209 protein-coding genes, 3 tRNA genes, 1 pseudogene and 2 riboswitches (1 of these 215 running past the window's edge) are annotated in these 230686 nt (G+C 33.1%); of the genes and pseudogenes, 164 read left to right on the top strand and 49 right to left on the bottom strand.

The features are described from left to right. Nucleotides 1-204 precede the first annotated feature (204 nt). From ACY191_RS11180 to ACY191_RS11170, 3 genes are all read left to right on the top strand, one after another. Nucleotides 205-2133 (top strand): S1C family serine protease, encoded by a 1929-nt coding sequence (locus tag ACY191_RS11180; RefSeq protein WP_229367099.1) that lies wholly within the window; start codon nucleotides 205-207, stop codon nucleotides 2131-2133. 18 nt (nucleotides 2134-2151) lie between these two features. Continuing rightward, entirely contained in the window at nucleotides 2152-3510 is a 1359-nt protein-coding gene (locus ACY191_RS11175) for a TrkH family potassium uptake protein (RefSeq protein ID WP_107591465.1), read from the top strand. A 196-nt stretch (nucleotides 3511-3706) separates the two neighbouring features. Continuing rightward, a complete protein-coding gene (locus ACY191_RS11170) occupies nucleotides 3707-5215 on the top strand; it encodes a bifunctional metallophosphatase/5'-nucleotidase (protein ID WP_042739838.1) in 1509 nt (502 codons plus the stop codon). 102 nt (nucleotides 5216-5317) lie between these two features. Here ACY191_RS11170 and ACY191_RS11165 read toward each other — a convergent pair whose 3' ends face one another. Both ACY191_RS11165 and ACY191_RS11160 read right to left on the bottom strand, forming a co-directional pair. Further along, entirely contained in the window at nucleotides 5318-5920 is a 603-nt protein-coding gene (locus tag ACY191_RS11165; protein WP_042739839.1) for a CPBP family glutamic-type intramembrane protease, read from the bottom strand. A 5-nt stretch (nucleotides 5921-5925) separates the two neighbouring features. Continuing rightward, nucleotides 5926-6111, bottom strand: a complete 186-nt coding sequence (locus tag ACY191_RS11160; RefSeq protein ID WP_042739840.1) for a YkvS family protein — start codon at nucleotides 6109-6111, stop codon at nucleotides 5926-5928. A 199-nt stretch (nucleotides 6112-6310) separates the two neighbouring features. On the opposite strand from ACY191_RS11160, the gene ACY191_RS11155 reads away from it, so the two are divergent. Further along, nucleotides 6311-7300: a lipoate--protein ligase gene (locus ACY191_RS11155; protein WP_229367100.1), complete on the top strand. Its 990-nt coding sequence runs from the start codon at nucleotides 6311-6313 to the stop codon at nucleotides 7298-7300. A 114-nt stretch (nucleotides 7301-7414) separates the two neighbouring features. On the opposite strand, the gene ACY191_RS11150 is transcribed toward ACY191_RS11155, so the two are convergent. Next, complete coding sequence (locus ACY191_RS11150) at nucleotides 7415-7633, bottom strand: IDEAL domain-containing protein (protein ID WP_042739842.1); 219 nt, start codon at nucleotides 7631-7633, stop codon at nucleotides 7415-7417. 248 nt (nucleotides 7634-7881) lie between these two features. On the opposite strand from ACY191_RS11150, the gene ACY191_RS11145 reads away from it, so the two are divergent. From ACY191_RS11145 to ACY191_RS11135, 3 genes are all read left to right on the top strand, one after another. Continuing rightward, nucleotides 7882-8445 carry a competence protein ComK gene (locus ACY191_RS11145; RefSeq protein WP_042739843.1) on the top strand — a complete coding sequence of 188 codons (564 nt, stop codon included), beginning with the start codon at nucleotides 7882-7884 and terminating at the stop codon, nucleotides 8443-8445. 154 nt (nucleotides 8446-8599) lie between these two features. Then, a tRNA-Asn gene (locus ACY191_RS11140) sits at nucleotides 8600-8674 on the top strand. Nucleotide 8675: 1 nt separating this feature from the next. After that, a tRNA-Ser gene (locus tag ACY191_RS11135) sits at nucleotides 8676-8764 on the top strand. 123 nt (nucleotides 8765-8887) lie between these two features. Here ACY191_RS11135 and ACY191_RS11130 read toward each other — a convergent pair. Next, entirely contained in the window at nucleotides 8888-10024 is a 1137-nt protein-coding gene (locus tag ACY191_RS11130; RefSeq protein ID WP_229367101.1) for a CapA family protein, read from the bottom strand. Between the two features lie 282 nt (nucleotides 10025-10306). On the opposite strand from ACY191_RS11130, the gene ACY191_RS11125 reads away from it, so the two are divergent. The 3 genes and pseudogenes from ACY191_RS11125 to arsC all read left to right on the top strand — a co-directional run bounded on the left by ACY191_RS11125 (nucleotide 10307) and on the right by arsC (nucleotide 12326). Beyond that, nucleotides 10307-10627: an ArsR/SmtB family transcription factor gene (locus ACY191_RS11125; protein WP_042739844.1), complete on the top strand. Its 321-nt coding sequence runs from the start codon at nucleotides 10307-10309 to the stop codon at nucleotides 10625-10627. After that, nucleotides 10624-11912 (top strand): annotated as a pseudogene (gene arsB, locus ACY191_RS11120) (arsenite efflux transporter membrane subunit ArsB). Before ACY191_RS11125 ends, arsB begins: the two are co-directional and overlap by 4 nt. 12 nt (nucleotides 11913-11924) lie before the next feature. Continuing rightward, nucleotides 11925-12326 carry an arsenate reductase (thioredoxin) gene (arsC, locus tag ACY191_RS11115; protein ID WP_107527811.1) on the top strand — a complete coding sequence of 134 codons (402 nt, stop codon included), beginning with the start codon at nucleotides 11925-11927 and terminating at the stop codon, nucleotides 12324-12326. Between the two features lie 347 nt (nucleotides 12327-12673). On the opposite strand, the gene ACY191_RS11110 is transcribed toward arsC, so the two are convergent. Further along, entirely contained in the window at nucleotides 12674-12886 is a 213-nt protein-coding gene (locus ACY191_RS11110) for a TM2 domain-containing protein (RefSeq protein WP_042739847.1), read from the bottom strand. Between the two features lie 175 nt (nucleotides 12887-13061). Between ACY191_RS11110 and ACY191_RS11105 the strand changes: the two genes are divergently transcribed. Continuing rightward, nucleotides 13062-13616, top strand: coding sequence for a GNAT family N-acetyltransferase (locus ACY191_RS11105; RefSeq protein WP_042739848.1), 555 nt, complete (start codon nucleotides 13062-13064; stop codon nucleotides 13614-13616). 105 nt (nucleotides 13617-13721) lie between these two features. Here ACY191_RS11105 and ACY191_RS11100 read toward each other — a convergent pair whose 3' ends face one another. Beyond that, nucleotides 13722-14660, bottom strand: coding sequence for a 1,4-dihydroxy-2-naphthoate polyprenyltransferase (locus tag ACY191_RS11100; protein WP_042739849.1), 939 nt, complete (start codon nucleotides 14658-14660; stop codon nucleotides 13722-13724). 186 nt (nucleotides 14661-14846) lie between these two features. Between ACY191_RS11100 and ACY191_RS11095 the strand changes: the two genes are divergently transcribed. The 5 genes from ACY191_RS11095 (at nucleotide 14847) to ACY191_RS11075 (ending at nucleotide 20133) form a co-directional block, all read left to right on the top strand. Continuing rightward, nucleotides 14847-16199: an isochorismate synthase gene (locus ACY191_RS11095; protein ID WP_042739850.1), complete on the top strand. Its 1353-nt coding sequence runs from the start codon at nucleotides 14847-14849 to the stop codon at nucleotides 16197-16199. Further along, nucleotides 16192-17874, top strand: a complete 1683-nt coding sequence (menD, locus tag ACY191_RS11090; RefSeq protein WP_229367103.1) for a 2-succinyl-5-enolpyruvyl-6-hydroxy-3-cyclohexene-1-carboxylic-acid synthase — start codon at nucleotides 16192-16194, stop codon at nucleotides 17872-17874. Before ACY191_RS11095 ends, menD begins: the two co-directional genes overlap by 8 nt. Beyond that, entirely contained in the window at nucleotides 17861-18667 is an 807-nt protein-coding gene (menH, locus tag ACY191_RS11085) for a 2-succinyl-6-hydroxy-2,4-cyclohexadiene-1-carboxylate synthase (protein WP_042739852.1), read from the top strand. Before menD ends, menH begins: the two co-directional genes overlap by 14 nt. Further along, entirely contained in the window at nucleotides 18660-19478 is an 819-nt protein-coding gene (gene menB, locus ACY191_RS11080) for a 1,4-dihydroxy-2-naphthoyl-CoA synthase (protein ID WP_042739853.1), read from the top strand. Before menH ends, menB begins: the two co-directional genes overlap by 8 nt. A 205-nt stretch (nucleotides 19479-19683) precedes the next feature. Then, nucleotides 19684-20133 carry a MarR family winged helix-turn-helix transcriptional regulator gene (locus ACY191_RS11075; protein ID WP_042739854.1) on the top strand — a complete coding sequence of 150 codons (450 nt, stop codon included), beginning with the start codon at nucleotides 19684-19686 and terminating at the stop codon, nucleotides 20131-20133. 112 nt (nucleotides 20134-20245) lie between these two features. On the opposite strand, the gene ACY191_RS11070 is transcribed toward ACY191_RS11075, so the two are convergent. Both ACY191_RS11070 and ACY191_RS11065 read right to left on the bottom strand, forming a co-directional pair. After that, nucleotides 20246-21406, bottom strand: a complete 1161-nt coding sequence (locus ACY191_RS11070) for an aminotransferase class I/II-fold pyridoxal phosphate-dependent enzyme (RefSeq protein ID WP_229367104.1) — start codon at nucleotides 21404-21406, stop codon at nucleotides 20246-20248. A gap of 116 nt (nucleotides 21407-21522) precedes the next feature. Further along, nucleotides 21523-22527 carry an acyltransferase family protein gene (locus ACY191_RS11065; protein ID WP_042739856.1) on the bottom strand — a complete coding sequence of 335 codons (1005 nt, stop codon included), beginning with the start codon at nucleotides 22525-22527 and terminating at the stop codon, nucleotides 21523-21525. A gap of 198 nt (nucleotides 22528-22725) precedes the next feature. Between ACY191_RS11065 and ACY191_RS11060 the strand changes: the two genes are divergently transcribed. Further along, nucleotides 22726-23145, top strand: a complete 420-nt coding sequence (locus ACY191_RS11060; RefSeq protein ID WP_042739857.1) for a MarR family transcriptional regulator — start codon at nucleotides 22726-22728, stop codon at nucleotides 23143-23145. Between the two features lie 112 nt (nucleotides 23146-23257). Here ACY191_RS11060 and ACY191_RS11055 read toward each other — a convergent pair whose 3' ends face one another. From ACY191_RS11055 to ACY191_RS11040, 4 genes are all read right to left on the bottom strand, one after another. Then, nucleotides 23258-27325, bottom strand: a complete 4068-nt coding sequence (locus ACY191_RS11055) for a GW dipeptide domain-containing protein (protein WP_229367105.1) — start codon at nucleotides 27323-27325, stop codon at nucleotides 23258-23260. 228 nt (nucleotides 27326-27553) lie between these two features. Continuing rightward, nucleotides 27554-27979 carry a GNAT family N-acetyltransferase gene (locus ACY191_RS11050; protein ID WP_042739858.1) on the bottom strand — a complete coding sequence of 142 codons (426 nt, stop codon included), beginning with the start codon at nucleotides 27977-27979 and terminating at the stop codon, nucleotides 27554-27556. 63 nt (nucleotides 27980-28042) lie between these two features. Beyond that, on the bottom strand, nucleotides 28043-28513 hold the full coding sequence (locus tag ACY191_RS11045) for a DUF2538 family protein (protein WP_042739859.1): 471 nt from the start codon (nucleotides 28511-28513) through the stop codon (nucleotides 28043-28045). Between the two features lie 22 nt (nucleotides 28514-28535). Further along, nucleotides 28536-29849 carry an LCP family protein gene (locus ACY191_RS11040; protein WP_042739860.1) on the bottom strand — a complete coding sequence of 438 codons (1314 nt, stop codon included), beginning with the start codon at nucleotides 29847-29849 and terminating at the stop codon, nucleotides 28536-28538. Between the two features lie 359 nt (nucleotides 29850-30208). On the opposite strand from ACY191_RS11040, the gene ACY191_RS11035 reads away from it, so the two are divergent. Both ACY191_RS11035 and ACY191_RS11030 read left to right on the top strand, forming a co-directional pair. Then, complete coding sequence (locus tag ACY191_RS11035) at nucleotides 30209-31867, top strand: phospho-sugar mutase (RefSeq protein WP_042739861.1); 1659 nt, start codon at nucleotides 30209-30211, stop codon at nucleotides 31865-31867. Between the two features lie 20 nt (nucleotides 31868-31887). Continuing rightward, on the top strand, nucleotides 31888-33090 hold the full coding sequence (locus tag ACY191_RS11030) for a serine hydrolase domain-containing protein (RefSeq protein ID WP_042739862.1): 1203 nt from the start codon (nucleotides 31888-31890) through the stop codon (nucleotides 33088-33090). 88 nt (nucleotides 33091-33178) lie between these two features. Here the strand turns inward: ACY191_RS11030 and rihC are convergent, their stop codons facing one another. From rihC to ACY191_RS11000, 6 genes are all read right to left on the bottom strand, one after another. Next, nucleotides 33179-34093, bottom strand: coding sequence for a ribonucleoside hydrolase RihC (gene rihC / locus ACY191_RS11025; protein WP_229367106.1), 915 nt, complete (start codon nucleotides 34091-34093; stop codon nucleotides 33179-33181). A 142-nt stretch (nucleotides 34094-34235) separates the two neighbouring features. Beyond that, on the bottom strand, nucleotides 34236-34526 hold the full coding sequence (qoxD, locus tag ACY191_RS11020; protein ID WP_042739864.1) for a cytochrome aa3 quinol oxidase subunit IV: 291 nt from the start codon (nucleotides 34524-34526) through the stop codon (nucleotides 34236-34238). Further along, nucleotides 34523-35128, bottom strand: a complete 606-nt coding sequence (qoxC, locus tag ACY191_RS11015; RefSeq protein WP_042739865.1) for a cytochrome aa3 quinol oxidase subunit III — start codon at nucleotides 35126-35128, stop codon at nucleotides 34523-34525. The genes qoxD and qoxC overlap by 4 nt, the downstream gene beginning before the upstream one ends. After that, the gene (gene qoxB, locus ACY191_RS11010) at nucleotides 35118-37106 is read right to left on the bottom strand and encodes a cytochrome aa3 quinol oxidase subunit I (protein WP_107512261.1); all 1989 of its coding nucleotides are present in this window, start codon (nucleotides 37104-37106) and stop codon (nucleotides 35118-35120) included. The genes qoxC and qoxB overlap by 11 nt, the downstream gene beginning before the upstream one ends. Further along, a complete protein-coding gene (gene qoxA, locus ACY191_RS11005; RefSeq protein ID WP_042739867.1) occupies nucleotides 37106-38227 on the bottom strand; it encodes a cytochrome aa3 quinol oxidase subunit II in 1122 nt (373 codons plus the stop codon). Before qoxA ends, qoxB begins: the two co-directional genes overlap by 1 nt. 254 nt (nucleotides 38228-38481) lie before the next feature. Next, nucleotides 38482-38799, bottom strand: coding sequence for a DUF5011 domain-containing protein (locus ACY191_RS11000; RefSeq protein ID WP_042739868.1), 318 nt, complete (start codon nucleotides 38797-38799; stop codon nucleotides 38482-38484). A gap of 242 nt (nucleotides 38800-39041) precedes the next feature. Here ACY191_RS11000 and ACY191_RS10995 point away from each other — a divergent pair, with 242 nt between their 5' ends. Beyond that, entirely contained in the window at nucleotides 39042-40187 is a 1146-nt protein-coding gene (locus ACY191_RS10995; protein ID WP_042739869.1) for a globin domain-containing protein, read from the top strand. A 279-nt stretch (nucleotides 40188-40466) separates the two neighbouring features. On the opposite strand, the gene folD is transcribed toward ACY191_RS10995, so the two are convergent. Next, nucleotides 40467-41324 (bottom strand): bifunctional methylenetetrahydrofolate dehydrogenase/methenyltetrahydrofolate cyclohydrolase FolD, encoded by an 858-nt coding sequence (gene folD, locus ACY191_RS10990; RefSeq protein WP_107527377.1) that lies wholly within the window; start codon nucleotides 41322-41324, stop codon nucleotides 40467-40469. Between the two features lie 220 nt (nucleotides 41325-41544). Here folD and purE point away from each other — a divergent pair, with 220 nt between their 5' ends. Genes purE through purD form a run of 11 tightly spaced genes read left to right on the top strand, consistent with a single transcriptional unit; the run spans nucleotide 41545 to nucleotide 52766 of the window. Then, nucleotides 41545-42027 carry a 5-(carboxyamino)imidazole ribonucleotide mutase gene (gene purE, locus ACY191_RS10985; protein WP_107512257.1) on the top strand — a complete coding sequence of 161 codons (483 nt, stop codon included), beginning with the start codon at nucleotides 41545-41547 and terminating at the stop codon, nucleotides 42025-42027. Next, on the top strand, nucleotides 42014-43141 hold the full coding sequence (gene purK, locus ACY191_RS10980; protein WP_042739872.1) for a 5-(carboxyamino)imidazole ribonucleotide synthase: 1128 nt from the start codon (nucleotides 42014-42016) through the stop codon (nucleotides 43139-43141). Before purE ends, purK begins: the two co-directional genes overlap by 14 nt. Next, a complete protein-coding gene (purC, locus tag ACY191_RS10975) occupies nucleotides 43141-43842 on the top strand; it encodes a phosphoribosylaminoimidazolesuccinocarboxamide synthase (protein WP_229367107.1) in 702 nt (233 codons plus the stop codon). The genes purK and purC overlap by 1 nt, the downstream gene beginning before the upstream one ends. 2 nt (nucleotides 43843-43844) lie before the next feature. After that, on the top strand, nucleotides 43845-44105 hold the full coding sequence (purS, locus tag ACY191_RS10970; protein WP_042739874.1) for a phosphoribosylformylglycinamidine synthase subunit PurS: 261 nt from the start codon (nucleotides 43845-43847) through the stop codon (nucleotides 44103-44105). Further along, the gene (gene purQ, locus ACY191_RS10965; RefSeq protein ID WP_042739875.1) at nucleotides 44105-44776 is read left to right on the top strand and encodes a phosphoribosylformylglycinamidine synthase subunit PurQ; all 672 of its coding nucleotides are present in this window, start codon (nucleotides 44105-44107) and stop codon (nucleotides 44774-44776) included. The genes purS and purQ overlap by 1 nt, the downstream gene beginning before the upstream one ends. Continuing rightward, complete coding sequence (gene purL / locus ACY191_RS10960) at nucleotides 44769-46958, top strand: phosphoribosylformylglycinamidine synthase subunit PurL (RefSeq protein WP_229367108.1); 2190 nt, start codon at nucleotides 44769-44771, stop codon at nucleotides 46956-46958. The genes purQ and purL overlap by 8 nt, the downstream gene beginning before the upstream one ends. Continuing rightward, on the top strand, nucleotides 46937-48424 hold the full coding sequence (gene purF, locus ACY191_RS10955) for an amidophosphoribosyltransferase (RefSeq protein WP_229367109.1): 1488 nt from the start codon (nucleotides 46937-46939) through the stop codon (nucleotides 48422-48424). The genes purL and purF overlap by 22 nt, the downstream gene beginning before the upstream one ends. Further along, entirely contained in the window at nucleotides 48417-49445 is a 1029-nt protein-coding gene (gene purM, locus ACY191_RS10950) for a phosphoribosylformylglycinamidine cyclo-ligase (RefSeq protein ID WP_042739878.1), read from the top strand. The genes purF and purM overlap by 8 nt, the downstream gene beginning before the upstream one ends. A gap of 1 nt (nucleotide 49446) precedes the next feature. Further along, complete coding sequence (purN, locus tag ACY191_RS10945; RefSeq protein ID WP_107512253.1) at nucleotides 49447-50013, top strand: phosphoribosylglycinamide formyltransferase; 567 nt, start codon at nucleotides 49447-49449, stop codon at nucleotides 50011-50013. A 15-nt stretch (nucleotides 50014-50028) separates the two neighbouring features. Then, the gene (gene purH, locus ACY191_RS10940; RefSeq protein WP_229367110.1) at nucleotides 50029-51507 is read left to right on the top strand and encodes a bifunctional phosphoribosylaminoimidazolecarboxamide formyltransferase/IMP cyclohydrolase; all 1479 of its coding nucleotides are present in this window, start codon (nucleotides 50029-50031) and stop codon (nucleotides 51505-51507) included. A 20-nt stretch (nucleotides 51508-51527) separates the two neighbouring features. Continuing rightward, on the top strand, nucleotides 51528-52766 hold the full coding sequence (gene purD, locus ACY191_RS10935; RefSeq protein WP_229367111.1) for a phosphoribosylamine--glycine ligase: 1239 nt from the start codon (nucleotides 51528-51530) through the stop codon (nucleotides 52764-52766). 697 nt (nucleotides 52767-53463) lie between these two features. On the opposite strand, the gene ACY191_RS10930 is transcribed toward purD, so the two are convergent. The 4 genes from ACY191_RS10930 to graF all read right to left on the bottom strand — a co-directional run bounded on the left by ACY191_RS10930 (nucleotide 53464) and on the right by graF (nucleotide 56812). Beyond that, nucleotides 53464-54270: an energy-coupling factor transporter transmembrane component T family protein gene (locus ACY191_RS10930; RefSeq protein ID WP_042739882.1), complete on the bottom strand. Its 807-nt coding sequence runs from the start codon at nucleotides 54268-54270 to the stop codon at nucleotides 53464-53466. Beyond that, nucleotides 54263-55678, bottom strand: a complete 1416-nt coding sequence (locus tag ACY191_RS10925) for an ABC transporter ATP-binding protein (RefSeq protein WP_229367112.1) — start codon at nucleotides 55676-55678, stop codon at nucleotides 54263-54265. The genes ACY191_RS10930 and ACY191_RS10925 overlap by 8 nt, the downstream gene beginning before the upstream one ends. A 12-nt stretch (nucleotides 55679-55690) precedes the next feature. After that, complete coding sequence (locus tag ACY191_RS10920) at nucleotides 55691-56266, bottom strand: ECF transporter S component (protein ID WP_042739884.1); 576 nt, start codon at nucleotides 56264-56266, stop codon at nucleotides 55691-55693. Nucleotides 56267-56355: 89 nt separating this feature from the next. Further along, a riboswitch (TPP riboswitch) is annotated at nucleotides 56356-56457 on the bottom strand. Nucleotides 56458-56677: 220 nt separating this feature from the next. Continuing rightward, nucleotides 56678-56812, bottom strand: a complete 135-nt coding sequence (gene graF, locus ACY191_RS10915) for a glycopeptide resistance-associated protein GraF (RefSeq protein WP_198643875.1) — start codon at nucleotides 56810-56812, stop codon at nucleotides 56678-56680. A gap of 263 nt (nucleotides 56813-57075) precedes the next feature. Here graF and auxA point away from each other — a divergent pair, with 263 nt between their 5' ends. The 5 genes from auxA (at nucleotide 57076) to ptsP (ending at nucleotide 62504) form a co-directional block, all read left to right on the top strand. Then, entirely contained in the window at nucleotides 57076-58377 is a 1302-nt protein-coding gene (auxA, locus tag ACY191_RS10910) for a lipoteichoic acid stability factor AuxA (RefSeq protein WP_042739885.1), read from the top strand. A 209-nt stretch (nucleotides 58378-58586) separates the two neighbouring features. After that, nucleotides 58587-59756: a class I SAM-dependent rRNA methyltransferase gene (locus ACY191_RS10905; RefSeq protein ID WP_042739886.1), complete on the top strand. Its 1170-nt coding sequence runs from the start codon at nucleotides 58587-58589 to the stop codon at nucleotides 59754-59756. 57 nt (nucleotides 59757-59813) lie between these two features. After that, nucleotides 59814-60356, top strand: a complete 543-nt coding sequence (locus ACY191_RS10900) for a hypothetical protein (protein ID WP_042739887.1) — start codon at nucleotides 59814-59816, stop codon at nucleotides 60354-60356. 164 nt (nucleotides 60357-60520) lie between these two features. Next, a complete protein-coding gene (locus ACY191_RS10895; protein WP_042739888.1) occupies nucleotides 60521-60787 on the top strand; it encodes a phosphocarrier protein HPr in 267 nt (88 codons plus the stop codon). Between the two features lies 1 nt (nucleotide 60788). Further along, the gene (gene ptsP, locus ACY191_RS10890; RefSeq protein WP_042739889.1) at nucleotides 60789-62504 is read left to right on the top strand and encodes a phosphoenolpyruvate--protein phosphotransferase; all 1716 of its coding nucleotides are present in this window, start codon (nucleotides 60789-60791) and stop codon (nucleotides 62502-62504) included. Between the two features lie 264 nt (nucleotides 62505-62768). Here ptsP and ACY191_RS10885 read toward each other — a convergent pair whose 3' ends face one another. After that, nucleotides 62769-63002 (bottom strand): glutaredoxin family protein, encoded by a 234-nt coding sequence (locus ACY191_RS10885; protein ID WP_042739890.1) that lies wholly within the window; start codon nucleotides 63000-63002, stop codon nucleotides 62769-62771. A gap of 197 nt (nucleotides 63003-63199) precedes the next feature. On the opposite strand from ACY191_RS10885, the gene ACY191_RS10880 reads away from it, so the two are divergent. The 3 genes from ACY191_RS10880 (at nucleotide 63200) to ACY191_RS10870 (ending at nucleotide 66323) form a co-directional block, all read left to right on the top strand. After that, the gene (locus ACY191_RS10880) at nucleotides 63200-64555 is read left to right on the top strand and encodes a cytochrome ubiquinol oxidase subunit I (RefSeq protein ID WP_042739904.1); all 1356 of its coding nucleotides are present in this window, start codon (nucleotides 63200-63202) and stop codon (nucleotides 64553-64555) included. After that, nucleotides 64552-65568, top strand: a complete 1017-nt coding sequence (locus tag ACY191_RS10875; RefSeq protein WP_107527967.1) for a cytochrome d ubiquinol oxidase subunit II — start codon at nucleotides 64552-64554, stop codon at nucleotides 65566-65568. Before ACY191_RS10880 ends, ACY191_RS10875 begins: the two co-directional genes overlap by 4 nt. 95 nt (nucleotides 65569-65663) lie before the next feature. Further along, nucleotides 65664-66323 (top strand): potassium channel family protein, encoded by a 660-nt coding sequence (locus tag ACY191_RS10870; protein WP_042739002.1) that lies wholly within the window; start codon nucleotides 65664-65666, stop codon nucleotides 66321-66323. 333 nt (nucleotides 66324-66656) lie between these two features. On the opposite strand, the gene rnjA is transcribed toward ACY191_RS10870, so the two are convergent. Together rnjA and ACY191_RS10860 are read right to left on the bottom strand one after the other, a co-directional pair. Then, nucleotides 66657-68531, bottom strand: a complete 1875-nt coding sequence (rnjA, locus tag ACY191_RS10865) for a ribonuclease J1 (RefSeq protein ID WP_042739001.1) — start codon at nucleotides 68529-68531, stop codon at nucleotides 66657-66659. Then, complete coding sequence (locus tag ACY191_RS10860; protein ID WP_042739000.1) at nucleotides 68531-68746, bottom strand: DNA-dependent RNA polymerase subunit epsilon; 216 nt, start codon at nucleotides 68744-68746, stop codon at nucleotides 68531-68533. Before ACY191_RS10860 ends, rnjA begins: the two co-directional genes overlap by 1 nt. 499 nt (nucleotides 68747-69245) lie before the next feature. Between ACY191_RS10860 and ACY191_RS10855 the strand changes: the two genes are divergently transcribed. Continuing rightward, nucleotides 69246-69518 (top strand): hypothetical protein, encoded by a 273-nt coding sequence (locus ACY191_RS10855; protein WP_042738999.1) that lies wholly within the window; start codon nucleotides 69246-69248, stop codon nucleotides 69516-69518. Nucleotides 69519-70291: 773 nt separating this feature from the next. On the opposite strand, the gene def is transcribed toward ACY191_RS10855, so the two are convergent. Further along, entirely contained in the window at nucleotides 70292-70843 is a 552-nt protein-coding gene (gene def / locus ACY191_RS10850) for a peptide deformylase (RefSeq protein ID WP_229367113.1), read from the bottom strand. A gap of 123 nt (nucleotides 70844-70966) precedes the next feature. On the opposite strand from def, the gene ACY191_RS10845 reads away from it, so the two are divergent. From ACY191_RS10845 to auxB, 12 genes are all read left to right on the top strand, one after another. Further along, complete coding sequence (locus ACY191_RS10845) at nucleotides 70967-71593, top strand: YkyA family protein (RefSeq protein ID WP_042738997.1); 627 nt, start codon at nucleotides 70967-70969, stop codon at nucleotides 71591-71593. A gap of 266 nt (nucleotides 71594-71859) precedes the next feature. After that, nucleotides 71860-72972, top strand: a complete 1113-nt coding sequence (gene pdhA, locus ACY191_RS10840; RefSeq protein ID WP_042738996.1) for a pyruvate dehydrogenase (acetyl-transferring) E1 component subunit alpha — start codon at nucleotides 71860-71862, stop codon at nucleotides 72970-72972. Between the two features lie 3 nt (nucleotides 72973-72975). Then, a complete protein-coding gene (locus tag ACY191_RS10835; protein WP_042738995.1) occupies nucleotides 72976-73953 on the top strand; it encodes an alpha-ketoacid dehydrogenase subunit beta in 978 nt (325 codons plus the stop codon). A gap of 147 nt (nucleotides 73954-74100) precedes the next feature. After that, entirely contained in the window at nucleotides 74101-75393 is a 1293-nt protein-coding gene (locus ACY191_RS10830; protein WP_042738994.1) for a dihydrolipoamide acetyltransferase family protein, read from the top strand. Between the two features lie 3 nt (nucleotides 75394-75396). Then, a complete protein-coding gene (lpdA, locus tag ACY191_RS10825; protein WP_042738993.1) occupies nucleotides 75397-76803 on the top strand; it encodes a dihydrolipoyl dehydrogenase in 1407 nt (468 codons plus the stop codon). Between the two features lie 130 nt (nucleotides 76804-76933). Further along, on the top strand, nucleotides 76934-77212 hold the full coding sequence (locus ACY191_RS10820) for a UPF0223 family protein (protein ID WP_042738992.1): 279 nt from the start codon (nucleotides 76934-76936) through the stop codon (nucleotides 77210-77212). 151 nt (nucleotides 77213-77363) lie between these two features. Continuing rightward, complete coding sequence (locus tag ACY191_RS10815; RefSeq protein ID WP_042738991.1) at nucleotides 77364-77903, top strand: helix-turn-helix domain-containing protein; 540 nt, start codon at nucleotides 77364-77366, stop codon at nucleotides 77901-77903. Nucleotides 77904-77916: 13 nt separating this feature from the next. Continuing rightward, nucleotides 77917-79017 (top strand): ABC transporter ATP-binding protein, encoded by a 1101-nt coding sequence (locus ACY191_RS10810; RefSeq protein WP_042738990.1) that lies wholly within the window; start codon nucleotides 77917-77919, stop codon nucleotides 79015-79017. Next, nucleotides 79004-79807: an ABC transporter permease gene (locus tag ACY191_RS10805; protein WP_107513109.1), complete on the top strand. Its 804-nt coding sequence runs from the start codon at nucleotides 79004-79006 to the stop codon at nucleotides 79805-79807. The genes ACY191_RS10810 and ACY191_RS10805 overlap by 14 nt, the downstream gene beginning before the upstream one ends. Nucleotides 79808-79812: 5 nt before the next feature. Then, nucleotides 79813-80625, top strand: a complete 813-nt coding sequence (locus tag ACY191_RS10800; protein ID WP_042738988.1) for an ABC transporter permease — start codon at nucleotides 79813-79815, stop codon at nucleotides 80623-80625. Further along, a complete protein-coding gene (locus tag ACY191_RS10795; protein ID WP_042738987.1) occupies nucleotides 80622-81695 on the top strand; it encodes an ABC transporter substrate-binding protein in 1074 nt (357 codons plus the stop codon). Before ACY191_RS10800 ends, ACY191_RS10795 begins: the two co-directional genes overlap by 4 nt. A 73-nt stretch (nucleotides 81696-81768) precedes the next feature. After that, nucleotides 81769-82962 (top strand): lipoteichoic acid stability factor AuxB, encoded by a 1194-nt coding sequence (auxB, locus tag ACY191_RS10790; RefSeq protein WP_107527504.1) that lies wholly within the window; start codon nucleotides 81769-81771, stop codon nucleotides 82960-82962. A 260-nt stretch (nucleotides 82963-83222) separates the two neighbouring features. Here auxB and ACY191_RS10785 read toward each other — a convergent pair whose 3' ends face one another. Continuing rightward, the gene (locus ACY191_RS10785; RefSeq protein WP_463270026.1) at nucleotides 83223-84563 is read right to left on the bottom strand and encodes an Nramp family divalent metal transporter; all 1341 of its coding nucleotides are present in this window, start codon (nucleotides 84561-84563) and stop codon (nucleotides 83223-83225) included. A gap of 190 nt (nucleotides 84564-84753) precedes the next feature. Between ACY191_RS10785 and ACY191_RS10780 the strand changes: the two genes are divergently transcribed. Further along, complete coding sequence (locus ACY191_RS10780) at nucleotides 84754-85266, top strand: DUF4064 domain-containing protein (protein WP_229367114.1); 513 nt, start codon at nucleotides 84754-84756, stop codon at nucleotides 85264-85266. Nucleotides 85267-85358: 92 nt separating this feature from the next. Here the strand turns inward: ACY191_RS10780 and ACY191_RS10775 are convergent, their stop codons facing one another. Then, on the bottom strand, nucleotides 85359-85970 hold the full coding sequence (locus ACY191_RS10775) for a YktB family protein (RefSeq protein ID WP_229367115.1): 612 nt from the start codon (nucleotides 85968-85970) through the stop codon (nucleotides 85359-85361). A 260-nt stretch (nucleotides 85971-86230) separates the two neighbouring features. Here ACY191_RS10775 and ACY191_RS10770 point away from each other — a divergent pair, with 260 nt between their 5' ends. Continuing rightward, nucleotides 86231-87052 (top strand): inositol monophosphatase family protein, encoded by an 822-nt coding sequence (locus ACY191_RS10770; RefSeq protein WP_042738982.1) that lies wholly within the window; start codon nucleotides 86231-86233, stop codon nucleotides 87050-87052. Between the two features lie 140 nt (nucleotides 87053-87192). Here the strand turns inward: ACY191_RS10770 and ACY191_RS10765 are convergent, their stop codons facing one another. Continuing rightward, the gene (locus ACY191_RS10765; RefSeq protein WP_042738981.1) at nucleotides 87193-87384 is read right to left on the bottom strand and encodes a DUF5325 family protein; all 192 of its coding nucleotides are present in this window, start codon (nucleotides 87382-87384) and stop codon (nucleotides 87193-87195) included. A 98-nt stretch (nucleotides 87385-87482) separates the two neighbouring features. On the opposite strand from ACY191_RS10765, the gene typA reads away from it, so the two are divergent. Next, a complete protein-coding gene (typA, locus tag ACY191_RS10760; RefSeq protein WP_042738980.1) occupies nucleotides 87483-89330 on the top strand; it encodes a translational GTPase TypA in 1848 nt (615 codons plus the stop codon). Nucleotides 89331-89824: 494 nt separating this feature from the next. On the opposite strand, the gene ACY191_RS10755 is transcribed toward typA, so the two are convergent. Continuing rightward, nucleotides 89825-90007: a YlaI family protein gene (locus ACY191_RS10755; RefSeq protein WP_042738979.1), complete on the bottom strand. Its 183-nt coding sequence runs from the start codon at nucleotides 90005-90007 to the stop codon at nucleotides 89825-89827. Nucleotides 90008-90009: 2 nt separating this feature from the next. Beyond that, nucleotides 90010-90492 (bottom strand): hypothetical protein, encoded by a 483-nt coding sequence (locus ACY191_RS10750; protein ID WP_042738978.1) that lies wholly within the window; start codon nucleotides 90490-90492, stop codon nucleotides 90010-90012. A gap of 387 nt (nucleotides 90493-90879) precedes the next feature. Here ACY191_RS10750 and ACY191_RS10745 point away from each other — a divergent pair, with 387 nt between their 5' ends. From ACY191_RS10745 to ACY191_RS10735, 3 genes are all read left to right on the top strand, one after another. After that, nucleotides 90880-91155, top strand: a complete 276-nt coding sequence (locus ACY191_RS10745; protein WP_042738977.1) for an Fpa/YlaN family protein — start codon at nucleotides 90880-90882, stop codon at nucleotides 91153-91155. Nucleotides 91156-91525: 370 nt separating this feature from the next. Continuing rightward, nucleotides 91526-92776, top strand: coding sequence for a cell division peptidoglycan polymerase FtsW (gene ftsW, locus ACY191_RS10740; protein WP_042738976.1), 1251 nt, complete (start codon nucleotides 91526-91528; stop codon nucleotides 92774-92776). 374 nt (nucleotides 92777-93150) lie between these two features. Next, a complete protein-coding gene (locus ACY191_RS10735) occupies nucleotides 93151-96606 on the top strand; it encodes a pyruvate carboxylase (protein WP_463270025.1) in 3456 nt (1151 codons plus the stop codon). A gap of 313 nt (nucleotides 96607-96919) precedes the next feature. Here the strand turns inward: ACY191_RS10735 and ACY191_RS10730 are convergent, their stop codons facing one another. Beyond that, complete coding sequence (locus tag ACY191_RS10730) at nucleotides 96920-97828, bottom strand: COX15/CtaA family protein (protein WP_042738974.1); 909 nt, start codon at nucleotides 97826-97828, stop codon at nucleotides 96920-96922. A 288-nt stretch (nucleotides 97829-98116) separates the two neighbouring features. Here ACY191_RS10730 and cyoE point away from each other — a divergent pair, with 288 nt between their 5' ends. Next, nucleotides 98117-99028: a heme o synthase gene (gene cyoE / locus ACY191_RS10725; protein WP_107513445.1), complete on the top strand. Its 912-nt coding sequence runs from the start codon at nucleotides 98117-98119 to the stop codon at nucleotides 99026-99028. A 24-nt stretch (nucleotides 99029-99052) separates the two neighbouring features. Further along, on the top strand, nucleotides 99053-99514 hold the full coding sequence (locus ACY191_RS10720; protein ID WP_042738972.1) for a DUF420 domain-containing protein: 462 nt from the start codon (nucleotides 99053-99055) through the stop codon (nucleotides 99512-99514). An 82-nt stretch (nucleotides 99515-99596) separates the two neighbouring features. On the opposite strand, the gene ACY191_RS10715 is transcribed toward ACY191_RS10720, so the two are convergent. Beyond that, nucleotides 99597-101852: an ATP-binding cassette domain-containing protein gene (locus ACY191_RS10715; RefSeq protein WP_229367117.1), complete on the bottom strand. Its 2256-nt coding sequence runs from the start codon at nucleotides 101850-101852 to the stop codon at nucleotides 99597-99599. Nucleotides 101853-101999: 147 nt separating this feature from the next. On the opposite strand from ACY191_RS10715, the gene ACY191_RS10710 reads away from it, so the two are divergent. Both ACY191_RS10710 and ACY191_RS10705 read left to right on the top strand, forming a co-directional pair. Continuing rightward, on the top strand, nucleotides 102000-103082 hold the full coding sequence (locus tag ACY191_RS10710; RefSeq protein WP_042738970.1) for a CAP domain-containing protein: 1083 nt from the start codon (nucleotides 102000-102002) through the stop codon (nucleotides 103080-103082). Continuing rightward, the gene (locus ACY191_RS10705) at nucleotides 103079-103513 is read left to right on the top strand and encodes a YlbF/YmcA family competence regulator (RefSeq protein ID WP_042738969.1); all 435 of its coding nucleotides are present in this window, start codon (nucleotides 103079-103081) and stop codon (nucleotides 103511-103513) included. The genes ACY191_RS10710 and ACY191_RS10705 overlap by 4 nt, the downstream gene beginning before the upstream one ends. A gap of 782 nt (nucleotides 103514-104295) precedes the next feature. Here ACY191_RS10705 and ACY191_RS10700 read toward each other — a convergent pair. Further along, the gene (locus ACY191_RS10700) at nucleotides 104296-105213 is read right to left on the bottom strand and encodes a glycerophosphodiester phosphodiesterase family protein (RefSeq protein ID WP_042738968.1); all 918 of its coding nucleotides are present in this window, start codon (nucleotides 105211-105213) and stop codon (nucleotides 104296-104298) included. 133 nt (nucleotides 105214-105346) lie between these two features. Between ACY191_RS10700 and ACY191_RS10695 the strand changes: the two genes are divergently transcribed. Continuing rightward, nucleotides 105347-105598, top strand: a complete 252-nt coding sequence (locus ACY191_RS10695) for a YlbG family protein (RefSeq protein ID WP_042738967.1) — start codon at nucleotides 105347-105349, stop codon at nucleotides 105596-105598. A gap of 56 nt (nucleotides 105599-105654) precedes the next feature. Here the strand turns inward: ACY191_RS10695 and ACY191_RS10690 are convergent, their stop codons facing one another. Further along, a complete protein-coding gene (locus ACY191_RS10690) occupies nucleotides 105655-106044 on the bottom strand; it encodes a DUF7147 family protein (protein WP_229367118.1) in 390 nt (129 codons plus the stop codon). A 62-nt stretch (nucleotides 106045-106106) separates the two neighbouring features. Between ACY191_RS10690 and rsmD the strand changes: the two genes are divergently transcribed. Further along, a complete protein-coding gene (rsmD, locus tag ACY191_RS10685) occupies nucleotides 106107-106649 on the top strand; it encodes a 16S rRNA (guanine(966)-N(2))-methyltransferase RsmD (protein WP_229367119.1) in 543 nt (180 codons plus the stop codon). A 1-nt stretch (nucleotide 106650) separates the two neighbouring features. Next, complete coding sequence (gene coaD, locus ACY191_RS10680; RefSeq protein ID WP_042738964.1) at nucleotides 106651-107136, top strand: pantetheine-phosphate adenylyltransferase; 486 nt, start codon at nucleotides 106651-106653, stop codon at nucleotides 107134-107136. A gap of 597 nt (nucleotides 107137-107733) precedes the next feature. On the opposite strand, the gene ACY191_RS10675 is transcribed toward coaD, so the two are convergent. Continuing rightward, nucleotides 107734-108864 (bottom strand): nucleotidyltransferase, encoded by a 1131-nt coding sequence (locus tag ACY191_RS10675; protein WP_229367120.1) that lies wholly within the window; start codon nucleotides 108862-108864, stop codon nucleotides 107734-107736. Between the two features lie 126 nt (nucleotides 108865-108990). Here ACY191_RS10675 and ACY191_RS10670 point away from each other — a divergent pair, with 126 nt between their 5' ends. From ACY191_RS10670 to pheT, 6 genes are all read left to right on the top strand, one after another. Further along, nucleotides 108991-109536 carry a YceD family protein gene (locus ACY191_RS10670; RefSeq protein WP_042738962.1) on the top strand — a complete coding sequence of 182 codons (546 nt, stop codon included), beginning with the start codon at nucleotides 108991-108993 and terminating at the stop codon, nucleotides 109534-109536. An 82-nt stretch (nucleotides 109537-109618) separates the two neighbouring features. Beyond that, nucleotides 109619-109792 (top strand): 50S ribosomal protein L32, encoded by a 174-nt coding sequence (gene rpmF / locus ACY191_RS10665; protein WP_001830121.1) that lies wholly within the window; start codon nucleotides 109619-109621, stop codon nucleotides 109790-109792. A gap of 130 nt (nucleotides 109793-109922) precedes the next feature. After that, nucleotides 109923-110864, top strand: coding sequence for a M23 family metallopeptidase (locus ACY191_RS10660; protein ID WP_229367121.1), 942 nt, complete (start codon nucleotides 109923-109925; stop codon nucleotides 110862-110864). A gap of 25 nt (nucleotides 110865-110889) precedes the next feature. Beyond that, nucleotides 110890-111630: a TrmH family RNA methyltransferase gene (locus tag ACY191_RS10655; RefSeq protein WP_107512169.1), complete on the top strand. Its 741-nt coding sequence runs from the start codon at nucleotides 110890-110892 to the stop codon at nucleotides 111628-111630. Between the two features lie 334 nt (nucleotides 111631-111964). Then, on the top strand, nucleotides 111965-113023 hold the full coding sequence (pheS, locus tag ACY191_RS10650) for a phenylalanine--tRNA ligase subunit alpha (protein WP_042738959.1): 1059 nt from the start codon (nucleotides 111965-111967) through the stop codon (nucleotides 113021-113023). After that, complete coding sequence (pheT, locus tag ACY191_RS10645; protein WP_042738958.1) at nucleotides 113023-115425, top strand: phenylalanine--tRNA ligase subunit beta; 2403 nt, start codon at nucleotides 113023-113025, stop codon at nucleotides 115423-115425. The genes pheS and pheT overlap by 1 nt, the downstream gene beginning before the upstream one ends. A 299-nt stretch (nucleotides 115426-115724) precedes the next feature. Here the strand turns inward: pheT and rnhC are convergent, their stop codons facing one another. Continuing rightward, on the bottom strand, nucleotides 115725-116654 hold the full coding sequence (gene rnhC, locus ACY191_RS10640; protein ID WP_229367122.1) for a ribonuclease HIII: 930 nt from the start codon (nucleotides 116652-116654) through the stop codon (nucleotides 115725-115727). Nucleotides 116655-116968: 314 nt separating this feature from the next. Between rnhC and zapA the strand changes: the two genes are divergently transcribed. From zapA to ACY191_RS10580, 12 genes are all read left to right on the top strand, one after another. Further along, on the top strand, nucleotides 116969-117235 hold the full coding sequence (gene zapA / locus ACY191_RS10635; RefSeq protein ID WP_042738956.1) for a cell division protein ZapA: 267 nt from the start codon (nucleotides 116969-116971) through the stop codon (nucleotides 117233-117235). Further along, nucleotides 117235-117756: a CvpA family protein gene (locus ACY191_RS10630; RefSeq protein ID WP_042738955.1), complete on the top strand. Its 522-nt coding sequence runs from the start codon at nucleotides 117235-117237 to the stop codon at nucleotides 117754-117756. Before zapA ends, ACY191_RS10630 begins: the two co-directional genes overlap by 1 nt. 119 nt (nucleotides 117757-117875) lie before the next feature. Beyond that, on the top strand, nucleotides 117876-119588 hold the full coding sequence (gene polX, locus ACY191_RS10625) for a DNA polymerase/3'-5' exonuclease PolX (protein ID WP_229367123.1): 1713 nt from the start codon (nucleotides 117876-117878) through the stop codon (nucleotides 119586-119588). 9 nt (nucleotides 119589-119597) lie between these two features. Continuing rightward, complete coding sequence (locus ACY191_RS10620; RefSeq protein WP_042738953.1) at nucleotides 119598-121946, top strand: endonuclease MutS2; 2349 nt, start codon at nucleotides 119598-119600, stop codon at nucleotides 121944-121946. 81 nt (nucleotides 121947-122027) lie between these two features. Continuing rightward, the gene (gene trxA, locus ACY191_RS10615) at nucleotides 122028-122342 is read left to right on the top strand and encodes a thioredoxin (RefSeq protein WP_042738952.1); all 315 of its coding nucleotides are present in this window, start codon (nucleotides 122028-122030) and stop codon (nucleotides 122340-122342) included. Nucleotides 122343-122497: 155 nt separating this feature from the next. After that, nucleotides 122498-124285: an excinuclease ABC subunit UvrC gene (uvrC, locus tag ACY191_RS10610; protein ID WP_229367124.1), complete on the top strand. Its 1788-nt coding sequence runs from the start codon at nucleotides 122498-122500 to the stop codon at nucleotides 124283-124285. A 338-nt stretch (nucleotides 124286-124623) separates the two neighbouring features. Next, entirely contained in the window at nucleotides 124624-125235 is a 612-nt protein-coding gene (locus ACY191_RS10605) for a succinate dehydrogenase cytochrome b558 subunit (protein WP_042738950.1), read from the top strand. Between the two features lie 40 nt (nucleotides 125236-125275). Continuing rightward, a complete protein-coding gene (gene sdhA, locus ACY191_RS10600; RefSeq protein WP_042738949.1) occupies nucleotides 125276-127039 on the top strand; it encodes a succinate dehydrogenase flavoprotein subunit in 1764 nt (587 codons plus the stop codon). A 2-nt stretch (nucleotides 127040-127041) separates the two neighbouring features. After that, the gene (gene sdhB / locus ACY191_RS10595) at nucleotides 127042-127854 is read left to right on the top strand and encodes a succinate dehydrogenase iron-sulfur subunit (RefSeq protein WP_042738948.1); all 813 of its coding nucleotides are present in this window, start codon (nucleotides 127042-127044) and stop codon (nucleotides 127852-127854) included. Nucleotides 127855-128077: 223 nt separating this feature from the next. Next, complete coding sequence (racE, locus tag ACY191_RS10590; protein ID WP_042738947.1) at nucleotides 128078-128890, top strand: glutamate racemase; 813 nt, start codon at nucleotides 128078-128080, stop codon at nucleotides 128888-128890. Continuing rightward, complete coding sequence (locus ACY191_RS10585) at nucleotides 128890-129468, top strand: XTP/dITP diphosphatase (RefSeq protein WP_107512160.1); 579 nt, start codon at nucleotides 128890-128892, stop codon at nucleotides 129466-129468. Before racE ends, ACY191_RS10585 begins: the two co-directional genes overlap by 1 nt. Before the next feature lie 2 nt (nucleotides 129469-129470). After that, a complete protein-coding gene (locus ACY191_RS10580) occupies nucleotides 129471-129980 on the top strand; it encodes a YfcE family phosphodiesterase (protein ID WP_229367125.1) in 510 nt (169 codons plus the stop codon). Nucleotides 129981-130734: 754 nt separating this feature from the next. Here ACY191_RS10580 and ACY191_RS10575 read toward each other — a convergent pair. Further along, nucleotides 130735-130808: transfer RNA gene (locus ACY191_RS10575), tRNA-Arg, on the bottom strand. Between the two features lie 303 nt (nucleotides 130809-131111). Further along, complete coding sequence (locus tag ACY191_RS10570; protein ID WP_325960897.1) at nucleotides 131112-131423, bottom strand: P-loop nucleotide/nucleoside kinase family protein; 312 nt, start codon at nucleotides 131421-131423, stop codon at nucleotides 131112-131114. A 316-nt stretch (nucleotides 131424-131739) separates the two neighbouring features. On the opposite strand from ACY191_RS10570, the gene ACY191_RS10565 reads away from it, so the two are divergent. Beyond that, nucleotides 131740-131922 carry an AAA family ATPase gene (locus ACY191_RS10565; RefSeq protein ID WP_229367126.1) on the top strand — a complete coding sequence of 61 codons (183 nt, stop codon included), beginning with the start codon at nucleotides 131740-131742 and terminating at the stop codon, nucleotides 131920-131922. After that, on the top strand, nucleotides 131916-132236 hold the full coding sequence (locus tag ACY191_RS10560; protein ID WP_229367127.1) for a P-loop NTPase family protein: 321 nt from the start codon (nucleotides 131916-131918) through the stop codon (nucleotides 132234-132236). The genes ACY191_RS10565 and ACY191_RS10560 overlap by 7 nt, the downstream gene beginning before the upstream one ends. Before the next feature lie 435 nt (nucleotides 132237-132671). Here ACY191_RS10560 and ACY191_RS10555 read toward each other — a convergent pair whose 3' ends face one another. Continuing rightward, a complete protein-coding gene (locus ACY191_RS10555) occupies nucleotides 132672-133151 on the bottom strand; it encodes a hypothetical protein (RefSeq protein WP_229367128.1) in 480 nt (159 codons plus the stop codon). Nucleotides 133152-133340: 189 nt separating this feature from the next. On the opposite strand from ACY191_RS10555, the gene ACY191_RS10550 reads away from it, so the two are divergent. From ACY191_RS10550 to ACY191_RS10520, 7 genes are all read left to right on the top strand, one after another. Further along, on the top strand, nucleotides 133341-133514 hold the full coding sequence (locus ACY191_RS10550) for a hypothetical protein (RefSeq protein ID WP_232161714.1): 174 nt from the start codon (nucleotides 133341-133343) through the stop codon (nucleotides 133512-133514). A gap of 245 nt (nucleotides 133515-133759) precedes the next feature. Then, entirely contained in the window at nucleotides 133760-135643 is a 1884-nt protein-coding gene (locus ACY191_RS10545) for a glycosyltransferase family 2 protein (RefSeq protein WP_229367129.1), read from the top strand. Nucleotides 135644-136905: 1262 nt separating this feature from the next. Beyond that, a complete protein-coding gene (locus tag ACY191_RS10540) occupies nucleotides 136906-137040 on the top strand; it encodes a beta-class phenol-soluble modulin (protein ID WP_042738941.1) in 135 nt (44 codons plus the stop codon). Between the two features lie 42 nt (nucleotides 137041-137082). After that, the gene (locus tag ACY191_RS10535) at nucleotides 137083-137217 is read left to right on the top strand and encodes a beta-class phenol-soluble modulin (RefSeq protein ID WP_042738940.1); all 135 of its coding nucleotides are present in this window, start codon (nucleotides 137083-137085) and stop codon (nucleotides 137215-137217) included. Between the two features lie 45 nt (nucleotides 137218-137262). Then, nucleotides 137263-137397: a beta-class phenol-soluble modulin gene (locus tag ACY191_RS10530; protein ID WP_042738940.1), complete on the top strand. Its 135-nt coding sequence runs from the start codon at nucleotides 137263-137265 to the stop codon at nucleotides 137395-137397. Nucleotides 137398-137437: 40 nt separating this feature from the next. Next, entirely contained in the window at nucleotides 137438-137572 is a 135-nt protein-coding gene (locus ACY191_RS10525) for a beta-class phenol-soluble modulin (RefSeq protein ID WP_042738939.1), read from the top strand. Between the two features lie 137 nt (nucleotides 137573-137709). Continuing rightward, nucleotides 137710-138393, top strand: coding sequence for a YjjG family noncanonical pyrimidine nucleotidase (locus ACY191_RS10520; RefSeq protein ID WP_042738938.1), 684 nt, complete (start codon nucleotides 137710-137712; stop codon nucleotides 138391-138393). Between the two features lie 510 nt (nucleotides 138394-138903). Here ACY191_RS10520 and ACY191_RS10515 read toward each other — a convergent pair. Continuing rightward, entirely contained in the window at nucleotides 138904-139344 is a 441-nt protein-coding gene (locus tag ACY191_RS10515) for an N-acetyltransferase (protein WP_042738937.1), read from the bottom strand. Between the two features lie 274 nt (nucleotides 139345-139618). Between ACY191_RS10515 and bshC the strand changes: the two genes are divergently transcribed. The 31 genes from bshC (at nucleotide 139619) to ACY191_RS10360 (ending at nucleotide 174521) form a co-directional block, all read left to right on the top strand. Continuing rightward, nucleotides 139619-141232 carry a bacillithiol biosynthesis cysteine-adding enzyme BshC gene (bshC, locus tag ACY191_RS10510; RefSeq protein ID WP_107593203.1) on the top strand — a complete coding sequence of 538 codons (1614 nt, stop codon included), beginning with the start codon at nucleotides 139619-139621 and terminating at the stop codon, nucleotides 141230-141232. A gap of 149 nt (nucleotides 141233-141381) precedes the next feature. Next, a complete protein-coding gene (gene mraZ, locus ACY191_RS10505; RefSeq protein ID WP_042738935.1) occupies nucleotides 141382-141813 on the top strand; it encodes a division/cell wall cluster transcriptional repressor MraZ in 432 nt (143 codons plus the stop codon). Between the two features lie 14 nt (nucleotides 141814-141827). Then, the gene (gene rsmH, locus ACY191_RS10500; RefSeq protein WP_042738934.1) at nucleotides 141828-142763 is read left to right on the top strand and encodes a 16S rRNA (cytosine(1402)-N(4))-methyltransferase RsmH; all 936 of its coding nucleotides are present in this window, start codon (nucleotides 141828-141830) and stop codon (nucleotides 142761-142763) included. A 14-nt stretch (nucleotides 142764-142777) separates the two neighbouring features. Next, on the top strand, nucleotides 142778-143170 hold the full coding sequence (gene ftsL / locus ACY191_RS10495) for a cell division protein FtsL (protein WP_042738933.1): 393 nt from the start codon (nucleotides 142778-142780) through the stop codon (nucleotides 143168-143170). Beyond that, nucleotides 143151-145469, top strand: a complete 2319-nt coding sequence (locus tag ACY191_RS10490; RefSeq protein ID WP_229367130.1) for a penicillin-binding protein — start codon at nucleotides 143151-143153, stop codon at nucleotides 145467-145469. The genes ftsL and ACY191_RS10490 overlap by 20 nt, the downstream gene beginning before the upstream one ends. 196 nt (nucleotides 145470-145665) lie before the next feature. Then, entirely contained in the window at nucleotides 145666-146631 is a 966-nt protein-coding gene (gene mraY, locus ACY191_RS10485; RefSeq protein WP_042738931.1) for a phospho-N-acetylmuramoyl-pentapeptide-transferase, read from the top strand. 1 nt (nucleotide 146632) lies between these two features. Beyond that, on the top strand, nucleotides 146633-147982 hold the full coding sequence (gene murD, locus ACY191_RS10480) for a UDP-N-acetylmuramoyl-L-alanine--D-glutamate ligase (RefSeq protein ID WP_229367131.1): 1350 nt from the start codon (nucleotides 146633-146635) through the stop codon (nucleotides 147980-147982). A gap of 15 nt (nucleotides 147983-147997) precedes the next feature. Beyond that, complete coding sequence (locus ACY191_RS10475) at nucleotides 147998-148885, top strand: cell division protein FtsQ/DivIB (protein ID WP_232138707.1); 888 nt, start codon at nucleotides 147998-148000, stop codon at nucleotides 148883-148885. Between the two features lie 105 nt (nucleotides 148886-148990). Next, the gene (ftsA, locus tag ACY191_RS10470; RefSeq protein ID WP_229367133.1) at nucleotides 148991-150406 is read left to right on the top strand and encodes a cell division protein FtsA; all 1416 of its coding nucleotides are present in this window, start codon (nucleotides 148991-148993) and stop codon (nucleotides 150404-150406) included. Between the two features lie 29 nt (nucleotides 150407-150435). Beyond that, a complete protein-coding gene (gene ftsZ / locus ACY191_RS10465; protein WP_229367134.1) occupies nucleotides 150436-151611 on the top strand; it encodes a cell division protein FtsZ in 1176 nt (391 codons plus the stop codon). Nucleotides 151612-151838: 227 nt separating this feature from the next. Next, entirely contained in the window at nucleotides 151839-152630 is a 792-nt protein-coding gene (gene pgeF, locus ACY191_RS10460; RefSeq protein ID WP_229367135.1) for a peptidoglycan editing factor PgeF, read from the top strand. A 13-nt stretch (nucleotides 152631-152643) separates the two neighbouring features. Next, nucleotides 152644-153318, top strand: a complete 675-nt coding sequence (locus tag ACY191_RS10455; RefSeq protein ID WP_042738926.1) for a YggS family pyridoxal phosphate-dependent enzyme — start codon at nucleotides 152644-152646, stop codon at nucleotides 153316-153318. A gap of 5 nt (nucleotides 153319-153323) precedes the next feature. After that, on the top strand, nucleotides 153324-153920 hold the full coding sequence (locus tag ACY191_RS10450) for a cell division protein SepF (protein ID WP_042738925.1): 597 nt from the start codon (nucleotides 153324-153326) through the stop codon (nucleotides 153918-153920). 12 nt (nucleotides 153921-153932) lie between these two features. Continuing rightward, nucleotides 153933-154223 (top strand): YggT family protein, encoded by a 291-nt coding sequence (locus tag ACY191_RS10445; RefSeq protein WP_042738924.1) that lies wholly within the window; start codon nucleotides 153933-153935, stop codon nucleotides 154221-154223. A 113-nt stretch (nucleotides 154224-154336) separates the two neighbouring features. Then, the gene (locus ACY191_RS10440; protein WP_042738923.1) at nucleotides 154337-155107 is read left to right on the top strand and encodes a YlmH family RNA-binding protein; all 771 of its coding nucleotides are present in this window, start codon (nucleotides 154337-154339) and stop codon (nucleotides 155105-155107) included. A 158-nt stretch (nucleotides 155108-155265) separates the two neighbouring features. Next, nucleotides 155266-155874, top strand: coding sequence for a DivIVA domain-containing protein (locus ACY191_RS10435; protein ID WP_042738922.1), 609 nt, complete (start codon nucleotides 155266-155268; stop codon nucleotides 155872-155874). Between the two features lie 242 nt (nucleotides 155875-156116). Next, entirely contained in the window at nucleotides 156117-158867 is a 2751-nt protein-coding gene (gene ileS / locus ACY191_RS10430) for an isoleucine--tRNA ligase (RefSeq protein ID WP_229367136.1), read from the top strand. Nucleotides 158868-159428: 561 nt separating this feature from the next. After that, a complete protein-coding gene (locus ACY191_RS10425; RefSeq protein WP_042738920.1) occupies nucleotides 159429-159902 on the top strand; it encodes a CHAP domain-containing protein in 474 nt (157 codons plus the stop codon). 223 nt (nucleotides 159903-160125) lie between these two features. Next, the gene (gene lspA, locus ACY191_RS10420) at nucleotides 160126-160602 is read left to right on the top strand and encodes a signal peptidase II (RefSeq protein WP_042738919.1); all 477 of its coding nucleotides are present in this window, start codon (nucleotides 160126-160128) and stop codon (nucleotides 160600-160602) included. A gap of 12 nt (nucleotides 160603-160614) precedes the next feature. Beyond that, nucleotides 160615-161532 (top strand): RluA family pseudouridine synthase, encoded by a 918-nt coding sequence (locus tag ACY191_RS10415; protein ID WP_463270024.1) that lies wholly within the window; start codon nucleotides 160615-160617, stop codon nucleotides 161530-161532. A 540-nt stretch (nucleotides 161533-162072) separates the two neighbouring features. Then, nucleotides 162073-162600, top strand: a complete 528-nt coding sequence (gene pyrR / locus ACY191_RS10410) for a bifunctional pyr operon transcriptional regulator/uracil phosphoribosyltransferase PyrR (protein WP_042738917.1) — start codon at nucleotides 162073-162075, stop codon at nucleotides 162598-162600. A gap of 249 nt (nucleotides 162601-162849) precedes the next feature. Continuing rightward, a complete protein-coding gene (locus tag ACY191_RS10405) occupies nucleotides 162850-164157 on the top strand; it encodes a uracil-xanthine permease family protein (protein ID WP_042738916.1) in 1308 nt (435 codons plus the stop codon). A 27-nt stretch (nucleotides 164158-164184) separates the two neighbouring features. Beyond that, complete coding sequence (locus ACY191_RS10400) at nucleotides 164185-165099, top strand: aspartate carbamoyltransferase catalytic subunit (protein WP_042738915.1); 915 nt, start codon at nucleotides 164185-164187, stop codon at nucleotides 165097-165099. Next, nucleotides 165083-166357 carry a dihydroorotase gene (locus ACY191_RS10395; protein ID WP_107527129.1) on the top strand — a complete coding sequence of 425 codons (1275 nt, stop codon included), beginning with the start codon at nucleotides 165083-165085 and terminating at the stop codon, nucleotides 166355-166357. Before ACY191_RS10400 ends, ACY191_RS10395 begins: the two co-directional genes overlap by 17 nt. Next, nucleotides 166357-167457: a carbamoyl phosphate synthase small subunit gene (locus ACY191_RS10390; RefSeq protein ID WP_229367137.1), complete on the top strand. Its 1101-nt coding sequence runs from the start codon at nucleotides 166357-166359 to the stop codon at nucleotides 167455-167457. The genes ACY191_RS10395 and ACY191_RS10390 overlap by 1 nt, the downstream gene beginning before the upstream one ends. Next, nucleotides 167450-170623 carry a carbamoyl-phosphate synthase large subunit gene (carB, locus tag ACY191_RS10385; protein WP_042738912.1) on the top strand — a complete coding sequence of 1058 codons (3174 nt, stop codon included), beginning with the start codon at nucleotides 167450-167452 and terminating at the stop codon, nucleotides 170621-170623. Before ACY191_RS10390 ends, carB begins: the two co-directional genes overlap by 8 nt. Before the next feature lie 97 nt (nucleotides 170624-170720). Then, complete coding sequence (pyrF, locus tag ACY191_RS10380) at nucleotides 170721-171413, top strand: orotidine-5'-phosphate decarboxylase (protein WP_107512248.1); 693 nt, start codon at nucleotides 170721-170723, stop codon at nucleotides 171411-171413. A 2-nt stretch (nucleotides 171414-171415) separates the two neighbouring features. Continuing rightward, the gene (gene pyrE / locus ACY191_RS10375) at nucleotides 171416-172027 is read left to right on the top strand and encodes an orotate phosphoribosyltransferase (RefSeq protein WP_042738911.1); all 612 of its coding nucleotides are present in this window, start codon (nucleotides 171416-171418) and stop codon (nucleotides 172025-172027) included. A 21-nt stretch (nucleotides 172028-172048) separates the two neighbouring features. After that, nucleotides 172049-172231, top strand: coding sequence for a hypothetical protein (locus ACY191_RS10370; RefSeq protein ID WP_042738910.1), 183 nt, complete (start codon nucleotides 172049-172051; stop codon nucleotides 172229-172231). 939 nt (nucleotides 172232-173170) lie between these two features. Further along, nucleotides 173171-174025 carry a YitT family protein gene (locus ACY191_RS10365; protein ID WP_463270023.1) on the top strand — a complete coding sequence of 285 codons (855 nt, stop codon included), beginning with the start codon at nucleotides 173171-173173 and terminating at the stop codon, nucleotides 174023-174025. 94 nt (nucleotides 174026-174119) lie between these two features. Then, a complete protein-coding gene (locus ACY191_RS10360; protein WP_042738908.1) occupies nucleotides 174120-174521 on the top strand; it encodes a VOC family protein in 402 nt (133 codons plus the stop codon). A 391-nt stretch (nucleotides 174522-174912) separates the two neighbouring features. On the opposite strand, the gene ACY191_RS10355 is transcribed toward ACY191_RS10360, so the two are convergent. Continuing rightward, the gene (locus ACY191_RS10355) at nucleotides 174913-176610 is read right to left on the bottom strand and encodes an Rqc2 family fibronectin-binding protein (RefSeq protein ID WP_042738907.1); all 1698 of its coding nucleotides are present in this window, start codon (nucleotides 176608-176610) and stop codon (nucleotides 174913-174915) included. Nucleotides 176611-176769: 159 nt separating this feature from the next. Here ACY191_RS10355 and gmk point away from each other — a divergent pair, with 159 nt between their 5' ends. The 16 genes from gmk to ACY191_RS10275 all read left to right on the top strand — a co-directional run bounded on the left by gmk (nucleotide 176770) and on the right by ACY191_RS10275 (nucleotide 193517). After that, entirely contained in the window at nucleotides 176770-177393 is a 624-nt protein-coding gene (gene gmk, locus ACY191_RS10350; protein ID WP_042738906.1) for a guanylate kinase, read from the top strand. Further along, the gene (gene rpoZ / locus ACY191_RS10345; protein WP_042738905.1) at nucleotides 177393-177596 is read left to right on the top strand and encodes a DNA-directed RNA polymerase subunit omega; all 204 of its coding nucleotides are present in this window, start codon (nucleotides 177393-177395) and stop codon (nucleotides 177594-177596) included. The genes gmk and rpoZ overlap by 1 nt, the downstream gene beginning before the upstream one ends. Nucleotides 177597-177835: 239 nt before the next feature. Next, nucleotides 177836-179044, top strand: a complete 1209-nt coding sequence (gene coaBC / locus ACY191_RS10340; protein ID WP_229367138.1) for a bifunctional phosphopantothenoylcysteine decarboxylase/phosphopantothenate--cysteine ligase CoaBC — start codon at nucleotides 177836-177838, stop codon at nucleotides 179042-179044. 1 nt (nucleotide 179045) lies between these two features. Further along, nucleotides 179046-181460, top strand: coding sequence for a primosomal protein N' (gene priA / locus ACY191_RS10335; RefSeq protein ID WP_463270022.1), 2415 nt, complete (start codon nucleotides 179046-179048; stop codon nucleotides 181458-181460). A 299-nt stretch (nucleotides 181461-181759) separates the two neighbouring features. Beyond that, nucleotides 181760-182557, top strand: a complete 798-nt coding sequence (locus ACY191_RS10330) for a Cof-type HAD-IIB family hydrolase (protein WP_229367139.1) — start codon at nucleotides 181760-181762, stop codon at nucleotides 182555-182557. A 424-nt stretch (nucleotides 182558-182981) separates the two neighbouring features. Next, nucleotides 182982-183176: a helix-turn-helix domain-containing protein gene (locus ACY191_RS10325; RefSeq protein WP_042738901.1), complete on the top strand. Its 195-nt coding sequence runs from the start codon at nucleotides 182982-182984 to the stop codon at nucleotides 183174-183176. 194 nt (nucleotides 183177-183370) lie between these two features. Beyond that, nucleotides 183371-184060, top strand: a complete 690-nt coding sequence (locus ACY191_RS10320) for a GNAT family N-acetyltransferase (protein WP_229367140.1) — start codon at nucleotides 183371-183373, stop codon at nucleotides 184058-184060. Between the two features lie 278 nt (nucleotides 184061-184338). After that, complete coding sequence (locus ACY191_RS10315; RefSeq protein WP_042738899.1) at nucleotides 184339-184827, top strand: peptide deformylase; 489 nt, start codon at nucleotides 184339-184341, stop codon at nucleotides 184825-184827. After that, a complete protein-coding gene (gene fmt / locus ACY191_RS10310) occupies nucleotides 184820-185752 on the top strand; it encodes a methionyl-tRNA formyltransferase (protein ID WP_463270021.1) in 933 nt (310 codons plus the stop codon). The genes ACY191_RS10315 and fmt overlap by 8 nt, the downstream gene beginning before the upstream one ends. Continuing rightward, nucleotides 185749-187062: a 16S rRNA (cytosine(967)-C(5))-methyltransferase RsmB gene (gene rsmB, locus ACY191_RS10305; protein ID WP_229367141.1), complete on the top strand. Its 1314-nt coding sequence runs from the start codon at nucleotides 185749-185751 to the stop codon at nucleotides 187060-187062. Before fmt ends, rsmB begins: the two co-directional genes overlap by 4 nt. A 3-nt stretch (nucleotides 187063-187065) precedes the next feature. After that, nucleotides 187066-188160 carry a dual-specificity RNA methyltransferase RlmN gene (rlmN, locus tag ACY191_RS10300; RefSeq protein WP_042738897.1) on the top strand — a complete coding sequence of 365 codons (1095 nt, stop codon included), beginning with the start codon at nucleotides 187066-187068 and terminating at the stop codon, nucleotides 188158-188160. 4 nt (nucleotides 188161-188164) lie between these two features. Then, on the top strand, nucleotides 188165-188908 hold the full coding sequence (locus ACY191_RS10295) for a Stp1/IreP family PP2C-type Ser/Thr phosphatase (protein WP_229367142.1): 744 nt from the start codon (nucleotides 188165-188167) through the stop codon (nucleotides 188906-188908). Beyond that, nucleotides 188905-190944 carry a Stk1 family PASTA domain-containing Ser/Thr kinase gene (gene pknB, locus ACY191_RS10290; RefSeq protein ID WP_463270020.1) on the top strand — a complete coding sequence of 680 codons (2040 nt, stop codon included), beginning with the start codon at nucleotides 188905-188907 and terminating at the stop codon, nucleotides 190942-190944. Before ACY191_RS10295 ends, pknB begins: the two co-directional genes overlap by 4 nt. Nucleotides 190945-191350: 406 nt before the next feature. After that, the gene (rsgA, locus tag ACY191_RS10285; RefSeq protein ID WP_042738894.1) at nucleotides 191351-192226 is read left to right on the top strand and encodes a ribosome small subunit-dependent GTPase A; all 876 of its coding nucleotides are present in this window, start codon (nucleotides 191351-191353) and stop codon (nucleotides 192224-192226) included. Then, a complete protein-coding gene (rpe, locus tag ACY191_RS10280) occupies nucleotides 192226-192870 on the top strand; it encodes a ribulose-phosphate 3-epimerase (RefSeq protein WP_042738893.1) in 645 nt (214 codons plus the stop codon). The genes rsgA and rpe overlap by 1 nt, the downstream gene beginning before the upstream one ends. A gap of 5 nt (nucleotides 192871-192875) precedes the next feature. Continuing rightward, nucleotides 192876-193517 (top strand): thiamine diphosphokinase, encoded by a 642-nt coding sequence (locus ACY191_RS10275; protein ID WP_042738892.1) that lies wholly within the window; start codon nucleotides 192876-192878, stop codon nucleotides 193515-193517. Nucleotides 193518-193589: 72 nt separating this feature from the next. Here the strand turns inward: ACY191_RS10275 and rpmB are convergent, their stop codons facing one another. Next, nucleotides 193590-193778 (bottom strand): 50S ribosomal protein L28, encoded by a 189-nt coding sequence (gene rpmB, locus ACY191_RS10270; protein ID WP_002483503.1) that lies wholly within the window; start codon nucleotides 193776-193778, stop codon nucleotides 193590-193592. Nucleotides 193779-194013: 235 nt separating this feature from the next. Here rpmB and ACY191_RS10265 point away from each other — a divergent pair, with 235 nt between their 5' ends. The 5 genes from ACY191_RS10265 to recG all read left to right on the top strand — a co-directional run bounded on the left by ACY191_RS10265 (nucleotide 194014) and on the right by recG (nucleotide 199948). Further along, nucleotides 194014-194385, top strand: a complete 372-nt coding sequence (locus ACY191_RS10265) for an Asp23/Gls24 family envelope stress response protein (RefSeq protein ID WP_042738891.1) — start codon at nucleotides 194014-194016, stop codon at nucleotides 194383-194385. 14 nt (nucleotides 194386-194399) lie between these two features. Further along, entirely contained in the window at nucleotides 194400-196052 is a 1653-nt protein-coding gene (gene fakA, locus ACY191_RS10260) for a fatty acid kinase catalytic subunit FakA (protein ID WP_042738890.1), read from the top strand. 300 nt (nucleotides 196053-196352) lie between these two features. Further along, nucleotides 196353-197018 carry an L-serine ammonia-lyase, iron-sulfur-dependent subunit beta gene (gene sdaAB, locus ACY191_RS10255; protein ID WP_042738889.1) on the top strand — a complete coding sequence of 222 codons (666 nt, stop codon included), beginning with the start codon at nucleotides 196353-196355 and terminating at the stop codon, nucleotides 197016-197018. 13 nt (nucleotides 197019-197031) lie between these two features. Then, nucleotides 197032-197901 carry an L-serine ammonia-lyase, iron-sulfur-dependent, subunit alpha gene (gene sdaAA, locus ACY191_RS10250; protein WP_042738888.1) on the top strand — a complete coding sequence of 290 codons (870 nt, stop codon included), beginning with the start codon at nucleotides 197032-197034 and terminating at the stop codon, nucleotides 197899-197901. 1 nt (nucleotide 197902) lies between these two features. After that, entirely contained in the window at nucleotides 197903-199948 is a 2046-nt protein-coding gene (recG, locus tag ACY191_RS10245) for an ATP-dependent DNA helicase RecG (RefSeq protein WP_229367144.1), read from the top strand. A 166-nt stretch (nucleotides 199949-200114) separates the two neighbouring features. On the opposite strand, the gene ACY191_RS10240 is transcribed toward recG, so the two are convergent. Next, nucleotides 200115-201686, bottom strand: a complete 1572-nt coding sequence (locus ACY191_RS10240; protein WP_042738886.1) for a M4 family metallopeptidase — start codon at nucleotides 201684-201686, stop codon at nucleotides 200115-200117. 329 nt (nucleotides 201687-202015) lie between these two features. On the opposite strand from ACY191_RS10240, the gene fapR reads away from it, so the two are divergent. The 10 genes from fapR (at nucleotide 202016) to ffh (ending at nucleotide 213246) form a co-directional block, all read left to right on the top strand. Further along, entirely contained in the window at nucleotides 202016-202585 is a 570-nt protein-coding gene (gene fapR, locus ACY191_RS10235; protein ID WP_042738885.1) for a transcription factor FapR, read from the top strand. Continuing rightward, complete coding sequence (gene plsX, locus ACY191_RS10230; RefSeq protein WP_042738884.1) at nucleotides 202578-203564, top strand: phosphate acyltransferase PlsX; 987 nt, start codon at nucleotides 202578-202580, stop codon at nucleotides 203562-203564. The genes fapR and plsX overlap by 8 nt, the downstream gene beginning before the upstream one ends. Next, nucleotides 203557-204483: an ACP S-malonyltransferase gene (gene fabD, locus ACY191_RS10225; RefSeq protein ID WP_042738883.1), complete on the top strand. Its 927-nt coding sequence runs from the start codon at nucleotides 203557-203559 to the stop codon at nucleotides 204481-204483. The genes plsX and fabD overlap by 8 nt, the downstream gene beginning before the upstream one ends. After that, entirely contained in the window at nucleotides 204476-205213 is a 738-nt protein-coding gene (gene fabG, locus ACY191_RS10220) for a 3-oxoacyl-[acyl-carrier-protein] reductase (RefSeq protein WP_042738882.1), read from the top strand. The genes fabD and fabG overlap by 8 nt, the downstream gene beginning before the upstream one ends. Before the next feature lie 217 nt (nucleotides 205214-205430). Beyond that, nucleotides 205431-205664: an acyl carrier protein gene (locus ACY191_RS10215; protein WP_042738881.1), complete on the top strand. Its 234-nt coding sequence runs from the start codon at nucleotides 205431-205433 to the stop codon at nucleotides 205662-205664. 247 nt (nucleotides 205665-205911) lie between these two features. Further along, the gene (gene rnc, locus ACY191_RS10210) at nucleotides 205912-206622 is read left to right on the top strand and encodes a ribonuclease III (RefSeq protein ID WP_119627757.1); all 711 of its coding nucleotides are present in this window, start codon (nucleotides 205912-205914) and stop codon (nucleotides 206620-206622) included. Nucleotides 206623-206701: 79 nt separating this feature from the next. After that, on the top strand, nucleotides 206702-210271 hold the full coding sequence (gene smc, locus ACY191_RS10205) for a chromosome segregation protein SMC (protein ID WP_229367145.1): 3570 nt from the start codon (nucleotides 206702-206704) through the stop codon (nucleotides 210269-210271). After that, the gene (gene ftsY, locus ACY191_RS10200) at nucleotides 210268-211518 is read left to right on the top strand and encodes a signal recognition particle-docking protein FtsY (RefSeq protein WP_042738878.1); all 1251 of its coding nucleotides are present in this window, start codon (nucleotides 210268-210270) and stop codon (nucleotides 211516-211518) included. The genes smc and ftsY overlap by 4 nt, the downstream gene beginning before the upstream one ends. Continuing rightward, nucleotides 211505-211840 (top strand): putative DNA-binding protein, encoded by a 336-nt coding sequence (locus ACY191_RS10195; RefSeq protein ID WP_042738877.1) that lies wholly within the window; start codon nucleotides 211505-211507, stop codon nucleotides 211838-211840. Before ftsY ends, ACY191_RS10195 begins: the two co-directional genes overlap by 14 nt. A gap of 38 nt (nucleotides 211841-211878) precedes the next feature. Beyond that, nucleotides 211879-213246, top strand: coding sequence for a signal recognition particle protein (gene ffh / locus ACY191_RS10190; protein ID WP_042738876.1), 1368 nt, complete (start codon nucleotides 211879-211881; stop codon nucleotides 213244-213246). 373 nt (nucleotides 213247-213619) lie between these two features. Here ffh and ACY191_RS10185 read toward each other — a convergent pair whose 3' ends face one another. Then, on the bottom strand, nucleotides 213620-214921 hold the full coding sequence (locus ACY191_RS10185) for an LLM class flavin-dependent oxidoreductase (protein ID WP_229367146.1): 1302 nt from the start codon (nucleotides 214919-214921) through the stop codon (nucleotides 213620-213622). A gap of 22 nt (nucleotides 214922-214943) precedes the next feature. Then, nucleotides 214944-215696, bottom strand: coding sequence for a 3-oxoacyl-ACP reductase (locus tag ACY191_RS10180; RefSeq protein ID WP_229367147.1), 753 nt, complete (start codon nucleotides 215694-215696; stop codon nucleotides 214944-214946). A gap of 109 nt (nucleotides 215697-215805) precedes the next feature. Further along, a riboswitch (TPP riboswitch) is annotated at nucleotides 215806-215907 on the bottom strand. Between the two features lie 219 nt (nucleotides 215908-216126). Between ACY191_RS10180 and rpsP the strand changes: the two genes are divergently transcribed. The 4 genes from rpsP (at nucleotide 216127) to rplS (ending at nucleotide 218483) form a co-directional block, all read left to right on the top strand. After that, nucleotides 216127-216393 (top strand): 30S ribosomal protein S16, encoded by a 267-nt coding sequence (gene rpsP, locus ACY191_RS10175; protein WP_042738873.1) that lies wholly within the window; start codon nucleotides 216127-216129, stop codon nucleotides 216391-216393. 392 nt (nucleotides 216394-216785) lie between these two features. Next, nucleotides 216786-217292, top strand: a complete 507-nt coding sequence (gene rimM, locus ACY191_RS10170) for a ribosome maturation factor RimM (protein WP_042738872.1) — start codon at nucleotides 216786-216788, stop codon at nucleotides 217290-217292. Then, complete coding sequence (gene trmD, locus ACY191_RS10165) at nucleotides 217292-218029, top strand: tRNA (guanosine(37)-N1)-methyltransferase TrmD (protein WP_107513158.1); 738 nt, start codon at nucleotides 217292-217294, stop codon at nucleotides 218027-218029. The genes rimM and trmD overlap by 1 nt, the downstream gene beginning before the upstream one ends. Before the next feature lie 103 nt (nucleotides 218030-218132). Then, nucleotides 218133-218483 carry a 50S ribosomal protein L19 gene (gene rplS / locus ACY191_RS10160; RefSeq protein ID WP_042738870.1) on the top strand — a complete coding sequence of 117 codons (351 nt, stop codon included), beginning with the start codon at nucleotides 218133-218135 and terminating at the stop codon, nucleotides 218481-218483. A gap of 317 nt (nucleotides 218484-218800) precedes the next feature. Here rplS and ACY191_RS10155 read toward each other — a convergent pair whose 3' ends face one another. Beyond that, complete coding sequence (locus ACY191_RS10155) at nucleotides 218801-221416, bottom strand: YfhO family protein (RefSeq protein WP_229367148.1); 2616 nt, start codon at nucleotides 221414-221416, stop codon at nucleotides 218801-218803. A 44-nt stretch (nucleotides 221417-221460) separates the two neighbouring features. Further along, nucleotides 221461-224031, bottom strand: a complete 2571-nt coding sequence (locus tag ACY191_RS10150) for a YfhO family protein (RefSeq protein ID WP_463270019.1) — start codon at nucleotides 224029-224031, stop codon at nucleotides 221461-221463. Between the two features lie 369 nt (nucleotides 224032-224400). On the opposite strand from ACY191_RS10150, the gene ylqF reads away from it, so the two are divergent. From ylqF to topA, 6 genes are all read left to right on the top strand, one after another. Then, on the top strand, nucleotides 224401-225261 hold the full coding sequence (gene ylqF / locus ACY191_RS10145; RefSeq protein WP_229367150.1) for a ribosome biogenesis GTPase YlqF: 861 nt from the start codon (nucleotides 224401-224403) through the stop codon (nucleotides 225259-225261). 6 nt (nucleotides 225262-225267) lie between these two features. Continuing rightward, nucleotides 225268-226041, top strand: coding sequence for a ribonuclease HII (locus ACY191_RS10140; RefSeq protein ID WP_042738866.1), 774 nt, complete (start codon nucleotides 225268-225270; stop codon nucleotides 226039-226041). Nucleotides 226042-226148: 107 nt separating this feature from the next. Next, nucleotides 226149-227315 (top strand): ADP-forming succinate--CoA ligase subunit beta, encoded by a 1167-nt coding sequence (gene sucC / locus ACY191_RS10135; RefSeq protein ID WP_042738865.1) that lies wholly within the window; start codon nucleotides 226149-226151, stop codon nucleotides 227313-227315. Nucleotides 227316-227336: 21 nt separating this feature from the next. Next, on the top strand, nucleotides 227337-228242 hold the full coding sequence (gene sucD / locus ACY191_RS10130) for a succinate--CoA ligase subunit alpha (protein ID WP_042738864.1): 906 nt from the start codon (nucleotides 227337-227339) through the stop codon (nucleotides 228240-228242). Nucleotides 228243-228519: 277 nt separating this feature from the next. Then, nucleotides 228520-229392 carry a DNA-processing protein DprA gene (gene dprA, locus ACY191_RS10125; RefSeq protein ID WP_463270018.1) on the top strand — a complete coding sequence of 291 codons (873 nt, stop codon included), beginning with the start codon at nucleotides 228520-228522 and terminating at the stop codon, nucleotides 229390-229392. Between the two features lie 196 nt (nucleotides 229393-229588). Continuing rightward, on the top strand, nucleotides 229589-230686 hold the 5' portion of the coding sequence (gene topA, locus ACY191_RS10120; protein ID WP_042738862.1) for a type I DNA topoisomerase. It continues 969 nt past the right edge of the window; the window shows 1098 of its 2067 coding nt (coding positions 1-1098); it begins with the start codon at nucleotides 229589-229591; its stop codon lies beyond the right edge, outside the window.

Raw genomic sequence — 230686 nt, 5'->3', positions numbered from 1 at the left:
TAATTAGATGAACAAAGTGGTAAGCATGTAGGGTATAGAAATTAACGTTATTTTTAAAATTATGTTCACTTAGTTAGAAAATTATGCCGAAAGTGATTATAATCAAATTAAATCTACTTTTATAAAACAAAATAAAGAAGAAATATTAATTTTAATATGGCATAATAGAAAGATAAGGTATATGTAGTTTTAGGGGGAATTATGATGGCGAACAATAAAAAACATGTCATCCCAAAAGCCAAATATGGTCGGAAAAGAAGGGAATACTTTCACAATGAAGAGCGGGAACAACGTCTTCAACAAGAACGGCAAGAGCAAAAGGAACAGGCAGCGAAGGAACAAAAGCTTGCCAAAAATAATGAAGAGCGCGTGAAAGATAATTTAAGGAAAGCAAGAATTGAGAAGTTAACTCAAGAAGAAATTCAGCAACAACAAGCAATAGCAGCTGCTAAGCAGAATGAAACTCAAGCTGACGCAAAGGATATAGATATGCCTTCAAAGCAGGAAGAAGATGCAAAAAATAAATCTTCTGAGCAACTAGCATCAGAGTCTAAAGCGCAGTCTTCAAATGAGAAACAGCAGAAATTAAGAACTGATAAAAATATTCATGACGGAAAGACGAATAAAAATCCTAAAGAAGAACATTTAATGTCAAATGGAAATCAACAACCACATCATTCTAAAGCTCAATATAATGATGCAGAGCGTGATGGTAAAGAAAAGGATCAACCAGAGACAACTGCACATGATAAAACAACACATGATAAAACAACAACTAATAAAGCAAAAACTGATTATACAACAACAGATAATAAAAAAGAAAGTGCAGCTATTGCTACAGATAAACAGCAAGATTATTTCTATTCGGAAGAAGCACAAAAACATCGCGTGAATAAATATGTTGATGATGAGAAAGACTATCGTTACAATTCAGCTCAAAATACATCACAAAGAGATGAAGGCAAACAACATCAGAATGCGTCAACAAAGATTAAACATTTCTTTAAAACATATTGGGCTCAAATATTAATTGTAGTTGCAGTTATACTTGTACTTACATTAATAAATGCAATATTCTATAATGTTGATCAAAGTGGTAAGACGAAAGATAGTATATTCCAAAGTAATAAAGATGATAATAAAACTTATACAGCAACAATGAAAAATGCCAATAATGCAATTCATTCGGTAGTAACAGTAGATAACGATACATCAAGTGGAGACTCATCTGCAGATAAGGAAACACAGGAAGCGGATAAACAAAATGAACTTGGTTCAGGTGTCGTCTACAAAAAAGTGGACGACTCTATTTATGTTTTAACCAATGCGCATGTTGTTGGAAATAAAAAAGAGCAAAAAATTACATATGGTAATGATAAGATTACAATTGGTAAAGTAATCGGTTCTGATAAATTTTCAGATATTGCAGTAATCAAAGCAAAAGTGAAGGGTAATCAAGATGTAAAACCGATGAAATTGGGTGATTCAAGTACACTTGTACTAGGTGAACCTATTATTGTTGTCGGCAATCCACTAGGAAATGACTTTAAAGGTAGTGTATCTGATGGTATTATATCCGGGTTAAATAGACATGTTCCGGTAGATATTGATAAAGACAATCAATATGACGTGCTGATGAATGCATTTCAAATGGACGCTCCGGTTAACCCTGGTAATTCAGGTGGGGCTGTTATTGATAGAAATGGGAAACTTGTTGGTATTGCATCGTTAAAAATAGATATGGATAATGTGGAAGGTATGGCCTTTGCAATTCCAATTAATGATGCACAATCTATCGCAAAGCAATTGGAAACTAAAGGTAAGGTGAACTATCCAAATACGGGTGTTAAAATTGTAAATGTTGCAGATCTTGATGATGCTGCTCGTTCTACAATAAACTTGCCAAATGATGTAAATAAGGGTATAGTCGTAGCCGATATTAAAAAAGATTCTCTTGGTGATAAATCTGGCTTGCAAAAAAATGATGTCATAGTAGAATTAGATGGTAAAGATGTTGAAGATAATCTAAGATATAGACAGATCATTTTTGCGCATAAAGATGATTTAAAGACATTGCCAGCAAAAATATATAGAGATGGTAAGGTTAAAGATATCAACATTAAATTGAAATAACGTTGGGGTGAATATAGATTGTCCATTTTCAATCAATTATTAAAGAAATCTAGCCCACAACAAGGGATTGTATTATATTATCTTGTTGCGATTATCGTAGCGTTCTTATTGCTTAATTTGCCATTTGTTCATAAACCGGGCGTACATGTCGACCCGGTTGATTCTTTATTTGTGGCCGTATCGGGCGTTAGTGTTACAGGGCTTACACCAATCAATATTGCTGATACATATAGTACATTTGGACAAATCATCATTATGATTATATTAAATATTGGTGGTATTGGTGTCATGGCAATTGGTACAATGCTATGGGTTGTGTTGGGCAAACATATTGGTATGCGCGAGCGTAGATTAATCATGTTAGATAATAATAAAGATACAATGAGTGGTACAGTTAAGCTGATTTTAGAAATTGTGAAAACAATCTTAATGATTGAGCTTATTGGTGCAGCATTGTTAACTTTTTATTTTTATCGAGATACACCTGATTTACAATATGCCATCATGCAAGGTGTGTTTGTTGCTGTTTCAGCAACTACTAATGGCGGATTAGATATTACGGGTCAATCTTTGATTCCTTATGCTAGTGATTACTTTGTGCAAACTATAGTGATGTTTTTAATTGTATTGGGTTCTATAGGTTTTCCTGTGTTATTAGAAGTTAAAGCATATATAAAAAACAGAATTCCAAACTTTAGATTTTCACTTTTTGCAAAGATAACAACAGTTACTTATTTGGCATTATTTGTCTTTGGAACGATTATTATCTTGTTATTAGAACATAATCATTCATTTAACCATATGTCATGGCATAAGTCATTATTCTACGCACTGTTTCAATCTGCATCCACAAGAAGTGCAGGTTTGCAAACTATAGATGTCAGTCAATTTGGTGAAGGTACGAACGTAATTATGAGTATTCTGATGTTTATTGGTTCTTCTCCAAGTTCAGTAGGTGGGGGAATAAGAACCACAACATTTGCGATATTGATACTATTTTTACTTAACTTTAGTAATACTGCGGAACGTACATCAATAAAGGCATTTAATAGAGAGATTCATGCTACAGATGTTCAACGATCATTTGCAGTTTTTACAATGGCTTCAATATTAACCTTTACGAGCATGATTGTTATACTAGTAGTGGAAAATGGAAAACTAAGTTTTTTACAAGCATTCTTTGAGGTCATGTCAGCCTTTGGTACTTGTGGTTTATCATTAGGAATAACTGGTGATGTGAGTAGTACGACGAAGCTGATATTAATGTTATTGATGTTTATCGGTCGTGTCGGTTTGATAAGCTTCATCATTATGATTGGTGGCCGAAGAGAACCCGATAAATTCCATTATCCAAAGGAACGCGTTCAAATCGGATAGATACGTTAATTTATATTCAGTTTAAATATTGATAGGATAGGCATAACGGTATTAGAATTATTTCTAATGAAAACGTTGTGTCTATCTTTTTTATTGCTTAAAATAATAAGCATATTAGAAAATTTTTATTAGTGTTGTAATTAGTGTCAACAAAAAATATATCATGTTAAACTGTTGTTAATGAGGAGAGAGGCTTATGAAACAAAGTGAAAAAATAGCGATTGATGTTATCACAACTTCAGATATGCACAGTCATTTCCTTAATGGCGATAATGGCTCGAATATCTATCGAGCAGGCACATATGTAAATAAAGTAAGAAATGAAAACAAGCATGTTATTTTATTAGATAGTGGCGGCAGTTTGGCAGGATCATTAGGTGCATTTTATTATGCTTTGGTAGCTCCTTATAAAAGGCATCCAATGATTAAATTGATGAATGCAATGCAATATGATGCGAGTGGAATTAGTCCCAATGAATTCAAATTTGGACTGTCCTTTTTCTCGAGATCTATTGCGTTGTCTAGATTTCCATGGTTATCAGCAAATATCGAATACCAACAAACACGCGAGCCATATTTTTCAACCCCTTATACAATTAAACAAATAGAAGGGGTTAAGATAGCCATAGTCGGTTTAACTTCAGACGGATTGATGGAACGCGAGCATTTTGAAATGGAAGAAGACGTTCAGATAGAGAAAACATTACTTTCTTCTAAACGCTGGATTCGTTATATTCATGAGACGGAAATGCCAGACTTTCTTATTGTTATTTATCATGGTGGCTTGAATCAATTGAATAAGTCCGGTAAAGAACGCGAAGAAAAGGTAAATGAAGCGGAAAAAATCATGCAAACGCTTGGTGTTATTGATTTACTTATTACAGGGCACCAACATCAAACCTTTATAGGTAGAGATGATCAAACACTTTATGTACAAGCAGGACAAAATGCAGAGCAATTAATTCATGTGAATATTAATTTTAAAAAACGCACAAGTTCGTATGAATTGGAAAATGTTGACTCACATATTGTCGATTTAAATGAGTACGAAGAAGATGAACATTTATTGCATTTAACACATTATGACCGTAAAGCTGTTGAATATTGGTCAACAGAGACGCTAACCAATCAAGGGGTAAATGTCACTGTTGATGGTTTGGCCGATGTTATATGTAAACCACACAAATTTACGCAACTACTACATGATAGTATTAGATTGAAATATAATTATGATATTTCCTGTGTTCATTTACCTACAAATGGAGAAAGTGGCTTAACAGAAAGTGTGACAAATGGCTCCTTGTATTATGCATATCCTCACCCAGATGTACCAGTAGATTTAACATTAAAAGGTCAGCATATTAAAGATATACTTGAATATGGATATTCACATATTGAATTTAGCGATGGAAAATTGAGCCTGACTATTATTGATGAAACGCTTTGTACATTTTGGCAAGGCGTAGATTATACTATAGATATGAACGCAAAACCTTTTGATAGGGTTACGTTAAATAATATTAAATTGGATCATGTCTATAGAGTAAGTATGACAGACTATTGTTATAGAAATTACCGACAATATTTAGAAAATGCCGTTATACATGATACAGGTGATGTTACTATGTTTGAGTTAATATCAAAAAATTTAAAAGATGAAACATATACCATTAAACAACAGCAAACATTTAATGTCCTCACATAACGAAAGCAGCTAGGCATTGGGTAACATAAAATGTTTGAGAATACAAAAAAGCAGGTTACTATGCATTAGAGCGGTAACCTGCTTTTTATCTTAATTATTAAACTATGCGTGGAATAATAGAAGAATTACAACAGCAACAATTTGAGCTACTACAGACGTTGCAATTCTTCGTGTATAAAGATAACTTATTGAAAGAACGATTTGAACTAAGAATACGAAAAATACAATCCACATCTTATCTAGATAGAAAAATAATGAAGCCGAACATAATGCCGAAATAATTACACCTATCCAGCCTGGGATATTTAATTTAAGTAATTCCTTTTGCAAAACCGTTCTCATATAAAGTTCATGACACGGTATAACAAAAACTAATGTTACTAACATTTGCCATTTAAAATATACACCAGTTCTTGTCAATTCTTTAATTAATTCTGAGTACTTCAAATCAGCAACCATTGCCGATGTAATAAGCTGTATGAGAATGAGTACCACACCAACTAATATCCCTATACCTAGTGATGTAAGGAGGCGCTTGGATTCAATATCTCTTTGGTAAAAAACATAACTTATGCCTGCAATTAACATAATGCCTGTGTACAGATACCAATATACTTGCTTTTCACCCCACATAACATACAAGATGACGTGAAAGATAATAAAGCTTATTACAAACCATATTAAAGCTTTTGACATTTTATTCATTGAGCTTAACCTTCTTGTTCAACGATTTTGTATCGTTTATGATTAATGACAGTCTTCTCTGGCAAGTCTAGATCATTGAAGTTCTCCATAATTGTTAGATCAACAATTACTGAATTATCATTAATTTTTTCTACGCGGCCTTTTAATCCGTCATAAAATTCTACTATATTTCCAACTTCTGCAACAGTCATCTTTAATCCTCCCTAGAAATGCTAACTAGATAGTATTATACAAAAAAATCATCTACAAATAAACAAAAAACCATTAAATTGCATGTTCATAAAGTGATTTTAAATTTATTTGAAATTTTGGAGTGAATGATTGGCATTTTAAGTGAAAATGTAGCATAAATATTATAAGGGCGTATTTATGGGAAAAGGAGTGGAACAAATGAAATTTATTAGCAACAATGACATCACAGATCCAACACTTAATTTAGCAATGGAAGAGTATGTTTTGAAACAAATGCCCAATGATGATAGCTATTTTTTATTTTATGTAAATAGACCATCTATTATAATTGGTAAAAATCAAAATACAATCGAAGAGGTCAATCAACCATACATTGATGAACATGGTATAGATGTGGTGCGACGAATTTCTGGTGGGGGCGCTGTATATCATGATACGGGCAATTTAAACTTTAGTTTTATCACAGATGATGATGGCAATAGTTTCCATAATTTTAAAAAGTTCACAGAACCAATTGTTGAAGCCTTAAAAAGTTTAGGCGTTGAGGCTGAACTTAGTGGAAGAAATGATATACAAGTAGGGAATGCAAAAATTTCGGGAAATGCAATGGTCAAGGTGAAAGAACGTATGTTTAGCCATGGTACACTTATTTTAAATAGTGAACTGGATGAAGTACAAAATGCCTTAAGAGTAAATCCAGCAAAAATCAAATCTAAAGGAATTAAATCTGTCCGCAGTAGAGTAGCTAATATTGTTGAATTTTTAGATGAACCTATTGATATTGATACCTTCAAAGAAATTATTTTAAAAACAATTTTCGGTGAAACAAATCAAGTTGAAGAATATAAACTAACTGATGAAGATTGGGCGAATATTGAACAATTAAGCAATGAAAAATATCGCACTTGGGATTGGAATTATGGCAAGAATCCAAAATATAACTTTGAGCGTGAGGAAAAATTTGAAAAAGGTTTTGTTCAAATTAAGCTAGATGTTAAAAAAGGTAGAATTGAACATGCGAGAATATTCGGTGATTTCTTTGGTGAAGGTGATATAACAGAATTAGAAGCAGCTCTAGAAGGCACTTTACATGATTTTAATAGTATAGAAGAAGCGTTAGCTGATTACGATATACACCATTACTTTGGTGCAATTGATAGAAACGAATTAATTAGATTAATGTCTTAATAATTGAACAAATAATTCATACAAATGAATATTTAAAATACGAAAAGGTCTATCCACCGACAATATCAACTGATAAGTAGGGATAGACCTTATTTTAAATGGCAATCGATTAAATTATCCAACGAGAAATTCCTCCAAGTTTTTGTATTCATCTGTATAGCGTTTGAAATCATTCTCGTTTTTATTTTTTAGAGCATCGTCTATTAAATGTTCTAACTCATGCTTACGAACGTTACGTAGTGATTCATCAATTATTAGTTCGATACCCAAATCATTGATAGTAGATACAAAGGACTCTAATGTATTATATTTAACATGTGTGTTATGTTTCATTTTAACCACTGCCTTTCTATATATTTACATGTAGTATACAGTTTTTTTATATTGAAATCAACAAATATTCTGACTATTCCGAAAAAATAAGTGTAAAATGCAACTTTCAAAAAATAAAAAATGGCAAAAACTTTTTTACGAAATTTAAGTTGATGGTAATTAAGAAGGAATTTTATATTATTTTATTGATTTTAAATTCTTAATGTTATATTATTTGCTTATCACCAAAGCGTAAGGAGGCATCAATTATGAATTTGCATTATGTAATTAAAAAAGGTGATATGGCATTGCAACCTTGTAATGTGTCATTTGGTTTGTTAGAAGGTACCCGGGTGTTTAAATATAAGGATGAATGTACAGTAATCAAAGATCGAACACCTAAAATTATTGATCGGTCATGTAGGTTTTACGGTAGTAGTTATAATTTTAAAAAAGAGGATACAATGCGAATTACAGGCATTAGTAGTAAACCGCCACTTCTATTTACTCCATTATTTCCCACTTATTTTTTCCCAACTCACTCTGATAGAAAAGACGAAAACACATGGATTAACATTCACTATGTTGAACAAATAAAGCCACTAAAGGATAAAAAATGTAAAGTTATCTTTGTAGATGATCAAACGATAACAGTTAATATCTCTGCTCACAGTATGCATCATCAATACTTGAATGGTATATATTATTACTACATGATGGATAGAGCAGCTAGAGTAGCTACATTTGATCCTGATTCCCCAATTGATTATACAAAACCACAATTAAATATTTATGAAGCATTAGCCAAATACTCTTTATTCGAGCACAAATAGCTAACGAAAATGAATTTTAAATGTAAAAGATAAAGTATGTGGAATATTATATTAAATTAGTGTAAATATTCCGCATATTTTTTTAACATTTATACTTGAAAAATCTGCTGTTATTGATATAATTATATTTGTGCTTGATAAGAGAATACATTAATCCACAGTAGCTCAGTGGTAGAGCTATCGGCTGTTAACCGATCGGTCGTAGGTTCGAGTCCTACCTGTGGAGCCATGGAAACGTACTCAAGTTGGCTGAAGAGGCGCCCCTGCTAAGGGTGTAGGTCGCGAGAGCGGCGCGAGGGTTCGAATCCCTCCGTTTCCGTACATAGAGAATTCCCGTTAAGTTAACGTAATTAAACGTTGATTTAACGGGTTTTTTGTTGTGTTTGGATAAATATCGTTAATAGAGATAATTAACTTTCACGCTAACAATACGTTCATAATGCTAATAGCTGTTATTGTCTAAAAAACGTTTATCAATAACATTTGTCGTAATTTGTTGTAATTGTGATTTAGAGATATTAGCATTTCTTTGATATTGCAAACCATGTTGATTAGCTAATTTATTAGGATAATCATTTAACATATAAACTTTGAAGTGATGCCTACTGTCATCATTATATGGAGCAGTCATTTCATAATGATTAACGATTGAGCGCCATTTTACGTCGGAGATTTTGGTGTCGTTATGATTATTTGCAATTTTAAATTGAATACTGCCTCCTAAATGATTACTTTCAGTCCCTGTTTCTTGGCCATTTAAGAAGTTGCCAAGAGAATAAGCGACTAATGTCTTATGGTTTTGGGTACCTTTAACCCATTCAACAGGTTGTATTACATGTGGATGCATACCTATAACGACGTCGACATTTTGTTTGGCTAAAAATTTAGCATATTCCTTTTGTTTTTTACTTGGCTTGTGGCTGCCTTCCTTACCCCAATGCATAGAAATGACAATAAAATCACTATGTTGTTTTGCTTTTTTTATATCTCTTTTGATTTGTTTCTTGTTAATATATTTTATTTGATAGGGCAATTTGGGTGTTAAATTATTTGTGCCAAATGTATAACTTAACATGGATACTTTAGTATTTTTGATGTTTATGGTAGGTGTTTTATTATAATCGTCCTTACTTTTAAACATACCAGTGAATAGTGCTTTATCTTGGTATTTATGCCATGTTGATAAACTGTTATTGATACCACTAGTGCCTTGATCTAAGGAATGGTTGTTTGAACCATTAATGAGATTAAATCCAGTATCAATTACAGCTTTTGCGACTACAGAAGGGGTATTAAATCTTTTAAAACCTGAAAATGGGCGATCATCTCCACCTAGAGGTGATTCTTGATTAATATATGCAAGGTCTTTGTCTTGTATGTAAGGAGCAATAGGTCGGTACATTTTTTGGAAATTATATGAATCTTTTCCGTTATTAGCATCTTGATAGACAACTGGATGTATTAAATTATCACCTACAGCTATAAAATCAATTTGTTGTCGTTGATGATTGATTAACAAGCTGATAAACATCCAACAAGTTATTACGAATATCAGAATGTATGTAAATATTCCTTTCATCGTGTCACTCCTATAATTGTGAATAATAGCTATTTGCATTGATACCATAATCTATCTGTTAATTAATAAAATTACTTATATAAATCAAGCAGTTATTGAATTTGAATCACAATTTAATGTTGTTAAAATACATTACCCTTTAAATTAAGAAATATAATAATTAGGTGACTTTTTTATTAAAAATAATTTTAATATCAGTTCTAGTGATCTATTAATTTAAAAAGTATATAGACAGATATCTATATAGATGATAATCTATATAGAAGTATGGAGGTGCTATGATTGGCATATCAAAAAATTGCAAGGCTGTTAAAGGTATTAGCAGATCCAAATAGACTCGAGATATTAGATTTATTATCATGTGATGAGCTTTGTGCACATGATTTATTAGGGCATTTTCAATTTTCTCAACCTACATTGAGTCATCATATGAAGGCGTTATTAGATTCTGAACTAATAACAATGCGTAAACTAGGCAATAAACGGATGTATCAATTAAATCATAAATTGATGACTGAAGTGACTGAGCATTTGGATAATATAAACACGAATCATGTACGTTGTATTTGTAATGATATCGATAAAGGTGAGTGTAGTTCATGACTGTGTTTGCAATTGTCTTGTTTTTAGTGACTTTATTTTTTGTAATTTGGCAACCTAAAGGTTTAGATATTGGTATTACGGCAATGGTCGGCGCAATAATTGCCATTATAACAGGTGTAGTGAGTTTCTCAGATGTATTTGAGGTGACTGGAATTGTTTGGAATGCGACGTTAACTTTTGTCGCAGTAATATTAATTTCTCTAATACTTGATGAAATAGGTTTCTTTGAATGGGCAGCGTTACATATGGTCCGGGCATCGAATGGTAATGGTCTAAAGATGTTTATTTATATAATGGTATTAGGGGCGGTCGTCGCAGCATTTTTCGCTAATGATGGGGCAGCGTTGATATTAACACCGATTGTGTTAGCAATGGTTCGGACACTAGGTTTTAATAAAAAAGTTATATTCCCATTTATTATCGCTAGTGGTTTCATCGCAGATACTACATCGTTACCACTGATAGTAAGTAATTTAGTGAATATAGTATCGGCGGATTATTTTGATATTGGTTTTGTGGAATACATGGCACGAATGATAATCCCAAATTGCTTTGCATTGATAGCAAGTATCATCGTTCTGTGGTTATATTTTAACAAATCAATTCCAAATTCATTTGAAACGAAACATATTGCAGAACCTGTAACGGTAATAAAAGATATGAAATTATTTAAATTTTCATGGGTTGTCTGATTATATTATTGATTGGTTATTTAATAAGTGAATTTATTCAAATACCAGTTTCAATTATAGCTGGTGTGTGTGCTTTATTATTTATATTATTAGCCAGACGTTCAGCTGCAGTGAATACTGCGACGGTAATTAAGGGAGCACCTTGGAATATCGTTGTTTTTTCAGTAGGAATGTATTTAGTAGTATATGGTTTGAAAAATGTTGGCATAACAACGTTATTAAGTAGTTTGTTAAATGATATTGCTCATTATGGCTTATTTGGTAGTGTAATGGGAATGGGCTTTATTTCTGCAATACTTTCATCTGTTATGAATAATTTGCCAACGGTACTGATTGATGCTATTGCGATAGGGCAATCAAATGTAACAGGAGTGTTAAAGGATGGCATGATATATGCAAATGTCATTGGTTCTGACTTAGGTCCAAAGATTACGCCTATTGGTTCTTTGGCTACATTGCTTTGGTTACATGTATTATCACAAAAAGGTGTCAAAATATCTTGGGGAACATATTTTAAAACAGGTATTGTAATAACAATCCCAGTATTGTTTTTTACGTTATTAGGATTATATTTAACACTTATTATATTTTAAAGGAGAAATAAAATGAATAAGAAAACGATCTATTTTATATGTACAGGTAATGCTTGTAGAAGTCAAATGGCAGAAGGATGGGCACATAAAATTTTAGGTGATAATTGGAATGTTTATTCTGCAGGAATTGAGACACATGGTGTTAATCCGAAAGCAGTAGAAGCTATGTTAGAGGTAGGTATCGATATTTCAAATCATACCTCGGATTTAATTGATAGTGAAATATTGAACCAGGCTGATTTAGTTGTTACGTTATGCAGTGATGCTGATAACAATTGTCCTGTATTACCTAAGCATGTGACTAAGCAGCATTGGGGATTTGATGATCCAGCTGGACAGGATTGGACAAAATTTCAAAGCGTACGTGATGAAATAGGAGATAGAATTCAACAATTCAAATTAGAAAATAGTTAGTATAGTGTTCAAATTGCATTTTAAATTAAAATTAGCTATCTTTTTAACTTAAATGTGTGTTTACTTATTAATTAGTTAGTTGCATATATAAATACAAAACACCGGATGAGACATTTATAGTGCCTCACTCGGTGTTTTTATGATTTATAATATATAATGGTTGGTTTATTTTTTACTTATTAAATTCTTTATCGCCTTTACTATATAACTTACAGCAATAGCTCTAAATACACGTTTGATAATATTTCCCATAGGTAGTACCCCCTTAACAATTATGCAATTTATTCAAAATGTTATATATAAAAGTACATACCCGTTTTTTGTTATTTTAACTAGTATATTATGATTTATTTTTCAAATGAAATTAAGCCATTATCATCAGCTTTTTTGAAAAATATAGTAATAATCCCACTTATAATTGCGATAATATATGGAATCCCTGTCCAAAAGAACACTAAATGGAGCATACCTTGTAACAATTGATTGGAATAAAATTTGTGAACGCCTATCCAGCCAAGAAAGAAGCATAATACAACATATATCACTTTGTTAACTTTCACGATCTCTTACCTCTCTTTGAATAATAATAAATAAATTATCTTATAAATTAGTATAAACAACAATTAAAAACTATTAAGTGTGAAAATTAGTGACATTGTAAGTAAGAACTTCGAATTTTAAAATAATTTCAGATATAATAATAGGTGATTAAATGTGTAAATGAGGAGAGCAATTATGATTAGAAAGGCACAACCTAAAGATAGACAACAGTTAGCGCAATTATGTTATATCATATGGGAAGAACTAGAAATTCCGTTGGTACGTCATGTGCAAAAGGAGCGTTTGTTGCAAATTATAGAGCGCAGTATGATTGAGGTACCTTATAGGGGACATATAGACAATATTTGGGTTTATGAAATAGATGGAGCAGTTGCAGGATGTTTAATTGCTTATCCAGGTGATAAGGAATTAGCATATGAAAATGCTTGGCTCGAGCTAGAATTGGATGAAGATGTCTCACGTTTGGGGACGCCAATGCCAACTAAAGAAGCAAGCGATGATGAGTGGTACATTGAAACAGTGGCAACATTTGCAGAATACAGAGGTCAAGGAGTTGCTACACAATTGATTAAACATGTAATCAATACAGCACCTGACCAAAAATGGAGTTTAAATTGTGATTTAAATAATTCTATTGCTTTGAGTGTATATAGTAAGTTGGGTTTTGCAAGTGAGCGTCAAATAGACTTGTATGGTCATATGCATCACCATATGATTTATACGCAATAATATAAAAGCAGCCGGCCTATTGACTAAAGGTACCGACTGCTAAATAACTCGTATTAAGTTGTTGTATCGCTTGTATTATGAGTTAAGTGAGATGGAACTCTAAAATTAAATACCACCCAGTAATGCGCTGATATAAATACCTAGTGCATATAAAACACCGAAAAATGTGTTGGTTTTACCTGTTGCTGCCATTGCAGGCATCATTGATTCTGGCGTGTCATATTTTTTGAAACGTCGAACAGCCTTTATTGGTAAAGGGAATGAAAGCAACGCTAATAAGAAGAAAATAGAGCCACCAGGTTTGAAAAATGTTATATAGATTACTAGAACATATGCGACGATATACATAAATGCTAAGAAATAAATCGAGAAGCGTTTGCCTAAAAGAATAGGTAACGTTTTACGACCGCTTTCTTTGTCTTTAACACGATCTCGGATATTATTGGCCATATTAATTAAACCAATCGTTATAACAATTGGAATACTGATCCAAATCGCTAAACTCTGAATATTTTCTGTTTGAATAAAGAATGAAATTAAAATAATAAACATACCCATAAACACACCAGAAAATAGTTCGCCGAATGGAGTCCATGAAATAGGGAATGGTCCACCCGTATATAAATAACCAACGGCCATACAAACGAGGCCAATAGGTAATAACCAGAATGAACTATTCATTGCAATGAATATACCTAGTAATGCGGCAATGATATAAAATGCAATAGCTAAATTCATTACACGCTTTGGCGTCATTCCGTTACGTACAATCGCACCACCGATTCCCACGGAAGTATGATCGTCTAGCCCTTTTTTGAAATCATAGTATTCATTAAACATATTAGTTGCCGCTTGAATTAATAAACAAGCAAGTAACATCGCTAAGAATAGACTAAGGCTGAGATGGTCCTCGCTGCCTAATAAGAAAATCTTTGCAGTAGCAGTACCTACGAGCACTGGAACGACAGCTGCTGTTAATGTATGTGGTCTCATCAAGTGCCAATATTTTTTGACAGTTGAATATTGTTGATATTGAGATGCCATAGTGTAAATACCTCTTATCCTTTAAATTAATAATATTTTATCAAATCAATTTTAATAGAAGATGTTATTTAGGTCAAATAACGTAAAATTAGTACAAACGAATTAAGCTCATATCCGTACACACATTGTGAAAAGTGGTACAATATTATAATGAGTGAAAACTGATAAATGAAAGAAGTGAAATAGATGACATTGGACGTCAAGGAAAGTGAAATTGTCGAAGCGGTATATGAGAGTAAGCATACTTGGGTTTCAGTTGAAGCAACATTGGACTATGAATTAGACCCGACTGAATTATTTCATATAACAGAAGATAGTGCAGGTGACCGTTTTTATTTTAGAAAAAATGACAACGAAACTTCATTCTTTGGCTATCATGCTATTAAGAGGTTTAAAAATGACTTTGAAAATAAACAGTCTATTTTCAGAGAATGGGAAAAATATAAAAATGACATTGCTTTAATACATCCGAGTTCTACAAAGCATCATCTTAAGATATGTGGAGGATTTCAATTTTCTTCTCATAAATCGGGAGATGAATGGCGTGAATTTGGTATCAATCACTTTATTTTACCTGAAGTGTTGGTAACAATGGAACACGGGAAATCATATATCACTTATACTGTTGAGACAGATAAATTTGAAATTGAAACATTTTTAGCAATTATTGAGAAATTAACTCAACCGAATATTTCACCAGATTTTGAACGTGGAGAGATTAAACGCATCGAAGATATATATAAAGATGAGTGGCGTGATTTAGTTAAAGATACAATCGATATTTTAGACGAAAATAAAAAAATTGTACTTGCGCGTAAGCGAATGATTCAATTTGATAAAGATATAAACATCCCCTATATATTAAAACAAGCAATACAAGGTGAACGAAATAGCTATTTATTTGTTCTGGAATCACAAGGAAGTGTATTTTTCTCACAAACTCCAGAACAATTAATGGAAGTGAATGACGATGTATTATCAACTAAAGCTGTTGCAGGGACGATTAAGCGCACGCATGAAGATGCAATCGATAAAGCAAATATTGATGCATTCTTAAATGATGAAAAGAACTTAAATGAACATCGTTTTGTTGTTGAAAGTATATTGCATGATATTAAACCATATGTTGAACATATTGAATTTAATAAAGAACCACAAATTTTAACTAATGATCATTTGTATCATTTATATACAAAAATCAAGGGACAATTAATTGATGAGTCGTATATTGGTTTGTTGGATAGTTTGCATCCAACCCCTGCGTTAGGTGGCTTTCCAAAGAAAGAAGCCATTGAGTATATTGAACAAAATGAATTCGGTACACGAGGTTTGTATGGCGCACCAGCTGGTTATATTGATATGTATGATAACTGTGAATTTATTGTCGCGATTCGTTCGATGCTTATTAAAAAGAACCAAGCTACATTATATGCTGGTTGCGGTATTGTATTTGATTCGGATGCCGATAGTGAAGTTGAAGAAACAGCGGTCAAATTTAATCCTATGATGAAGGCTTTAGGAGTCGATGATTATGAGTAAGCATATTGCAGCTTTAACCGATCAAGTATTTACTTTTGTTTCAGAATTATATGCATATGGTGTGCGAGAAGTAGTAATTAGTCCTGGATCACGCTCGACACCGCTAGCAATAGCAATTGAGGCGCATCCGTTAATGAAGTCTTGGGTTCATCCAGATGAACGTAGTGCGGCATTTTTTGCGCTTGGATTGATAAAGGGTAGTGAGAAACCTGTTGCGATTTTATGCACTTCTGGGAGTGCTGCTGCTAACTATACTGCAGCTGTCTCAGAGAGCCAATTAAGCCATTTGCCACTAATTGTATTAACGAGCGATCGTCCTCATGAGTTGAGAGGCATTGGGGCACCTCAAGCTATTAATCAAACGAATATGTTTGAGAACTTTGTTAACTATCAATTTGATTTACCAATAGCGGATTCAGGTGATACTGCTAATCATATGATTCAAACGATACAATTTCAAATGCAGAAGGCAAGTCAATATTTATTTGGACCACATCGAGGGCCAATTCATTTTAACTTACCATTTAGAGAGCCATTAACACCTGATTTAGACAAAGATTATTTATTAACAACTGAAACGAAACAATTACCGCATTATCAAAAAACGACTAGTTTAGATAACATTTTAAATATTGTACAAAAACGTAAAGGCTTGATTATTGTCGGTGATACACAACATCAAGATGTTACACAAGTCCTAACATATTCGACTATTCATGATGTGCCCATATTGGCTGATCCATTAAGTCAACTTAGAAAGGAACATCATCCGAATGTAGTTACAACGTATGACTTGTTGTATAGATCAGGTTTAGATGTTGATCCGGATTTCATTATTCGTGTTGGCAAGCCTGTGATTTCTAAAAAGTTAAATCAATGGTTGAAACAAACGGATGCATTTCAAATATTGGTACAAAATAATGATGTTCCAGATGCTTTTCCTATTCCACCTAGCATATCATTTGAAATGTCAGCCAATGACTTTTTTAGACAATTGTCTGAAACAGCGACAGTCGAACGTAAGCGTTGGTTAGAAAAATGGCAAACCCTTGAAAAGCAAGCTCAAGTTGAGGTTAAGGATTACATTAAATCTGCAACAGATGAGGCTGCCTTTGTAGGAAATGTATTAGATAAATTGACTAACGAAGACGCTTTATTTGTGAGTAATAGTATGCCTATTAGAGATATAGATAATTTATTTATGACTTGTGAAGCAAATATCTATGCTAATAGAGGAGCAAACGGTATAGATGGTGTGATATCAACGGCTTTAGGTATGGCAGTCCATAAAAAGACGACACTCTTAATAGGTGATTTGGCATTTTATCATGACATGAATGGCTTATTAATGTCTAAGTTAAATGATATAAGTCTAAATATTATTTTATTAAATAATGACGGTGGTGGCATCTTCTCTTATTTACCTCAGAAGGATGCAGCTGATCAGTATTTCGAACGTCTATTTGGAACGCCAACTGGTCTAAACTTTGAACATACGGCATTACTTTATGACTTTACATTTGAAAGGTTTGAAAGTATAGAGTCATTTAAATATGCTGCTCTCTCAAATTTTGGCGCACATATTTATGAAATTATAACGGATAGACAGGATAATTTAGAACAACATCAAAAATTATATAAAAAGTTGAGTGATATTATCAATGTTACATTATAAATTTCATCAATCACAACAAGATTCGAAAAAGCTATTAATTATGTTACATGGCTTCATAAGTGATCAGAGTACGTTTGATGAGCATTTAGAGACCATGTCAGAAGCTGTTAATATCTTGACCGTTGATTTACCAGGACATGGTCAAGATGCATCTGATAAAGATAAAGTGTGGGATTTTGACTTTATTTGTAATGAATTAAATGATACATTGGCAAATTTTACAGATTATCAAATATATTTGCACGGTTACTCAATGGGAGGCAGAATTGCACTGTATTATGCTTTAAATGGTGTAGTTAAGCTTCAAGGATTACTGTTGGAAAGTACTTCACCAGGATTACAAGAAGATGCAGCAAGAACAGAACGTCAGCAAGTTGATTTTGCTAGAGCCAAGGTACTGGATATTGCCGGATTAGAAATATTTGTAAATGATTGGGAAAAGTTACCATTATTTTATACACAATATGATTTAGATAAGGAACTAAAAAAACGTATTAGAAAGATGCGTTTAAGCCAAGACCCAAATCGTTTAGCCAAAGCATTGCGAGATTATGGCACAGGAGTAATGCCAAATTTATGGCCAATGATTTCACAAATTACAACACCTACTTGTATAATAGTTGGTGAATTAGATAAAAAGTTTTGTAAGATAGCTGAGTCTATGAAACAATTGATTCCACAGAGTGATATCTATGATATTTCTAAGAGTGGTCATACAGTTCATGTGGAACAACAGCAAGAATTTGATAAAATAGTATTAGGTTTTATTCATAAGGAGGAGCAAAATGACTAGACAGTGGGAAACATTAAAAGAATATAAAGAGATTAAATATGAATTTTTTGAAGGTATTGCAAAGGTTACGATTAATCGTCCTGAAAGAAGAAATGCCTTCACACCAAATACTGTACAAGAAATGATGGATGCATTTTCTAGAGCTAGAGATGATCAACGTATTTCAGTGATTATTTTAACTGGTGAAGGTGACAAAGCATTTTGTTCAGGTGGAGACCAAAAAGTGCGCGGCCATGGTGGCTATGTTGGTGACGACCAAATTCCTCGTTTAAACGTATTAGATTTACAAAGATTAATACGTGTTATACCAAAACCAGTCATTGCAATGGTAAGAGGTTACGCAATTGGTGGCGGTAACGTATTAAATGTTGTTTGTGATTTAACGATTGCTGCAGACAATGCAATCTTTGGTCAAACTGGACCAAAAGTGGGGTCATTTGATGCTGGGTATGGTTCTGGGTACTTAGCTCGAATCGTTGGCCATAAAAAAGCGCGTGAAATTTGGTATTTATGTCGCCAATATAATGCACAAGAAGCCTTAGATATGGGTCTTGTAAATACTGTTGTACCTTTAGCAGATGTTGAAGATGAAACAGTAAAATGGTGTCAAGATATCATGAAACATTCTCCAACTGCATTAAGATTCCTTAAAGCAGCAATGAATGCTGATACAGATGGATTAGCAGGTTTACAACAAATGGCTGGAGATGCAACATTACTATACTACACAACTGATGAAGCTAAAGAAGGTAGAGATGCCTTTAAAGAAAAACGCGATCCAGATTTCGATCAATTCCCTAAATTTCCATAATATTGAAAAAGATTAATCCATAACTGGATTAATCTTTTTTTATGATATATCAAAAATATATTAATTAATTTCTTAAATTAGACTTTGTAGGATTGAATTGCTTGTGTAAATTGAGTTTTATAAACTTCTTTTCCTATTTATTATTATATTTGACTAAATTTAAACTATATATTAATATTATAATAAAAGGATTGAGGAGAGAACAATGACATCAACTGTAGATAATAAAATGCGAAAAGAAATGTGTTATCTGTTTTATATAACTAGTAAAGAAGTTGTTAATCGTTTTAATAGATATTTAAAGCAGTATGATATTAGCTTTCCAAATTACATTGTATTACTATATATTGAAAATGATAAACCAATATATATTAAAACATTATGTGATGAATTATATCTAGACTCAGGTACAATTAGTCCTATAATTAAAAGACTAGAGAAGAAATCATTGATCAAACGTATGAGAAATGAAGATGATGAACGTAGAGTAAAGGTACAATTAACTGATAAAGGTATAGAATTAAAGGAACATTTTAACCAAATTAGTGAAGATGTAATTAGTCAGTTTAATATGAATGATGATGAGTCTTTTGCGTATCATGACATGTTAAGAAACTTTGCAGAGCGTAATATTTATAATATAGAAAAGAGATAAACAGATCGTGCATTTATTAAAAAGCATATACATATTAAAGACACCACATTTACGAATAATGTAAACATGGTGTCTTTTTGATTTATTGAAATGTTGTGCTGTTTAAAAATAATTACTTGTAATATTGATTAATATAACTTTCTAATCTACGCATACCTTCTTTTAACGCATCTAATTCATATGCATATGAGATACGAACATAGCCTTGTCCAATATCAGTAAACGAAGATCCAGGAACCATGGCAACATGTGCCTTTTCCAAGACATCTACACAAAAATCAAAGTCATTGTCAGTGAATTGCTTGATGCTAGGGAATATATAGAATGCGCCTTCAGGTTTTGCGTCTAATTCAAAGCCTAATGCTTCAAGACGTTCGATTAAATAGTCACGACGTTCAATATATGCTTCATTCATATATTGTGGCGCTTCTAGTCCTTCGTTTAAAGCAGCAATGCATGCTATTTGAGCAGGCACATTTGCACAAATACAATTATATGCGTGCATAAATGTTAGCTTTTCAATTAAATATTCTGGGCCAATTAAAAAGCCTATACGAATACCTGTTGCTGAGTGTGACTTACTCAGGCCACCAATTAATAATAATTGGTCGCGTAATTGGGTGAATTGAGCAAATGATGTATGTTCTCCAGAAAATGTATTTTCAGCATAAATTTCATCACTAATTATAAATATTTCCTTGTCTTGTAAGGACTGAGCTAAAGCTTCCACTTCATTATAACTTAATGTGACACCAGTTGGATTGGTTGGATAATTTAGCAAAATGGCTTTTGTATTTTGGGTTATATGTGATTCTATTAATTCTGGAGTTAATTTGAAGCTACTTTCCGTAGTATCAATAAAGACCGGAATACCGCCTAAAGTTTGAATTAATGGTATGTAACCAGCATATACAGGACCAGGAATTAAAATTTCATCCCCTTGATTTATAATGCTTCTTAATGCCGTATCTAAAGCTTCACTAGCACCATTTGTAATAATTATTTCCTCTGAATCATATGTAAAATGATAACGTTGTTCGAAATATTTACTAACACTCGTTCGAGTTTCTAGTAATCCTTTATTGTGCGAATAAGTCGTCTTATTCTCTTTAATTGCATTAATATAGGCATCCTTAACTACTTTTGGCATTGGAAAGTCAGGTTGGCCAATGGTTAAGTTAATACAATCATCGATATGTTTCATGCGATTTGAGAATTGACGTATACTTGGTGCCTTTAAAAATTTTGAGTTTTCATTTAAAGATAATTTCATTTATATTCCACCTCAAGAAAAAATACCGAATTGTAATCATATGTATGATTGTCGATACATTGTAAAGTATATCTATCATAACATATTTGAAATAATTACAATTCAGTATTTTAAAATTAACCCTTAAAGTTAGAAGGGGATTGTAAATTGATTATTGGGTTCGTCCATTTTGTTACAAACCGCGTAGATAATATAAAAACTATAAGTGTTGTAACTAAGACTAAATATACATAAGTAAGTGTTGAAATATCATCTTTAAATGGATATATTTTGTATCCACGTAGAACGCCTATAACTAAACCATGTAGTAAGTAAATATACATGGTTCTTTTACCTATGTATGTAAAGAATCTTTTTGTTTTAGGTACTAATATTAAAAATGAAAACATTGTAATTAATATTACAAAGTATAAAAGCAATCTTTTAACTGGACTATATAAATCTTGCTTACCTTCCAAAGAGATATATGGTGAATCTCCGAGTAACCAATCAGAATTGATAGGGTGAAGGTAATAAATTGTAAAGAACCCAGCCAATACAAGTAACGCTATTGGTATGAATTTTTTATTTCTAAATAGTTTAGTATGTTCAAATTTAAATAAGTAGCCCAAATAGAAAATTGGGAAGAACATAATTGTTCTTGAAAAACTCAAATACGTATCAATATCGTCTGAGTATCCGGCAAATAGAGATACAATAATTGCTATCGGTAAAACAATGTATGATTTATATTCCTTTACTATTACTAAAATAACATGGAAGAAAAATAGTGTGAGCAAGAACCATAATGCAAATACTGGATCAAATGGATCCATACTAACACTGTCTTCTTTGCCAGTTAAAAAGTAATATATCGAAAAGAATGCAAAGAATATAAAGTATGGAATTAATAGTTTTTTTGATACTTTTTCAATATATCTACCTTCACCAGCTTTTTTGGCAAAGTATCCTGATATAAATAAAAAACCAGGCATATGGAAGCTATATATTGTCAGATATAAAGATGATAAAAAACGACTTTCACCAGAATATGGTTGTAATAAATGACCGAATACGACGAGGAAAATCAATAACGCTCTTGCATTGTCAAAGAAGTAATCCCTGTTTTTTAATTGATTCATCATGATTCTCCTTTTGTTTACTCTGTAGAAATTAAATACTACTGTTACTAATTTATTATAAAATGAATGGGTTATGCAACGAAATAGGTCACATTGTAGATTTTTATTGTATATATACCCGAATAACATTATAATATTATAGAATAAAATAATTAAATATATAGATAGATAACAACTAAATAGTGGAGATGAAACAACATGTATAAACAGCTAGAACAATTAATCACATTAACAAGCAATGATTTAAACTTGGTAAGTAGACGCTTTGGTCAGCGTACAGATTTAACATCAGAGCAATTAGAAATGTTAAGAATCTTATATAGTTATGATGTATTATCGCAATATGATCTTACGATGAAAATTAACAAAGAACAATCCATTGTATCGAGATGGATAAAGAAGTTATGTAATATGGGTTATATTACTAGTAAACAATCAAGTCGTGATTTAAGATGTAAAGATTTAACGTTAACGGATGAAGCTAAAGCATTAGTACGACAAATCAATGAAGTACGCGTTGCTTTAATAGAAGCACGTTGTCAAAACTTAACAGCAGTGGATATAGAAAATTTAAATGCATTACTCAATAAGTTAAATGTCCATCATGCTCATATTTAGTTGATCTATTTGTAATAAGTCTTAAATTAAAAATTAAAGAGAACATGTATCCTACTACAAGGATACATGTTCTCTTTATTTAGTTTGTCATAAATTTTATGAAATTGAAGCTTTATTTATAAGTGTTTACATCAAAGTATTTACCTACTTTGTCCATTGAATCATAGAATGATTTAATTCTTGTAGCATTATGTTTGGCCCAAGCAACGTCTGTTGCATATTGGTGTACACCAGGATTATCAGGGTTCCAACGCATTTTATATAATGTGTTTTGTCCTTGATTGATATAAGAGCTTGCGATAAATTGTGCACCACCGACAATCGCTTTCTTAACTGAGTCCCAACCGTTATTTTTAGCAGTAATAAAGCCTTGCTTAACAGCATCGTGATCAACAGCGCCAATACCAAACATATTATAATATTTAGTAGGTTGGTTTGTAACTACTTTATTATTCACGACGTTGCCACCATTAGCTAGGGTAGATGTGCCGTTACCAGTTTCTAATAAGGCATGTGAAATTAAATACACTTCATTGATATTATTTTCTTTAGCAGCTTGACTAAATGCAGCACCTTGACCTTCTAAGATACCTTTACCAACTAATAGTTTATTTAAATCTGTTGCATTAATATTTTGAGCTTTATCTAAACGTAAGAATTGGTATTTTTGAGTTGCATCTTTAACTAATTTGTTTGAATCCATCGCTGATTTGATTTCAGCAGAAGTTGCATCTTCCCATTTACCTGGTATGCGTTGGATTTGTGGTTTTGTATTTAGACCTTTTTGTAGCGCAACAGCTTGATCTAAAGTCATTCCAGTTGCATAGTATTTTACAAGTTCTTTGCGTAAATCAGCTGCTTTAATCCATACCGTTTTACCATTCGATAACTTACCATGATACCAAGTAATACCATTAATTGTTTGTTGTTCAAATACATCAAAGATACCTTCATAGAAGTCTCTTAATGAACCAGCACCTTTAGTAGCAGTAGGGTCTAAGTAATATTGGCCATTTTCATTATAGATAATGTAGTCATATTTGAGTGGTGTAGGGTTGCTTTGAGTTGTTGCTTGGTTTAAATCTTTAGCAGCAATCCAGCCTGTCTTGTTGTTTACATTTCCATAAATATATTCATCTTTATCAACAAATAATGATTTCGATGCATTAAATTTATTGTTACCAACTTTGTTTAAAGTATCAATTTGTTGTGCCTTTGTACCCCAAGGAATCGCATATAGACCATTGTTTGTAGGTTTAATTGTATATTGACCTTTTTTAGCTTCTGCCTTAGTTAAATTACGCGTATTAATATCTTTAGTGTTAACCCAACCGATAGGTGTTTTTTGGTTTGTATTCTGAATTAATACATACGTATTATCGCCTTGAGTACGTTGCTTTGAAATCGTGTATGTCTTACCTGAGAATTTAGAAGCATCTTTACCTTGCTCATCAAATACTGTTGTCTTGATTCCAGAATTTTGCGTATTTAATTGACCAATTTTGCTTACATTTGTTGTTTTATTTACAGTGTTGTTTGCTTTTGTAGCTTCTTTAACTTGGATATCTTTAGTAAGCATCCAACCCATATTTGTATTCGTCTTATTATCTGTAATTAAGTAAAATTGTTTACTACCTAGTGCAGCTTTTTTACTTAGTTTAAATGTTTTACCATTAACGTATGATTTTTGTACACCTTGCTTATCATAAACAGATGTATAAACACCGCTATTTGTTTTATTAACTGTACCTTGTTGGTTTGTTAGGTTAGTTACAACTAATTTATTTGTATCAGTAGAAGGGGTTGTAGTACTGTTTGATGTTAATTTACTTAAACTTACCCATCCAGATACTTTATTAACTGTGCCATAAAGGTAGTTTGTTTTGCCAATTTGTTGTTGTTTCGTTGCTTTAAATGTTTGTGCAGATTTACCAGATACTGTGCCTACCTTTTGTGAACTTGTTCCCCAAGGTACGCTGTAAAGAACTTCGCCTGGTTTTATCTTGTAGCTCTTATTAATTTTAGCAACTGATTTTGCAGTGTTATAATTCACATCATTTTGTTTAACCCAACCAATTAAATTACCTTTATTATAATCTGATACTAAATAGTATTTTTCTTGGCCTAGAGTAGCTGTTTTTGTAACTTTTAAGGTTTGGTTTGTACGGTTTGTTGCTTTACCATTTTTGTCATATACAGTTGTGTAGACGCCATTGTTTTTACTATTGATACGTCCTACACCGCTATTTGTCTTAACGGATAATTGTCCTGTTTTAGGTGTGTCATCTGTGTTCGTACTACCACTATTATTTGATGATGTAGTACCCCAATCCGCAGCTTGACCAGTTTGGATTAAATACTTTTCATATATTAAATCATATAATTCATCATAACTGTAATTGTGCGCTGCTAAATAACCATGAGGGTCACTGTGATCCGTGCCACCTAAATAAGTACTTACAGCTTTGTGTGTCCACACTGTTCCAGCACCATCATATTCAGCGCTATCAGGTTTCAAACCATAGTAACGTAAATTAGTTGCGGCATAATCAGCATAGTTATTGATAGAGCGTGCAAATGAATCATAATCATGTGTGTGTACTAATTCAACATGAATGAAACGTTCGTTAGCAGGAGCACCTGCACCCCAAGCTAAATAATCTGTATTCGCAGTTTCAATAATTCTATTACCGTCAACATACGCATGAACGAAAGCACTATTGTAATTATTCTTCATATAGTTAACTTCGCCAGTAATTGTTGAATTATCATTTGCTGTATCATGCATAACGATTCCTTCAGGTTTACCATAGCGATAGTTATATTGTGGTAAATAACTAGCAATATCTTGTTCATAATTTGGTGCCGTAAAGTTATTTTTACGGATATAATTATTGATTGATGAATTGACTTGTGGTGTATATCTTTGCAATGTTGACTTAGTAGTTGCTTCTTTTTTAACTGCAGCACGTGTAGTTGTAGCTTGTGAAGTATTCGCAGTGTAATTAGCAGTTCTTAACATAGGTGTTACATCAGATGTAGTGTCTTCATCTGTGTCGTTGTTTGATGCTACTGCTACCTTTCTTGCAACTGGTTCAGTAGTTGTAGTTTGCTCATTTGACTCTAAAGCATTGTCTGTTGAATCTGATTTAGTAGCTACTGCAACAGCGCCATCTTCATGATTAGTTTCTAATGCACTGTTGTTATCATTAGTGTCTTGAGTTGAAGCTGTTGAATCAGCACTATCTTTAACTTGATTCGCGTTTACTGTTGAATCACTAGAAATTTGCTCATCAGTAGTATTATCATCTTGTTTCTTTGCTGATGTATCCTCTTCATTATCATCTGATTTCACTTCATTTGTTGAAGTAGAAGCTTGATCAGAATTAGCATCACTCTCTTGTGTTGCAACATTACTGTTTGATGTAGTTGGAGCTTCGTCTTGTTGTGTTGCTTCAACATTAGTGTTATTTGTATCAAGTTGTGCTGACTGTTCAGTTGTATCTTCAGTACTTTGTTGTTCATTAACTGAGCTTTCTGAAGTATTGCTGTTAGTTGTCGCATCTTCAGTTGCATTTGAGTCTTGAGACTTCATATCTTGAGATTCAGCAGATGAAGTCTCTTGAGTGGTTGTATGATCAGCTGTTGTTTCATCTTTAGAAGACATATCTTCTTGAGTTGAGCTTTCATCGTTAACTTTAGAATTTTGTTGATCAGTTGTTGTTTCATCTTTAGAAGACATATCTTCTTGAGTTGAGCTCTCGTCGTTAGCTTCAGAATTTTGTTGATCAGCTGTCGCATCTGATTGTTGAGTTGTAACAGCATCAGTTTCTGAATTTGAAGCTGTTTCATTTGTGTATGTATTTGCTTCTTCTGTTGAGTCGCTGTTTAAATCATCTAGAAGTGCATCATAATTAGATACTTGATCAGCATCTTGTGACTTAACTTGCGTAGGGTCTTGGTAGGCCTGTGTTCCAGAAATATTAGTTGTTGGTTTACTAATTTCTGCTTGAATTTGCTTACCTTGTTGTTGAGTTTGCTCATCGTTTAACACATTTTTATTTTTTGTTTGATCTTGTGTATTTTCTGCTGCATGAGCATGATGAGTTGTCAAAGCAGTACCTGCAAACGTAAGTGCTACAATTGATGGTACTTTATAAGTAAACTTTTTATTAATCATTAAACTGCCCCTTTAACAAAATTATTTAGTGTCATTATAATACGTCTAAAGTATGAGTTGTTTAATTTCATCATTTTGTAATATAAAATTAATCTTATTCAATGTCGGATAATTAAGAAAATATTAATTAAAGCGTTATAACGCTTTAATAATATATTGTTATAAAATTACACTATATTAAATATTACAAATGATAAATGAAGTTTAAATGTAATTCTTAGATTAAGTTTATTTTATAGATTTTTTCATGGCGATATGTTCAATACCTTCTTCCAAAAATACTGAACCATATGAAAGATAACCTATTGATTCATAAAATGCTTGAGCGTGACATTGTGCATTAAGTTTAACTGTATCGTAACCTTCATCAACAGTGGCATGTTCTATGGCTTGCATGAGTTGTTTGCCATACCCGTGTTTACGGTACTGCTTTAGAATAGCTACACGTTCTATCTTCGCCACATTATCTACATTTCTAAAGCGAGCTGTCGCAAAAGGGGTTCCGTGTTGGTCGTATCCAATAATATGTGTGGCGATGGTTTCAAATTCATCTATTTCATTATCAATAGGTACGCCTTGTTCTTCTACAAAAACCTCTTTTCTAATGTCTAACGCATCATTCATCATTTTCTCGTTTCTTACAATTTCAAACATATTTTTATCTCCTGACTTGTGATTATTAAAAAAACCCTACCGTTTATACGATAGGGTAGTAGCTTACTGTGCATTTTTTCTAACGATTGCAGTATATTGCCAAAAAATACGCATTTGTGCAATATTCCAATTATTCATTCCCATTGTATAACCTGATGGTTTGAAAAGATGGACATCTGTTACTTCTAAAGCAGCTGCAATTAAATATTGGATAGGTATACTGATTTGTTTCATTGTTTCTGTAATACCGTTTTGATCATAAACCCATGTAAATGGCAATTCAGATTCAAACACATCTACTTTATCAAATATTTCTGGAAGGGCAACAATATAACATGCACCGTCAACAACTGGATTTTCATCACTATCTTTATAGTAAATACGCAATGCTTCATAATTTTCACGATGTTCATGGTTTACATAGAAAAATTCATTTCTAAATAATGCCATATCTTTACTGTGAATCAATTGTTGTTCTAAAACATTGAACATCCCATTAACGTGTGCAAGTTTTTCATATGTTTTTCGCGACATCATTTGAGCTCCTTTCTACAGATTAATATTGGTTAGTAGGCACGTCTCCGGTAGGCGCTTGTTGTGAAGGTTCTGCGGATGGTGCCTGTTGTTGATTTACATCATTTTGCTGTTGTTGGTTAGCGTCTTGTTGTTGGTCAACGTCACTTTGTTGAGAATTTGATTGATCTTGACTTGAGTCATATTGTTGGCTGGTATTGTCTTGTGTTGAATCAGGCGACTCAGTAGAATTATTTTGTTCGGTAGATGTTGAATCTTGTTGATTGTCACTATCATCTGAGCTATCGTTTTGATTTTTACGCAATAAGCTCTTATCAATTTCTGTCTGTGGTACGAGTGTACCATAAAAATCTTTCACACGTTTATTTAAAAAGTCATCTTTATCTTTAATTTTTGGTAAACCTAAGTCTTTTCTTAATAAGTTGGATGTACTCATAATACTTTTAAGGCTAGGATTATAATAATAAATACCATCTAAATAATCATCTTCACCTTTAAGTTGCTTACTTTTAATATCGATATCATTTTGTAAATATTTAGTTGCTAATGCCTTTACTTCTTTGGAACTAAAATTGTGCTTCGAATTATCTCCGACGATTTGAATGACATCGTCTAATTTATCAAATGAATCTAATTTTTGAGCTTTTGCGAATAATATCTTCAATAAGTCCATTTGTCTTTGACCACGTTTTAAATCAGAGTCATGGTGTCTTGTTCTAGCTACAGCTAGCGCTTGATCACCATTTAATTTTTGGTAGCCTTTCTTGACTTTAATCTTTCCTGTATCATTCGTGTTTGGTTCATTTATATCGTAGGGTACTTTATAGTAAATACCACCAAGTTCATTGACTGCATCTACGAATGCTTCCATATTAATTCTAACGTAATAATCAACTGGAACGTTTAGTGTTGCTTCTACTGAGTCCATTGAAGCAGTAGGGCCACCGTATGCGTGCGCGTGTGTAATTTTATCGTAGAATCCGACTTTTGGAATATAACTAATTGTGTCTCGAGGAATGCTTAGCATTCTGATTTGGTTTTTATCTGCATTAAAAGTGGATAAAATCATTGCGTCTGTTCTTGAATGTTCAGTAGTTTGCCCATTTTTCTCACGCCCACTATTTTCATCGATACCTAAAAATAAAATAGAAACCGGGTCTTTTGAAGGATTCACCTTTTCGCTACGAATATTGGATTGTCGCGAAGAATCTCCATTGTTAAATGAATTTTCAAAAGCACCTTGGGATGATTTTAATAAAATAACAGCAAATATTACTGGAACAACTACAAGAATTAAAGATAGAAATATTAAAAAATATTTAAAAAATTTATTCATGTTTGAAGCTCCCCATGCATATGATTTGTACATATTACTATATTTTTCTGAAAGTTATAGTTCTTTTTAACTTTGTTAAATTATTGTAAAGAAGAAAATGTACTATAACTTATAATTTTATAACTAACATTAAAAAAATTCAACTAAGAATATAGTCGTAAATTTAAGGAATTTTGTTTAAGTTAAAAAATAGGGGTAAACAATAATTTTGCACAACTAAGATTTATTGTTAAATAATTGATGGCACGTCTGAAAAATGATTTCTTTAAAGACATACGATATAATGATAAATATATTAATATTAAAATATGAAAATTATTATTAACCTTGTGTGATTGATATAAGGAGGAACTCAGAGAATGAAACAACTATGGTTAGATAAATTAGATGAGAGTTTAGTTAAACCATTTTATAATGAACAAACTGAAACAGAAAGAGCTGCAGCATTTGAAGGTGACTTAACGTTTGGTACTGCTGGCATAAGAAGTACATTTGGATTAGGTCCTGCTAGACTTAATGCATTTACAGTGCGTAAAGTTGCTTTGGGACTTGCACAGTACTTAAATGAGCAGGTAACAGGTGCGAATGTAGTCATTCACTTTGATACTAGATTATTATCTAAGGCATTTTCACAAGAAATGGCCAGTGTCTTAGCTCAGAATGGTGTAACGCCAATATTAGCAAAAGATTATAAGTCAACGCCTGAATTATCATTTGCAGTTAGACATTTAAAGGCTGATGCAGGCGTAATGATTACAGCGAGCCATAATCCTAAAAATTATAATGGTATTAAAATATATGACGCAAAAGGTGGCCAGTTGTTACCGGAACAATCAGAAGAACTCAGCTCATACATAAATCGTATACAATCTCCTTTAGAAATTGAAAAAGGTGACTTCGAACAACAAGTCGAGCAAGAGCAAATTTTATATATTAATGAAGATTTGACCAATGCCTATAAAGAAAATGTAAAGCAACTTGTTGGTTCAATCGATATTAAAGATTCTAAAGTTGTTTTAACCAGTCTACATGGTACAAGTTTACCAGTTGTATCCGAGATATTATCAGAACTTGAATACAATAATTATGTTATAGAGACAGAACAATCGTTACCGGATGGTAATTTTCCAACTGTTGCAATTGCGAATCCTGAAGATGAAGCAGCGTTTGAGCGTGGTTTAGCATTGGCAAATGAAACTGATGCACAAATGATTATTGCAACAGATCCAGATGCTGATCGCCTTGGATTTATTGAACGATATGATAATCATAATTATCGTTATTTCAATGGTAATGAAATTGGCTTGTTATTAATGAAATTAAGATTTCAAGATTTAGCTGATGCAAACAAGTCTCAATTTATTATTAAATCAATAGTTACAAGTGAATTAGCAGAGAGATTAGCGCTTGCATTAGATGTTGAAGTAAATAATGTCTTAACTGGCTTTAAATTTATATCTCATCTTTTAGAAGAGAAGGAAAATAAAAATGAACAACAACTATTACTAGCATTTGAAGAAAGTCATGGTTACTTAGCACAAACGATTTCAAGAGATAAAGATGCAATTCAGATTGTACCTCTATTAATTAAGTATAAGAATTTGCTTGCTAATAATGGTTTGACATTCAAAGATGAGATGGAAGATATTTATAAAAATATTGGTGCATTTAAGGATAGAACACTGGCGCCATCTTTTGAAGGGACAGAAGGTGTCGAAAAAATTAATCGTATTATGAATTACTTTAGAAGTAATGAACTTTCAACTTTATGTGGTTTAGAAGTTAAAAAGGTTGAAGATTATGAATCAGGATATTTAACAGATAAAGTAAAGGGAACAACAGAATCATTAACACTTCCTAAAGCTAATTTAATCAGATTTGTTTTTGATGAAGGATTCATTGCATTAAGACCATCAGGTACAGAACCAAAAATGAAAATTTATTTCTCTTTAAATGTAGAAGATATCGATAAAATATCAACTGAATTTGTGAATCAATATATTGATTCAATAAAATAAGACGTATAGAGGCAACATGAATGACAACAAGAACAATTATACGTACAATTATTGCAGTTTTTTTGATCACTGGAATTTTCCTAATGGCTTATTACACAAGCATACAGGTATTTCACAACAAAAATGAAACACGCATCACGAATAATCAGCAACAGAATTTAGATAGAAAAAATAATGAATCACATATAACCTTAAAGCTTCCGACAGTTATGAGTAATTCTCCGCAAATTAAGGATATTGATCATTATTTGAGTGAAAATGAATATAACGGAACGGCAACAATATATGAAAATGGCCAATTGAAGTTAAACAAAGGTTACGGTTTGCAAAACTTTACAAAAAATCGGACGAATAAGCCCGACACAATGTATTTAACTGGCTCTGTACAAAAACTAACAACTGGTATAATGATTAAGCAACTTGAAGAAGAACATAAAGTTGATATAAATCAATCTATCGAAACGTATATACCATGGTTTAAAACAGATAAACCAATTACCGTAAAACAGTTAATTTTTCATAAGAGTGGTTTAGCAAAATATAAACCTAACTTAAAATACAAAAAGTTAGATGATGCTGTCACTGCGATCCACAAACAAGGCATAGATGAGGCTTATTATAATAAATATCGTTATAATGATGCGAATTATTTAGTGCTTGCACAAATTATCGAAACGATCACTGGTAAATCTTTCGAGGAGAATTTTGATCAACGTTTGTTAAAACCATTACATTTACAACATACTGCATTCTATAATAATCCAAATTTCAAGTTTAAAATGGCAACGGGTTATAAATTGAATGAAGGTAGTGAGCAACCACATGCACAACGTACGAAATATTTAAATCATTATTATGGTGCTGGTAATCTTTATATGACACCACTAGATATGTGTAAATTAGTCTATGGTTTACAAAACAATCAATTTTTCAATAGCCAAGTGACAGGGCCATTAATTCATGAAAGCTACACAAAGTCGTATCCAATTCCATATAGATATGGTTTTTATACTTTTGCTGATAAGAATAGGATAAATGGTAAGTTTTTTGGACAGACGTTCACAGTATATTTTAATAATCGTTATATCATTGTATTAGGTTCTAACTATGAGACATTTGATTTTAAAAATGAAAATTTATTAGAATATATATACAAAAATATTTTGAATCAGATTGGTACATATAATGAGGTGGGTGTTCCTTATCAAGTGGGCAATCAATAACTTTATGTAAGTATTTATGATGAACCAAAACAAAAGGTTAAGACAATGAGATGAAATTGTCTTAACCTTTTTGTATATGATTAGTATATTAGATGCAATGTTGGAGGGAATCTATAAATAAATTTTTGAAAATTTCAGGATCAATTGATAATACAACAGTACAATTTGGCTGTGGTGATTTAAAATCAGTCACAGTTGCACCTTTAGTTAATTGGCCTGATACTTCTATTTGTACATTTGCTTGAGCTGTTTCAAATTTGTCAGGATGTAATAAATAGAGAATGGTATAAGCATCATAAACGTTTGTACCTTTCTCAAAATCATCGCCACGATAATGTCTGAATAATTGATGTAACATTTTGCCAGTTTGATTTAACTGATTTAATTGATTAACAGTAGCATGACTGAGTGTAGAACTTCTAGCAACATCTAGACCAACCATAGTAATGGGTAGGTTTGAATTAAAGACAATTTGTGCAGCCTCAGGGTCACAGAATATATTAAATTCTGCTAATGGTGTGATATTTCCTCGACCAGCACTGCCGCCCATGAGCACGATTTGACGGATATGTTGTTTTACTTCTGGATATGTAGAGAGTAGTAGTGCAATATTCGTAAGTGGTCCAATAGGTACAAGTGTGGTAGGGGTGTCACTTTGTAACAGTAATGTTTTCATTGCTTCTACAGCATGAACATCACTTATGGCCGATTGATCAATAGCAGGGAAGTCATAACCATTCATGCCAGACTCACCATGGACAACACTTGCATCAACGATATCTGTTAACAATGGATGTGCAGCGCCTTGATAAACCGGTACATCGCTATTGAAAAATTGTTTGAGTTTCAAAGCATTTGCAGTAGTTTTATCAATTCCTACATTTCCATTAACTGTGGTAATCATTTTTACATCTAATTCAGGATGGTTCAGCGCAATGCTAATGGCAGCAGCATCATCTATACCTGGATCAGTATCAATAATAATTGGTAATTTATTAGACATTATAAATAGCCTCCTATAATAAGAATAAAATACTTTGCTTATAATATTATTTTACAATGAAATAAAGAATAAATGTTGTGAAGCACTTTAAATCATAACAATAAAAAAAAGACTTCTCCGAAGAGAAGTCTTTTACTTTGGATTATAAGTGACTTGAGTGTCCACCTTGCATAACCCAGTACGTACCAATAACAGTGATTAAAGTAATGATAATCGCAAATACTACTTTGAATCCTTGGACGTTACCGTCTTTACCTTCAGTTAAGTGCATGAACATTAATAATTGAACAGCTGCTTGAATGAAAGCAAATCCGAAAATAATTGTAATCTTAGCGTTCAATGACATTGAAGTATACAATGTTACGAATATTGCTAAGATAGTTAGAACGATAGAAGCGATAAAGCCTACAGTGTGTTTTACTATTGTATTCATCCGCTATACACCATCCCTATCATATATACGGCAGTGAAGATGAAAATCCACACAACATCTAAAAAGTGCCAGTATAAACTTACTATAAATAATTTAGGAGCATTATCTTTATTTAACCCTCGCATTGCAATTTGGATTAATAAACATGTAATCCAAACAATACCTAATGAAACGTGGGCACCATGTGTTCCTAATAGAATAAAGAAACTAGACCAATAAGAACCAATAGTTGGATTAACACCTTCATGTGCATAGTGAGCAAATTCATAGATTTCAAAACCAACGAACACTACACCAAGCAATACAGTGATAATCATCCAAATCATCATTAGTTTTTGCTTTTCTTGTCTCATGTAGTAAATTGCAATACCACAAGTATAAGAACTAATTAATAACGAGAATGTCATTATTAATACAAGTGGTAATTCAAATAACTCAGTAGTCATTTTACCAGCATAGTCGCCACCATGTTGTAATGTCAGTAAAGCTGCAAATAACGTACCAAATAATGAGAATTCTGCTGTAAGGAAAATCCAAAAGCCAAGTTTATTCAAATTACCTTCATGCGAACGAGAATCTATTGTGTTAGCATCATGACTCATGACTTACAGCCTCCCTTTCTTTTATACGTGCTTCACGTAAACGTTTTTCAGTTTCAGCAACTTCTTCTGCATGGATATGGTAACCATGGTCGACTTGGAAACTGCGGTAAATCATTGTTCCGAAGATACCAATTAAGCAAAGAATTGCTGGAATGATAGTTTCAAATATTAAGAAGAAACCACCAATCGTCATAAAGATACCCATCCATAAACCAACAGCAGTGTTGTTAGGCATATGAATATCTTTGTAATTATGGTTGTCTAAATAATGACGACCGTGTTCTTTCATATCAACAAATGTATCATAGTCATTCCAATCTGGAGTGATTGCGAAGTTGTATTTAGGTGGAATTGCTGATGCAGTAGACCACTCTAAAGTACGACCTAAACCATCCCAGTTATCACCAGTTGCTTCACGTGGTGCTTTGAAGAAACTGTATACGATACTTGCTACTAAGAACATGAAGCCTAATGCCATTAATAGGGCACCGATAGTTGAGATTACGTTTAATAACCACCAACCATCTTCTGGCATATAAGTGTATAAACGACGAGGCATACCATCTAATCCAAGTACGAATTGTGGTAAGAAACAAACGTTAAATCCGATCATGAATAACCAGAAACACCATTTGTTTAATGTCTCATTTAATTTATAACCAGTCATCTTAGGATACCAGAAGATTAAAGCACCAAGACAGGCAAATACAACACCAGTAACTAATGTGTAGTGGAAGTGTGCCACTAAGAAATAAGTATTATGGTATTGATAGTCTGCTGCAGCCATCGCTAACATTACACCAGTAACCCCACCTAATAAGAAGTTAGGGATGAAGGCTAATGAGAATAACATTGGCGATTCAAAACTAATACGACCTTGGTATAAAGTGAACAACCAGTTAAATAGTTTAACACCGGTTGGTATACCAATTAACATTGTTGTAATTGAGAAGAATGAGTTAATCAAAGCACCATTACCCATTGTGAAGAAATGGTGAACCCAAACTAAGAAACTTAAGAATGCAATACCTGCAGTTGCCCACACCATGCTTTGGTGTCCGAATAAACGTTTACGAGCAAATGTAGGAATGATTTCAGAATATATACCAAATGCCGGTAGGATAACGATATATACTTCAGGGTGCCCCCATACCCAGAAGAAGTTAGCCCATAACATTGGCATACCACCGTCAGCAACGGTGAAGAATGCTGTTCCAAAAATTCTGTCTGTAGTGAATAATGCTAAAGCAACTGTTAACACAGGGAATGCCAAGATAACAATCAATGCAGTGATGAAAGTTGTTACAGTGAACATTGGCATTTCCATAAATTTCATTGTAGGTGATTTACATCTAAGTATTGTTACGAAGAAGTTAATACCTGTCATTAATGTTCCGATACCAGAAATCTGGATTGCTATTAGGTAATAGTTAACCCCAGGTCCTGGACTAAATTCTCCGGCAAGTGGAGCATAGTTTGTCCAACCAGCAGCAGGTGATCCACCTACGATAAATGAAAGGTTGAATAAAATCATACCTGCGAAGAATAACCAGAAACTAATACTGTTCAATACAGGGAATGCAACGTCGCGTGCACCAATTTGTAATGGTACAACTACGTTCCATAAACCAAATACGAAAGGCATTGCCATAAAGATAATCATGATAACGCCGTGCGTACTAAAGATTTCGTTATAGTGGTTTGATTCTAAGAATTTATTATCTGGAATTGTTAATTGAGCACGAATAAGTAATGCGTCAATACCACCACGAACGAACATTAATACTGCACAGATTAGGTACATTGCACCAATCTTCTTATGGTCGACAGATGTGAACCATTCTTTGTAAAGATATTTCCATAACTTGAAGTAAGTAATTACTGCGATCACACCGATAACTAAGAATGGCGCACCAATTTGTGCCATTGTAATCATCCAGTTACCATGAACGATCAATTGATCCCATGGAAAATTCATTAATGTCCACCTCCATGCTCTTGATCTTTGTTCTCAATTTTAGATGCTTCTTTATCTTTAGCACCTTTTGAGATTTTTTCCATTTCGTCCATATTATGTGATTCATCTTTCTTGAATTTACCATCATATGGCTCTTTGTTGCCTAAGATCATGGCTTTCATACCATGACGTTCGTAGTTAGCGTTTGTAATCTGTGGTTTACGTGCAGGTTGATCCGGTTTATCTAATATATCCTCTGTAATTTGTTTTTCAGAGTTGAAGTTTGGATCTTTTTGTACGTAATTATAGCGATCATAAGCATAGAAGATATACTCAGGATCTGCAGCAGGGTCAACAAACGCCATGTGCGTACCACTGAAAGTTAAGTTTTTGTTTTCAGTAGTAGGTAAAAGTTGCTTGTCAAATGTATCTTGATCTAATACTTTTTGACTTTGAGCATCTTTAACCCAATCCTTGAATTTACTTTGACTTACTGAGTGAACGTCAAATGTTTGACGAGCGAAACCTTCACCATTGAAGTTTGAGTTACGACCTCTGAACGTACCTTCTTTATCAGCAGTTAACGTCCAGTCCATCGTCATACCAGTCATCGCGTATTTCTGACCACCTAATTGTGGAATCCAGAAACTAGTCATCATATCCATAGATTGGAGTTTAAAGATAACCGGACGATCTTTCGGAATAGTTAAGTGATTAACTGTTTCGATTTTTTCTTCAGGGTAACTAAAGAACCATTTATAACCAGCACTCGTAGCGTAAACAACAAGTGGGTCATCTTCTTTAGCCGGTGGTTTTTCGTATTCGTAAAGTGATTTAACCGTTGGAATGGCTAAAGCAATTACGATAATCACAGGAACAATAAACCAAATTGTTTCAAGTAAAGAGTTGTGGTGCATTTTACCAGATTCTGATGTATTTCCTATTCTGTATTTGAATAAGAACACAGCGAACATGATAAGCACCGCGGCAATAATAACAAGCATGAAGATGATTGAATAGATAATCAAGAACTTCGAGTCACTTGCCATCGGCCCTTTTGGGTTTAAAACTTCTACATTGGAACAGCCACTAAGTAAAATTAGTGAGCCAAAGAGTAGAAGCAAAGACTTAAATTTTGACACTTTTTTGACCTCCTAATACTACAATTGTAGGGCTTACCATCAATTTTAAGATATTACGCAATATTTACAAGTCTTTCTGAGGAAAAAATTATTGTAAAATTAAAACAAGCCCAACAGACTCAAGGTCTGACGGGCTTTTAAAGATTTGTTAAAATTATGTGTACATTTTGTGAAAAGTGCCATATTTTAATATAATGGATAATTTTAGTTGTTTATATAGGTATATTGGAAGCAATTTAACGTAATTTAGTTGATTATTTTACTTCTATATAATGTGTTGATTTTCCAATTGCACCATCTGAATCTTCAACTTTATAAACGACTTTATATTTTCCTGGCTTTGAAGTATCAATATCACCATCTACAGTTATTTTATGTGTCAGGTCGCCATCTTCTTTGTCAAACGCACGGACACCTTTTAATGGTTGATATGCTTCTCCCTTATGTATAATTGTATCTTTTGTACCTTTTAATTCTGGAATAGAGTTATCAGTAGCTTCTGCGCTTAGGTTAGGTGTAACAAGAGTTGCGGAAACACCTAATGCTGATAAAGACTGTAATAATTTGTTCATAACGCTAACCTCCGAATGAAAGCCATTGATTTATTTAACTTAACTATACTGTAATCTACGTTTAAAATCATCATACTATAGTCTTAATATACCGTACGACTTTAAATTTAAATGAAAATTTCAGTTAAAATTTAGTAAATTGAACTTTTTGTGAATTTTATCACGTAAACCTTTCAAATGTAAATTAATTGTATTAAACTAATTTGTGAAATAAAGAATAAATGGCTAGGGGAGTGTCAAGTATGTTAACAGAGAACGAAAAAGCAATTATTAAAGAAACGGTGCCAGTATTACAAGAAAAGGGTACAGAAATCACGTCATTTTTCTACAAAAGAATGTTTAATCAACATCCAGAATTAAAAAATATGTTTAACCAAACGAATCAAAAGAGAGGACTTCAATCCACAGCATTAGCTCAAAGTGTATTAGCTGCTGCATTAAATATTGAAGATTTAACGCGTATTTTACCTGTAGTAAAAGAGATTGCATATAAGCATTGTGCGCTACAAGTACCGCCAGCAGGTTATGATATAGTTGGTGAAAATTTAATTGCTGCAATTGAACATGTGCTAAGTTTGGAAAATGATAATCCAATCGTTCAAACTTGGACAAAAGCTTATGGTGAAATTGCAAATGTGTTTATCTCAGTTGAAAAAGAAATATATGAACAAATGGCATGGAGTGGTTTCAAACCATTCGAACTCATTGATATAGAGCAAGTTACTGACAATATTAAGTTATTTACGATTAAATCAACTGAAATAGATTTAAGTCAATTTGAGCCAGGACAATATATTACGGTTGATGTTGAAAGTGAGAAATTACCATATCGTGCAAAACGTCATTATTCTATTGTAGAAGGTAATGTTGATCAATTAAGTTTTGCTGTTAAAAGAGATGTTACAGAGAATAATGAAGGAGAAGTTTCAACAATTTTACACGATGAGTTCAAAGTTGGTGATATGATTAATTTATCTGCACCAGTTGGTGACTTTACATTAAATCATGTGTCTAAACCACAATTGTTTATCGGTTCAGGAATCGGTGTAACGCCATTAGTTCCAATGTTTAGACACGTTGTATCTAGTCAAGGAACAGCACAATTCATTCAAAACACGAATGATATTGACCAAATTCCATTCCAAGAAAAGCTATCTAAAATTGCAAATAATGAAGATAATGCTAATTATATCATTCACGACAAAAATCAAAATGGTTATATCGATGCTGAATATTTAAAACAGTATTTAACAGATGATACAGAAATTTATGTTTGTGGTGGAACAGAGTTCTTGAAATCCATCATCAGTATATTAAAAGAAATTGGAGTAGCATCAGAGCGTGTACATTTTGAATCATTTATTCCAAAATTAAGTGTTGGTGTATAATTTATATAACGTTAAAACCAAGTTACCCCTTTAAAAATGATATATAGAAGTGACTGGGAGTTAAACCTCAGAATAATGCCACCCCTAAGATTAAATTAATCTCTTGGGGTGGCATTTTTATAGTGAAAACATCATTATTTGTTTAGTACGAATAGGTTATGATGTTCGAAAAGCCAAACACCTGTGTAGCAAATAATAAAAGGAAAAGGCAATTTCTATCACATTCGATAGAAATTGCCTTTTTAACTGGATAAATATCTTAACATCTAGACTATTATCTTACTCAATACCTCTACGTAATTTTTCTGCAATTAATGTATTATTTAATACCATTGTGATTGTCATTGGACCAACGCCACCTGGGACTGGAGTGATTGCACCGGCAATTTCTTTCACTTCATCATATTCGACGTCGCCTTTTAATTTACCATTTTCATCAGGTGTATTTCCGACGTCAATAACAACAGCACCTTCTTTAACATCATCCTTTGTAACGAGACCAGGTCTACCAACGGCACTTACAATAATATCTGCATCTTTTAAATGTTTATGCATGTCTTTTGTTCTTGAATGAAGAATCGTAACAGTCGCATTTTTTTGTAGCAATAATTTTGATACTGGTTGTCCAACAATATGGCTACGTCCAATAATTACTGCTTCTTTACCTTCAATATCGATATCTGCATGATTTAATATTTCCATAATACCTAAAGGTGTACAAGGTACAAAAGTTTGCTCATCGATATAAAGTTTACCAATATTTTCAGGATGGAATCCATCAACGTCTTTTGCTGGGTTGATTGCTTCTAAAACCTTTTGTTCACTCACTTGTTTAGGGAGTGGTACTTGTACTAATATACCACTTACTGTTTCATCTTCGTTTAAGCGTTTAAGTTCTCCAAGAACTTCCGCTTCAGTAGCAGTTTCATCTAAATGGACGATTTCTGAAATCATACCAATTTTTTCTGCGGCTTTCTTTTTAGAATTAACATAACTTTGACTCGCGCCATCATTACCAACAAGAATTACTGATAACTTTGGAGTGAAACCTTTCGCTTGTAATGCTTCGACTTGATCTTTTAGACCTTGTCTATAATCTTTTGCAATTTGTTTTCCATCTAATATTTTTGCGACCATGTAAATATGTCCTCCTCGAATGTTTAAACTTCACTTTACTTCCTTAACTTAACTTTAACATAAAACACAGCATAAATTTCAACCAAAAGACGTAGATTGAGTTATTTTTTTAAAATAAAGTTCGATTTTTGATTGAAAAAGCATAGTTTAGTTGTTATGCTATATCTGTAATATACAACTATTAGCAGTATTATTTCAAATATCTGAAAGGGTGTTCAACTTGAAAGTGGTAGTCATTATGGGTAGTTCTTCTGATTGGGAAACAATGAAAGAGAGTTGCCAAATGTTAGACCAATTTGGAATACCGTACGATAAAAAAGTAGTTTCCGCACATCGTACGCCTCAATTAATGTTTGAATTTTCAAATGAAGCGAGAGCGAATGGTTATGATGTCATTATTGCAGGTGCTGGAGGCGCAGCGCATTTACCAGGAATGGTAGCCTCTATGACAACATTGCCAGTCATTGGTGTGCCTATCGAATCGAAGAGTTTAAAAGGACTGGATTCTTTACTCTCAATCGTGCAAATGCCAGGTGGTATCCCAGTCGCTACAACAGCAATTGGTAAAGCTGGTGCGAAAAATGCCGGAATACTTGCAGCCAGAATGTTAAGTATCGGTAATGAAACAATCCAAAAGAATTTGGAAAATTATGAAAAATCGTTAGTCGAGAAAGTGAGTGAAATGCAGCATGATCTTCAATAAGTTAAAATTCGGCTCAACAATTGGCATCATAGGCGGAGGTCAATTAGGTAAGATGATGGCACAATCCGCACAAAAAATGGGTTATAAAGTTATTGTCTTAGACCCAGATGCTGATTGTCCATGTCAACATGTTGCACATCAATTTATCAATGCAAACTATGATGATTTAGCAGCTTTGGAGTCATTAGGAGAAGCATCAGATGTCATCACTTATGAATTTGAAAATATTTCAGCTAACCAACTACAAACACTAGTCTCAAAATATAACGTTCCTCAAGGTTATGAAGCAATCCAATTGTTACAGGATAGATTAACCGAAAAAGAAACATTACAAAAAGCAAATACTCAAATTGCGCCGTTTGTACAATTAACGGAAAAAAATGACATAACTCAGGCTGTAGCAGAAATTGGTTATCCGTTTATCGTTAAGACACGATTTGGTGGCTATGATGGTAAAGGTCAAATTTTAGTCAGAGATGAAATGGATTTAGAAGAAGCACAAGAACTCATTTCGAATCAAGAATGTGTTGCAGAGAAGTATTTAGATTTGTATAAAGAAGTTTCTTTAACAGTAACAATCGGAAATGACAATCAAATTACTTATTTCCCATTACAAGAAAATGAACATCAAAATCAAATATTATTTAAAACAATTGTTCCTGCACGTGTAGACAAAGAACAGGAAGCGCGTAATGAAGTTAACAAGATAATCGAAAAGATTCATTTTGTTGGTACATTCACAGTAGAGTTCTTTATCGATACAGACAATAAACTCTATGTTAATGAAATTGCGCCAAGACCACATAACTCAGGTCATTATTCAATAGAAGCTTGTGATTATTCGCAATTTGATAGTCATATATTGGCAATTACTGGTCAAAAATTACCTGAGTCTATCGAACTTTTAAAGCCAGCTATTATGATGAATTTATTAGGCAGAGATTTAGATATTTTAGAGGATCAATTTTCAGAACACCCAGAATGGCATGTCCACATATATGGTAAGAACGTACGTAAACCAGATAGAAAGATGGGTCATTTAACCGTACTAACAGATGATATTGAACAACAAGAAGTAGACTTGCTACACAAATTTGAAGGGAGACATCACTAATGTCCTTGTTATATGAAGGAAAAGCGAAACGTATCTATTCAACTGATACAGAAAATGTATTAAGAGTTGAGTATAAAGATGAAGTTACTGCAGGTAACGGTGCCAAAAAAGATCATATCGAAGGTAAAGGTCGTCTGAACAACCAAATCACTTCAAGAATATTTGACTATATTAAAAAAGAAGGAATTGGTAGTCATTTTATTGAACAAATTTCTGAAACAGAACAACTTGTTGAAGCTGTAGAAATAATTCCGTTAGAAGTGGTGGTAAGAAATATTGCAGCTGGATCAATTACAAAGCGTTTAGGCTTTGATAAAGGTCATCTATTTGAGACACCTTTAGTTGAATTCTTCTATAAGAATGATGATTTAAATGATCCGCTTATTACTGAAGATCACATTGGTTTATTAAATCTTGCAAGTGAATCTGAAGTAGAAGTTTTAAAGCAATCTGCTAAAGCCATCAATGCTAAATTAGTACAATTAATGGATGAAATGGGATTGAGATTAGTAGACTTTAAAATCGAATTTGGTAGAACGCAAGACGGACGTGTGATCCTTGCAGATGAAATTTCACCTGATACATGTCGTATTTGGGATAAAAATAGTGATACTAACTTTGACAAAGACGTATATCGTGAAGACACTGGTTCAATTATTGAAACTTATCAAACATTTTTAAATAAACTGGAGGCATTATAATAATGAAAACTATCGAATTACACATCACATTACAACCACAGGTATTAGATACACAAGGGCAAGCTTTAAATCGTGCGGTTCATGATTTAGGTTATAAACAAGTTAATGATATTCGTGTAGGTAAAGTCTTATATATGACAGTAGATGAGGCTACAGATGAAGCGGTTCATAATGTTATTACTACTTTAAGTGAAAAATTATTTGCCAATACAGTTATTGAAGAATATAGCTATAAAGTGTTGGAAGAAGGAGAGAAAGCATAATGAAATTTGCAGTGCTTAAATTTCCAGGCTCTAACTGCGACAGAGATATGTATAATGCAGCTTTAAAAACAGGTGTAGAGGCTGATTACGTTGATTATAGAAATACATCATTAGCTGGATATGACGGCGTACTAATTCCAGGTGGTTTCTCATTCGGTGATTATTTACGTTCAGGTGCAATGGCGAGTGTTGCTCCAATTATTAATGAAGTAAAACGCTTTGCAGATGAAGGTAAGCCAGTGCTAGGAGTTTGTAATGGGTTTCAAATTTTGACAGAAATAGGACTGTTACCAGGCGCTTTATTGCACAATGATTCACATTTGTTTGTAAGCAGAAATGAATCGTTAAAAATTGTTAATAACCAAACACCATTCACTAATTTATACGAAGAAAATGAAGATGTTATTTATCCAGTAGCCCATGGTGAAGGTCACTACTATTGTACTGATGCAATGTATAAAGATTTAGAAGCTAATAATCAAATCATTTTAAAATATAATGAAAATCCTAATGGTTCATATAATGACATTGCAGGAATCGTCAATGAACAAGGTAATGTTTGTGGAATGATGCCTCATCCAGAGCGTGCAATTGAATCAATCTTAGGTACAGATAGTGGCGTAAAATTATTTGAAGCAATGGTAAATAGTTGGAGGGAACAAAATGTCTAAATTTATTGAACCTAGTGCAGAGGAAATTAAGTTAGAAAAACTATATCAAGATATGGGTTTAAGTGATAAAGAATATGATAAAGTGTGTGAAATTCTAGGTCGTGAACCAAATTTTACTGAAATAGGTATTTTTTCTGTAATGTGGAGTGAACATTGTTCGTATAAACATTCGAAACCTTTCTTAACACAATTCCCAACTTCAGGTAGTCATGTATTAATGGGACCAGGTGAAGGTGCAGGCGTAGTTGATATTGGCGATGAACAAGCAGTTGTTTTTAAAGTTGAATCACATAACCATCCTTCAGCAGTCGAACCTTATCAAGGTGCTGCTACTGGTGTTGGTGGTATTATCAGAGACATTGTATCGATAGGTGCAAGACCAATTAATTTACTTAATAGTTTGCGTTTTGGTGAATTATCAGAAAAGCAAAATCGCCGTTTATTACGTGGTGTTGTTGCAGGTATAGGTGGTTATGGTAACTGTATCGGTATTCCAACTACAGCTGGTGAAATTGAATTTGATGATCGTTATGATGGTAATCCTTTAGTAAATGCGATGTGTGTCGGAATTATCGATCACGATATGGTACAAAAAGGTACAGCTAAAGGTGTAGGCAACTCAGTCATCTATGTAGGTTTAAAAACAGGTAGAGATGGTATCCATGGTGCGACATTTGCTTCTGAAGAATTGAGTGAAGATAGTGAGAGTAAACGTCCTTCAGTACAAATCGGTGATCCATTTGTAGGTAAAAAATTAATGGAAGCAACACTAGAAGCAATTACATTTGATGAACTTGTAGGTATTCAAGATATGGGTGCTGCTGGTTTAACTTCTTCATCATCGGAAATGGCGGCCAAAGGTGGAAGCGGCTTACATTTACAACTTGAAAAGGTGCCAACACGTGAACAAGGTATCTCGCCATATGAAATGATGCTTTCTGAAACACAAGAACGTATGTTATTAGTTGTTGAAAAGGGAACGGAAGATAAATTTTTAGAATTATTTGATAAACATGAATTAGATAGTGCAGTTATTGGTGAAGTAACAGATACAGATCGCTTTGTATTGTCTTATGAAGGAGAAGTATATGCTGATATCCCAGTTCAACCACTATCTGATGAAGCGCCAGTATATGTATTAGAAGGTGAAGTACCTGAGTATAATAATGAAAAGAATGACTATAGTAATGTAGACGTTAATCATGTATTTGAGCAGCTGTTACAACATCCAACAATTGCTTCTAAGCGCTATTTATATGAACAATACGATCAACAAGTCGGTGCTAATACAATTGTAAAACCAGGCTTACAAGCTTCTGTTGTGCGTGTTGAGAATACGAAGAAAGCTATTGCATCTACAATTGACGGTGAAGCAAGATATGTATTCAATAACCCATATGAAGGTGGGAAAATGGTCGTTGCAGAAGCGTATCGTAATTTAATTTCGGTGGGTGCAACACCATTAGCTATGACAGACTGTTTAAACTATGGTTCACCTGAAAAGAAAGAAATTTATCAACAATTAGCTGATTCAACTAAAGGTATGGCTGAAGCATGTGAAGTATTAAGTACTCCAGTTGTATCTGGGAATGTGTCATTATATAACGAAACACGAGGCACTTCAATATTCCCAACACCTGTCGTAGGTATGGTTGGATTAATTGAAGACATTGATTTCTTAAATGATTTCACACCAAAAGCGAACGACAAGGTATATTTAGTTGGTGATACAAAGGATGATTTTGGTGGAAGTCAAATAGAGAAATTATTATATAAAGAAGTAAATCATGAATTTGAAGCAATTGATTTATCAGATGAAGTTAAAAAAGGTGAAGCAATTAAATCGGCTATTCGTTCGGGTGTCGCATCTCATGTACAAACAGTTGGTAAAGGTGGATTATTACTAACTTTAGCAAGATTCAGCGCACACTATCGTTTAGGTTTAGATGTGAATGTAAACCTATCAAATGGACAATTATTCAGTGAAACACAAGGTCGATATATTGTAATTGCTAAAGAAGGTCAAACACTTGATATTGATAATGCTGTAGAGATTGGTTCAATTACTGATAATGGCCAATTCAATGTTGCTAATAATGACATAAAGGTATCACGAGAAGTTTCAAATCTCAATGAAATATGGGAAGGAGCTATTCCTAAATGTATGACATCAGTGGATTAAATGAAGAGTGTGGCGTATTCGGTATTTGGAATCACCAAGAAGCGGCACAACTAACATATATGGGATTGCATAGTTTACAACATCGTGGTCAAGAAGGGGCTGGCATCGTTTGTTCCAATGGGGAGAACCTCATTGGTGAACGTGGCCTAGGTCTATTAACAGAAGCAATTTCTGATACTCAATTAGAATCATTTAAATCATATCAACATGCAATTGGACATGTTCGCTATGCTACATCAGGAAATAAAGGAATTGAGAATATTCAACCATTTTTATATCACTTTTATGATATGAGTGTTGGTGTTTGTCATAATGGTAATTTAATAAATGCACAAAGCTTAAGAAGATCTCTAGAGCATCAAGGTTCAATTTTCCATTCGTCATCAGATACAGAAGTAATTATGCATTTAATTCGTCGTAGTAAAGCACCAACATTTGAAGATGCTTTACAAGAAAGTTTAAGAAAAATTAAAGGCGGATTTACTTTTGCATTATTAACTAAGGATGCTTTATATGGCGCTGTTGACCCAAATGCAATTAGACCGCTTGTAGTTGGTAAAATGAAAACAGGTGCATATATAATAGCTAGTGAAACTTGCGCAATTGATGTACTTGGTGCGGAATTTGTTCGAGATATTCATGCAGGAGAATATGTTGTCATTAACGACGATGGTATCAGAGTTGAATCATATACACGACATACAACGACTGCAATTTCAGCAATGGAATACATTTATTTTGCTAGACCAGATTCTACAATTGCAGGAAAAAATGTACATGCAGTAAGAAAGCAATCTGGTAAACAGTTAGCAACAGAGAGCCCAGCACCCAAAGCTGATATGGTCATTGGTGTGCCAAACTCATCTCTATCAGCAGCATCAGGCTATGCTGAAGAAAGTGGTTTACCTTATGAAATGGGCTTAGTTAAGAATCAATATGTTGCAAGAACATTTATTCAACCTACTCAAGAATTACGCGAACAAGGTGTTAGAGTTAAATTATCAGCAGTTAAAGATATTGTTCATGATAAGAATATTGTCTTGGTAGATGATTCAATTGTACGTGGTACAACGAGTAGACGTATCGTTCAAATGTTGAAAGATGCAGGTGCAAACGAAGTTCATGTACGTATCGCATCACCAGAATTTATGTTTCCTAGCTTTTATGGTATTGATGTATCAACAACGGCAGAGTTAATTTCAGCCAATAAATCACCAGAAGAAATTAGAGATTATATTGGTGCAGATTCTTTATCTTATTTAAGTGTTGATGGTCTAATCGATTCTATTGGACTTGATCAAGATGTACCATATAGTGGGTTATGTGTAGAAAGCTTTACAGGTGACTACCCTGCTGGATTATATGACTATGAAGAAAAATATGTAAAGCATTTAAGTGAACGCCAAAAAACATACTTGAAAAATAATAAACAATATTTTGATAAAGAGGGGAATATTCATGTCTAAAGCATACCAACAAGCAGGTGTTGATATAAACGCAGGTTATGAAGCAGTAGAACGTATGTCTAGTCACGTCAAACGAACAATGCGTAAAGAAGTACTTGGAGGACTTGGTGGCTTTGGAGCTACATTTGACCTTTCACAATTAAATATGAAAGCACCTTTACTCGTATCAGGTACAGATGGTGTTGGTACGAAATTAAAATTAGCTATCGATCATAACAAGCATGACACGATTGGTGTGGATGCCGTTGCAATGTGTGTCAATGATATTTTAACAACAGGTGCCGAACCACTTTATTTTCTAGATTATATTGCAACAAACAAAGTGGTACCGGAAGTTATTGAACAAATTGTTAAAGGCGTTAGTGACGGATGTGAGGAAACAAACACTGCACTTATTGGTGGTGAAACTGCTGAAATGGGTGAAATGTATCACGAAGGTGAGTATGATTTAGCTGGATTTGCTGTAGGTGCTGTTGAAAAGGACGAATATATTGATGGCAGTAATGTTAAACCTGGTCAAGTGATTATTGGTCTAGAGTCTAGTGGTATCCATTCAAATGGCTATAGCTTAGTTAGGAACCTTATTAAAAAATCAAACGTTGATTTACAAGAAAAATTTGACGCTCAACGTACTTATTTAGAAACATTTTTAGAGCCGACACGTCTCTATGTAAAACCAGTTCTTGCTGTAAAGGAAGCTATTCAAATTAATGCGATGACACATATCACTGGTGGTGGTTTCTATGAAAATATTCCTAGAGCATTGCCTGAAGGTGTTACTGCAAAAGTAGATACAACTTCATTCCCAACATTACCGATATTTAATTGGTTGCAACAACAAGGCGAAATCGAAACAGCTGAAATGTATAATGTTTTTAATATGGGTATCGGATTTACAATTATCGTTGAAGCACAAGATGCCGATAAAGCATTAGCAATATTAAAAGAGCATGATGTTAAAGCATATAAAATTGGTGAAATTGTTGAAGGCACAGAGCCGATTCAATTAACGGGGGTATAAAATGACCAAAATAGCAATTTTCGCGTCTGGTTCTGGAAGTAATTTTGAAAGTATAATGACAGAAATTGAAGCAGGTCGTTTATCTCATATTGAAGTGACAGCATTATATACAGATCAAGTGAGTGCTTATTGTATAGAACGCGCTAGAAAATTTAATCTCGATGTGCATATTAATGAGCTGAAAAACTTTGATTCTAAAGCTGATTATGAACGTAAAATAATAGAGTGGTTAACCGCTGAAAAAGTAGAATGGATTGTACTGGCCGGTTATATGAAATTAATCGGTGAGCATATTTTAAATGCTTATGATCGACGTATATTGAATATCCATCCTTCTTTATTACCGAAGTTTAAAGGTAAAGACGCTATTGGACAAGCATTCGACAGTGGTGAAACAGTTACTGGTACTACGGTGCATTACGTTGATAGTGGTATGGATACTGGTGAGATTATAGAACAACGTTCTTGTAAGATTTATCCAGATGATACAAAAGAACAATTGGAAGAGCGAATCAAGGAAATAGAACATCAACTTTATCCAGAAGTTATTGCAAAAATTATTCAATAAGAGGTGCCAATAATAATGAAAAAAGCAATTTTAAGTGTTTCAAATAAAAGTGGAATTGTGCCGTTCGCGCAATCTTTAACAGAACTAGGTTATGAATTATATTCTACTGGTGGTACAAAAAAAGCTTTAGTTGAAGCGGATGTACCAGTTAAATCAATTTCAGACTTAACACAATTCGAGGAAATTATGGATGGTCGAGTTAAAACATTACACCCTTCAGTACATGGTGGTATATTAGCTGATCGAAATAAACCCGAGCATTTAGAGCAATTAAAGGAACAGCAAATTGATTTAATCGATATGGTAGTCGTTAATTTATATCCATTTAAAGAAACAGTTGCGAACCCAGATGTAACAGAAAGTGATGCAATCGAAAATATTGATATCGGTGGTCCTACAATGCTACGTGCTGCCGCAAAGAACTTTAAACATGTAACAACGATTGTTCATCCTGCAGATTACAATGAAGTAATTGATAGAATTAAAAATGATCAATTAGATGAAACTTATCGCAAATCATTAATGGTTAAAGTATTTGATCATACAAACGAGTACGATGCAGCGATTGTTGAATTTTTCAAAAATAGTAAAGAAACATTGCGCTATGGTGAAAACCCTCAACAAACAGCATCATTTGTACGTACTTCAAATGCAGCACATACATTAGCTGGTGCAAAACAATTACACGGTAAACAATTAAGCTACAATAACATTAAAGATGCAGATGCAGCATTAGCATTAGTGAAACAATTTGAACAACCAGCAGCAGTTGCAGTTAAACATATGAACCCTTGTGGTGTAGGTGTAGCTGATACGATTGAACAAGCTTATCAACACGCATTTGAAGCTGATGACCAATCAATATTTGGTGGGATTGTTGCCTTAAACAGAGCTGTAGACACTAAATTAGCAGAATCATTACATGGTATTTTCTTAGAAGTCATTATTGCACCGAAGTTTACTCAAGATGCATTAGATGTTTTAAGTAAAAAGAAAAATATTCGTTTGTTAGAAATTGATATGACTATTGATAACAGTGAACAAGAAATCGTTTCAGTGTCGGGTGGTTATTTAGTTCAAGATAAAGATAATGTTGTATCTAAACGTGAAGATATGACAGTCGTTACGGACGTTGAACCAACAGAAGCACAATGGGATGCAATGTTACTGGGATGGAAAGTAGTAGCATCAGTTAAGAGTAATGCAGTTATTTTAAGTAACACTAAACAAACAGTAGGTATTGGTGCAGGCCAAATGAATCGTGTAGGTTCAGCGAAGATTGCAATTGAACGTGCGATTGAAATCAATGATGATGTTGTAATGGTGTCTGATGGTTTCTTCCCAATGGATGATACTGTTGAATTAGCTGCACAACACGGTATTAAAGCTATAATTCAACCAGGTGGTTCAATTAAAGATCAAGATTCAATTGATATGGCCAATAAACACGGTATTGCAATGGTAACTACAGGTGTAAGACACTTTAAACATTAATTTATGGAGGCAATAACATTATGAAAGTACTTGTCGTAGGTGGAGGCGGAAGAGAGCATGTCTTAGCACATAAATTAAATCAGTCACCACTCGTAAAAGAAATTTTTGCAATTCCAGGTAACGATGCAATGACTGCAGTCGCAGAGGTTCATAGTGAAATTGCAGAAACAAATCATGAAGCTATTGTGGCATTTGCTAAAGACCATCAAATCAACTGGGTAATCATAGGTCCAGAACAACCATTGACTGAAGGTTTAGCAGATAAGTTACACAGTGAAGATATCAAGGTGTTTGGACCAAATCAAGCTGCGGCTCAAATTGAAGGTTCTAAATTGTTCGCCAAACAATTAATGGCGAAATATGATATTCCAACTGCAGAATATAAAGAAATTACTAACAAGCAAAGCGCTATAGATTATATCCAAACTTGTGAATATCCAGTCGTTTTGAAAAAAGATGGTTTAGCAGCTGGTAAAGGTGTTATTATTGCCAATAATTATGATGAAGCTTTGGTTGGAATTGAGGAACTTTATCCTGAAGAAGAAGGTATTGTTGTCTTTGAACAGTTTTTAGAAGGTGAAGAATTTTCACTCATGACCTTTGTTAATGGTGATTATGCTGTACCATTTGATTGCATCGCTCAAGATCATAAGCGAGCTTATGACAATGATCAAGGACCTAATACGGGTGGTATGGGTGCATATTGTCCGGTACCGCATATTGGTCAAGATATCTTACAACAAACAAATGATACAATTGCGCAACCGATTGCTAATGCACTTGTTAAAGAAGGGTATCAGTTTTTTGGAGTGTTATATATTGGTGCCATCATTACTGCAGAAGGGCCTAAGGTGATTGAGTTTAATGCACGCTTTGGTGATCCTGAAGCACAGGTCCTATTAACGCGTATGGAAAGTGACTTAATGCAACATATCATTGATTTAGATAATAAACAGCCATTGCATTTTAAGTGGAAAGAAGATGCGGTGGTAGGTGTTATGTTGGCATCTAAGGGGTACCCAGGTAGTTATGATAAGGGCGAGAAGGTTTCTGGCTTTAGTCTTGATGGAAGTTATTTTGTTAGTGGATTGAAGAAAGAAGATAATGCGTTTGTGACTTCTGGAGGTCGTGTGATTTTGGCACTGGGCGAAGGTGTTGATATTGCGACTGCAAAATCAAATGCCTATAAAGCAGTTGACCAAATTGAAAGTGATGCACTATTTTATCGTACTGATATTAGTGATAAGGCGATGAAATAAATATTTATATGTGATAAGAAACGGATGATATATTCATCCGTTTTTTTATTATAGGAAAAAGAAACTGGTACATAAATACCTAGCATTAAGCCCATCAAAGATCAAAATCTTTGATGGGCTTGTTATTTATATCAATACATCGTATTGTTATTGCTCGCTTACCTAGGGGATATGGGTCGAGACTTGATCTCTACACCCAACAACACCCAACTACACCCTCAAGAGTGTCGCAAACAATAAGAAATTCATATCTGTTATTACTACAAAAACAAGACACTTTCGTATAATTTAATAAACAGCACTAAATTAAATGAACGAGGGTCATGTGTATAAAAATTCAAACATGTCTTAATTAACTCTGCCAAATGAAAGACGACCACATGAAAAATGGACAACTCAAAGCGGGATATAATTTATAAATAGCCACAAACTTTTTAATACTTTGTAATTGGGATTTAGGGTCTGGTTTATTGAAGTGCTTGGTTGGCACACTTTCCACAGGTGTAATCTCAGCCTGTAGCCTTCGGTTTGAGCTGATACTGTAAGAGTCTGCCAAGCCACAACCAAGTATGGTCATAGGAAATTTCACAATATTTTAAAGTACAAAAAAGCAATTGTCTTCCTATTTAATAAAGACAATTGCTTTTAGTATGATACGGTATTTAATATTGGTTAAATTGAAATGAAAATTTTGAGATTAATAAATATTTGTTATTCGAATATCTTGAATACCAGTAATTGGTAATAATACTGATAAAAAATAAGCGCAAACTGCAATTAGGATAATTATTATGACAAAGAGAATATCTTTATAAGAAAACGGGGCGTAATAATAGTAAGTACGTTTTCCGTCTTTAAAGCCCTTTTTCTCCATGGCAACTGATAGTTGATGTGCTTTTCGAATATTTTGACTTAATAATGGGATAATTAAATGTTTCATCCGTTTTAAACCACTGTAATTGCTTCGGTCTATCATTTGATAGCGCATCTTCACTGATTTTCTTAGCTCGATTAAAGAGCTAAACATAAGCGGAACCATACGAATTGCAGCCATAAATGCATAGGCAACTTTAGGTTTGACCTTTAAATGTTGCATGAGACTGTAAAAAATCATAACAATTTGTGAAGTGAAAGCAATAAGAATACCGAAAAATGCAACAGTTGAAGTACGCATTGCCAAATGCAACCCTCTATATAAACTTTCAGTTGTGATATGAATGAAACCTAGTTTAAACAGTGTATGTGTACCATCACCATAGAAAATCATAAATAAGGCGGAAATGATACTAAAGATGACTGTGAAAAATACAAAAGGTAACGTGATCTTAAATTTTATACCGTTAAATATGAGCATAAATATTAAGATTAATGACATAAAGTAAACCATATAATCAAATTCATGTATTAATATAACGAAGAAAAATAACAATACACCAAGTAATAACTTCGTGATGATATTAACATCGTCTACGAAGGACTGTTTCTTCTTCCATTGATCAAACATTAATATCACCTATTTCTTCTATTAAGAATTGATTTTCAACATTAAACTTTCGAGTAGCATATCGTGAGATTATCTCGTTATCATGTGTGACCATTATAATTGTTTGGCCCGATTGAACACGCTTTTGGAATAGTTTAATTAAATTAAATGTATTATGGCTATCTAGTCCAAATGTAGGTTCATCTAACAAGATGAATCTTGAAGATGAACTTAGCGCTATTGCTACACTTAAGCGTCTTTTCTGACCAATAGAAAGTTCGAAAGGGTGCTGCGTTTGTACAGAATTGAGTTGTAATGTTGTTAACATATTTTCAGTTTCTTGTTTGGCTTGTTCAACCGTGTTTTGTTTATTTTTAAATTGAATATAAATTTCATCATATACTGAGTTTGTAATAAATTGAGATTCAGGATTCTGATAAACTAAGTACATGTGTTGCGCAGCTTGCTTAATTTTTGTGATTTTTTTGTTATCTATGAATAAGTCACCTGAATATTTCAGGAGTTGCATCATCGATTCGAGTAATGTCGTTTTACCCGTTCCATTACGTCCTGTTATGGTAATCCATTCACCTGATTTAATTGATAATTCAGGGATTTGTAATAACCGTCTTTTTCCACGTTGTATCGTAATATCTTGGAAATTTACAACGCTCTGAGTTGTAAAGTGCTGTGAGTGTTTATTTAAAGGCTTTGGTGCGTAATCCCATGCATGTGGATGCCAGACACCATATTCGGATAATAGTGACTCATAGTGCTTTAAAATGATTTCAGGTGTCTCATCGGCAATGATTTCACCATCATAATTGAAGAGTATGACACGATCAATGTGTTGCCATATATGCGCTACTTTATGTTCGACAATAATCACTGTTTTGTTATCCCATATTTGTTTGATTTTTTGCCATAAATCTTCAGTGGCATAAACATCCAACATTGCTGTAGGTTCATCTAAGAAAAGTGTGTTTGTTTCTTGTAAAATAGTCTCGGCTATCGCTAGTTTTTGTTTCATACCACCACTCAATTGATTGATGTATTGATTTTTATCAACGTCTAAATCAACTGCAGCCAAAGCATTGTCGATACGTTCATCCATTTCTTCTCTAGGAACTTGTAAATTTTCCATTACAAATGCCAATTCTTCATATACTTTAGGCATACAAAATTGTGTATCTGGATCTTGGAAAATGACCCCACAATCTTTGTCTATATGAAGGTCGTCATATTTCATTGGAAGGTCTACTAATTCTGGTACAATACCACTTAACACATTGAGTAAAGTACTTTTACCTGAACCAGATGGCCCAAGTAAAAGTACCTTTTCTTTACTATTTATATTTAAGTTTAAATTATTGAATATTTTTTTATCTGCATTTGGATATTTTAATCGTAAATTTTTTATGGATATCAATATTGTGACTCCTTATAGATTGTCGTAGTCATGTTTCGTAGCTGGTCTAAATAATTTTGTAACACCAGTTTGGTCGAGGGCTCTGACGATATAATAGGAAAGGAGTCCAGCTACAACAATTCCACTAATTACTCTACAACCTATATATAAAGCTAAGTTCCAACCTGCAATCTCTCCTAAATAACCATATGCAAAATCAATTGGTAGCGTTGCAATTGCAGTTAAGAATCCTGCTAACATTGCTACCATTGCACTACGTGATTTATATCTAAAAATTAAAAAGATAATTTCACAGGCTAAGCCTTGAACTAATGCATAAATCATTGTAGCAATGTCGAAACGTCCCATAATAATTGTTTCTCCTGCACCTGCAGCAAATTCAGCAAGTAAGGCAATACCTGCCTTTGGAATGATGAGATAAGCAACTACGGCCGCCATAAACCAAGCGCCATACGTTAATTCTTCAAGATGCAAACCTGTAATTTGAACTGCCTTATAAACAAAGTTCCAGAGATTATAAATCACTGCAAATACCACTGCAATCAATACAGTAACAAGTATTTCAGATAGTTTTAAACCTTTTGACATAATACTTTCCTCCCAAATAAAAAAACGCACAACCTTCTAGAAAAAGTGCGCGCTTAGATATTGGCATACAGATACTCAAATAAATTATTCAGTATCGCAATACACTTTCCTACGCTAGTTTAATCTAGATCAGGTTCAAAGGGTTTGAGGGTATACCTCATCTCAGTCACAAAACACCCCTAGTGCGAATGTTATATTTAAATTTAATTATAATGTATGACTTTTTCAATATTATGTCAAGGTTACTTTTTTAATAAAAGGGTAAATAACAAGTTAATAAATCGTATGAATTGGTGTTTGTATAGCTGAAGTTTTGGTGTTAAATAGGGTTGATAGACATATAAATAGGGTGATGCATAAAGCATCACCCTAAATCTTTATAATGTTTGACATTATAAACGTTTATTTAAATTAATCCAATGTGTCTTGAATATTCTTTTTAGTTTCCTCTACATCATCTGATGATGACTCTTTTTGTTCTTTTAATTTTTCTTCTGCTTCTTTTGCTTGTTCAGCAGCTTTTTTGTTTAATTCTTCTTTACTCATATGTGACACTCCTTATTGATGTTTGATTATATAGATGGTATACCACATAATATTAACTATAAACATAGCTTGATTGTGCTGTGTTTTACATTAAATTTTAAAACAAAAAATAAAATTAACGAATTTAATGAAATAATTGTTTAATATCATTAGTAATGTGGAATTTTGACAATACAACTAATCTATCATACTAAAGACTTATTTATTAGATTATTAAAGACAAGAACTAAATGTTCATATATAATAACTTTGAGGTGAATGGTATGTCTTTTATAAAGAAACACGCCGAGATACTATATAGCTATATCATAGGCATCGTTTCGCTTTTCACAGGTCTCATCATTTTGGTTAATTTACCTTTAATTCATAAATTGAATGGTAAAGGTAAACCAGAGTTACATATCCATAATGTATGGGATTTTATTAATGCTTTTTTCAGTGAAATAATTAGGGTGATGAGTAACTATATAGGGAACTTCCCAATAGTAAGCGCCATAATCATTATTTTATTTGGTGTCGTTGTCCTATTATTAGGTATGACACTGTATAGAACGACAGGTTATGACTATGATATTTCAATCTTCTTTTTAGTTATTGGAATTTTATTTTTCTTAATTACACTAATTTTAATGACGCAAGTTTATAGTTTCTTTGCTATTATTTTTGTCATTCCTTTTGCTGTGCATATTGGTTACATTGTGTATAAGGATGAGTTAAATAAGCATCATAGAAAGTACCATTATTTATGGATTATTTTCACATATGGTATTAGTTATTTATTAACGCAAATCGTGCTTTATGGCAGAATTGATAGTGACGAGATTGTCCCAGTTGATATTCTTAGTGTTAACACATTTTTCTTAATAATGTGGTTGTTAGGTCAAATGGCAATTTGGAACTTCTTATTCTTGAGAAGATCACTGCCTTTAACTAAAGAGGAATTGGGTGAGGAAGCCCCAGAGCTTTCTAGAGCTAGTAAAGACTCGGTATCAAATCAAACTAAAGAACATTGGAAAAATTTACAAGACAAAACTACAGAATTTACACGTAAAACAAGAAGAAGTGTGGATATTCAAAAGGCTAGAGAAAAGAAAGATAAGTTTATCGAAAAATGGAAGAATAAAATTGATATTCAAGAGGATGATGTTCCAAATTGGATGAAGAAACCAAAATGGTTAAAGCGCGCATATGTAGAACTTATATGTGGTGCGGTATTACTATTCTTTACATTAATTGAATTCAATAATAGAAATTCATTATTTGTGTCAGGAGACTGGGAAATTTCACAGACGCAATATGTAATTGAATGGGTAACATTGTTCTTACTAATGATTATTATTATTGTATATATTTTAACGACACTTACAAATTTCTTACGCGGCAGATTCTATTATCTTCAATTGTTTATGGTAAGCATATTATTCTTTAAATTGTTAACAGAATTTGTAAATATTATGGTTCATGGATTGTTATTATCAATATTCATTACACCGATTTTATTTATCATGTTAATAGCAGTCATTGTTGCGTTTACGATTAAGTTACGACAACCTGCAAATGATTAAAGTATGATGTGAGTAGACGTTACCTATCTTCCTATATGATTTAGGAAGGTAGGTTTTTTTATGTATTTAAGTAAAGTTGAGTAACGGTATCTGACATTACTAAAAAGTACTGATATAATTAGATTTTTAATGTAACACTGTATATGAAATGATAGAATAGATAAGCAAATTAAAATCATACTAAATAGTAGAAAGGCTGTCATAATATTATGAAAACTGCCACATTAAATAAAGGAAAAGAAACAAAATATTTAAATCAATATCCATTAGTCGAAGCGGATGATATATATGATCATGACCATTTGAAAGAAGGGGATTTATTTTATATCGTTAACGATCAAGGTATTTATATTGCTACAGCATATGTAGGAAGACAACATAAGGGACTTGGTTGGGTATTAAGTTATGAGCAAGACGAAGAAATTAATATACCATTTTTTGAAAGATTGTTTGAACTAGCAAAAGAAGAAAGAACTTATTTCTATAATATAGACGGTACAAATGCTTTTAGATTATTTAATGGTGAAGGTGATGGCATAGGTGGATTGACAATAGATAACTATAATGGTCATCTATTAATTCAATGGTATTCTAAAGGCATTTATAAATTCAGGTATCAAATATTAGAAGCATTAAAAACAGTGTTTGATTATACTTCTATTTTTGAAAAAATGCGTTTCAAAGATGCTGAGATTATAGGTGGTTTTGTAGAAGGAGTAGCTCCAGAATTCCCAATTGTAATCGAAGAAAACTTTACTTTTTATAATATAGATTTAGATGATGGTCCAATGACTGGAATATTTTTAGATCAAAAAGAAGTAAGAAAAAAATTAAAAGAGCACTATTCTGATAATCGCAACATTCTTAATGTGTTTAGTTATACGGGAGCATTTTCAGTTGTTGCGGCAGACAATGCCAAAAATACGACAAGTGTAGATTTAGCCAATCGTTCTAGACCTTTAACTGAAGAGAACTTTGGTTTGAATGGCATTGATCCTAAATCACAATATATTTACGTTATGGATACTTTTGATTTTTATGGCTATGCGAAAAGGCATGATTTATTTTACGACACAATTGTTGTTGATCCACCTAGCTTCGCTAGAAATAAGAAGAAAACTTTTTCAGTATTAAAGGATTATGATAAATTGATTCTTGGAGCGTTAGATATTTTAGCACCAAACGGCACAATGTTATTATGTACCAACAATAGTACTTTTTCATTAAAAGCCTTTAAAAAAGTAGTTAAAGAAACTTTGGAAAATGCTGGTGTAGCATATGAACTACAAGACGTAATGGGCTTACCTAAAGATTTTAAAACGCATGCACATTATAAACCTTCAAAATATTTGAAAGCAATTTTTGTTAAAGTACTATAAAATTTGTGAATTTGGGTATAAATTTTATATGGTCATTTTTTATAAGGAGTGTATAAGATGGGCTTGAAAAATAAATTTACTAATAAATTTACAAAAGAAGTAGGAAATAAGGTTTTAAATATAGAAGATATCAAAGAAAAACATCAATTACCTGTTAATTTATTTGAGGTAGATGAGAGACGTGAACGCGCACAAGCATTAGTGAAAAAGAAATCGCTATTGTCATCAAGTGTTAGTGTGGTACCTATTCCAGGGCTAGACTTCGGTGTGGATATCAAACTAATGAAAGATATTATAGAAGATGTAAATAAAATATATGGCCTTGACCATAAGCAAGTTAATAGCATGGGAGATAGTGTTAGAGAACGTATCTATGCGCTAGCTGCTATACAAGGGAGCCAATTTATTGGCAAGAAAATATCTGATGCTATCTTAAAAGTAGTCATTCGTGATGTAGCTAAACGCGTGTTAGCGAAACAAACAAAATGGTTCCCAATTTTAGGGCAAGCAATATCAGCTTCAGTGAGTTATTATTTTATGAAAAAAATAGGCGATGAACACATTGCAAAATGTGAAAAAGTAGTTAAAGAATTACTTTAAATCGTGAGCGTTTTCATAAAATCTTCAATTATTGCTGATTATTGTCATATCAGGGTAATAACGAATTGAATTTCTATTTATAATTTGGTAATGTTATTATATAAAACTATGCTAGGTTTTATAATAAACTAACGATTCTAACTATACGAAGGAGAAATCATATTATGGAACAAAAATCATATGTAATTATTGACGAAACAGGTATTCACGCTCGTCCAGCGACTATGCTTGTTCAAACTGCTTCAAAATTCGATTCAGATATTCAATTAGAATATAATGGTAAAAAAGTTAACTTGAAATCAATCATGGGTGTTATGAGTTTAGGTGTAGGTAAAGATGCGGAAATCACAATCTATGCCGATGGTAGCGATGAAGCTGATGCAATTTCTGCAATTACAGACATCTTATCTAAAGAAGGTTTAACTGCTTAATATGTCACAATATATTAATGGTATTGCTGCATCTGATGGTGTAGCAATTGCCAAGGCATATTTATTAGTAGAACCAGACCTTTCATTCAATAGTGAAAAGGTTACAGATGTCGATTCAGAAATTGAAAAGTTCAGAAATGCTATCGATACATCTAAAGTTGAATTAACTAAGATTAGAAATAATGCAGAAGAGAACCTTGGTGCTGATAAAGCAGCAATCTTTGATGCACATCTACTAGTCTTAGATGATCCAGAATTAATTCAACCGATTGAAGATAAGATTAACAACGAACAAGTTAACGCTCCAACAGCTCTAACAGATGTTACAGGGCAATTCATCACAATATTTGAATCAATGGACAATGAGTATATGAAAGAACGTGCTGCTGATATTAGAGACGTTTCTAAACGTGTATTGGCACATATTTTGGGAGTTGAATTACCAAATCCTAGTATGATTGATGAAAGCGTTGTCATCATCGGGAATGATTTAACACCATCAGACACAGCTCAATTGAACAAAGAGTTTGTGCAAGGATTTGTAACGAATATTGGTGGTAGAACATCTCATTCTGCTATCATGAGCCGTTCATTAGAAATCCCGGCGATTGTTGGTACGAAATCAATTACTCAAGAAGTTAAACAAGGCGACATGATTATTGTTGATGGTTTAACTGGTGAGGTAATTATTGATCCGACTGAGGATGAAGTGATTGCTTATCAAAATAAGCGTGAACGCTTCTTTGAAGATAAGAAAGAATTACAAAAGTTACGCGATGAAGAAACGACAACAATTGATGGTAAGCACGCCGAATTAGCAGCAAATATTGGTACACCAGATGATTTAACTGGTGTTATCGAAAATGGTGCAGAAGGTATTGGTTTATATCGTACTGAGTTCTTATATATGGGAAGAGACGAAATGCCTTCTGAGGATGAGCAATTTGAAGCTTACAAGAAAGTATTAGAAACAATGAAAGACAAACGTGTCGTTGTTCGTACGTTAGATATTGGTGGCGATAAAGAGCTACCATATTTAAACTTACCTGAAGAAATGAATCCATTCTTAGGATATCGTGCGATACGTTTATGCTTGGATCAACCTGATATTTTCAGACCGCAATTGCGTGCATTATTACGCGCATCTGCATTCGGTAAGTTAAATATCATGTTCCCAATGGTTGCTACAATTCAAGAGTTCCGTGATGCCAAAGCATTACTTCTTGAAGAGAAGGACAATTTAACACAAGAAGGTGTTGAAGTATCTGATGATATCGAATTAGGTATCATGGTAGAAATTCCTTCTACAGCAGCTTTAGCTGATGTATTTGCTAAAGAGGTTGACTTCTTTAGTATCGGTACAAATGATTTAATTCAATACACTATGGCTGCAGATAGAATGTCAGAACGTGTATCATACTTGTATCAACCATATAATCCTTCAATTTTACGTTTAGTTAAACAAGTTATTGAAGCTTCTCATAAAGAAGGTAAATGGACAGGTATGTGTGGCGAAATGGCTGGAGATGAGATAGCAATTCCATTGTTATTAGGTTTAGGTTTAGATGAGTTCTCAATGAGTGCGACATCGATTCTTAAAGCGCGTCGTCAAATCAAAGGCTTAAGTCAAAATGAAATGGAAGAATTAGCAGATAGAGCAATTAATTGTGCAACTACTGAAGAAGTTACTACATTAGTTAATCAATATGCAAAATAATGCTAATAATTATGGATTGGGCAAAGAAATATAATTTCTAACGATCCATATGAAAACATATAAAATAGTAGGAGGATTGGTCGAGTTAATTGGCCAATTCTTTTTTTATTAATATAAATAGAGGCAACGTTTCAATTATGCTGAAACGTTGCCTCTATTTATATTTAACATCAGTCAATCATCATTGGATTGGAAAAATTAATTTAACTTTTATAAAAAAGGGTAGATATGTACAAAATGATTATATTTTTTCAATAAGATTCATTACGCTTCAATATCTAATGTACGATTAATTTTTTCCATATCAATTTGATACATTGGTTCATCATCAATGAGTATAAAAGGTGTCGCAAATGCATCATATTCCATCATTTCATTTCTATATTGTGCATTCGCAACATTTTTTTCTTCGAAAGCCACACCTTTGTCAGTTAGGTAACTTTTAATAAAAGTACATGGAGGGCAGTCATTCTGTGTATAAATTATGACACTTTTCATTTGAAGACATCCTTTCTTGAATCCACTTATATTAATATAAGAGAGTTTATTATATTTATCAAGTGTGTAATTTATATGCTTATAGTCATCAATTTGTCACTAATTTATAGTTAGAAATAATTTCAAAAATTATATAACGGGTTTATAATGGATGGAAGTTGTGATTTTTGTCACAAATAAAAGTAAAAGGTGATAATATGGATTCAGTTGAATTAGCAAGATTTCTAACTGCAATGACGCTTGCAGTGCACATAATTTTTGCGACAATCGGTGTGGGAATGCCGCTTATGTTTGCAATTGCTGAATTTTTAGGTATTAGAAATAATGATCCTAAATATATAACTTTAGCAAAACGTTGGTCAAAAGGTTATACCATTACTGTAGCTGTCGGTGTTGTGACAGGTACAATTATTGGTTTACAGCTATCTCTATTGTGGCCTACATTTATGCAAATGGGTGGTCACGTAATTGCATTACCATTATTTATGGAAACTTTTGCATTCTTCTTTGAAGCAATATTCTTGAGTATTTACTTATATACTTGGGATCGATTTAAAAATAAATGGACGCACTTTTGGATTAGTATACCTGTAATTTTAGGTGGTTCATTTTCAGCGTTCTTTATCACTGCAGTTAACTCATTTATGAATACACCTGCAGGATTTGAAATGAAAAATGGCAAAATGATTAATGTGGAACCTTGGGCAGCTATGTTTAATGATTCATTCTTAGTACGTTCATTCCATGTTGTAGCGACAGCATTGATGACAATGGCGTTCGTGTTAGCTGCAGTAGCAGCATTTAAACTATTGAAGAATAAATTTGCTCAGGATACCGAATATCATAAAAAGGCACTTAAGCTTACGATGATATTAGGGTTAATTTTTACATTAGGCTCAATGTTAGCAGGAGATATGTCAGCTAAGTTTCTTCACAAAGAACAGCCTGAGAAGCTTGCTGCCTATGAGTGGCATTTTGATACTGAGTCTAAGGCAGATCTAGTGTTATTTGGTACTTTAGACGAAAAAACACAAGAAGTTTCGGGTGCTATTAAAATTCCAGGCGTATTAAGCTTTTTAGCAGATAATAACTTTAATACAAAGGTGAAAGGCTTAGATGAGTTCCCGAAAGAATTAAGACCACCTATGATAGTACATTACTACTTTGATTTGATGGTATTTATGGGTGTGTTCTGTATGGTTGTTTCAGGTGCCTATGTAATGACATTAGTCTTTAAAAAATTGAAGAAATTCACTTACTCCAAAGCTATGTTATATGGTGCGTTATTAACGGGGCCAGCAGCATTATTAGCGATAGAATTTGGTTGGTTCTTAACAGAACAAGGACGCCAACCATGGATGGTTAGAGGCTATCTTAAGGTTGCAGACGCAGCAACTCAAGCTGGTGGATTAACGTTAGTTACGGTATTATTCGCACTCTTATATATCGTTCTTATTGTTACTTCGTCTTATGTATTAATTAGGATGTTTAAACATAAGCCTGCTTATAAAGACGTTGAAAAACTAAAGCAAGAAAGAGGTGATTTATCATGATATTTGCATATATAGGAATCACAGTACTATGGTTTTTCTTATTTTGCTATATTATTGTTGCCTCTATTGACTTTGGGGCAGGATTCTTTACATTACACGCGAAAGTAACGAAACAAGATAAAAAGATAAATCATTTAATTGCAAGATACTTAAATCCTGTTTGGGAAGTAACGAATGTATTCTTCGTTTTCTTCTTTGTTGGAATGGTAGGATTTTTCCCAGACACTGCGAAATATTTCGGTTCAGTGCTATTACTGCCAGCCTCTATTGCTGTTATTTTGATTTCAATTAGAGGTAGCTTTTATGCATTTGAAAATTATGGTCCAGATACGAAATTACCGTGGTTAGCTTTATATGGAATTGCTGGTTTATTTATACCCGCCGCATTAGCTACGACATTAACAATTTCAGAAGGTGGCTTTATTAAAGAGCATGCCGGTAACATCGATTTGAATTGGGTGGAATTATTGTTAAGTCCATATGCATGGGCAGTGGTATTTTTAGCAGTCATTTCGGTATTGTATATTTCTTCTGGATTCTTAACATTTTATGCTGCAAGAGCGCGAGATACTGAAGCATATCGTTTACTTAGATATTGGTTCTTATTCTGGGGGCCGCCGATGATTGCGATTTCGATATTTGTATTCTTATCTTTAAGAGTGCAAAATGAGACACACTTTATGAATGCAGTCACAAATTATTGGTGGATGTTCTTATTGAGCTTAATCTTCTTTATAGGTGCAATGATTTTAACATATCTAAAAAAAGGACACGGTGTAGCATTTATCTTTGTCATGTTGCAAATGGGATTCGCATTCTTTGGATACGGTGCAAGTAAATTGCCATATATATTAACCCCATATATTCATATTAAACATGGCGTGACTAATCCAAGTATGGCAATAACGTTAATCACTGCATTTATTTTTGCTTTACTTTTATTAATCCCATCGTTAATATTAATAATGAAATTATTTGTTTTTGACAAAGAATATGTCGAAGGCAAAAAATAACAGTTTTAATTAAAGAGGTGTAGGCAGTATTTGTTATCTAAGTTTTATAGTTAACAAACTGCTTATGGCCTCGATTTTTAAATTGGAGGACGCATATGGATAAAGAATATGTGGTAATTGGCTTAGGTCGATTCGGTGGCAGTATAGTTAGAGAATTAAATGCACTTGATATGGATGTAATGGCGATTGATTCAAATGAAGCACGTGTGAACGAATACAGTGATATTGCTACGCATGCTGTAGTTGCTGATACTACAGATGAAGCAGTAATGAAAAGCTTAGGTATAAGAAACTTTGATCATGTAATTGTCGCTATAGGTGAAAATATTCAATCTAGTACTTTGACGACATTGATCTTGAAAGAATTAGGTGTTAAAAAAGTAACAGCCAAGGCGCAAAATGATTATCATGCTAAAATTTTAAACAAAATTGGTGCAGATACGGTTGTACACCCAGAACGTGATATGGGTAGACGTATCGCACATAATGTTGCAAGTGCTAGTGTACTTGATTATTTAGAACTTGCTGATGAACATTCTATTGTTGAAATTAAAGCTAGTGAAAAGATGGCAGGGCAGACGATTATACAACTCGATATTCGTGCACAGTTTGGTATTAGTATCATTGCTATCAAAAGAGGTCGAGAAATTTTAGTATCTCCAGATCCGAATTTAAGTGTTGAAATAGGAGATATATTAATTATGATTGGCCATGATAACGATTTGAGTCGTTTTGAAAAGAAAGTCGTTCGTTAAAGTAATGTGATTCATACTAGAGGTAAGTGTTAATTTATGATATCAAAACGGACTAATCCATTAATGTGGATTGGTCCGTTTATATATATAATAATTAAATATCTTTGAGGGTTAATTTGATGTAAAATGAATGGGTGTTTAATATTAGTATAAATGACTCGCTTTCCTAGGGGCCAGCTTCAGCCTGTAGTCTTCAGCTTGTCCTGACACTCGGCTTTATATGAATGAGATTTAAGATAGTACAATCAACTAACAATAATGAAAAAGACAGTATCTATTACAATGTAATAGATACTGTCTTTTATGTTCATCGAAACCATTTCGATGATACGTTTATTTTTCGTCCGTAGTTGCTGATTCTGTGTTTTGCTGTTTAGGCTTTCTAGGTGCTTTAGGTTTCTTTGGTGATTTAGCAACTTTTGTTGACTTAGCTTGTTGTTTCTCTGATTGATTATTATTTTTCTTAGTTGTATTTTGTTTGTTTGATTTATTTGCTTTCGCTTTTGGTTTACTTGGCGGTGGTGTTTGACCATCTTCGTTAACTTTCATGATAACAGGTAAAATCATTGGTTTACGTGCTGTTTTTTCATATAAGTAAGGTTGTAAAGTTTCGATAATTGAAGACTTGATTTGATGCCATTGTATTTCTGGGTTTTGGTTCAATTTTGAAATGACATCAGTTTTTATTCGACGTTGTGCATCATATATTAATTGACCTGATTCACGCATATACACAAAACCACGTGAAATAATATCAGGACCTGAATGTAAAGTATTAGTGTTGAAATCAATACTAACAACAACGATTACTAAACCTTCTTCAGATAATAATTTTCTATCTCTAATTACAACATTGCCGATATCACCAATACCGCTACCATCAACGAGTACATTTCCTGATGGAATACGTCCAGCTTTTCTTGCAGAATCTTTAGTTAGTGCTAATACATCACCAATTTCAAAGATAAATACATTGTCTGGATCTACACCACAATCAATACCAGTTTGACCATGCGCTTTTAGCATACGGTATTCACCATGAATAGGTAAGAAGAATTTTGGTCGAATTAATCGTAACATTAATTGTTGATCACCTTGTGAACCGTGACCTGAAGTATGAATATTCGACACTTTATGATGAATGACTTCTGCACCTGCACGGTATAATGCATTAATCGTACGGTTAATACTCTTAGTGTTACCTGGGATAGGTGATGAACTGAAGACAACTGTATCATCTGGAATGATTTTAATTTGTTTGTGAGTGCCGTTTGCGATTCTTGATAAAGCTGCCATAGGTTCACCTTGAGAACCAGTACATAAAATTAATAATTCATGTTTAGGAATACTATTTATTTTATTAGGTTCAACAAATGTTTCTGGTGGTGCTTTAATATAGCCAAGTTCCATACCGATTTTGATGTTATTTTCCATAGAACGACCAAATGTAACAATTTTTCTATTATATTTAATTGCTGCTTCAACTGCTTGTTGAACGCGATAAATATTAGAAGCGAATGTTGCAAATATAATACGGCCTGAACAATTTCGGAAAATCTTTTCAACATTTTGGCCAACTTCACGTTCGCTTAACGTAAAGTCAGGTACTAATGAGTTTGTTGAATCGGATAATAAACACAGTACGCCTTCTTCACCAAGTCTTGCCATTTTTGCAATATTTGCTGGTTCTCCAACGGGAGTAAAGTCGAATTTAAAGTCACCTGTGTGAACAATATTACCTTCAGGCGTATTGACAATTACACCGTAAGCTTCTGGGATACTGTGCGTTGTTAAATAGAATGACACTTCAAAATGCTTTGATTTGATTACACTACTTTCATCGATTTCAATGAGCTCAGTAGTTCGTAATAAATGATGCTCTTCTAATTTGTTTCGGATTAAACCTAAGGCTAATGGGCCACCGTATATAGGTACATTGATTTGTTTAAGTAGGTAGGGCACACCACCTATATGATCTTCATGACCGTGAGTAATAAACAGACCGACAATTTTGTCTTGGTTCTGTTCTAAATAGGTAATATCAGGAATTACATAATCAATACCTAAAAGGTTATCATCTGGGAATTTAATACCAGCATCGATGATTACAATTTCATCTTGATATTCCACGGCATAAGTGTTTTTACCAATTTCACCTAGGCCTCCAAGCGCGTATACCGCAACTTCATTTTTATGAATTTGCTTCATTATTCAGCTTTCTCCACATTGAAATGATCTGATTGTTTTTCATACTCTAAATGTGCGCCCTCTAATTTTGTAATAAATTCAATATTATAATTACGTTCCTTTAAATATCTTCTTACTTGTTCTTCTGTTTCTGCTTCAACATAAATTGTTTGAGTTGATTCACGTACAATCACTTCGTCTTTGTTATGTTGATAAAATACTTTAAATACTGCCATTATATAGTTCCTCCTAAGATTCTAATTCTTGATTAAATGTTTTATAGTAAATAATCCCTTAATTTAGATGATGAAAACAAACTTTTGTATGAATAACATGAGAATTATCATGTACGGGGTAGTTTCATTGACTAAATATAAGTAAACCATGTGCAAATGGTTGCTAGATGATTTCAGATTATTTTAATTATCGTTCATTTTGAAAAATACAAATATATTTATATTTTCAGTTATATCTCATTTTACATGATGTAGTTGAATAAATAAAGCAGTTTTATCTTGTTGTAAGCTAATATAGTTATGGTTTGCCATATTATTTATGTGAAATTTAATGTTAGCTAGAGCAGTGAAACCTTAAAATTTTCTGAAAATTTTAAATTAATTTACTAAAAGCTTGAGTAGGTTATAATTTTTATTTATGATAATAAAGTATAGATACATATTATAAGGAAAGTATAATTAGCAAATTGAGTTTGAAGAATAAGTGAAGGTGATTGGAATGGAACAAGTAACTAGAATAATTGAAGATGTGAAGAACGAGAAAAAAAGAACGGATAAAATTTTTGAAGGTATTACATTTGAAATTCGCGCTGAGCAAGTATTGATGTTTTTTAATTATAGTGAAATCGTTGATAATATTAGTGGTAATCAGTATTACGTGAAGCATAATCATGATCCTGAGTTTATTGATATTCAAGAGTTGAACCAATTGAAGGAAGGATTGCAAAAATTAGACATTCCGTTTAATGAACGTAGAGATGTTTTTATGTAATTGAAAGTGGCTTTAGTGATTATTAACTTGATTAAGTGGCTGGAACAGTGCATTGTTTCAACGTGTTGGTAATGTTAAGAGCAGGTTGCGTTAAACTGAATATGGATTATGATACTGTCAATTTACATTCGTTTGTCTAAATTGGCAGTATTTTCAGTTGTGAGAATATATAATTAACGTGCACGCTTTGTGTAAGCATAATTTCAAGATGACAATCTATAGTATTGTTAGTCAAATAGGATGTCGAACTGAAATGAATTTTAAAATGGCTATAATAAATTTATGAGAATCAGTATTAAATTTAACTCACAGTTCATGCTTTTAAGGTTTGATAAAAGATTGTATTAAAATGGATGATTTATAAATCATTGGGTTATACGTTAAGACTTGGATGATGTATGAAATTCTATAATAATAGTAGAAAGTAGGTTTATATAAAATAATCTGTACATAAATTTTAAATAGAGTATTTTTGTGGAATGCCACAGAGTATGATGCCTGACAGTTTAAGGCGAGGTTTGAGACATAGTCCTGGGAAGTGCATCAACAATGCAATTATTGTAAATAAAATAACCAGCAAATGATTATACTGTCATTTACTGGTTAATTAATGTCCTCGTGTCACGAATTATTAATTGGCAAAGGTGATAGAAGTTGGAAAAGTACGATAAATTATACTAACTTTAATCATCTTTAAATAATGTAAAGCGTTTGTTTGATTCAAAATGAATTTAAGAAACTACTAACTTAACAATAATTTCAGTGCATCCAATCTATACTTCTACAGCATCTTGGTGTGGTTTGAGTGGGTTATCGTTATCGATATAATCGTAAAACATCACGCCATTCAAATGATCAATCTCGTGTTGTAAGATAATAGCTGGATAACCTTTTAAACGCATTTGAACATCGTTACCATCTATGTCTTTTGCTTTAACTGTGATTCGGTTTTTACGATGAACTAGACCTGGAATATTTTCATCAACGCTTAAGCAACCCTCGCCTGTTGGTAGATATGCTTCTTGAATACTATGACTTGCAATTTTAGGATTTACTAACATAAGGTCATAGCTTCTGCCTTCTCCATCATCAGGTAAATATACAGCAATCATTCTTTTAGAAATATCGATTTGAGGTGCAGCTAAACCAACACCTGAGCGTAATCCATATTTATTAGCTGTCTCTTCGTCTTGACTATTTATTAAAAATTCTCGCATTTCTTTTAAAGTATTGCGATCTTCTTCAGATATAGGTAATTCAACTTCTTTAGCCTTTTCTCTAAGAGTAGGATGTCCATCTCTTATAATGTCTTTCATTGTTAACATTTGTTCTAACACCTTCCTTAATATAAAATATACCAAAGTTTAATAGTTAAAATACAGTGATAAATTTGAATTGTTATATAATATTATATAACATAACACTCACATAAAGGAGGATTTCAAACTATGAAATTTAAACACGGTGTTAGTGTATTACTTGCATCTACAATTTTAATGGCAGGTTGCACAACTGATAGAGGAGAAATAAAAAACTACAATAAACAAGTCGATAAAGCAAACGATGAGGAAAAAATTGTAAATTCTGTAGGTGAAAAAATAAATACACTTGAACAAGAAAAACAAAAATTAGTTAAAAGTGTTAGTGGTAAAAATCAAGAAAAAGTACAAAAAACTTCTGAGAAAATTGTCGATAATGTAAAAGAAAGAAAAGATGAATTTGAAAAAGAAGAAAAGGCATTTGATAAGTCGGAAGCGCAGTACAAAAAAGGTCAAAAGCATATAGATAATATTGAAAACAAGCAGAAACAAAAAATGGTTAAAAAATTAGACAAAGCACAGCTTGATAAATATAAAGCACATAAAAAATATGCCGATGCCTATGATGATGTATTGAAAAAAGAAAAAGCAATGTTTGAGTATACATCTGGCGATAATGTGGAACAATCACAAATAGATAAAAAATCCAAAGAAGTATCAGAATCATACAAAAAAATGAATGAAGCATTTAAAAAATATTCAGATACAGTGAAAAAAGTGAAAGATGAAAAGCAACAAGTAGACACGATAAGTTAAATGGGTGAGTTATATTTTGAAATTTTAAAATGACGCGATATACTATAGGTGTTGGATGCGCTTACATTTTGTAGCTTGTAATGTATCAACATTGCGATAAATAGGACTAATACAGAGTTGTGCAAAAGAATGATACAGTTCTAAAACTGTACTCATTTTAAGTATTACAGAACTTTTTTAAAATGTTTAACAGTGTAACAGTTTTGTGATACAATACTAGAGGATAAAATGAATTTCTATTATACGGGAAAGGTATGGTGAATTGAATGGCTCCGAAATTACAAGCCCAATTCGATGCAGAGAAAGTATTAAAAGATACTGAGTCTCAATTTGAAATGATCCAGATTTTGGATGAAGATGGTAATGTTGTTAATGAAGACTTATTACCGGATTTAACTGATGAACAACTCGTTGAACTAATGGAGAGAATGGTATGGACACGTATTCTTGACCAACGTTCTATCTCATTAAACAGACAAGGTAGACTAGGTTTCTATGCTCCAACAGCTGGACAAGAAGCTTCACAATTAGCTTCACAATACGCATTAGAGAAAGAAGACTTTATTTTACCAGGTTACCGTGATGTGCCTCAATTAATTTGGCATGGTTTACCTTTAACTGAAGCTTTCTTATTCTCAAGAGGTCACTTCAAAGGGAATAGAATGCCTGAAGGTGTGAATGCATTAAGTCCACAAATCATTATCGGTGCACAATATGTACAAACTGCTGGTGTTGCATTAGGTATGAAGAAACGTGGTAAACAAGCTGTAGCAATTACTTATACTGGTGACGGTGGTTCTTCACAAGGTGACTTCTATGAAGGTATTAACTTTGCGTCTGCTTACAAAGCACCAGCAATTTTTGTAATTCAAAATAATAACTATGCGATTTCAACACCACGTAGTAAACAAACTGCTGCTACAACATTAGCTCAAAAGGCTATCTCTGTTGGTATTCCAGGTTTACAAGTTGATGGTATGGATGCATTAGCTGTATATCAAGCAACTAAAGAAGCACGTGATCGTGCTGTTAATGGTGAAGGTCCTACATTGATTGAAACTATAACATACCGTTATGGTCCACATACAATGGCTGGAGATGACCCTACTAAATACAGAACTTCAGACGAAGATTCTGAATGGGAGAAAAAAGATCCATTAGTACGTTTCAGAAAATTCCTTGAAAACAAAGGATTATGGACTGAAGAAAAAGAAAATGAAGTCATCGAACGTGCAAAAGCAGAAATCAAAACTGCTATCAAAGAAGCAGATAACACTGAAAAACAAACTGTTACTGACTTAATGGAAATTATGTACGATGAAATGCCTCAACATTTACAAGAGCAATATGAAATCTATAAAGAGAAGGAGTCGAAGTAACCAATGGCACAAATGACAATGGTTCAAGCAATTAACAACGCGCTTAAAACTGAATTACAAAACGATGAAAATGTTTTACTTTTCGGTGAAGACGTGGGTGTTAATGGTGGTGTTTTCCGTGTAACTGAAGGCTTACAAAAAGAATTCGGTGAAGATCGTGTATTCGATACACCATTAGCAGAATCTGGTATCGGTGGTTTAGCCCTAGGTTTAACAACTGAAGGTTACCGTCCAGTAATGGAAATCCAATTCTTAGGATTCGTATTTGAAGTATTCGACTCTGTTGCAGGTCAAATTGCACGTACACGTTTCCGTTCAGGTAACTCAAAACAAGCACCAGTAACAATCCGCGCTCCTTTTGGTGGTGGTGTGCATACACCTGAATTACACGCTGATAACTTAGAGGGTATCTTAGCACAGTCTCCAGGTTTACACGTTGTAATTCCATCAAATCCATATGACGCAAAAGGATTATTAATTTCTGCAATCAGAAGTAATGACCCAGTCGTATATTTAGAGCACATGAAATTATACCGTTCTTTCCGTGAAGAAGTTCCAGAAGAAGAGTATACAATTGAAATTGGTAAAGCAAGTGTGAAACAAGAAGGTACAGATATTACACTTATCGCTTACGGTGCTATGGTTCAAGAATCACTAAAAGCTGCTGAAGAACTTGAAAAAGACGGTTATTCAGTAGAAGTTATCGATTTAAGAACTGTTCAACCAATCGATATCGAAACATTAGTAGCATCAGTTGAAAAAACTGGTCGCGTTGTAATCGTTCAAGAGGCTCAACGTCAAGCTGGTGTTGGTGCTACTGTTGCATCTGAACTTGCTGAGCGTGCTATTCTTTCATTAGAAGCACCAATCGCACGTGTTGCAGCAGCTGACACTGTATATCCATTTACACAAGCTGAAAATGTTTGGTTACCAAACAAAAATGATATCGTTGAAAAAGCAAAAGAAACATTAGAATTTTAATTATAACCTTGAAGAAGTGGGATTTTAGCTATTGCTAAATCCTACTTCATTTCAAGTTTATATAAAAAACAGCATGAGGTTTTGACATATATGTCTTTCGCTCATTTTCTTATTTTGACTTAATATGATTTTTTAGGAGGAAATAACGTGGCATTTGAATTTAAATTACCAGATATTGGTGAAGGTATCCACGAAGGTGAAATTGTAAAGTGGTTTGTAAAAGCTGGAGATCAGATTGAAGAAGACGATGTATTAGCTGAAGTCCAAAATGACAAATCAGTTGTAGAAATTCCATCTCCTGTTTCAGGTACAGTCGAAGAAGTACTTGTAGAGGAAGGTACAGTAGCAGTTGTTGGTGATACAATTGTTAAAATTGATGCACCTGATGCAGAAGATATGCAATTTAAAGGTAGCGATAGTGATGAATCTGCAAGTGAAGAAGCACCAGCTGCTGAAGAAACTGCTAAAGAAGAAGCACCAGTTGCTACTGACGATGCAGACGTAGATGAAAGCAAACGTGTTAAAGCGATGCCTTCAGTTCGTAAATACGCTCGTGACAACGGTGTAAACATCAAAGCTGTAGCTGCTACAGGTAAAAACGGACGTACTACTAAAGAAGACGTTGATGCTTACTTAAATGGTGGACAAGCAACAGCTTCAAATGAAAGTGCAGCAGCACCTCAAGCTGAAGAAACTGCAAGTGCTACACAATCAGCACCAGTTGCTACTGAAGGCGAATTCCCAGAAACAACTGAAAAAATCCCAGCAATGCGTAAAGCAATTGCTAAAGCAATGGTTAACTCTAAACACACTGCACCTCATGTAACATTAATGGATGAAATTGATGTTCAAGAGTTATGGGATCACCGTAAGAAATTTAAAGAAGTTGCAGCAGAACAAGGTACTAAATTAACTTTCTTACCTTATGTTGTAAAAGCTTTAGTTTCTGCACTTAAAAAATACCCAGCACTTAACACTTCATTCAATGAAGAAGCTGGCGAAATTGTACACAAACATTACTGGAATATTGGTATCGCAGCTGATACTGATAGAGGTTTATTAGTACCTGTTGTTAAGAATGCTGACCGTAAGTCAATGTTCGCAATTTCAGATGAAATTAATGAATTAGCTGTTAAAGCACGTGATGGTAAATTAACTTCTGATGAAATGAAAGGTGCAACATGTACAATCAGTAACATTGGTTCAGCAGGTGGACAATGGTTCACACCAGTTATCAACCATCCTGAAGTAGCTATTTTAGGTATTGGTCGTATTGCTCAAAAACCAATCGTTAAAGATGGTGAAATTGTAGCAGCACCAGTATTATCATTATCATTAAGCTTTGACCACAGACAAATTGATGGTGCAACTGGACAAAATGCTATGAACCATATCAAACGTTTATTAAATAATCCAGAATTATTATTAATGGAGGGGTAAAACATGGTAGTTGGAGATTTCCCAATTGAAACAGATACTATTGTAGTTGGAGCAGGACCAGGAGGTTACGTTGCAGCAATTCGTGCAGCGCAATTAGGTCAAAAAGTAACAATCGTTGAAAAAGGTGAATTAGGTGGCGTATGTCTAAACGTTGGATGTATTCCTTCTAAAGCTTTATTACACGCTTCACATCGTTATGATGAAACAAAACATTCAGAAAATTTAGGGGTAATTGCTGAAAGTGTTTCTTTAAAATTTGATAAAGTTCAAGAATTTAAGCAATCAGTAGTTAAAAAATTAACTGGTGGCGTTGAAGGTTTATTAAAAGGTAATAAAGTTGAAATCGTTAAAGGTGAAGCTTATTTTGTTGATAACAACAGTTTACGTGTTATGGACGAAAAAAGTGCGCAAACTTATAACTTTAAAAACGCGATTATTGCAACTGGTTCTAGACCAATTGAAATCCCTAACTTTAAATTTGGTAACCGCGTTATCGACTCAACTGGCGCATTAAATTTACAAGAAGTTCCTGGTAAATTAGTCGTTGTTGGTGGCGGTTATATCGGTTCTGAATTAGGTACTGCATTTGCTAACTTCGGTTCTGAAGTTACGATTTTAGAAGGTGCAAAAGATATCCTTGGCGGATTCGAAAAGCAAATGACTCAACCTGTTAAAAAAGGTATGAAAGAAAAAGGCGTTGAAATCGTAACTGAAGCTATGGCAAAATCAGCTGAAGAAACTGATAATGGCGTTAAAGTAACATACGAAGTTAAAGGCGAAGAACAAACAATTGATGCAGATTACGTATTAGTAACTGTAGGTCGTCGTCCAAATACAGATGAATTAGGCTTAGAAGAACTTGGTCTTAAATTCGCTGATCGTGGTTTATTAGAAGTAGATAAACAAAGCCGTACTTCTGCTGACAATATTTATGCTATTGGTGATATCGTACCTGGTTTACCATTAGCACACAAAGCAAGCTATGAAGCTAAAGTTGCAGCTGAAGCTATCGCTGGAGAAGCTTCAGAAGTAGACTACATCGGTATGCCTGCTGTATGTTTCACTGAGCCAGAACTTGCACAAGTGGGTTACACTGAAGCTCAAGCTAAAGAAGAAGGTTTAGAAGTAAAAGCTTCTAAATTCCCATACGCAGCTAACGGTCGTGCATTATCATTAGATGATACAACTGGTTTCGTTAAATTGTTAACATTAAAAGAAGATAACACATTAGTTGGTGCTCAAGTTGTTGGTACTGGTGCTTCTGATATTATCTCTGAATTAGGTTTAGCAATTGAAGCTGGTATGAATGCTGAAGACTTAGCGTTAACTGTACATGCTCACCCTACATTAGGTGAAATGTCTATGGAAGCAGCTGAAAAAGCTATTGGATTCCCAATCCACACTATGTAATATAGTAATTGTGCTATAACACAATTTATGAATAATGGCCACTGGTGCAAACTAGTGGCTATTTTTTTAATTTAAAAATATATTTAGGTTAATAAGTATATATTGTCAGGTTGAATGGAGGATTAATAGTATGGAATATCAATATCCTATAGATTTAGATTGGTCTAATGATGAAATGATGGATGTCGTTTCTTTTTTTAACGCAATTGAAGCATATTACGAAACAAAAGTTGAAGGAACTCAGCTCATAGATAAATATAAGAAATTTAAAAATGTTGTGCCAGGTAAAGCTGAAGAAAAACAAATATTCAAAGAATTCGAAAAAAATAGTGGCTATAATAGCTATAAAGCAGTGAAAGCAGTGCAAAGTTCACCAGAACAAAAATATTTTAGTGTAAATGATAAATAACTATTGTCATGATGGCTATATTCTGATATTTTTATTAAGCATTAAACAAAATGTTTGATAATAGTAAACAGAATATAGCATTTTTTAATTTCTATTTTAAAAAGTTGGAAATTCAGAGTGCAATGAGAGAGATTGAAAAATAGGTGACGCTATGGAAATAGGTAAAAAATTAAAAGATTTAAGACGTATTAAAAATTTAACACAAGAAGAATTGGCAGAACGCACGGATTTGTCTAAGGGCTATATATCTCAAATTGAAAGTGGTCATGCTTCACCTAGTATGGAAACATTTCTAAATGTGCTTGAGGTATTAGGAACTAATCCGGGAGATTTTTTTCAAACTAAAGTGGAAGAAAAAGTGCTATATAAGCAAGCTGAGCAAAAAACTTATGATGAATATGATAAAGGTTACTTATTAACATGGCCTGTAACAAGATCAAATGAGTTTGAAATGGAGCCATTATTGTTAACATTGAAAGGTAAAAGTGCTTATAAAAACTTTAAGCCATCCCCGTCAGATACTTTTATTTATTGTCTAGAAGGTGAAATTTCATTGATGCTTGGTGATAAAGCGTATCATGCGAGTCAAGGAGATGCTTTATATTTCAAGGCAAATCAAATACATAAACTATTTAATCCATCGACATCACAAGCTCGAGTTATGGTAGTTGCTACTGCATCTTATTTATAGGAGGATAAAAATTATGAAACCAATATTATCATTTAAATCAGTTAGCAAATCGTTTGATGGGTCAACTGTTTTAGACAACATAGATTTAGATATCGAATCGGGTCATTTTTACACATTATTAGGGCCTTCTGGATGTGGAAAAACAACAATCTTAAAGTTGGTTGCTGGATTTGAACAAACAGATCATGGTGAAATTGTTTACAAAGACCAAGTGATAAATGATTTACCAGCAAATAAAAGAAAAGTAAATACAGTATTCCAGGACTATGCTTTGTTTCCGCATTTAAATGTGTATGATAATATCGCATTTGGATTAAAATTAAAGAAATTAAATAAGCGAACAATAAAGCAAAAAGTTAAAGAAGCCTTAGCATTAGTGAAATTATCTGGTTATGAGACTCGCTCAATTGATGAGATGAGTGGTGGACAAAAGCAGCGTGTAGCTATTGCACGTGCAATTGTTAATGAACCAGAAATTTTACTTTTGGACGAATCGTTATCGGCACTAGATTTGAAATTGAGAACAGAGATGCAGTATGAATTACGTGAAATACAGTCCAGATTAGGTATTACGTTTATTTTTGTAACGCACGACCAAGAAGAAGCTTTAGCGTTAAGCGATTATATCTTTGTTATGAAAGATGGTAAGATACAACAATTTGGTACGCCAACTGATATTTATGATGAGCCTGTAAATCGATTTGTTGCAGATTTTATTGGTGAGTCAAATATTGTACAAGGACAAATGGTCAAAGACTATGTTGTTAATATTTACGGTCAAGACTTTGATTGTGTTGATATGGGAATTGAAGAAGGGACTCATGTTGAAGTTGTTATTAGACCTGAAGATATTTCACTTATAGCAGCAGAACAAGGTTTGTTTGAAGTCACGGTAGATACAATGTTATTTAGAGGCGTCCATTATGAAATAAACTGTATTGATCGTAAAGGCTATGAATGGATGATACATTCCACTAAAAAGGCTGAAATTGGAAGTAAAGTAGGACTATATTTTGATCCAGAAGCAATACATATTATGGTGCCTGGTGAAACAGAAGAGGAATTTGATAAGCGTATTGAGAGTTATGAGGAGCATGAAAATGAAGCAAATTAATAAATTTTTATTTGTACCATATATTTTATGGATGATACTGTTTATTATTGTGCCAGTATTGCTGTTGATTTATTTTTCATTTTTTGATTTACAAGGTCATTTTAGCTTTGAAAATTATAAAAAAATATTTTCAGCAACTTACTTTAAAATGATATGGGATTCTATTTTATATGCTCTAGCAATTACGATAATCACATTACTAATCAGTTATCCTGCGGCATATTTTATTCGTGCTTCGAAACACCAAAGTTTATGGTTATTAATTCTTATTATACCAACGTGGATTAATTTACTGCTAAAGACCTATGCATTTATTGGTATATTCAGTCATGATGGTATTATCAATCAAGTGTTGACTATGCTACATTTACCAAAAGCTGATTTGTTATTTACGACACCTGCTTTTTTAATTGTTGCTAGTTATATTTATATTCCATTCATGATTTTACCAATTTTCAACAGTATGAAAGATATTCCTAATAACGTACTACAAGCATCTACAGACCTGGGAGCAAATGCATTTACCACATTGAGAAAGGTCATTATTCCATTAACAAAACAAGGTGTACTTACAGGAATACAAGTTACATTTATTCCGGCATTATCATTGTTTATGATTACTAGACTGATTGCAGGTAATAAAGTGATTAATATAGGTACGGCGATAGAAGAACAATTCTTAGTGATTCAAAACTATGGACTGGGCTCTACAATAGCATTATGTCTAATTGTCTTTATGGCTATTGTACTTATCATTACAAATACTAAATCTACGAATGGAAAAGGGTGAATCACATGAAATGGTATGGTAAATTATATATCTTTATGTTAACTGCGTTGTTATATATTCCGATACTATTTTTGATGGTTTATTCATTTAATGCTGCAGGTAATATGATACACTTTGAAGGTTTCACGCTGGATCATTATCGTGATTTATTTCAAGATGATCGGTTGATGGCAGTCATTTTTAATACAATTGCAGTTGCTTTGTTAGCAGCTTCAATTGCTACTGTTATCGGTACGATGGGTGCAATTGCACTGTATCATTTAAAAAATAAGAAAATACGTGTATCATTACTTACTTTGAATAATGTATTAATGGTTTCTTCTGATGTAGTGATTGGTGCTTCATTTTTAATCATGTTTACAGCAATTGGACATTTCACAGGATTAGGGTTAGGATTTACAACGGTCTTAATCTCACATATTGCCTTTTGTATCCCAATTGTGGTTATTATCGTATTACCTAAATTATATGAAATGAATCATCATACTCTAGATGCTGCAAGAGATTTAGGAGCAAGTGAATTTCAAATTATGAATAAAGTCATGTTGCCACAATTATTCCCAGCAATTATTGGAGGATTCTTTATGGCACTAACTTATTCATTGGATGATTTTACTGTCAGTTTCTTTGTTACTGGTAATGGTTTCAGCGTCTTATCTGTTGAGGTTTATGCTATGGCGCGTAAAGGTATTAGTATGGAAATTAATGCAATATCTACGATTCTATTTGTGGTTATTTTGTTAGGTGTCTTAGGCTATTACTTAATACAGAATCTCATCAAACATAGAGGTCAAATGAAGCGAGGTATTGAACGATGAAACGATTTTTACAACTAATACTTGTTTCTATCTTGATTGGTTTGATTTGTTTATTTATCAGTCATAAGTATACTGCTAAAGAACATACTAAGAGCGGTGAGAAAATTTATGTTTATAATTGGGGAGAATATATTGACCCAAGTTTAATCAAAAAGTTTCAAAAAGAAACCGGCATTGAAGTAGTATATGAGACATTTGATTCGAATGAAGCTATGGAAGCTAAAATCCGTAACGGTGGTACACATTATGATGTGGCCTTTCCGAGTGATTACACGGTAGAAAAGATGAAAAGTGAGCATCTTTTATTACCTTTAAATCATAAAAAGATACCTAATATTAAAAATTTAGATTCTGATTATATGAATATGCCATATGATAGAGGCAATAAATATTCAATGCCATACTTTTTTGGTACGGTAGGTATTTTATATAATAAGAAAGCTTACCCGAATGCATCATTCGACTCTTGGCAAAGCTTATATAACAAACAATATAAGAATGATATATTACTTGTTGATGGAGCTAGAGAAATTATAGGATTATCACTCAACAAATTAGGATATAGTTTAAATGACACGAATAACACACATCTAAGAGAAGCGGAAAGCAATTTGACGAAACTCGGTCCTAATGTTAAAGGTGTGGTAGGTGATGAAGTTACGATGATGCTAGAACAGCACGAAGCTAATATTGCTGTTGTATGGAGTGGTGTGGCAGCACCAATTGTACAAGAAAATGATGATTTTGATTACGTCGTACCAAAAGAAGGATCAAATTTATGGTTCGATAATATGGTTATTCCTAAAACTGCTCAAAACAAAGCAGGGGCATATAAATTCATGAATTTTTTATTGGATGAACGTAATAACAAACAAAATACAGAATGGGTTGGATATGCAACGCCGAATAAAGCAGCGAGAGCTTCGTTACCAGCTGAAATCAAGCATGATAACCGTTTCTATCCTTCTCAACAAACACAGTCTAAATTGGAAGTTTATAAAGATTTAGGAAAAGAAGCATTAAGTGAATACAATGAAAGATTTTTAAATTTTAAAATGTCCTTAAAATAGATTGTAGATAGTAGTTATTTTAGGATTAATTAGATATAATTATTTGACAAGCATTATAAGGAGTTGTGATTACATGTCAGGAGATCAATATACTCAAGTTAGGCGACCTGTGAGTCGTATAGCTGAAAAAGTATTGGGATGGTTAAGTTGGATATTTTTACTATTATTAACCATCATTACGATGTTTATCGCACTAGTTTCATTTAGCAGTGATACATCGATTCAAAGGTTAGAGACATCTTTAAATGGCAATGATTTTATTCAACAAATACTCGCGAATAATAGTCTAAATACAACTCAATTTGTAATATGGCTACAAAATGGTATTTGGGCAGTAATTGTTTATTTCATTATTTGTTTATTAGTGTCATTTTTGGCCTTGATTTCTATGAATATTAGAATATTATCTGGAATTTTATTTTTAGTAGCGTCTGTAATAACGTTACCTTTAGTATTACTATTTGTACCACTCATTATACCGATTCTATTCTTTATCACAGCAATCATGATGTTTGCGAGAAAGGATAAAGTTGAAACTGTACCTGGTTATTATGCAGATGAACCATATGATGCATATGAGCGTTACGAACGTCCTGAACGTCAAACAAATGAAGGTCATTATAGTGAGCCGGTAGAACCTGTAAGAGAGGAACCGCAATCTAACACAGGAACTACTCAAGAGCAACAAGGTTCAGCAGATAATCAACTACGTCGTGGTGGATACTCTTCTGATGTGGCACAAAAGGTAAATGCTTCAAATGGCGATTCAGAAGAAGAGCCAGCAGTGTTATCTAGACAAGCCAAGTATAATTATAAAAATAAAAAACAACAAGACGATTTTGGTGATGTCAGTAGCGTTTATGATGAAGAGGGCAATGCTGTAAATGATAATACTGCGCATAAAGAAGAAGATGAAATGACGCGTGAACAACAAGAAGCATTGGAAAGAGAAAGACAACAACGTGAGGCTGAAGAGGCTCAACGCAGACAAGCTGAATATGAAGAACAACAACGCTTGAAATACGAAGAAGCACAACGTAAAGAAAGAGAAAAACAAGAACGTGCAGAAGAAAAAGCACGCATAAAGCAAGAAAAGAAAGAACGAAAACAACGTGAAAAAGAACGACGTAAACAAATGCCAAGTGCAGCCAACCAACGTCGAATGAATTTTGAAGAACGTAAAAAAATGACGTCACATGATGAGAAACAACAAAAGGCTGAACGTTCAGTAGAAGATGGTTCTCAATCGCAAGATAAGGAAAAATAACTAAAAATGTTTCAGTAAGTATTTAAATTTCTGAACTATGGAGAAAGGCAATTTCTATTAATATAATATAGAAATTGCCTTTTTATTATGGAATAAAGCATACGCTATGCGTGTGCCTTAATATTGTATATATTAAAATAGATGCGTTACAAGTCTTATGTTTAAGTTTCATAACGCTAACAAACATTGATATAAAAAATCCCTCCAAATATTCATTGGAATTTTTGGGGGATTTCTAGTATATATAATCTAAGTGTTAGTTATAATTCTTGGAAAGTTTGAACAATAAGATAAATATTTAAAATACTTAATATTGTTATAAGTATCCATGAGATTACATTGATCCAAGTTTTATTTTTAAATTGACCCATTAATCCATAATTGTTTGTTGCAAGTTGTAATGGTATCAGTGAAAATGGTAAGGCTATACTTAAAAATACTTGAGAAAAGACGAGCAATTGTTCCATTTTTGCTTCATTGCTATTGAAAATGATTAAACAGAAAATAATAGGAAGTATTGCAAGTAATCTAGTGATTAAACGTCTCAACCAATTTGGTATTTTTAAATTAATAAAACCTTCCATGACTATTTGTCCAGCCATAGTACCAGTTATTGTAGAATTTTGGCCAGAAGCTAACAAGGCAACAGCAAATAAAGTACTCATTATTGCTCCAAGAGATGCGCCTAAAATTGGTTGATGGTGTAATGCAGTGTATAAATCATAAAAGCCACCCAGTTTTTCAGTATTTACACCATAGAAAAGTGCCGCCCCTAAGATAAGTAATAGACAATTTATTACAAATGCAATCGATAATTGTATATTGGAATCCAAAATAGCATATTTGATAGCTTGCGCTTTTGATTTAATATCATGTCTATCATACATTCTAGTTTGTACGATAGATGAATGTAGATATAGATTATGGGGCATAATTGTTGCGCCGATGATACCTAATGCAATAAATAAGGCACTATTATCAGTTATAATTTTACTATGAGGAACAAATCCATTTAACATACTCGTAACATCTGGCGAAGCAATAAATACTTCAAATATAAAAATAACCAGTACAGTAAAAATCAATGTACCGACAATCGCTTCAATTTTTCTAAATCCAAAACGCATAATAAATAACAGTAAAAAGACATCTAACACAGTGATTAAAGCACCTACAAGTAAAGGAATATCAAACAGTAAGTCGAGTGCAATTGCACTTCCAATAACTTCTGCAATATCCGTCGCAATAATAGCGAGTTCTGCTATTATCCAAAATATAAAGGACATGGGTTTATTGAGGTAGTGCTTTGTAGCTTGGGCTAAATCCATACCTGTTGCTATTCCTAATCTCACAGTCATACTTTGTAATAACATAGCTGATAAACTTGAAAGTAAAATCACGAATAGCAAAATGTATCCGAATTGTGCGCCACCTTGCATAGATGTAATCCAATTCCCAGGATCCATATAGCCAACAGCAACCAATAGTCCCGGTCCTAAATATGACAATAGCTTTTGACTGAACTTACCGTCTGAAACAACAGTAACTGTATTGTTTATTTCGTCCATACTTTTTTGTTGTGTATCATTTTGTTGAGACATATTGCCTCACCTCCAATATAAAACTTAATAATCATCAGATTAACCCAAAAAAAATATTAGGTCAACCTAAAATATTTGGAAATTGTTTGAATTGTACTATATTGAACGCTTAAAATTAATAGTTGACTTGAATGTTTAAACTTATGAAAATTTGCTATGATAGAAGAAAAGCATTGAGAGGAGGAGTAAGATGAATAGAAAAGCAGAAAAGATACTATCTTGGATTGCCAATGCTTTAAGTATTGTATATTTATTGTTTATCGTACTATGTTTGTTCATGATTAATGTACCTGATTTTAAAGAAATCTTTAATCAAATGAATCAACAACAAGGATTAGAGATGTCATTAGGTACGTTCAAAGCCTCATTGACTTTATTGACAATTTATTTGTTAGTTTCATTGCTATTAGGTGTAATTGGTACATTTTTAATTAAGAAAAATCGAGTTTTAGCTGCATGTTTATTAATTTTAGCAGCATTGACAGCTATTTTTTCAAGTAACTTGATTGCATTAATTTTATGGTTAATTGCAGGTATCATGTTATTCGCTAGAAGACCAAACAACAAGACCACAAATAACAATCATGGTGAAACATTCAACAATAATGATCAGCAACATAATAGAAATAGCAACAATAATACCTTTGATGAGGAAACACAACAACGTAAAAGAAAAAAAGATGACGATCCATACATTTATTAGTAGTAGTTACAGCAAAGTATAAAAAATGCCGGGCCATATGAAGAGGCTCGGCATTTTTAATTCATGGCTTTTATATAGAGAGATAATTTGAATTATCTATAGAAAGTAAGTAGTTGTTCAAATGTTTCTTCTAAATAGCTTAAAAAGGCTTTGTCAGATTTTAATTCTGCTGCTTGTGGTGTTAAAGTACGAGCAATAAAGAATTCACCTTTTTTAACTTTTTTAACGCGATCAATTGCTTTATGTAGTTCGTTGTCAGACATATCTTTAATATATGTCTTTGTTTGATTCATATGGTCTAAACTTACGCTATAATCTGTAGGTAATTGTTTAATTGCATCAAATTTATCTTCGAAGACTTCTACACGTTGGGCTTTATCTTTAGCTTCGTGCATTACACCATACATTACAAATAATTGGTCTTCAAATAAGCCAATTTGAAAATGTGGTAACATTTTATAGCCGCGGTTATTCGTAGCAAAGGCAACCCATGTATCTTTTGGGGGATTAACACTTCGACGTGCGTGTTTAGCAACATGAGGATAGAATTGCTCGCCAGTAGTTGTCTCTAAGTATTGTGCGAAGTACTCTCCAAGTGCATTGAGCTGTGGACGAACATGTTCGTCGAGTGCTTGCATACGTGCATCTAAACCATCTACTTGGAATGATTTAAAATCCTTAGGTTTAAAAGTATATTTTGTCATATTAACCTCCTGTACAACTTCATAGTTTGGTTGTATTGTAGCACATTATTTAAGAACATACATTTGGTTTGTTTCAAAGTTAAACAATGTAAACACGCGTGTGAAGGGATAATAAATAGGGTATAACAAAATTATTAGCGATATTGGATGTAAATTACAAATGTGACTTATACATATAATGAAGAAAATAGATAAAAATACGTCCGTTACCTTTTTATGTAATAAGTAATGTATAATAGAAGTGTTAAGGAGCTGAGACTATGACAGTTTATGAATTTGCAAAAGGTCTGATTTTAGAAGCGGGCAATAATGTTAAAAAAATTATGAAACAAGACATAGAAATTGAAACGAAATCAAATCCTAATGATTTAGTTACTAATGTAGATAAAGCAACTGAATTATTTATATATGATACAATAAAAAAGACATATCCTGAACACAAAGTGATAGGTGAAGAAGGTCATGGACATGAATTAACTGATACACAAGGTATTATCTGGGTGGTTGATCCAATCGATGGTACCCTGAATTTTGTACATCAAAAGGAGAACTTTGCAATATCTATAGGCATTTATTCTGATGGCAAACCATATGCAGGTTTTGTCTTTGACGTGATGAATGATGTATTGTATCACGCTAAAGTAGGTGAAGGTGCATTTGAAAATGAAACGCCGCTTGCACCTATAGAATCAACAACATTAAAGAAAAGTATTATCGGTATAAATCCCAATTGGTTAACAAAGCCGAAATTAGAAGATGTATTTAAGCCAATTGTTGATGAAGCAAGAAGTGCAAGAGCATATGGCTCGGCAGCATTAGAAATTATTCATGTTGCAACAGGAAGGTTGGCAGCATATATAACACCTAGGTTACAACCTTGGGATTTTGCAGGTGGTTTAATTATATTAAATGAAGTAGAAGGTGTTGGTACTGATTTACAAGGACAACCATTATCCTTATTCAGAGCCAACTCAATTGTTATGGCAAATCCTCAACTTCACGAAGAACTTGTATATCATCACTTTCCTCAAAATAAAGAGATTATAGAGTTGATTCAACAACGTTTAACAGGTCATAAGTGAGTGTATTTATAAAAGAACAAAGCCCTTAAATGAAATTGATGTTTCATTTAAGGGCTTTGTTAATTATAATTTGAAGCTTATGTTTTTTCTTAGGTGTTTGAATGGTTATCTTTGTCATACAAGTTAATTTTTAAAGTGAATTACAGCCAATCATTTTCACGATATTTCTTTTTTAACGTGAAACCGTAACCAAATGTTGCAATGAATAATATAAGTGTTAAAATCATCAGTGGAACATTTGTAGCTGCTAGACTAAAGCTAAATAAAAGCAAGAATACAATCGCTACGACAGCGAGTACCCAAAATATTGCTTTAGATTTTTTTTGTTGCATCCCAACCACACCTTTATAGTTTTCTTTAACCAATTATATGATATAATAAAAAAGTTGCAAAGAAAAGTGGGAATTTACTCGAGAAAGGAAATTGTAATATGACTAATTTAAGAGAAGATGTTCGTAACATAGCAATCATCGCTCACGTTGACCATGGTAAAACAACACTAGTTGATGAATTATTAAAACAATCAGGTATCTTTCGTGAAAATGAGCATGTAGATGAAAGAGCAATGGATTCAAACGATTTAGAAAGAGAACGTGGTATAACTATTCTTGCGAAAAATACAGCAGTAGATTATAAAGGGACAAGAATTAATATCCTAGATACACCAGGACACGCAGACTTCGGTGGCGAAGTTGAACGTATTATGAAAATGGTTGATGGGGTTGTATTAGTTGTTGACGCTTACGAAGGTACAATGCCTCAAACACGTTTTGTATTGAAAAAAGCTTTAGAACAAAATCTAAAACCAGTAGTAGTAGTCAATAAGATTGATAAACCAGAAGCAAGACCTGAAGGTGTTGTGGATGAAGTATTAGACTTATTTATCGAATTAGAAGCTTCAGACGAACAATTAGATTTCCCAGTTGTATATGCTTCTGCAGTTAATGGTACTGCAAGTTTAGATGCTGAAAAGCAAGATGAAAACATGCAATCATTGTATGAAACTATTATCGACTATGTACCAGCACCTGTAGATAATAAAGACGAACCTTTACAATTCCAAGTTGCATTATTAGATTATAATGATTATGTTGGACGTATTGGTGTAGGTCGTGTATTCCGTGGAACAATGCGTGTAGGAGATAGTGTATCTCTATTAAAATTAGACGGTTCAGTTAAAAACTTCCGTGTTACAAAAATCTTTGGTTACTTCGGTTTGAAACGTGAAGAAATTAAAGAAGCACAAGCTGGTGATTTAATCGCAGTTTCAGGAATGGAAGATATTAACGTAGGTGAAACTGTAACACCGCACGATCACCAAGAAGCGTTACCTGTCCTTAGAATTGATGAGCCTACTTTAGAAATGACGTTTAAAGTTAATAACTCACCATTTGCAGGTCGTGAAGGTGACTTCGTAACTGCACGTCAAATTCAAGAAAGATTAGATCAACAATTAGAAACAGATGTTTCATTAAAAGTTACTCCAACAAACTCTCCAGATACGTGGATTGTTGCTGGCCGTGGTGAATTACACTTATCAATCTTAATTGAAAATATGCGTCGTGAAGGGTTTGAACTACAAGTTTCTAAACCTCAAGTTATTATTAGAGAAATTGATGGCGTTCAATGTGAACCTTTTGAACGTGTACAATGTGAAGTACCACAAGAATATACAGGTGCAGTTATTGAATCATTAGGCCAACGTAAAGGTGAAATGTTGGATATGGTTACTACAGATAATGGTTTAACGCGAATTATCTTTATGGTACCTGCTCGTGGATTAATTGGTTATACAACAGAATTTATGTCACAAACACGTGGATATGGAATTATTAACCATACATTTGAAGAATTTAGACCACGTGTTAAAGGTAGAATTGGTGGACGTAGAAATGGTGCATTAGTATCAATGGATCAAGGCCAAGCTAGTTCATATGCCATTATGGGACTTGAAGATCGCGGTACAAACTTTATGGAACCAGGTACAGAAGTATATGAAGGTATGATTGTTGGTGAACATAACCGCGAAAATGATTTAACTGTAAATATTACAAAAGAAAAGCATCAAACTAACGTTCGTTCGGCTACAAAAGATCAAACAGTTACAATGAAACGTCCAAGAGTATTAACGCTTGAAGAAGCTTTACAATTTATTAATGATGATGAATTAGTAGAAGTTACGCCAGAAAGTATTCGTATTAGAAAAACAATCTTAGAAAAGTCAGCACGTGAAAAAGAATCTAAACGTTTAAAACAAATGATGCAAGAAGAAGAATAAATGAAGTTTTCATCTCTTAACTGTAAATATAATCGCTCATTAGATTATTCACTACAATAGGAGTTACAGATATAAATCATTGAAAAATGCCAATCCAAAAGATTAAATTTTAATCTTTTGGGTTGGCATTCTTTTTTTAATATTTCGTATAAATATAGCGAACATAGCTAGAATGCTTAGAGTAGAGACATCACCTCATAACCTTGATACATACCTTACTTCTTCTTAATTTAGAAAAAATACTAAATTTAAAATTAGGTAAAGAATACAAAAAAGGACAGTGTATTTTTAATAAACAATAAAAATTTATCCACGTTTTATACTGCACCATGCATATAACATAACAGTTTTAAATTTCATCATTCATTAAATTGATAAATCGACTAGTACCTTATTATAAAAAAAGAGTCATATATTAGTTAATGTGCATAGCATGAATTATCACATGAATAGGCTAACTACATTACTAACATATAACTCGGATTTTGTGATGACTACTCTTTAGCTAAATGATTAAATGTATAGGTTTGGTTGCGTTGTTTAGGTGTGTCTAATCTACTTTTACATTCGTCACACATAAAGGTATGCATTGGATCATTTCTCAATCTCTTTGCTTCTAGTGTGTTTTCATCTATAAAAACCTTCGTATCACAAATGATACATTGAACTTGTTTCAAATTTAAATCACCTCAATATGGGTAACATGCTCGAATTGATAATCGTAACCTTGATCTGGAATATATACAAAGCTATCAACAGCATTATCATCATATAAACGTTTTCCATCCTTTGAAAATTGGAAGAATAAATATGGTAATAAATCAATTGGTACATCAATCGATTGGTCGCTATTAGAAAGACGAATGAGTTGTGCACCTTCTTGAATTTCTGCATTTTTGAAAAATGGTGTCATATTAATGACAAATGAACCTTCAAGAACTGCTCTTTTTTTATATTTAATCTCAGAGTTCAGTGTCGGTGGATTGGTTTGACCTTCTAATATTGCACGATTCCATTCTCTATTGTCTTCAAAAGCGATGGGTTTGGTACCATCAAAAACGCCATTTTCCAAGTCTTCGATTTGTACCTTACGGTCGTCAAAGATCCAAGTTGTACTATCTAATGTGATTTGAAAATTTACTGCTCCCTTAATTTGAATCATAATCCCACTCCTATTGATAAATCTCGACAATAACTATTGAACTATTCTATGTATTAATAATATTAAATATATCATTTGAATCATTAAGTACTAATATTGAGTAACAATGACTCAACGATAATAAATGAATATTTTGTGACGAAAAATTATCATTATTACATTAGCTCATTACCTTTTACTAAAATTAGCTAGTAAATAAAAACGCTTACTTTAGAGCAGAAGGCAATTTATGAAGTATGCTCTAGTTATTGTGAATGTAAAATTAACTTTAAATATAATTTTATCACACATAAGCGTATTTAGTATATTACTGAATACTCTTGCTTTTTACTATTCAGTAAGATACACTTTTATTTATAAAGTTACAATTGATAGGGGGAGTATGTCATGGTAAAGAGTCAGGATTTAAATAATGCGGCATATGACCAGTTGAATAAAGATGCTGATAGGATTCTCCAACTTATTAAAGTACAAATGGACAATCTTACATTACCACAATGCCCATTGTATGAAGAAGTACTCGATACTCAGATGTTTGGATTACAAAAAGAAGTAGATTTCGCTGTTGAACTTGGTTTAGTTGACAGTGAAGCGGGCAAAGGATTAATGCTTCGATTAGAAAAAGAACTTTCTAAATTGCATGATGCATTTACGAATGTTTAATTTGTAATATTCAAAACTGGTATGGCGTAAGTCCAGATCTAAAATAAATATTTTTTTGTAGTAATATTAAAGCTACATAAAGTACAGGCAAAGTGACTGGAACATCAATTTATAATTGATTGCTTCGCAGTCACTTTTGTTATTTCTGAAATTATTAGAAATCGAAGCATTAAAAAGTTATAATTTATGATATATTTATTCGAGAAATTATGACAATGTTTGATATAATGTAAAAAGCGCACTTTCTTACTACAATAAAATTTAAATAGTGCTATAGAGATACTAAATTTAAAGAAAAAGTAATAAATAAAAATGCAATCTGCAAATTTAAAAATAAGATATTAAAAATTAGAATTGGATGATATGTCAAATGAATAACATAAAGCAATTTTTTCGATATATAGGCAAAAACGCTAAATATATCGACTATCCACTAGTAATTACATATTTATTACTGTGTCTTATTGGATTGGTTATGGTTTATAGCGCCAGCATGGTAGCTGCAACAAAAGGGACCTTAACTGGTGGTGTTTCCGTATCAGGGACATATTTTTATACTAGACAATTGATGTATGTCATTATGAGTTTGATACTCGTCTTTTTTATGGCTTTCTTTATGAACGTGAAATTTTTGGAAAAGACAAAGTTTCAACAATGGATGATGGGAGGCATCATTCTATTATTATGTGCAACCTTAGTCATTGGTAGTAATATCAATGGTTCTAAAAGTTGGATTAACTTAGGATTTATGAATTTGCAAGCATCAGAGTTATTGAAGATTGCGATTATATTGTACATACCTTATATGATTGAGAAGAAACGACCGCAAGTGTTTAAAGAGCCGAGAATTTTAATGTCGCCAATTATTTTGGCATCATTTTGTATTGGGCTCGTATTTTTACAACGAGATGTTGGTCAAACGTTACTTATATTAGTTATTTTCTTTTCAATTTTATTTTATGCTGGTATTGGTGTAGAAAAGTCTATTAAATATGGTTTGATAGTACTAACTGGGATCGTTATCATTGGTGGGTTATTCTTATTATTAGGTCTAGTACCTGATTACTTGACTGCACGTTTTAGTACATTAGCAAATCCATTTAGTAAAGAATCTGGAACAGGTTATCATATTTCAAACTCATTAATTGCAATAGGTAATGGTGGTCTGTTTGGTAGGGGCTTAGGTAATAGTATTATGAAATTAGGTTATTTACCTGAACCACACACAGATTTTATCTTTTCAATTATTTGTGAAGAATTAGGACTTATCGGTGGTTTGTTTGTCATCTGCCTATTATTCTTTATCGTATACAGGGCCTTCCAACTAGCGAATAAAACACCTTCGTTCTTCTATAAATTAGTTTGTGTCGGTATTGCCAGTTATATAGGAAGTCAAACCTTTGTAAACTTAGGCGGTATTTCTGGGACAATCCCACTAACAGGTGTTCCATTGCCGTTTATCAGCTTTGGTGGTTCTTCAATGATTAGTTTAAGTATTGCTATGGGATTATTATTAATCACTGCGAAACAAATTAAAATAGAAGAATATCGTAGAAAGCAAGCAAGAAAACAACAAAAAAACGTAGAAGTTCCTAGAAAATTTAATCGTTTTAATAAATGATTTGATACGACAAAAATAAGCAAACATTTCAATGTTTAGACATTGAAAACGTTTGCTTATTTTTTTATATTATCACATAAATTTCGAAAAAGTTAGAACGCTGACTATAAATGATAATAAAAACTTATCGTAATATATAACTTTTTATTATCTGTTAGTTATGATACAATAAGCTAGAAATAGCTTTAAAACAATGTTTATCACTCAATCAAAGTTAATTTAATTACTAGTGTAAACAACTTTAATGGTATTTCAATTGTCATATTCAACAAAAAGTGTGAGATTTTTTTACTGTTTACATTGTTCGTATTTTGCTATAATGTATTCAATATCAAACTTTTTAGAAAATTCAAACTTTTAAGGGGGACCAAGTTTTGAAAAAAATAAACAAACTTATGGTGGCCAATCGTGGGGAAATTGCGATTAGAATTTTTAGGGCGGCAACCGAATTAGATATTAAAACAGTTGCTATTTATTCTAATGAAGATAAGGGGTCTTTACATAGATATAAAGCTGATGAATCCTATTTAGTAGGTGAAGATTTAGGGCCTGCAGATTCATATTTGAATATAGAGAGAATTATTGAAGTTGCAAAGCGTGCTGAAGTGGATGCGATTCATCCGGGGTATGGTTTTTTAAGTGAAAATGAAACATTTGCGCGTAGATGTGCCGAAGAAGGCATTAAATTTATTGGACCACATGTATCACATTTAGATATGTTTGGTGATAAAGTCAAAGCTAGAGAAACAGCAATTAAGGCAGACTTAAGGGTAATTCCTGGTACAGATGGACCAATTGAAAATTATGAAGCTGCTGTAGCATTTGCTGAAACTGCTGGTTTTCCACTAATGATTAAAGCAACAAGTGGCGGTGGCGGTAAAGGTATGCGTATTGTGCGTACAAGTGAAGAACTTGAAGATGGTTTTAACCGTGCTAAATCTGAAGCAGAGAAATCATTTGGGAATAGCGAAGTATATATTGAAAAATATATCGATAATCCTAAGCATATTGAAGTACAGGTTATTGGTGATGAACATGGGAATATTGTTCATTTATATGAACGTGATTGTTCTGTTCAACGTCGTCATCAAAAGGTAGTTGAGGTAGCACCATCTGTAGCACTATCTGATGAACTAAGAGAACGTATTTGTGATACAGCGATACAACTTATGAAACATATCGAATACGTTAATGCTGGGACAGTTGAATTCCTAGTGTCTGGTGAAGATTTTTACTTTATCGAAGTGAATCCTCGTGTTCAGGTAGAGCATACTATTACAGAAATGATTACAGGTGTAGATATTGTTAAGACGCAAATACTTGTAGCTGATGGAGAAAGTTTATTTGATGAAGAAATCAATATGCCTGAGCAAAAGGATATTGTCACGTTAGGTTATGCAATTCAATGTCGTATCACTACTGAAGATCCTACGAACGACTTTATGCCAGATACAGGAAGAATTAGTGCTTATCGTTCAAGTGGTGGTTTTGGAGTTAGACTTGATGCAGGTGATGGCTTCCAAGGTGCAGAAATTTCACCATATTATGACTCATTACTGGTTAAATTATCCACACATGCTATGTCGTTTAAGCAAGCTGATGAAAAGATGGACCGATCACTACAAGAAATGAGAATTCGTGGTGTTAAAACCAATATTCCATTCTTAATAAATGTGATGAGACATCCTCAATTTAAAACAGGCGATTACACAACGAAGTATATAGAGAATACACCTGAATTGTTTGATATTCAACCAACGCTTGACCGTGGAACAAAAACACTAGAGTATATTGGAAATGTTTCTATTAATGGTTTTCCAAATGTTGAAAAACGTCCGAAACCGATTTATGAAACATCACCAATACCAAAAGTGGCAAATAAAGAAATCGAACAGCTTCAAGGTACAAAGCAATTACTTGATGAAAAAGGACCTAAAGCAGTTGCTGATTGGTTGAAACAACAAGAAGATGTATTAATTACAGATACTACATTTAGAGATGCACATCAATCATTACTGGCAACAAGAGTACGTACGAAAGACATGATGAATATTGCATCAAAAACAGCTCAAGTAATGAAAGATAACTTTTCATTAGAATTATGGGGTGGTGCAACGTTTGATGTTGCATTTAATTTCCTTAAGGAAAACCCTTGGGAACGTTTAGAACGTCTTAGAAAGGCAATTCCAAACGTTTTATTCCAAATGTTATTACGCGCTTCAAATGCGGTAGGTTATAAGAATTACCCAGATAATGTGATTAAAAAATTCGTTGCCGAAAGTGCAGATGCTGGTGTAGATGTATTTAGAATTTTTGATTCATTGAACTGGGTTGATCAAATGAAAGTAGCAAATGAAGCGGTGCAAGAAGCTGGTAAAATATCAGAAGGTACAATTTGTTACACTGGAGATATCTTAAACCCTGAACGCTCTGATCTCTATACATTAGAATATTATGTGAATATGGCGAAAACATTGGAACGTGAAGGATTCCATATCTTGGCAATTAAAGATATGGCAGGGTTATTGAAACCAAAAGCAGCATATGAATTAGTTGGAGAATTGAAATCTGCAGTTAACTTACCGATTCATTTGCACACACATGATACTAGTGGTAATGGCTTGATGATTTATAAAGAAGCAATCGATGCTGGCGTGGATGTAATAGATACAGCTGTAGCATCAATGAGTGGTTTAACGAGTCAACCTAGTGGAAATGCATTATATTATGCATTAAACGGTTTTGATAGAAATTTACGTGCTGATATCGAAGGAATGGAAGAATTATCACATTATTGGGGTACAGTACGTCAATATTACAGCGATTTTGAAAGTGATATTAAGTCACCAAACACTGAAATCTATAAACATGAAATGCCAGGTGGCCAATACTCAAACCTTAGACAACAAGCGAAAAGTCTAGGATTAGGTAATCGCTTTAATGAAGTTAAAGACATGTATCGTCGAGTGAATTTCTTATTTGGCGATTTGGTGAAGGTAACACCATCTTCTAAAATTGTCGGTGATATGGCGTTGTATATGGTTCAAAATGATTTAGATGAGGAAGCAGTAATTAAAGATGGACATAAACTAGACTTTCCTGAATCTGTAGTATCCTTCTTTAAAGGTGATATCGGACAACCGGTTAATGGATTTAATAAAGAGCTACAACAAGTTATCTTAAAAGGTCAAACTGCTTTAACAGACCGTCCAGGGGAGTATTTAGAACCTGTTGATTTTGAAGCTGTAAGAAAAGAATTAGAAGAGAAACAACAGAGTGAAGTTACTGAACAGGATATTATAAGTTATGTTTTATATCCTAAAGTATATGAACAGTTTATTGCGACACAAGAACAATTCGGAAATGTTTCATTATTAGATACACCAACCTTCTTCTTTGGTATGCGTTCTAATGAAACTGTTGAAATTGAAATTGATACTGGTAAGCGACTTATTATTACATTAAAGACTATTACTGAACCGGATGAAAAAGGTGTACGTACTATATTCTATGATATGAATGGTCAAGCTCGTCGTATCTTTATACAAGATGAAAATGTAAAAGCTAATGCAAGTGTGAAACCAAAAGCTGATAAATTGAATCCTAATCATATTGGGGCTCAGATGCCAGGTTCAGTTACAGAAGTGAAGATTGCAGAAGGTGAAAATGTCACAAGTAGTCAAGCATTATTGATAACTGAAGCAATGAAGATGGAAACAACAATACAAGCGCCATTTGATGGTGTCATTAAGAAAGTTACTGTACAAAGTGGTGAAGCCATTGAGACAGGTGATTTATTAATAGAAATTGAAAAAGAGCCAGTAGATTAGGTTGATTATTGTCCTAGCTATCGATTAGATAAACAACACAACGCTTTGATTTTTAGATTCAGAAATGTTTCTATAAATCAAAGCGTTTATTTAGTGTTCTAGATAAATATGATGGTTAAAATGCTTTATATTAATGAAACAGCAGAAAATTTAACAAAAGAAGAAACGTCAATTCCTATTATTATTTCATTAGGAATTGACGTTTCTTGTTAATAAAAGTTATCATCGTAAAGTTCACGCGTCATTCTATTTATTTAATTAGAAGATATGTTAAGGTTTTGATTTAAGTATATTTCTTAATGAACCCGTTAACTTATCCGCCACTACGAATTGTGCGTAGCATGAGTATTACAAAGTAAGCAATTAAGCCGAATAACAATGTAATAAATAATGCATGTAGCAGTGCAATAAATAAGTTTACATGTGTGATTATAGATAAAGCACCAGTCGTGACTTGTAATAATACAAGGATGAACGCTGCTGTATAACCATATCTAATGGTTCTATTATGTCTATAATTATTAACTGCATGAATGAATGTCAACATTATCCAAATAAATGCGATAAATGCCATGCCTCTATGAGTAAAGTTTACCCAATCTTGTACTGTGTGTGGCATTAAATCATTAAATGGTAATGGCCATTGACCGTATGCGAGGCTGGCCTTTTTATGTCTAACTAATGCACCTGTATAAATAGTTAAGTATACGATTAACATCATCAACCATGTATATATTCTTAATGGTTTTCTGATAAATAGTTCATCAGCTTCGTATTTGCGATCGACTTCGAAAATAATCAATGTTAATACAAATACTGATGAGAACGAAACGAGTGAAATACCGAAATGCAATGCGAGTACGTATGCATTTTGCTGCCACATAACTGCTGCTGCACCAATCAAAGCTTGAAGAAGTAAGAAACCAACACTAATGATACAAAGTGGTTTAACTTCTTTGATGTAACTGATATGTTTCCAGGCAACAATGACTAACCATAAAACAATAATTAATGATAACCCTGAAACGGCACGATGACTTAATTCAATAATCGTTTGTATAGGTAAATTTTGCGGAAGTAATGCACCGTGACACAATGGCCAATCTGAACCACAACCGTCTTCCGATCCGGTCTTAGTAACAAGTGCGCCACCAAGTTGTACCCATGTCATGATTAATGTTGCTAGTATAGATAACCATTTCAGGTTTTTCTTGTTAAACAATAATTAACACCCCACTTATTAATAAAACTATTGGGATAATAAATCTAGTATCACAGTTAATACAAATTCAGATTGAAAAGTTTGTAAATGATATTCCCAAAAGACATACTTGTTTAACGTTAAATAAATCTCAAGGATTATTATAACAAGAAAACGTTAATTAGTTGTGTCATAAAAATGACGATTTATTATTGTCTTTAAAGTGTCACAAATAAATTATTATAAATGTAGTAAAAGGCATTAATTTAATATATCATTGTATTATATGAAAAAAATAGGAGGGGGATTATGAACAAAGAACAAACTTTGTCGCATAATACAAGTCGTGTAACCTTTAAAGAGTTGCAACAGATTATAAAAATGGGACTTGTGCAAGGTAACTTAGTTCCTGCTTTTGCTGGTTCATGGCTTGCAATTGTGATGGCAAATCATTCCTTTCTCTCGTCAATACCACAAATCTTAATGATGATTGTTGGCTCAACGCTTATTATGGGCGGCGCTTGTGCTGTGAACAATTATTATGATCAAGATATTGATAGTATCATGCCAAGTAAGCAACAACGACCAACGGTCAATGATAGAATTTCAAATAGAAATTTATTAATTCTTAGCTTTGGAATGATGTTGATAGGGGAAGCATTATTATTTGCCTTAAATATACCATCTGGTGTTATCGGATTATTAGGTATAGTTGGGTATGTCTCATTCTATTCAATTTGGTCAAAACGCCACACAGTTTGGAATACGGTTATTGGAAGTTTTCCTGGTGCTGTACCTCCTTTAATTGGATGGACTGCTATTGAGGGTAATATTAGTGTTGCAGCAATTGCATTATTTTTAGTTGTATTTTGTTGGCAACCCATTCATTTTTATGCATTAGCAATCAAACGTAAAGATGAATATTCATTAGCTAATATTCCAATGTTACCTTCAGTTAAAGGTTTTAAACGAACAAGAGTAAGTATGTTCATCTGGCTTGTATTGTTATTACCATTACCATTTTTATTAAGTAATTTAGGTGTTACATTTATCGTGTTAGCCTCACTATTAAATTTAGGATGGTTATACATGGGATTAACAAGTTTTAAAAAGGGCACAGATCAAACAAAATGGGCAACAAAAATGTTTATATATTCACTAAATTACTTAGTGGTATTCTTTGTACTTGTTGTTGTCGTCTCATTAATACAAATGTTCTAATAATTAATAATAAGGATGAAATTTATGAATTTACCAATTTTACCTACAATTAGTACGAGTTTTATTGTTATTAGTGCAATCCTTGTTGCAATAGGTTGGCGTAAAATATGGAAAAGGGAAATAGAAAGTCATAAAAAGGTAATGCTATGTGCAGCGTTTTTTGCACTCGCATTCTTTATTATTTATGCTTCTAGAACAATCTTTATAGGTAATACTGCTTTTGGCGGACCAGATTCCGTAAAACTTTATTATACAATCTTTTTAATATTCCATATTAATTTAGCTACAATCGGTGGTATCTTAGGTGCAGTACAGATTATTACTGCGTTAAAGGATAAGTTAAAGATCCATAGAAGAATTGGACCAATCGCATCAATTATCTGGTTCTTTACGGCAATCACAGGTGTCGCAGTTTATGTATTACTCTATGTTTTATATCCGGGTGGAGAAACGACATCATTGATTAAAGCAACATTAGGTTTATAACACTATTAATAAATGAAATTGTTAGTCTTATATTGGGCAATATTAAGACTAAAGAGGTGAGCCAATAGGCACACCTCTTTTTTTATTTTATATAGCGTTGTAAATGCTTAGCTGTTAGGGATTGTTCGACAGAAAGCAAACCTGCTGGGTATCCTTGATACAAGCACTGTCCTCCGTTAGCACCTGCAAAAGGTCCAATATCTACTATCCAATCAGCTTGTGTCATCATTGTTAAATTATGTTCAATAATTATAAGTGTATTATTCTCAGCAATTAAATTATTAAAACAGTCTAATAATATTGGAATATCATCTTCGTGTAATCCTGTAGTGGGTTCGTCGAATACAAATATTTGATTCTCTACAGGTTTTGTCAAATATTTACTTAATTTTACACGTTGAATTTCACCTCCAGATAGCGTATCGAGTGTTTGACCTAGTGTCATATAATTCAAACCGGTAGATTTCAAAGCGTGTAAAGGTTGCTCTATATCAATATTCTCTGCAAAGAAGGCTAGCGCTTCATCTATTGTCAAATTCAAAATATCAGCGATAGAATGATTATTAACTTTAGCTTCTAATACTTCTGGTTTATAGCGTTGTCCGTTACAAACGTCACATACTTGTGTGAAGTCAGGCATAAAGGCTAGTTCAGTTTTTATAATTCCTTTACCATGACATTCAGGACAAGCACCTTCAGAATTATAGCTGAACAATGATTTCTTTAAACCAGTTTGGTCACTAAAGTATTCTCTTACAGCATCAAAAATATTTAAATAAGTTAATAGATTTGAACGGCTAGATGCATGTATAGGCTTTTGATCAATGAAAATACTGTTATCAAAATATTTCAATCCAGTTGAAATTAATGTGCTCTTACCTGAACCAGCAACCCCTGTAACCACAGTCATTACATTTTTAGGAATTTGGACCGAAACATCAATCAAATTATTTTTCGTTATATGATTTAAATTGATAAAGTCTTGAGATTCGCGGGGGTGAGGTTTTAACTTATGATTTTTACGTAAAGCGATACCACTAGATGAAGTAGTATTTAGTAACTGCTGATACGGACCTTCAAAGGTAATAGTCCCACCATTCTTACCAGCTAAAGGTCCTAAATCGATAATATGGTCAGCAATACAAATTACGTCTGGATCGTGTTCGACAACAAGTACAGTATTACCTTTATCTTTCAGAGAGATAATGATTTCATTTATGCGTCTAATATCCTCTGGATGTAAGCCAATGCTCGGTTCATCAATAATATATACTAAATCAGTTAATGGACTATTTAAATGTCGAATAAGTTTAATACGTTGTGATTCTCCACCTGATAAGGATTTAGTTTCACGCGATAAAGTCAGATAATTTAAGCCAATATAACTTAACGACTGCAGTTGCTTTAATAATGGTTCGATAATTGTCTTAGCTTTATCAGATGTTAACTTAGCAATAAATGAAATTGCCTCATCAATAGATAGCGCAGTAAAATCTGCAATATCTAATTCGTTGATTTTACATTGTAATACCTTTTGATTTAATCGCTTACCATTACAAGTAGGGCAAGATTTTGAAGATACAACACGTTCGATGTCAGACTTGAATTTATTTTTCTCAAAGTTATCATTTAATAAAAAAGATCGTCTGAAACGATGGATAAGTCCTTCGAATTTTGCAGTTTTTGGCCAATTTGAAGGTGGGTTTTTTAATTTTTTAGGTTCAGTATATAAAAAAGTATTTAATTCTTCTTCTGTGTAATCTTTTAACTTTTTATCATTATCAAATAAACCAGAGTATAAATATCGCTTACCACGCCAGCTGTCTGGCCTAAATGATGGGAAACGTATCGCATCTTCATTTAATGATTTATTAAAATCAATGAGTTCATTTAAGTCTATATCTTCTACATAACCTAAGCCAGAACATGTAGGACACATTCCTTTAGGATTATTGAAAGAAAAGATGTCTGAATAACCCACAAATGGTTCACCAATTCTCGACCATAATAATCTTACTGAAGCATATATATCTGAAATTGTGCCGACCGTAGAACGTGCATGCCCACCTAATCTTTTTTGGTTAATTACCATAGAAACTGGTAGGTTTTCTATTAAATCTACATGCGGTTTAGTATATTGTGTTAATTGGTGTTGAATGTATGTTGAATATGTTTCATTTAATAAGCGTTCAGACTCTGCAGCAATGGTATTAAATACTAAAGATGATTTGCCTGAGCCAGAACGACCAGTGAACACGGTGATTTTGTGCTTTGGTATATCGACTGATATATTTTTAAGATTGTTCTGTTTTGCTCCATGAATTCTAATATCCGTCATTATTATTTCACCTCTGTTGCACATATACCCATAATTTAAATTGTGTATAACGTTTATATGAAGATTTTGCAAATACAGAGTCTTATCTTGCTTGTTATATGAAATTCCATGTACAATGAACCTAACATGCTAATAGGTGGGTGAGCGATGAAGAAACTGATAATTAAAGTTATTGGTGTTTTAGTATTAATTTGTTTTCTGATTTATCTATTTTACTCACCACGTTTAAAGTTTGATGTTTTAGAAAATCCCAATAAAAATACTACGAAAACAACACAAACAACACAAACTCAGGATTTTGATAAGAGTAAAAATACTGCTGAAAATCCGATGCCCAAAGATGGTGTAGGGACGTGGGTTGGTCAAAGTCTAAGTAAATTGACTAAAAAATATGGACAAGCAGATCGTGTGTATCCATATAAAGATAATTATAAAAACTACGTATTTAAAGAAAAAGAAGCATATTATTTAGTTACAACCAAAGATGGCATAATTAAATCTGTTTATGCAACAGGTAAAAAGGCTAATGTTGAACCATTACATATTACTAATAATGCTGCACATGTGTTTGAGAAGTTCAGCGTTAATCCAGAGCCGACGATTACTTCCAATGGTAAGAAATATGAACTGGAATTATCTGATACTGACATGAAGACGCAGTCATTAGTGAAATTTAAAAATATGTATGCTCAAATTTATATAGATCAACAATCGAATCATATCGTTGCGGTACGATTTTTAGATAGTGATGCTTTAGCTGAATTTAAACCATATCAAATGGTTACTTCTAAAGAAGAAAAGGAAGTAAAAAGTAAACACGGTAATGCGCCATACGCTCAAAGTTCTAATCAGTTGATGACGCTTTATGAAATAACTAATGAAATGCGCAAATTAAAGAATACACAACCATTAAAAATTAATAATAAATTAGCACACATTGCATCGTTTAATTTATACGAAGCAACAGGACAAGATGATAGTGCTGAATTTACTGAAGATGCATTAAGAGATCAATTAAATGCTCAGGAAGTACCATTTACGTATAGTAGTCAAAATGTAGGGTATGACTTTAATGACGTACCGACGTTAATACACAGTTGGTTGAATTCTGATACGCATCGCTCTAGAATGTTGAATGCAAAGTATAATGAAATGGGCGGCGAAGTAATGGAAGGCTATTATACACTCATATTTGTAGGTGAAAAGAAGAAAGGAGATGACCAAGAATGATAACTGAAGAGACATTAACGTTATTGGATGATATTGAAGCGCTAAGTGATAAAATAGTGGATTCGCATATTTATAAAGCATATGAAGCGGCGCAACAAGCATTGTCAGATAATGATGAGGCACATCTTTTATATCAAGCTTTCTTAAAGTCGAAGCAAAATTATGATGAAATTATGAGATTTGGTAAATATCATCCGGATTATCAAAAGGTAATGTTAGAAACGAGAAAGCGAAAACGTGCATATGAAATGTTACCTGTCGTCATGGATTACAAACAAAAGGAAGTTGCATTGCAAGACTTGATTGATGAGGTAATAGTTAAAATTGCTTATTCATTCTCGGAAAATGTAAAAATTGAAACAGGAAATCCTTTCTTTCAAAAAGATTCTGGTGGCTGTTCAACAGGCGGGTCTTGTAATTGTTCGTTATAATGTAACGGAACATAGAAAAATTTTATATTTAAAGTAAGTGTTTGGGCTTAAATCCCAGAAAAACAGCACTCAGATGATTGAATTCAATTTATCTGAGTGCTGTTTTATTCAATATCTAGTATTATTGGCTCGCTTTCCTAGGGGACAGCTTCAGCCTGTAGTCTTCAGCTTGTCTTGCTCCCACAGGAGTCTCGCCAAAATACGTTGCATGCATAAGTGATTTCACATTAACATACATTGAAGTCCACGTATTAAATGTGCCTTGTTTGCAATCGAAATAAATCATTAAATTGCTAACGCTTTATCTACTGTACTTTTTATTCAATATCTAGTATTATTGACTCGCTTTCTTAGGAACCAGCTTCAGCTTGTAATTTTCAGCTTGTCCTGCTCCCACAGGAGTCTCGCCAAATACATTGCATTAATATGTTGATTTATATTAAAAAGTATTTAATAAAATAAGGTCTATCCGTATTATTTAGTAAACACTATTAAATTAAATTTACAAGGTGTCTTAAATATGCAGAGTAAGAAATGACTCAATATACACTAACGTTTTAAAATTAAGTATATCTCTATAAATAATATGTCACGATAGGTTAATAAAAGTGTACAAACAAACCGTGAAAATAAATTATATGAATTCAAACATTACTATAGTGCCACATGCTATCATTCTAAATGAATATTAAAAAAGGCAATTTCTATATGATTTCAATAGAAATTGCCTTTTTTTACTTGTCCGAAAACTTTATATCTTCGACCTTTTATAATAGCCAAGATTATTTATAAGTTAGTTTAAAGCGCTCTGCAAGGTCTGGGCGATCAGTAATTAAAGTATGTGCGCCATGATAGACTAAGTCATTCATCAAATCCAAATTATTAACATGACAATATCCAGGAACGATATTGCGCTCATTTAACCAGTGAATAAAACGTGGTGAATTAAATTTTATACCATTTCGTTCAATTGGTAGAATAAAGGTATGTGCTTTTGTAGCAAATAAATTGCCAGCACCTAAATAAAAGTGGATGAATCCCTTCATCATATCATTCTTGCTAGCAGCAATTGCTGTATTCGGGTTAAGGTGTCTGAAATAATCAATTATTTCTCCTTGATTGCTGCCGATTACTATACGATTATCTGAATTATATTCATTAATTATGGTATTTACTTTTTCGCAAATCAGGTGGTTTCGTTGTTGTGTTGATTGATTAATTAAATGAATATTTACCTTAGCATTTGGATAATAAGTTAATAATTCTGTTAAGGTTAATATAGTAGCGTCTTTATGGTTACGATAAGGTGTCTGACCATTGATATCAGTAAAATAGTATCCTGCATCTAATTTTTTTATTTCGTTAAGCGTATGTTCACTCACTGTACCTGAGCCATTTGTTGTTGCATCTAATGAGGTGCTATTGAAAACGATGACTTGATCATCTTTAGTCAGGGTAACACCAACAGCGAATCCATCTATATTATGAGCAATTGCATTATCAAATGCGAGTTTAGTATTTTCAGGTCTAACAGCTGATCCACCGCGATTGGCTAGAATATAGGGTGCTGTTTGACTATAAAAATGATGTGTCGGTAAATTTTCAGGCTTTCTTTTATATTTATTAATGAACAGCAAGCTACCTACTATACCTGCTAAGCCAATGAATGATCCTTTAAACATTTTATTAAATTTTGACATGTACAAATCCTCCTTAGTACATAAATATACTTAGTAATATAGCAAAAGATTGTTCAACTGCAAAATAATTGTTATTTATAAAAATAATAGGAAATGATATCATAAAAGGGCTAATAAATGGAGTGAGAAGAAAATGAATATTGTGCCTAGAACAAGTTTAATTATATATTTAAAACATATGAAACATGAAAGACAAATTAGAAAATTTGGTCATATCGTAAGTTCTAATAAAAAGCAACGTTATGTTGTAATGTATATCAATGAAAGTGACTCAGATCAAATAGTTACTAAATTGATGAAACTAAAGTATGTGAAAGAAATAGAAGGCTCTCCTTATAAATATTTAAAAAAGCATTATGAAAAGGAACAACATGAATTTTCATAAATAAGAGCCTTAATGTATTTGCTTTGCGTACAGTGAAACATAGGTTTGTAGCTACATTATTGTAATGGCGGAATCCAACGCTGTAATCTTAGTACGCTAATTAAATAATTATAATATAGTTCTATATCATGAAATGTCTCAGGTGGTTTTACATCTACACCCTTTATTTCTATTTTGTACTGCTCGGCCTGTTGATTAATTAGTTCAAATTTCTTATTGGAATTTGGATATGGATAATTCAAGGCATTAATCATGATATACATGGCTTGGAAATGTCGACCACTTGTTGGTTTCATGATAATGGCTACAGATGATCGTTGGTGTTCGGAAGTCGGTGTATGAAAGTAAACAATATAATCTATGCGGGCATAGTTATATTCGATAAGTGTATTAAATTCAAATAAATCTGTTAAACCTTCACCAATTTTAATAAAAGATTGTTTCATAAGCTATGTTCCTCCTTGCTTATGAATTATAAAGAATATAATTTAAGAATGGAAGTGTTGAAATGAGAGTTATATCTGGAATGCATAAAAGCAAGCCATTAGAGAGCATCGAAGGTCGTAACACACGACCAACAATGGATAAAGTCAAAGAAGGGATATTTAACAGCTTGCATGATGTTTCAGGATTAGGGTTAGATTTATTTGCAGGTAGTGGTGCTTTAGGTATAGAAGCACTGTCACGCGGTATGGATAAAGTAATATTTGTTGATCAAAATTTTAAAGCAGTTAAAGTGATTAAGCGCAATTTAGACCATTTAAATATTGCAAGTCAAGCTGAGGTATATAAAAATAATGCAGAACGTGCATTAAAAGCCTTAGCCAAGCGTGAAATCCAATTCGATGTAATATTTTTAGATCCGCCATATGAAAAAGGGTTGATTGATGATGCTTTAGAGCAAATTGCAAAGTTTAATTTATTAAAAGAAAATGGTATTATCGTTTGTGAGTTTAATCATCATGAAAAAATAAAAACTGAACCATTCCGAGAGATTAAACAATATCATTATGGTTTAACAGACACTTTGTTATTAGAAAAGGGAGATTAAAATGTCTAGAACTAAAGCAGTCATACCAGGTAGTTTCGATCCGATTACATATGGGCACATTGATATCATTGATAGAAGTGCGGATCGTTTTGATGAATTGCATATTTGTGTGTTAAGAAATAGTAGTAAGGCGGGTACATTTACTGTAGAAGAACGAATAGATTTGATAGAAGCTTCAGTTAAACATTTAGATAATGTGACGGTGCATCATTTTGATGGATTATTGGTAGATTTTTGTGACCAAATTGGTGCTCAAACTATCATTAGAGGATTAAGAGCTGTTAGTGATTTTGAATATGAATTACGCTTAACTTCAATGAATAAAAAGTTAAATAGTAATGTTGAAACAATGTATATGATGACTAGCACTAATTATTCATTTATCAGTTCTAGCGTAGTAAAGGAAGTTGCTGCATATAAAGCAAATGTATCTGATTTTGTGCCTGAACATGTTGAAAAGGCATTAAATGAAAAATTCAAGAAATAAGACAATACAGTGACACCAACAAATTTGATGAAGCCATCAAAGGTTGGTGTTTTTTGCTGTTTAATTGCGAGAACAATTGATAAAAGGGTGAATACATGAGTAGCCTCATGCATAAGCCCCACTAATCTCGATAAAATCGAGAAGTGAATAGAGGAATACATGAGTAGCCTCATGCATAAGCCCCACTAATCTCGATAAAATCGAGAAGTGAATAGAGGAATACATGAGTAGCCTCATGCATAAACCCCACTAATCTCGATAAAATCGAGAAGTGAATAGAGGAATACATGAGTAGCCTCATGCATAAGCCCCACTAATCTCGATAAAATCGAGAAGTGAATAGAGGAATACATGAGTAGCCTCATGTATAAGCCCGACTAATCTCGATAAAATCGAGAAGTGAATAGAGGAATACATGAGTAGCCTCATGCATAAGCCCCACTAATCTCGATAAAATCGAGAAGTGGATAGAGGAATACATGAGAGTGCTCATGCATAAGCCCCACTAATCTCGATAAAATCGAGAAGTGGATAGAGGAATACATGAGAGTGCTCATGCATAAGCCCCACTAATCTCGATAAAATCGAGAAGTGGGGCTAAAAAATGACGTGTGTGTTAAAGTCGTTAGCTGTATCATTGGATAATAAATTATAGATGTTCGTACTCTTAATTTCGTTTTTAAATGTCATGGCATTACGTTTATTGATTTGTGTTACAAAATTTCGTTCTGGAAATTGTTGTTTAAGGTATTTTAAGTATTTTTGGCCACGTTGATTCATTCCTAGTATACGAACAGAGTCTATTTGTGTTGGTATGTCATCATAAGTGTAATCTAGCAATACATTCATCAGTACACGCTGTAAATGTGTATAGGTATAGCGTTTGGTCTTGATTAACTGCATATATGATTCGAATGAAGTTGCTTGCAAGATTAAATCTTTTAGCCTATGTTCTAAACCTTCAGTCATTGTGTAGATATTTTGTAAACTTGAGGGACTCTGAGTTAATAATGCATACTTTAAGTAATTAAATGTGCGCTCAGTTGTCACAATATTTGAATGGTATAAATGTTTTATTTGAGATGGAACTACGTTTTGCCAATCCTGATCTTCAAGTTGGAGAGATTGTCGGATTGATGTACCACTTGCAAAGTGCATATGTTGTATTTTACTATCGTGGTGTTTTGATGCGTGTCTTTTTATGGTAACTGGATTAATATTAAAGCCATGCTTTTGTATGGCATTAACATATGAAATCCCTAAAGTGTTATTAGGTTCAGTTAATAAATGGTTATCTGAAATTAATTCACTAAGTATGCGCGGGTAGCTTTTGCCTTCTTTAATTTTTTGAGCAAAGGCTGAGGTTTGTTCAATTTTTTGCATTTGTTCAGCGAGATTTAAAAAAGCATTAATATCGCCCGACTCGCTACCAAATGCAAGGTGGTCGACATTTAAATAATTAGCTACGCGTACTGCGGCATCACCAAAATAGCTTCCAGCTGATAGTGAAGCATGAGCAGGAAGCTCTACGACTAAATCCACAGCATGTAGCGCCATCTGAGTTCGAGTAAATTTATTATAAATTGCAGGTTCTCCTCGCATAACAAAGTTTCCACTCATGATTGCTATAGAAATTTCAGAATCAGTGATTGACTTTGATTTCTCTGCATGGTATAAGTGACCATTGTGGAAAGGATTATATTCAGTGACTAGTGCAACGCTTTTCATTTGCATTTCTTCCTTTCAGAATTCATTATAGATATTGTAACAGATATAATTGTGTTAAGAAAAAATCTTGACAACTTATATCTATAAAGTTAAAATAAATTTTGTGCTTGTTAGAGGTGAAGCCATATGAAATGGTCAATAACGCAATTAAGAAAATTCCAAGATAAACCTTTTGAATTCAATCAAACGGTGAATTTTGATCATTTAGTAAAATCATTAGATTTAATAGATTTATCTGAAATAAATGTTGATGGCGAATTGACAGTAAAATCAAATGAAGTCATTGCAGATATGCATGTTACAGGAACATATACGATGGCTTGTGCGCGTACGTTAGTTCCAGTAGAAGTTCCTTTAGATATCAGATCTCAAGAAGTATTTGATCTAGAAGGATATAATCAGTATGGTGATGACGATGAAGATGAACATTATCATGATGCATCAGATGGCATGATAAATCTAAAGGATATTGCTGAAGAATTAGTTATCATTGAAAAGCCAATGCGTGTTTTCGCAGATAATAGTGATCAAATGTTACGTGAGGGTAATGGTTGGGAAGTTATTGACGAAGAGCAAGCGATTGAGAATGCGAAAGAAGCAGAAGAATCTGAGTCTCAGCAAATCGATCCTAGGCTTCAAAAACTACAACAATTATATGACGAAGAGCAATAGCAGAATTTTGTAATCTATAGTATAATAGATTATTGAATCTGAAAATAACTATTTTAGTGTTTGAATATAAGGAGGATTAATCATGGCAGTACCAAAAAGAAGAACGTCTAAAACAAGAAAAAACAAACGTCGTACTCATTTCAAAATTTCAGTACCTGGTATGACAGAATGCCCAAATTGTGGAGAATACAAATTATCTCACCGCGTATGTAAGAACTGTGGTTCATACAATGGTGAAGAAGTTGTATCAAAATAATTTCATTAATTTAATGACTTGATGAAAGTCTTTTAATATCGTTCATTAATTATTCACTAAATAATTTTTGAGCGATTTTTTATTTATATAGATGTAAATTTGATATCGAGCGATAGGTTGTGTGAAATCAATGGAAGCAATGAATCCGCAAGAAATTATTGAAAAAATTGAGAATAGTGATGTCAACTGGATATATAATCATTTTAGCGAAGATTTTCAAGAAGTATCTGCGCTATTAGAATTGGAAAAGCTACTAAAAGTATATAATGAGAAAAGAAGTGTGAATTCATTCTACAAACATATACATATAAACAGACAAGACGAATACCTGTGGTTCGATGACAAGAGGACAACGGGTGTTAGTGTTACATTGAATAAATATAATGAAATAATTGGTTTTGCATTATTACCTATACAACATCAAGATAGTGCAAAGTATTCCAAACTGCAATATACTATGCCAATTGAAGAAGCGTGGACGGTTATTGCCGGCGGAGATAATGAATTATTAAATCATCACTTCCATTATAAACGTTACAAACATGCTATTGATTTAGTGAAGTTAAAAGATCAATGTAGCTATCAAGGTAGCCCTAATCAATTAACTAATTACTATGCCTACAACTTAACTGTCGTTGCACCAGCTAATGGTGAAGTTGTAGAAGTTGTTGATGGCATTCCAGATTGTGTACCTGGAGAATTTAATGTAAAACATCCACAAGGTAATTATATTATAATTAAGCATGCAAAACATGAATATAGTTTAATTGCACATTTAAAGCCTAATTCACTAAATGTATCAGTAGGAGATGAAATCTTTCGCGGACAACATATTGCGAAAGTAGGTAATTCAGGTAACACATCAGAACCACATATACATTTTCAAATTATGGATCGAAAAGATATCGCTAAAGCACATACGCTAAAAATCAAATTACAAGAGACGATTTCACCTGAAAAAGGTGATATAGTAGACTATACAGGAAATAACATCTTAATTGAAAAGGAACATTTCTTGTTATCCTTTATAAAAAATATACGTACAAATATCTTACAACTTTTTAAAAGTTAAAATATGAAAATAAAGAGGCTATGCTATGGAAATGATTACGTCCGCACAAAATAGTAAAGTTAAAAATGCAAATAAACTCAAAAAGAAAAAAGATCGAGACAAAACAGGTCAAGCCCTTATCGAAGGCTATCACCTTATCGAAGAAGCTTATCAAAGTAAGTTAACGATAAAACAATTATTTATAGTAGATACTTCTAGAATTAGCTCAGATTTAATTGAATATGCAGAGGAAGTATTTGAAATAAATTTAAAAGTTGCAGAAGCATTATCTGGAACTGTGACACCACAAGGTTTTTTTGCTGTAATTGAAAAACCTAATTATGAAACAACAACAGCAAAGCAAGTATTGTTGATTGATCGTATACAAGACCCAGGGAACTTAGGTACTTTAATTCGTACTGCAGATGCTGCAGGTATAGATTTAATTGTGTTAGAAAAGGGCACTGCAGATCCATACCAGGACAAAGTATTAAGAGCCAGTCAAGGTAGTGTGTTCCATTTACCGATTATCATTGATTCTTTAGAATCATTTATAGATTCGTTTGATGGACCAGTGTACGGAACGGCATTAGAAGAAGCTGTTTCATTTCACGAGATAAGTGCGAAAGAACACTTTGCATTATTATTAGGTAATGAAGGAGAAGGTGTGTCGCAACAATTATTGGCGCAAACAACTCAAAACTTAACAATTCCAATTTATGGAAAAGCAGAGAGTTTAAATGTTGCTATTGCTGGCAGTATCTTGATTTATCATTTGAAAGGTTGACCCTTTAAATGAAAATCGTATATAATAAAAGTAATGTTAAACAGTAGAATATGAACCAATAAAAAGACGTAAACTAAAATAATGTAGTAGCACAAGGGAGTATATCCGTAGACTGAAAGATATATCTCTACATTTAGTTTTTTTCACCTTTTTGGTTACTTAAAGAGATTTAAGTCGGAAATGACTCCGTTATCAATAATTACAAGTGTATGCTTATGCATAAATTTGGGTGGTACCACGGAAGGCTTTCGTCCCAGTTTCAACGGGATGGAAGTCTTTTTTGTATTTTTATTGGTTTTACTTAACGAGAAAATAGACAAATGGAGGTTAAATCATGGCACAAACTGAAGCGATGACTGAAATTAAGCAACAGGCATTAGTCGATATAAATGAAGCTAAAAATGAAAAAGAATTACAAGATGTAAAAGTGAAATATTTAGGTAAAAAGGGTTCTGTAACAGGGTTAATGAAACATATGAAAGATTTACCTAATGAGGAAAAACCAGCATATGGACAACAAGTTAATGAAGTTAGACAAGCAATCGAAGGTGAAATAGAATCACGTCGTGAACTTCTAGCAAATGAAGAATTAGAACGACAATTAAAGGCTGAAAAAATCGATGTGACATTACCAAGTAGAAAAATGTCTATTGGTGCCAAACATCCATTAACACGTACAGTTGAAGAAATCGAAGACCTATTTTTAGGATTAGGATATGAAATTGTTGAAGGATTTGAAGTTGAACAGGACTATTATAACTTTGAAGCTTTAAATTTACCGAAATCTCACCCGGCAAGAGATATGCAAGATAGCTTTTATATAACGGACGAGATTCTGATGCGTACACATACATCGCCTGTACAAGCAAGAACGATGGAACAACGAAATGGTGAAGGTCCAGTTAAAATTCTATGTCCAGGGAAAGTGTATCGTCGAGACTCTGATGATGCGACACACAGTCACCAATTTACTCAAATCGAAGGATTAGTGGTAGACGAGAATATTAAGATGAGTGATCTTAAAGGGACATTAGAACTTTTAGCTAAACAATTGTTTGGGGAAGATCGTGAAATTCGTCTAAGACCAAGTTATTTTCCATTCACAGAGCCATCAGTTGAAGTAGATGTGTCATGTTTCAAATGCGGTGGCTCAGGATGTAATGTATGTAAACAAACAGGTTGGATTGAAATATTAGGTGCAGGGATGGTTCACCCGAACGTACTTGAGAAGGCTGGATTCGATTCAAATAAATATTCAGGATTTGCGTTTGGTATGGGGCCTGATAGAATCGCTATGTTGAAATATGGAATTGAAGATATCCGTCATTTCTATACTAATGATGTAAGATTCTTGAATCAATTTAAAGCAGTAGAAGATAGAGGTGAAAAATAATGTTTATTTCTAAAGAATGGTTAGAGACATATGTTGAAATTGATCAACCAATAAACGAATTAGCAGAAAAAATTACACGTACGGGTATCGAAGTAGATGACATTATCGATTATACAAAAGAAATTAAAAAATTAGTTGTCGGTAAAATTAAAGAAATCGCACCACATCCAGATGCGGATAAACTAAATATTTGTCAGGTAGATATTGGCGAAAGTGAACTCGTGCAAATTGTTTGTGGCGCACCAAATGTAGATGCAGGACAAACAGTAATCGTCGCTACAGTTGGTGGTAGATTACCGGGTGGTATCAAGATTAAGCGAGCAAAACTACGTGGAGAACGCTCAGAAGGTATGATTTGTTCGTTACAAGAATTAGGTTTATCAAGCAACTTAGTGCCTAAAGCCTTTGAAGACGGTATTTATGTGTTTTCTACAGAGGTAGAGCCAGGAACAGATGCACTTAAAGCACTATATTTAGATGACCAAGTAATGGAATTTGATCTTACACCAAATAGAGCAGATGCATTAAGTATGGTGGGTACAGCATATGAAGTCGCTGCATTATACAACGTTGCAATGAATAAACCAAAGACTAAAACAGAAGCATTATCACAACAAGCTGCTGAGGAACTGTCAGTGACTGTTCAAGATTCTGATAAAGTCCCATATTACAGTGCACGTATTGTTAAAAATGTTACGATTGCACCTTCACCTGAATGGATGCAAATGAGATTAATTAAAGCTGGTATTCGACCTATCAATAATGTGGTTGATATTTCAAATTATGTACTATTAGAATACGGTCAACCTTTACACATGTTTGATCAAGAACAAATTGGTTCAAATCATATCGAAGTACGTCAAGCTCATGAGAATGAAACGATGACTACTTTAGATAATCAAGAAAGATCATTACTAGCATCTGACATAGTTATAACTAATGGCGAAACGCCAATTGCCATTGCAGGCGTAATGGGTGGCGATTTTTCAGAAGTAACAGAGGCTACAAAGCATGTTGTAATTGAGGGCGCTATTTTTGATCCGGTATCTATTCGTCATACTTCAAGACGATTGAATTTAAGAAGTGAAGCGTCTAGTCGCTTTGAAAAGGGAATTGCTACAGAATTTGTAAATGAGGCAGTCGATCGTGCTTGTTACTTATTAGAAACGTATGCTAATGGACAAGTTTTATCAGATAATGTAGCACAAGGTGATTTAGGTTCATTCGTCACACCAATTAATATTTCAGTTGATAAAGTGAATAATACAATTGGCTTTGAATTGACTGCTGAAGAAATCGAGTCTATTTTTGTGCAACTTGGCTTTGAGACGACGAAGAATAATAATGAATTAACTGTCAAGGTTCCGTCTAGACGTAAAGATATTACGATTAAGGAAGACTTAATTGAAGAAATTGCAAGAATTTATGGTTATGATGAAATACCTTCAACATTGCCGGTATTTGAACATGTAACACATGGTGCTTTGACTGATAAACAAGCTAAATCACGTATTGTAAAAGAAACACTAGAGGGTGCAGGCTTAAGCCAAGCAATTAATTATTCTTTAGTCGATAAAGAGAGAGCGCAAGACTTTGCATTAGAAACGCGTGATACAATCGGCTTGTTAATGCCAATGAGTGAAGCTCATTCAACATTGAGACAAAGTTTGATTCCTCACCTTATTGATGCAGTTGCTTATAATGTTGCACGTAAAAATGCTGATGTCCGACTTTATGAACTAGGTAATGTATTCTTTGGTAATGGTGAAGGTGAATTACCAGATGAAGTTGAGTACCTAAGTGGGATCTTAACTGGTGATTACACAGTTAATACTTGGCAAGGAAAAAAGGAAGAAATAGATTTCTTTATTGCTAAAGGTATCGTAGATCGTATAGCAGAAAAATTAGATATTCAATTTGATTATGAAGCAGGTGAAATTGCAGGCTTACATCCAGGTAGAACTGCAATTGTTAAATTAAATGGTGAAACTATAGGCTTTGTTGGTGAATTACATCCAAAAGTTGAAAAGGAATATGACTTAAAACGTACTTATGTCTTTGAATTGAATTACGATAAATTAATGTCAGTTTCAGTTGGATATATTAACTATCGTCCAATTCCTCGTTTCCCTGGAGTATCAAGAGACATTGCATTAGTGATAAATCGAGACGTGCCATCCGCAACGCTTGTTAAAGAAATCGAAGCACATGGTGGAGATATACTTCAAAATGCACAAGTATTTGATGTTTATGAAGGTGAACATGTTGCAGAGGATGAGAAATCAATTGCAATTAGATTATCATACTTAGATGTTGAACAAACATTGACTGATGATAAGGTAAATGCAGTACATGAAGATATCTTAACAGCGTTACAACAACAAGGTGCAACAATTAGATAATTTAACAACTTTGTAAGGAAAAGAATTTAGTTTAACTTATAAATAAATCAATCATAAAAATAGTTCAAAAAAAGAATTACATCACCATCGAAAGTATTGGCGATGTAATTCTTTTTGTTTTGTTTATAACTGTTTAATTTGACATATGGTAAAAATACAAATCTGCAGAGCATATCTGGCAATCATAAATTTGCGCAACAAACGATTAACCGTTAACTCAACGCTTAGTGTGAAATACAATTTGTGAAGTAAGATATAAACAACTGCAATGTTAGGTTCTAAATGAGATGTAAATTTGATTATGAATGTCGTTTTTTGTCAACAAGTGCCTGTGCTTTATTTCGATTTGCAAAGTGTTTCTTTGAAATAGAATCTAAATAGGTAATGCCTTTCTTTTCGATAATTCTTGCAGCGGCTAAATCAACTTTATTACTTGCGCCTTTGGGAATTTCGCTATGAACTTCTGCAGAAATTTGATCCATATATTTGACAAATGCGTATCGTGAAATAATGCTTGCTGCCGCAATAGCAATAGATTTTGATTCACCTTTGGTCTCGAATTTAGTAATGTTGCTATGTGGAAGCTCACTTAATGCATAACGCGTATAAACACCACGTTCAGCAAACTGATCAATAACGATATAGTCCAATTCGTTTGTTTCGATTTTATTTACAACATTTTTTATCGCTTCGTTGTGTAATACAGCTTTCATCTTTACCTGTGACCAGCCAGCTAATTGTTTCTCATTATATTTAGTGTTGTGCATCGTTAGTAATGAGTGAGGTAAAAATGTAACAATTTGTTCTGCAAGTTCGACGATTTTTTTATCTGTTAATTTCTTTGAATCATCAACTCCGAGTTCTTTTAAAACTTGAACATGTTTTTTTGAAACATAGGCAGCACACACTGTAAGTGGTCCAAAATAATCTCCGCTTCCAGCTTCATCACTGCCTATGCATTGAAATTGATTATAATTTATCTTTGATTGTGTGGGTGTATGCTTTGATGCAGTTTGTGTATTTGCATGATTAGGTAGCAATTGACCTGCCACAGTTGAAGCTTCCTTGCCTTGAAACATAACTTTATTTGAGTTGTAAATGGAAATGGATGTGTTTTTATATTTGGCTTTGGCTTTCATACCTTGTGGTAGTTTGCCTGTGTCGCAGTTAATTTTCGACATTAATTGTTGAATTTCAGGATTTGTTAATTTATATACTACATTTGACATTTGATTGCCTCTCTTTTTTGAAATTACTGTTTCGATTGACAGTTTTCATCATACCATAGGATGAAACATACACACTACCCAACAACAATATGCATGAATAACTGTGATATCGCAATCGTTCAATTGTTCTAAAATTATTTGAAATCTTCGAACTATAAATTTTTTCAAATATAACAAATCACACCTCTTACAAAATAATATTTAGTCGTGTATAATGGTTCGTGATAAATATTCTAAATTAGAAATATTGAAAGTTATATGTTAGGACAAATTTTATTTTATTCGGAAATTTATATTAAGTCAGGAGTTATACTATGGGCGAATTTAAAAATAGGATAAACGTAACGATAAATGATCAACATTATACAATTGTAGGTGAAGATAATCCTGAGCACATTCGATATGTTGCACATCTAGTGGATGAACAGCTTAAGTCTCTAGGAAGAAAAAGTACAGGATTAGATACTACAAGAAAAGCGATATTAACAGCTGTTAATATTATGCATGAAAAAGTTCAATTAGAAGAAGAAAATTACCGTTTGCAACAAGAGATAAAGCAATTAAAAAATAGTGAAGATTAATGTTAATTGATTTATTAATCATAGTAATTTTTTTATACATAGGCATGATTGGGTTTAGAAGAGGCGTATGGTTAAGTATTATGCATTTAGGAGCGACTTTTTTATCATTGTACATTGCACAAAAGTGCTTTATTAAGTTGTCACAGTATTTAGAGCTCTTTATACCATTCCCAAAAACTCGAGCTTATGATATGCATTTTGCTTTTCAATTTGATAATCTACAGTTACGTTTTGACCATTTAGTTGCATTTCTAATTGTAGCTACAATTACGAAGGTTCTTTGTTATGCTATAATTGTTTGCTTTGATAATATAATCAAATATAAAAAAATGTTTATGTTGAGTCGGTTGATTGGTGTACTCTTAAGTATTGTTTCGTCAATAATTATATGCACTACTTTAATTTATGCTATGGCATTGTATCCTTTATCAATCATCCAAACACAGTTATCGCAATCTTTTATTGCTGAAATATTAATCTCACATATACCATTTATATCTACTTTTGTGGTCAATATATAAATTTTCCAACAATTAAACATATAATATATTAATAAAATATAGGAGGTCAGGGCACAACCGATTTACTGTTGATAGAGCAACGGTAACTTGTCTTGACCTTTTTTTATGGGGTGAAGGTAATGACGAAAAAAGATATTATTCAATTATTAGAGAAAATAGCAGTTTATATGGAATTAAAAGGAGAAAATACATTTAAAGTTTCTGCTTATAGAAAAGCGGCACAAAGTTTAGAAATAGATGAACGTCCATTAGAGGAGATTGAAGATGTAACTGAATTAAAAGGGATTGGTAAAGGCGTTGGTGAAGTCATTAATGAATATAGACAACACGGTACAACTTCTACTTTAGATGCATTAAAGAAAGAAGTGCCGGAAGGGCTTATCCCATTAATGAAAATTCAAGGTTTAGGCAGTAAAAAAATTGCCAAATTATATAAAGAGTTGAATATTGATAATAAGGAGTCATTACAACGTGCATGTGAAAATGGCGAAGTCAGTGCATTAAGTGGTTTCGCTAAAAAAACTGAGCAAAATATTTTAGAAGCAGTTAAAGCGCTAGGTGCTAAAAAAGAAAAGTATCCAATTGATCAAATGAGAGGGCTTAACACAGAAATTAAAGCATATTTAGCTACAATTACTGAAATTGAAAAATTTGAGGTGGCAGGTAGCTTTAGACGTTTTAAAGAAATGAGTAAAGATTTAGATTTTATTATCAGTACACAGGCACCTTTAAAGGTGCAAGAAGCGTTGTTACAAATTCCCAATAAAGTAAAGGAAGTTGCAGTGGGTGCTACAAAAGTATCATTAGAGCTTGAATATGATGATGAAACTATAGGTGTGGATTTCAGGTTAATTGAGCCTGCAGCCTTTTATCACACGTTACAACATTTCACTGGTTCTAAAGATCATAATATTCGCATTAGACAATTAGCTAAAGAACAAGGCGAAAAAGTTAGCGAATATGGTATTGAGACTGAAAACGGTGAATTATTACAATATCAAAGTGAAGCGGAAATTTACCAACATTTCAATGTAGATTGGATTGCACCTGCAATTCGTGAAGATGGTAGTGAATTTGACAAAGACTTAACAGATATTATACAGCTCGGTGATATTAAAGGTGATTTGCATATGCATACTACCTATAGTGATGGCGCATTTAGTATTGAAGATATGGTGAAAGCTAATATTGCTAAAGGCTATGAATTCATGGTGATTACAGATCACTCCCAAAGTTTAAAAGTAGCAAATGGTTTATCTGTTGAACGTTTGTTACGTCAAAATGAAGAAATTAAAAAGTTGAATGAAAAATATAAAGAAATAGATATATATTCAGGCATTGAAATGGACATCCTACCAGACGGGAGTCTTGATTATGAAGATGAAATTTTAGCGCAATTAGATTATGTTATTGCGGCAATTCATCAAAGCTTTAATCAACCACAAGAAGAGATTATGCGTCGTTTAGAAAACGCGTGTAATAACCCTTATGTAAGGCATATTGCACATCCAACTGGTCGTATTATTGGTAGAAGACCTGGATACGAACCTGATATTGGACAACTATGTGAATTAGCGGAAAAAACAAATACTATATTAGAAATTAACGCCAATCCTAAGCGTTTGGATTTAAATGCTGAAACATTAAAAAAACATCCTAATGTTAAATTGACTATAAATACAGATGCACATCATATTGATCATTTGGAGTTTATGCAATATGGCGTTGCAACTGCACAAAAAGGGTTTGTAGCTAAAGATAGAGTAATAAATACTATGTCTAGAGATGCGTTTAAATCAATGATTGAAAACAATATTAAAATGAAGAAATAGAGGGATTGTATGAGACAGAAGTCATTAAATGTCTTAGAATTCGATAAAATTAAAGCACTCGTCGAAAAAGAAACAATGAGTGATATAGGTAAAGCTAAAGTAGCAGAAATGAGTCCAGCAACGGATTTTAAAACTGTTGAATTTCAAATGAATGAAACAGATGAAATCGCACAAATATACAATAAACATCGTATGCCTAGTTTAAGTGGTTTATCACAAGTGACTCAATTACTTCATAGAGCCAATATTGGTGGTGTCTTGAATGTTAGAGAATTAAATGCGATTAAACGTTTGATTCAAATTCAAAATCAATATAAAACATTCTATAATGGGATTCTAGAAGAAGATGAAGAAATCAAATATCCAATTCTGAACGATAGAATGGAACAATTACCGGTACTAAATGATTTATTTCAAGAAATTCATCAAAAATGTGATGCGTATGACTTGTTCGATAATGCTAGTTATGAGCTACAAGGCATTCGTAGCAAAATTTCTAGTACGACACAACGTATCAAACAAAATTTAGACAAAGTAGTTAAAAGTCAGTCCAACCAAAAAAAATTGTCGGATGCAATTGTTACTGTCAGAAATGAACGCAATGTTATCCCAGTTAAAGCTGAATATCGCCAAGATTTTAGTGGAATTGTGCATGATCAATCAGCTTCAGGTCAGACATTATATATAGAACCATCATCAATAGTGGAAATGAATAACCAAATTAGTCGTTTGCGTAATGATGAAAAAGTTGAATGTGAAAGAATATTAACGGAATTAACACGTTTAGTAGCAGAAGAATCTGATGCTTGTTTAGTTTCAGAGTCCATCATAGGTCAAATTGACTTTTTAACGGCAAAAGCACGCTATGCAACAACAATCAAGGGTACGAAACCAGAATTTACAGCAGAGCGTACAGTATATTTACCTAAAGCATTCCATCCATTACTAGACAAAGATACAGTGGTTGCCAATACGATTGAATTTGCTAGCGATATAGAAACTGTTATTATTACAGGTCCTAATACAGGGGGTAAGACGGTTACATTAAAAACATTGGGGCTTATTATAATGATGGCTCAATCTGGTCTGTTAATTCCTACATTGGATGGTAGTAAATTAAGTGTCTTTGAAAATGTTTACTGTGATATCGGTGATGAACAATCTATAGAGCAGTCATTATCCACGTTCTCATCTCATATGAAAAATATTGTAGAAATATTAAAAAGTGCCACGAAAAATAGTTTGATATTATTTGATGAGTTAGGTGCAGGCACTGACCCAAGTGAAGGTGCAGCTTTAGCTATGAGTATATTAGACCATGTTCATGAAATTGGTTCACTAGTTATGGCTACGACACATTACCCAGAATTAAAGGCTTATAGTTATAATCGACAAGGTGTAATGAACGCCAGTGTTGAATTTGATGTAAATACATTAAGCCCAACATATAAATTACTTATGGGTGTACCTGGTCGTTCAAATGCCTTTGATATTTCTAAAAAATTAGGTTTAAATATTGAAATTATACAAAAAGCTAAATCAATGATTGGACAAGACGAACAAGAAATAAATGAAATGATTGCTTCACTCGAATATAACTCTAAACGTGTTGATGAACAGCGTATTGAATTAGAGCAACTGTTAAGAGAAGCACAAGAAACACATCAATCATTAACAAAGCAATATGAGAATTATCAAAATCAAGAAAAGCAAATGTTAGAACAAGCTAAAGAAAAAGCAAATCAACGTGTGAAATCAGCAACTAAAGAAGCGGATGAAATACTTAAAGAATTGCGAGAATTAAGAGATAAAAAGGGTGCTGATGTAAAAGAGCATGAACTTATAGATAAAAAGAAACAACTAGACGATCAATATGAATCAACTTCACTAAAACAAAATGTTCAAAAACAAAAGTGGGATGAAATTAAAGCCGGCGATGAAGTGAAAGTATTAACATATGGACAAAAAGGTGAAGTATTAGAGTTGATTGACGAAAATGAAGCTGTAGTTCAAATGGGCATTATTAAAATGAAATTACCAATTGAAGATTTAGAGAAAACGAAAAAAACAAAAGAGCAACCTACAAAAATGGTTCGACGACAAAATCGACAAGACGTGAAAATGGAACTTGATTTGAGAGGCTATCGTTATGATGAGGCGATGGTAGCTGTTGATCAATATCTTGATCAAGCTGTGTTGAGCAATTACGAACAAGTTTACATTATACACGGAAAAGGTACAGGTGCCTTACAAAAAGGTGTTCAAAACCATTTAAAACAGCATAAAAGTGTGGCATCATATAGAAATGGTATGCCGAGTGAAGGTGGCTTTGGTGTAACCGTAGCAGAATTAAAATAAACGTGAGCAAGAGCTATGCAGAATAATATAAAGTCTGTTATAATTTGCTCATCATTTGAAATTTAAGGAGGATTGGCATTTATGGCAATCGTAAAAGTAACAGATTCAAACTTTGATGAAAACATTCAATCAGGAGTTAATTTAGTAGATTTTTGGGCAACTTGGTGTGGACCTTGTAAAATGATAGCACCAGTATTAGAAGAATTAGCAGGAGACTATGAAGGTAAAGCTAATATCTTAAAATTAGATGTTGATGAAAACCCATCAACAGCTGCTAAATTTGAAGTTATGAGTATCCCAACTTTAATCGTATTTAAAGATGGTGAACCAGTAGATAAAGTAGTTGGTTTCCAACCTAAAGAAAACTTAGCAGAAGTTTTAGATAAACACTTATAAGTCAAACTAAGAAGAACTGGGACATTATTTATTTAATGTCCCAGTTTTCAATTTGCAAGCAATTTTATATATTGCTAGACAGTTATTTGTTATTTTATAATATAGAGCAAGTTTCAGCAGTCAATAAAATATTATAATAGAAAGGAGGACACATAATGGAAACCTATCAGGCTGAAATTAAACAAAAATTGTCAGTTGTTCCTATGGAACCAGGTTGTTATTTAATGAAAGATCGTAATGATCAAGTGATCTATGTTGGTAAGGCTAAGAAGCTTCGTAACCGTTTAAGATCTTATTTCACAGGAGCACATGATGCTAAAACTACTAGACTTGTAGGTGAGATTCGTAATTTTGAGTTTATCGTAACTTCTAGTGAGACAGAATCTTTATTGCTAGAGTTAAATCTAATAAAGCAATATCAACCACGTTACAATATATTGCTTAAAGACGATAAAAGTTATCCATTTATAAAAATTACAAAAGAAAAGCATCCTCGCTTAATCGTTACGAGAACAGTAAAGAAAAATAGTGGTAAATATTTCGGACCTTATCCTAATGCATATTCAGCGCAAGAAACTAAAAAGCTATTAGATCGTATTTATCCTTTTAGAAAATGTGACAAAATGCCAGATAAATTGTGTTTATATTACCATATTGGTCAATGTATGGGGCCTTGTGTCTATCCTGTTGATTTAGAAAAGTATGCTGAAATGACTAAAGAGATATCGGATTTCTTAAATGGAGAAGATAAGACCATTTTAAATAATTTAGAGCAAAAGATGCTAGACGCTAGTGAAAAGTTAGATTTTGAACAAGCTAAGGAATATAGAGACTTAATTCAACATATTCATAATTTAACTAAAAAGCAAAAAATAACTTCATCCGATAATACTATAAGAGATGTATTTGGTTATAGCGTATCTAAGGGCTGGATGTGTATCCAAGTGTTTTTCATTAGACAAGGGAATATGATTAAACGTGATGCAACTATGATTCCAGTACAACAGACACCAGAAGAGGAGTTTTATACCTTTATTGGTCAATTTTATGATTTAAATCAACATATATTGCCAAAAGAAGTTCATATACCTAATCATTTAGATAAGGATATTATTCAGTCTGTTGTTGATACTAAAATAATACAACCATTAAAAGGTAAGAAAAAAGAAATGGTTGATCTAGCAAAGCATAATGCAGAAGTTACATTAGAAAATAAATTTGAATTAATATCAAAAGATGAGTCACGCACAATTAAGGCTATAGAAGAATTGGGAGATAGAATGGGGATACAGACTCCAATTCGAATCGAAGCATTTGATAATTCCAATATTCAAGGTGTAGATCCAGTATCAGCAATGGTGTCATTTATAGATGGTAAACCAAATAAAAAAGGTTACCGAAAATATAAAATCAAAACGGTTGAGGGACCTGATGATTACAAGTCAATGAGAGAGGTTGTGCGCCGTAGATATACTCGCGTGTTGAATGAAGGTACACCTTTACCTGATTTAATTATTGTTGATGGGGGTAAAGGACATTTGAATGGTGTAATTGATGTCCTTGAAAATGAACTTGGTCTAGATATTCCTGTTGCAGGATTGCAAAAGAATGATAAACACCAAACATCTGAATTATTATACGGTGAACAAGCCAACATCATACCACTGAAGAAAAATAGCCAGGCATTTTATCTGTTACATCGTATTCAAGATGAAGTACACCGTTTTGCGATTACTTTCCATAGGCAAACAAGACAAAAGACAGGTCTTCAATCTGTACTTGATACGGTTGAAGGTATAGGTTCAAAGCGCAAGACAAAATTATTACGTACATTCGGCTCAATCAAGAAAATGAAAGAAGCATCAGTTGAAGAATTACAGGCAGCAGGTTTACCAGTTAAGGTTGCACAAAACCTTCGTCAAGCTTTAGATGACAAGAAGTGACAAAATTTATGGCATGAGAATCATTCTCATGCCCAAAATCTTATATTTTAGTGTTACAATATCTAATAACAGGGATTCTTTTTTTTAACAGTATATGTAAGCGTTTTATAATTGAGAAATATTATCAATTATGCATCATATTTTAGCAATTATGTAATTTTAAATCAGGAATATGCTTCAACGCTAAATTAGATGTACAACGAATAAGTTTAATTTACATGTCACCGTTAAATTTATTCGTTGTCTAGCATCAACTTTACTAAATAAGTAAACGCTTTACTATACACTGTATGAAAGAATACCAAATAAATTTATTTGTTTCACAGGGGGGCTTCCTTTTGGCATATTCGAAAAATCAATTCTATTTAAGACGCTTACACTCACTGTTAGGCGTAATTCCAATAGGTGGATTCTTACTTGTCCATTTGTTAGTAAACCATCAAGCTACTAAAGGCGTGGAGGCATTTAACAAAGCGGCAGGCTTTATGGAATCATTACCTTTTTTAATTGTATTGGAATTTGTAGTCATTTATATTCCGATTTTCTATCACGCGGTTTATGGTGTACATATTGCTTTTACAGCGAAGGAAAATGTAGGACATTACTCAAGATTTAGAAACTGGATGTTCTTGTTACAACGTTTGACTGGAATATTAACATTCATATTTGTTGCGATTCACTTATGGCAAACACGTATCCAACGTGCATTAGGTCATGAAGTTAACTTTGATATGGTACATGATATCGTGTCTAATCCATTTTGGTTAATTTTCTACATCATTTGTATGTTATCAGTAACATTCCATTTCGCAAATGGTCTATGGTCATTCTTAGTAACATGGGGTGTACTACAATCTAAAAGATCACAACAAATTTTCACATGGGTATCACTCATCGTGTTTATCGTAGTGTCTTATATTGGTTTAAGCGCTATTCTCGCATTTTTATAATTTAAAAGTCTTAGTTATATATTTAGGGGAGTGACAATTTATGGCAGAGAAGAAAGTTATTGTTGTCGGTGGTGGACTGGCCGGTCTCATGTCAACAATTAAAGCAGCAGAAAAAGGTGCACATGTGGACTTGTTCTCATTAGTTCCAGTTAAACGTTCACACTCTGTGTGTGCACAAGGTGGTATTAACGGCGCAGTTAATACTAAAGGTGAAGGTGACTCACCGGCTGTTCACTTTGATGATACAGTTTATGGTGGAGACTTCTTGGCGAACCAGCCACCAGTTAAAGCCATGACAGAAGCAGCACCACAAATCATTCATTTATTAGACCGTATGGGCGTAATGTTTAACAGAACAAATGAAGGTTTATTAGACTTCAGACGTTTTGGTGGTACATTACATCACCGTACTGCATATGCTGGTGCGACAACAGGACAACAATTACTTTATGCTTTGGATGAACAAGTTCGAAGCTTTGAAGTAGATGGATTAGTTAATAAATATGAAGGTTGGGAATTCCTCGGAATAGTCAAAGATGACGATAATATGGCTAGAGGAATTGTTGCTCAAAATATGACTACATCTGAAATCGAATCATTCGGTTCGGATGCTGTAATAATGGCAACAGGTGGCCCAGGTATTATCTTTGGTAAAACAACAAACTCAATGATTAATACTGGTTCTGCAGCATCAATTGTATATCAACAAGGAGCAATGTACGCGAATGGTGAATTTATTCAAATTCATCCAACAGCGATTCCTGGAGATGACAAATTACGATTAATGAGTGAGTCAGCTCGTGGTGAAGGTGGACGTATTTGGACATACAAAGACGGTAAACCTTGGTATTTCTTAGAGGAGAAATACCCTGATTATGGTAACCTTGTTCCTCGTGATATCGCTACACGTGAAATTTTTGATGTATGTGTGAATCAAAAATTAGGTATCAATGGTGAAAACATGGTTTACCTTGACTTATCACATAAGGATCCACATGAATTAGATGTTAAACTCGGTGGTATTATTGAGATTTATGAAAAATTCACAGGAGACGATCCACGTAAAGTACCAATGAAGATTTTCCCAGCAGTACACTACTCAATGGGTGGACTATACGTAGATTATGATCAAATGACTAACATTAAAGGTTTATTTGCAGCTGGTGAATGTGATTATTCACAACACGGTGGTAACCGATTAGGTGCCAATTCATTACTTTCTGCTATTTATGGTGGTACAGTTGCAGGGCCTAATGCTTTAGATTACATTGCAAATATTGAAAAGTCATACACTGACTTAGATGATGCTATGTACGAAAAAGCAGTTCAAGTAGAACAAGAAAAATTTGATCAACTATTAACTATGAAAGGTACTGAAAATGCCTATAAGATTCATAGAGAATTAGGGGAAATCATGACAGCTAACGTAACAGTTGTACGTGATAATAAAAAATTACTTGAAACAGATAAGAAAATTGTAGAATTGATGGAACGCTATCAAAATATTGATATCGAAGATACACAAACTTGGAGTAACCAAGCAGTATTCTTTACTCGTCAATTATGGAACATGTTAGTTCTAGCACGTGTAATTACGATTGGTGCATATAACCGTAATGAATCTCGTGGTGCGCATTACAAACCAGAATTCCCAGATAGAAATGATGAAGAATGGTTGAAAACAACACTTGCGACATATCAAGGTAAATCAGAAGCACCTAAGTTCACTTATGAACCAGTTGATATCAGTTTAATTCCACCACGTAAACGAGATTATTCTACTAAGTCTACAGGGGGTAAATAATCATGGCAGAGATTAAAGAAGCAAATGAAGCTCCAGTAAAAGATAATGAAAGCAAACAAAAAACGATTAAATTAATAATTAAACGTCAGGATAACTCGGATTCTAAACCATATGAAGAAGAATTTGAAATTCCATATAGAGAAAATTTAAACGTGATTGCATGTTTGATGGAAATCAGACGTAATCCAGTAAATAGTAAAGGTGAAAAAACAACACCAGTTGTTTGGGACATGAACTGTTTAGAAGAAGTTTGTGGTGCATGTTCTATGGTAATCAATGGTACAGCTAGACAGTCTTGTTCAGCTATCGTAGACCAATTAGAACAACCAATTAAATTAGAACCTATGAGCACTTTCCCAGTTATTCGTGATTTACAAGTAGATCGTACAAGAATGTTTGACAACTTAAAACGAATGAAAGCATGGGTACCAATTGATGGTACTTACGATCTTGGACCAGGTCCACGTATGCCTGAGAAAAAACGTCAAACTGCATATGAATTATCAAAATGTATGACATGTGGTGTATGTTTAGAAGTTTGTCCTAACGTTACTAGTAAAAATGATTTCGTTGGTGCGCAAGCAATTTCCCAAGTTAGATTATTCAATTTACATCCAACAGGTTCTATGACTAAGGATGAAAGATTAGATGCATTGATGGGTGGTGGAGGATTACAAGAATGTGGTAATTCTCAAAACTGTGTTAACGCTTGCCCTAAAGGAATTCCGTTGACTACATCAATTGCAGCTTTAAATAGAGAAACTTCATTCCATATGTTTAAGTCATTCTTTGGTTCAGATCATCAAGTGAACTAATATTTAAACTATGGTAAACAAGGCTTAACATTTGTGCTAAACAGATGTTAAGTCTCTTTTTTTATACTTCATTTAAGAAGCATATTTTAAAATAGATAAAAATTGGTGGAAATATTATATATAATTTAAAAAATATACCTACTTTAAATCTTGATAAATGATTTTGAATTTATGACTGTGCTAAAATAAAGATTAAGTAAATAAATTGAGGATGAAGTCAAATATGGATAAACCAATAGGCGTTATTGATTCAGGAGTCGGCGGTTTAACAGTTGCGAAAGAAATTATGCGCCAACTCCCAAATGAAACCATTTATTATCTAGGGGATATTCAACGTTGCCCTTATGGACCAAGAGAAGGTTCAGAAGTTAGAAAATTCACGACAGAATTAGCTGAAAAACTTATGACATTTGATATCAAAATGTTAGTAATTGCGTGTAACACAGCAACTGCTGTAGCATTAAACCATTTACAGAGTTTATTGCCAATACCGGTTATAGGTGTTATTGAACCAGGTGCACGCACTGCAATTATGACAACAAAGAATCAAAATGTTTTAATTCTCGGTACAGAAGGTACAATAAAATCGGAAGCATATAGACACCATATTAAAAATATTAATCCTAATGTTGAAGTTTCAGGTGTTGCATGTCCTGGATTTGTACCTTTAGTAGAAAAAATGCGTTACAAGGATCCAACTATTACAAGTATTGTTATGCATCAAACACTTAAACAATGGCGTAATAGTGATGCAGATACGATTATTCTTGGATGTACGCATTATCCATTATTATATCAGCCAATCAATGAATATTTTGGTGGTGAAAAGGTTGTCATTTCATCTGGTTTAGAAACTGCACGAGAAGTGAGTGCATTATTAACATTTAGCAATGAACACGCAGGTTATAAAAGAAAACCGAAGCATAAGTTTTTTGCAACAGGTGATACAGAACACATTGAGCGTATTATTGAAGAATGGTTAAATATGAAGGTGAAAGTAGAACGAATAGAAGTAACATGTGAGGAGTCGAAATAATGGAAGATATTGTAATTGCAACTAATAATAAAGGTAAAATAAATGATTTTAAAGTTATTTTCCCAGACTTTAATGTTATTGGTATTTCAGAAATTATTGAAGGGTTCGACGTGGAAGAGACAGGTGATACCTTTGAAGCTAACGCTCGTTTAAAGTCAGAAGCTGCTGCTAAAGCATTGAATAAGAGAGTAATTGCTGATGATAGTGGGCTAGAAGTGTTTGCATTAAACGGTGAACCAGGTGTTTACTCCGCCAGATATGCTGGTTTAGATAAAGATGATAATGCTAATATTGAAAAAGTACTAGCGAATCTTGAAGCTGAAACAAATCGAAAGGCGCAATTTGTATGTGTCATTAGTATGAGTGCACCTGGCGAAGAAACTAAGCAGTTTAAAGGAACAGTTCAAGGAGAAATTACCTTGAGTAAAATTGGCGACAATGGATTTGGTTACGATCCAATTTTTTATATAGAAGATAAAAATAAAACAATGGCTCAACTATCGCCAGAAGAAAAAAGTGAAATCAGTCATCGCGGCAGAGCAATAGATAAGTTGAAAGCATACTTAGAAGGTGAATAACAATGACAAAATGGATATTAATTAGTGACAATCATACAGAACAAGGTATTTTATATGATGTATTACAACATCATAAAGATGTTGATGTTGCAATTCATTTAGGTGATTCTGAATTTTCATATGATGATACAGAGCTAAGTCAATTTTATAGAGTAAAAGGCAATACTGATTTTTATCCAGAATTTCCAAATGAAGAAGTAGTGCAAGCCAATGGTGTAAGGGCGTTTTGTACGCATGGTCATCTGTATAGTGTGAATCGTAGTCGTATGCAGTTAGCTGAACAAGCTAAAGCGCATGAATGTCAGTTTGCGTTTTACGGACATACACACGTGGCAAAACATGAAACTATTGGTGGTGTTCATGTGATTAATCCTGGAAGTATTTCACAATCTAGAAGTAGCATAGAAGAAAGCTATGTAGAATTAATAATTGATGAAACAATTGGACAAGCAGAACTTAAATTAAGAAATCGACAACATGAAATTATAGACCAAGATAAATTTGAAATTTAAACATAAACCCATTTGTATTCAGTAAAATGAATATAAATGGGTTTATGTACTTTTTGTATTATTGTATAAGTGGTTAATTAATTTAGTTATCTAAGAACACTTTAAATATGGAAAAACTTCCAATGAAAAGGAACTATAGCCTGTGTTATTTGATGAAAATAGTCTTAAAGAAACAAGATTTCCATTGTTATTGATTACATAAGCACTATTAAAACAACCTAGACTATGAAACATCGTTTTCTAAATACCAATGAGATTATCAATTTAATTGATTGTAGGATGTTTTAGATTTCCTTGTAAAACTCGAGGTGTTTTATATTTTTAGGCGATTTCAAATATGACACTACAAATGTATTTGTCGATATTTATTTTATGTCTACCAATATTACTATTTATTGGTAGTAAAAACGCATTTTTATTTTTTAGATAAAAAGGAAAGAGCGTGATGATTGAGGAGTGAATACAAACATGTATAAAGTTAATAGAAAGCGGTATAACTGGCTATCAGATCTATAAAGATAGTGGATTAGTCAAACTGTTATGTCTGCATTAAGAAAAGGTAATTGTGATATTGATAATTTACAATTGAAAAACTATATAAATATATAGAAAAACCCATCTAAATGAATAGGTGGGGATTTTTACGTGTCAAATGCGTGTCAATTTAGTTGAGTTTAGTTAGTTTTAGATAGAAAATAAAAAAGCCGAAATCCTTTAGTTAATAGGATTTCGACCTTTTTAGAAAAGTTATTAGCGTCCTGGGAGGGATTCGAACCCCCGACCGATGGCTTAGAAGGCCATTGCTCTATCCAGCTGAGCTACCAGGACATATCTCTTTTGAACACAATAATTATTATATCGAACTTGTAATGATAAAGCAATACTCCACCTATCAAAAATAAATATGATTTTTCACTATAATGGTCTTTTTATCTTCTTTTAGATATAATTCTATGAATTTAATGTAATTAGAACTATAAACTTGGTTGATGTTATCGTGGTTAATCAAATTTAATGCTACTTTATCAGAACATTTTCAAAAAATAATTAGCAATACGTTCAAATTAAAGAGCTAAATGGTAGTTTATTTAATTATCTAAGAAAAATTAAAAACTAAGTTAAGTTGATGAGCTATGAAGTGATTTCAATAATATTTAATTTTTCTGTATTATCGGGTGCTTCAAAGAAACTGGATACATAATCAAAGGTTTCTTTCGTATCAAATGTGTTTCTATCAGGTTCTTTATCGGCTCTTTTTTTCAATTGTTTTAAACACTGTTCATCAGCAAGGTTTAAATAAATGAGCTGGTGATTGGCATGTATTTCATTTGCAATGCTTAATAGCCAAGCGCGTTGTTTTCTTGTGTTTCCAGGGAAGTCCATAACTACATTACTGCCAACTTGTAAAATACTTTGAATGTGCATCTTTAATATAGGTTTAATTATTTGAGAATAATTAAGATAATCATCGAAGTTTTTTATTTGATGTGGGTATAATGCTGCTAACTATTCATCTTCTGATAACAGTACAGCATTTTTACTTTGTGCTAATTCTTTCGATTTTGTTGATTTACCTGATCCCATTTTTCCAGTGAAAAAATATAAAGTTCCGAGAGTATTCAATATTTGTCACTCCTAAAATCTAAAGTATATAAATAATAGCCCTAATAATTCATTTTGACAATCTAAAATTTAAAGATTTATTTATGAGTAATAGGGCATATTAAAATAAATATAATTTAGTATAAGGTGATATATTATGGTGAATATAATTATTATTAGAGGAAATTCTGGTAGTGGTAAAACAACAGTTGCTCGCAAATTGCATGAAATATTGGGGCGTGGAAATTTATTAATTTCACAAGATGTAGTTCGACGGGAAATGTTAAATGTACATGATCGCCCATTCAATCTAGCGATTGCTTTAATAGAAAAATGCTGATATTTGGGATAGAACATTGTGAATTTGTCATTCTAGAAGGTATTTTAGCTGAAAATAAATACGGTGACATGTTGAAGAATGTCTTAAATAATAGGATGGATAATGTATTTGCATACTACTATGATTTGTCCTTTGAAGAAACGGTTAGAAGACATAATTCAAAGAAAGAGACCGACTTTGGTATAGCAGAATTAAAGTCTTGGTTTGTTGCTAATGATTATCTTGGCTTTGCAGGGGAAAAATCCATTTCAAAAGCGCTGTCTATAGAAGAAACAATAAACAATATTTTAACTGATGTAAGATACAGTCATTAGATGGTTGATAGATGTAACGAATTTTTTCGAATTTCTAACGCATTACCATAGGTGAGCAATAGGATTTGAAAATGCAATAGTAATAAAAAAAGCGCAAAGATTGTATGTAATCTTTGCGCTAAATGATTAAAATATGAGTCGTGCTCGAGCATTTCATTGTTATTTTTAAAATTTGAAATATGTATGTGGATCAAAATTTGTATTACATTTACCTTGAATTAAAGTCCAAAGACAGATGTCACAATTGGATATAAATATGCCATGAATAATAGACATACAATGATTAAATAAATAAAGCCTTCGATAGTTTGTTTCATGGGGTCACAACCTTTAGAAATTATTATATTAATTATAGTTTAATTAGGTAATTAGATATAGTCAATCGGCCTTGAGGTGTATTATATTTTTATAATTTAATAATTCAAATGAATTTCACTAAAGATTCGTGCTTGCTTTATTTTTAATTATTTCTATCAGTCTAGTGTTGATTACTGTGGTATCTACATATTTTAAATTACTTAGGAGTGCTTGTTTTGACATTTTTAAGTGTCTTATGTTCGCATTATTTAGTTTTTTTGAGCGTTCGTTATGACTATGATTACATAATGAGGTAGTAATTAAATAGGCATCACACGTTTGGTGATAGAGATGTTTATTAATAAAGCGCATATGTTGAGGGTTGTTTATAATTGGTATTAAAGTAATTGTGAATTTGATATTTTTAATTAAAATATCACTGTTATATGAAGAAAAATGGTCATAATAATTAAAATGTACGCGCTTATTAAGGCGAATTTTCATTTGATATTTTTCAATTTGATTAGAAAATATGTATACATGATCATCATAATGATTTAATAACCAATTTATTATTGAATTAACATTGATAGTACCATCAAAAATAACATTTGCCATAGTTATTTAACCCCTTAATCAATTTTTAAGTAGTGGTTTGAAGTATAAATAATTATTACAGATATTACAATTAATGTAATGATGTTCGATTAATTAGTAATTTAGGGTTTAATATATTATGTTATAGGTATAAATAGATTGATTATCAAATAAACAGTTTGTTAATCAATACATAAATAGAGGGGGATTTTGTTGAAAGAAAAATTAAAGCAACAACTAAATAAATATGTGGAAAACGGACAATTAGAAAAAGGTTTAAATAAAGTGAATGATCAAGTGAAAAAGAAAAAAGGTAAAGATTATTCCAAGTATGTAGATAAATTAATGAAGTTTTTAAATAAAGATAAAAATAATAATAAGTAATACAGTAATAAACCCTTGTTTATTGAGTGATGAGATACATTCAAAAGCAAGGGTTTTTTGTTTAAGCTAAATTGAATACGTAAGCGACATTAATATTATTAAGTTACCGCGTTGTTAAATAATTTAGTGGATGATAGATAAATGTTAAAAATAGTTGCATATTACCCCTGTGGCCTTGGGTATAAATATGATAATACAAATAATTTAGTGTAATTCAATGTTGAACAGCCAAAAGGGGTTTTAATATGGATAAATTAGTAACTATTATCGTTCCTGTTTATAATAAAGAATTGTTTTTACATGATTGTATAGAATCAATAAACCGATTGAATATTGATCATCATTATGTTGAAGCGATTTTTGTAGATGATTGCTCAACGGATTCGTCGTTGAGTATTATTGAATCTTATCAACAAAAATATAATTTTTTAAAAGTTATACAGTTAGATAAGAACACAGGGAGTCCAGCAGAGCCAAGGAATGTTGGCATGAATTATGCAACAGGTAAGTATATTACCTTTTTAGATGCAGATGATTGGTTGGATAGTGAGGGATTTCCAGAGTTACTATTGCAAGCTAACAAACATAATTCGGATATTGCCTTTGGACAAAGTATTAAACACGACGATAGAGGAATTAGTAAATTGGGAAGGTTCACATCATTTAAAGTGGAAAATGGTCTCATTCCGTATGAAATAGATAAAATATTTAGAGCTGTTGGACCACCGGGAAAAATTGTGAAAGCAGAAGTTATAAAATCTAACAAACTAAAGTTTAAACATTTAAAGTTTGGCGAAGATAAATTATTCTTTATTGAAGCAATTTCCAGATGTAAAACTGCTTCTATGAACTCAGCAGCGGTTTATCATGTGAATAGATACAATGAAAATCAATCACTTGTTACTGAAACGAATATATTAGAAAAAACTGCAGATAACTTAACCGTTTTAGAAGAAGTGTTGCAATTAAATTTACCGGAAAAAGCAGAATTTCAAGCAATTAGTAGAATAGTTGAAGTTGATTTTATAAGCAGGTTATTTAATAAAAAACGATTTTTAAAGAGCCATCAAAAAGCAGAATTCTACGATTACTTTAAACGTTTAACAGAAATGTTGCGTATGAATGGTAAAAATATTGAAGATTATTTAATTGAAGACAAATATAAAAATAATTTCAAATTACTGTATGAACATCGATATGATGATTTATATGACTATATAGCACTGTTAATTAAAGGTGGTAAAGCAGATCGCTATATAAAAAATAATCAAGTTCATTTCGTAATGCCAGAACAGTTACAGGATTTAATACCGGTCACGGAAGAAATGTTTGCGGTATATGAAGGTACGCACGAATATGAAGATGTACATTATGAACAAATTAGAGTCTATAAACATCCTGATATTACCATTGATAAGGTGCTGTTCACGGAGATTCATAATGAACCTCATGCACAAGAAGTGAAATATGTTGAACGAGATAACAAAATTTATATCAAATCTTCTGTATTAGAGGATATTGCATATAATTTTAATATTGTATTAATTTACAATGAATATAAACCGTATACAGTGAATATGAATTTGCCTAATATGAATTCTAATATTAATTTGAAGAGACAAAATTTTAAGGCTGAGTTTATGCAAAAGGAAAAAAATAATAAAAAATCTAATGAAGTGAAAAGATACTTTCATTTTAATCCACAAACTGTATCTGTGCTTAATAAATTTAAAATTTATCATGATGTTGAATTTAAAGCACAAGTCGATCGTAGTGTGGAAGTTGGGGAAATATTAGAAGTGAATGGCATAGCGCATACCAAAAAAGGAACACCTAGATTATTAATTGACGACAATAAAGTGATTACAGCAAATAGGGCGTTTGTTGCTGCTGTCACTAAAGATAATAACGACCAATATTATTATAAAGCACCACAAAAAGTGAAAATTTTACAGCAATGTAAAGAATATGATTCAAGGAACTTTAAAAACACAATAAATATATTAGAGTCTGACAGTGTGGTAGCGATTGAAAAGGTCATCCTATCACCTAAAGGAACGCCTAGATTAAAAACAGATTCGGATACTTTTATTACTGCGAATAAATCGTTCGTTCAAGCAATAAACTAAACTTTTCAAATATAATATTATTAGATTTTGTCATATCTATTCCTTTATCCTATTTAGATATTTTTGAGTAAAAATATTATTTGGTTAATTGATAAAATTTTAAATAAAAATATGTTTTAATTTTTTCGTGAGTGGTATTTAATAAATAACTGTAAGAGAATTAGAATAATTGATTAATTTGCTCAGTGTACGTTGCTTCGGAAAAAGCAACGTACATTACTTGTGCGTTGTAAATAGAACGTTGTGAGTGAATTAGTTATGAATAGAAATAATCGGCATTTAGTAATATAGGTCAATGGAGTAATGACTCAAGTGAATAACCAATGATCATTTATGGTGTCAAACATGGCGTCATATACAGAAATTGGTATAAATGATATTACATTGTTAGTCATTTCATCGAAAAGGTCATTTTTATTATTAGTAGTAAACACATAAGAGGCTGGGTCATAAATTCCATGTGCTATATACGAAAGTTATACAATTAAAGATCGTTCCCTTCAAAGTAGACACTCAAAAACGTCAACTTTGAAGGGGATTTTTTATGTCTTGATAAAAATAAAAAGCTAAGATGATTAGCAAAATAATTCATTAATACAAAATAAAAATGGAAGCATATATAAAGGCGAGACTCCTGAAGGAACAAGACGAGCTGAAGACTACAGGCTGAAGCAGTCCCTTAGTAAAGCGAGCCGACGATATAGCACACTACAAACACAAGATAAGTTAATGAACTTAGATCTCGTTATTGTTTATAAATATTAAGAGTAAATCAATACAAACAACAAAAATAAAAAGCTAAGATGATTAGCAAAATAATTCATTAATACAAAATAAAAATGGAAGCATATATAAAGGCGAGACTCCTGAAGGAACAGGACGAGCTGAAGACTACAGGCTGAAGCAGTCCCTTAGTAAAGCGAGCCGACGATATAGCACACTACAAACACAAAATAAGTTAACGAATACAATAAATAGTCATCAATATTATTATTGTAAAAATACATCATTGTATCTAATTGTATATAATTCAATAGTGCATAATACAGTTAGGATTTCAAAACTGTAATTCACAATGTAAAAATAGACAGATTTGATGTAAAAATGGTGAAGTAGGAAAAATTGCACAATTCAATTGTATTATATTTTATATTATAGATAACAAAACGATAGCTTATTAAACCAAAGCACAACATCGTTTTAAATATTTTGTAAGTTTGTAAAAGCTTTAAGATCTCAAAAAATATAGAGGAGTGTTTTTAATGGAAGATTTATTCAAAGCAATTAAAGATACAGTTCAAGCAGGAATCGATGGGGACAACGCTAAATTAGGTACAAGCATTGTAAGCATCGTTGAAAATGGTGCAAGTGTACTTTCTAAATTATTTGGATTCTAATTTAAACATTTTAAATATAAATTATAAAGGGAGAGATTTTAAATGACAAAATTAGCAGAAGCAATCGCAAAAACAGTTGAAGCAGCAAAATCAGGAAACGACGCAGAATTAGGTTCAAGCATTGTTGATATCGTATCAAGCGGTGTTGGTTTATTAGGTAAATTATTCGGATTCTAAGCATTAATTTAAAATATATAAATAACTCAAAGGAGCGCATTTATTATGACAAAATTAGCAGAAGCAATCGCAAAAACAGTTGAAGCAGCAAAATCAGGAAACGATGCAGAATTAGGTTCAAGCATTGTTGATATCGTATCAAGCGGTGTTGGCTTACTAGGTAAATTATTCGGATTCTAATAGTTGAAAATTATAAAAAAATAGTAGAGGAGATATTAACATGGAAAAATTATTCGAGGCAATCAAACAAACAGTACAAGCAGGAATCGATGGGGACAACGTTAAATTAGGAACAGGTATTGTAAGCATCGTTGAAAATGGTGTAGGCGTACTTTCTAAATTATTCGGATTCTAATATTGATATAGACAATGGTCAAGGTGATAACCTTGGCCATTTTTTAATGTCTAATTTTATATACTGAATTAAGTGATATATGTTACTATCTTAATTAGAAATTACGGTCGAGTAAATTGAGAAAGTAGTGGGATAAAATGGAAAGTAAAAATATATTTATTGATTTTGATGATACATTAGTCGATTTTCACGATGCAGAAGCATATGCGTTCTTTAATTTAACTAAACATTACCAATTACATACAACTAGGCATGATTTAGAAACATTTATGAAAGTAAATCAATCACATTGGGAAGCGTTTCAGAATAATTTATTAACTAAGGATGAAGTGTTATCTAAACGTTTCGAAGCGTATTTCGATTTACATGCGTTAAAGGTAAATGGTGTAGAAGCAGACCATATCTTTAGAGATGAATTAGCCAATGCACCGATAAAGTATTTTCCAAAGACGTTAGAAACATTAGAAAAGCTAAAAGAACAACACAACTTATATATTGTTACGAATGGTGTGCTAGAAACGCAAGAACGTAGGATTGGAAAAACGCCTTTTGGTCAATGGTTTGATGGTGTGTTTGTTTCAGAACAGACCGGTTATCAAAAACCAATGCCAGAATTCTTTGATTTTGTATTTAATGAAATTGGTGAGGACAAGCGTAATAATGCAATTATTATAGGTGATTCATTGACTTCTGATATTTTAGGTGGAAAAAACGCAAATATTGAAACTTGCTGGTTCAATCCACGTCAGAAATTAAACACTACTGATATCGAACCTGATTTTACAATTACTGATATGCAAGAATTGATTCGATTAATTTAAATGCATGCAAATAAACATATGTGATAGGTGAGAGACATGTCACTTATTCTCTAGTTGAAATGTTTGCAAGATAGTTTGCAGTTTAACATATCGTTTTGGGTTAGTTGCTAATTTAACTAAATGACAGCATGTATACTGTATAACAGTCTGATGTAGAAAGTATCATTTTAAACCAATAAATAGCTAGTGATTTGTGTGCATAAATGTACTGTGTAAAAGTAAATGCAACATAAGATGAATAATTTAAATAACAACCTCACTAACTAGGTTTTAATTTGAGATGCTAAATAGAACAAGATAAGTATTAAGATTAAAGCATAATATTAATATGAGATAAGCGCTGGATATTAATACGCAAGCTTTCAAAATAAAGAATGCCGATTCAAAAGTTTAAATCCAAACTTTTGAGTCGGCGATTTAATATGAGTTAATCTCGTTACGTTTTGATTTTAAAAATGGCTTCCTAACGCAATCAAAATGTTTAAACGAAACTGCTAGAATCAGTTTCATTTATGGTGTCCAAACGAGAACGTCATGACCATCTTTGTTTGTTTCATTTAAATCAGTAAATCCTTGTTTAATAAAGAATTCTTTAGATTGATTTCTTGCGATAACTTTAATTGGTAGACCTTGTTTCTTTGCGAAATCTAGTAAAGTTGTACCATAACCTCGATCTTGGAAATCACGTAAAACTTCTAATTTCCAAATGATATTATAATCTTCGAAGTCAGGGAAGTGTTGTTCTTCGACCTCACCTTTTCTATATAATGCCATCCTTGCACCTAGTCTATCTCCGACGTAAATGCCGTAGAATGGCGAATCCGAACTAGCATCAATCATTTCACCACGAAGTTCATCAACTAAATATAAATCTTCGTTGCCAAAATTTCTAAAATCTTCAAATAATTCATCTGTTTTATAATTGATACCTAGACTTTTTACTTCACTCATAGACGGCTTCCCCCTTTGTTTTGTTATTTCTATTATACAATATTTATATTGATTTTTCACAAAAATGACTGTTTTAAACATGTATTTACTTATAATTGAAAATTTGTGGAGGTACGTTTACATATAAAAGTTAATTATGAGAGTTCAAACTATTTTTGTTAATCAGGTAATAAAAGATAATGAAAAAGTTGGATTTTTATAAGCCGTAAAATTGTCAATATAGTATATAAACTTTATACTAGGTAGGAATAGAGTAGCATAAGGAGAATTTCGAATGTATTGTATGACTGAGAAACTAAATGAAAACGATAAATTTATAACGAACCTAAAAAATAGTGACCATACATTAGCGCAATTTTACCATTTAGATGCAATGAATCCTGATAGCTTTAAGCAGAGATTTGATTTAGAGAATAATGGAAGAGAGATTGCAGTAGCTAATGTTATTGAAAAGTATATGAGTGATCTATCACTTACATCTGAGCAAGTTGAGAATATAGATGCTTTAAAAAAGGGTGCAAAAGTAGTAATTGGTGGCCAGCAGGCTGGTTTATTTGGTGGACCGCTATACACTTTGCATAAAATTTTTTCAATCATAACGTTAAGTGAAGAATTAAAAGAAAAATATCATAAAAAAGTAGTTCCTATTTTTTGGATTGCAGGAGAGGATCATGATTTTGACGAAGTAAATCATACATTTGCCTATAATTCGAAGAAAGCAAAGCTACATAAAATTAAATATCATACTATGACACCACCAGAAAGTAATGTTTCTAGATATTCTCCTGATAAGGAAGAGTTACGTGATACATTGAATCAGTTTTTCCAAGCATTGCCAGAGACACAACACTCTCAATCCATTATCAATCTATATAGAAACGTGATTGATCAATACGATAATTGGACTGATATGTTTAAGGCATTATTAAATGAAATATTCAAAGCATATGGCGTATTATTCATTGATGCTAATGATGAAGGTTTGAGAGAAGTTGAAAAGCCTTTTATAAAACAATTAATCCAACAACACCATGAGGTCGACACAGCATTTAGAGCTACTCAAGCACGTACTAAGGAAAGTGGACTAGAACAAATGATACAAACAGATACAAATGTTCACTTATTCTTACACGAAGATAATATGAGACAGTTATTAACATTTGAAAATGGCCAATTTAAACTTAGTAAATCTGATAAGGTTTATTCGACTGCTGAGTTATTAAACATTTTAGAGCAGGAACCGGGAAGATTTTCTAATAATGTTGTTACACGTCCAATTATGGAAGAGTGGTTGTTTAATACTGTTGCATTTATTGGAGGTCCGAGTGAAATAAAATATTGGGCTGAGTTAAGTGATGTGTTCAAAGTAGTCGACGTATCGATGCCTATTGTCTTACCTCGTTTGCGTATTAGCTATATTAATGAAAGAACTGAAAAATTATTATCGCAGTATCAACTTGATTTAAACAAAGTATTAGTTGATGGGATAGATGAAGATAAGCAACGATTTGTTAGAGCGCAAGCCTCTGATTCATTCTTAGAACAAGTCGAGCAAATGAAGCAACGACAAGATGAATTATATAAAAACTTATTATTGGAAGTTTCAAATAGTAATGATAATAGACTATTAGTCGATAAAAATAATGAAATTCATCAACAGCAATATGATTATCTACTTAACCGATATTTATTAAATATTGAACGTGAAAATGACATAAGTATGAAACATTTTAATGAAATTAACGAAGTGCTCCACCCAATGGGAGGATTACAGGAAAGAATTTGGAATCCAATCCAAATAATGAATGAATTTGGGATAGATGTGTTCAAGCCCTCCACCTATCCACCACTTTCCTACACTTTTGATCATATCATTGTAAAACCTTAGAGAGAGTAAGGTTGAGCCCGATTCATCGGAATGATGAATCGGGCATTTTTTTATGTTCTATAACAAATTTTGGTGAAAATTGTATAATTAGTGGAGGATAGTGGTGAGATGTGGTAAATTATAAATATAAGAAGGTGAGGTGATTATAAATGTTCATGGGTGAATACGAACATCAGTTGGATACAAAGGGACGTATGATAGTGCCTTCCAAATTTCGTTATGACTTGAATGAGCGTTTTATAATCACTAGAGGCCTTGATAAGTGTTTGTTTGGTTACACTTTGGAAGAATGGCAAGTTATTGAAGAGAAGATGAAGACGCTTCCTATGACAAAGAAAGATGCTCGTAAATTTATGAGAATGTTTTTCTCTGGTGCTGTTGAAGTGGAATTAGACAAACAGGGGCGTATTAATATTCCGCAGAATTTAAGACAATACGCCAATTTAAGTAAAGAATGTACAGTCATCGGTGTATCAAATCGCATTGAAATATGGGATAGAGCAACATGGAATGATTTCTATGATGAATCTGAAGATAGTTTCGAAGATATTGCTGAAGACTTAATTGATTTTGATTTTTAAATGGAGGAATTAGAGTGTTTCATCATGTCAGCGTAATGCTTAAAGAAACCATTGATTACTTGAATATAAAAGAAGATGGTATATATGTCGACTGTACATTAGGTGGAGCTGGACATGCCCTTTATTTATTAGAGCAATTAAGTGATGATGGTAGGCTAATAGCAATAGACCAAGATACAAATGCAATTGAGAATGCTAAAGAAGTACTGAGTGATCATTTACATAAAGTGACTTTTGTACATAGTAATTTTAGAAAGTTATCTGAAATTTTAAATGATTTGAATATTGAAAAAGTAAACGGTATCTACTATGACTTGGGCGTATCTAGTCCACAATTAGATGTTCCTGAAAGAGGATTTAGTTACCATCACGATGCGCAATTGGATATGAGAATGGATCAAACACAATCACTTTCGGCCTACGAAGTTGTTAACGAATGGTCATTTGAAAGTTTGGTTCGTATTTTCCATAGATATGGGGAAGAAAAATTTTCAAAGCAAATTGCTAGACGCATCGAACAAAACAGAGAACAACAACCTATTAATACAACATTAGAACTTGTAGATATTATAAAAGAAGGTATTCCTGCAAAAGCTCGACGTAAAGGTGGCCATCCGGCTAAAAGAATATTCCAAGCGATTAGAATTGCAGTGAATGATGAATTGTCAGCTTTCGAAGATTCATTAGAACAAGCAATTGAATTGGTGAAAGTAGACGGTCGAATTTCAGTCATCACTTTCCATTCGCTTGAAGATCGTTTGTGTAAACAAATGTTTCAAGAATATGAAAAAGGACCTGAAGTGCCAAGAGGATTACCTGTAATACCTGAAGCATACACACCAAAATTAAAACGAGTTAACCGTAAACCTATCATTGCGACTGAAGATGATTTAGAGATAAATAACCGAGCGCGTAGTGCTAAATTACGTGTAGCCGAAATCTTGAAATAAGGAGTGGATTATGAGTGGCAGTAGAAAAAGTATATCAACCATATGATAATATTGAACAACAAATTCCAGAGACAAAACCCTCGACCCAACCTAAAACAGTTAAAAGAAAAGTTGTAGTACAGTTAACAAAATTTGAAAAGATGTTATACATAGGACTTATAACAATAATTGCTTTAATCAGTATATATATGCTATCTTTAAAAATGGATGCGTATGATACTCGAGGGAAAATTGCAGATTTAGATACAAAAATAGAAAAGCAATCTAGTGAGAATAGCGCAATAGAATCTGAAATTAAAAAGAACTCATCATATGAACGCATTTACGACAAGGCTAAAAAGCAAGGTATGAGCCTTAAGAACGACAATGTAAAGGTAGTGCGTAATAATGACGAAGCGAAGAATTAAATTTAAAAAACCAAAATTACCAATAAAACAAAATAAAATAGGGGCAGTCCTACTCATTCTTGGATTCGGACTGCTCTTTTTTACGTTGGTTTTAAGATATTCATATATTATGTTGACCGGCCACTCATCTGGAGAAGATTTGATTTTAAAAGCTAATGAAAAATACTTGGTAAACAGTCAAGAACAGCCTGAACGTGGTAAGATTTATGATCGAAACGGTAAAATATTGGCAGAAGACGTAGAACGATATAAACTTGTAGCCATTGTGAGTAAAAAAGCCAGTGAAGGTAGCGATAAACCTAAAAACGTTACTGATAAAAAGAAAACTGCAAAAAAACTAGCAACGGTTTTAGATATGTCTGCCAAAGAAATCGAAAATAAGTTGAATAACAAGAAAGCCTTTCAAGTTGAATTCGGTCAAAAAGGTACCGATTTAACGTATCAAGAAAAGGAAAAAATTGAAAAAATGAATTTACCAGGTATTACATTATATCCTGAGACTGAACGTTTTTATCCTAATGGAAACTTTGCATCTCATCTTATAGGTATTGCTCAAAAGGACCCTGATAGTGGGGAACTTAAAGGCGCGATGGGTGTTGAAAAGATCTTTGATAGTTATCTGAAAGGGCAAAAAGGTACCTTGTCATATATTCATGATATTTGGGGTTATATTGCACCGAATACGAAAAAAGAAAAAACACCTAAACGTGGTGATGATGTTCATCTGACAATAGACTCGAATATTCAAGTCTTTGTTGAAGAAGCGTTGGATAGCATGGTTGACAGATATAAACCAAAAGATTTATTTGCTGTGGTAATGGATGCGCATACCGGTGAGATATTAGCATTTAGTCAACGACCAACTTTTAACCCTGAAACAGGAAAAGACTTCGGGAAAAAATGGGCGAATGATTTATATCAAAATACCTATGAACCAGGTTCTACATTTAAATCATTTGGTTTAGCAGCTGCTATTCAAGAAGGTAAATTCAAACCAAATAAAGAGTATACTGCAAGACCGAGAACGGTTATGGGGTCTAAAATTTCTGACTGGAACAAAGTAGGTTGGGGAGATATCCCGATGACATTAGGTTTCACGTATTCATCAAATACCTTAATGATGCATCTACAAGACTTAGTTGGTGCAGATAAGATGAAACATTGGTATGAGAAGTTTGGTTTTGGCAAAACTACAGACGGCATGTTTGATAGTGAATCATCTGGTGGAATTGCTTGGGATAATGAAGCACAACAAAAAACTTCATCATTCGGTCAATCTACTACTGTTACTCCGGTACAAATGTTAAGAGCGCAATCTGCTTTCTTCAATGATGGTAATATGCTTAAACCTTGGTATGTCGACAGTGTGACAAATCCAGTGTCGAATAATACTTACTATAAAGGTAAAAAAGAGTATGCAGGCAAACCAATTACTAAAGATACTGCGAAAAAGGTACGTACAGAGTTGGATAAAGTTGTAAATAGCGAAGACAGTCACGCTAAAAATTATCGTGTGGATGGTTATGATATCGCTGGTAAGACTGGTACAGCGCAAGTTGCTGATCCTGATAATGGAGGATATGTCCAAGGTGAAAATCCATATTTCGTTAGCTTTATCGGTGATGCACCTAAGAAAGATCCAAAGGTCATTGTTTATGCTGGTATGAGTTTAGCGCAACAAAATGACCAAGAAGCATATGAAATGGGTGTAAGTAAAGCGTTCAAACCAATTATGGCAAACACGCTTAAATATTTAAATGTCGGAGAGAACAATACAAAAGATAGTTCAGATGTGAAATATAGTAAAGTTCCAGATGTTGAAGGGTTGGCTACTCAGAAAGCCGAAGATAAAATCAACGGCAAATCCCTAGATGCCATCGTTATTGGTAATGGTGAAAAGGTAACCAGTCAATCTGTAACGGCAAATAAAGAAGTATTACCTAATAATAAGGTATTACTACTAACTGATGGTGATATTACAATGCCAGATATGACAGGTTGGTCAAAAGAAGAAGTCATTGCATTTGAACGTATGACAAATACTAAAGTGACAATGAAAGGTAGTGGCTTTGTATCTAGCCAATCAGTAACAAAAGGTCAAAAAGTTAGTAAAAATGATAAAATTCAAATTACACTTTCATCAGAAGAAATTGATGGTGAAGCAAGTACAAGTTCAAACTCAAAAGAAGAAACAACTAAAGAAGATAAATCAGCATCTGAAAAATCTGCTGATGATAAGTCAACAACAGACAAGAAAGATAAAAAAGAAGAGAAATCATCGAGTGATAAATCAGAATAATAGACGTTATTTATTTACCATTCGTAAATTTGAGAACGACAGAATAACAATTTGAAAGATAGGCTATATCAGTGAACGATAATAACAAAAATATTATCTTATCACTGATATGCCATGTTTCATTTTACATAATGTTTTAACCCTGCATGACGACATACAAAAACATATTCCAATTAAATATATAAAGGAGCATAATATGGTTTATCTACTCGCAATCATTGCACTTTTAATCACATTTATTTTAGTCCCAGTATTAATACCAACTTTAAAAAGAATGAAATTTGGACAAAGCATAAGGGAAGAAGGTCCACAAAGCCACATGAAAAAAACAGGTACACCGACGATGGGTGGACTGACTTTCTTAATCAGTATCATAGTTACATCGATTCTTGCAATTATATTTATCGATAATTCAAATCCAATTATTCTATTGCTATTTGTAACAATAGGATTTGGGTTAATTGGTTTTATTGATGATTATATTATTGTTGTGAAAAAGAATAACCAAGGTTTGACAAGTAAACAAAAATTCCTAGCACAAATTGGTATTGCTGTAATTTTCTTTGTATTAAGTCAAGTGTTTAACCTAACTGATTTTTCAACGGGTATTCATATTCCGTTTATCGGTATTGAAGTACCACTTTCAATTGCATATGTCATTTTTATTGTATTTTGGCAAGTTGGTTTTTCTAATGCTGTAAACCTAACTGATGGTTTAGACGGTTTAGCAACAGGATTATCAATTATTGGATTTATAATGTACGCGTTGATGGCATACTTCCAAGGTGCAACATCAATCGGCTTATTCTGTGTGATTATGATTTTTGCATTATTAGGATTTTTACCTTTTAACTTAAACCCTGCTAAAGTATTTATGGGAGACACAGGAAGTTTAGCATTAGGTGGTATCTTTGCCACAATTTCAATTATGTTAAATCAAGAATTATCATTAATATTCGTAGGTTTTGTATTTGTTGCAGAAACGTTATCTGTAATGATTCAGGTTACTTCATTTAAATTAACTGGTAAAAGAATATTTAAGATGTCACCATTACATCATCACTTTGAATTGGTAGGTTGGAACGAGAAAAAAGTTGTTACAGTGTTTTGGACAGTAGGTTTAATTTCAGGGCTTATTGGATTATGGATAGGAGTGAATTAAATTGCTAAATTATACAGGGTTAGAAAATAGAGATGTATTAGTTGTTGGACTTGCCAAAAGTGGCTATGAAGCAGCTAAATTATTAAATAAATTGGGTGCCAATGTAATCGTCAATGACGGAAAAGATTTAAGTAATGACTCACATGCTAAAGATTTAGAAAATATGGGTATTACAGTAATTGGTGGTGAACATCCACTGTCATTATTGGATAATAATCCTGTAGTTATTAAGAATCCGGGTATTCCTTACCACGTACCACTTATTGATGCAGCTGTTAAAAAAGGTTTGAAGATATTAACTGAAGTTGAACTAAGCTATTTAATATCTGAAGCGCCGATTATCGGCGTAACAGGTACAAATGGTAAAACAACAGTTACCTCTCTTATTGGTGATATGTTTCAAAAAAGTCGAGTTACAGGCAAAATATCAGGTAATATCGGTTTTGTTGCTTCAAAGGTTGCACAGGAAGTAACATCAACTGATTATCTTGTTACTGAATTATCATCATTCCAATTACTTGGAATAGATCAATATAAGCCACATATAGCAATTATTACTAATATTTACTCTGCACATATCGATTATCATGAAACATTAGAAAATTATCAAAATGCAAAGAAAAAAATTTATGAAAATCAAACAGCAGATGATTATTTGATTTGTAACTATCATCAAAGGCATTTGATTGAGTCAGAAACTTTAAAAGCAAAAACATATTATTTTTCAACACAACAAGAAGTAGATGGTATATACGTTAAAGATGGGTATATCGTGTTTAAAGGTTTCAGAATCATACATAAAGATGATTTAGTGTTACCTGGTGAACACAACTTAGAGAATATTCTTGCTGCTGTATTAGCAGCTTTATTAGCAGGAATTTCAGTACGAGCAATCATCGAGAGTTTGACCACATTCTCAGGTATAGAACATCGATTACAATATATAGGAACTAATAAAACGAACAAATATTACAATGATTCCAAAGCAACAAATACATTAGCTACACAATTTGCACTAAATTCATTTGAACAACCTATTATTTGGTTGTGTGGCGGGTTAGATCGTGGTAATGACTTCGATGAACTCATACCATATATGAAAAATGTGCGTGTGATGGTAACGTTTGGTGAAACGCAAAGTAAATTTGTTAATTTAGGTGAGAGTCAAGGTAAGTATGTGATTAAGGCAGTTGATGTTGAAGATGCTGTAGATAAAATACAAGAAATTATTGAACCGAATGATGTAGTGCTATTGTCTCCTGCATGCGCAAGTTGGGATCAATACAATACTTTTGAAGAGCGTGGAGAAAAGTTCATTAATAGATTCAAAGCGCACTTGCCATCTTTCTAAAGGATGTGAAAAAATATGGCCGATAAAGTACGTGAATTTGACTCTGAATACTTGAAGCAAAAACGAGAATTAAGGCGTAAAAGGCAGAAACAAATTCAATATTCAGTATTCGGTGTATTGTTGTTTTTTATCTTATTGATACTTATCTATATGTTCACACCTTTGAGTAAAATAAGTAGTGTTGAGATAAAAGGTAATAATAATGTATCGAAGAGTGATATCAGTAAAGCAATAAATGTTAAAGATGATTCAAGAATGTATACTTATAGTACTTCAAAAGCTGAAAAGAAATTAAAAGAAAACACATTAGTTAAAGATGTCAAAGTAACAAAGCATTTTCCTAATAAAATGACGGTTAAAGTGACAGAAGATCAAATTGTGGCATTAATTAAAAAGAAAGATAAATATGTTCCAATAACGGAGGATGGCACTGAATTGGAAAATTTCCAAGATAGTGTGTTGGATGATGGTCCGATTATTGATGGTTTCGATAAAGAACGAAAGGACAAAATCATACGACAGTTAGCTGAAATGCCAGCAAAAGTTAGGGGACTAATATCTGAAGTTAAATATGATCCACAACCCAATATGCAAAACCAAGTGAAATTATTTACTACAGATAATCTTCAAGTAGTAGGTAACTTAAATACAATTGGTAGCAAAATGAAGTATTATCCTCAAATGTCACAATCATTAGATCGTGACGAAAGTGGAAACTTGAAAAAAGCAGGTTATATTGATTTATCTGTTGGTGCTTCCTTCATTCCATATAGTAGTGGTTCTGATCAAAAATCAGAAACGGATAAAAATGTTGAACAAGGAAATAACCAAGAAGATAAAGCGAAAGATCAGCTGCAAAGTGCTTTAAATAAGATAAATAAGAAAAAAGACAAAAATAATTAAAAAATTTAGACAAATACATGTGTTTATAGTTCACAACCGCGAAACTGTATTGTAAACTGTTAATAGTGTGAACTTGATTATGTAATTGTCAGGAGGTGCCTATCTATGGAAGAGCATTATTATGTAAGTATAGATATCGGTTCATCAAGTGTAAAAACAATAGTAGGCGAAAAATTTCACAATGGAATTAATGTGATAGGTACAGGACAAACCTACACGAGTGGAATTAAAAATGGTCAAATCGATGATTTCGATATTGCGAAACAAGCAGTCAAAGATACAATTAAAAAAGCTTCTATTGCTTCAGGTGTAGACATTAAAGAAGTGTTCCTTAAACTTCCAATTGTCGGCACTGAAGTGTTTGATGAATCTAATGAAATAGAATTTTATGAAGATACTGAATTAAATGGTACACATATTGAACATGTACTAGAAGGTATCAGAGAAAAAAATAACGTACCGGAAACAGAAATAATTAATGCATTTCCGATTAAGTTTCTAGTTGATGGCGACAATGAAGTTTCTGATCCAAAGGAATTAATTGCGAGACATAGCTTGAAAGTAAATGCAGGTGTCATTGCGATTCAAAAATCAATCTTAATCAATATGATTAAATGTGTAGAATCTTGTGGTGTAGATGTATTAGATGTATATTCTGATGCGTACAACTACAACTCAGTTTTATCTGCTACAGAGAAAGAACTTGGTGCTTGTGTGATTGACATCGGCGAAGATTTAACTCAACTTGCTTTCTATGAACGTGGTGAACTTGTTGATGCGGATGCAATTGAAATGGCAGGTCGTGACATTACAGAAGACATAGCTGAAGGATTAAACACTTCGTATGAAACAGCTGAAAAGGTTAAACACCAATATGGGCACGCTTTCTTTGATTCAGCATCTGATCAAGATGTATTCACTGTGGATCAAGTAGACAATGAAGAGGATGCACAATTCACTCAAAAGGACTTAGCTGATATTATTGAAGCACGTGTAGAAGATATCTTCTTTGAAGTGTTCGATGTATTACAAGAGTTACAATTAACAAAAGTTAATGGTGGATTTGTAGTAACTGGAGGTTCAGCAAACTTATTAGGTGTTAAAGAATTATTACAAGATATGGTTAGCGAAAAAGTAAGAATTCATACACCGTCACAAATGGGTATAAGAAAACCTGAATTCTCTTCAGCAATTTCAACAATTTCTAGTAGCATTACTTTCGACGAATTGCTAGATTATGTTACAATAAGTAATCATGACAGTGAAGAATTCGAAGAAGAAGTTATCGAATCTGATGAGACGACGAATAATACAAAAACAAGCGGATTTGATTGGTTTAAGAAAAAATCGAATAAGCAAGATGAAGCACCAGCGTCAGATTCATCTTCAGAAGATTCACAAGTGACAGAGACATATGACGAAGAAGTAAACGCTGATAGCGACGTTGAACATAAGTCTCAACACAACGAACAAAAGGATGAAAGTAAATTTAAAAAACTGATGAAATCTCTATTCGATTGATTGGCCATTAAAACTAGGAGGAAATATAAATGTTAGAATTTGAACAAGGATTTAATCATTTAGCGACGTTAAAAGTCATCGGTGTAGGGGGCGGCGGAAACAACGCTGTAAACCGAATGATTGACCATGGTATGAACAATGTTGAGTTTATTTCAATCAATACGGACGGGCAAGCTTTAAACTTATCTAAAGCTGAGTCTAAAATCCAAATTGGGGAAAAATTAACTCGTGGTTTAGGTGCAGGTGCTAACCCAGAAATTGGTAAAAAAGCTGCAGAAGAATCACGTGAACAAATTGAAGATGCTATCCAAGGTGCAGATATGGTATTCGTAACTGCAGGTATGGGTGGCGGAACTGGTACAGGTGCTGCACCAGTCGTAGCTAAAATCGCAAAAGAAATGGGAGCGTTAACAGTTGGTGTTGTTACTCGTCCATTCGGCTTTGAAGGTCGTAAACGTCAAACTCAAGCAGCTGCAGGCGTAGAATCAATGAAAGCTGCAGTTGATACACTAATTGTTATCCCTAACGATCGTTTATTAGACATCGTTGACAAATCAACGCCTATGATGGAAGCATTTAAAGAAGCAGATAATGTTTTACGTCAAGGTGTGCAAGGTATTTCTGATTTAATCGCTGTTTCAGGTGAAGTTAACCTTGACTTTGCAGACGTGAAAACAATCATGTCTAACCAAGGTTCTGCATTGATGGGTATTGGTGTTTCTTCTGGCGAAAACCGCGCGGTAGAAGCAGCTAAGAAAGCAATTTCTTCACCATTATTAGAAACATCAATCGTAGGTGCACAAGGTGTGTTAATGAACATCACTGGTGGAGAGTCATTATCATTATTCGAAGCACAAGAAGCTGCTGATATTGTACAAGACGCTGCAGATGAAGATGTAAACATGATTTTCGGTACAGTAATCAATCCTGAATTACAAGATGAGATTGTAGTTACAGTAATTGCTACTGGATTTGAAGATAAACCATCTTCTCAAGGTCGTAAAGCTTCAAATACTGGTTTTGGTAGCAGTGCAACAAGTGGTAGCGTAGCATCTAATGAAACTACAATTAGTTCAAGTGCTGCTAGCTCATCACACTCAGTAGAAAGCAATACTGAAAGCAGAAGTCATACAACAAATGAAGATGACATTCCAAGCTTCATCAGAAATAGAGAAGAAAGACGTTCAAGAAGAACTAGACGTTAATTTGTCGGATAGTACGTCTTAAACAAAATATACTTAAGCTGAAGTTAGTAATAATAACAGTATCTATGTCATCAGGTCTCAGATCTGATGACTTTTTTAGATTTTTAATTCTAGAAGTTATTTTATGGCTATTCAATATTCAAATTAGAAGTAGTAACAGTCAATCAAGATGGAAACGGATAATCGAATAACATTTATTTTGAAGAACAATTAGCGGAGGGTTTATAATGCCAGAAAAATTTGTGGAAAATAGTCATATTTTAGAATATAGAGATGACCCATTACAAAATGTTACATTAGGTATCACAACGCGAAAGAATGGATTTAGTGATTATCCAAATCACGCATTTAACATGGCGCGATATATTGATGATAATCCACAAAATATAACTAAACATCAACAAAAACTAGCTGAATTAATAAAGTTTGATAGAGCGCATTGGGTGTTTCCGATACAAACACATGAAAATAAAGTCGTAGAAATTACAGAAGAGCATCAAGGCATGAATATCGATACACTAACTGATGATTTACATGGGGTTGATGGCATGTACAGCTATGAATCTAATGTATTATTAACAATGTGTTATGCTGATTGTGTACCAATATACTTTTATAGTGAAAAGCATCATTTTATAGGTTTAGCACATGCAGGTTGGCGTGGTACGGTTGGGCAAATTGTGGTTGAAATGATAAATAAAATTGACTTTAATTTAAACGATTTACAGGTTGTTATAGGACCAGCTACATCTATGTCATATGAAATTAATGATGATATCAAAGCAAAGTTTGCTGCATTGCCAATTGATAGTACAAAGTATATAGAAACGAGAGCGTCAGATAGACATGGTATTGATTTAAAGGTTGCTAATGCATTGTTATTACAACATAGTGGCGTTCCGAAAGAAAATATTTATATTACTAATTATGCAACTTCCGAAGATTTGGATTTATTCTTTTCGTATAGAGTAGAAAAGGGTCAAACTGGTAGAATGTTAGCATTTATTGGTCAAAAATAAAGAGGTGTATACAGTGAATGTAAGTGAAAATCTAAATGACATCGAGCAACAACTACGACAGTCAGCGGACAAGGGTAATATTTCAACATTGCCAAACGTGATTGCCGTTACAAAGTATGTTACAATAGACCGAGCTAATGATGCATATCGTGCAGGAATTAGACACTTTGGTGAGAACCGAGTAGAGGGTTTTCAACAAAAGCAACAAGCTTTACCAAATGACGTGACAATGCACTTTATTGGTGCGCTTCAAACTAGAAAGGTTAAAGAAGTTATCAATGATGTGGATTATTTTCATGCGTTAGATCGTCTTAAATTGGCAAAGGAAATTGATAAGAGAGCGACACACACAATCAAATGCTTTGTACAAGTAAATGTTTCAGGCGAAGCATCTAAACAAGGTGTGGCATTAGATGAATTAGATACTTTTATTGAAGAATTAGCACAATTTGATAATATAGAAGTAGTCGGTCTAATGACGATGGCTCCGTTAACAGATGATGAGTCGTATATCAAAGACTTGTTTCAATCATTAAGAATAAAGAGAGATGAAATTAAAGCGCTCAATTTAAATTATGCACCGTGTACTGAATTGTCGATGGGAATGAGTAATGATTTCCATTTGGCCACTGAAGCAGGTGCCTCATTTGTGAGAATTGGGACTAAACTTGTAGGAAAAGAGGAGTGAGCCCCGTGGCTTTAAAAGATTTATTTAGCGGATTTTTCGTGGTTGAAGAAGAGGATGACCAATTAGAAGCACCACCTGAAGAAGACAATAGACAACATCAAAAGCAACAAGCACAGTCTCAAAATAATTTTAACGAACAATCAAATAATGAGAGTAATGAACGTCAAAGAGCGATACAATCCGTACCTAAGAAACAATCATCTAGATTACAACAATCTACAGGGGAAAGGAAGTATCAAATGGCTAGCAATACATCAAATAATAATACTAGGAACGTTGTGAATATGAATAATCAAGAACAAGATCAATTCGGCTTTGCACAAGAAAGTTCTAAAATGTGTTTATTTGAGCCACGCGTATTCTCAGATACACAAGATATTGCAGATGAACTAAAAAATCGTCGAGCTACTTTGGTAAACTTGCAACGCATTGATAAAGTTTCTGCAAAGAGAATCATAGATTTCTTAAGCGGTACTGTTTATGCAATTGGTGGCGACATTCAACGTGTTGGGACTGATATCTTTTTATGTACACCAGACAATGTTGAAGTAGCAGGCAATATAACTGACCAAATTGATAACATGGAATATCAAGGTGAATAGAGGTAAGAATAAATGGATGTAGGTTTACTTGCAACTGTATTTAAATTTATATTATTCTTAGTTCAAATTTATTATTATGGCATGATTGTTTATTTCTTTATGTCATGGATACCGAATGCACGAGAAAATAAATTCGGACAATTTTTACAAAAAATATATGAGCCATTTTTAGAGCCATTTAGGAAGATTATTCCTCCGATAGGCATGATTGATATATCATCCATCGTTGCAATTATTGTTCTCGTGTTGTTCCAAAGAGGTTTAGTGAGTATTTTTAATATGATAATTATGCATCTTGCGTAAGGCAAACTAAACTATAAATTGAATTTAAGTGTAAAATGAATCGATAATTAAGCACCTCCCGTTATCATTGTATGACGATAGGTGCTTTTATATTGTGTTTGGAGTGATATGCAATCGATATTTATCAACATTTTAGAAAAGAAGAACAACAACTTATTGATAACTTAATGGATAAATGTAAACGAGCTAATGAGCAATATGCACCAATACTAACGAATTTCTTAGACCCAAGAGAACAATATATTTTAGAGGTAATAGTAGCGAGTTTCGAAGAATTAACAGTGCATTTGTATGGAGGTAAACATGCGGAACGCAAACGAGCGATTATAGCGCCTACTTATTTTGAACCTGAGGATTCAGACTTTGAAATTGTACTAATGGCAGTTGATTATCCAGAAAAATTCGTTACATTACAACATCAACATATACTTGGTACAATTATGTCATTAGGTATTGAAAGAGAGCAGTTAGGTGACATCGTCATAGATGGAGAAATACAGTTTACATTGACAAAACAATTAGAATCTTACATGTTACTTGAATTAAATCGCATCAAAGGTGCTACAGTTAAACTTAATTCTATTCCGTTATCAGATATGATACAATCAAAAGAGGAATGGAAGTCATTCAATACAACCGTAAGTGCATTAAGACTTGATGTTGTATTGAAAGAAATGATTCGTAAATCAAGAACAATTGCCAAACAATTAATAGATAAGAAGCGCGTTAAAGTGAATCATACGATTATCGATGCAGCTGATTTTCAGTTAGCAAGTGGGGATCTATTATCTATCCAAGGGTTTGGTCGTGCCAAAGTTACTGACATTGGTGGTACTACGAAAAAGGATAAAGTTAGAATTTCATACGAAACTTTATTCAAATAATGTTATACTTAACTTGTCGTTGACGATATGTTATGAATAAATAATTGTTGATTTTTGTACGACATTTACAGTATAGTATATAAAATAAACTGCAAAGAATACTATTTCTCGTATTTATTGAAATGATAAAATAGTGTATGATTAAGGGAGGATAATGTATGCCTTTTACACCTAGTGAAATTAAAAATAAAACTTTTACTCAAGCCAAAAATGGTTTTGAGCCTACTGAAGTAGAGAGTTATTTACAACAATTAAGTAATGAAATCGAAAGATTAAAAGAAGATAAAAAACAATTAGAAAAAGTTATAGAAGATAAAGAGACGAATATTCAGTCTTATAAAGATGTTCATCAATCTGTTAGCGATGCTTTAATTCAAGCTAAGCAGGCTGGTGAAGAGACAAAAGCTGCAGCAAATAAAGAGGCAGAGGCAACAATTGCAAAGGCCAAAGCAGAAGCAGATCGAATTGTAAATGACGGTGTTGAAAAAGCGCGTCGTTTGTCATTCCAAACTGAAGATATGAAACGTCAATCTAAGATTTTCCGTTCTAGATTCCGTATGCTTGTTGAAGCACAGTTAGACCTATTAAAAAATGAAGATTGGGATTATTTACTCAATTATGACTTAGATGCTGAACAAGTTACAGAAGAAAATGTCAATCATTTAAATGACAATGAATTAACAGAAGAAGAGAAAGCTTTAAAAGCTAAAGCAGAAGCGGATAATCAATCAGCTGATGCTACGAGTGAAAGTACAGATAAGAAATAACAGACACGTAAGTAATAATACAGCATATCAAAGCGAGAAAGGGATAGTGAGAGCCTTTTATATGTATATTACTTATATCACTGTTATCCATAGTTCAATACAGCACAATGAGAGAACTCTAAGTTGAGTTAAATAGGGTGGTAACGCGGTTTATATCGTCCCTGTTAATTGAACTTAGAGTTCTTTTTATTGTTATTAAATTGAAACACAATAGAGGAAAAATGTATTAAGGAGTGTAGAAAATGGATTATAAAGAAACATTATTAATGCCAAAGACAGCTTTCCCAATGCGTGGGGGATTGCCAAATAAAGAGCCGAAAATTCAAGAAGAATGGGAAGCAAAAAATATTTATCAAAAAGTATTAGACCAAAATAAAGGAAACCCATCTTATATTCTTCATGATGGTCCACCATATGCTAATGGTAATTTACACATGGGACATGCATTAAACAAAATTTTGAAAGATATTATTACGCGATATAAATCAATGCAAGGCTTTTATGCACCATATGTACCAGGTTGGGATACGCACGGTTTACCAATTGAACAAGCGTTAACTAAAAAGGGTGTTAAACGAAAAGAATTATCTGTTGCAGAATTCAGAGAAAAATGTGAAGCATTTGCATTAAAACAAATCGAAGGTCAGAAAAATGACTTTAAACGTTTAGGTATCAAGGGTGATTTCAACAATCCATATATTACGTTAGAACCAGAATATGAAGCTGCTCAAATTCGTTTATTCGGTGAAATGGCAGATAAAGGTTTAATCTATAAAGGGAAAAAGCCAGTTTATTGGTCACCTTCAAGTGAGTCATCACTAGCTGAAGCTGAAATTGAGTATCATGACAAGCGTTCTGCTTCAATCTTTGTAGCATTTGATGTTAAAGATGGTAAAGGCATAGTGGATGAAGATGCTAAGTTTATTATCTGGACAACTACACCTTGGACATTACCTTCAAATGTAGCTATTACAGTACACCCTGATTTGACTTATGGCCAATATGAAGTAAATGGTGAGAAATTTATCATCGGTAAGGATCTAGCTCAAAGTGTTGCTGAAACTTTAGGTTGGGATGATAACGATGTTAAATTAGATAAAACATTTACAGGTAAAGAATTAGAATATGTTGAAGCACAGCATCCATTTGTTGATCGTACATCATTAGTAATTAACGGTTTACACGTTACTACAGATGCAGGTACAGGTTGCGTTCATACAGCACCTGGACACGGGGAAGATGACTATATCGTTGGTCAAAAATACAATTTACCAGTTATTAGTCCAGTAGATGATAAAGGTGTCTTTACAGAAGAAGCTGGCCAGTTTGCAGGACTGTTTTATGATAAAGCAAATAAAGAAATTACTGATTTATTAACAGAAAAAGGCGCATTATTAAAACTAGAATTTATTACACATAGTTACCCTCATGATTGGCGTACAAAGAAACCTGTTATCTTTAGAGCTACGCCGCAGTGGTTTGCATCTATTGATAAAGTCCGTCAAGATATCTTAGATGCGATTACAGACACTACATTTAAAGTTGATTGGGGTAAAACACGTATCTATAATATGATTCGTGACCGTGGTGAATGGGTTATTTCACGTCAACGTGTTTGGGGTGTACCACTACCAGTATTTTATGCTGAAAATGGTGACATCATCATGACGAAAGAAACAGTTAATCATGTAGCAGATTTATTCCAAGAACATGGTTCTAACATTTGGTTTGAAAGAGATGCTAAAGCATTATTACCTGAAGGCTTTACACATCCAGGTAGTCCGAATGGTGAATTTACAAAAGAAACAGATATTATGGATGTTTGGTTTGATTCTGGTTCATCTCATAGAGGTGTGTTAGAAGAACGACCAGAATTATCGTATCCTGCAGACTTATACCTTGAAGGTAGTGACCAATATCGAGGTTGGTTTAACTCTTCAATTACGACATCAGTAGCTACAAGAGGACAATCTCCATATAAAATGTTATTATCTCACGGATTTGTTATGGATGGCGAAGGTAAAAAAATGAGTAAATCATTAGGTAATACAATTGTGCCAGATCAAATCGTGAAACAAAAAGGTGCTGACATTGCACGTTTATGGGTAAGTAGTGTGGACTATTTAGCTGACGTACGTATTTCTGAAGAAATCTTAAAGCAAACGTCTGATGTATATCGTAAAATTAGAAATACATTAAGATTTATGTTAGGTAACTTAAATGACTATAATCCAAATACAAACGCAGTTGCTGAAGATCAATTATTAGATGTTGATAAATATGTATTAAATCGATTACATGAATTTACAACAAGTACATTAGATCATTATGATAACTTTGACTATTTAGATATTTATCAAGAATTACAAAACTTCATTAATGTAGAACTAAGTAATTTCTACTTAGATTATGGTAAAGATATCTTGTATATCGAAGAACAAGATTCATTAAAACGCCGTAGTATGCAAACAGTGCTATATCAAATTGTTGTCGATATGACGAAATTATTAGCTCCAATTTTAGCACATACAGCAGAAGAAGTTTGGTCGCATATACCTCATGTTGAAGAAGAAAGTGTACATTTAACACGTATGCCTGAACGCGTTGAAATTGATAGTGCATTTGTAGAAAAATGGAATACATTTATGAAATTGCGTGATGACGTTAACCGTGCTTTAGAAGTTGCACGTAATGAAAAGGTAATCGGTAAATCACTTGAGGCAAAAGTAATTATTAGTAGTAACGAACACTTTGATGCTACGTCATTCTTACAACAATTTACTGATTTACAACAATTGTTTATCACTTCACAAGCTGAAGTTGTTGATAAAGTTGATAGCGGTGAAACCTATAATTATGGTGACATCAAAATTGAACATGCACATGGAGAAAAATGTGAACGTTGCTGGAATTATAGCGATGAACTTGGATCTGTTGGCGAGTTAGATCATCTATGTCCACGTTGTCAATCTGTCGTTAAGACACTAGTTTAAGTGAAATTAAGACAAAAATTTTAACAAGATTACCAGATTTTGCAGCATTAGGATTATAATTTCCAATTCTTAAAATAAGAGCGCTATTCTGCAATGAACTTCGCTCTGTAAAATAGACTCAAAAAAAAACACTAAGTTTATGGCTACCTTATATTTATGATATGAGCGTAGCCATTTTTAATGTGATGTGATTTTTATGGTGAAATCCAAGACATAAAGTAATAACTATTATTGTTTTAATTTTAAAAAATCAAATGGTATCGTCCAAAATAGCGAATATTGTAAATTAAATATTATTTTATAGAAAGTAATAAGATGAGACTTCTGAGGAAGCATAAGGAGTCGAAGATTACAGGCAGAGGCTGTCGCTTAAGAAAATGAGCTAACAATATCAGTTAATTACTATACACAACTTCAGGTAAATTAAATTTTTAACATTATTATATTTATTAAAAAGGGTATAGAAAATAAGCTGATTCAATAAAACAAAGATCATAGTAAGACTAAGTGTAACAAGCAATAGATGTAGCATATTATTATAGTTAAAGGTAGTGTCAAAACATGAAGAAAAGGATTACTACATTAGTCACTTTAGGCTTAATAATTACAGGAATTGCAACTTATGACGGTATAGATAATAGAGATATGACAGAACCAGAAAATACACTATGGTCGACGAATCCGATGAAACACAATAATTATGTAAAAGGACAATGTACGAATTACGTTTTTGATAGAGTGAGAGATGCGGGTAATAAAATTGGTAGGTCCTGGGGAGATGCTAAATATTGGAAAGTAAAAGCGCAACAGGATGGTTATACTGTAAATCATCATCCCAAAGTGGGCAGTATATTACAATCTACTAAAGGTAAATATGGACATGTGGCATATATTGAACGTGTCTTTGATGACGGCACTATCAAAGTGAAAGAAATGAACTTTTATCATCCATTCGAAATTACGACGCGAGATATAAGTCCACAAGCATTAAAAAAATATTACATCATCCATCCTAAAGAAAATAAAGCAAAGTGAATCAATGTATTGTTAACTACGAAAGTATATTTAAAATAATTATATTATGTAAACTAAGTAAGCGGTTTGAAAGATAGTGAAATATTATTGCAAAAAAGACAAATTTTAAGCATATCTAAAAATAAATGTGATAGATATAAACTGTAACTTTTTTTATAAGTTTGATTAAGCTATAATGAAAGATGTTGTAAAAGCGTCAGATAGTAGAATAGGAGGTACAGGCATGAAACGTCAGTACTATTTAGGTATTTCTATATTCATTACGATTGTTATTTTAATCTTAGATCAAATCACTAAATTTATAATAGCGAGTTCAATGAAAGTTGGAGATTCTTTCGAAGTGATTCCTAACTTTTTAAATATTACGTCACATAGAAATAACGGAGCTGCGTGGGGTATTTTAAGTGGTAAGATGAGTTTCTTCTATATTATTACTATTATTATCCTTATCGTACTTATAGTATTTTATATTAAAGAAGCAAAGCACAATTTATTGATGCAAGTGGCAATTAGTTTATTATTTGCCGGTGCATTAGGTAATTTCATCGACCGTGTGTTACATGGTGAAGTCGTAGACTTTGTCGATACATATATTTTTGGATATAATTTCCCAATATTTAATGTTGCAGATGCTAGCTTGACGATAGGTGTATTGCTAATTATTGTCGCATTATTAACAGATATGAAAAAAGAAGTGTAGGAGGTTGCAATTATGAGTAATCATGAGTTTGTAATAGAACAAGCAGACTTGTCAGGTCAGCGTATAGACAAAGTATTACCTGAATTAAATTCAGAGTGGTCGAGAACTCAAATTCAAGACTGGATAAAATTATCGTTAGTCACAGTCAATGGTAAAGTAGTAAAATCAAATTATAAAGTAAAATTAAATGACCAAATAAATGTAACAGAAAAAGAAGTCGTAGAAACTGATATCAAACCAGAAAATTTAAACTTAGATATTTATTATGAAGATGATGATGTCGCAGTTGTTTATAAACCTAAGGGCATGATAGTACATCCATCAGCAGGACATTACAGTGGTACATTGGTTAATGGTTTAATGTATCAAATGAAAGATTTATCAGGTATTAACGGTGAGATTCGACCAGGGATTGTACACCGAATTGATAAAGATACATCAGGTTTATTGATGGTTGCCAAAAATGATATTGCACACCGTGGATTGGTAGAACAATTGGTGGATAAATCTGTAAATCGTAAATATGTTGCATTGGTACATGGAAATATTCCGCATGATTATGGTACGATTGATGCTCCAATTGGTAGAAACAAAAATGATCGACAATCAATGGATGTCGTAGATGACGGTAAAGAAGCAGTAACACATTTCAATGTTTTAGAACACTTTAAACATTATACGTTAGTTGAATGTCAGCTAGAAACGGGTAGAACACACCAAATTCGTGTTCATATGAAATATATTGGTTTCCCATTAGTTGGTGACCCTAAATATGGACCGAAGAAAACATTAGACATTGGAGGTCAAGCACTTCATGCAGGTGTTATTGGTTTTGAACATCCAGTTACAGGTGAATACATTGAGAAAACTGCGGAATTGCCAAGTGAGTTTGAGCAATTATTAACAGATATTAGAAAAAGTGATCAATAACTTATGCTTTAAATAAAGGTTATAACAAGTAATATGAATGAATTTACCTCATTATAAAAATGGCGCGAGTCAAAAATATAATGAGGTTATTTTTTATGTAAAAATGATTAAATCATATAGTGGCTGGAAAGCAAGTGGATATCAATAAAGGTTACTTATAATAAGAATAGTGTATTTATGCATTTAAAAGGCGCAATGCAACTTAGACAGGTTCTTGCACATTATATAAAATCATGATATTATAATGACAGTTTAATAAAGCGAACGTACGTCTTTAAATGAAAGTCCAGAGAGGCTTCGAAGACATGAATTTAATAACTTGTACACAGATGAATCTATGCAACGTAACTATTCGTGCATAATCAAACATGAATGATTTACATTCATGATAGAGAAAGCGTCTTATAACATAGAAATGTCTCTGTTTTCATTTGTGATACGATTATTGAGAAACCTCATGTCTTCATTGAAGATATGAGGTTTTCTTTGTATCATCTTGTAGCTAAAGCAAATTAATATGAATTGAGGAAGGTGCCTAAAATGTCAGAACGCGTTATTATGGATGAAGCAGCGATACAACGTACGGTTACTCGTATTGCGCATGAAATATTAGAATATAACAAAGGTACTGATAATTTAATTTTACTAGGTATTAAGACACGAGGCGCATTTTTAGCACGTCGCATACAGCAAAAGATAGAAAACATCGAAGAAAAGGTCGTACCAACTGGAACAATAGATATAACGCAGTTTCGAGATGATTTAGAGAATAGAACAGCACAATCGAATGAAGAAACCTATGAAATCGATGTTAATATTACCAATCAAGTTGTAATTATAATAGACGATGTACTTTATACAGGTCGTACTGTACGCGCATCTTTAGATGCAGTATTACAGTATGCGAGACCTAAAAAGATTGGATTAGCAACTTTGGTCGATCGTGGTCATCGAGAATTACCAATTCGAGCTGACTTTGTCGGAAAGAATATACCGACAGCGCGTGAAGAAGCGGTGTCAGTTTATCTAGATGAGATTGATTCAAGAAATGCAGTAGTAATTGAATAATAACCTTTTAATTCAGTACGAGAGACTGAGAAAGGATAGGTTAGTAAGTGTGAAACTTTTAAACTAGAGTAACAGTGATGACTCTAATTTAAAAGTAGCAACTTTCTATACCGTCATATCTTCAATAGCACCCTTAGTACAATTGTAATACACTATCTAACTAAGGTTATTGAACTGATAGACCCTTCGAAGTCTCTTTACATGAATACGATGTAAAGAGATTTTTTTTATGAAAGGAAGCGAAATGCAATGGAAAATGAAACAATGTTTGAAAGGACAGTTAAACCGGTCTTAGATGTACGTGACAAACCGAAATTAGGACAGTGGGCATTTTTAAGTACTCAACATCTATTTGCGATGTTTGGTTCAACTGTACTTGTACCTTTCTTAACAGGATTACCGATATCTTCTGCACTGTTAGCATCAGGAATCGGAACATTGTTATATATATTAATTACACAAGCCAAGATACCAGCCTATCTAGGTTCAAGCTTTGCCTTTATCACGCCAATCATATCTGGCTTGAATTCACATAGTTTAGGCGACATGTTAACCGCATTATTTATGAGTGGCGTCATGTACGTGCTTATCGGTTTAGCGATAAAAATTAGTGGCACAGGCTGGCTGATGAAATTGTTACCACCAGTCGTAGTAGGACCAGTTATCATGGTTATTGGGTTAAGCTTAGCACCAACAGCGGTCAATATGGCAATGTTTGAAAATAGTTCAGACATGAAAGGATACAACTTAAGTTACCTTGCTGTAGCAATGATTACTTTATTAGTTACGATACTCGTTCAAGGTTTCTTCAAAGGGTTTTTATCACTTATTCCAGTATTAATTGGAATAATCACAGGATACATCGTATCGATCTTTATGGGGCTCGTTAACTTTAAACCAATTGTCGAAGCGAAGTGGTTACACTTACCGGAAGTATACTTACCCTTTAGAGACTATACACCATCAATTCATATAGGGTTGATCTTAGTCCTGATACCCATCGTTTTTGTAACGGTTAGTGAACATATTGGTCATCAAATGGTCATAAATAAAATTGTCGGTAAAAACTTCTTTAAAGACCCAGGATTAGATAAATCGATTATTGGTGACGGTGTATCAACTATGTTTGCAAGTGTTATCGGTGGTCCACCAAGCACAACATATGGTGAGAATATAGGTGTATTGGCAATTACTAAGATTTACAGTATCTATGTTATAGGTGGTGCTGCAGTAATAGCGATTATCCTAGGCTTTGTAGAAAAATTCACTGCACTTGTGTCTTCAATACCAACACCCGTAATGGGCGGTGTATCAATATTGCTATTCGGTATTATTGCAGCGAGTGGTTTAAGAATGTTAGTGGAAAGTGAAGTAGATTTTGCAAGTAACAGAAATTTAGTTATCGCATCTGTCATTTTAGTAATAGGCATAGGCAACCTAGTGTTTAATTTACATGGACTAGGTGTGAAATTAGAAATAGAAGGAATGGCTCTCGCAGCTCTCGCAGGAATTATCTTGAATTTAATCTTACCGAAAGAGAAAACAGAAACGAACTAAAATCATTGTATTTTGAGGAGGCAAATGATGGATAATCTATTATCAATGGAACATCTTACTACAGATGAAATTTATGAGTTGATACAACGCGCAAGTGATATCAAAAAGGGTGATTTAAAACCTCGAAATTACGAAGATAAATTTGTAGCAAATTTATTCTTTGAAAATTCAACGAGAACTAAGAGTAGTTTTTTAGTAGCTGAACAAAAGTTAGGTTTGAAATTAATTGATTTTGAGACGACAACATCATCTGTTCAAAAAGGTGAGTCACTTTATGATACATGTAAAACACTCGAGCAAGTGGGTGCAGATGTTCTGGTGATAAGACATTCACAAACAACCTATTACGATGAATTAGAAACGTTAAATATTCCTATTATCAATGGTGGTGATGGGAGTGGTCAACATCCAACACAAAGTTTACTCGATTTGATGACTATCTATGAAGAATACAATGATTTTAAAGGGTTAAATATACTAATATGTGGAGATATCAAAAACTCACGTGTTGCACGCAGCAATTACCAAAGTTTAACAGCACTTGGAGCAAATGTTATGTTCTCCAGTCCTGAAGCATGGAAAGACGAATCACTTCGAGCGCCGTATGTCGATATTGATACAGTCATCGATCAAGTCGATATTGTAATGTTATTAAGAGTACAACACGAAAGACATGAAACAGGCGAAATAGCTAGCTTTGAATCCAAGAACTATCACGAAGCATTTGGTTTAACTAAAGAACGCTACGACAGATTGCATGACAATGCAATTGTTATGCATCCTGCACCGGTTAATAGAGGCGTTGAAATTGATGATTGCTTGGTTGAAGCATCGAAGTCTCGCATTTTCAAGCAAATGGAAAATGGCATGTATTTACGAATGGCAGTTATAGATTATATTTTACAAACAAAAGGGGTACAAAAAAATGAAATTACTAACTAATGCTAAAGTATTAAAAAACAATGAACTCGTAACAACATCAATTCTTATTGAAGGTCAGTATATTAAAGCAATTTCTCCGCAAATTGATGTAGATTCAGATGTAGAAGTAATTGACGTACAAGGACAATTTGTAGCGCCAGGATTAGTAGATGTACACGTACACTTACGTGAGCCGGGTGGAGAGCATAAAGAAACGATTGAAACAGGAACAAAAGCGGCAGCAAGAGGTGGATTTACTACTGTTTGTCCAATGCCAAATACACGACCTGTTCCTGATTCTGAAGAAAATTTAGAACGTTTAAATCAATTGATTGCAGAAAATGCTCAAGTGAGAGTATTGCCTTATGCATCGATTACAGTAAGACAAGCTGGTAAAGAACATGTAGACTTTAAAGCTCTTGCTAATCAAGGCGCATTTGCATTTACAGACGATGGTGTAGGTGTACAGCAGGCAAATATGATGTATGAGGCTATGCAACAAGCTGCAAAAGTAAATAAAGCTGTAGTAGCACATTGCGAAGACAACAGTTTAATTTATGGTGGTGCAATGCACGAAGGACAACGTAGTGAAGAATTAGGAATTCCAGGTATTCCGAATATTTGTGAAGCAGTACAAATTGCGCGTGACGTATTATTGGCGGAAGCTGCTGGTGCACATTATCATGTTTGTCATGTGTCTACTAAAGAGAGTGTACGTGTGATTAGAGATGCTAAAAAAGCAGGCATTCACGTTACTGCAGAGGTTACACCGCATCATTTATTGCTCACAGAAGATGATGTTCCTGGTGATGATGCTATATTTAAGATGAACCCACCATTGAGAAGTAAAGAAGATAGAGCAGCTTTATTGGAAGGTTTATTAGATGGGACAATCGATTGTATAGCTACTGATCATGCGCCACATGCTGCTGACGAAAAAGCACAGCCAATGACAAAAGCACCATTCGGAATTGTTGGTAGTGAGACAGCTTTCCCATTACTTTATACTCACTTTGTAAAAAATGGAGACTGGTCATTACAACAATTAGTAGATTACTTAACTATTAAACCTGCTCAAACATTTGATTTACCTTATGGTCGACTTGAAGAAGGTGGATTTGCAGATTTGACTGTAATCAATTTGGACCAAGAGACTGAAATTAAAGCAGAAGATTTTGCATCAAAAGGGCATAATACACCATTTATCGGCTATAAAGTATACGGTACACCAGTGTTAACTTTAGTAGAAGGCGAAGTTAAATTTAAGGAGGAAAAATAATGTTGCAAAAACGCTACCTTGTATTAGAAGATGGTTCATATTATGAAGGCTACAAATTAGGATCAGATAAATTATCTGTGGGAGAAATCGTATTTAATACAGCAATGACAGGCTATCAAGAGACAATTTCAGACCCATCTTATACTGGACAAATTATTACATTTACTTATCCTCTTATTGGAAATTATGGTATTAATCGAGATGATTTTGAGTCTCTTGTACCAACGCTTAATGGTGTCGTTGTTAAAGAAGCGAGTATGCATCCGAGTAACTTCCGTAAACAAAAAACATTACATGAAGTACTAGTTGAATTTGAAATTCCAGGTATTGCTGGTGTTGACACAAGAAGTATCACAAGAAAAATTAGAAAACACGGTGTATTAAAAGCAGCATTTACCGATGATAAAGCTGAAATTGAAAGCATTATAACAAAGTTGAAAGAAACAGTCTTACCACGTAGTGAAGTTACAACAGTATCTACAAAATCACCTTATGTATCTACAGGTAACGACTTAAGTGTAGTGTTAGTTGACTTTGGTAAAAAGCAAAATATCGTGCGAGAATTAAATGAACGTGGTTGTAATGTCACTGTTGTACCTTACGATACAAGTGCTGAGACAATTATCAGAATGTCACCAGATGGCGTCATGTTATCTAACGGACCAGGAGATCCAGAAGAAGTAGATGTTGCTGTTGAAATGATTAAAGGAATTCTAGGTGTGATTCCATTCTTTGGTATTTGTTTAGGTCATCAGTTGTTTGCCCTATCACAAGGTGCAACTTCATTTAAAATGAAGTTTGGGCATAGAGGTGCAAATCATCCTGTTAAAGATTTGAAGACAGGTAAAGTAGCATTAACAAGTCAAAATCATGGTTATGCAATCGATAAAGATTCCTTAATTAATACTGAATTAGAAGTTACACATATCGCAATTAATGATGGAACAGTTGAAGGATTGAAACACAAATCACTACCTGCATTTTCAGTGCAATATCACCCAGAAGCTTGCCCTGGACCATCTGATTCAAATTACTTATTTGATGAGTTTATTGAAATGATGAACGAATATAAAGCGAAGGAGCGAATTACCAATGCCTAAACGTAATGATATAAAAACAATTTTAGTAATAGGCTCTGGCCCAATTATTATCGGTCAAGCTGCAGAATTCGACTATGCGGGAACACAAGCTTGTTTAGCTTTAAAAGAAGAAGGTTACCGTGTCATATTAGTAAACTCAAATCCAGCGACAATTATGACTGATACAGAAATCGCAGATAAGGTTTATATTGAACCATTAACACATGACTTTATCGCACGCATTATTCGTAAAGAACAGCCTGATGCATTGTTACCAACGCTTGGTGGCCAAACAGGTTTAAATATGGCGATTCAATTACATGATAGTGGTGTATTAGCAGCTAATAACGTACAGTTATTAGGAACGAAATTAGAGTCAATTCAACAAGCTGAAGATAGAGAATTATTTAGATCATTAATGAATGATTTAGACGTAGCAGTACCAGAAAGTGACATAGTTAATACTGTAGAACAAGCATTTGAGTTTAAAGAGCAAGTTGGTTATCCATTAATAGTTAGACCAGCCTTTACAATGGGAGGTACTGGTGGAGGTATCTGTCATAATGATGCTGAATTAAAGGAAATTGTGTCAAATGGCTTACATTATAGTCCAGCAACACAGTGTTTAATCGAAAAATCAATTGCTGGTTTTAAAGAAATTGAATATGAAGTGATGCGAGATCACAACGATAATGCCATCGTTGTATGTAATATGGAGAATATTGACCCTGTTGGTATTCATACCGGAGATTCAATCGTTGTCGCACCAAGCCAAACATTATCTGATGTTGAATATCAAATGCTACGTGATGTGTCACTAAAAGTAATCCGTGCACTTGGTATTGAGGGTGGATGTAATGTGCAATTAGCATTGGATCCGCATTCTATGGATTACTATATTATTGAAGTAAATCCACGTGTATCACGTTCATCTGCTCTAGCATCTAAAGCGACAGGTTATCCTATTGCTAAACTAGCAGCTAAAATTGCAGTTGGCTTAACGTTAGATGAAATGTTAAACCCTGTAACAGGTACTTCATATGCAGCATTTGAACCAGCACTTGATTATGTTATTTCAAAAATTCCACGTTTCCCATTTGATAAATTTGAAAAAGGTGAGCGTGTCCTAGGTACTCAAATGAAAGCTACTGGTGAAGTTATGGCCATTGGTAGAACGTATGAAGAATCATTACTTAAAGCAATTCGTTCTTTAGAATATGGTGTGCATCATTTAGGTTTACCAAACGGTGAAACATACGATTTAGACTATATTAAAGAACGTATTAGTGATCAAGATGATGAACGTTTATTCTTTATTGGTGAAGCAATTCGTCGTGGTACAACTTTAGAAGAAATTCATAATATGACTAAAATTGATTATTTCTTCTTAAATAAATTCCAACATATAATCGATATCGAACGACAATTAAAAGAAAATAAAGGTAATATTGATTACTTAAAATTTGCTAAAGATTATGGCTTTAGTGACCGTGTCATTGCACATCGATTTGACATGTCAGAAGCAGAGGTATATCAACTCAGAAAAGAGAATGATATTCTTCCAGTTTATAAAATGGTTGATACATGTGCAGCAGAATTTGAATCGGCAACGCCATATTATTACGGTACGTATGAACAAGAAAATGAATCAATTGTTACAGAAAAAGAAAAAATCCTCGTATTAGGTTCTGGTCCAATTAGAATTGGTCAAGGCGTTGAATTTGATTATGCTACAGTACATGCTGTATGGGCAATTCAACAGGCAGGCTATGAAGCTATTATTGTTAATAATAATCCTGAAACAGTGTCAACAGACTTCTCAATTTCAGACAAATTATACTTTGAGCCACTAACTGAAGAAGATGTAATGAACATCATCGATTTAGAACAACCTAAAGGTGTTGTTGTACAATTTGGCGGTCAAACGGCTATCAATTTAGCTGATAAACTAGCTAAACATGATGTTAAAATTTTAGGAACAACTTTAGAAGATTTAAACCGTGCAGAGGATAGAAAGGAATTTGAAGCATTACTTCATACTATAGATGTGCCTCAACCAAAAGGGAAAACAGCAACATCACCAGAAGGCGCATTGGAAAATGCTCGTAACATTGGCTATCCAGTTGTTGTACGTCCATCATACGTTCTTGGTGGTCGAGCAATGGAAATTGTCAATAGTGATGCAGAATTAGAAGATTATATGAATCAAGCTGTAAAAGCGAGTCCAGATCATCCAGTACTTGTTGATAGATATTTAACAGGTAAAGAAATAGAAGTAGATGCTATCTCAGATGGTGAAACAGTAATTATCCCAGGTATTATGGAACACATTGAACGTGCTGGCGTCCATTCTGGTGATTCGATTGCGGTATACCCACCTCAGACATTATCTCAGTCAGAAATTGATACATTGGAAGATTATACAATTCGTTTGGCAAAAGGTTTAAACATTGTAGGATTAATTAATATCCAATTTGTTATTGCACATGATGGTGTTTACGTGTTAGAGGTTAATCCGCGTTCAAGCCGTACCGTGCCGTTCTTAAGTAAAATTACAGATATTCAAATGGCACAACTTGCAATGCGTGCGATTATCGGTGAAAAATTAACAGATCATGGCTACAAACCAGGTATACAACCGTATTCGGAAGGTGTATATGTCAAAGCACCGGTATTTAGCTTTAATAAGTTGAAAAATGTTGATATCACATTAGGACCAGAAATGAAATCTACTGGCGAAGTCATGGGTAAAGATTTAACGATGGAAAAGGCGTTATTCAAAGGGTTAACTGCAAGTGGTGTAGAAGTAAAAGACCATGGTACAGTGTTAATGACAGTGAGTGATAAAGATAAAGAGGAAATATTAAATATTGCGCATCGTTTAAATGAAGTAGGTTATAAAATTTTAGCTACAGAGGGTACAGCGCATAAGTTAGCAGAAAATAATATTCCGGCAGAAATCGTTGGAAAAATCGGCGGAGAAGACGATTTATTAACACGTATCCAAAATGGAGAAGTACAAATCGTTATCAATACTATGACAAAAGGTAAAACATTTGAACGAGATGGTTTCCAAATTAGAAGAACGTCAGTAGAAAATGGTGTCCCTTGTTTAACATCGTTAGATACAGCTGCGGCGTTAACAAATGTAATTGAAAGTATGACATTTACAATGAAAAATATGTAAACTTTGTTTTCAAATAAGACAAAATAGCGTGAATAAATAGCGTTGTTTTGTCTTAATTCTAAGTGACATAGTTTATAAATGAGGTGTAGGACAAATGATGAACCAATTACCAATAATTGCTTTGGATTTTGAATCTGAGAAAGCTGTAAATCAGTTTTTAGATCAATTTGATGAGCCACTTTTTGTGAAAGTAGGTATGGAACTTTTTTATCAAACGGGACCAAGTTTAATAAATTCAATTAAATCTCGCGGTCACGATATATTCTTGGATTTAAAGTTACATGATATTCCCAATACTGTGGGAAAAGCGATGGAAGGGTTAAGTAAACTAAACGTAGATTTAGTTAATGTACATGCTGCAGGGGGTTCTGAAATGATGCAGCGTGCTGTTGAAGGTATACGAAAATATAATAAAGATATTAAAATAATTGCTGTAACGCAACTTACTTCAACGACAGAAACAATGTTACAACAAGAACAAAACATACAAACTTCTATCGAAGATGCAGTATTGAATTATGCAACACTAGCAAAAGAATCAGGGTTAGATGGTGTAGTTTGTTCTCCATTAGAGGCATCATTATTAGCAACAGAATTAGGTGAATCATTCTTAAAAGTAACACCTGGAATTAGACCATTAAATACGAGTACAGATGATCAAAAACGTATCACAACACCACAAGAAGCAAAGGCACTCGGTTCAACACATATTGTTGTAGGCCGTCCGATCACTCAAAGTGACAATCCAGTAGAAAGCTATCATAAAATTAAAGAAAGTTGGTTAGGTTAAATATGGCAAAACAAATCGCTCAATCATTACTAGAAATAGAAGCAGTATCACTATCGCCAAATGATCCATTCACATGGAGTTCAGGTATTAAGTCACCGATTTATTGTGATAACAGAGTGACATTAGGTTACCCTTCAGTTAGAAGAGAAATCAGAGATGGTTTAGTAGAACTTATTCAAACTCAATTTGGTGAAGTTGAAGTTATATCTGGCACAGCAACTGCTGGTATACCACATGCAGCATATATTTCTGAAACATTGAATTTACCAATGAATTATGTACGTTCTAAGAGCAAAAGTCATGGTAAACAAAACCAAATCGAAGGTGCACAGAGTGAAGGTAAAAAAGTAGTCGTGGTAGAAGATTTAATTTCAACTGGTGGATCATCAATTACTGCCGTCGATGCACTTAAAGAAGCGGGTGCAGAGGTGATTGGTGTTGTGGCAATTTTCACTTATGGTTTGAAAAAAGCAGATGAACAATTTGAGGCAGCGGGTATACCGTTCTATACTTTAAGTGATTATAATGAACTTATAGAAGTGGCAAATGAAAAAGGTGAAATTTCTGAATCTGAAATAGAGACATTAGTTGAATGGAGAGATAACTTGTCATAATATATAGTCGGAGGGGATGTTATGACAAAGGACCCGAATGATGCATATAATCATTTTGCACACTTAAACAAATTTTTAAAAAAAGACGAAGATTATAGAAATCAACAATATGATGATGAAGAAAATGAATTACTTTCTAAGTCATCAGAGAAGAATATTTATAAAAAGTGTAAGTCAAGTATTAAAGAAAAGGGTAAACTTTAATATTTAGTTTTGAATTATAAGTATTTTAGTGTTTTTGAATCATAATTATATTAAGTTAAATTGCCGGCAAAGCATTAGTCTTTGTCGGTTTTTTGATTTGTATGTGAGATGGGTGTAGTTAGAAGGTTAATCTGGTTACTGTTAGAAATGATATGATGTGTTTCATATTGTGAGGTAGTATGTAAATTGGTTTAAAGATATTTAATTAAAAAAGACAAATCGATGAATATGAGTTCTATCGATTTGTCTAAGATGAAATTGTGATGTGTTTAACGGATCATAATTTTAATAATGAGGTAACCTATAAGTAAGACTAAAGCTGCTACAAGTAAGGGAATTATATAAAAAGTCATGAATCATTCCTCCAAGTTAGTTTATATTTATTTTAACTGCTTTGAATATAAAGTCAAAATATTAATCGATGTATATGCATATTAGCATTATTCTAGTAACGTTAAAGTGGTCAGCATATACAAATCTACACATGAGTTAGGCTTTAATTTTTTGTGTATCTTGTAGTTTTGTAATTGCTCGCTTTCCTAGGGGACAGCTTCAGCCTGTAGTCTTCAGCTTGTCCTGTTCCCTCAGGAGTCTCGCAAACAAAACTAGTAGCATATGCCTGTTGATTACAAACACAAGTTATTTTCATATACTGTGATGAATTTTGATTCATACACCATAGTAAATGGTAGACTTCTAGTGTATCTTGTAGTTTTGTAATTGCTCGCTTTCCTAGGGGACAGCTTCAGCCTGTAGTCTTCAGCTTGTCCTGTTCCCTCAGGAGTCTCGCAAACAAAACTAGTATCATATGCCTAAAGTAAGTTTTATATTATTATGATGTTGATAGTATTTTCCATTCATCGATATCTTTAGATAGTGAATATATATTTTTATAAATTATGGGCATATTAACAAGTAACAGTAAAAAGGGGGAAGTCTATGCAATTGTTACGTCAATTATTGAAAGATCATACTAAGAATATCTTCGTATGTTTAATTGGATCATTTATTAGTGCGATTGCCGTGAATTGTTTCATTTTAGGTTCCAATTTGGGAGATGGGGGTACAGTTGGGATTTCCTTAGCACTAAAGTATAGCTTTGGTTTTTCTCCGGCAGTATCTTCTCTAATTATTAATACAATCGTCATTTTAGTTGGTTGGAAATTTTTAAGTTTAAGAACAGCAGTATATACATTAATTTCTAATACTGCAATTTCAATTTTTCTAGATTTAACGGAAAGTTGGAATACAGGTGTGCATCATTTTGTTGTTAATGCTACATTTGGTGGTGTGCTTGTTGGCGTTGGCATTGGATTAGTTATTGCGTCAGGAGGAGTGATTGGTGATACATCTGTTGTTGCTAAGATGTTAAATAAATACTTAGATATTAAAACATCACAAGCAATATTTGTATTAGATGGTTTAGTTGTGCTTTCATTCTTATTTGTATTACCGTTAACGAATGTCTTATTTACGATTATTATGTTATTTGTGACGGAACGAGCAACATCTTTTGTAATAGAAGGATTTAATCCGAAAAAAGCGGTTACTGTGATTTCGGCAAAAAATGAAATTATTAGTGATAGAATTAACCAATTTACCGGCAGAGGTTCAACATTATTGAATGGTAAAGGTGGTTATGGTAAAAATGAAACTAGCATGCTTTATGTCGTCGTACCCCAATCTCAGGTGACGAGAGTGAAAAAACTTATTAATGAAGAGGATGAAAATGCATTCTTAGTGATTCATGATGTGCGAGATGTATTAGGTAATGGCTTTATGAATCTTTCTTAAAAGCGGCAACATTTACAGATGATAAATGCATTATTTTTATAGAATAATAATGCGATAATACGATTTATGTAAATTAAATGAGGAGGCAAACATTATGGCAATACCAAAAATTACGACATTCTTAATGTTTAATGGCCAAGCAGAAAAAGCAATTGATTTATATGTTAATTTGTTTGAAGATGCTGAAATTTTATCACTAGTTAAATATACTGAAAGTGATAATGCACCAACAGGAAAAGTTCAACATGCGATATTTAGATTGAAGGATCAAATTTTTATGGCTATCGATAATGTGAACGGTGTAGATGTAGATATGAACCCAGCTATGTCCCTTTATGTAACTGTTGAAAATGCTATGGAAATGGAGCGTTTGTTTAACGGTTTGAAAAGTGGAGGTGCGATACTTATGCCAAAGACCTCTATGCCACCATTTAGAGAATTTGCTTGGGTACAAGATCAATTTGGGGTTAACTTTCAGCTTGCATTACCAGAATAAATAACATATTAATTTTTCTGTTAATTATCGTAAAGCATAATACGATTTTATGATGTATAACGGCTAAAACAAATTGATATTTGAAGTGATTAAACACAAATGCCTATTGATTTAGTTAATGATTAGCAATAGTTAATAGTATAAATGGTACTATTTTGTGTTTACCCAATATTTTATAATGAGCTAAGGCTATGTCTAATTGACTGGATAATCGATATTATAAAATTGACAAATTGCTATATGAAAAGCCTTTAAGTGAAACGAAATAGAGCGTTCACTTAAAGGCTTTAAATTTTATGCGTGCCAATTTTAGTTAGATAAATAAAATTGGCATGCATTTTTATTGGTTTTATATATGGTGCGTTATAATCATAAATTTTTTAAACAATATTTAGTTAACTTTCATACTTTGAATATGGTCATAATCAGGCGTAACATATAATGTTTTTTGATTATCATATGTGACGAAACCGGGTTTACTACCTGAAGGCTTATGCACATTTTTAATTTCAGTATAATCTACAGGAATTTGTCCTGAATTACCAGCTTTTGAGAAATAACCAGCTAACATTGCCGCTTCTTTAATTGTTTCTTCGGATGGTTTATCGTTTAGGATAACGACATGTGAACCAGGGATGTCTTTTGTATGGAACCAAATATGGTTCTTGGCTGCCTTCTTATTCGTTAAATAATCATTTTGTTTATTGTTTTTACCTACGTGAATAGTATCTCCAGCAGATGAAGTATAGGTTTGCAGTTCTATGGTTTGCTTTTTCTTCTTTTTACTTTGTTTACGTTGCTTCATAAAACCTTGTTCAGCTAATTCATCGCGAATATCATCAATTTCATTTACAGAAATATGACTTAATTGTTGATCGATACTTTCAAAATATGAAATGTTTTCTTGTGTGAGTTCTATTTGATGTTTTAATTCATGTTCACGAGTTTTTAATTTGTTATATTGTTTGTAATAATATTGTGCATTCACTGCAGGTGCCTTAGTTGGATTTAGAGGTATTGTAACATCTTCACCAGTATAATAGTTTAATGCCGTAACTGTAGCATCACCCTGCTTTATTCGATAAATATTCGCAGTAATTAATTCACCATATAATTGTTGTTCGTCTTTCTCTTTAGTACCTTCTTGTTCATCATAAAGCTTATTTAATTTATTATGATATTTATTTAATTGTTGCTGCACAAATTTCACTAAATCATTAGCGCGCTGTTTAACGCGTTCTCGTTCTCCTCGAGCATCATAATAACGATCTAATAAGTCATGTATTGTTTCATATTCACTCACATCGTCATAAAATTGATTTAATTTCATGAAGTAAAAATCTTCTTTACCAGTTTCATGATTCTTATGAAAAACAGGTGTTGCTGGTAATTTAGTTTGTGCGATAACTTCATCAAAAGCTGCTGGTAAAGTTTCGGCAGTCATAAATTGACGTCGATCTACAATTTCATTAGTGATGAGTGGACTAAAACCTTCAAAATGATTTAATAATTGTCTAGCAATTTTACCACTATTGAAATCAATGTATTTCAAGACCTCTTGACCACTCATATCATAAGGATTGATTTTATTTTGAGTGGGAGGTGTTTCATATTTGAAACCAGGCATTACTGTACGGAATTGGTTTGTATTTGGTGTTAAGTGTTTAAAACCTTCAATTATTTTTCGAGTATCGTCTACTAAGATTAAATTACTGTGTTTACCCATTATTTCTAAAATGATTGTTCTATTTATAGTATCTCCAATTTCATCTTTACTTTGAACATCTATTTCTACACGACGGTCATTACCTATTTGTCGAATTGCTTTGATAAATCCGCCCTCAAGATGTTTACGAAATACGCGAGCAAACATAGGTGGGTCAAATGGATTGTCGTATTTTTTATGTGTGAGATGCATTCTAGTAAAGCTTGGATGGATAGAAAGTAATAGTTGATGATTCTTTCTATTTTGGCGAACGACAATGATAATTGTGTCGTTTTCAGGTTGGTTAATTTTGTGGATTCTACCATCTACAAGAAATTGTAATGATTCCACCATTTTTCTTGTAAATAAACCATCATATGCCATTGTTATCAGCCACCTTATTTTTATTCATTCAGTATATTGTAACATGGCAAAAAGAATTGGTCATGGGCGAAGTTTGTGGCAAAGTATGCTATACAACGGATTGGTTTATATGGTATTATGTGTTAATAATAGAAGTATAGCTTAGAGAGGTCGTAAGTCATGGACAATGAGAAAGGTTTATTGATAGTACTATCTGGACCTTCAGGTGTAGGTAAAGGTACAGTTAGAAAGAAAATATTTGATGATCCATCCACATCTTATAAATATTCTATTTCAATGACAACACGTAATATGCGTGAGGGAGAAGTTGATGGTGTTGATTACTTCTTCAAATCAAAGTCAGAATTTGAAGCCTTGATTAAAGAAGATCAATTTATAGAATATGCTGAATATGTAGGCAACTATTATGGGACACCTGTGCAATATGTTAAAGATACGATGGATGAAGGCCACGATGTATTTTTAGAGATTGAAGTAGAAGGCGCTAAGCAAGTGCGTAAAAAATTCCCGGATGCATTATTTATTTTTCTTGCTCCACCGAGTTTAGACCATTTACGTGAAAGATTAGTAGGACGCGGTACTGAATCAGATGAGAAGATTCAAAGTCGTGTTAAAGAAGCACGTAAAGAAGTAGAAATGATGAATTTGTATGATTATGTTGTAGTGAATGATGAGGTTGAATTAGCAAAGCAACGTATTCAATCTATCGTTGACGCTGAACATTTGAAACGTGAACGCATTGAAGCGAAATATAGAAAAATGATATTGGAGGCAAAAAAATAATGTTACACCCACCATTAAACCAATTAACTGCAAAGATTAATTCTAAATATTTAATTGCAACAACAGCTGCAAAACGTGCTCGTGAAATTGATGAGCATCCTGAATCATCATTATTAGAAAAATATAGTGCGAAAAAACCAGTAGGTAAAGCATTAGAAGAAATTGCCAATGGGGATGTTTTCCCAGATGGTACATTTAAATAATCACTTTCTAAATTATTCATGAATATAATAACGTATATACAAGCTTTTTAAACGATTGATTGTATATTTTTAAAGTACACCATGTGGCATCAAGGTGTGCTTTTTTTATTTAAACCATAATTTGTGTATAATATGGAGTAATGAACTGAGCATGTGTGCAATGTAAATCAATACAGTTAGTTTTAAGTATTTGATAGGCATGGATGAACAATTTTTATATAAGTTGGAGGAACGTTGTAATGAAACGAATATTACTTGCTGTAACTGGCGGTATCGCAGCATATAAAGCAATTGACTTAACGAGTAAATTAACTCAAGCAAATTATGATGTTAGGGTGATGTTGACAGACCATGCCCAAGAATTTGTCACTCCTTTGGCCTTTCAAGCTATCGGTAGAAACCCAGTATATACCAGTACATTTATTGAACAAAATCCAGAGGAAATCCAACATGTTGCCTTAGGTGATTGGGCAGACGCAATTGTTGTAGCACCAGCTACGGCTAACACAATTGCAAAGCTTGCGCATGGTATTGCTGATGACATGGTAACATCTACATTGTTAGCTACAGAAACGCCTAAATTTGTAGCACCAGCAATGAATGTGCATATGTATGAAAATAAAAGAACCCAGCATAATATGTCTATTTTACGTGGAGATGGTTATCAATTTTTAGAGCCAGGCGAGGGCTTTTTAGCATGTGGTTATGTTGCAAAAGGTCGTATGGAAGAACCATTGCAAATTGTTGAGCGTTTAAATATGTTCTTTGATGAGACACTAATTGACAATAGTTTGGCTGACAGTAGTTTTAATGGGAAGCATGCGCTCATCACAGCTGGGCCCACTATTGAAGAATTAGATCCTGTAAGGTATCTCTCTAATCGTTCTTCCGGTAAAATTGGTTACGCTTTAGCTGAATCATTAGCTAAACGTGGTGCTAAGGTGACATTGGTATCAGGACCTACGCATTTAACGCCACCAGAAGGTATTACATTTGTTTCTGTCCAAAGTGCGGAAGACATGTTTCAGGCAGTAAAAACGCGTTATGATGCTCAAGATATTGTGTTTAAAGCAGCGGCAGTTTCGGATTATACTCCTGCAGATCCACTAGAACATAAATTAAAAAAGCAAGATGGTACCTTATCAGTAACATTTAAGCGTACTCAAGATATATTAAAGTATTTAGGTGAACACAAAGCACATCAATATTTAGTTGGATTTGCAGCAGAAACACAGAATATAGAAGCATATGCTCAAAAGAAATTGCAACATAAAAATGCTGATGTCATCATTGCAAATAACGTTGGTGACCGTACAATAGGGTTTAGTTCAGATGATAATGACTATACGATGTATTTTAAAGATGGCGATGCATTAAGTTTAGGTAAGGAGAAAAAAGTTATCCTTGCAGAACATATAATTGATAGTTTAGAGACAAGGTGGCAGTAACATGATAGCAAAAGTAATCGTTGATATACCTTCTAAAAGTGTAGATTTCACCTTTGATTATCTCGTGCCTTCTAGAATGCAATCGATGATTCAAATTGGTATGCGTGTTGTAGTACCATTTGGTCCTAGAACAATACAAGGTTATATTATGGCAATTACTGAACAGCCAGATAACGATATAGATATATCAAAGTTAAAAGAAATAAAGGAAATCCAAGATATTACGCCAGAATTAACACCAGAGTTAATAGAGTTGACGGATTGGTTTAATACTTATTTTGTAACGAAGCGAATTTCGATGCTCGAGGTCATGTTACCGAGTGCGATAAAGGCAAAATATACAAAATATTTTATTGTTAATGAAGACAGAATAAATGAATTGCCAGAACACTTAAAGCAACAATTTAATGATGGCGGCCAATATTTATATAAGGCAGCACAAGCAAATGGTGATTTAGATAAATTATTGCCATTATTAAGAAAAGGTGTAATACAAGAGCACACGGAATTATCGCAAAGTTTGAAAAAGAAAAAGCAAAAAGCACTTCGTATCGTCGAAAATATTGATATTGATCACGTTCTTAATACTTTAGAAAAATCTAAGAAACAATATGAACTATACGCTTATCTTGCAGATGAACGTCAACATATCGTACTACTAAGAGATATTGAAGCGATGGGATTTTCGAAATCAAGTGTAGATACTTTAGTACGTAAAGGATACATTGAAAAGTTCGAAACTATTGTAGAACGTAATCCATTTGAAACAAATGTGTTCGAACAAGATAAGAAGCAACAACTAACTCAAGATCAACAAGCGGCATATGATGCCATCTCCAAAACTATTGAATCTGGAACGCAACGAACATTCTTGTTACATGGCGTAACTGGATCGGGCAAGACAGAAGTATATCTTCAAACAATAGAACAAGTATTACAATCAGGAAAGCAAGCAATGATGCTTGTTCCTGAAATTGCGTTAACACCTCAAATGGTATTGCGATTTAAGCGTAGATTTGGTGATGAGGTAGCCGTACTTCATTCTGGTTTGTCAAAGGGTGAACGTTACGATGAATGGCAAAAGATTAGAGACGGTAAGGCAAGTGTAAGTGTAGGGGCGAGATCTAGCGTTTTTGCGCCATTTAAATCACTGGGGATGATCATTATTGATGAAGAACATGAATCCTCTTATAAACAAGAAGACTATCCGAGATATCATGCACGTGATATCGCTGAATGGCGAAGTCAATATCATCAATGTCCACTTGTCTTAGGCAGTGCAACACCTAGTTTAGAGAGCTTTGCCCGTGCTGAAAAAGATGTCTATAAACTACTTTCACTACCGAATAGAGTAAATCAACAGGCTATGCCAGAAATAAATATTGTAGATATGAGAGAAGAATTGAGTTCTGGAAATCGTTCGATGTTCTCTACAGAACTTAAAGAAGCAATCCAGTTAAGATTAGATCGCAATGAACAAATTGTATTGTTTTTGAATCGACGTGGTTATGCTTCGTTTATGTTATGTAGGGATTGTGGTCATGTGCCACAATGTCCGAATTGTGATATTTCATTGACTTATCATAAATCTACGGATCAATTGAAATGTCATTATTGTGGACATCAAGAAGCAGCACTTCATATTTGTCCGAGTTGTGAAAGTGAACATATTAGACAAGTTGGTACAGGTACACAACGTGTAGAGGAATTATTACAAGATACCTTTAATGATGCCCGGATTATTAGAATGGATGTCGATACAACTTCACGTAAAGGGGCACATGAAAAACTATTAAATGATTTTGAAGCTGGTAATGGAGATATCTTACTTGGGACACAAATGATAGCCAAAGGTTTAGACTATCCCAATATAACCTTGGTAGGTGTATTAAATGCTGATACAATGTTAAATCTGCCAGATTTCAGAGCTAGTGAACGGACGTATCAATTGTTGACACAAGTTTCTGGTCGTGCAGGCAGACATGAGAAAGAAGGGCAAGTCATTATTCAGACTTATAATCCAGATCATTATGCAATTAAAGACGTACAAGCGAATGATTATCAGGCCTTTTTTGAAAAGGAAATGAACTATAGAAAGTTAGGGAAATATCCACCTTACTTTTTCTTAATTAATTTTACGATTGCGCATAAGGATATGAAAAAAGTAATGGAAGCATCAAAACATATTCATCAGATTTTATTACAACATTTGTCAGAAAAAGCATTTGTCCTTGGACCATCTCCAGCGGCCTTAGCTCGTATCAATAACGAATATCGCTTTCAAATATTAGTAAAATATAAAAGTGAAATTGCTTTGCATAATGCCTTAAAATATTTAGATGATTATTATCATGACCAATATATTAAAGAAAAGTTGTCTTTAAAAATTGACATAAATCCTAATATGATGATGTAATTTAGTGTTATAAATGCTTTGTTATCAGTAGTTATAAGGGGTTTGGGAGTTAACGAAAATATAAAAAGGGCAGAAAAAAGGACAGACAGTTCATTCAACTGCCGACTTACAGAAAGACTTGAAATAATTAAAATAAATTATGGTAATAGAGGATCTAACCTATGGAAACATATCAAAGATGTGCAACTTAGGGTTAGGTCTTTTTTATTAGAACATTTATAAAAGAAAAAAATAGTTTGAGTTCAGATAATTATACCGGTATAATTAAATTGTAACTATTTAATTATTGGAGGGGTTCTATGAATTTAAAGCTCGTCGTTACAGATATGGATGGCACATTTCTTAATAATGAAGGTACCTTTGATAGGGAAAGTTTTCACCTGCTCAAAAATCAAATGACAGAAAAAGATATTAAATTTGTTTTTTGTACGGGAAAACAGTGTGAAAGGGTTGAGGCGTTAATAGGTGAACACACGAATGATGTATATATTATTGGTGATAGCGCAACTAAAATTAAATATAACAAGCAAGTACTATATAAAGCTGCAATCGAAAATCGTTTAGGGAAAAAGATAATAGATGATTTAAGACATATAGATGAAGCACAGACAATTATCGCCTGTACGGATGAGACGGCATTTGTATTAAATAACTTGAATCCTTCCGAATTACAAATTGTTCGTGGTTCTTATCATAATGTTACCCTTATTGAAAGTTTTGAAGAAATTAAAGATGATTTTTTAAAGATTACAGTACATGATGCACAACAAAAATGTAAATATACTGCACAACTACTTGCGAAAGGTTATGCGAATGTATATATCATTGCTTCAGAAGATAGTTGGATTGATATTACGAAGCAAGGAATCAATAAAGGAACAACTATAAATAAAATTCAAGAACATTTAGGCATCGAAATTTCAGAAACGATTGCTTTTGGAGATGGATTAAATGATATTGACCTATTTAAAGCTGCGAAATATAAAGTCGCAATGGATAACGCATACCCGGAATTAAAAGCACAAGCTAATTTGATTGCAAAAAATAATGATGAGAGTGGAGTAATAAAAACGCTACAATTATTAATTAATGATTAGTTAATCCACTAAATCACTATTAGATAATACTGTTTAAGAAAATTAAATATAATTAAGTTTAAACAACTCACTTTAATGATTTAATAAAAGTGAGTTGTTTTTTATTGTTTCTCGTATTTTAAAATGAGGGTAATAAAATCTTAAAATAATTTCTAATTAACCTTGCTATTTATTTTAATACATTTTAAAATAAATAAAACCGACTAAAATTATAAGGATTAAGTCAACTTTCTTATGAATTTATAAAAAAAATATCAAATTTTAGTTTGCATTTATTTGTAATTACAGTTATATTAAATATTAACGAGAACAATATAAATTGTATTCATATTTTTTAAGGTGGTTTTTAGATATTAAATGAATTAAACGTCATAAATATGTTAACTGATTTTCAATCAAATAATATGTATGAGGGGCTGTGCTTATGAGTTTACTTAGTAATAGAGAAGCGATTGGATTAAGTATTGAAGAATTATCGAATCGTTTAGCATCATTATATAATACCAAATTAAGTCCTGAAGTCATTAAACAAATTGAGACTAAGAAGGTTAAATTAGGAAACGAAGAAGTACAAATTTTAGCTGAATTTTTTAATACTACGACAGACGATCTGATCTAACACAAAAATAATTGCCTATTTTTATATTTCGCTTTACAGTTAAAGGTGGAATGATTATAGGAACTAATTTTAGTGTTTAGGTAACGAATGGTTATAGTTTTCCTTATAAATCAAGCGTTATATAAAACGGAGATGACTTCGTTTGAATTTTGCTATATTACTTGAACCTAAAGAAAAAGGGGAAAGATAAGTAAATGAATTATAATGAATTTGACCAACCAATTGGTGAGGCTTTACGTGAATTTAATATGCCTGAATTTCCAAATGTACAAACTTTAACTGGACAGTATAGTAGATTGGAAAAATTAGACATGAAACATGTAGATGATTTATTTGATCATTTCAGCACGCCAGAAGATTTACCGAATTGGACATATTTACCAGATGAGCAACCTCAAAATTATACACAGTTTCAAGCATATATTGAACAACGTATTGCCTCAACAGATCCATATTTCTTTGCAATTGTCGACCATAATACGAATGAAGCACTTGGTTTATTATCGTTATTACGTATTAATCCAAAAAATGCTTCGATTGAAGTGGGACATGTCCATTTTTCCAATAAGATGAAAAGAACTAGAATTGCAACAGAGGTCCATTATTTATTGGCAGGCTATATATTTGAAACGTTAGGGTACCGGAGATATGAATGGAAATGTGATTCGCTTAACCAACCATCTATTAAAGCAGCACAACGTTTAGGCTTTAAATATGAAGGTACCTTTAGAAATCATGTCATTTATAAAAATAGAAATAGAAATACCGTGTGGCTTTCCATGTTAGATGTTGAATGGCCAACACTCAAAATGATAATGGAAGACTGGTTAGCATTAGAAAATTTTGATGCTGAAGGTAATCAGATTAAACGCTTATCTGTATGATAATAAAAATGAAAATAATCTGTAGAATTTAATACTACATAATGAAGCTCGTCAGAATTCAATCTGGCGAGCTTTAGTTATTTTTAAAAATAAAACAATACATGTTCGCTTGTATGATTGACTAATGAGATGATGACTTGACAATAGTTCGTAGAAAAAATAGTAATAATAACGTGCAGATTGTTATTGAATTTATTGCGTGTTTAGAATATGCGTAATGCATTTTTAGTTAAAATAAGTTATAATAGTTTGATGAATTTTTATAAGGAGCCGATTCGATGACGATTAAACGACTTGTTAGTGACCAACATCCTATTTTAAAGAAACAAATAGCACCAGTTACAACTTTTGATTCAGAATTAGAACAATTGTTACTAGATTTGGAAGATACAATGTATGATTTGGAAGCTTCGGCACTTTGTGCACCTCAAATTGGTATTGACCAACAAGTAGCGATTATAGATATGGAAATCGATGGTTTATTGCAATTAATTAATCCAGTAATAATTAATGAATCAAATGAACAAGTGACGGATTTAGAGGGCTCTGTAAGTCTACCTAATGTTTATGGAAATGTGACAAGAAGCAAGATGATCGTGATAAAGGCTAACGATAAACAAGGTAATGAAGTTGAAATGACTGCATATGATGATGTGGCTCGAATGATACTCCATATGGTTGATCATTTTGAAGGTAAGTTATTTACGGATAAGGCAGAAAAAATATTATCTGAAGCTGAAGTGGAGGCGTTTTTTGACAATGAGTAAAATTATATTTATGGGTACACCTGATTTTTCAACAAAGGTATTGGAAATGTTAATTGCGGAACATAACGTGATAGCGGTTGTAACACAGCCTGATCGACCTGTAGGAAGAAAGCGTAAACTAACACCACCACCGGTTAAGGAAGTTGCTGTACAACATGGTATCCCAGTGTATCAACCAGAAAAATTATCAGACTCTGAAGATTTACAAACTCTAATTGACCTAAATGCAGATTTAATTGTCACAGCTGCATTCGGACAATTATTACCTGAGTCTTTATTAAAGGCGCCTAAACTTGGAGCTATCAATGTACATGCATCTTTATTACCTAAATATCGAGGTGGTGCACCGATACATCAAGCTATAATTGATGGTGAGCCAACAACAGGAATTACAATTATGTATATGGTGAAAAAGTTAGATGCTGGTAATATTATTTCACAGAGTGAAATTGAAATTGAATCACAAGATAATGTTGGAACAATGCATGATAAGTTGAGCTTTTTAGGTGCAGATTTACTAAAAGAGACATTGCCTTCTATTATAAATGGTACAAATGATAGTATTCCACAAGATGATAATAAAGCAACATTCGCATCGAATATTAGTAGAGAAGATGAGAAAATTGATTGGACTGCATCTGCTGAAACGATTTACAATCACATTCGAGGTTTATCTCCATGGCCTGTTGCCTATACACAATTTGAAGATGGTAATTTGAAGGTATTTGCCGCTTATATTGAAAAAGGGAAATCAGGCGAGCCAGGTTCAATTATAGAAACAACTAAAAAAGCAATAATTGTAGCTACAGGATCAAATGATGCGATTGCTTTAACTGATATCCAAGTATCAGGAAAAAAACGTATGCTAGCTGCTAACTATTTAAGTGGTGTTCAAACATCATTAGTCGGGAAGGTATTAACATGACATCTGAAATAAATGTAAGAAGCTTAGCATTTGAGACATTGCAAGACATATTAAATGATAAAGCATATAGTAATATTGTTATCAATGAGGTTTTATCTGAATATGAGATGACTAGAGCGGATAAAGGCTTATTGACTGAATTGGTATATGGGACATTGAAGAGAAAATATACCTTAGATTATATCTTGAAACCATTTGTCCAAACAAAATTAAAAGGTTGGGTCAGACAATTACTATGGATGAGTATTTATCAATATGTATACTTAGATAAGATACCTGAACATGCCATAATAAATGAAGCCGTAAATATTGCAAAATACAAAGGTGGACCACATAATGGTAACGTTGTTAATGGTATATTACGAAATGTAATGCGCAGCGAGTTACCTGATTTTAGTGAAATTGCTGATGATAAGAAACGTATTGCCTTGCAATATAGCTTGCCTAAATGGTTAGTCGATCACTGGACAACACATTTTGGTATAGAAAAAACAGAAGCGATTGCTACCTCTTATTTAACAAAAGTAGGTCAGACTGTACGAGTAAATTTAACAAGAATTTCAATAGATGATGCGATAAGACGCTTAGTTGATGATGACTATATTGTTGAACAAGATAGAGATTTAGATATTTGTTTACATGTAAGTGGAAAACCGATTATTGAATCACGTATGTTTAAAGATGGTCTAGTATCTATCCAAGATAAGAGTTCAATGTTTGTTGCGGAACTCATGGATATCAATGAAGGTGATATGGTGCTTGATGCGTGTAGTGCACCCGGTGGAAAAGCATGTCATATCGCAGAAGTTTTAAATCAAACGGGTCATGTAGATGCCACAGATATCCACGAACATAAAATTGACTTGATTGATTTTAATATTAGAAAATTACGATTATCTAACATTTCTGCTTTTCAACATGATGCGACTGAAAAATATGATAAAGTGTATGATAAGATTTTAGTTGATGCACCATGTAGTGGTTTGGGTGTTTTAAGACATAAACCTGAAATTAAATATGAACAATCGCAAAACGGAATCAATGCTTTAGTAGAGATTCAGTTGGAGATTTTGAATAATGTTAAACATAATTTGAAACCTGGTGGAACTTTAGTTTACTCTACGTGTACAATAGAACAATTAGAAAATGAAAATGTAATTTATACATTTTTAAAAGAAAATAAAGACTTTGAATTTGATGGATTTGAACATCCAATAACTGGCGAAAAAGTAAAAACCATGCAAATATTACCTCAAGACTTTAACTCAGATGGCTTTTTCATAACTAGGATTAAAAGAAAGGAAAATTAATATATGATTACTGCAGAGAAGAAGAAAAAGAATAAGTTTCTTCCCAATTTTGAAAAGCAATCCATTTATTCATTAAGATATGACGAAATGCAAAATTGGTTACAAGACCATGGTCAACAAAAGTTTAGAGCGAAACAAATTTTTGAATGGTTATATGAAAAACGTGTAAATAGTATTGATGAAATGACAAATTTATCAAAAGAATTAAGAGAAATTTTAAAAGATAACTTTGCAATGACGACACTTACAACTGTTGTTAAACAAGAAAGTCGAGATGGTACAATAAAATTCCTCTTCGAATTACAAGATGGCTACACAATTGAAACAGTGTTGATGCGTCATGAATATGGGAACTCTGTATGTGTTACAACACAAGTAGGTTGTCGAATTGGATGTACATTCTGTGCGTCTACACTTGGGGGTCTAAAGCGTAACCTTGAAGCTGGAGAAATCGTTTCACAGGTACTAACTGTTCAAAAGGCATTAGATGAAACAGATGAACGTGTTTCTCAAATCGTTATCATGGGTATCGGTGAACCGTTTGAAAACTACGATGAAATGATGGATTTCTTGAAAATAGTGAATCATGATAATGGTTTAAATATTGGCGCACGCCATATTACCGTGTCTACTTCAGGAATTATTCCACGTATTTATGATTTTGCAGAAGAAGATATACAAATTAATTTTGCAGTGAGTTTACATGGCGCTAAAGATGAAATTCGTTCACAATTAATGCCGATTAATAGAGCTTATAATGTTGAAAAACTGATGGAAGCAATTAAATATTATCAAGAAAAAACAAATAGACGTGTAACATTTGAGTATGGTTTATTTGGAGGCGTTAATGATCAGGTGGAGCATGCGAGAGAGTTAGCGCATTTAATTCAGAAGTTAAACTGTCACGTCAATTTAATACCTGTAAACCACGTGCCAGAAAGAAATTACGTTAAAACACCAAAAGAAGATATCTTTAAATTTGAAAAAGAATTAAAACGATTAGGTATTAATGCAACGATTCGCCGTGAACAAGGTGCAGACATTGATGCTGCTTGTGGGCAACTTAGAGCAAAGGAACGAAAAGTAGAAACGAGGTAGTGACATGCTAAAAGCACATTTTTTTACTGACATGGGAAGATATCGTGATAAAAATGAAGATGCAGGTGGCGTTTTTTACAATCAAACTGAGCAACAATTATTAGTGTTATGTGATGGTATGGGCGGTCATTTAGCAGGGGAAGTTGCGAGTCAATTTGTAACAGATGAGTTAAAACGTCGCTTTGAAGCTGAAAACCTAGTAGAAGAGGAGCAAGCTGAAACATGGTTGAGAACTACTTTGAAAGCAATCAATCGTGACTTGTATCGACAATCAGTAGAAAATCCTGAATACAAAGGTATGGGAACTACATGTGTTTGTGCATTGGTTTTTGATCATTTTATCGTTGTGGCCAATGTTGGAGATTCCAGAGCATATTTGGTCAACAGTAGAGAAATTGAACAAATAACAAATGACCATTCCTTTGTTAATCACTTAGTGATGATGGGACAAATCACTCCAGAAGAAGCATTTCACCATCCGCAACGAAATATTATTACTAAGGTTATGGGAACGGATAAATTAGTGACACCTGATGTCTTTGTTAAAAAAACGAAGTTCTTTGACTATCTATTGTTAAATTCTGACGGATTGACTGATTTCACCTTGAATCAAGCAATCCAAGAAGAATTGATGACTGATCATACCTTAGAGCAACATGGACAGAATTTAATTAACTTAGCTTTAGCTAATGATTCTAATGATAATGTTAGTGTAATATTGGCTGAGATTGAAGGAGATAAAGTATGATAGGCAACTTAATAAATGAACGCTACAAAGTGATTAAGAAGCTTGGTGGTGGGGGAATGAGTACAGTCTATCTTGCTGAAGATTCAATACTCGACCGAAATGTTGCGATTAAAGCAATTCGAATTCCTCCTGGGGAAAAGGAAGCGACGATCAAGCGTTTTGAGCGTGAAGTACATAACTTAAGTCAGTTATCGCATAATAATATTGTTAACGTTTTTGATGTAACAGAAAATGATGAAAATTTCTTTTTAGTAATGGAATATATTAAAGGTCCTACTTTGGCAGAGTATATTCAACAGCATAAATCGCTTGATTTACAAACGGTTATTTCATTTACAAAGCAGATTATTGATGGAATTAAACATGCACATGAAACTCAGATTGTGCACAGGGATATTAAACCACAAAATATTCTTGTCACTGATGATCTAACATTGAAAATACTTGATTTTGGTATCGCTAAAGCGTTAAGTGAAACCACGATGACACAAACCAATCATGTTTTAGGTACGGTTCAATACCTTTCTCCTGAACAAGCACGTGGAGAAATGACGGATAATGGCACAGATATTTATTCTATAGGTGTAGTCTTGTATGAAATGTTAGTCGGGAAACCACCATTTTCAGGAGAAACTGCAGTTGGTATAGCAATTAAACACATTCAAGATCCTATGCCGAATGCTACAGAACAACGTTCAGAGGTGCCACAATCCTTGAGCAACGTTGTCTTAAAAGCTACTGAAAAGGATAAACGAGATCGCTACCAAACTGTAAATGAAATGGAAGCAGATTTAGACACAGCATTATCTTCGTCAAGACAATCAGAACCGACATATCAATCTGATGAAACAAATACGAAAACCATCGCAATTGATAAAACGGAGTTGGCGAACAAAACAAAAGAAGACAAAAATAAGAATTTAAAGCAAACAATGCAAATTCCAATTGTCAATCAGCAAGCGTTTCAATCGAGTGAAGAACCATTTTATGCAGTCCCAGCAAAAAAGCGCTCAAAACGTAAAAAGATTATCTATGCAGGGATACTCGTATTATTACTATTTGGCTTGTTTGGGTTTATGGCAATGGGGATGTTTGGCAATAAATATCTTGAAACGCCAGATTTATCGGGCAAAACAGAAAAGCAAGCAGAGAAAATACTTAATGACAATAAGCTAGAACTAGGAAAGATTTCACGTGAATATAGTGATAAATATCCAGAAAATAAAATCATTAAAACAAAACCGGAAAAGGGCGAACGACTTGAACAAAATAGTAAAGTTGATCTCATTTTATCAAAAGGCCCGAAAATGGTTGAAATGCCAAGTTTGTATGGTGTTTCTAAAGATGAAGCACTTGATCGTTTGAAAAAACTGGGTATCGATGATGTGAAAGTAGATACGCGCTATACTAAAAATAATACTGCTAAAGGTTTAATAGAAGATCAAAATATTAATCCTGGCGATAAAGTGAAGATTAAAGATAGTGGCATACAACTAATAGAATCATTAGGTGTGAAACAAGTTTATGTTCCTAATTATGAGAAAAAATCATTTAAATCTGCAAAATCAGCTTTAGAAAGTAAAGGCTTTAAAGTTGTAGTCAATGAAGAACAAGAACACGATAAGATTAAAAAAGGTAATGTTATTAGTCAATCTCCAAAAGCTGAAGAAGTAGATGAAGGTTCTACGATTGCCTTTACAGTATCTTCTGGTGCTCCTAAAGCAGATGATAAAGATGATGATCAAGATAAGGACGATGACAAAGATAAATCTGAGGATAAAGACGAAGAGGCAACAAAAGAATATACAGAGACATATCAAGTGCCATATTCAGGTAAGGATGATAAAGCACAAGAAGTTAAAGTATATATCAGAGATAAAGACAATCCAGGTACTTCGGCTGCACAAACTTTCAAGATTAAAGATAACAAGACAGTTAAAATTCCGATGACGATTGAAAAAGGAAAGACTGCAGGTTACACAATTCGTGTCGATAATAAAATCGTTGCAGATAAAGATATTCCTTATGATTTTTAGAATATAAATCGCCTTTAAATATAGCGCCTAGAACAGTTTGGTTTCAATATCAAACTATTCTAGGTGCTTTTGTTATTTATTGAGATAAAAATGTTTAATATGTCTCATTGTCATAGTGATTTCAAAGCAGTATTTAATTATATGAAAATAGGCTCATGGTTTAGTGTGATAATACAAAGTTATTAAAGTATTTGTATAATTGTGTAGTGATATAGTTCGAAAGTTGTACCATATGAGAATGCTTTTTGTAATCAATCTATGATTATAGTCAATTTTTACGATTAAATTCTTAGCATACTAAAAAAGAAATGTATGAATTTTCTATAAAGATGCTTTATTCATATTTAAAATGAATTTGCTTTGCTATAATATATAAAGTAATAGTATTTAAAAGAGGGGTGCCTAAGTGAAGACAGGTCGCATCATAAAATCAATTAGTGGCGTTTATCGTGTAGATGTAGATGGAGAACTATATGATACAAAGCCGCGTGGATTATTTAGGAAAAATAAATTTTCGCCTATTGTTGGTGATGTCGTAGATTTTGAAGTGGAGAATGTAACTGAAGGCTATATTCACCACGTTCATGATAGAAAGAATGAATTGAAGAGGCCACCTGTAAGTAATATTGATCATCTCATTATTGTTATGAGTGCGGTGGAGCCCGATTTTTCAACACAATTATTAGATCGATTTTTAGTTATTGCACATTCATATCATTTGCGTCCGCGTATTTTAGTAACGAAAAAGGATTTAACTACTGACACTATTGCGAGTCAGATTAAACAGAATCTAGCTATTTACGAAGCAATAGGTTATAAAACACAATTTATAGGTGTTAACGACGATGTTAATGATGTGTTTCAAGCATGGGGTTCAGGATTAGCTGTGTTAAGTGGACAATCTGGAGTTGGAAAATCGACATTACTCAATCATTATTTTCCAGAATTAGAATTAGAGACACAACATATATCTAAATCACTGAATCGAGGAAGACATACAACGCGACATGTTGAATTATATGAAAGGTCAAATGGCTTTATAGCTGATACCCCTGGATTTAGTGCATTGGATTTTGATCATATACAAAAAGACGAAGTAAAACATTATTTCTTAGAGATAAATGAATTCGGTGAACAGTGCAAATTTAGAAATTGTAATCATATCAAGGAACCGAAATGTCAGGTAAAATCCGAAGTTGAATTGGGTAATATTGCACAATTTAGATATGATCATTATGTACAACTATTCAATGAGATAGCAAATAGAAAGGAAAGATACTAGTGGCAAAATTATATCCATCTTTATTATCAACAGATTTTTTAAATTTACAACAAGAATTAAAGGATTTAGAAGCAGCAGGCGTCGATGGTGTACATTTCGATGTTATGGATGGGCGATTTGTACCAAATATATCGATTGGTCTTCCTATTTTGGATGCGGTCAGAAAAGGGACAAAATTACCTATTGATGTGCATTTAATGATAGAGGAACCTGAGAAATATGTTGATTTATTTGCACAACATGGTGCAGACATGATTTCTGTACATGTAGAAGCAACGCCGCATATTCATAGAGTGATTGAACAAATCAAATCGCAAAATATAAAGGCAGGTGTGGTATTAAACCCTGGCACACCTGTAGATGCAATATTGCCAGTTATTAGAATGGTAGATTATGTCTTAGTGATGACTGTAAATCCTGGGTTTGGAGGACAAAGCTTTATCAGTGATAGCATCGAAAAATTAGATCAATTAACTTCTATTAAAGATAGAATGGAACTCGATTTTGATATAGAAGTAGATGGTGGTATAAATAATGAAACCGTTAAAAATGTAATTGAACATGGCGCAACGATGCTAGTTGCTGGCTCTTATTTCTTTAAACAAGATGATTATAAACAAGTTACAAAATTGTTGAAAGGTTGATAAAGATGAAAGTCAACTTGCTTTGTGGGGATAGAAATTTACCAATTGATATTTTAAAGAGAAAGTCTAATGAGCGATGGATAGGGATAGATCGTGGAACATTAGTATTAATTGAACATAAGATCACACCACAATTTGCGGTAGGAGACTTTGATTCTATAAATGAGGATGAACGTGCTTTGATTGAACGGCAAATCACACTTAATCCGTTGAATCCGGAAAAGGATGATACGGATTTAGCATTGGGTGTGGAACAAGCAATAGCCTATGGTTATAGGGAAATTGAAATATATGGTGCCACGGGTGGCAGATTAGATCATTTTTTAGGTGCAATCCAAATTTTAGAAAAGCCTGAATTTGAAATGCAAGACTTAACAATAGCGTTAATTGATGACTGCAATGAGATTCGCTATTTGTCGGCGGGGCAACATTTTGTAAAGCGCAATCCAACGTTACCATATATCTCATTTGTACCAACAACAGTACCAACTGAAATTTCACTAACTCATTTCAAATATAATTTAGATCATGAAACTTTGTTAAAGGGCTCTACATTAACGATTTCTAATGAAATAGCTGATGATTTTGGAAAGATTGAGATTTTTAAAGGCAATGTATTAGTGATTCGTAGTAGAGATAAGTCATAACTTTACAATAAAATAAATAAAAAAAGACCAATCCTCCACATAAGGACTGGTCTTTTTCGTGCATTATATTTATTAAACTCTAGTTACTTTACCAGATTTTAAAGCACGTGCAGAAACCCAAACTTTTTTAGGTTTTCCGTCTACAAGAATTCTAACTTTTTGAAGGTTAGCATTCCATCTTCTTTTAGAAGAATTTAAAGCGTGTGAACGATTGTTTCCAGTTGAAGCTTTACGACCTGTTACGAAACATTGTTTGCCCATGAAAGTACCTCCTTTAATAAATATAAATACACGTATCTACTACATACTCAAATAATGTACCATAGATATTTTTATATAGCAATATTTTCATGAAAAAAATTACTGTTTTATAACAGTAATGCTTTTGTTAAAATCAATTTATGCTATAATTGTACAATGTGGATAAATATAATAAATTATCATCAGAAGCAAATTAAATATGATTTAATAACAAATTACTAGGAGGCCTATAAAGATGACATTAGAGATCACGAATGATTATGGTAGTATAGACATTTCAAATGAGGTAATAGCTTCGGTCGTAGGCAGTAAAGCAGTAGAATGTTATGGGATTGTAGGCATGGCTTCTAGACAACAAGTTAGAGATGGCATAGCAGAAATTTTAGGATACGATAATTATGCAAAGGGAATTATTGTTAAGGAAGAAAATGGTTTAGTAAATATAGATATGTATATCATTGTGAGTTTCGGAACAAAAATCTCTGAAGTCGCAAGCAATTTACAATCAACAATAAAATATACAGTAGAACAAACATTAAAAGTAAAAGTAAACTCAATTAATATATTTGTACAAGGTGTACGAGTGAATAATGGCGTGAAAAACTAGGAGGATAACGTACAATGGTTAGCGAAATTAATGGTAAATTATTTGCTGAAATGATAATTCAAGGAGCGCAAAATTTATCAAATCATGCGGATTTAGTTGATTCATTAAATGTTTACCCAGTACCAGACGGTGATACAGGGACGAATATGAATTTAACAATGACATCAGGTAGAGAAGCAGTAGAGCAAAATTTATCTCAACATATAGGAGAATTAGGTAAAACTTTTTCTAAAGGATTACTTATGGGGGCAAGAGGTAATTCTGGTGTTATTTTATCTCAGATTTTCAGAGGATTTTGTAAACAGCTAGAAGACTTAGAAGTGATTAATGCACAACAATTAGCAGATAGCTTTCAAGCAGGGGTAGATACTGCATATAAAGCGATATTAAAGCCAGTTGAAGGCACAATCTTGACAGTGGCAAGAGATGCAGGAGCAGCAGCTCAAGCAAAAGTTACAGAAACAACGGATTGTATAGAATTATTGTCATTTATCGTAGCAGAAGCCGAAAAATCTTTGGAAAATACACCGAATCTATTACCTGTACTTAAAGAAGTAGGTGTAGTAGATAGTGGTGGTAAAGGTTTAGTACTTGTTTATGAAGGCTTTTTAAGTGCATTAAAAGGCGAAACAATAGATGCACAAGTTACAAAATTAGATAAAGACACATTAGTCAATGAAGCACATGATTTTCATGGTGTAATTAATACAGAGGATATTGAATTCGGCTATTGTACAGAAATGATGGTACGCTTTGGTAAAGATAAAAAAGCATTCGATGAACAACAATTTAGAAATGACATGAGTGCATTTGGAGATTCTTTACTCGTAATTAATGATGATGAAATTGTTAAGGTTCATGTACACACTGAAAAACCTGGTGATGTATTCAATTACGGTCAACAATATGGTGAATTGATAAAGCTTAAAGTGGAAAATATGCGTGAACAACATCGAGAAGTTGTTAAAAAAGAAGAGAGCAATTCATCAAACAACACTGCATCACATGAAGTCGAAACGGCAGTGATTACCATCTCAATGGGTGATGGTATTTCTGAGTTATTTAAATCAATGGGCGCAACGCATGTTATAAGTGGTGGTCAAACGATGAATCCATCAACAGAGGACATTGTTAAAGTAATTGAACAATCTAAATGTAAACGTGCAATTATATTACCAAATAATAAAAATATAATGATGGCGAGCGAACAAGCAGCTAGCATTGTAGATGCTGAAGCGGTAGTCGTACCAAGTAAATCGATACCTCAAGGTATTGCGGCTTTATTCAATTATGATGAAGCAGATTCATTGTCAGATAATAAAGCGCGTATGAACGAAACACTTAGTGTGGTATCATCGGGTGCAATTACATATGCTGTACGTGATACAAAAATAGACGGCATTGAAATTAAGAAAGATGAATTTATGGGCTTGATTGAGGATAAAATTGTAACTAGCAACCCAGTGTTAATTGATGCAGCGCAAAGTTTATTAGAAACGATGATTGCTGAAGATAGTGAAATTGTCACACTTATAGTTGGTGCGGAGGCGAATCAATCAGAAACAGAAGCGATTGTATCATGGGTAGAAGCAAATTATGAAGATGTTGAACTTGATGTTCATCAAGGAGATCAACCCGTTTATCCATATTTATTTTCGGTAGAATAGTGAAGGTAGACTATTAAAAAGTAAGGTACATAATATACGTAGTTAGATGTATTAATCTAATTGCGTATATTTTTATGTGTTAGCATATTGATTGCAAAAGTAAATTCCATTATTATTAACTATTGGCTTTGCTTATAAGTGCACAATTAATTGTGCGCTATAATATGCTTTAGTTTTTAAGTGATTATTACAACCGGAATTGGTTTATAAACGATTAGTAAGTTGTTATAATAATAGCAACGTTCAAAAATGTAAGCGCAACACATTAGAAACATTAAAAATAAGAGTGGGGTATAAATTATGAAGTATAAAACAGTCTTTGATATTATCGGTCCTACAATGGTCGGCCCATCTTCTTCTCATACAGCAGGCGCGGTTAGAATCGGACTTGTAGCGCGTGATTTATTTAATTATCTACCTAAGCAAGTAGATATCTATTTATATGGTTCATTTATGGAAACATATAGAGGCCATGGTACAGATGTAGCATTAGTCGGTGGTTTGCTTGGCTATGATACAGATGATGATAGAATACGGACAAGTTTAGAAACGGCTGAAGAAATGGGTGTCAAGGTTAACTTTATTGAGATGGCTGAAGAAAGATCGCATCCAAATACGGCGATTATTAATATGAGAGATAGTGAAAAGGAAATTTCGGTTGAAGGTGTCTCAATAGGTGGAGGTAAAATTGAAGTTGTAGCTATCAATGGATTTAACATTGCTATTAGCGGTAATTATCCTGCATTGTTAGTATTCCATAAGGATACTTTTGGAACAATCGGACGTGTAGCAAATATCTTAGGAGATTCAAGTATTAATGTTGGTAGTATGCAAGTTTCAAGAAAAGAAAAAGGAGACCAAGCATTAATGACTTGCGAGTTAGATGATGCGATTAACGATGAAATAATAGAAAAAATTAAAAACGTCGATGGTGTAGTGACGGTTTCACTCATGGGAGACGCATGATGGAGGTTATTACATGTTTAAAAGTGTGGAAGAATTAATTGCATTATGTGAATCACAAAATAAAAAAATTCACGAAATTATGTTAGAGCAAGAGATGGAAGTTACAGGATTATCAGAAGCAGAAATATATGCTCATATGGATAAAAATTTACAAACAATGGAAAATGCCTTAGAAGAAGGACTAAAAGGTGTAACCTCTACAACAGGATTAACTGGTGGAGATGCAGTCTTATTACAAGAGTACATTAAATCAGGTAAGTCATTGGCAGGGCCAACGTTATTAGATGCTGTAAGTAAAGCAGTTGCAACTAACGAAGTTAACGCAGCTATGGGGAAAATTTGTGCAACGCCTACTGCAGGTTCTGCGGGAGTTGTACCAGGTGTATTATTTGGTTTAAAACCTCGTCTAGAACCTAGTAGAAAGGATATGTTAAATTTCTTATTAACTTCTGGTGCATTCGGCTTTGTCGTAGCTAATAATGCATCCATTTCAGGGGCTGCTGGTGGTTGTCAAGCTGAAGTAGGTTCTGCAGCTGCAATGGCGGCTGGTGCAACAGTTGAATTAGCAGGTGGAACGCCACAACAATCTGCCGAAGCCTTTGCAATTTGTTTGAAAAATATGCTAGGTTTAGTATGTGATCCAGTTGCAGGTTTAGTTGAAGTGCCATGTGTAAAAAGAAATGCCGCTGGCGCTTCAAATGCAATCGTGTCTGCCGATATGGCATTAGCTGGCGTGACTTCAAGAATACCTACGGATGAAGTTATTGAAGCAATGTATAAGATTGGCCAAACGATGCCATCTGCTCTGCGTGAAACTGGAAGAGGAGGTCTAGCAGGTACACCTACAGGCCAACGATTAAAACAAGAAATATTTGGTGATTAAAATGTCGAAAATCAACTTAATAGATAGTCCTTTCCCTTTAGCACAGATAAAGGGTTTAGGACCTAAACGTTTGGCTGTACTAAATGAATTGAATATTTATACGGTAGAAGATTTAGTATTATATTTACCGACACGCTATGATGATAATACTGTAATAGATTTAAATCAGGCGGAAGATCAGGCGACAGTGACAGTAGTGGGTGAAGTTTATTCAACGCCTACTGTCGCTTTTTTTGGTAGAAATAAATCTAAATTGACTGTGCATATTATGGTAAATCATATTGCGGTTAAGTGTACTTTTTTTAATCAACCGTATTTAAAGAAAAAAATAGAATTGCACGGTATGGTTACAGTAAAAGGTAAATGGAACCGTAGTAAACAAGAAATCAATGGAATGCGGATGTTTTTTACTCAAAGTAGTGAATCAGAGACTCAATTTGAACCGGTATATCGAATAAAAGAAGGTATCAAACAGAAACCTTTAAGAGAAATGATTCGACAGGTTTTGGGTGAAGTTACAATTCATGAGTGGCTATCAGATGAGTTAAGAGCAAAATATAAATTAGAAACATTAAATGATACATTACATGCGTTGCATTTTGCTCCTGATAAACAATCATTGCTTAAAGCAAGGCGTACATATGCCTTTACTGAGTTATTTATGTTTGAATTGAGAATGCAGTGGTTGAATCGAATTGAAAAAACATCAGATGAAGCGATCGAAGTAGATTATGATATTGAATTAGTCAAACAATTCATTAAAGATTTACCATTTGAATTAACGGATGCTCAGAAAAATAGTGTGAATGAAATTTTCAGAGACTTAAAGGCACCATTACGCATGCACCGTTTACTACAAGGAGACGTTGGATCAGGTAAAACAGTGGTTGCAGCTATTTGTATGTATGCTTTAAAAACAGCGGGTTATCAGTCTGCATTGATGGTGCCAACTGAAATTTTAGCAGAACAACACGCTGAAAGTTTAGTTGGAATATTTGGTGATCGCATGAATGTAGCACTGCTTACTGGATCGGTAAAGGGGAAAAAAAGAAAACTACTTTTAGAACAACTTGAAAATAATGAAATCGATTGTATTATAGGGACACATGCATTAATACAGGATGATGTTATATTTCATAATATTGGTTTGGTAATTACGGATGAACAACATCGCTTTGGTGTGAATCAGCGACAATTATTAAGAGAAAAGGGTGCGATGACTAATGTACTCTTTATGACTGCCACACCAATACCTAGAACATTGGCAATATCTGTCTTTGGAGAAATGGATGTATCCTCAATAAAGCAGTTACCAAAAGGAAGAAAGCCAATTATTACCTCATGGTCTAAGCATGAAGCGTATGACAGTGTGTTAAATCAAATGACAGCTGAATTAAGAAAAGGGCGACAAGCCTATGTCATTTGTCCTTTGATTGAAAGTTCTGAGCATTTAGAAGACGTACAAAACGTAGTAGCACTATATGAATCATTAGAACAATATTATGGTGAAGGAAAAGTAGGGCTCTTACATGGTAAGTTATCATCTGATGATAAGGATGAAGTGATGCAACGATTTAGTAATCATGAGATTGATATTTTAGTATCAACTACTGTTGTCGAAGTAGGAGTCAATGTACCCAATGCTACGTTTATGATGATCTATGATGCTGATCGTTTTGGGTTGTCTACATTACATCAGTTGCGTGGTCGTGTTGGTAGAAGTGAACATCAAAGTTATTGTGTGTTAATTGCTTCTCCGAAAACTGAAACAGGAATTGAAAGAATGAATATCATGACTCAAACGACAGATGGCTTTGAATTGAGTGAGAGAGACCTAGAAATGCGTGGTCCTGGTGATTTCTTTGGTGTAAAGCAAAGTGGACTGCCTGATTTCCTCGTAGCCAATGTAGTTGAAGATTATAAAATGCTTGAAGTTGCAAGGGATGAAGCTGCTGAGTTAATCCAATCTGGTGCGTTCTTTGAACCGCAATATGAGCGATTAAGGACATTTATTCAAGATAATCTATTATATATGAGCTTTGACTAGTAGTGATTTAGTATGTAATGGATATGCTAAACATGTGCTTAATCGAAATTATGATGTGAATAAATAAGTGCAATAGAGGAATATAAATATAGCCACGCCCAAAGATTAATTCAATCTTTGGGCGTGGCATTTTTAAATTAGAAAATATGTTTCAAATTGTCAGTTACTAGTCTGTAACGCCTACATCATTCCAAGCTTTTTCAATTGCTTGTGTTTCAGTACTATTATCACCATATAATTGATTTGCAGCCGCTTTTAATGAGGCTTTTGCATCAGTGAATTGTGATTTAGGTGTTAGGTATTGTGTTAATGCTAAATAGTAAATTTGTTCTGCTTTTGATTTGCCAATTGATTTTATAGTTAGATAAGCAGCTTTATTAGGGATACCACTATTGATATGTACGCCGCCTTCATCGTCTGTGCCTTTATAATAATCAGCCATATTAGCAGGTTGATTATATTTCTCTGGATTTGATAGACTACGTAATCCGTCGCCATCTTTACCTGGTGTATACACATCTTCTCCCATCAACCAATTATCAGGATCATTGAAATAGCCAAAGACATCTGAGAATGATTCATTTAAAGCTCCAGGTTGGTCATGATATTCAAGTGCTGCAGTATTTTCAGTTACTGCGTGTGTTAATTCATGAGCTACTACATCTTTAGCACCTGATAGAGGTGCAAATTGTTTGCCATCTCCATCACCATAAACCATATATTGACCAGTCCATGCGGCATTATTATATTGCTTTCCATAATGTACTACAGAATCAATTTTTTTATTATTATTATCTAAACTTTTGCGATTAAACTTGTCTAAGTAATAGTGATAGACTGAATTAGCGTAATAATGTGCATCGACACCAGCTTTTTGATTATCTTTATTGAAATTAGTTGAACCATTGATAATTGGTAATGATAATGATTCAGTACTATTTGCTGAACGCGTTTCGATTTCAGTATCTTGAGATGTATCGTGTAAGGTATATTTACCTAGTGTGTTTGTAATATTTAAAGGTGATTTCACATCGCCATTTACGCCTGTACCTTTACCTGTAGCACTAGCATGTTCGATTAAGTTTTGTTTTCGAATTACGTCACCTGTATTTGCGTCAATTTGGACTTTCCAATGTGCAAGTTTAGGGTGTATGTAGTTAATCTCAACATCGTAAACAAGTTTTTTCTTATCACTATTAATATCAAGTTTATTATCACTAATAACAGGATATCCTTTAATATTACTAATTTTATTTTTATCGATGCCTAAGGCTGAGAGAGCTTTATCTTCTGCATCGTTTTTAGATAATTGAACTTTATTCGTTGTTTCGATTTTTGGCTTATCTAAATTACCATTAATTAAAGTAACTTTATTATCGTTATTTACATGTACTTTAATTCGGCTATCAGACGCTGTTACGTTGTCTTTATTTGGTTCTAGCGTATAGTGTGTTGAACCTGATTGATCAGCTTCTTTCTTAACGACATGATACTGATCAAATGCAGAACGAACATAACTCTCATCTTTAGCTTTCGTTTTATTCTGAATTAATTTTTGTGCATTATCTTGCAGTAATTTTTCAATATCTTGGTTGCTTGTAACGTTTATATCATCTAGATGCTTTAATTGACTTTCAGTTATCGTTTGCCTTGCTGATGTCTCTTTAGCGTCAACGGTATTACTTAACAATGCAATCGTTGCACTCGATGCCAATGTTGCGAGTAAAAATTTTTTCATTTAAATACCTCCGAAATTATTAAAAAGCAAATTAATATTTTATTTATTAATTGCTTATCATTATGCAATTAATATTAGTTAAAATCAATAACTATTTTAAAAATAATTAAAGATTAATAAATTTGTAATTTTTCTATTGTTAAAAATGGCTATATCATTTAGAAAAAAATATTAAGTTACTAAATTTATTTACTTGCTACTTTACTAAAAAGTAATTGTGAAAAATAATTAAAGATAATAATGATATTTGTTGAGTAGAACAAATAGAAAGTGTTATGATATGTGAGGAATGTTTAAGACTTGGTACTAAAAAGTAGGGGTTGAGCAAAATGAAGTTAAAAAAACAAGAACGACGCGAAGCTATAAAAAAAGAAATAGAAAAAAATCCCTTTATTACTGATTTGGATTTGAGTACGTTGTTTTCAGTGAGTATTCAAACAATCAGGTTGGACCGTACATACTTGAATATTCCGGAATTGCGAAAGAGAATCAAGACAGTTGCTAGGAAAAATCACGACCGTATCCGTTCAATCGACGGCAGTGAAATTATTGGGGACGTCATTAATGTCCAACCAAATCGTGAAGCAACTTCTATTATCGATATTGACGAGGATTCAGTATTTACCAGAAACCAAATTGCACGTGGTCATGTATTATTTGCACAAGCAAATTCGCTTTGTGTGGCACTTATACATAAATCAAGTGTGTTGACGAAAGAAAGTAATGTAGAATTTTTAAAAACAGTAAAATTAAATGATACAGTACGTGCAGAAGCACACGTAATTGAAAGTACAAGTAAGTACTTTATAATACAAGTAAATTCATATGTAAAAGATGCATTGGTATTTAAGGGTACATTTAAAATGTATTATATAAGTGAGGATGAGCAAGATGGTTAAATTAGCTATTGATATGATGGGTGGAGATGATGCACCACAAATCGTTTTAGATGCCGTAAAAAAAGCGGTAAATGATTTTAGTGATTTAGAAATCATTTTATTCGGTGATGAAGCTCAGTGTACAATTCAACATGAAAGAGTTGAAGTGAGACATTGTACAGAAGAAATTACTATGGAAGATGAGCCAGTACGCGCAATCAAACGTAAAAAAGATAGTTCAATGGTAAAAATGGCAGAAGCTGTTAAATCAGGTGAAGCAGAAGGGTGCGTATCTGCAGGTAACACTGGTGCGCTCATGTCTGCAGGTTTGTTTATTGTTGGGCGAATTAAAGGTGTAGAACGACCAGCATTGGTAGTAACATTACCTACAATTTCAGGTAAAGGGTTTGTGTTTATGGATGTTGGTGCGAATGCGGAAGCTAAACCAGAGCATTTATTACAATATGCACAATTAGGACATATCTATGCGCAAAAGATTCGTGGCATTGAACATCCTTCAGTTGGATTGTTAAATATTGGAACTGAAGCTGCAAAAGGTAATAGTTTAACAAAAAAAGCTTACGGATTGATGGCTGAGCAACAAGTATTTAAGTTTGCGGGAAATGTAGAAGCGAAAGGCTTAATGCAAGATGTAGCAGACGTAGTAGTAACTGATGGTTATACAGGTAACATGATTCTTAAAAATCTCGAAGGTGTTGCTAAATCTATAGGAAAAATGTTTAAATCTACATTGTTAAGTAGTTTTAAAAATAAAATGGCTGCTTTAATTTTACGTAAAGATTTAAATCAATTAATGACTAAAATGGACTATGCAGAATATGGTGGTTCGGTCTTGTTAGGTTTAAATGGTACAGTAGTAAAAGCACATGGTAGTTCTAGTGCAAAGGCATTTTATTCTGCTATCAAACAAGCAAAAATTGCTGGTGAACAACGAATTGTTCAAACAATGAAAGAAACGGTAGGTGCAGAAAATGAGTAAAACAGCTATAATTTTTCCGGGTCAAGGATCACAAAAGGTCGGAATGGCAAGTGATTTATACAATGAGAACGAAGCGGCAACTGCAATATTAAATGAAGCACAATCTGCTGTGGATTTTGACTTATTAGAAACGATGTTTACAGATTCAGATGAGAAACTGGGTCAAACTGAAAATACACAACCTGCATTATTAACACATAGTTCAGCTTTGCTGAGTGCTTTGGAAAATATTGATGCAGACTATACAATGGGTCATAGTTTAGGCGAATATGTGAGTTTAGTTGCAAGCGGCGTATTAAAATTTGAAGATGCTGTGAAAATTGTGCGCAAACGTGGTCAATTGATGGCAGCAGCCTTTCCAGATGGTGTTGGTAGTATGGCAGCTGTGCTTGGTTTAGATTTTGATGAAGTAAACGCAATTTGTAAAGATTTGTCAACAGCTGATGAAGTTATTGAACCTGCTAATATCAATTCGCCAGGTCAAATTGTGGTTTCAGGTCATAAAACGTTAATTGATCAATTAGTAGCAGAAGGGAAATCTAGAGGTGCGAAACGTGTATTACCTCTAGCAGTTTCTGGGCCATTTCATTCTTCAATGATGCAAGTGATTGAAGATGACTTTGCACAATATGTAGATCAATTTGAATGGCACGATGCACAGTTTCCAGTGGTTCAAAATGTACATGCACAAGGAGAAACTGATGCTAATATCATTAAAGCCAATATGATTAAACAATTATATTCTCCAGTTCAATTTATTGAATCGACTGAATGGTTGATCGCACAAGGCGTTGATCATTTTATAGAAATCGGACCGGGTAAAGTATTATCAGGTTTAATAAAAAAAATAAACAGAGATGTAAAAGTAACTTCAATTCAAACATTAGAAGACGTAAAAGGGTGGAATGAAAATGACTAAAAGCGCATTAGTAACAGGAGCATCAAGAGGTATAGGTCGAAGTATTGCACTACAATTGGCTGATGAAGGATACAATGTAGCCGTGAACTATGCGGGCAGTAAAGACAAAGCTGACGCAGTAGTCGAAGAAATTAAAGCAAAAGGTGTAGACAGTTTTGCGATACAAGCCAACGTTGCCAATGGTGATGAAGTTAAAGCAATGATTAAAGAAGTTGTAAGTCAATTTGGCTCAGTGGACGTACTAGTCAACAATGCTGGTATTACACGTGACAACTTACTTATGAGAATGAAGGAACAAGAATGGGACGACGTTATTGATACAAATTTAAAAGGTGTATTTAACTGTATTCAAAAGGTAACACCACAAATGCTTAGACAAAGAAGTGGTGCCATTATCAACTTATCAAGTGTGGTAGGTGCCGTTGGTAATCCAGGTCAAACAAATTACGTAGCAACAAAAGCTGGCGTTATTGGTATGACGAAATCTGTTGCCCGCGAATTAGCTTCTAGAAGTATCACAGTAAACGCAGTTGCACCAGGTTTCATTGTTTCTGATATGACGGATGCATTAAGTGATGAGCTTAAAGAGCAAATGTTAGATCAAATTCCATTAGCACGTTTTGGTGAAGATAAAGATATTGCCAATACTGTTGCGTTCTTAGCTTCAGATAAGGCAAAATACATCACAGGCCAAACAATTCATGTTAATGGTGGCATGTTTATGGAATAAAACCATTGAATTGTCAATGGTTGAAATAAAAGGCCGATTTATAAAAATGTTATAAAAAAGTTGTAATTTTAATTACACTTTTGCATGATGATTGTGAATTAACTTGTAAATTTATTCACTTCCCATTTGGAGCATTGAAATACTACTTGTATTTCAATCGATAAAATGGGAAAATAAAAAAGTCTATAAGTAAACTTTTAGAAGGAGGTGAATCGACGTGGAAAACTTTGACAAAGTAAAAGATATCATCGTTGACCGATTAGGAGTTGACGCTGAAAAGGTAACTGAAGAAGCATCTTTCAAAGATGATTTAGGCGCTGACTCACTTGATATCGCTGAATTAGTTATGGAATTAGAAGACGAGTTTGGTACTGAAATTCCTGATGAAGAAGCTGAAAAAATCAACACTGTTGGTGATGCAGTTAAATTTATTAATAGCATTGAAAAATAATAAACACATATCTGAGTCGTTATAAGATACGGCTCAGATTTTTTATTGTTAAAAAAGTACAACGATTGTTATTTTTAGAGAATATCAATGTAAAATACCCGACGTGTTGTTGGCTGTTTTACTATCGTTTTTTTAAAACAGTTTTCTCTTTAGTTTTATGTACAAATCACGTAAAATGTAAGGGTATATAATAGATTAGCTCTAAATCTGAGGAGGAAAGAGATTGACCAATTATAAAAAAAAGGAAATGGTTCAAGCATTCCAAACGAGGTTTGCTGAAAAAATGCAAGAATTAGATTTGAATTTTAATCAAATTGATTTATATCAACAAGCATTTTCTCACTCTAGTTTTATAAATGATTTTAATATGAATCGTTTAGATCACAATGAAAGATTAGAATTTTTAGGAGATGCGGTATTAGAATTGACGGTTTCACGTTATTTGTTCGATAAATACCCAGAATTGCCAGAAGGTAATTTAACAAAGATGCGTGCAACAATTGTTTGTGAGCCCTCACTTGTAATATTTGCGAAAAAAATTCACTTAAATGATTTAATTCTATTAGGTAAAGGTGAAGAAAAAACGGGTGGTCGTACGAGACCGTCGCTCGTGTCTGATGCTTTCGAAGCTTTTGTAGGTGCGTTATATCTAGATCAAGGTTTGCCATCTGTATGGAAATTTGCAGAAAAGACAATCTTCCCGTTTGTTGAAGATGATGAACTTGAAGGCGTGGTAGACTTTAAAACACAATTTCAAGAGTATGTACATCGTCAAAATAAGGGTGATGTAACTTATAGATTAATAAATGAAGAGGGTCCAGCACATCACCGCTTATTTACTTCAGAAGTAATCCTAGAAGGAACAGCAGTAGCTGAAGGTAAAGGTAAAACCAAAAAGGAATCAGAACAAAAAGCAGCAGAACGTGCTTATAAATCATTAAAGAATAAAGTTAAATAGCTTTGTTATTAAAGCAGTTTGGAATAATCAATACATTGTTTATTTAATCAATGCAATGTAATTTTTTAAGGAGAATAGCATGGTATATTTGAAATCAATAGATGCTGTTGGGTTTAAGTCGTTTGCTGAACACACAAACGTACAATTTGATGAGGGTGTTACAGCGATAGTAGGGCCTAACGGTAGTGGGAAAAGTAATATCACCGATGCGATTAAGTGGGTGCTAGGAGAGCAATCTGCAAAGTCGTTACGCGGGGCGAAGATGGAAGATATCATTTTCTCAGGAGCTGAACATCGAAAGGCTCAAAATTATGCGGAAGTAAAATTGAAGCTTGATAATAGTGCTGGTAAATTACAAATTGATGCCACAGATGTTGTAGTTACGCGCAGATTGTACCGCAGTGGTGAAAGTGAATATTATTTGAATAATGACCGCGCTAGATTAAAGGATATTACGGATTTATTTTTAGACTCAGGATTAGGAAAAGAAGCGTTTAGTATTATCTCACAAGGTAGAGTGGATGAAATATTAAATGCTAAGCCAGTAGATAGAAGGCAAATATTAGAAGAGTCTGCTGGTGTATTAAAATATAAAAAGCGTAAAGCAGCTTCGATGCAGAAACTAAATCAAACTGAAGACAATTTATCTAGAGTGGAAGATATTTTATATGATTTAGAAGGTAGAGTTGAACCATTAAGAGAAGAAGCGGCGATAGCTAAAGAATATAAGCATCTTTCTCAAGAAATGGAACGTAGTGATGTTCTTGTAACGGTGCATGATATTGCAAACTATAATAAAAATATTCATGAATTAGATGACAATTTAAATCAACTTAAAAGTCAACAAGAAGCAAAAGATGCTGAAAAAGTACAACATACTAATGCTTTAAATAAATTTAAATCTGAAAGACAGCAGCTTGATGATACAGTGGAGTCACTAAATTATCAATTAGTTAAAGCGACAGAAGATGTTGAAAAGTATTCTGGCCAACTCAATTTACTTGAAGAACGCAAAAAAAATCAATCAGAAACGAATGCTCGTTTTGAAGAAGAACAAGCAAGTTTAGAAAGTCAGAAAGAACAACTAGAAGCAGAACAACATGAGGCCAAGACACAACTGAGTCAATTGAAAGCGCAACAAAAGGAATTAAACGAGACGATACAATTATTAGAATCACAATTATACGTATCTGATGAACAACATGATGAAAAACTAGAACAAATTAAAGACGAATATTATCAATTGATGTCCGAACAATCAGATGTAAACAATGATATTCGATTTTTAGAACATACAATTCAAGAAAATGAATCTAAACAATCTAGGTTAGATTCAAGATTAATTGAAGCATTTGAACAATTAAAGTCGATACAAGCAGAAATAAATGCAGTAGAAGAACAATATAAAGGTGCGCAAAAGGAATTAAAGGAATTAGAAACTGAATCTGCTCAATGTGAACGTAAATTGACGCAACTGAAACAACAACAAACAACATATGAAGACAAATTACATCAAGCATATCGCTATAATGAAAAATTAAAATCTCGAATTGATAGTTTGGCAACACAACAAGAAGATTATAGTTACTTTTTCAATGGTGTAAAACATATTTTAAAAGCGAAGAAGGACAAACTTTCTGGTATTCATGGTGCGGTTGCGGAAGTAGTACAAGTACCATCTGATTTAACTAAGGCAATTGAAACAGCATTAGGTGCATCATTACAACATGTCATTGTAGAAACTGAAAAGGATGGACGACAAGCAATTCAATATTTAAAGCAACATGGACTGGGTCGTGCGACTTTCTTGCCGTTAAATGTCATTCAACCGAGACAACTTAGCCAAGAAATTTTATCTGCAGCACAAAAAGCTGAAGGATTTGTCAATATAGCATCTCAAGCAGTATCAACTAGTGATGCTTATCAAAATGTTGTCCAGAATTTACTTGGCAATACAATTATTGTTAAAGAATTGAAACATGCAAATGATTTAGCAAGAACAATTCGTTATCGTACGAGAATTGTGACATTAGATGGAGATATTGTTAATCCAGGTGGTTCTATGACTGGTGGCGGTGATCGTAAGACTAAAAGTATCCTATCTCAAAAGGATGAACTTGCTACAATGCGCGCACAACTTGAAGATTATCAACGTCAAACTGTTGAATTTGAGCAACAATATCAAGCAATTAAAGATGATTCAGATAAACACAGTGAGCGATATTTTGATATAGGTCAACAATATAATACTGTTAAACAAAAAGTTCATAGTTATGAATTAGAATTGGATAGACTACGTAAAAATGAAGCGCACTTAAAAGATGAACATGAGGAATTTGAATTTGAGAAAAACGATGGTTATCAAAGTGAGACGAGTAAGCAAACCTTAAACGATAAAAAACAGCGTTTGCAAGAAATCAAAGATGTATTAGGTAAACTAGAAAATGATATAAATGTTTTTACAAAACTTTCCAAAGAAGGAAAGGAAAGCTCAAATCAAATACAACAACAATTACATCAAAAGAAATCAGATTTAGCCGTTGTCAAAGAGCGTTTAAACACGCAAAAGCAAACGGATGCTAAATTAAAACAACAACTACAACAAGTTTCAGAGCAACAACAACGTTTAGACGAACAAATCGAATTGTTTAATTCAGATGAAGTTACAGGTGAAACGGCATTTAACAATATTCAAACAAAAATTACAGACAGTAAAGAAACCAAAGCACAATTAACTGAACAACTTGAAACATTAAAGCAAAAACGTTTGGAGTTAAATGAAACAATTGAAACAACTGATCAAAAATTGAGTGAAGCAAACCAAGATATTTTATCGATAGAAAACAGGTATCAAGATATTAAATCTGAACAGTCACGTTTAGATGTCCTTATTAATCATGCGATTGATCATTTAAGCGAAACATACCATTTAACTTACGAACGTGCGAGTGAACTATATGAATTAGATGATGATATTGAAGCGCTTCGTAAAAAGGTGAAACTAACTAAAATGTCAATTGAGGAACTTGGACCAGTCAATTTAAATGCAATTGAACAATTTGAAGAAATAAACTCTAGATATACCTTCTTAAACGAGCAACGTACAGATTTAAGAGCAGCTAAAACGACACTAGAACAAATAATAGAAGAGATGGACCAGGAAGTTAAAGACCGCTTTAAAGAAACATTCCATGCAGTACAAGGTTATTTTGCTGAGGTCTTCAAGTCATTATTTGGTGGCGGCCAAGCAGAATTGCGTCTGACAGATGATGATTATTTAACTGCAGGTGTAGATATAATCGTACAGCCACCTGGTAAAAAATTACAACATCTCTCGTTACTTAGTGGTGGAGAACGTGCTCTAAGTGCAATTGCCTTATTATTCGCTATCTTACAAGTACGCTCAGCGCCATTTGTAATATTAGATGAAGTAGAAGCAGCTTTGGATGAGGCAAACGTTATTCGCTATGCGCAATATTTGAAAGACTTATCAGATCAAACACAGTTTATAGTTATAACGCATAGAAAAGGAACGATGGAATATTCAGATTGCTTATATGGTGTTACAATGCAAGAATCAGGTGTTTCTAAATTGGTAAGCGTGAATTTAAATACGATAGATAAAGTCATGGAGGAGGAACAAGCATGAGCTTTTTCAAACGATTAAAGGATAAATTTTCGGGTTCAAGTGAAGAACCAAAGCAACAAGAAGAATTAGAACAATTAGAATCAGACGGACAGCCTCAAGAAGATTCAGAGGTTGCTGAACAAGTTGAGCAAAAGGAAAAGAAGAAACCGAAAAAGTTAAAAGAAGCAGACTTTGATGAAGATGGTTTGATTTCGATTGAAGACTTTGAAGAAATAGAAGCACAGCAATTAGGTGCTAAGTTTAGAGCTGGTTTAGAAAAATCTCGTGAAAATTTCCAAGCCCAACTTAACAACTTAATCGCGCGTTACCGTAAAGTAGATGAAGACTTCTTTGAAGCATTAGAAGAAATGTTAATTACGGCAGATGTCGGATTTAATACTGTAATGCAATTAGTTGAAGAATTACGCGATGAAGCAAAGCGTAGAAATATCACTGAGACTGAAGATTTACGTGAAGTTATTGTTGAAAAAATTGTTGAAATTTATCATCAAGACGATGAACATTCAGAAGTCATGAATCTAGAAGATGGTAGATTGAATGTCATCTTAATGGTTGGTGTCAATGGTGTTGGTAAAACAACAACAATTGGTAAATTAGCACATCGATATCAAGCTGAAGGTAAAAAGGTAATGCTTGCCGCAGGTGATACGTTTAGAGCAGGTGCAATAGAGCAACTTAAGGTTTGGGGAGAGCGTGTTGGTGTAGAAGTGACGAGCCAAAGTGAAGGTTCAGATCCTGCTGCAGTGATGTATGATGCAATTAATGCAGCCAAAAGTAAGGGTGTCGATATCTTAATCTGTGATACAGCTGGACGTTTACAAAATAAATCCAACCTAATGAATGAGCTTGAAAAAGTTAAACGTGTCATTGGTCGTGCAGTACCTGATGCTCCTCATGAAGTCTTGTTGTGCTTAGATGCAACGACAGGTCAAAACGCACTTTCACAAGCTAAATCATTCAAAGAAGTTACAAACGTGACAGGTATTGTGCTAACGAAACTTGACGGAACTGCTAAAGGTGGTATTGTATTAGCGATTAGAAATGAGCTCCACATACCTGTTAAATATGTTGGATTAGGTGAAAAATTAGATGATTTACAACCATTTAACCCAGAAAGTTATGTTTACGGTTTATTTGCAGATATGATTGAACAAAATGTAGAAGTGTCTGAAGATGGGGATAGTGAGTTGACGTCTGATCAACTTAACACTGGTTCAGTAGAAGGTCGATCAGATGAGCCAAAATAATGATTTAATTAAAACGATTAGAATGAATTACTTGTTTGATTTTTATCAAGCACTATTAACAAAGAAACAACGCAATTATCTCGAATTATTTTATTTGCAAGATTATTCGTTGAGTGAAATTGCTGATACGTTTGATGTGAGTCGACAAGCAGTGTATGATAATATTAGAAGAACTGGCGACCTAGTTGAAGATTATGAGACAAAGTTAGGTTTATATAAAAATTTTGAATTAAGACAAGAAATATACGAACAGATGAAATTAAATGTAAATGATTCTGAGAAGATTAAACAATATATACAAGCTTTGGAAGATTTAGAATAAGCATAAATTAATATAAAGCAAAAAGGAGGGTATTTGATATGGCATTTGAAGGATTATCCGATCGCTTGCAAGACACAATGCAAAAGATTCGAGGCAAAGGTAAAGTAACTGAAGCCGATATTAAGGTTATGATGCGAGAAGTGCGATTGGCGTTATTAGAAGCCGATGTTAACTTTAAAGTTGTTAAGGAATTTATCAAAACTGTATCAGATAGAGCTTTAGGATCAGATGTAATGAAGTCATTAACACCTGGTCAACAAGTAATCAAAATCGTACAAGAGGAACTGACTCAATTGATGGGTGGGGAAAACTCAACGATAACAATGGCAAATAAACCACCAACAGTAGTTATGATGGTAGGTTTACAAGGTGCAGGGAAAACAACTACAGCTGGTAAGTTAGCGTTATTAATGCGAAAGAAATATAATAAAAAACCATTGCTCGTAGCAGCTGATATCTATAGACCTGCAGCAATTGACCAATTGCAAACCGTTGGTAAGCAAATTGATATTCCTGTTTATAGTGAAGGAGATCAAGTTAAACCACAACAAATTGTCGAAAATGCAATTCAACATGCTAAAGCAGAGCATTTGGATTTTGTAATTATTGATACAGCTGGACGTTTACACGTTGATGAAGCGTTAATGCAAGAATTAACAGATGTTAAAGAAATTACGAAACCGAATGAAATTATGTTAGTTGTGGATGCCATGACAGGTCAAGACGCAGTAAATGTAGCGCAATCATTTGATGAGCAACTTGAATTAACAGGCGTAACACTGACTAAATTAGATGGTGATACACGTGGTGGGGCAGCACTCTCAATTCGTTCTGTAACTCAAAAACCTATTAAATTTGTGGGTATGAGTGAAAAATTAGATGGATTGGAACCATTCCATCCGGAAAGAATGGCTTCAAGAATACTTGGTATGGGTGATGTGCTAAGTTTAATTGAAAAGGCTCAACAAGATGTCGATGCTGATAAAGCTAAGGATCTTGAGAAGAAAATGCGCACTTCATCATTTACGCTTGAGGATTTCTTGGAACAATTAGACCAAGTCAAAAACCTGGGTCCGCTTGATGATATTATGAAAATGATTCCTGGAATGAACAAGATGAAAGGTATCAATAACTTAAATATGGATGAGAAACAGATCGACCATATTAAAGCGATTATTCAATCTATGACACCGGCTGAACGTAATGATCCAGATAGTTTAAATGTATCACGTAAGAAACGTATTGCTAAAGGTTCAGGACGTTCAGTACAAGAAGTGAACAGATTGATGAAACAATTTAATGATATGAAGAAAATGATGAAACAATTTTCTGGTGGCGGAAAAGGTAAAAAAGGTAAACGTAAGCAAATGGAGAATATGTTAAATGGTATGAACTTACCATTCTAATTCAATTTGCTTAGTAGTTTAGTCCTAGAAGATATTTAACCGTTTAACAATCAATAAAGTGCGATAAACAATGTTAGTGCTTGATGATAGTTGAATCCACTAACCTAATTCTGCAATATTACTATTAATTTGAAAAAGAGAAATCCCTTCAAGGTAATCAATGATTTGATAACTTTGAAGGGGTTTTTTATTTATGTTTTGTATTCATATTGCTGATTTATCTATGGAATTATTACTATTAATGTGAGTAATAAACCAATGGTTATCAAGAACAATAGTACACTTGTTATTGTAATGCTACTACATGTAATCATAGTTAATTATACTAATTGAATGCATTGTATTTCAATGTGTTAAAGTTACAGAAATATTTTTACAAAAGTCCAAGATTTTCTCTAAATGTAGTCCCTTCATATTCAATGCGATAAAGTCCTCGTTTTTGTAATTCAGGTACGATATAATCAACGAAATCTTCTAAACTATTAGGGAACACCGGTGGCATTAAGTTAAAACCGTCTGCAACACCAGCATTAAACCATCTTTCCATTTCGTCAACGATTTGAGTAGGTGTACCTATCAACGTTAAATGTCCGCCACCAGCGCTAAGGTAACCCAATAATTCACGCAGTGTAGGATTTTTATCATTGATAATTTCTAGTACAGTTTGGTAACGACCTTTGGGTCCTGTAAAGTTCTCTACAGGTGGTAATGGTGGAATAGGTTCGTCTAAATCCCAACTATGACAATCTTGGCGAATAAAGAACTTTAATTGATTTAATGCTGTATCAATGGCTAAGGACTCGTCCAATTGACGTTTTTTGGCGTAAGCTTCAGCATAAGTTTCTCCGACATAGGTAACTAAACCTGGATACACCTTTAAGCTGTTCGTTGGTTTTCCAACCGATGTTAATTTGTTATTTAATTTTTGGCGAAATGCTGTAGCTTGCTTTAGGTTCCAAGCGACTGCATAGACAGCATCTGCATACTTAGTTGCTAGCGTGATACCTTGATCTGAGGCACCAGCTTGCATTGCAATGGGTTTGCCTTGAGGACTTCCAGGTGTTGTTAGTGGTCCTTGGACATCGAAATAATGACCTTTAAAATGAATTGGCTGAATTGCATCAGCGTTGATTAAAGTATTTTCTGCTTTATTATGTAAGAAATCTGCCGTTGTCCACGAATCTAACAACAGATTCATGACTTGAGCGAATTCGTCTGCTTTTTCATAGCGCGTATCATGATCTGGTAGACGCTCCATACTGTGGTTTGCTGCTTCTAAATCAGTCATAGATGTTACTAAGTTCCAACCTGCACGTCCGTTACTCATATGATCAATACTTAAGAGTTGTCTAGCTGCTGTATATGGATTAGCAAAGGTACTGGAAATCGTTGCAACTAAGCCAACGTGTTGCGTAACTTGGGCTATTGCAGCTAAATTGACCAAAGGGTCAAACCAAAATGCGGGCATATCACTTGGTGATTGTGCTGGAAAAGATTGATTATCTGCAAAAAATATCGCATCAAATAATCCACGTTCTGTAATTTGAGCTAATGATTGATAATACGAGATATCTCCTATACGTTCAACACTTGAATTGCTCATACGCCAAGCCGCTTGATGATGACCGCATCCATAAATTAGTACACCGATGTTAAGTTGACGAGTTTGTGTCATAAGATGATTCATCCTCCATTTCTTAATTCATTGTTAATCCACCATCAACTGTAAAGTTCTGACCGGTTATCCCTTTAGCTTGATCAGAAATGAGGTAGCTTACCATATTTGCTACATCTTGAGGTGATGTGACTTGTCTTAATGGCGTGGTTTGAGCAATAAGATCAAATACTTCTTGTGTCGTCACTGCACTTGCGTCAGTCGTCTTTAGTAAACCGCCAGATACAACATTTGCATTAATACCATATTGACCTAATTCAGCGGCGATATTTCGTGTGAATCCTATTAAACCTGCTTTTGCAGTGGTATATTCATGGTAGGGTACGACTGGATTTTGATAAAGGTTTGTACCAATCGAAACAATTGTTCCTGTTTCTCTTGTGATAAATTGTTTAATGACTGCTTGAGTCACATTGAATGCTCCTTTTAACGTGCCGTCGAGTTGTTGTTGATAGTCATCCCAACTTAAATCTATAAATGCTTTTTGTGCTGTGGGGTCAAATTTAAATCCTACAAGCGCATTATTTACCACCGCATCTATTTGCCCAAAATGTTCTGTTGCATGTGCAATCATTTCATCAACTTGGTTTCTATCAGTAATATCTGCTGGTAAAGCGATAGCCTGTGATTCACCAATTTCACGTACGAGTTGTTTAGCTAAGTCTTTACTTTTAAAATAATTTATAATTACATTATGACCTTGTGTAGCTAATGTTCTTGCTATCGTTGCACCTAACCCTCTGCTACTACCTGTGATTAAAATTGTTTTAGTCATATATTCACCTCATCATTGATTTATTAAATAAAAAAATACACAACCCTCTCTAGGAAAGTTGTGTATCAAAAAGTATATGAATACGTCAAAAAAGACTATCAGTTTCATTATCATATTGGTAACACTTTCCTACGCTAGTCTTAGCTAGATCAGGTTCGAAGGGTTTGAGTTTTGCTCATCTCAGTTTTAAAAAACACCCCTAGTGCATGCGTTATTTAATTTAACTTCAATGTATAGCTTTTAATAAAGCATGTCAAGTTGTGCAAAAGTTTAAATTTAAATACAAATCAGGTGATTGACTAAAAGTCACAGTTTAAAAATATAGATTCAATATTGGTAAAGAAAAAACTCTTTACAAAGTACTACAGAACTGTTAATATTATTTCTTGTAGAAAATAAAAATATTAAGAACATAAAGGAGAGAATATAAATGGCAGTTAAATTACGTTTAACACGTTTAGGTTCAAAAAGAAATCCATTCTATCGTATTGTAGCAGCTGATGCTCGTGCGCCACGTGACGGTCGTAACATCGAACAAATCGGTACTTACAACCCTAACAATGTAAATGCACCAGAAGTTAAAATCGACGAAGAATTAGCATTAAAATGGTTATCACAAGGTGCAAAACCAACTGATACTGTACGTAACATCTTATCAAGAGAAGGTATCTTGAAAAAATTCGACGAACAAAAATAATAATAAATCGAACGTATTGATTTATTTTAAATATGTTAGAACTAGAAGGTTATAACATAGTCTAGAAGATGATTTTTACTTTTATCTAAAGTAGAAATCATCTTTTTTTATTGGTCAATATTGAATTTGAAGGCTAAACGGTAAATAGGGTGATTTAAGCCGTAATATTAAGCTTAGAAATAAAATACTTATTGCCTGAAATTAGCGGCTTGCTAATAAGAAATACTGTATTAGTTGTTCGAGTTACTTGAATAATTTTTATTTATTTTAGTAAACACTACTTCTATACGATAACGTATTACAGCTATCTCAATCCATGTTATAATGGATTACGAATTTTATTTAGTTTCATTACCTATGAAGATAGTTGTAATGATGACGGAGGAAAAATAATGAAAGTTGAAATTGGTAAATTTGTAAACACACATGGTGTTAAAGGTGAAATTAAGATTAAATCACATTCTGATTTTACAGATACTCGATTCCAACCGGGAGAATCTGTAATAATTCAAGCTGAGGGTAAAGAAGCAGAAACGTTTAAGATTAGTAGCCACAGAATGCATAAAGGCTTGCATATGCTTAAGTTTGAAGGAATTAATAATATTAATGATATAGAATATTTAAAGGGTGCAACATTATTACAAGAACGTGATCATGATGAGATAGAATTAGCCGAACATGAATATTTCTATTCAGATATAATAGGTTGTACTGTATTTGATGATGAAGGAACTGCAATTGGACGTGTGACAGAAATATTTGAAACTGGTGCTAACGATGTTTGGGTTGTTAAAGGTAATAAAGAATATCTTATTCCGTATATTGCTGATGTGGTTAAAGATGTCGATGTGGAAGGTAGAAGTATCACAATAACACCAATGGAAGGATTGTTAGATTAATGAAAATAGATTTTTTAACACTTTTTCCAGAAATGTTTGAGGGCGTTTTGAGTCATTCGATTTTAAAACGTGCTCAAGAGAAATCAGTGTTACAGGTAAATACTGTAAACTTTAGAAATTTTGCTGAAAATAAACATGGTCAAGTTGATGACTATCCATTTGGTGGTGGTCAAGGCATGGTATTGAAACCTGAACCTGTATTCAATGCAATGGAAAGTATTGATAAGACCCCAGACACACGTGTGATTTTAATGTGTCCTCAAGGTCGTCCGTTTAACCAAGATATCGCGCAAGAATTAAGCGAAGCGGAGCATCTTGTATTTATTTGTGGTCACTATGAAGGGTATGATGAACGTATACGGCAACATTTAGTGACGGATGAAATTTCTATGGGTGACTATGTGCTTACTGGTGGTGAATTGCCAGCAATGGTCATGACTGATGCTATTGTACGATTGATACCAGGCGTGTTAGGAAATCAACAATCACATGAGGATGATTCATTTCAAGATGGCTTATTAGAGTTTCCACAATACACACGACCTCGAGACTATAAAGGATTAGGCGTACCTGACGTGTTAGTTTCTGGAAATCATGCGCATATTGATGCGTGGCGTCATGAACAAAAACTAATTAGAACCTACGAAAAACGACCGGATTTACTTGAAAGCTATCAGTTAACAGATAAAGACCGCGAGATTATTGAAAGATATAAAAAGCAATTGAAAAATGATTAGCGATATGCTAATATATTTTAAGTGTGCAATACACGAAAAATCACTATGATCCGCTGCTATATTTTGTCGAGGCAAGAACATAGGTTGAAGGAGAGAATAAATAATGAGTAATCACAAATTAATCGAAGCAGTAACACAATCACAATTACGCACAGATTTACCAACGTTCCGTCCAGGTGACACTTTACGTGTACACGTACGTATCATTGAAGGTACTCGTGAGCGTATCCAAGTATTCGAAGGTGTTGTAATTAAGCGCCGTGGTGGAGGTATCTCAGAAACTTTCACTGTACGTAAAATTTCTTCAGGTGTTGGTGTGGAACGTACATTCCCATTACACACTCCAAAGATTGAAAAAATCGAAGTTAAACGTCGCGGTAAAGTACGTCGTGCTAAATTATACTACTTACGTGAATTACGTGGTAAAGCTGCTAGAATTAAAGAAATTCGTTAATCAGCAAATAAGAAATAAAAAAGGTGTGCCAAATTGGGTATCACTTGAAAATATAGAGGAATCTTGTACAAGTTATTGTATAAGATTCCTCTATTTTTATTTAATACTTTGTATGGTCAGTTTGTTCACCTAGGGAGCAGATTACGCCTATAGTTTTCAATTTGACCTGTTCTTCCACTGCGTCTCGCTAAAATACTATAAAATCAAAGACATCATCATGTAATTTAAGCAAAAGCACTAAATTACATGATGATGTCTGTTAAATAAAAAATATAAAGTATCTCTTAATCTGTTTCGATATAATTATCAAAAAATGTTTATTTCAATTTTGATACTATTTTAGTAAAAATGATGCTAAGTATAATGCCAAGTATACTAAGTATTATTAATAGGATTGTGTGTGGAGGCGTATAGGTTAATTTAATAGTTGATTGACCTTTATTAACTGGTATAACGGTCATAATCCCATTACCTTTTTTGACTGGTAACGCTTGTGATCCTGATTTGGCCTGCATGCCTTTACTATATGCAATAGGTAGTACTACATATCCATCTTTATTTGTGTTATGTCGTATCGTGTAGCCGTTTCGTGTTTGTTTTACAGCCACTTTATCTAATGAACGCGTCGCACGCTTTAAGGTACGATAATCTTCACCATATATGCCCTTTACATTGAGTCGATATGTACCTTTAGGCATTCTTATTTTCAAGTCTTGATCGGCTTTAACTCGCATAGTTACAGGTGTTACAAAGCGACGATATTTATAGTTTAGTTCGTTACGTTGTTGTGCATATTCATTTACACCTACATAATGTCTTTTGCTTGGTGTTAATAGTTCTACATCCATTTCTAAATACATATCTTGATATTTGTCGCTGATTTCTTTTGGAAATTGGTATGTCATACCGCCATTATTTTCAGTGACAGTTATTTTATTATGTCCACTTCGATAGGCATTCCGTAAATTATGAGTTGTTTCTGGCAATAGGTTTTTACTTGGTGTAATATGACTGTTTGCTTTTTGATTAGAATCTGAGAACACGACTCCATTTAACATAGCGTGTTCCTTGTCGATGGGTGTCTTTAGCTCTGAATTGCGATAGATTTTATCAGTGAAATGTGCACTTGGATAGTTAATCTGATTTGTTGAATGAATAAAAGGCTCATTTTTCGAATGGTAAATTGTATCTTGTATCTTAAACCCATACGGAATGTTTAAATCATTAGGACGACGTATGCGATCGTTAACGTTCCAAAGTGCCATTAAATTTGCTCGGTTGGACAATAAACGGTAAGTACTGTTTTTATCTATAGGCATATTAATTTGCATCGTTTTATCATAGTAGTTCAATATTGATCCATCAAAGATACTTGAGTATAGTGAGATACCATTATAGTGGTATAACATAGGTGAATTTAATCCATATTTAGACATATAATCTATTCTACTAAGTGGATCATCTTGGTGATTTTTATTAATTTTATTTATTTTTTTAGTTAAGGTAGGACTCTTGTATTTAGATGCAGACATGGCGTCCAAGGTTGATTCATAACTTTTAACATTATTATGATGATCGTTAGTTAAGATAACAGCTTGCTGAATTACTAATAATATGGCAATTATCCAAAAACTATACTTGTTGTGTAGTAAATGTCTATACTTTAAAAGTATAGCGATTAGTACAATTAATATTAAACATATCAACATCCAAGTGATATGTAAATTTTGTTTGAAATATAAGCTAGTCGTCATTATCAGCAACGGTACAATGCTAGAGGTAACGAAAGATTTAAATGTTACTTCATTCAGATAACGGATAAATAAGGCAATTAATCCTGCGGTTGTTAGTGCGAAAATATAAATCCAACGACGTTCTGGTGTTGAGAATCCATTGAACATACTGTCAAAGTAGGGTGTTAATGAACCTAACAACATAATCCAAGTCGCGATTGCAAATAACCTATAATAATAATGCTTATATAATTTGAATGATAACAATGCTATAAGTGCAAGTAGTGATACAGTTATGTAAAAACCATATGAGAAAAAATGTTTTTGTCGTGCAAAATCAGTAAATAGAGGTATTTTAAAATATGGGTTACTGACTCGGTCATTAGCAAGAAATGATGAAACACCAGTATAAAATCCCCATATACCTACTAAAGTGCTAAGTATTACTGCAATTGGTATAATCCATAGCTTTTGTTTGATGGTCACTTTATCTAAAGGATGTGGAAATAGACATCGATAAATATAATAACTCATTAAAATGATTGCTTCATAATAACTAAAGTAAAAATTAGAAAATAACGTTAGGCTAATTGCAATAATAAATAAACCTATTTTCTTTTCTTTAAAGAATCTTTCAATTGCTAATAATGATAAGGGTAAAAAAATTAATAAATCTCCATAATATGACCAAGTGAAATTAAAGTGAATGACAACTGTAGAAGCTGCATATAAAAAGGCAGCAACTAATGTATGATTAAATTTAAATTTTAAGTATCTAAAAAAATAAAACGCACAAACAAATGTAATTGCAGCTTTAAAATACGAAACAATCAACTGATTATATGCCCAAAATTCAATGTGATGTGGATTAATTTTAAAGACAAAATCGCATAACCAAATGATTATGAAATTAATTAAGGTAAAGGGTGATGTAGCGTAATAGTAAGATAACCCTTTAACATAGTCACCACCTAAACCAAATGAATGGTCATAGAAACTTTTGAATTTTGTAAAATGTTCATATAAATACATTTGAAATGGCATCATTTGTCTATAACCATCGCCTGAACCACTAAACACAATGCCTTGTGAGAAAAAACGATAGATGTAAGGGGCGAACGTAAATAATGCAACAATCAACCCCATAGCAAATATACATGCAAATCTGGTATGTTTTTTGTTCCAAAGCTTGCTAAACATGGATAAACCTCATCTCCAACTAACTCCTTCTGCCAAAAATATAATCATTTTTTAATCTTTTTCACCCAAATAAAGCTCATAACAATTGTTATTATAGAAATAAAAATCATACTATACCACCATTTTGGGCGATATTTAATAATGATTTCATCACAATGTTTAGGCACTTTAACGCCTGTCATCATGTAATTCACTTTAAAGGGTGTTACTTTGTGTCCATTGATATAAGCAGACATGCCTTCTCTATATGGAATGTTTATAGTTGCAATACCCTTTTTGTGAGGCTGTAATTTAACCTTTACACCATTTTTAATATCTTTATATGAACCATGATTTTTTTTAACATTATATGCTTTTTTAAGATGTTGATAATTCTCTCCATACAATCCTTTTAATTGAAATTGATAATTCCCCCTTGGACTCAAGGTGATATTAATATTTCCATTTTTGTCGGGTGTCGCTCTGTATAATTGATGATCGACACCTGTACGATATGTAGAATTATTGTACAAGCGGTTATTGATATAATCATTTACATTTACGAGATAATTACTGTCTGGATTGTCGCGTTTAACTATTAATGATAAGTAAAAATCTTTATATTGTTGTCTGATATTTTTAGGTATTTTTAATTGTAGCGAACCAGTTGCTTTAGTAAGTTGTATCCTATGATTTTGCCTTAATTTTATGTTTTTATGACTCATTGTCGTTGAATTCAAAAGGTTTTTAGCTTTTTGAGGATAGTTTTCACCTTTATGAGATATTACAATACCATCTAACATTGCGTGTTCTCGATCAATAGGGTTGTATAAACCTTCAGCTCGATATACTTTGTTTGTCACTCTAACGGTCGGTAAGTTTAAGGTGTTTTCATATATTTGATATTGGCCTCGTGATTTTATCTTTTTAAAATAATACGGCACATTAGATTGATATGATTTTAACATTAAAAATCGTTCTGAAAATAAACTCGCAATATTTTGTCGTCCATTCGTTGATTGATAACGACTAACAGATTCGTTCTTTAGATTGATTTGTAAATCGTCGTAATAGTAATCTAGAATATTATGATCAAAAATACTAGAGTACACACTCATACCTTTAAAATGTTGATACATCGGTGTATTATCTTGTTCGTTTACACGCCAATCTATACGTTCATCTGCCTTTTTACTCGCGTTCATTGCTTTAACAAGTTGTTGTTGCAACTGAGAATCATAGAGACTAGAAGTAGCATAAAAACGGTTAGCTCTGTTAACGTGATCTTCAAAATATATTTGATTTCTAGTAAATACAAAGCTGACTAAAACAGCTAAAATCATTACTGCGATGATATAGAAATTTGTAAATTTAACACGGATTGCTGGCTCTTTCACTAATAAAATAAGTAGACCAATTATCGTTACGACAGGTGTAAAATAAAGCCATGCTACGACTTCTTGATAATACCAACTACTTATAAAAATACATGCTAACGCTATAATTGATGGAAAAATATAGCTTTTAATTGTTAAAGTTCGAAAATACTTAACATATAAACCAATTATTGTTGCAGAATTAAATGCTAATAAGTAATGCCAACGTTTTTGTGGTGCAGAAAAACCATTAAATAATTGGTCGACAAATGGTAAAAAATTAGCTGCGATACATACGATGGTAAGACAAGCAAATAACTTAAAGTAATAATGTTTATACAGTTTGAAAGTAAGTAAAGCTTGTAATGTTACAAAAAGAATTACAATGAGATAATTATCAAACAATACATTCGTGTTTTGATCAAAATGTTCAAACCAGTCGACTGTACCTGTAAAAGGTATACGTCTATTATTTAAATAACTTTGAACTCCATGAAAAAAGAAGAATAAACTGTTTCCTAATGCCAATAATGCGGCAATGATAATACATTTGATTGTACTTTTTCTTGATAAAATATCGTGTTGATGACGAAAAATAATTCTAATAGAAAAATAAATTAAACCAGTAAGTAACTGATAGTAAGCAAAATAGAAATTATTAACTAAGGATAATGTCACAATGACGATAAACCAGCCAAACTGTTTCCTTTTTAAGATACGTTCAATAGACCATAATAACAGTGGTAACAAAATGAAGATATCACTAAAAAATGGCCAGTAAACCGTGAAACGAAAATATAAAGGAGAAATGACAAATACAAACGCTGTTAATACTGCTATGTTACGATTAAGCACAATATATTTCATAAACAGAAACGTTGCTAACATGGCTAAACTCGATTTAAGAATAGATACAATTAAATCATTGGTTATCCAAAACATAACAGATTCTGTCTGCAGTGGAATAACGAGTTTAATCAGTGCTACGACCAAAGTATTAAGTATAAATATAATATTGGTTGAAAAGTAATAACTTAAATCTGTGAAAAAATCTCCGCCTAAGCCGAATTTTGAAGAATAAAACCAGTTACCGTTGCTCCAGTTTTCATATAAAAACATCTGTATCGGTACCATTTGTTCCATGCCATCATTTGGGCCTGTAAATAAGACTCCATTGACGATGAATCTATATAATATGTAACTATGACCGATCAAAGCCAAGCTAATAAACAAAATGATGTATAACAATTTGCGCCGCATTTTTTATCTCCTATAGCGATGTTTAGTAAGTAATTTATGATTCAAGTAAATCTCGATGATAATAAGCATTGAATACATAAAATATATTTTACTGTTTAATTAATAATACTATATATTTTTAGCTATACCCCAATCAATTCGTAAGTAAATCTCAATAACTTATGTATTTATAGATTTATAAGGTATATAACTCAATTATATTGTAAAATTAAGATTAATAATGAATTTAGATACTGTCATTCATTTTAAAGCGTGCATGTACATGTTATTATTTTATAGTCTATTTAAAAATAAATATAAGCTAAAGTATGAACATTAAATGATATGTTTGAAATTAATGAAGTTTTCAAATTGAGAAAGGTGATAATTATGGTAATTCAATGGTATCCAGGACATATGGCTAAGGCTAAAAGAGAGGTATCAGAACAACTTAAAAAAGTGGATGTTGTATTCGAACTTGTTGATGCTCGAATTCCATATAGTTCAAGAAATCCTATGATAGATGAAGTCATTCAACAAAAACCACGTGTTGTTATCTTAAATAAGAAAGATATGGCAAACCTTAAAGAATTAGAAAAATGGGAGTCGTATTTTAAATCGAAAGGATATTATCCTATAGCAATTGATGCTAAACATGGTAAAGGCTTGAAATTAGTAGAGCAGGCAGCCATCAAAGCGACAAAAGAAAAGTTTGAAAGAGAAAAAGCAAAGGGACTAAAACCACGAGCTATCAGAGCAATGATAGTCGGCATACCAAACGTAGGAAAATCGACACTAATCAATAAATTAGCTAATAAATCTATTGCTAAAACGGGTAACACACCAGGTGTTACTAAACAACAACAATGGATTAAAGTAGGAAATGCATTACAATTGCTAGATACACCGGGTATTCTTTGGCCGAAGTTTGAAGATCAACTTGTAGGAAAAAAATTAAGTATAACAGGTGCGATAAAGGATAGTATTGTCCATTTAGATGAAGTAGCAATATATGGTCTTGAATTTCTAAAGGAACATGATTTTGAAGGGCTAACTAAACATTATAATGTAGATGTAGATAAAGATGCTGAAATATTAGAATGGTTTGATGCAATTGGTAGAAGAAGAGGATTACTAAGACGTGGTAATGAAATAGATTATGAAGCTGTAATCGATTTGATTATACATGAAGTACGTAACGCTAAAATTGGAACCTATACATTTGATATATTTAAAGAAATGGATGTATAGGTCATTATGATAAAACAAACTATTGCTGAAATTACCAATTTACTTAAAAATCAACAATCTATTACGTCTATACAAGAACAATCTTATTATCAAGATGAGCGTAAAGGTGTTCAAAATGCTATAAAACGAAGAATTAAACAATTAGAAAAAGAACAAGCACTGTTAGATAAATATGTTGAAATGTCTAGCTATGAAAATGATATTTTAAAACAGAATAGTGAAGCACTCATTTGTGGTATTGATGAGGTAGGCAGGGGACCTTTAGCGGGACCAGTTGTTGCCTGTGCTGTTATCTTAAATAAAGACCATCAATTTACGGGTTTAAATGATTCAAAGCAACTTTCTGCCAAAAAACGCAATGAGTTAGAAACAGAATTAAAGTCTAAAGTATATGCTTATGCATATGGCTCTGCTTCTGTTGAAGAGATCGACACATTTAATATTTACGAGGCTACTAAATTGGCTATGCTAAGAGCTATTGCTGCACTTGATGTACGACCTGACCATTTATTGATTGATGCCATGGCATTAGACATTGATATCCCACAAACCTCTATTATTAAAGGAGATGCTAAAAGTATTTCAATCGCTGCTGCTAGTGTGTTGGCCAAAGAACATAGAGATCAATATATGAAACAACTTTCAAAAAAATATAATGTTTACGGTTTTGAAAAAAATGCAGGTTATGGTACACAACAACATCTTGATGGAATTAAGAAGTACGGCATTATCAGTGAACACAGAAAATCATTTGAACCAATTAAATCACATTTCAATTAATCAATTTTATAAATTAATTAAAAGAAGTGTGCTAAATCAGTTTACAATAGCGCTTTCATTTCTTATAATTGATTATGAACTTAACCTAAGAAACAGGAGGATGGAGAATGAATATCCACGAGTATCAAGGTAAAGCAATTTTTCGTTCTATGGGCGTTGCTGTCCCAGAAGGACGTGTAGCATTTACTGCTGAAGAGGCAGTAGAAAAGGCAAAAGAATTACAATCTGATGTGTATGTGGTTAAAGCACAAATTCACGCCGGGGGTAGAGGTAAAGCAGGCGGAGTAAAAATTGCAAAATCACTTTCTGAAGTTGAAACTTATGCAAATGAATTGCTAGGTAAAACTTTAGTAACGCATCAAACTGGCCCAGAAGGGAAAGAAATTAAACGCCTTTACATAGAAGAAGGCTGCGATATTCAAAAAGAATATTATGTAGGTTTTGTAATTGACCGCGCAACTGATAGGGTCACTTTGATGGCTTCTGAAGAAGGCGGTACTGAAATTGAAGAAGTGGCTGCTAAAACACCTGAAAAGATTTTCAAAGAAACAATTGATCCAGTTGTTGGTTTAGCACCATATCAAGCAAGAAGAATTGCATTTAACATTAATATTCCTAAAGAATCAATTAATAAAGCAGCTAAGTTTTTAATCTCGCTTTATAATGTATTTATTGAAAAAGACTGTTCTATTGTTGAAATCAACCCATTAGTAACAACTGGTGACGGTGAAGTCTTAGCATTGGATGCGAAAATCAACTTTGACGATAATGCATTATTTAGACATAAAGACATCCAAGAATTACGTGACTTAGAAGAGGAAGATCCAAAAGAAATCGAAGCTTCTAAATATGATTTATCTTACATCGCTTTAGATGGAGATATCGGTTGTATGGTAAATGGTGCTGGTTTAGCAATGGCTACTATGGATACAATTAATCATTTTGGAGGAAATCCTGCTAACTTCTTAGACGTAGGAGGCGGCGCAACTAAAGAAAAGGTTACTGAAGCATTTAAAATCATCTTAGGTGATGAAAATGTTAAAGGTATCTTTGTAAACATCTTCGGTGGCATTATGAAATGTGACATTATTGCCGAAGGTATTGTTGCAGCAGTTAAAGAAGTAGAACTTACATTACCACTTGTAGTACGTTTAGAAGGTACAAACGTTGAAAGAGGTAAACAAATTCTTAAAGATTCAGGTTTAGCAATTGAACCAGCTGCAACTATGGCAGAAGGCGCACAAAAAATCGTAAAACTTGTAAAAGAAGCGTAAGGAAAGGATGGGAGCACTAAGATGAGCGTATTTATTGATAAAAATACAAAAGTAATTGTACAAGGTATTACAGGGTCAACTGCCCTTTTCCATACAAAACAAATGCTTGAATATGGTACACAAATTGTTGCAGGGGTAACGCCAGGTAAAGGTGGACAAGTTGTAGAAGGTGTACCAGTATTTAATACAGTTGAAGAAGCAAAAGCAGAAACAGGTGCGAACGTTTCTGTAATTTATGTACCAGCACCATTTGCTGCAGATGCTATTTTAGAATGTATCGAAGCGGAGCTAGACTTAGCTATTTGTATTACAGAGCATATTCCAGTTGTGGATATGATTAAAGTGAAACGTTATTCTGAAGGCAAGAAAACACGTGTTGTAGGTCCTAACTGCCCAGGTGTTATTACTGCTGATGAGTGTAAAATTGGTATCATGCCAGGTTACATTCACAAAAAAGGTCATGTAGGTGTGGTATCACGTTCAGGTACACTAACTTATGAAGCTGTACACCAATTAACTGAAGAGGGTATTGGCCAAACAACTGCAGTAGGTATCGGTGGTGACCCTGTTAATGGCACAAACTTTATCGATGTCCTAAAAGCGTTCAATGAAGACGATGAAACTAAAGCTGTAGTTATGATTGGTGAAATCGGTGGTACTGCGGAAGAAGAAGCTGCAGAGTGGATTAAAGCTAATATGACTAAACCTGTTGTTGGTTTCGTAGGTGGACAAACTGCGCCTCCAGGTAAGCGTATGGGTCATGCTGGTGCTATCATTTCTGGTGGTAAAGGTACTGCCGATGAAAAGATTAAAACACTCAATAGCTGTGGTGTTAAAACAGCAGACACACCATCTGAAATTGGTACGACTTTAATCGAAGCAGCAAAAGAAGCTGGCATTTATGATGAATTATTAACAGTTAAATAATTTAATAATGCACTAAATAAGCACAAATTCCGAAGTATGTCGGGGTTTGTGCTATTTTAAGTGCCTAAAATTTACAATTCTCCTATTATAATAGTAGAAACTGATTTTTTTACTATGTTTTCTCTGAGATAATTGTTGTTTGTAAATGATTAGTCGATTTACAAATGATTTAAAATTACTTTTTAAAATCAGATTAAATTTTCAACTTATAAGACATAAAACTGTAAATTAAATTTGTACATTCTTGGTATATAATTTTAAGTATAAGGAGGGAACTATGAAACGTAGTTATCTATACTTAAAGCTAAGGTTTGCAGGTTTATCGACAATACAAATCTACAATTTATGTAAATTATTTCCTCATTTTCTAACTGCTCCGTTCAATGATCAACATCAATTACTATCCCGATTCTTATCTATGTCAAAGATCACTCATTCAGCGACTATCTCGCAGAAATTTCAGACTGAAACAATTACACAAATACTAACAACTTTGAACAATAGTCAAACGCATTTTGTTAGTATTGACCAATGTCACTATCCTTCTATACTTCGCGAAATTTATCAACCTCCATTAATATTATTCTACAGAGGACGTACGGACTTACTATCTCTTCCACATACATTAGCCGTAATTGGTTCAAGACATGCAACTCAATACTCCTATCAAGCACTAGATATGTTATTTCAGTCATTACAAGCTCATCGTTTTTGTATTGTTTCTGGGTTAGCAAAGGGTGCTGATTGTTATGCGCATCAATGTGCGATGTATTGGCAAATGCCAACTATTGCTGTTTTAGGGTTTGGTCATAATCATCATTATCCAAAGGAAACTGCAAAAGTCCGTCAATACATAGAACAAAATGGCATTGTCATAAGCGAATATTTACCTGATGATCCACCAAAAAAATATTACTTTCCTCAACGTAACAGAATTATTAGCGGTATATCTAAAGGTGTCTTGATTACAGAGTCTATGGAGCGAAGTGGCACATTAATTACAACACAATTTGCATTAGAGCAAAATAGAAATGTCTATATCTTACCTGGAAGTATATTTGATCCAATGGTTAAAGGGAATTTATTAAGTGCACAGGAAGGCGCAAAAATTGTGATTAATGCAATGGATATTATAGAAGATTATATTTAAATTTCTCAAAACAGTAAAAGTGTAGTACAGTTTAACCTGAGTAAATAATTCAATCACAAAAAGAGTGTATAGATGATGTAATTTGAACAGGTCAAGGTTTTAAAATTGTAACTCTATAATTAAAAACATTGACAAAAACAAAATACACCGTTTATCATTTATCTTTGTAATTAAGAAATGCAAGGGGGTAACTACTTTGGCAGAAAATTTAGTCATAGTTGAATCGCCTGCAAAAGCTAAAACCATTGAAAAATATTTAGGTAAAAAATACAAAGTAATCGCATCAATGGGGCATGTTAGAGACTTGCCACGAAGCCAAATGGGTGTAGATTATGATAATGATTATGAACCAAAATATATAACGATACGCGGCAAAGGTCCTGTTGTAAAGGAATTAAAAAAGCATGCTAAAAAAGCAAAGAAAGTCTTTTTAGCGAGTGACCCTGACCGTGAGGGTGAAGCAATTGCTTGGCATTTAGCGAACATTTTAAATTTAGAAGATTCAAAAGAAAATAGAGTAGTATTTAATGAAATAACAAAAGATGCTGTGAAAGATAGTTTTAAACATCCAAGAGGCATAGAAATGGATTTAGTTGATGCACAACAAGCTAGACGTGTATTAGATAGATTAGTAGGATATAATATTTCGCCGGTATTATGGAAAAAGGTGAAAAAAGGTTTGTCAGCTGGTCGTGTACAATCAGTTGCATTAAGACTTGTTATTGATCGTGAAAATGAAATTCGAAACTTCAAACCAGAAGAATACTGGAAAATTGAAGGTGAGTTCAGATATAAGAAATCTAAATTCAATGCGAAATTCTTACATTATAAAAATAAACCTTATAAATTGACTAACAAAGATGACGTAGAAGTGATCACTAAGGAATTAGATGGTGATCAATTTGAGGTTACTAAAGTCACGAAAAAGGAAAAAACGAGATATCCAGCAAATCCATTTACAACATCGACGCTACAACAAGAAGCCGCGCGTAAATTAAACTTTAAAGCTCGTAAAACAATGATGTTAGCACAACAACTATATGAAGGTATCGATCTGAAGAGACAGGGTACTGTTGGTTTAATCACATATATGAGAACAGACTCCACAAGAATTTCAGACCAAGCCAAAGCTGAAGCAAAAGGTTACATTCAAGAAAAATATGGAAATGATTACACATCTAATAGAAAAGCTAAAGGTCAAGGCGACCAAGATGCCCATGAGGCAATCAGACCTTCGAGCACTTTGAGAACGCCAGCAGATATGAAAGATTATTTAACGCGTGATCAACACAGA

This window comes from Staphylococcus sp. TCBT05 (genome assembly GCF_055179755.1).
Note: the sequence above shows the minus strand (reverse complement) of the source record. Positions and strands in the feature narration are given on the sequence as shown.

Coding starts and splice junctions, on each gene's coding strand:
- ACY191_RS11180 (WP_229367099.1), top strand. CDS start 205: ATGGCGAACAATAAAAAACATGTCATCCCAAAAGCCAAATATGGTCGG.
- ACY191_RS11170 (WP_042739838.1), top strand. CDS start 3,707: ATGAAACAAAGTGAAAAAATAGCGATTGATGTTATCACAACTTCAGAT.
- ACY191_RS11165 (WP_042739839.1), bottom strand. CDS start 5,920: ATGAATAAAATGTCAAAAGCTTTAATATGGTTTGTAATAAGCTTTATT.
- ACY191_RS11160 (WP_042739840.1), bottom strand. CDS start 6,111: ATGACTGTTGCAGAAGTTGGAAATATAGTAGAATTTTATGACGGATTA.
- ACY191_RS11155 (WP_229367100.1), top strand. CDS start 6,311: ATGAAATTTATTAGCAACAATGACATCACAGATCCAACACTTAATTTA.
- ACY191_RS11150 (WP_042739842.1), bottom strand. CDS start 7,633: ATGAAACATAACACACATGTTAAATATAATACATTAGAGTCCTTTGTA.
- ACY191_RS11145 (WP_042739843.1), top strand. CDS start 7,882: ATGAATTTGCATTATGTAATTAAAAAAGGTGATATGGCATTGCAACCT.
- ACY191_RS11130 (WP_229367101.1), bottom strand. CDS start 10,024: ATGAAAGGAATATTTACATACATTCTGATATTCGTAATAACTTGTTGG.
- arsC (WP_107527811.1), top strand. CDS start 11,925: ATGAATAAGAAAACGATCTATTTTATATGTACAGGTAATGCTTGTAGA.
- ACY191_RS11105 (WP_042739848.1), top strand. CDS start 13,062: ATGATTAGAAAGGCACAACCTAAAGATAGACAACAGTTAGCGCAATTA.
- ACY191_RS11100 (WP_042739849.1), bottom strand. CDS start 14,660: ATGGCATCTCAATATCAACAATATTCAACTGTCAAAAAATATTGGCAC.
- ACY191_RS11095 (WP_042739850.1), top strand. CDS start 14,847: ATGACATTGGACGTCAAGGAAAGTGAAATTGTCGAAGCGGTATATGAG.
- menD (WP_229367103.1), top strand. CDS start 16,192: ATGAGTAAGCATATTGCAGCTTTAACCGATCAAGTATTTACTTTTGTT.
- menH (WP_042739852.1), top strand. CDS start 17,861: ATGTTACATTATAAATTTCATCAATCACAACAAGATTCGAAAAAGCTA.
- menB (WP_042739853.1), top strand. CDS start 18,660: ATGACTAGACAGTGGGAAACATTAAAAGAATATAAAGAGATTAAATAT.
- ACY191_RS11075 (WP_042739854.1), top strand. CDS start 19,684: ATGACATCAACTGTAGATAATAAAATGCGAAAAGAAATGTGTTATCTG.
- ACY191_RS11070 (WP_229367104.1), bottom strand. CDS start 21,406: ATGAAATTATCTTTAAATGAAAACTCAAAATTTTTAAAGGCACCAAGT.
- ACY191_RS11065 (WP_042739856.1), bottom strand. CDS start 22,527: ATGAATCAATTAAAAAACAGGGATTACTTCTTTGACAATGCAAGAGCG.
- ACY191_RS11060 (WP_042739857.1), top strand. CDS start 22,726: ATGTATAAACAGCTAGAACAATTAATCACATTAACAAGCAATGATTTA.
- ACY191_RS11055 (WP_229367105.1), bottom strand. CDS start 27,325: ATGATTAATAAAAAGTTTACTTATAAAGTACCATCAATTGTAGCACTT.
- ACY191_RS11050 (WP_042739858.1), bottom strand. CDS start 27,979: ATGTTTGAAATTGTAAGAAACGAGAAAATGATGAATGATGCGTTAGAC.
- ACY191_RS11045 (WP_042739859.1), bottom strand. CDS start 28,513: ATGTCGCGAAAAACATATGAAAAACTTGCACACGTTAATGGGATGTTC.
- ACY191_RS11040 (WP_042739860.1), bottom strand. CDS start 29,849: ATGAATAAATTTTTTAAATATTTTTTAATATTTCTATCTTTAATTCTT.
- ACY191_RS11035 (WP_042739861.1), top strand. CDS start 30,209: ATGAAACAACTATGGTTAGATAAATTAGATGAGAGTTTAGTTAAACCA.
- ACY191_RS11030 (WP_042739862.1), top strand. CDS start 31,888: ATGACAACAAGAACAATTATACGTACAATTATTGCAGTTTTTTTGATC.
- rihC (WP_229367106.1), bottom strand. CDS start 34,093: ATGTCTAATAAATTACCAATTATTATTGATACTGATCCAGGTATAGAT.
- qoxD (WP_042739864.1), bottom strand. CDS start 34,526: ATGAATACAATAGTAAAACACACTGTAGGCTTTATCGCTTCTATCGTT.
- qoxC (WP_042739865.1), bottom strand. CDS start 35,128: ATGAGTCATGATGCTAACACAATAGATTCTCGTTCGCATGAAGGTAAT.
- qoxB (WP_107512261.1), bottom strand. CDS start 37,106: ATGAATTTTCCATGGGATCAATTGATCGTTCATGGTAACTGGATGATT.
- ACY191_RS11000 (WP_042739868.1), bottom strand. CDS start 38,799: ATGAACAAATTATTACAGTCTTTATCAGCATTAGGTGTTTCCGCAACT.
- ACY191_RS10995 (WP_042739869.1), top strand. CDS start 39,042: ATGTTAACAGAGAACGAAAAAGCAATTATTAAAGAAACGGTGCCAGTA.
- folD (WP_107527377.1), bottom strand. CDS start 41,324: ATGGTCGCAAAAATATTAGATGGAAAACAAATTGCAAAAGATTATAGA.
- purK (WP_042739872.1), top strand. CDS start 42,014: ATGATCTTCAATAAGTTAAAATTCGGCTCAACAATTGGCATCATAGGC.
- purC (WP_229367107.1), top strand. CDS start 43,141: ATGTCCTTGTTATATGAAGGAAAAGCGAAACGTATCTATTCAACTGAT.
- purS (WP_042739874.1), top strand. CDS start 43,845: ATGAAAACTATCGAATTACACATCACATTACAACCACAGGTATTAGAT.
- purQ (WP_042739875.1), top strand. CDS start 44,105: ATGAAATTTGCAGTGCTTAAATTTCCAGGCTCTAACTGCGACAGAGAT.
- purL (WP_229367108.1), top strand. CDS start 44,769: ATGTCTAAATTTATTGAACCTAGTGCAGAGGAAATTAAGTTAGAAAAA.
- purF (WP_229367109.1), top strand. CDS start 46,937: ATGTATGACATCAGTGGATTAAATGAAGAGTGTGGCGTATTCGGTATT.
- purM (WP_042739878.1), top strand. CDS start 48,417: ATGTCTAAAGCATACCAACAAGCAGGTGTTGATATAAACGCAGGTTAT.
- purN (WP_107512253.1), top strand. CDS start 49,447: ATGACCAAAATAGCAATTTTCGCGTCTGGTTCTGGAAGTAATTTTGAA.
- purH (WP_229367110.1), top strand. CDS start 50,029: ATGAAAAAAGCAATTTTAAGTGTTTCAAATAAAAGTGGAATTGTGCCG.
- purD (WP_229367111.1), top strand. CDS start 51,528: ATGAAAGTACTTGTCGTAGGTGGAGGCGGAAGAGAGCATGTCTTAGCA.
- ACY191_RS10930 (WP_042739882.1), bottom strand. CDS start 54,270: ATGTTTGATCAATGGAAGAAGAAACAGTCCTTCGTAGACGATGTTAAT.
- ACY191_RS10920 (WP_042739884.1), bottom strand. CDS start 56,266: ATGTCAAAAGGTTTAAAACTATCTGAAATACTTGTTACTGTATTGATT.
- graF (WP_198643875.1), bottom strand. CDS start 56,812: ATGAGTAAAGAAGAATTAAACAAAAAAGCTGCTGAACAAGCAAAAGAA.
- auxA (WP_042739885.1), top strand. CDS start 57,076: ATGTCTTTTATAAAGAAACACGCCGAGATACTATATAGCTATATCATA.
- ACY191_RS10905 (WP_042739886.1), top strand. CDS start 58,587: ATGAAAACTGCCACATTAAATAAAGGAAAAGAAACAAAATATTTAAAT.
- ACY191_RS10900 (WP_042739887.1), top strand. CDS start 59,814: ATGGGCTTGAAAAATAAATTTACTAATAAATTTACAAAAGAAGTAGGA.
- ACY191_RS10895 (WP_042739888.1), top strand. CDS start 60,521: ATGGAACAAAAATCATATGTAATTATTGACGAAACAGGTATTCACGCT.
- ptsP (WP_042739889.1), top strand. CDS start 60,789: ATGTCACAATATATTAATGGTATTGCTGCATCTGATGGTGTAGCAATT.
- ACY191_RS10885 (WP_042739890.1), bottom strand. CDS start 63,002: ATGAAAAGTGTCATAATTTATACACAGAATGACTGCCCTCCATGTACT.
- ACY191_RS10880 (WP_042739904.1), top strand. CDS start 63,200: ATGGATTCAGTTGAATTAGCAAGATTTCTAACTGCAATGACGCTTGCA.
- ACY191_RS10875 (WP_107527967.1), top strand. CDS start 64,552: ATGATATTTGCATATATAGGAATCACAGTACTATGGTTTTTCTTATTT.
- ACY191_RS10870 (WP_042739002.1), top strand. CDS start 65,664: ATGGATAAAGAATATGTGGTAATTGGCTTAGGTCGATTCGGTGGCAGT.
- rnjA (WP_042739001.1), bottom strand. CDS start 68,531: ATGAAGCAAATTCATAAAAATGAAGTTGCGGTATACGCGCTTGGAGGC.
- ACY191_RS10860 (WP_042739000.1), bottom strand. CDS start 68,746: ATGGCAGTATTTAAAGTATTTTATCAACATAACAAAGACGAAGTGATT.
- ACY191_RS10855 (WP_042738999.1), top strand. CDS start 69,246: ATGGAACAAGTAACTAGAATAATTGAAGATGTGAAGAACGAGAAAAAA.
- def (WP_229367113.1), bottom strand. CDS start 70,843: ATGTTAACAATGAAAGACATTATAAGAGATGGACATCCTACTCTTAGA.
- ACY191_RS10845 (WP_042738997.1), top strand. CDS start 70,967: ATGAAATTTAAACACGGTGTTAGTGTATTACTTGCATCTACAATTTTA.
- pdhA (WP_042738996.1), top strand. CDS start 71,860: ATGGCTCCGAAATTACAAGCCCAATTCGATGCAGAGAAAGTATTAAAA.
- ACY191_RS10835 (WP_042738995.1), top strand. CDS start 72,976: ATGGCACAAATGACAATGGTTCAAGCAATTAACAACGCGCTTAAAACT.
- lpdA (WP_042738993.1), top strand. CDS start 75,397: ATGGTAGTTGGAGATTTCCCAATTGAAACAGATACTATTGTAGTTGGA.
- ACY191_RS10820 (WP_042738992.1), top strand. CDS start 76,934: ATGGAATATCAATATCCTATAGATTTAGATTGGTCTAATGATGAAATG.
- ACY191_RS10815 (WP_042738991.1), top strand. CDS start 77,364: ATGGAAATAGGTAAAAAATTAAAAGATTTAAGACGTATTAAAAATTTA.
- ACY191_RS10810 (WP_042738990.1), top strand. CDS start 77,917: ATGAAACCAATATTATCATTTAAATCAGTTAGCAAATCGTTTGATGGG.
- ACY191_RS10805 (WP_107513109.1), top strand. CDS start 79,004: ATGAAGCAAATTAATAAATTTTTATTTGTACCATATATTTTATGGATG.
- ACY191_RS10800 (WP_042738988.1), top strand. CDS start 79,813: ATGAAATGGTATGGTAAATTATATATCTTTATGTTAACTGCGTTGTTA.
- ACY191_RS10795 (WP_042738987.1), top strand. CDS start 80,622: ATGAAACGATTTTTACAACTAATACTTGTTTCTATCTTGATTGGTTTG.
- auxB (WP_107527504.1), top strand. CDS start 81,769: ATGTCAGGAGATCAATATACTCAAGTTAGGCGACCTGTGAGTCGTATA.
- ACY191_RS10785 (WP_463270026.1), bottom strand. CDS start 84,563: ATGTCTCAACAAAATGATACACAACAAAAAAGTATGGACGAAATAAAC.
- ACY191_RS10780 (WP_229367114.1), top strand. CDS start 84,754: ATGAATAGAAAAGCAGAAAAGATACTATCTTGGATTGCCAATGCTTTA.
- ACY191_RS10775 (WP_229367115.1), bottom strand. CDS start 85,970: ATGACAAAATATACTTTTAAACCTAAGGATTTTAAATCATTCCAAGTA.
- ACY191_RS10770 (WP_042738982.1), top strand. CDS start 86,231: ATGACAGTTTATGAATTTGCAAAAGGTCTGATTTTAGAAGCGGGCAAT.
- ACY191_RS10765 (WP_042738981.1), bottom strand. CDS start 87,384: ATGCAACAAAAAAAATCTAAAGCAATATTTTGGGTACTCGCTGTCGTA.
- typA (WP_042738980.1), top strand. CDS start 87,483: ATGACTAATTTAAGAGAAGATGTTCGTAACATAGCAATCATCGCTCAC.
- ACY191_RS10750 (WP_042738978.1), bottom strand. CDS start 90,492: ATGATTCAAATTAAGGGAGCAGTAAATTTTCAAATCACATTAGATAGT.
- ACY191_RS10745 (WP_042738977.1), top strand. CDS start 90,880: ATGGTAAAGAGTCAGGATTTAAATAATGCGGCATATGACCAGTTGAAT.
- ftsW (WP_042738976.1), top strand. CDS start 91,526: ATGAATAACATAAAGCAATTTTTTCGATATATAGGCAAAAACGCTAAA.
- cyoE (WP_107513445.1), top strand. CDS start 98,117: ATGAACAAAGAACAAACTTTGTCGCATAATACAAGTCGTGTAACCTTT.
- ACY191_RS10720 (WP_042738972.1), top strand. CDS start 99,053: ATGAATTTACCAATTTTACCTACAATTAGTACGAGTTTTATTGTTATT.
- ACY191_RS10715 (WP_229367117.1), bottom strand. CDS start 101,852: ATGACGGATATTAGAATTCATGGAGCAAAACAGAACAATCTTAAAAAT.
- ACY191_RS10710 (WP_042738970.1), top strand. CDS start 102,000: ATGAAGAAACTGATAATTAAAGTTATTGGTGTTTTAGTATTAATTTGT.
- ACY191_RS10705 (WP_042738969.1), top strand. CDS start 103,079: ATGATAACTGAAGAGACATTAACGTTATTGGATGATATTGAAGCGCTA.
- ACY191_RS10700 (WP_042738968.1), bottom strand. CDS start 105,213: ATGTCAAAATTTAATAAAATGTTTAAAGGATCATTCATTGGCTTAGCA.
- ACY191_RS10695 (WP_042738967.1), top strand. CDS start 105,347: ATGAATATTGTGCCTAGAACAAGTTTAATTATATATTTAAAACATATG.
- ACY191_RS10690 (WP_229367118.1), bottom strand. CDS start 106,044: ATGAAACAATCTTTTATTAAAATTGGTGAAGGTTTAACAGATTTATTT.
- rsmD (WP_229367119.1), top strand. CDS start 106,107: ATGAGAGTTATATCTGGAATGCATAAAAGCAAGCCATTAGAGAGCATC.
- coaD (WP_042738964.1), top strand. CDS start 106,651: ATGTCTAGAACTAAAGCAGTCATACCAGGTAGTTTCGATCCGATTACA.
- ACY191_RS10675 (WP_229367120.1), bottom strand. CDS start 108,864: ATGAAAAGCGTTGCACTAGTCACTGAATATAATCCTTTCCACAATGGT.
- ACY191_RS10670 (WP_042738962.1), top strand. CDS start 108,991: ATGAAATGGTCAATAACGCAATTAAGAAAATTCCAAGATAAACCTTTT.
- rpmF (WP_001830121.1), top strand. CDS start 109,619: ATGGCAGTACCAAAAAGAAGAACGTCTAAAACAAGAAAAAACAAACGT.
- ACY191_RS10660 (WP_229367121.1), top strand. CDS start 109,923: ATGGAAGCAATGAATCCGCAAGAAATTATTGAAAAAATTGAGAATAGT.
- ACY191_RS10655 (WP_107512169.1), top strand. CDS start 110,890: ATGGAAATGATTACGTCCGCACAAAATAGTAAAGTTAAAAATGCAAAT.
- pheS (WP_042738959.1), top strand. CDS start 111,965: ATGGCACAAACTGAAGCGATGACTGAAATTAAGCAACAGGCATTAGTC.
- pheT (WP_042738958.1), top strand. CDS start 113,023: ATGTTTATTTCTAAAGAATGGTTAGAGACATATGTTGAAATTGATCAA.
- rnhC (WP_229367122.1), bottom strand. CDS start 116,654: ATGTCAAATGTAGTATATAAATTAACAAATCCTGAAATTCAACAATTA.
- zapA (WP_042738956.1), top strand. CDS start 116,969: ATGGGCGAATTTAAAAATAGGATAAACGTAACGATAAATGATCAACAT.
- ACY191_RS10630 (WP_042738955.1), top strand. CDS start 117,235: ATGTTAATTGATTTATTAATCATAGTAATTTTTTTATACATAGGCATG.
- polX (WP_229367123.1), top strand. CDS start 117,876: ATGACGAAAAAAGATATTATTCAATTATTAGAGAAAATAGCAGTTTAT.
- ACY191_RS10620 (WP_042738953.1), top strand. CDS start 119,598: ATGAGACAGAAGTCATTAAATGTCTTAGAATTCGATAAAATTAAAGCA.
- trxA (WP_042738952.1), top strand. CDS start 122,028: ATGGCAATCGTAAAAGTAACAGATTCAAACTTTGATGAAAACATTCAA.
- uvrC (WP_229367124.1), top strand. CDS start 122,498: ATGGAAACCTATCAGGCTGAAATTAAACAAAAATTGTCAGTTGTTCCT.
- sdhA (WP_042738949.1), top strand. CDS start 125,276: ATGGCAGAGAAGAAAGTTATTGTTGTCGGTGGTGGACTGGCCGGTCTC.
- sdhB (WP_042738948.1), top strand. CDS start 127,042: ATGGCAGAGATTAAAGAAGCAAATGAAGCTCCAGTAAAAGATAATGAA.
- racE (WP_042738947.1), top strand. CDS start 128,078: ATGGATAAACCAATAGGCGTTATTGATTCAGGAGTCGGCGGTTTAACA.
- ACY191_RS10585 (WP_107512160.1), top strand. CDS start 128,890: ATGGAAGATATTGTAATTGCAACTAATAATAAAGGTAAAATAAATGAT.
- ACY191_RS10580 (WP_229367125.1), top strand. CDS start 129,471: ATGACAAAATGGATATTAATTAGTGACAATCATACAGAACAAGGTATT.
- ACY191_RS10565 (WP_229367126.1), top strand. CDS start 131,740: ATGGTGAATATAATTATTATTAGAGGAAATTCTGGTAGTGGTAAAACA.
- ACY191_RS10560 (WP_229367127.1), top strand. CDS start 131,916: ATGCTGATATTTGGGATAGAACATTGTGAATTTGTCATTCTAGAAGGT.
- ACY191_RS10555 (WP_229367128.1), bottom strand. CDS start 133,151: ATGGCAAATGTTATTTTTGATGGTACTATCAATGTTAATTCAATAATA.
- ACY191_RS10545 (WP_229367129.1), top strand. CDS start 133,760: ATGGATAAATTAGTAACTATTATCGTTCCTGTTTATAATAAAGAATTG.
- ACY191_RS10540 (WP_042738941.1), top strand. CDS start 136,906: ATGGAAGATTTATTCAAAGCAATTAAAGATACAGTTCAAGCAGGAATC.
- ACY191_RS10535 (WP_042738940.1), top strand. CDS start 137,083: ATGACAAAATTAGCAGAAGCAATCGCAAAAACAGTTGAAGCAGCAAAA.
- ACY191_RS10530 (WP_042738940.1), top strand. CDS start 137,263: ATGACAAAATTAGCAGAAGCAATCGCAAAAACAGTTGAAGCAGCAAAA.
- ACY191_RS10525 (WP_042738939.1), top strand. CDS start 137,438: ATGGAAAAATTATTCGAGGCAATCAAACAAACAGTACAAGCAGGAATC.
- ACY191_RS10520 (WP_042738938.1), top strand. CDS start 137,710: ATGGAAAGTAAAAATATATTTATTGATTTTGATGATACATTAGTCGAT.
- ACY191_RS10515 (WP_042738937.1), bottom strand. CDS start 139,344: ATGAGTGAAGTAAAAAGTCTAGGTATCAATTATAAAACAGATGAATTA.
- bshC (WP_107593203.1), top strand. CDS start 139,619: ATGTATTGTATGACTGAGAAACTAAATGAAAACGATAAATTTATAACG.
- mraZ (WP_042738935.1), top strand. CDS start 141,382: ATGTTCATGGGTGAATACGAACATCAGTTGGATACAAAGGGACGTATG.
- ACY191_RS10490 (WP_229367130.1), top strand. CDS start 143,151: ATGACGAAGCGAAGAATTAAATTTAAAAAACCAAAATTACCAATAAAA.
- mraY (WP_042738931.1), top strand. CDS start 145,666: ATGGTTTATCTACTCGCAATCATTGCACTTTTAATCACATTTATTTTA.
- ACY191_RS10475 (WP_232138707.1), top strand. CDS start 147,998: ATGGCCGATAAAGTACGTGAATTTGACTCTGAATACTTGAAGCAAAAA.
- ftsA (WP_229367133.1), top strand. CDS start 148,991: ATGGAAGAGCATTATTATGTAAGTATAGATATCGGTTCATCAAGTGTA.
- ftsZ (WP_229367134.1), top strand. CDS start 150,436: ATGTTAGAATTTGAACAAGGATTTAATCATTTAGCGACGTTAAAAGTC.
- pgeF (WP_229367135.1), top strand. CDS start 151,839: ATGCCAGAAAAATTTGTGGAAAATAGTCATATTTTAGAATATAGAGAT.
- ACY191_RS10445 (WP_042738924.1), top strand. CDS start 153,933: ATGGATGTAGGTTTACTTGCAACTGTATTTAAATTTATATTATTCTTA.
- ACY191_RS10435 (WP_042738922.1), top strand. CDS start 155,266: ATGCCTTTTACACCTAGTGAAATTAAAAATAAAACTTTTACTCAAGCC.
- ileS (WP_229367136.1), top strand. CDS start 156,117: ATGGATTATAAAGAAACATTATTAATGCCAAAGACAGCTTTCCCAATG.
- ACY191_RS10425 (WP_042738920.1), top strand. CDS start 159,429: ATGAAGAAAAGGATTACTACATTAGTCACTTTAGGCTTAATAATTACA.
- lspA (WP_042738919.1), top strand. CDS start 160,126: ATGAAACGTCAGTACTATTTAGGTATTTCTATATTCATTACGATTGTT.
- ACY191_RS10415 (WP_463270024.1), top strand. CDS start 160,615: ATGAGTAATCATGAGTTTGTAATAGAACAAGCAGACTTGTCAGGTCAG.
- pyrR (WP_042738917.1), top strand. CDS start 162,073: ATGTCAGAACGCGTTATTATGGATGAAGCAGCGATACAACGTACGGTT.
- ACY191_RS10405 (WP_042738916.1), top strand. CDS start 162,850: ATGGAAAATGAAACAATGTTTGAAAGGACAGTTAAACCGGTCTTAGAT.
- ACY191_RS10400 (WP_042738915.1), top strand. CDS start 164,185: ATGGATAATCTATTATCAATGGAACATCTTACTACAGATGAAATTTAT.
- ACY191_RS10395 (WP_107527129.1), top strand. CDS start 165,083: ATGAAATTACTAACTAATGCTAAAGTATTAAAAAACAATGAACTCGTA.
- ACY191_RS10390 (WP_229367137.1), top strand. CDS start 166,357: ATGTTGCAAAAACGCTACCTTGTATTAGAAGATGGTTCATATTATGAA.
- carB (WP_042738912.1), top strand. CDS start 167,450: ATGCCTAAACGTAATGATATAAAAACAATTTTAGTAATAGGCTCTGGC.
- pyrF (WP_107512248.1), top strand. CDS start 170,721: ATGAACCAATTACCAATAATTGCTTTGGATTTTGAATCTGAGAAAGCT.
- pyrE (WP_042738911.1), top strand. CDS start 171,416: ATGGCAAAACAAATCGCTCAATCATTACTAGAAATAGAAGCAGTATCA.
- ACY191_RS10370 (WP_042738910.1), top strand. CDS start 172,049: ATGACAAAGGACCCGAATGATGCATATAATCATTTTGCACACTTAAAC.
- ACY191_RS10365 (WP_463270023.1), top strand. CDS start 173,171: ATGCAATTGTTACGTCAATTATTGAAAGATCATACTAAGAATATCTTC.
- ACY191_RS10360 (WP_042738908.1), top strand. CDS start 174,120: ATGGCAATACCAAAAATTACGACATTCTTAATGTTTAATGGCCAAGCA.
- ACY191_RS10355 (WP_042738907.1), bottom strand. CDS start 176,610: ATGGCATATGATGGTTTATTTACAAGAAAAATGGTGGAATCATTACAA.
- gmk (WP_042738906.1), top strand. CDS start 176,770: ATGGACAATGAGAAAGGTTTATTGATAGTACTATCTGGACCTTCAGGT.
- rpoZ (WP_042738905.1), top strand. CDS start 177,393: ATGTTACACCCACCATTAAACCAATTAACTGCAAAGATTAATTCTAAA.
- coaBC (WP_229367138.1), top strand. CDS start 177,836: ATGAAACGAATATTACTTGCTGTAACTGGCGGTATCGCAGCATATAAA.
- priA (WP_463270022.1), top strand. CDS start 179,046: ATGATAGCAAAAGTAATCGTTGATATACCTTCTAAAAGTGTAGATTTC.
- ACY191_RS10330 (WP_229367139.1), top strand. CDS start 181,760: ATGAATTTAAAGCTCGTCGTTACAGATATGGATGGCACATTTCTTAAT.
- ACY191_RS10325 (WP_042738901.1), top strand. CDS start 182,982: ATGAGTTTACTTAGTAATAGAGAAGCGATTGGATTAAGTATTGAAGAA.
- ACY191_RS10320 (WP_229367140.1), top strand. CDS start 183,371: ATGAATTATAATGAATTTGACCAACCAATTGGTGAGGCTTTACGTGAA.
- ACY191_RS10315 (WP_042738899.1), top strand. CDS start 184,339: ATGACGATTAAACGACTTGTTAGTGACCAACATCCTATTTTAAAGAAA.
- fmt (WP_463270021.1), top strand. CDS start 184,820: ATGAGTAAAATTATATTTATGGGTACACCTGATTTTTCAACAAAGGTA.
- rsmB (WP_229367141.1), top strand. CDS start 185,749: ATGACATCTGAAATAAATGTAAGAAGCTTAGCATTTGAGACATTGCAA.
- rlmN (WP_042738897.1), top strand. CDS start 187,066: ATGATTACTGCAGAGAAGAAGAAAAAGAATAAGTTTCTTCCCAATTTT.
- ACY191_RS10295 (WP_229367142.1), top strand. CDS start 188,165: ATGCTAAAAGCACATTTTTTTACTGACATGGGAAGATATCGTGATAAA.
- pknB (WP_463270020.1), top strand. CDS start 188,905: ATGATAGGCAACTTAATAAATGAACGCTACAAAGTGATTAAGAAGCTT.
- ACY191_RS10275 (WP_042738892.1), top strand. CDS start 192,876: ATGAAAGTCAACTTGCTTTGTGGGGATAGAAATTTACCAATTGATATT.
- rpmB (WP_002483503.1), bottom strand. CDS start 193,778: ATGGGCAAACAATGTTTCGTAACAGGTCGTAAAGCTTCAACTGGAAAC.
- ACY191_RS10265 (WP_042738891.1), top strand. CDS start 194,014: ATGACATTAGAGATCACGAATGATTATGGTAGTATAGACATTTCAAAT.
- fakA (WP_042738890.1), top strand. CDS start 194,400: ATGGTTAGCGAAATTAATGGTAAATTATTTGCTGAAATGATAATTCAA.
- sdaAB (WP_042738889.1), top strand. CDS start 196,353: ATGAAGTATAAAACAGTCTTTGATATTATCGGTCCTACAATGGTCGGC.
- sdaAA (WP_042738888.1), top strand. CDS start 197,032: ATGTTTAAAAGTGTGGAAGAATTAATTGCATTATGTGAATCACAAAAT.
- recG (WP_229367144.1), top strand. CDS start 197,903: ATGTCGAAAATCAACTTAATAGATAGTCCTTTCCCTTTAGCACAGATA.
- ACY191_RS10240 (WP_042738886.1), bottom strand. CDS start 201,686: ATGAAAAAATTTTTACTCGCAACATTGGCATCGAGTGCAACGATTGCA.
- fapR (WP_042738885.1), top strand. CDS start 202,016: ATGAAGTTAAAAAAACAAGAACGACGCGAAGCTATAAAAAAAGAAATA.
- plsX (WP_042738884.1), top strand. CDS start 202,578: ATGGTTAAATTAGCTATTGATATGATGGGTGGAGATGATGCACCACAA.
- fabD (WP_042738883.1), top strand. CDS start 203,557: ATGAGTAAAACAGCTATAATTTTTCCGGGTCAAGGATCACAAAAGGTC.
- fabG (WP_042738882.1), top strand. CDS start 204,476: ATGACTAAAAGCGCATTAGTAACAGGAGCATCAAGAGGTATAGGTCGA.
- rnc (WP_119627757.1), top strand. CDS start 205,912: ATGGTTCAAGCATTCCAAACGAGGTTTGCTGAAAAAATGCAAGAATTA.
- smc (WP_229367145.1), top strand. CDS start 206,702: ATGGTATATTTGAAATCAATAGATGCTGTTGGGTTTAAGTCGTTTGCT.
- ftsY (WP_042738878.1), top strand. CDS start 210,268: ATGAGCTTTTTCAAACGATTAAAGGATAAATTTTCGGGTTCAAGTGAA.
- ACY191_RS10195 (WP_042738877.1), top strand. CDS start 211,505: ATGAGCCAAAATAATGATTTAATTAAAACGATTAGAATGAATTACTTG.
- ffh (WP_042738876.1), top strand. CDS start 211,879: ATGGCATTTGAAGGATTATCCGATCGCTTGCAAGACACAATGCAAAAG.
- ACY191_RS10185 (WP_229367146.1), bottom strand. CDS start 214,921: ATGACACAAACTCGTCAACTTAACATCGGTGTACTAATTTATGGATGC.
- ACY191_RS10180 (WP_229367147.1), bottom strand. CDS start 215,696: ATGACTAAAACAATTTTAATCACAGGTAGTAGCAGAGGGTTAGGTGCA.
- rpsP (WP_042738873.1), top strand. CDS start 216,127: ATGGCAGTTAAATTACGTTTAACACGTTTAGGTTCAAAAAGAAATCCA.
- rimM (WP_042738872.1), top strand. CDS start 216,786: ATGAAAGTTGAAATTGGTAAATTTGTAAACACACATGGTGTTAAAGGT.
- trmD (WP_107513158.1), top strand. CDS start 217,292: ATGAAAATAGATTTTTTAACACTTTTTCCAGAAATGTTTGAGGGCGTT.
- rplS (WP_042738870.1), top strand. CDS start 218,133: ATGAGTAATCACAAATTAATCGAAGCAGTAACACAATCACAATTACGC.
- ACY191_RS10155 (WP_229367148.1), bottom strand. CDS start 221,416: ATGTTTAGCAAGCTTTGGAACAAAAAACATACCAGATTTGCATGTATA.
- ACY191_RS10150 (WP_463270019.1), bottom strand. CDS start 224,031: ATGCGGCGCAAATTGTTATACATCATTTTGTTTATTAGCTTGGCTTTG.
- ylqF (WP_229367150.1), top strand. CDS start 224,401: ATGGTAATTCAATGGTATCCAGGACATATGGCTAAGGCTAAAAGAGAG.
- ACY191_RS10140 (WP_042738866.1), top strand. CDS start 225,268: ATGATAAAACAAACTATTGCTGAAATTACCAATTTACTTAAAAATCAA.
- sucC (WP_042738865.1), top strand. CDS start 226,149: ATGAATATCCACGAGTATCAAGGTAAAGCAATTTTTCGTTCTATGGGC.
- sucD (WP_042738864.1), top strand. CDS start 227,337: ATGAGCGTATTTATTGATAAAAATACAAAAGTAATTGTACAAGGTATT.
- dprA (WP_463270018.1), top strand. CDS start 228,520: ATGAAACGTAGTTATCTATACTTAAAGCTAAGGTTTGCAGGTTTATCG.